This is a genomic window from Streptomyces sp. 135, assembly GCF_020026305.1.
Lineage (GTDB): Bacteria > Actinomycetota > Actinomycetes > Streptomycetales > Streptomycetaceae > Streptomyces.
In genome coordinates this window covers 5,222,639-5,449,066 of the sequence record NZ_CP075691.1, presented here as the reverse complement: position 1 = coordinate 5,449,066, position 226,428 = coordinate 5,222,639, and the positions used below count along the sequence as shown (strand labels likewise).

General features: G+C 71.5%; 215 protein-coding genes and 7 pseudogenes (2 of these 222 only partly in view). 103 read left to right on the top strand and 119 right to left on the bottom strand.

The features are described from left to right. Positions 1-1,743, bottom strand: the start of a protein-coding gene (locus KKZ08_RS24790; protein WP_223776545.1) for a type I polyketide synthase. Its footprint begins 3,996 nt before the window's first position; only the first 1,743 of its 5,739 coding nucleotides appear in the window; its start codon is at positions 1,741-1,743; its stop codon lies beyond the left edge, outside the window. Between the two features lie 31 nt (positions 1,744-1,774). After that, the gene (locus KKZ08_RS24785; RefSeq protein WP_223776544.1) at positions 1,775-2,095 is read right to left on the bottom strand and encodes an acyl carrier protein; all 321 of its coding nucleotides are present in this window, start codon (positions 2,093-2,095) and stop codon (positions 1,775-1,777) included. Between the two features lie 253 nt (positions 2,096-2,348). On the opposite strand from KKZ08_RS24785, the gene KKZ08_RS24780 reads away from it, so the two are divergent. The 11 genes from KKZ08_RS24780 (at position 2,349) to serS (ending at position 13,068) form a co-directional block, all read left to right on the top strand. Further along, a complete protein-coding gene (locus tag KKZ08_RS24780; RefSeq protein WP_223776543.1) occupies positions 2,349-3,989 on the top strand; it encodes an aldehyde dehydrogenase family protein in 1,641 nt (546 codons plus the stop codon). 36 nt (positions 3,990-4,025) lie between these two features. Then, on the top strand, positions 4,026-5,165 hold the full coding sequence (locus tag KKZ08_RS24775; protein ID WP_223776542.1) for an acyl-CoA dehydrogenase family protein: 1,140 nt from the start codon (positions 4,026-4,028) through the stop codon (positions 5,163-5,165). 51 nt (positions 5,166-5,216) lie between these two features. Beyond that, positions 5,217-6,527: an aspartate aminotransferase family protein gene (locus KKZ08_RS24770; RefSeq protein WP_223779173.1), complete on the top strand. Its 1,311-nt coding sequence runs from the start codon at positions 5,217-5,219 to the stop codon at positions 6,525-6,527. A gap of 2 nt (positions 6,528-6,529) precedes the next feature. Next, positions 6,530-7,012 carry an SRPBCC family protein gene (locus KKZ08_RS24765; protein ID WP_223776541.1) on the top strand — a complete coding sequence of 161 codons (483 nt, stop codon included), beginning with the start codon at positions 6,530-6,532 and terminating at the stop codon, positions 7,010-7,012. A gap of 21 nt (positions 7,013-7,033) precedes the next feature. Next, positions 7,034-7,576 (top strand): hypothetical protein, encoded by a 543-nt coding sequence (locus tag KKZ08_RS24760; RefSeq protein ID WP_223776540.1) that lies wholly within the window; start codon positions 7,034-7,036, stop codon positions 7,574-7,576. After that, on the top strand, positions 7,573-8,127 hold the full coding sequence (locus KKZ08_RS24755) for a flavin reductase family protein (protein WP_223776539.1): 555 nt from the start codon (positions 7,573-7,575) through the stop codon (positions 8,125-8,127). Before KKZ08_RS24760 ends, KKZ08_RS24755 begins: the two co-directional genes overlap by 4 nt. Further along, positions 8,124-9,107 (top strand): VlmB-like protein, encoded by a 984-nt coding sequence (locus KKZ08_RS24750; protein ID WP_223776538.1) that lies wholly within the window; start codon positions 8,124-8,126, stop codon positions 9,105-9,107. Before KKZ08_RS24755 ends, KKZ08_RS24750 begins: the two co-directional genes overlap by 4 nt. Next, positions 9,104-10,126, top strand: a complete 1,023-nt coding sequence (locus KKZ08_RS24745; RefSeq protein ID WP_223776537.1) for a beta-ketoacyl-ACP synthase III — start codon at positions 9,104-9,106, stop codon at positions 10,124-10,126. The genes KKZ08_RS24750 and KKZ08_RS24745 overlap by 4 nt, the downstream gene beginning before the upstream one ends. A gap of 76 nt (positions 10,127-10,202) precedes the next feature. Beyond that, a complete protein-coding gene (locus tag KKZ08_RS24740; RefSeq protein ID WP_127911495.1) occupies positions 10,203-10,436 on the top strand; it encodes a phosphopantetheine-binding protein in 234 nt (77 codons plus the stop codon). After that, positions 10,436-11,656, top strand: a complete 1,221-nt coding sequence (locus KKZ08_RS24735) for a beta-ketoacyl-[acyl-carrier-protein] synthase family protein (RefSeq protein WP_223776536.1) — start codon at positions 10,436-10,438, stop codon at positions 11,654-11,656. Before KKZ08_RS24740 ends, KKZ08_RS24735 begins: the two co-directional genes overlap by 1 nt. A 134-nt stretch (positions 11,657-11,790) precedes the next feature. Then, complete coding sequence (gene serS / locus KKZ08_RS24730) at positions 11,791-13,068, top strand: serine--tRNA ligase (protein ID WP_223776535.1); 1,278 nt, start codon at positions 11,791-11,793, stop codon at positions 13,066-13,068. Positions 13,069-13,156: 88 nt separating this feature from the next. Here the strand turns inward: serS and fabI are convergent, their stop codons facing one another. The 6 genes from fabI to KKZ08_RS24700 all read right to left on the bottom strand — a co-directional run bounded on the left by fabI (position 13,157) and on the right by KKZ08_RS24700 (position 18,284). After that, the gene (fabI, locus tag KKZ08_RS24725; RefSeq protein ID WP_223776534.1) at positions 13,157-13,930 is read right to left on the bottom strand and encodes an enoyl-ACP reductase FabI; all 774 of its coding nucleotides are present in this window, start codon (positions 13,928-13,930) and stop codon (positions 13,157-13,159) included. Further along, on the bottom strand, positions 13,927-14,250 hold the full coding sequence (fdxA, locus tag KKZ08_RS24720) for a ferredoxin (RefSeq protein WP_223776533.1): 324 nt from the start codon (positions 14,248-14,250) through the stop codon (positions 13,927-13,929). Before fdxA ends, fabI begins: the two co-directional genes overlap by 4 nt. 35 nt (positions 14,251-14,285) lie before the next feature. Then, complete coding sequence (locus tag KKZ08_RS24715; protein WP_223779172.1) at positions 14,286-15,677, bottom strand: MFS transporter; 1,392 nt, start codon at positions 15,675-15,677, stop codon at positions 14,286-14,288. Positions 15,678-15,772: 95 nt separating this feature from the next. After that, positions 15,773-16,891, bottom strand: coding sequence for an acyl-CoA desaturase (locus KKZ08_RS24710; RefSeq protein ID WP_223776532.1), 1,119 nt, complete (start codon positions 16,889-16,891; stop codon positions 15,773-15,775). Between the two features lie 178 nt (positions 16,892-17,069). Beyond that, entirely contained in the window at positions 17,070-17,231 is a 162-nt protein-coding gene (locus tag KKZ08_RS24705) for a hypothetical protein (RefSeq protein ID WP_223776531.1), read from the bottom strand. A 60-nt stretch (positions 17,232-17,291) separates the two neighbouring features. Beyond that, on the bottom strand, positions 17,292-18,284 hold the full coding sequence (locus KKZ08_RS24700; protein WP_223776530.1) for a DUF2156 domain-containing protein: 993 nt from the start codon (positions 18,282-18,284) through the stop codon (positions 17,292-17,294). A 933-nt stretch (positions 18,285-19,217) separates the two neighbouring features. Here KKZ08_RS24700 and KKZ08_RS24695 point away from each other — a divergent pair. From KKZ08_RS24695 to KKZ08_RS24680, 4 genes are all read left to right on the top strand, one after another. Beyond that, positions 19,218-20,015: an AfsR/SARP family transcriptional regulator gene (locus KKZ08_RS24695; RefSeq protein WP_223776529.1), complete on the top strand. Its 798-nt coding sequence runs from the start codon at positions 19,218-19,220 to the stop codon at positions 20,013-20,015. Positions 20,016-20,208: 193 nt separating this feature from the next. Further along, positions 20,209-20,640: a hypothetical protein gene (locus KKZ08_RS24690; protein ID WP_223776528.1), complete on the top strand. Its 432-nt coding sequence runs from the start codon at positions 20,209-20,211 to the stop codon at positions 20,638-20,640. A 43-nt stretch (positions 20,641-20,683) separates the two neighbouring features. Further along, complete coding sequence (locus KKZ08_RS24685) at positions 20,684-22,228, top strand: acyl-CoA carboxylase subunit beta (RefSeq protein ID WP_223776527.1); 1,545 nt, start codon at positions 20,684-20,686, stop codon at positions 22,226-22,228. A 34-nt stretch (positions 22,229-22,262) separates the two neighbouring features. Continuing rightward, positions 22,263-22,454 (top strand): acyl-CoA carboxylase epsilon subunit, encoded by a 192-nt coding sequence (locus tag KKZ08_RS24680; RefSeq protein ID WP_223776526.1) that lies wholly within the window; start codon positions 22,263-22,265, stop codon positions 22,452-22,454. Between the two features lie 65 nt (positions 22,455-22,519). Here KKZ08_RS24680 and argF read toward each other — a convergent pair whose 3' ends face one another. Next, positions 22,520-23,503: an ornithine carbamoyltransferase gene (gene argF / locus KKZ08_RS24675; protein WP_223776525.1), complete on the bottom strand. Its 984-nt coding sequence runs from the start codon at positions 23,501-23,503 to the stop codon at positions 22,520-22,522. Positions 23,504-23,621: 118 nt separating this feature from the next. Between argF and KKZ08_RS24670 the strand changes: the two genes are divergently transcribed. Then, a complete protein-coding gene (locus KKZ08_RS24670; RefSeq protein ID WP_223776524.1) occupies positions 23,622-24,443 on the top strand; it encodes a hypothetical protein in 822 nt (273 codons plus the stop codon). On the opposite strand, the gene KKZ08_RS24665 is transcribed toward KKZ08_RS24670, so the two are convergent. From KKZ08_RS24665 to KKZ08_RS24590, 16 genes are all read right to left on the bottom strand, one after another. Then, complete coding sequence (locus KKZ08_RS24665; RefSeq protein WP_223776523.1) at positions 24,355-25,713, bottom strand: MFS transporter; 1,359 nt, start codon at positions 25,711-25,713, stop codon at positions 24,355-24,357. The genes KKZ08_RS24670 and KKZ08_RS24665 overlap by 89 nt on opposite strands. A gap of 66 nt (positions 25,714-25,779) precedes the next feature. Continuing rightward, positions 25,780-26,673, bottom strand: coding sequence for a phytanoyl-CoA dioxygenase family protein (locus KKZ08_RS24660; protein WP_223779171.1), 894 nt, complete (start codon positions 26,671-26,673; stop codon positions 25,780-25,782). Positions 26,674-26,723: 50 nt separating this feature from the next. After that, positions 26,724-28,067: a hypothetical protein gene (locus tag KKZ08_RS24655; RefSeq protein WP_223776522.1), complete on the bottom strand. Its 1,344-nt coding sequence runs from the start codon at positions 28,065-28,067 to the stop codon at positions 26,724-26,726. A gap of 33 nt (positions 28,068-28,100) precedes the next feature. Continuing rightward, positions 28,101-29,183, bottom strand: coding sequence for an SDR family oxidoreductase (locus KKZ08_RS24650; protein WP_223776521.1), 1,083 nt, complete (start codon positions 29,181-29,183; stop codon positions 28,101-28,103). After that, positions 29,180-29,626: an SRPBCC family protein gene (locus tag KKZ08_RS24645; protein WP_223776520.1), complete on the bottom strand. Its 447-nt coding sequence runs from the start codon at positions 29,624-29,626 to the stop codon at positions 29,180-29,182. The genes KKZ08_RS24650 and KKZ08_RS24645 overlap by 4 nt, the downstream gene beginning before the upstream one ends. Before the next feature lie 12 nt (positions 29,627-29,638). Further along, complete coding sequence (locus tag KKZ08_RS24640) at positions 29,639-30,871, bottom strand: aminotransferase class III-fold pyridoxal phosphate-dependent enzyme (protein ID WP_223776519.1); 1,233 nt, start codon at positions 30,869-30,871, stop codon at positions 29,639-29,641. Further along, the gene (locus tag KKZ08_RS24635) at positions 30,868-31,446 is read right to left on the bottom strand and encodes a DUF6031 family protein (protein ID WP_223776518.1); all 579 of its coding nucleotides are present in this window, start codon (positions 31,444-31,446) and stop codon (positions 30,868-30,870) included. The genes KKZ08_RS24640 and KKZ08_RS24635 overlap by 4 nt, the downstream gene beginning before the upstream one ends. Before the next feature lie 49 nt (positions 31,447-31,495). After that, positions 31,496-32,560, bottom strand: a complete 1,065-nt coding sequence (locus tag KKZ08_RS24630) for a DUF6001 family protein (protein WP_223776517.1) — start codon at positions 32,558-32,560, stop codon at positions 31,496-31,498. 30 nt (positions 32,561-32,590) lie between these two features. After that, complete coding sequence (locus KKZ08_RS24625) at positions 32,591-33,550, bottom strand: fatty acid desaturase family protein (protein ID WP_223776516.1); 960 nt, start codon at positions 33,548-33,550, stop codon at positions 32,591-32,593. Position 33,551: 1 nt separating this feature from the next. Further along, a complete protein-coding gene (locus tag KKZ08_RS24620) occupies positions 33,552-34,100 on the bottom strand; it encodes a deoxycytidine triphosphate deaminase (protein ID WP_223776515.1) in 549 nt (182 codons plus the stop codon). Then, positions 34,097-34,672 (bottom strand): ATP-binding protein, encoded by a 576-nt coding sequence (locus KKZ08_RS24615; protein WP_223776514.1) that lies wholly within the window; start codon positions 34,670-34,672, stop codon positions 34,097-34,099. The genes KKZ08_RS24620 and KKZ08_RS24615 overlap by 4 nt, the downstream gene beginning before the upstream one ends. Then, positions 34,669-35,715 (bottom strand): hypothetical protein, encoded by a 1,047-nt coding sequence (locus KKZ08_RS24610; protein ID WP_223776513.1) that lies wholly within the window; start codon positions 35,713-35,715, stop codon positions 34,669-34,671. Before KKZ08_RS24610 ends, KKZ08_RS24615 begins: the two co-directional genes overlap by 4 nt. Next, on the bottom strand, positions 35,712-37,352 hold the full coding sequence (locus KKZ08_RS24605; protein ID WP_223776512.1) for an alkaline phosphatase family protein: 1,641 nt from the start codon (positions 37,350-37,352) through the stop codon (positions 35,712-35,714). The genes KKZ08_RS24610 and KKZ08_RS24605 overlap by 4 nt, the downstream gene beginning before the upstream one ends. Continuing rightward, positions 37,349-38,146, bottom strand: a complete 798-nt coding sequence (locus KKZ08_RS24600) for an HAD hydrolase-like protein (RefSeq protein WP_223776511.1) — start codon at positions 38,144-38,146, stop codon at positions 37,349-37,351. The genes KKZ08_RS24605 and KKZ08_RS24600 overlap by 4 nt, the downstream gene beginning before the upstream one ends. Next, entirely contained in the window at positions 38,140-39,354 is a 1,215-nt protein-coding gene (locus KKZ08_RS24595) for a hypothetical protein (protein WP_223776510.1), read from the bottom strand. Before KKZ08_RS24595 ends, KKZ08_RS24600 begins: the two co-directional genes overlap by 7 nt. Further along, the gene (locus KKZ08_RS24590) at positions 39,347-41,764 is read right to left on the bottom strand and encodes a PEP/pyruvate-binding domain-containing protein (RefSeq protein ID WP_223776509.1); all 2,418 of its coding nucleotides are present in this window, start codon (positions 41,762-41,764) and stop codon (positions 39,347-39,349) included. Before KKZ08_RS24590 ends, KKZ08_RS24595 begins: the two co-directional genes overlap by 8 nt. 400 nt (positions 41,765-42,164) lie before the next feature. Between KKZ08_RS24590 and KKZ08_RS24585 the strand changes: the two genes are divergently transcribed. Continuing rightward, on the top strand, positions 42,165-43,385 hold the full coding sequence (locus KKZ08_RS24585) for an ATP-grasp domain-containing protein (RefSeq protein ID WP_223776508.1): 1,221 nt from the start codon (positions 42,165-42,167) through the stop codon (positions 43,383-43,385). A 4-nt stretch (positions 43,386-43,389) separates the two neighbouring features. Here KKZ08_RS24585 and KKZ08_RS24580 read toward each other — a convergent pair whose 3' ends face one another. Continuing rightward, on the bottom strand, positions 43,390-44,940 hold the full coding sequence (locus KKZ08_RS24580) for an amino acid adenylation domain-containing protein (protein WP_223776507.1): 1,551 nt from the start codon (positions 44,938-44,940) through the stop codon (positions 43,390-43,392). Between the two features lie 83 nt (positions 44,941-45,023). Further along, positions 45,024-45,884 (bottom strand): hypothetical protein, encoded by an 861-nt coding sequence (locus tag KKZ08_RS24575; RefSeq protein ID WP_223776506.1) that lies wholly within the window; start codon positions 45,882-45,884, stop codon positions 45,024-45,026. 257 nt (positions 45,885-46,141) lie between these two features. Here KKZ08_RS24575 and KKZ08_RS24570 point away from each other — a divergent pair, with 257 nt between their 5' ends. Together KKZ08_RS24570 and KKZ08_RS24565 are read left to right on the top strand one after the other, a co-directional pair. Further along, positions 46,142-47,332: an ATP-grasp domain-containing protein gene (locus tag KKZ08_RS24570; protein ID WP_223776505.1), complete on the top strand. Its 1,191-nt coding sequence runs from the start codon at positions 46,142-46,144 to the stop codon at positions 47,330-47,332. 17 nt (positions 47,333-47,349) lie between these two features. Beyond that, entirely contained in the window at positions 47,350-48,594 is a 1,245-nt protein-coding gene (locus tag KKZ08_RS24565) for an MFS transporter (RefSeq protein WP_223776504.1), read from the top strand. On the opposite strand, the gene KKZ08_RS24560 is transcribed toward KKZ08_RS24565, so the two are convergent. The 9 genes and pseudogenes from KKZ08_RS24560 to KKZ08_RS38705 all read right to left on the bottom strand — a co-directional run bounded on the left by KKZ08_RS24560 (position 48,527) and on the right by KKZ08_RS38705 (position 57,032). Beyond that, positions 48,527-49,303 carry a thioesterase domain-containing protein gene (locus KKZ08_RS24560; protein WP_223779170.1) on the bottom strand — a complete coding sequence of 259 codons (777 nt, stop codon included), beginning with the start codon at positions 49,301-49,303 and terminating at the stop codon, positions 48,527-48,529. The genes KKZ08_RS24565 and KKZ08_RS24560 overlap by 68 nt on opposite strands. A 38-nt stretch (positions 49,304-49,341) precedes the next feature. Beyond that, positions 49,342-49,584 carry a phosphopantetheine-binding protein gene (locus KKZ08_RS24555; RefSeq protein WP_223776503.1) on the bottom strand — a complete coding sequence of 81 codons (243 nt, stop codon included), beginning with the start codon at positions 49,582-49,584 and terminating at the stop codon, positions 49,342-49,344. Between the two features lie 85 nt (positions 49,585-49,669). After that, the gene (locus KKZ08_RS24550) at positions 49,670-50,692 is read right to left on the bottom strand and encodes a phytanoyl-CoA dioxygenase family protein (protein WP_223776502.1); all 1,023 of its coding nucleotides are present in this window, start codon (positions 50,690-50,692) and stop codon (positions 49,670-49,672) included. 93 nt (positions 50,693-50,785) lie between these two features. Next, positions 50,786-52,009 carry a hypothetical protein gene (locus tag KKZ08_RS24545; protein ID WP_223776501.1) on the bottom strand — a complete coding sequence of 408 codons (1,224 nt, stop codon included), beginning with the start codon at positions 52,007-52,009 and terminating at the stop codon, positions 50,786-50,788. Between the two features lie 711 nt (positions 52,010-52,720). Next, positions 52,721-53,174 (bottom strand): annotated as a pseudogene (locus KKZ08_RS24540) (DNA-binding protein). A gap of 20 nt (positions 53,175-53,194) precedes the next feature. Further along, positions 53,195-53,469: pseudogene (locus KKZ08_RS24535) on the bottom strand (hypothetical protein). A gap of 106 nt (positions 53,470-53,575) precedes the next feature. Continuing rightward, the gene (locus KKZ08_RS24530; RefSeq protein ID WP_223776500.1) at positions 53,576-54,994 is read right to left on the bottom strand and encodes a DUF234 domain-containing protein; all 1,419 of its coding nucleotides are present in this window, start codon (positions 54,992-54,994) and stop codon (positions 53,576-53,578) included. 572 nt (positions 54,995-55,566) lie between these two features. Further along, positions 55,567-56,655, bottom strand: coding sequence for a redox-regulated ATPase YchF (gene ychF, locus KKZ08_RS24525; RefSeq protein ID WP_223776499.1), 1,089 nt, complete (start codon positions 56,653-56,655; stop codon positions 55,567-55,569). 251 nt (positions 56,656-56,906) lie between these two features. Next, on the bottom strand, positions 56,907-57,032 hold the full coding sequence (locus KKZ08_RS38705) for a hypothetical protein (protein ID WP_263303422.1): 126 nt from the start codon (positions 57,030-57,032) through the stop codon (positions 56,907-56,909). A 76-nt stretch (positions 57,033-57,108) separates the two neighbouring features. On the opposite strand from KKZ08_RS38705, the gene KKZ08_RS24520 reads away from it, so the two are divergent. Next, the gene (locus tag KKZ08_RS24520) at positions 57,109-57,534 is read left to right on the top strand and encodes a DUF6542 domain-containing protein (protein ID WP_346657892.1); all 426 of its coding nucleotides are present in this window, start codon (positions 57,109-57,111) and stop codon (positions 57,532-57,534) included. Positions 57,535-57,591: 57 nt separating this feature from the next. Here the strand turns inward: KKZ08_RS24520 and KKZ08_RS24515 are convergent, their stop codons facing one another. After that, positions 57,592-58,335: a polyphosphate--glucose phosphotransferase gene (locus tag KKZ08_RS24515; protein ID WP_223776498.1), complete on the bottom strand. Its 744-nt coding sequence runs from the start codon at positions 58,333-58,335 to the stop codon at positions 57,592-57,594. 22 nt (positions 58,336-58,357) lie between these two features. Continuing rightward, positions 58,358-59,341 (bottom strand): 4-hydroxy-3-methylbut-2-enyl diphosphate reductase, encoded by a 984-nt coding sequence (locus tag KKZ08_RS24510; protein ID WP_223776497.1) that lies wholly within the window; start codon positions 59,339-59,341, stop codon positions 58,358-58,360. Between the two features lie 95 nt (positions 59,342-59,436). On the opposite strand from KKZ08_RS24510, the gene KKZ08_RS24505 reads away from it, so the two are divergent. Next, positions 59,437-60,822, top strand: coding sequence for an APC family permease (locus KKZ08_RS24505; protein WP_223776496.1), 1,386 nt, complete (start codon positions 59,437-59,439; stop codon positions 60,820-60,822). Between the two features lie 165 nt (positions 60,823-60,987). Here KKZ08_RS24505 and KKZ08_RS24500 read toward each other — a convergent pair. Continuing rightward, positions 60,988-61,792, bottom strand: a pseudogene (locus KKZ08_RS24500) (IS5 family transposase). A 94-nt stretch (positions 61,793-61,886) separates the two neighbouring features. Between KKZ08_RS24500 and KKZ08_RS24495 the strand changes: the two are divergent. From KKZ08_RS24495 to KKZ08_RS24480, 4 genes are all read left to right on the top strand, one after another. After that, complete coding sequence (locus KKZ08_RS24495; RefSeq protein WP_223779168.1) at positions 61,887-63,068, top strand: IS701 family transposase; 1,182 nt, start codon at positions 61,887-61,889, stop codon at positions 63,066-63,068. Between the two features lie 748 nt (positions 63,069-63,816). Then, positions 63,817-65,025 (top strand): exodeoxyribonuclease VII large subunit, encoded by a 1,209-nt coding sequence (gene xseA / locus KKZ08_RS24490; protein WP_223776495.1) that lies wholly within the window; start codon positions 63,817-63,819, stop codon positions 65,023-65,025. Between the two features lie 10 nt (positions 65,026-65,035). Next, positions 65,036-65,323: an exodeoxyribonuclease VII small subunit gene (locus KKZ08_RS24485; protein ID WP_223776494.1), complete on the top strand. Its 288-nt coding sequence runs from the start codon at positions 65,036-65,038 to the stop codon at positions 65,321-65,323. A 123-nt stretch (positions 65,324-65,446) separates the two neighbouring features. Further along, the gene (locus tag KKZ08_RS24480) at positions 65,447-66,037 is read left to right on the top strand and encodes a malonic semialdehyde reductase (protein ID WP_223776493.1); all 591 of its coding nucleotides are present in this window, start codon (positions 65,447-65,449) and stop codon (positions 66,035-66,037) included. 109 nt (positions 66,038-66,146) lie between these two features. Here KKZ08_RS24480 and KKZ08_RS24475 read toward each other — a convergent pair whose 3' ends face one another. Continuing rightward, positions 66,147-66,671, bottom strand: coding sequence for a DUF4245 domain-containing protein (locus KKZ08_RS24475; protein WP_223776492.1), 525 nt, complete (start codon positions 66,669-66,671; stop codon positions 66,147-66,149). Positions 66,672-66,844: 173 nt separating this feature from the next. Between KKZ08_RS24475 and glpX the strand changes: the two genes are divergently transcribed. After that, on the top strand, positions 66,845-67,876 hold the full coding sequence (gene glpX, locus KKZ08_RS24470) for a class II fructose-bisphosphatase (RefSeq protein WP_205039026.1): 1,032 nt from the start codon (positions 66,845-66,847) through the stop codon (positions 67,874-67,876). 80 nt (positions 67,877-67,956) lie between these two features. On the opposite strand, the gene KKZ08_RS24465 is transcribed toward glpX, so the two are convergent. Continuing rightward, positions 67,957-68,328, bottom strand: coding sequence for a WhiB family transcriptional regulator (locus KKZ08_RS24465; protein WP_223776491.1), 372 nt, complete (start codon positions 68,326-68,328; stop codon positions 67,957-67,959). A 125-nt stretch (positions 68,329-68,453) separates the two neighbouring features. Then, a complete protein-coding gene (locus tag KKZ08_RS24460; RefSeq protein ID WP_223776490.1) occupies positions 68,454-69,149 on the bottom strand; it encodes a DUF1707 domain-containing protein in 696 nt (231 codons plus the stop codon). A 204-nt stretch (positions 69,150-69,353) separates the two neighbouring features. Between KKZ08_RS24460 and KKZ08_RS24455 the strand changes: the two genes are divergently transcribed. Next, complete coding sequence (locus KKZ08_RS24455; protein ID WP_276573921.1) at positions 69,354-71,021, top strand: fumarate hydratase; 1,668 nt, start codon at positions 69,354-69,356, stop codon at positions 71,019-71,021. 92 nt (positions 71,022-71,113) lie between these two features. Here the strand turns inward: KKZ08_RS24455 and KKZ08_RS24450 are convergent, their stop codons facing one another. Then, positions 71,114-72,655: a ricin-type beta-trefoil lectin domain protein gene (locus KKZ08_RS24450; protein WP_223776488.1), complete on the bottom strand. Its 1,542-nt coding sequence runs from the start codon at positions 72,653-72,655 to the stop codon at positions 71,114-71,116. A gap of 123 nt (positions 72,656-72,778) precedes the next feature. Between KKZ08_RS24450 and KKZ08_RS24445 the strand changes: the two genes are divergently transcribed. The 4 genes from KKZ08_RS24445 to KKZ08_RS24430 all read left to right on the top strand — a co-directional run bounded on the left by KKZ08_RS24445 (position 72,779) and on the right by KKZ08_RS24430 (position 77,820). Further along, on the top strand, positions 72,779-74,200 hold the full coding sequence (locus KKZ08_RS24445) for a class II fumarate hydratase (protein ID WP_223776487.1): 1,422 nt from the start codon (positions 72,779-72,781) through the stop codon (positions 74,198-74,200). A 79-nt stretch (positions 74,201-74,279) separates the two neighbouring features. Beyond that, a complete protein-coding gene (locus KKZ08_RS24440) occupies positions 74,280-74,969 on the top strand; it encodes a DUF402 domain-containing protein (RefSeq protein ID WP_223776486.1) in 690 nt (229 codons plus the stop codon). A gap of 116 nt (positions 74,970-75,085) precedes the next feature. Further along, positions 75,086-75,727 (top strand): methyltransferase domain-containing protein, encoded by a 642-nt coding sequence (locus KKZ08_RS24435; protein ID WP_223776485.1) that lies wholly within the window; start codon positions 75,086-75,088, stop codon positions 75,725-75,727. A 200-nt stretch (positions 75,728-75,927) separates the two neighbouring features. Next, entirely contained in the window at positions 75,928-77,820 is a 1,893-nt protein-coding gene (locus tag KKZ08_RS24430; protein WP_223776484.1) for an ATP-binding SpoIIE family protein phosphatase, read from the top strand. A gap of 78 nt (positions 77,821-77,898) precedes the next feature. Here KKZ08_RS24430 and KKZ08_RS24425 read toward each other — a convergent pair whose 3' ends face one another. Continuing rightward, positions 77,899-80,160, bottom strand: a complete 2,262-nt coding sequence (locus KKZ08_RS24425; protein WP_223776483.1) for a transglycosylase domain-containing protein — start codon at positions 80,158-80,160, stop codon at positions 77,899-77,901. A 238-nt stretch (positions 80,161-80,398) separates the two neighbouring features. Here KKZ08_RS24425 and KKZ08_RS24420 point away from each other — a divergent pair, with 238 nt between their 5' ends. From KKZ08_RS24420 to KKZ08_RS24410, 3 genes are all read left to right on the top strand, one after another. After that, a complete protein-coding gene (locus KKZ08_RS24420) occupies positions 80,399-80,926 on the top strand; it encodes a PadR family transcriptional regulator (RefSeq protein ID WP_223776482.1) in 528 nt (175 codons plus the stop codon). Beyond that, a complete protein-coding gene (locus KKZ08_RS24415) occupies positions 80,923-81,609 on the top strand; it encodes an ABC transporter ATP-binding protein (protein WP_223776481.1) in 687 nt (228 codons plus the stop codon). Before KKZ08_RS24420 ends, KKZ08_RS24415 begins: the two co-directional genes overlap by 4 nt. 98 nt (positions 81,610-81,707) lie before the next feature. Next, positions 81,708-84,020 carry an FtsX-like permease family protein gene (locus KKZ08_RS24410; protein ID WP_223779167.1) on the top strand — a complete coding sequence of 771 codons (2,313 nt, stop codon included), beginning with the start codon at positions 81,708-81,710 and terminating at the stop codon, positions 84,018-84,020. Positions 84,021-84,056: 36 nt separating this feature from the next. Here the strand turns inward: KKZ08_RS24410 and KKZ08_RS24405 are convergent, their stop codons facing one another. Next, the gene (locus tag KKZ08_RS24405; RefSeq protein ID WP_223776480.1) at positions 84,057-85,022 is read right to left on the bottom strand and encodes a LysR substrate-binding domain-containing protein; all 966 of its coding nucleotides are present in this window, start codon (positions 85,020-85,022) and stop codon (positions 84,057-84,059) included. Between the two features lie 132 nt (positions 85,023-85,154). On the opposite strand from KKZ08_RS24405, the gene KKZ08_RS24400 reads away from it, so the two are divergent. Both KKZ08_RS24400 and KKZ08_RS24395 read left to right on the top strand, forming a co-directional pair. Continuing rightward, positions 85,155-85,709: a peroxiredoxin gene (locus KKZ08_RS24400; RefSeq protein WP_127909977.1), complete on the top strand. Its 555-nt coding sequence runs from the start codon at positions 85,155-85,157 to the stop codon at positions 85,707-85,709. A gap of 15 nt (positions 85,710-85,724) precedes the next feature. After that, a complete protein-coding gene (locus KKZ08_RS24395; protein ID WP_127909976.1) occupies positions 85,725-86,255 on the top strand; it encodes an alkyl hydroperoxide reductase in 531 nt (176 codons plus the stop codon). A gap of 59 nt (positions 86,256-86,314) precedes the next feature. Here KKZ08_RS24395 and KKZ08_RS24390 read toward each other — a convergent pair whose 3' ends face one another. The 4 genes from KKZ08_RS24390 to KKZ08_RS24375 all read right to left on the bottom strand — a co-directional run bounded on the left by KKZ08_RS24390 (position 86,315) and on the right by KKZ08_RS24375 (position 91,283). Then, entirely contained in the window at positions 86,315-87,616 is a 1,302-nt protein-coding gene (locus KKZ08_RS24390; protein ID WP_223776479.1) for an AI-2E family transporter, read from the bottom strand. A 135-nt stretch (positions 87,617-87,751) separates the two neighbouring features. Beyond that, a complete protein-coding gene (locus tag KKZ08_RS24385; protein ID WP_223776478.1) occupies positions 87,752-88,489 on the bottom strand; it encodes a lytic transglycosylase domain-containing protein in 738 nt (245 codons plus the stop codon). A 380-nt stretch (positions 88,490-88,869) separates the two neighbouring features. After that, a complete protein-coding gene (locus KKZ08_RS24380; protein WP_223776477.1) occupies positions 88,870-90,192 on the bottom strand; it encodes a PhoH family protein in 1,323 nt (440 codons plus the stop codon). A 329-nt stretch (positions 90,193-90,521) separates the two neighbouring features. After that, the gene (locus tag KKZ08_RS24375) at positions 90,522-91,283 is read right to left on the bottom strand and encodes an isoprenyl transferase (RefSeq protein WP_223776476.1); all 762 of its coding nucleotides are present in this window, start codon (positions 91,281-91,283) and stop codon (positions 90,522-90,524) included. Positions 91,284-91,414: 131 nt separating this feature from the next. Here KKZ08_RS24375 and mgrA point away from each other — a divergent pair, with 131 nt between their 5' ends. Continuing rightward, complete coding sequence (gene mgrA, locus KKZ08_RS24370; protein ID WP_223776475.1) at positions 91,415-92,452, top strand: L-glyceraldehyde 3-phosphate reductase; 1,038 nt, start codon at positions 91,415-91,417, stop codon at positions 92,450-92,452. A 46-nt stretch (positions 92,453-92,498) separates the two neighbouring features. On the opposite strand, the gene KKZ08_RS24365 is transcribed toward mgrA, so the two are convergent. Then, complete coding sequence (locus tag KKZ08_RS24365; RefSeq protein WP_223776474.1) at positions 92,499-92,975, bottom strand: hypothetical protein; 477 nt, start codon at positions 92,973-92,975, stop codon at positions 92,499-92,501. Positions 92,976-93,315: 340 nt separating this feature from the next. On the opposite strand from KKZ08_RS24365, the gene KKZ08_RS24360 reads away from it, so the two are divergent. Continuing rightward, the gene (locus tag KKZ08_RS24360; protein WP_223779166.1) at positions 93,316-93,681 is read left to right on the top strand and encodes a DUF192 domain-containing protein; all 366 of its coding nucleotides are present in this window, start codon (positions 93,316-93,318) and stop codon (positions 93,679-93,681) included. Positions 93,682-93,891: 210 nt separating this feature from the next. On the opposite strand, the gene KKZ08_RS24355 is transcribed toward KKZ08_RS24360, so the two are convergent. The 13 genes from KKZ08_RS24355 to KKZ08_RS24295 form a co-directional block, all read right to left on the bottom strand. Continuing rightward, complete coding sequence (locus KKZ08_RS24355) at positions 93,892-94,338, bottom strand: helix-turn-helix domain-containing protein (protein WP_223776473.1); 447 nt, start codon at positions 94,336-94,338, stop codon at positions 93,892-93,894. A 56-nt stretch (positions 94,339-94,394) separates the two neighbouring features. After that, positions 94,395-95,198, bottom strand: coding sequence for a class I SAM-dependent methyltransferase (locus KKZ08_RS24350; protein ID WP_223776472.1), 804 nt, complete (start codon positions 95,196-95,198; stop codon positions 94,395-94,397). 53 nt (positions 95,199-95,251) lie between these two features. Next, entirely contained in the window at positions 95,252-95,983 is a 732-nt protein-coding gene (locus tag KKZ08_RS24345) for an OmpA family protein (protein WP_223776471.1), read from the bottom strand. A 3-nt stretch (positions 95,984-95,986) separates the two neighbouring features. Beyond that, positions 95,987-96,577, bottom strand: coding sequence for a hypothetical protein (locus KKZ08_RS24340; protein WP_223776470.1), 591 nt, complete (start codon positions 96,575-96,577; stop codon positions 95,987-95,989). Between the two features lie 25 nt (positions 96,578-96,602). After that, a complete protein-coding gene (locus tag KKZ08_RS24335; protein ID WP_223776469.1) occupies positions 96,603-97,211 on the bottom strand; it encodes a pilus assembly protein TadG-related protein in 609 nt (202 codons plus the stop codon). Beyond that, positions 97,208-97,426 carry a hypothetical protein gene (locus KKZ08_RS24330; protein WP_223779384.1) on the bottom strand — a complete coding sequence of 73 codons (219 nt, stop codon included), beginning with the start codon at positions 97,424-97,426 and terminating at the stop codon, positions 97,208-97,210. The genes KKZ08_RS24335 and KKZ08_RS24330 overlap by 4 nt, the downstream gene beginning before the upstream one ends. Before the next feature lie 236 nt (positions 97,427-97,662). Further along, a complete protein-coding gene (locus KKZ08_RS24325) occupies positions 97,663-98,553 on the bottom strand; it encodes a DUF5936 domain-containing protein (RefSeq protein WP_223776468.1) in 891 nt (296 codons plus the stop codon). Positions 98,554-98,581: 28 nt separating this feature from the next. Further along, the gene (locus KKZ08_RS24320) at positions 98,582-99,529 is read right to left on the bottom strand and encodes a type II secretion system F family protein (protein ID WP_223776467.1); all 948 of its coding nucleotides are present in this window, start codon (positions 99,527-99,529) and stop codon (positions 98,582-98,584) included. A 127-nt stretch (positions 99,530-99,656) separates the two neighbouring features. Beyond that, positions 99,657-100,994: a CpaF family protein gene (locus KKZ08_RS24315; RefSeq protein ID WP_223776466.1), complete on the bottom strand. Its 1,338-nt coding sequence runs from the start codon at positions 100,992-100,994 to the stop codon at positions 99,657-99,659. A 34-nt stretch (positions 100,995-101,028) separates the two neighbouring features. After that, positions 101,029-101,451: a TadE/TadG family type IV pilus assembly protein gene (locus KKZ08_RS24310; RefSeq protein ID WP_223776465.1), complete on the bottom strand. Its 423-nt coding sequence runs from the start codon at positions 101,449-101,451 to the stop codon at positions 101,029-101,031. Beyond that, positions 101,448-103,073 carry a TadE/TadG family type IV pilus assembly protein gene (locus KKZ08_RS24305; protein ID WP_223776464.1) on the bottom strand — a complete coding sequence of 542 codons (1,626 nt, stop codon included), beginning with the start codon at positions 103,071-103,073 and terminating at the stop codon, positions 101,448-101,450. The genes KKZ08_RS24310 and KKZ08_RS24305 overlap by 4 nt, the downstream gene beginning before the upstream one ends. A gap of 311 nt (positions 103,074-103,384) precedes the next feature. Next, the gene (cpaB, locus tag KKZ08_RS24300; protein WP_223776463.1) at positions 103,385-104,095 is read right to left on the bottom strand and encodes a Flp pilus assembly protein CpaB; all 711 of its coding nucleotides are present in this window, start codon (positions 104,093-104,095) and stop codon (positions 103,385-103,387) included. Positions 104,096-104,191: 96 nt separating this feature from the next. After that, positions 104,192-105,103: a hypothetical protein gene (locus tag KKZ08_RS24295; protein WP_223776462.1), complete on the bottom strand. Its 912-nt coding sequence runs from the start codon at positions 105,101-105,103 to the stop codon at positions 104,192-104,194. A 237-nt stretch (positions 105,104-105,340) separates the two neighbouring features. Between KKZ08_RS24295 and KKZ08_RS24290 the strand changes: the two genes are divergently transcribed. After that, complete coding sequence (locus KKZ08_RS24290; RefSeq protein ID WP_346657891.1) at positions 105,341-106,348, top strand: chitinase; 1,008 nt, start codon at positions 105,341-105,343, stop codon at positions 106,346-106,348. A 97-nt stretch (positions 106,349-106,445) separates the two neighbouring features. Here KKZ08_RS24290 and KKZ08_RS24285 read toward each other — a convergent pair whose 3' ends face one another. After that, complete coding sequence (locus KKZ08_RS24285; RefSeq protein WP_223776461.1) at positions 106,446-107,777, bottom strand: Nramp family divalent metal transporter; 1,332 nt, start codon at positions 107,775-107,777, stop codon at positions 106,446-106,448. Between the two features lie 170 nt (positions 107,778-107,947). On the opposite strand from KKZ08_RS24285, the gene KKZ08_RS24280 reads away from it, so the two are divergent. Then, on the top strand, positions 107,948-109,291 hold the full coding sequence (locus tag KKZ08_RS24280) for a M14 family metallopeptidase (protein WP_223776460.1): 1,344 nt from the start codon (positions 107,948-107,950) through the stop codon (positions 109,289-109,291). Positions 109,292-109,369: 78 nt separating this feature from the next. Here KKZ08_RS24280 and KKZ08_RS24275 read toward each other — a convergent pair whose 3' ends face one another. Continuing rightward, positions 109,370-109,846, bottom strand: a complete 477-nt coding sequence (locus KKZ08_RS24275) for an ATP-binding protein (protein ID WP_320590089.1) — start codon at positions 109,844-109,846, stop codon at positions 109,370-109,372. 200 nt (positions 109,847-110,046) lie between these two features. On the opposite strand from KKZ08_RS24275, the gene KKZ08_RS24270 reads away from it, so the two are divergent. From KKZ08_RS24270 to KKZ08_RS24260, 3 genes are all read left to right on the top strand, one after another. Beyond that, positions 110,047-110,238, top strand: a complete 192-nt coding sequence (locus KKZ08_RS24270) for a hypothetical protein (RefSeq protein WP_223776459.1) — start codon at positions 110,047-110,049, stop codon at positions 110,236-110,238. Between the two features lie 145 nt (positions 110,239-110,383). Continuing rightward, entirely contained in the window at positions 110,384-110,683 is a 300-nt protein-coding gene (locus KKZ08_RS24265; RefSeq protein ID WP_223776458.1) for a hypothetical protein, read from the top strand. 17 nt (positions 110,684-110,700) lie between these two features. Beyond that, entirely contained in the window at positions 110,701-111,123 is a 423-nt protein-coding gene (locus KKZ08_RS24260) for a PIN domain-containing protein (RefSeq protein WP_223776457.1), read from the top strand. 42 nt (positions 111,124-111,165) lie between these two features. Here KKZ08_RS24260 and KKZ08_RS24255 read toward each other — a convergent pair whose 3' ends face one another. From KKZ08_RS24255 to KKZ08_RS24240, 4 genes are all read right to left on the bottom strand, one after another. Beyond that, positions 111,166-112,656 carry a gluconate:H+ symporter gene (locus KKZ08_RS24255; protein WP_223776456.1) on the bottom strand — a complete coding sequence of 497 codons (1,491 nt, stop codon included), beginning with the start codon at positions 112,654-112,656 and terminating at the stop codon, positions 111,166-111,168. A 121-nt stretch (positions 112,657-112,777) separates the two neighbouring features. Continuing rightward, complete coding sequence (locus tag KKZ08_RS24250) at positions 112,778-113,233, bottom strand: RidA family protein (RefSeq protein ID WP_223776455.1); 456 nt, start codon at positions 113,231-113,233, stop codon at positions 112,778-112,780. 10 nt (positions 113,234-113,243) lie between these two features. Continuing rightward, a complete protein-coding gene (locus KKZ08_RS24245) occupies positions 113,244-114,002 on the bottom strand; it encodes an IclR family transcriptional regulator (protein ID WP_223776454.1) in 759 nt (252 codons plus the stop codon). Then, entirely contained in the window at positions 113,999-115,090 is a 1,092-nt protein-coding gene (locus KKZ08_RS24240; RefSeq protein WP_223776453.1) for a sugar kinase, read from the bottom strand. The genes KKZ08_RS24245 and KKZ08_RS24240 overlap by 4 nt, the downstream gene beginning before the upstream one ends. Before the next feature lie 127 nt (positions 115,091-115,217). Between KKZ08_RS24240 and KKZ08_RS24235 the strand changes: the two genes are divergently transcribed. Then, positions 115,218-116,558 (top strand): amino acid deaminase, encoded by a 1,341-nt coding sequence (locus tag KKZ08_RS24235; RefSeq protein ID WP_223776452.1) that lies wholly within the window; start codon positions 115,218-115,220, stop codon positions 116,556-116,558. A 407-nt stretch (positions 116,559-116,965) separates the two neighbouring features. Continuing rightward, the gene (locus KKZ08_RS24230; RefSeq protein WP_223776451.1) at positions 116,966-118,585 is read left to right on the top strand and encodes a D-aminoacylase; all 1,620 of its coding nucleotides are present in this window, start codon (positions 116,966-116,968) and stop codon (positions 118,583-118,585) included. 14 nt (positions 118,586-118,599) lie between these two features. On the opposite strand, the gene KKZ08_RS24225 is transcribed toward KKZ08_RS24230, so the two are convergent. From KKZ08_RS24225 to KKZ08_RS24210, 4 genes are all read right to left on the bottom strand, one after another. Continuing rightward, complete coding sequence (locus KKZ08_RS24225) at positions 118,600-118,893, bottom strand: SCO5918 family protein (protein WP_223776450.1); 294 nt, start codon at positions 118,891-118,893, stop codon at positions 118,600-118,602. 101 nt (positions 118,894-118,994) lie between these two features. After that, the gene (locus tag KKZ08_RS24220; protein ID WP_223776449.1) at positions 118,995-120,515 is read right to left on the bottom strand and encodes a DEAD/DEAH box helicase; all 1,521 of its coding nucleotides are present in this window, start codon (positions 120,513-120,515) and stop codon (positions 118,995-118,997) included. Between the two features lie 279 nt (positions 120,516-120,794). Then, a complete protein-coding gene (locus KKZ08_RS24215; protein WP_030788646.1) occupies positions 120,795-120,998 on the bottom strand; it encodes a cold-shock protein in 204 nt (67 codons plus the stop codon). Positions 120,999-121,292: 294 nt separating this feature from the next. Then, a complete protein-coding gene (locus KKZ08_RS24210; RefSeq protein ID WP_223776448.1) occupies positions 121,293-121,640 on the bottom strand; it encodes a MerR family transcriptional regulator in 348 nt (115 codons plus the stop codon). A 403-nt stretch (positions 121,641-122,043) separates the two neighbouring features. Between KKZ08_RS24210 and KKZ08_RS24205 the strand changes: the two genes are divergently transcribed. The 3 genes from KKZ08_RS24205 to KKZ08_RS24195 all read left to right on the top strand — a co-directional run bounded on the left by KKZ08_RS24205 (position 122,044) and on the right by KKZ08_RS24195 (position 123,475). Continuing rightward, a complete protein-coding gene (locus tag KKZ08_RS24205) occupies positions 122,044-122,421 on the top strand; it encodes a hypothetical protein (RefSeq protein ID WP_223776447.1) in 378 nt (125 codons plus the stop codon). A gap of 138 nt (positions 122,422-122,559) precedes the next feature. Continuing rightward, positions 122,560-122,982 (top strand): Hsp20/alpha crystallin family protein, encoded by a 423-nt coding sequence (locus KKZ08_RS24200; RefSeq protein WP_127910904.1) that lies wholly within the window; start codon positions 122,560-122,562, stop codon positions 122,980-122,982. 94 nt (positions 122,983-123,076) lie between these two features. After that, on the top strand, positions 123,077-123,475 hold the full coding sequence (locus KKZ08_RS24195; protein WP_223776446.1) for a DUF2267 domain-containing protein: 399 nt from the start codon (positions 123,077-123,079) through the stop codon (positions 123,473-123,475). A gap of 226 nt (positions 123,476-123,701) precedes the next feature. Here KKZ08_RS24195 and KKZ08_RS24190 read toward each other — a convergent pair whose 3' ends face one another. After that, positions 123,702-124,553, bottom strand: a complete 852-nt coding sequence (locus tag KKZ08_RS24190) for a serine protease (protein ID WP_223776445.1) — start codon at positions 124,551-124,553, stop codon at positions 123,702-123,704. A 162-nt stretch (positions 124,554-124,715) separates the two neighbouring features. On the opposite strand from KKZ08_RS24190, the gene KKZ08_RS24185 reads away from it, so the two are divergent. Beyond that, positions 124,716-125,927 (top strand): pyridoxal phosphate-dependent aminotransferase, encoded by a 1,212-nt coding sequence (locus KKZ08_RS24185; protein ID WP_223776444.1) that lies wholly within the window; start codon positions 124,716-124,718, stop codon positions 125,925-125,927. An 89-nt stretch (positions 125,928-126,016) separates the two neighbouring features. Beyond that, on the top strand, positions 126,017-126,427 hold the full coding sequence (locus KKZ08_RS24180) for a hypothetical protein (protein WP_223776443.1): 411 nt from the start codon (positions 126,017-126,019) through the stop codon (positions 126,425-126,427). Positions 126,428-126,563: 136 nt separating this feature from the next. Here KKZ08_RS24180 and KKZ08_RS24175 read toward each other — a convergent pair whose 3' ends face one another. After that, positions 126,564-128,411: a phosphoenolpyruvate carboxykinase (GTP) gene (locus KKZ08_RS24175; protein ID WP_223776442.1), complete on the bottom strand. Its 1,848-nt coding sequence runs from the start codon at positions 128,409-128,411 to the stop codon at positions 126,564-126,566. A gap of 285 nt (positions 128,412-128,696) precedes the next feature. Between KKZ08_RS24175 and KKZ08_RS24170 the strand changes: the two genes are divergently transcribed. The 5 genes and pseudogenes from KKZ08_RS24170 to KKZ08_RS24150 all read left to right on the top strand — a co-directional run bounded on the left by KKZ08_RS24170 (position 128,697) and on the right by KKZ08_RS24150 (position 132,722). Then, the gene (locus KKZ08_RS24170; RefSeq protein ID WP_223776441.1) at positions 128,697-129,422 is read left to right on the top strand and encodes a hemolysin III family protein; all 726 of its coding nucleotides are present in this window, start codon (positions 128,697-128,699) and stop codon (positions 129,420-129,422) included. 73 nt (positions 129,423-129,495) lie between these two features. Beyond that, positions 129,496-130,967 (top strand): annotated as a pseudogene (locus tag KKZ08_RS24165) (MFS transporter). A gap of 5 nt (positions 130,968-130,972) precedes the next feature. Then, a complete protein-coding gene (locus tag KKZ08_RS24160) occupies positions 130,973-131,605 on the top strand; it encodes a TetR family transcriptional regulator (RefSeq protein ID WP_223779165.1) in 633 nt (210 codons plus the stop codon). A 48-nt stretch (positions 131,606-131,653) separates the two neighbouring features. Next, positions 131,654-132,397 (top strand): Mut7-C ubiquitin/RNAse domain-containing protein, encoded by a 744-nt coding sequence (locus tag KKZ08_RS24155; protein WP_223776440.1) that lies wholly within the window; start codon positions 131,654-131,656, stop codon positions 132,395-132,397. A gap of 76 nt (positions 132,398-132,473) precedes the next feature. Beyond that, a complete protein-coding gene (locus tag KKZ08_RS24150; protein WP_223776439.1) occupies positions 132,474-132,722 on the top strand; it encodes an SCO4226 family nickel-binding protein in 249 nt (82 codons plus the stop codon). Between the two features lie 21 nt (positions 132,723-132,743). Here the strand turns inward: KKZ08_RS24150 and KKZ08_RS24145 are convergent, their stop codons facing one another. Next, a complete protein-coding gene (locus tag KKZ08_RS24145) occupies positions 132,744-133,832 on the bottom strand; it encodes an NAD(P)-dependent alcohol dehydrogenase (protein WP_223776438.1) in 1,089 nt (362 codons plus the stop codon). A 154-nt stretch (positions 133,833-133,986) separates the two neighbouring features. On the opposite strand from KKZ08_RS24145, the gene KKZ08_RS24140 reads away from it, so the two are divergent. Further along, positions 133,987-134,460, top strand: coding sequence for a MarR family transcriptional regulator (locus KKZ08_RS24140; RefSeq protein WP_223776437.1), 474 nt, complete (start codon positions 133,987-133,989; stop codon positions 134,458-134,460). Between the two features lie 107 nt (positions 134,461-134,567). After that, positions 134,568-136,187: pseudogene (locus KKZ08_RS24135) on the top strand (MFS transporter); the annotation flags it as partial. 363 nt (positions 136,188-136,550) lie between these two features. Here KKZ08_RS24135 and KKZ08_RS24130 read toward each other — a convergent pair. Further along, positions 136,551-138,569 carry a thioredoxin domain-containing protein gene (locus KKZ08_RS24130; protein ID WP_223776436.1) on the bottom strand — a complete coding sequence of 673 codons (2,019 nt, stop codon included), beginning with the start codon at positions 138,567-138,569 and terminating at the stop codon, positions 136,551-136,553. A 120-nt stretch (positions 138,570-138,689) separates the two neighbouring features. Between KKZ08_RS24130 and KKZ08_RS24125 the strand changes: the two genes are divergently transcribed. The 4 genes from KKZ08_RS24125 to KKZ08_RS24110 all read left to right on the top strand — a co-directional run bounded on the left by KKZ08_RS24125 (position 138,690) and on the right by KKZ08_RS24110 (position 146,010). Continuing rightward, complete coding sequence (locus KKZ08_RS24125; RefSeq protein ID WP_223779164.1) at positions 138,690-139,256, top strand: Uma2 family endonuclease; 567 nt, start codon at positions 138,690-138,692, stop codon at positions 139,254-139,256. 1,062 nt (positions 139,257-140,318) lie between these two features. Next, positions 140,319-141,470 (top strand): hypothetical protein, encoded by a 1,152-nt coding sequence (locus KKZ08_RS24120; protein WP_223776435.1) that lies wholly within the window; start codon positions 140,319-140,321, stop codon positions 141,468-141,470. A gap of 770 nt (positions 141,471-142,240) precedes the next feature. Beyond that, positions 142,241-142,420, top strand: a complete 180-nt coding sequence (locus KKZ08_RS24115; protein WP_223776434.1) for a hypothetical protein — start codon at positions 142,241-142,243, stop codon at positions 142,418-142,420. A 365-nt stretch (positions 142,421-142,785) separates the two neighbouring features. Next, positions 142,786-146,010 carry a tetratricopeptide repeat protein gene (locus tag KKZ08_RS24110; RefSeq protein WP_223776433.1) on the top strand — a complete coding sequence of 1,075 codons (3,225 nt, stop codon included), beginning with the start codon at positions 142,786-142,788 and terminating at the stop codon, positions 146,008-146,010. 341 nt (positions 146,011-146,351) lie between these two features. On the opposite strand, the gene KKZ08_RS24105 is transcribed toward KKZ08_RS24110, so the two are convergent. The 3 genes from KKZ08_RS24105 to mca form a co-directional block, all read right to left on the bottom strand. Beyond that, the gene (locus tag KKZ08_RS24105; protein ID WP_223776432.1) at positions 146,352-146,591 is read right to left on the bottom strand and encodes a hypothetical protein; all 240 of its coding nucleotides are present in this window, start codon (positions 146,589-146,591) and stop codon (positions 146,352-146,354) included. A 164-nt stretch (positions 146,592-146,755) separates the two neighbouring features. Next, entirely contained in the window at positions 146,756-147,034 is a 279-nt protein-coding gene (locus KKZ08_RS24100) for a hypothetical protein (RefSeq protein WP_223776431.1), read from the bottom strand. Then, entirely contained in the window at positions 147,027-147,908 is an 882-nt protein-coding gene (gene mca / locus KKZ08_RS24095; protein WP_223776430.1) for a mycothiol conjugate amidase Mca, read from the bottom strand. Before mca ends, KKZ08_RS24100 begins: the two co-directional genes overlap by 8 nt. 124 nt (positions 147,909-148,032) lie before the next feature. Between mca and KKZ08_RS24090 the strand changes: the two genes are divergently transcribed. Both KKZ08_RS24090 and greA read left to right on the top strand, forming a co-directional pair. Next, the gene (locus KKZ08_RS24090) at positions 148,033-148,455 is read left to right on the top strand and encodes a DUF4307 domain-containing protein (protein ID WP_223776429.1); all 423 of its coding nucleotides are present in this window, start codon (positions 148,033-148,035) and stop codon (positions 148,453-148,455) included. A 178-nt stretch (positions 148,456-148,633) separates the two neighbouring features. Further along, complete coding sequence (gene greA / locus KKZ08_RS24085; RefSeq protein ID WP_223776428.1) at positions 148,634-149,131, top strand: transcription elongation factor GreA; 498 nt, start codon at positions 148,634-148,636, stop codon at positions 149,129-149,131. 115 nt (positions 149,132-149,246) lie between these two features. On the opposite strand, the gene ilvA is transcribed toward greA, so the two are convergent. Continuing rightward, the gene (gene ilvA, locus KKZ08_RS24080) at positions 149,247-150,476 is read right to left on the bottom strand and encodes a threonine ammonia-lyase (protein ID WP_223776427.1); all 1,230 of its coding nucleotides are present in this window, start codon (positions 150,474-150,476) and stop codon (positions 149,247-149,249) included. A 157-nt stretch (positions 150,477-150,633) separates the two neighbouring features. Here ilvA and KKZ08_RS24075 point away from each other — a divergent pair, with 157 nt between their 5' ends. Genes KKZ08_RS24075 through KKZ08_RS24065 form a run of 3 tightly spaced genes read left to right on the top strand, consistent with a single transcriptional unit; the run spans position 150,634 to position 151,969 of the window. Beyond that, positions 150,634-151,152, top strand: coding sequence for a MarR family transcriptional regulator (locus KKZ08_RS24075; protein WP_223776426.1), 519 nt, complete (start codon positions 150,634-150,636; stop codon positions 151,150-151,152). Positions 151,153-151,194: 42 nt separating this feature from the next. Then, positions 151,195-151,677: a sigma factor-like helix-turn-helix DNA-binding protein gene (locus tag KKZ08_RS24070; RefSeq protein ID WP_223776425.1), complete on the top strand. Its 483-nt coding sequence runs from the start codon at positions 151,195-151,197 to the stop codon at positions 151,675-151,677. Between the two features lie 37 nt (positions 151,678-151,714). Next, complete coding sequence (locus tag KKZ08_RS24065; RefSeq protein ID WP_223776424.1) at positions 151,715-151,969, top strand: hypothetical protein; 255 nt, start codon at positions 151,715-151,717, stop codon at positions 151,967-151,969. An 18-nt stretch (positions 151,970-151,987) separates the two neighbouring features. Here the strand turns inward: KKZ08_RS24065 and KKZ08_RS24060 are convergent, their stop codons facing one another. After that, positions 151,988-153,151, bottom strand: a complete 1,164-nt coding sequence (locus KKZ08_RS24060; protein ID WP_223776423.1) for a cystathionine gamma-synthase — start codon at positions 153,149-153,151, stop codon at positions 151,988-151,990. A 101-nt stretch (positions 153,152-153,252) separates the two neighbouring features. Between KKZ08_RS24060 and KKZ08_RS24055 the strand changes: the two genes are divergently transcribed. Both KKZ08_RS24055 and msrA read left to right on the top strand, forming a co-directional pair. Next, entirely contained in the window at positions 153,253-154,371 is a 1,119-nt protein-coding gene (locus KKZ08_RS24055; protein ID WP_223776422.1) for a hypothetical protein, read from the top strand. Positions 154,372-154,478: 107 nt separating this feature from the next. Beyond that, positions 154,479-155,183 (top strand): peptide-methionine (S)-S-oxide reductase MsrA, encoded by a 705-nt coding sequence (gene msrA, locus KKZ08_RS24050; RefSeq protein ID WP_223776421.1) that lies wholly within the window; start codon positions 154,479-154,481, stop codon positions 155,181-155,183. 229 nt (positions 155,184-155,412) lie between these two features. Here the strand turns inward: msrA and KKZ08_RS24045 are convergent, their stop codons facing one another. Continuing rightward, positions 155,413-155,868: a hypothetical protein gene (locus tag KKZ08_RS24045; protein ID WP_223776420.1), complete on the bottom strand. Its 456-nt coding sequence runs from the start codon at positions 155,866-155,868 to the stop codon at positions 155,413-155,415. Positions 155,869-156,054: 186 nt separating this feature from the next. Between KKZ08_RS24045 and KKZ08_RS24040 the strand changes: the two genes are divergently transcribed. Together KKZ08_RS24040 and KKZ08_RS24035 are read left to right on the top strand one after the other, a co-directional pair. After that, complete coding sequence (locus tag KKZ08_RS24040) at positions 156,055-156,714, top strand: ATP-dependent Clp protease proteolytic subunit (protein WP_223776419.1); 660 nt, start codon at positions 156,055-156,057, stop codon at positions 156,712-156,714. A 14-nt stretch (positions 156,715-156,728) separates the two neighbouring features. Further along, entirely contained in the window at positions 156,729-157,343 is a 615-nt protein-coding gene (locus KKZ08_RS24035; RefSeq protein ID WP_223776418.1) for an ATP-dependent Clp protease proteolytic subunit, read from the top strand. 25 nt (positions 157,344-157,368) lie between these two features. On the opposite strand, the gene KKZ08_RS24030 is transcribed toward KKZ08_RS24035, so the two are convergent. Both KKZ08_RS24030 and KKZ08_RS24025 read right to left on the bottom strand, forming a co-directional pair. Continuing rightward, positions 157,369-157,740: a helix-turn-helix transcriptional regulator gene (locus KKZ08_RS24030; RefSeq protein WP_223779163.1), complete on the bottom strand. Its 372-nt coding sequence runs from the start codon at positions 157,738-157,740 to the stop codon at positions 157,369-157,371. 108 nt (positions 157,741-157,848) lie between these two features. After that, the gene (locus KKZ08_RS24025; protein WP_223776417.1) at positions 157,849-158,769 is read right to left on the bottom strand and encodes a helix-turn-helix domain-containing protein; all 921 of its coding nucleotides are present in this window, start codon (positions 158,767-158,769) and stop codon (positions 157,849-157,851) included. Positions 158,770-158,899: 130 nt separating this feature from the next. Between KKZ08_RS24025 and KKZ08_RS24020 the strand changes: the two are divergent. Together KKZ08_RS24020 and KKZ08_RS24015 are read left to right on the top strand one after the other, a co-directional pair. Beyond that, positions 158,900-159,896: pseudogene (locus KKZ08_RS24020) on the top strand (NAD(P)-dependent alcohol dehydrogenase). A gap of 196 nt (positions 159,897-160,092) precedes the next feature. Next, positions 160,093-160,476: a VOC family protein gene (locus KKZ08_RS24015; protein WP_223776416.1), complete on the top strand. Its 384-nt coding sequence runs from the start codon at positions 160,093-160,095 to the stop codon at positions 160,474-160,476. On the opposite strand, the gene KKZ08_RS24010 is transcribed toward KKZ08_RS24015, so the two are convergent. Genes KKZ08_RS24010 through KKZ08_RS24000 form a run of 3 tightly spaced genes read right to left on the bottom strand, consistent with a single transcriptional unit; the run spans position 160,458 to position 162,172 of the window. After that, entirely contained in the window at positions 160,458-161,279 is an 822-nt protein-coding gene (locus KKZ08_RS24010; protein WP_223776415.1) for an alpha/beta fold hydrolase, read from the bottom strand. The genes KKZ08_RS24015 and KKZ08_RS24010 overlap by 19 nt on opposite strands. A gap of 6 nt (positions 161,280-161,285) precedes the next feature. Further along, on the bottom strand, positions 161,286-161,741 hold the full coding sequence (locus KKZ08_RS24005) for an ASCH domain-containing protein (RefSeq protein WP_223776414.1): 456 nt from the start codon (positions 161,739-161,741) through the stop codon (positions 161,286-161,288). 38 nt (positions 161,742-161,779) lie between these two features. Then, positions 161,780-162,172: a helix-turn-helix domain-containing protein gene (locus KKZ08_RS24000; RefSeq protein WP_223776413.1), complete on the bottom strand. Its 393-nt coding sequence runs from the start codon at positions 162,170-162,172 to the stop codon at positions 161,780-161,782. Positions 162,173-162,197: 25 nt separating this feature from the next. On the opposite strand from KKZ08_RS24000, the gene KKZ08_RS23995 reads away from it, so the two are divergent. Then, entirely contained in the window at positions 162,198-162,584 is a 387-nt protein-coding gene (locus tag KKZ08_RS23995) for a nuclear transport factor 2 family protein (protein WP_223776412.1), read from the top strand. 10 nt (positions 162,585-162,594) lie between these two features. Here KKZ08_RS23995 and KKZ08_RS23990 read toward each other — a convergent pair whose 3' ends face one another. From KKZ08_RS23990 to KKZ08_RS23980, 3 genes are all read right to left on the bottom strand, one after another. Next, entirely contained in the window at positions 162,595-165,933 is a 3,339-nt protein-coding gene (locus KKZ08_RS23990) for a S8 family serine peptidase (RefSeq protein ID WP_223776411.1), read from the bottom strand. Between the two features lie 215 nt (positions 165,934-166,148). Further along, positions 166,149-167,414 (bottom strand): Ig-like domain-containing protein, encoded by a 1,266-nt coding sequence (locus tag KKZ08_RS23985; RefSeq protein ID WP_223776410.1) that lies wholly within the window; start codon positions 167,412-167,414, stop codon positions 166,149-166,151. Positions 167,415-167,709: 295 nt separating this feature from the next. Further along, a complete protein-coding gene (locus tag KKZ08_RS23980; RefSeq protein WP_223776409.1) occupies positions 167,710-168,108 on the bottom strand; it encodes a hypothetical protein in 399 nt (132 codons plus the stop codon). A 128-nt stretch (positions 168,109-168,236) separates the two neighbouring features. Between KKZ08_RS23980 and KKZ08_RS23975 the strand changes: the two genes are divergently transcribed. Both KKZ08_RS23975 and KKZ08_RS39010 read left to right on the top strand, forming a co-directional pair. After that, a complete protein-coding gene (locus KKZ08_RS23975; protein WP_223779162.1) occupies positions 168,237-168,530 on the top strand; it encodes an LPXTG cell wall anchor domain-containing protein in 294 nt (97 codons plus the stop codon). Then, complete coding sequence (locus KKZ08_RS39010; protein WP_346657920.1) at positions 168,527-169,153, top strand: AAA family ATPase; 627 nt, start codon at positions 168,527-168,529, stop codon at positions 169,151-169,153. Before KKZ08_RS23975 ends, KKZ08_RS39010 begins: the two co-directional genes overlap by 4 nt. Here the strand turns inward: KKZ08_RS39010 and hutH are convergent. From hutH to KKZ08_RS23945, 5 genes are all read right to left on the bottom strand, one after another. Continuing rightward, positions 169,150-170,697: a histidine ammonia-lyase gene (gene hutH, locus KKZ08_RS23965; protein WP_223779161.1), complete on the bottom strand. Its 1,548-nt coding sequence runs from the start codon at positions 170,695-170,697 to the stop codon at positions 169,150-169,152. The genes KKZ08_RS39010 and hutH overlap by 4 nt on opposite strands. A gap of 31 nt (positions 170,698-170,728) precedes the next feature. Continuing rightward, positions 170,729-171,739, bottom strand: coding sequence for a GGDEF domain-containing protein (locus tag KKZ08_RS23960; protein WP_223776407.1), 1,011 nt, complete (start codon positions 171,737-171,739; stop codon positions 170,729-170,731). 60 nt (positions 171,740-171,799) lie between these two features. Then, a complete protein-coding gene (locus KKZ08_RS23955) occupies positions 171,800-172,597 on the bottom strand; it encodes an enoyl-CoA hydratase-related protein (RefSeq protein ID WP_223776406.1) in 798 nt (265 codons plus the stop codon). Positions 172,598-172,693: 96 nt separating this feature from the next. Continuing rightward, positions 172,694-173,779, bottom strand: coding sequence for an adenylate/guanylate cyclase domain-containing protein (locus tag KKZ08_RS23950; RefSeq protein ID WP_223779160.1), 1,086 nt, complete (start codon positions 173,777-173,779; stop codon positions 172,694-172,696). 674 nt (positions 173,780-174,453) lie between these two features. Further along, positions 174,454-175,323, bottom strand: coding sequence for a biotin--[acetyl-CoA-carboxylase] ligase (locus tag KKZ08_RS23945; RefSeq protein WP_223776405.1), 870 nt, complete (start codon positions 175,321-175,323; stop codon positions 174,454-174,456). Between the two features lie 124 nt (positions 175,324-175,447). Between KKZ08_RS23945 and KKZ08_RS23940 the strand changes: the two genes are divergently transcribed. The 4 genes and pseudogenes from KKZ08_RS23940 (at position 175,448) to KKZ08_RS23930 (ending at position 178,114) form a co-directional block, all read left to right on the top strand. After that, positions 175,448-177,031, top strand: a complete 1,584-nt coding sequence (locus tag KKZ08_RS23940) for an acyl-CoA carboxylase subunit beta (RefSeq protein ID WP_223776404.1) — start codon at positions 175,448-175,450, stop codon at positions 177,029-177,031. Between the two features lie 10 nt (positions 177,032-177,041). Then, positions 177,042-177,247: pseudogene (locus KKZ08_RS23935) on the top strand (acyl-CoA carboxylase epsilon subunit). Positions 177,248-177,333: 86 nt separating this feature from the next. Next, positions 177,334-177,462, top strand: a complete 129-nt coding sequence (locus KKZ08_RS38700) for a hypothetical protein (protein WP_263303355.1) — start codon at positions 177,334-177,336, stop codon at positions 177,460-177,462. A gap of 43 nt (positions 177,463-177,505) precedes the next feature. Beyond that, a complete protein-coding gene (locus tag KKZ08_RS23930; RefSeq protein ID WP_223776403.1) occupies positions 177,506-178,114 on the top strand; it encodes a nucleoside triphosphate pyrophosphatase in 609 nt (202 codons plus the stop codon). On the opposite strand, the gene KKZ08_RS23925 is transcribed toward KKZ08_RS23930, so the two are convergent. Beyond that, positions 178,095-178,541 carry a hypothetical protein gene (locus tag KKZ08_RS23925; protein WP_223776402.1) on the bottom strand — a complete coding sequence of 149 codons (447 nt, stop codon included), beginning with the start codon at positions 178,539-178,541 and terminating at the stop codon, positions 178,095-178,097. The two genes, KKZ08_RS23930 and KKZ08_RS23925, sit on opposite strands and share 20 nt — an antisense overlap. A gap of 357 nt (positions 178,542-178,898) precedes the next feature. Between KKZ08_RS23925 and KKZ08_RS23920 the strand changes: the two genes are divergently transcribed. The 5 genes from KKZ08_RS23920 (at position 178,899) to KKZ08_RS23900 (ending at position 183,943) form a co-directional block, all read left to right on the top strand. Continuing rightward, on the top strand, positions 178,899-180,674 hold the full coding sequence (locus KKZ08_RS23920) for a biotin carboxylase N-terminal domain-containing protein (protein WP_223776401.1): 1,776 nt from the start codon (positions 178,899-178,901) through the stop codon (positions 180,672-180,674). Positions 180,675-180,780: 106 nt separating this feature from the next. After that, positions 180,781-182,019: a pentapeptide repeat-containing protein gene (locus KKZ08_RS23915; RefSeq protein ID WP_223776400.1), complete on the top strand. Its 1,239-nt coding sequence runs from the start codon at positions 180,781-180,783 to the stop codon at positions 182,017-182,019. A gap of 186 nt (positions 182,020-182,205) precedes the next feature. Continuing rightward, entirely contained in the window at positions 182,206-183,066 is an 861-nt protein-coding gene (locus tag KKZ08_RS23910; protein WP_223776399.1) for a hypothetical protein, read from the top strand. 2 nt (positions 183,067-183,068) lie between these two features. Beyond that, positions 183,069-183,266 carry a hypothetical protein gene (locus KKZ08_RS23905; RefSeq protein WP_223776398.1) on the top strand — a complete coding sequence of 66 codons (198 nt, stop codon included), beginning with the start codon at positions 183,069-183,071 and terminating at the stop codon, positions 183,264-183,266. Positions 183,267-183,379: 113 nt separating this feature from the next. After that, on the top strand, positions 183,380-183,943 hold the full coding sequence (locus tag KKZ08_RS23900) for a TetR/AcrR family transcriptional regulator (protein WP_223779159.1): 564 nt from the start codon (positions 183,380-183,382) through the stop codon (positions 183,941-183,943). Between the two features lie 28 nt (positions 183,944-183,971). Here the strand turns inward: KKZ08_RS23900 and KKZ08_RS23895 are convergent, their stop codons facing one another. Then, positions 183,972-184,940, bottom strand: coding sequence for a DeoR/GlpR family DNA-binding transcription regulator (locus tag KKZ08_RS23895; RefSeq protein ID WP_223776397.1), 969 nt, complete (start codon positions 184,938-184,940; stop codon positions 183,972-183,974). Positions 184,941-185,059: 119 nt separating this feature from the next. After that, positions 185,060-186,508 carry an NAD(P)H-quinone dehydrogenase gene (locus KKZ08_RS23890; RefSeq protein ID WP_223776396.1) on the bottom strand — a complete coding sequence of 483 codons (1,449 nt, stop codon included), beginning with the start codon at positions 186,506-186,508 and terminating at the stop codon, positions 185,060-185,062. Between the two features lie 119 nt (positions 186,509-186,627). Here KKZ08_RS23890 and KKZ08_RS23885 point away from each other — a divergent pair, with 119 nt between their 5' ends. From KKZ08_RS23885 to KKZ08_RS23870, 4 genes are all read left to right on the top strand, one after another. Beyond that, positions 186,628-187,065, top strand: a complete 438-nt coding sequence (locus KKZ08_RS23885) for a gamma-glutamylcyclotransferase (RefSeq protein WP_223776395.1) — start codon at positions 186,628-186,630, stop codon at positions 187,063-187,065. Positions 187,066-187,179: 114 nt separating this feature from the next. Beyond that, positions 187,180-188,004, top strand: coding sequence for a purine-nucleoside phosphorylase (locus tag KKZ08_RS23880; protein WP_223776394.1), 825 nt, complete (start codon positions 187,180-187,182; stop codon positions 188,002-188,004). Positions 188,005-188,322: 318 nt separating this feature from the next. Next, positions 188,323-189,966 carry a phospho-sugar mutase gene (locus KKZ08_RS23875; RefSeq protein ID WP_223776393.1) on the top strand — a complete coding sequence of 548 codons (1,644 nt, stop codon included), beginning with the start codon at positions 188,323-188,325 and terminating at the stop codon, positions 189,964-189,966. A 147-nt stretch (positions 189,967-190,113) separates the two neighbouring features. Beyond that, a complete protein-coding gene (locus KKZ08_RS23870; protein WP_223776392.1) occupies positions 190,114-191,319 on the top strand; it encodes a glycosyltransferase family 39 protein in 1,206 nt (401 codons plus the stop codon). Between the two features lie 17 nt (positions 191,320-191,336). Here the strand turns inward: KKZ08_RS23870 and KKZ08_RS23865 are convergent, their stop codons facing one another. Further along, positions 191,337-191,972, bottom strand: a complete 636-nt coding sequence (locus KKZ08_RS23865; RefSeq protein ID WP_223776391.1) for a PH domain-containing protein — start codon at positions 191,970-191,972, stop codon at positions 191,337-191,339. An 88-nt stretch (positions 191,973-192,060) separates the two neighbouring features. On the opposite strand from KKZ08_RS23865, the gene deoC reads away from it, so the two are divergent. The 4 genes from deoC (at position 192,061) to KKZ08_RS23845 (ending at position 196,053) form a co-directional block, all read left to right on the top strand. Beyond that, positions 192,061-192,999, top strand: coding sequence for a deoxyribose-phosphate aldolase (gene deoC, locus KKZ08_RS23860; RefSeq protein WP_223776390.1), 939 nt, complete (start codon positions 192,061-192,063; stop codon positions 192,997-192,999). Between the two features lie 3 nt (positions 193,000-193,002). Further along, positions 193,003-194,442 carry an aldehyde dehydrogenase family protein gene (locus KKZ08_RS23855; protein ID WP_223776389.1) on the top strand — a complete coding sequence of 480 codons (1,440 nt, stop codon included), beginning with the start codon at positions 193,003-193,005 and terminating at the stop codon, positions 194,440-194,442. Next, positions 194,435-195,319: an aldehyde dehydrogenase family protein gene (locus KKZ08_RS23850; RefSeq protein ID WP_223776388.1), complete on the top strand. Its 885-nt coding sequence runs from the start codon at positions 194,435-194,437 to the stop codon at positions 195,317-195,319. The genes KKZ08_RS23855 and KKZ08_RS23850 overlap by 8 nt, the downstream gene beginning before the upstream one ends. Before the next feature lie 95 nt (positions 195,320-195,414). Further along, positions 195,415-196,053: an ATP-binding protein gene (locus KKZ08_RS23845; protein WP_223776387.1), complete on the top strand. Its 639-nt coding sequence runs from the start codon at positions 195,415-195,417 to the stop codon at positions 196,051-196,053. Positions 196,054-196,180: 127 nt separating this feature from the next. On the opposite strand, the gene KKZ08_RS23840 is transcribed toward KKZ08_RS23845, so the two are convergent. Beyond that, entirely contained in the window at positions 196,181-196,921 is a 741-nt protein-coding gene (locus KKZ08_RS23840; protein ID WP_223776386.1) for a SigE family RNA polymerase sigma factor, read from the bottom strand. Between the two features lie 213 nt (positions 196,922-197,134). Here KKZ08_RS23840 and afsQ1 point away from each other — a divergent pair, with 213 nt between their 5' ends. The 5 genes from afsQ1 to KKZ08_RS23815 all read left to right on the top strand — a co-directional run bounded on the left by afsQ1 (position 197,135) and on the right by KKZ08_RS23815 (position 200,894). After that, the gene (gene afsQ1 / locus KKZ08_RS23835) at positions 197,135-197,812 is read left to right on the top strand and encodes a two-component system response regulator AfsQ1 (protein ID WP_030779097.1); all 678 of its coding nucleotides are present in this window, start codon (positions 197,135-197,137) and stop codon (positions 197,810-197,812) included. Then, entirely contained in the window at positions 197,809-199,395 is a 1,587-nt protein-coding gene (locus tag KKZ08_RS23830) for a HAMP domain-containing sensor histidine kinase (RefSeq protein WP_223776385.1), read from the top strand. The genes afsQ1 and KKZ08_RS23830 overlap by 4 nt, the downstream gene beginning before the upstream one ends. After that, positions 199,392-200,003 (top strand): hypothetical protein, encoded by a 612-nt coding sequence (locus KKZ08_RS23825; protein ID WP_223776384.1) that lies wholly within the window; start codon positions 199,392-199,394, stop codon positions 200,001-200,003. Before KKZ08_RS23830 ends, KKZ08_RS23825 begins: the two co-directional genes overlap by 4 nt. Positions 200,004-200,054: 51 nt before the next feature. Continuing rightward, positions 200,055-200,603, top strand: a complete 549-nt coding sequence (locus tag KKZ08_RS23820) for a VanZ family protein (RefSeq protein ID WP_223776383.1) — start codon at positions 200,055-200,057, stop codon at positions 200,601-200,603. Positions 200,604-200,693: 90 nt separating this feature from the next. Beyond that, positions 200,694-200,894, top strand: a complete 201-nt coding sequence (locus KKZ08_RS23815) for a PspC domain-containing protein (RefSeq protein WP_223776382.1) — start codon at positions 200,694-200,696, stop codon at positions 200,892-200,894. A gap of 61 nt (positions 200,895-200,955) precedes the next feature. Here the strand turns inward: KKZ08_RS23815 and KKZ08_RS23810 are convergent, their stop codons facing one another. After that, positions 200,956-201,357, bottom strand: a complete 402-nt coding sequence (locus tag KKZ08_RS23810; RefSeq protein ID WP_223776381.1) for an ATP-binding protein — start codon at positions 201,355-201,357, stop codon at positions 200,956-200,958. Positions 201,358-201,506: 149 nt separating this feature from the next. Next, a complete protein-coding gene (locus KKZ08_RS23805) occupies positions 201,507-202,676 on the bottom strand; it encodes an adenosine deaminase (RefSeq protein WP_223776380.1) in 1,170 nt (389 codons plus the stop codon). 102 nt (positions 202,677-202,778) lie between these two features. On the opposite strand from KKZ08_RS23805, the gene KKZ08_RS23800 reads away from it, so the two are divergent. Continuing rightward, positions 202,779-203,540, top strand: a complete 762-nt coding sequence (locus KKZ08_RS23800; protein ID WP_223776379.1) for an alpha/beta fold hydrolase — start codon at positions 202,779-202,781, stop codon at positions 203,538-203,540. Between the two features lie 15 nt (positions 203,541-203,555). Here KKZ08_RS23800 and KKZ08_RS23795 read toward each other — a convergent pair whose 3' ends face one another. Continuing rightward, on the bottom strand, positions 203,556-204,515 hold the full coding sequence (locus KKZ08_RS23795) for a LysR family transcriptional regulator (RefSeq protein WP_223776378.1): 960 nt from the start codon (positions 204,513-204,515) through the stop codon (positions 203,556-203,558). 62 nt (positions 204,516-204,577) lie between these two features. Here KKZ08_RS23795 and KKZ08_RS23790 point away from each other — a divergent pair, with 62 nt between their 5' ends. Continuing rightward, entirely contained in the window at positions 204,578-205,864 is a 1,287-nt protein-coding gene (locus KKZ08_RS23790) for an MFS transporter (protein WP_223776377.1), read from the top strand. A 139-nt stretch (positions 205,865-206,003) separates the two neighbouring features. Beyond that, positions 206,004-206,987: a sigma-70 family RNA polymerase sigma factor gene (locus KKZ08_RS23785; protein WP_223776376.1), complete on the top strand. Its 984-nt coding sequence runs from the start codon at positions 206,004-206,006 to the stop codon at positions 206,985-206,987. On the opposite strand, the gene KKZ08_RS23780 is transcribed toward KKZ08_RS23785, so the two are convergent. From KKZ08_RS23780 to KKZ08_RS23715, 14 genes are all read right to left on the bottom strand, one after another. After that, entirely contained in the window at positions 206,898-207,266 is a 369-nt protein-coding gene (locus tag KKZ08_RS23780) for an STAS domain-containing protein (RefSeq protein WP_223776375.1), read from the bottom strand. The genes KKZ08_RS23785 and KKZ08_RS23780 overlap by 90 nt on opposite strands. A 63-nt stretch (positions 207,267-207,329) precedes the next feature. Further along, positions 207,330-209,216: a DUF4157 domain-containing protein gene (locus tag KKZ08_RS23775; protein ID WP_223776374.1), complete on the bottom strand. Its 1,887-nt coding sequence runs from the start codon at positions 209,214-209,216 to the stop codon at positions 207,330-207,332. 141 nt (positions 209,217-209,357) lie between these two features. Beyond that, positions 209,358-210,362, bottom strand: coding sequence for a MerR family transcriptional regulator (locus KKZ08_RS23770; protein WP_223776373.1), 1,005 nt, complete (start codon positions 210,360-210,362; stop codon positions 209,358-209,360). Positions 210,363-210,451: 89 nt separating this feature from the next. Continuing rightward, entirely contained in the window at positions 210,452-211,036 is a 585-nt protein-coding gene (locus KKZ08_RS23765; protein ID WP_223776372.1) for a Uma2 family endonuclease, read from the bottom strand. Between the two features lie 131 nt (positions 211,037-211,167). Further along, entirely contained in the window at positions 211,168-212,445 is a 1,278-nt protein-coding gene (locus KKZ08_RS23760) for a thymidine phosphorylase (protein ID WP_223776371.1), read from the bottom strand. A gap of 136 nt (positions 212,446-212,581) precedes the next feature. Further along, positions 212,582-212,983, bottom strand: a complete 402-nt coding sequence (locus KKZ08_RS23755) for a cytidine deaminase (protein WP_223776370.1) — start codon at positions 212,981-212,983, stop codon at positions 212,582-212,584. Next, positions 212,980-214,242: an ABC transporter permease gene (locus KKZ08_RS23750; RefSeq protein ID WP_223776369.1), complete on the bottom strand. Its 1,263-nt coding sequence runs from the start codon at positions 214,240-214,242 to the stop codon at positions 212,980-212,982. The genes KKZ08_RS23755 and KKZ08_RS23750 overlap by 4 nt, the downstream gene beginning before the upstream one ends. Next, complete coding sequence (locus KKZ08_RS23745) at positions 214,239-215,396, bottom strand: ABC transporter permease (RefSeq protein WP_223776368.1); 1,158 nt, start codon at positions 215,394-215,396, stop codon at positions 214,239-214,241. Before KKZ08_RS23745 ends, KKZ08_RS23750 begins: the two co-directional genes overlap by 4 nt. After that, entirely contained in the window at positions 215,393-216,973 is a 1,581-nt protein-coding gene (locus KKZ08_RS23740; RefSeq protein WP_223779158.1) for an ABC transporter ATP-binding protein, read from the bottom strand. The genes KKZ08_RS23745 and KKZ08_RS23740 overlap by 4 nt, the downstream gene beginning before the upstream one ends. 213 nt (positions 216,974-217,186) lie before the next feature. Further along, positions 217,187-218,239, bottom strand: a complete 1,053-nt coding sequence (locus KKZ08_RS23735; RefSeq protein ID WP_223776367.1) for a BMP family ABC transporter substrate-binding protein — start codon at positions 218,237-218,239, stop codon at positions 217,187-217,189. Positions 218,240-218,514: 275 nt separating this feature from the next. Then, on the bottom strand, positions 218,515-219,600 hold the full coding sequence (locus tag KKZ08_RS23730) for a BMP family ABC transporter substrate-binding protein (RefSeq protein WP_223776366.1): 1,086 nt from the start codon (positions 219,598-219,600) through the stop codon (positions 218,515-218,517). 172 nt (positions 219,601-219,772) lie between these two features. After that, the gene (locus KKZ08_RS23725; RefSeq protein ID WP_223779157.1) at positions 219,773-221,020 is read right to left on the bottom strand and encodes a M20 family metallopeptidase; all 1,248 of its coding nucleotides are present in this window, start codon (positions 221,018-221,020) and stop codon (positions 219,773-219,775) included. Between the two features lie 131 nt (positions 221,021-221,151). Next, complete coding sequence (locus KKZ08_RS23720) at positions 221,152-221,673, bottom strand: hypothetical protein (RefSeq protein ID WP_223776365.1); 522 nt, start codon at positions 221,671-221,673, stop codon at positions 221,152-221,154. Positions 221,674-221,802: 129 nt separating this feature from the next. Then, on the bottom strand, positions 221,803-222,693 hold the full coding sequence (locus KKZ08_RS23715; protein WP_223776364.1) for a LysR family transcriptional regulator: 891 nt from the start codon (positions 222,691-222,693) through the stop codon (positions 221,803-221,805). A 135-nt stretch (positions 222,694-222,828) separates the two neighbouring features. On the opposite strand from KKZ08_RS23715, the gene KKZ08_RS23710 reads away from it, so the two are divergent. From KKZ08_RS23710 to KKZ08_RS23700, 3 genes are all read left to right on the top strand, one after another. Further along, complete coding sequence (locus KKZ08_RS23710; protein ID WP_223776363.1) at positions 222,829-224,307, top strand: MFS transporter; 1,479 nt, start codon at positions 222,829-222,831, stop codon at positions 224,305-224,307. Between the two features lie 97 nt (positions 224,308-224,404). Next, positions 224,405-224,863, top strand: a complete 459-nt coding sequence (locus KKZ08_RS23705) for a protein-tyrosine phosphatase family protein (RefSeq protein ID WP_223776362.1) — start codon at positions 224,405-224,407, stop codon at positions 224,861-224,863. Between the two features lie 33 nt (positions 224,864-224,896). Next, complete coding sequence (locus KKZ08_RS23700; RefSeq protein ID WP_223776361.1) at positions 224,897-225,469, top strand: carboxymuconolactone decarboxylase family protein; 573 nt, start codon at positions 224,897-224,899, stop codon at positions 225,467-225,469. Here the strand turns inward: KKZ08_RS23700 and KKZ08_RS23695 are convergent. Then, on the bottom strand, positions 225,420-226,428 hold the 3' portion of the coding sequence (locus KKZ08_RS23695) for a hypothetical protein (RefSeq protein WP_223776360.1). 125 nt of this gene lie beyond the right edge of the window; only the last 1,009 of its 1,134 coding nucleotides appear in the window; its start codon lies beyond the right edge, outside the window; the stop codon is at positions 225,420-225,422. The genes KKZ08_RS23700 and KKZ08_RS23695 overlap by 50 nt on opposite strands.

Here is a 226,428-nt window from a genome sequence, read left to right as displayed (position 1 = left end):
ACGGCCCAGTTCGGCGGCGAACAGCCGGTCGCACTCGTCGACGTGGCGGCGGAAGACCGGGAAGCCCTCGTACAGGTGGGCGCCCATGCCCGCGTACTGCGAGCCCTGCCCGCTGAACATGAAGGCGACCTTGCGGATGCCGGCGGGGCCCTGGTGGTCGCGGCCCGCGGCCTTGTCCAGGAGCTTGGTGAGGGCGGCGCGGTCGGCGGCCGGGCCTGCGACGCGGTACGGGTGGTGGGTGCGGGCGACGTTGCCGGTGTAGCAGAGCGCGTCGACCGGCAGGGCGGGGTCCGTGTCGAGCAGCTTCCGGTAGTTCTCGACCTGTTCGCCGAGGGCGGCGGCCGTCTTGGCGGAGAGCGTGAACATGGGGGTCGCGGGCGCCTCGCCGGGCGCGGCGGAGCCATCCGTCGCCGCCGCCGGGGGCTGCTCCAGGACGACCGCGCCGATCGTGCCCGCGAAGCCGAAGCTGTTGACGACCGCGCGCCGCACCGGCGCCTTCCACGGCTCGCGGGCCGTGGGCACGCGCACCGGGTACAGGTCCCAGGGGATGCGGCCGGAGGGCGTGTCGAGGTTGAGGTGCGGGTAGATCGTGGCGGATCTGATCTGGAGGACCGCCTTGATGACGCCGACGATGCCGGAGGCGGGCTCCATGTGGCCGAGGTTGGTCTTCACGGAGCCGACGAGCAGCGGGTCGCTCTTGGTGTGCGAGTCGGCGAAGGTGTCGCCGATGGCGCCGAACTCGATGGGGTCGCCGAGCGGGGTGCCGGTGCCGTGCGCCTCCACGTACTGGATGTCCTCGGGGGCCAGCGCGGCGGCGGCGAGCGCGCTGCGGATGACCTTCTCCTGGGCGGGGCCGTTCGGCACGGTCAGTCCCGCGCTGTCGCCGTCCTGGCCGACGGCGGTGCCCTTGACCAGGGCGAGGACGGTGTCGCCGTCGCGGGTGGCGTCCGTGAGGCGCTTGAGTACGAGGATGCCGCAGCCCTCGGCGCGGGCGTAGCCGTCGGCGGACTCGTCGAAGGTCTTGCACTGGCCGTCGGGGGAGAGCATCTGCGCGTTGGAGAACATGACGGGGATGCGCGGGTGGTGCAGGGCGTTGACGCCGCCGCACAGCGCGATGTCGGTCTCGCCGGCGCGCAGCCCCTGGACGGCGACGTGCAGGGCGGCGAGCGACGACGAGCAGGCGGTGTCGATGCTCATGCTCGGGCCGCGCCAGCCGAGGAAGTACGAGAGGCGGCCCGACAGCGGGAACATGGTGATGCCGGAGGCGAGCAGGCCGTCCAGTTCCTCGTACGGCAGGGAGTCCAGCTCCAGGGCGTAGTCGATGGAGCTGGCGCCGATGTAGACGCCGCCGTTGCCGCGGCGCAGCGGCGTGGGGTCGATGTTGGCGTGCTCCAGGGCCTGCCAGGCGGTCTCCAGCAGCATGCGCTGCTGGGGGTCCATGTACTGGGCTTCCTTCGGGGAGATGTTGAAGAACGCCGCGTCGAACCGGTCGATGCGGTCGAGGAATCCGCCGGACGTGGTGTGGATCTTGCCCTTGTCGTCCGGACCCTGCGGGGTGAAGGCGTCGACGTCCCACCGGTCGCCCGGAATGGGCCCGATACCGGAGCGCCCCTCGCGCAGAAAGGCATCGAATTCATCGAGCGAATTACTGCCGCCGGGGAATCGCAGGCCGACGCCGACGATCGCGATCGGTTCGGGTGCCCGGCCGGACACCTGGTTGTTCTCTGATTCCTCGTGCGGCATTGAGCGCTCCTTCTGTCCTGGGCCCTGGGGATCAGTTGGTGCCGGGTATCGCGCCGGTCGCGGCACGCGCCGGATCGGTCACCGCGTCGACGAGATAGTCGAGGAGCCGGCCGACCGTGGGCTCGTTGAAGAGCACGTTGGCGTTGATGGAGAGCTCCAGGATGCCTTCGAGGGTCTGCCTCATCTGGGTCAGCTTCAGCGAGGTGAGACCGAGGTCGAAGTAGCTGATGTCCAGCGGGAGTTCCTCGGTCTCGTCCATGAGCAGGCTCGCCCTGAACTGGCTGACGAGGAGCCGCTCCATTTCTTCCGTGAGTTCCGGCCGGGGCAGTTCCCGGAATTGCTGAAGTGTCATGTGTACGGGAGACATGGAGCCATGAAATCAATGACGGCTGACGCCTCACTGACGTCGCGCGCGTACCCCATGCATACGCCACTCAGTCTTTCTTCCGGAGACCGGACACAGGGTTGGCTCAAACAGCGCGGAAGCGGCAATCAGTACGGCGTCAGCGGCAGGTCAGATCCTGCTGCCACGATCGAGATGCTTCGAAACAAGAGCTGACCAGATCGGAATCCACTCGGAGAACCCCCACCCCGAAAGGCTGATAATGCTGCGCGGCGCCATACAGGAGGAAAGTGCTCCGGCACGTTCCGGACTCAAGAGCTATGACCTCTACATCGCGGGCAAGGACGTCGCGGGTGACGGGTGGGTCTACACCGTCAGCGGGCGCTCCCTGCTGGAAGACGTCTTCACCAGCGTGAGCCTCAAGCGCACGCTGGAACAGGACCCCGAATCCGACGCGGCGAACCACCCCTACGTGGTGGGGCGTTGCGCGATCGCCGACGACTCCGCCATCGACCTGGCCACGCAGGCGGCCGCCGCGGCGGCCCCGGACTGGGCGGCCGTCCCGCAGGAGCGGCGGATGCGGCTCGGCACCCGCTTCCGCGAGGAACTCATCAAGCACCAGGACGAGTTCCTGGAGATGCTGGTCGCCGAGTCGCACCCGGTGAAGCTGGCCCGCTGGGAGCTGAGCTGCCTGCTCCAGATCTACGCCCCCGGCTCCCTGCGCTGGTACACGAAGCAGATGCGCGTCGAGAAGGAGTACGGCGGCCGCAAGCTGATCCTCCAGCGCCAGCCGGACGGCGTGGTCGCCTTCAACCCGCCGCAGAACGCCCCGCTGCCGAGCGCCGCGCTCTCCGTCCTCGCCCTGATGGCCGGCAACGCCGTCGTGGTGCGGGCGCCGCGCAGCATCGCGCTGTCCACCATGTGGCTGCTGCGGGACATCGTGGCGCCGCTCCTGGAGGAGTTCGACGCCCCGCCCGGCGTCCTGAACGCGGTGTGCTCCAACCCCAAGCAGACCCTGGACCGCTGGGTGGCCGACCCGCTGATCAACGACATCTTCTACATCGGCGGCAGCCAGGAGGGCCTGCGCTTCGAGCAGGCGTGCGTCGCCAACGGCAAGAAGCCGATCCTCGAACTCGCGGGCAACGACGGCATCGTGGTGTGGAAGGACGCCGACGTGAAGTGGGCGGCCGAGGCCATCACCGAGTCGTTCTTCGGCTCCGGCCAGATCTGCATGGTGCCCAACTACGTCCTGGTGCACCCGGCCGTCGCCGACCAGCTCATCGCCGAGGTCAAGGAGCAGGTCAAGGCCATCAAGCCGGGCTTCCCCGAGGAGGAGGACGTCCTGCTCTCCCCGGTGCGCCGCAGCGAGCGCTTCTTCCGGCTGCTGCGCCAGGCCCTGGACAACGGCGCGGAGCTCGTCACCGGCGGCAACCGCACCGAACTCGACGGCACGCCCTCCGAGACGGGTGTCTTCCTCCAGCCCACCGTCGTCCGGGTGGACGGCCTGGACCGGGCCCGCACCTACGACGTCGTACGCGAGGAGACATTCTTCCCGCTGATCCCCGTCATCGTGCCGGAGGCGGACAACGACGACGCCCTCCTGGAGGACTTCCTCAGGTTCGTCAACTCCAACGAGTACGGCCTGCGCAACTCCCTCTGGTCGCGCTCCGACCACGTCATCGACACCTTCGTGCGGCGCGTCGTCAACGGCGGTCTGCTGAAGGTCAACGACTCCCACATCGGGTTCCTGCCGTACCTGCCGAGCCACGGCGGCACCGGCCGCACCGGCGGCGCCTTCGGCGAGGCCAACTACCCGATGCTCAAGACCTCCCACGTGCAGGGCGTCAGCATCGCGCGCGACGTCAGCCCCTACGACGCGGTCTTCGGCGCCTTCGACGACTGACGGCACCCATCCCACCCGACCCACGGAGGTTGTGACGTGCGTTCCCTCGATGCCGCTCGGGCCGTCTGCGAGCGCTACCACCCCGGTCTGCTCAAGGAACTGGAGCAGATCCCCTACGCCGAGCGGGAGAAACCCGGCAGCCCCATCATCGACCTCTTCCGCATCCACGGCGGGGTCGGCCTGCTGATACCCGAGGAGTACGGCGGCCACGGCGCCGAACCGCTGGACGCGCTCCACACCCAGCTGGCCCTCGGCTCCCTCTCGCCGTCCCTCGTCGCGGCCGTGTCCATGCACCACTTCACCGTCGCCATGCTCTACTCGCTGGCCGTCGCCGAGGGCCGGCTCACCGACGCGCAGAGCGACCTGCTGCGCCGCGTCGTCCCCGACCAGCTGGTGATGGCCTCCGGCTGGGCCGAGGGCCGCACCGAGCAGAACATCCTCACCCCCTCGGTGACCGCCCGTCCGGTCGAGGGCGGCTACCTCCTGTCGGGCTCCAAGAAGCCGTGCAGCCTGTCCGCGTCGATGAGCATGCTGACCGCGAGCATCGCCATCCACGGCCTGGAGGGCGACCCCGAGCTGGCGCTCGCCCTGGTGCCCTCCGACGCGCCCGGCCTGACCGTCCACCCCTTCTGGGGCAACGATCTGCTGGCCGGCGCCGAGAGCGACGAGGTGCGCCTGGAGGACGTCTTCGTCCCCAAGGACATGGTCGTCCGCGCCGGGGCGGACGATCCGCGCCGCCTGGACGACCTGCAGACCGCCGGGTTCGTCTGGTTCGAGATGCTCATCACCGCCGGGTACCTGGGCGGCGCCGCGGCCCTGGTCGAGCAGGTCCAGGAGCGGGAGCGCGGCAGCATCCAGGAGCGGGCCGCCCTCGCGGTCGAACTGGAGGCCGCCCTCGCGCTGCTCGAAGGCGTGGCCCGCGCGATCGGCCCCGAGCCGGGCGACGAGGCGTCGGTGGCCCGGGTGCTCGTCGCCCGCTACGCCGTGCAGAACGCGCTGCCCCGCGTCACCGCCCGCTCCCTGGAGCTCCTCGGCGGCCTGGACTTCATCCGCTCCTCCGGCCACGCCCAGGCGGCGGCCGCGTCCACCGCGCTCGCCTTCCACCCGCCGGGCCGGGGCGCCGCCGCCGAGCCGCTCCTGCGCTACTTCGACGGGGGCCCGCTGGTCCTCGCCTGACCGCCGCCTTCGACCGCACCGCTTCTTTGGAGTGAGAGATCCGTGACCGTAATCCAGGAAAACCCGGCTTCCGCGGCAGGCGCGGCCCCCGCGGCCTCCGTGGCCGACACCGAGGCGGAGGTCCTCGGGCTGTACCGCGCCCACCTGAGCAAGGGCCGGGCCACCCTCGCCGAGTTGTTCGGCAGCCACATGGAGGTGGCCTCCGAAGGCGCCTGGCTCACCACGAGCGACGGGGAGCGCTTCCTCAACGCGGGTGGCTACGGCGTGTTCATCATGGGCGCCCGCCACCCCATCGTGATGGAGGAGGTGGAGCGCCAGCTCCGTACGCACCCCACCGCCACCCGCATCCTCCTCGAACCGACGGTGGCCCGCGCCGCCGAGGCCCTGGTCTCCGTCATGCCGCAGGGCCTGGACCGCGTGCACTTCGGTCTCTCGGGCGCCGAGGCCGTGGAGACCGGCCTCAAGCTGGCCCGCGCCGGCGGTTTCAAGCGCACCATCTCCATGCGGGGCGGCTACCACGGCAAGACCCTCGGTGCCCTGTCCGCCACCGCGAAGGAGGTCTACCAGAAGCCGTTCCGGCCGCTGATCCCCGACTTCCACCACCTGCCGTTCGGTGACGCCGACGCCCTGGCGGCGGAACTCGCCGCCCACCCCGGCGAGACCTGCGTCATCCTGGAGCCGGTCCAGGGCGAGGGCGGCGTCATCATCCCGCCCAAGGGCTATCTCAAGCGCGTCGAGGAACTGGTCCGCGAGCACGACGGCTTCCTGATCCTGGACGAGATCCAGTCCGGCTTCGGCCGCCTCGGCGAGTGGTGGGGCGCCGACTTCGAGGACGTACGCCCCGACGTCCTGCTCGCCGGCAAGGCGCTCGGCGGCGGCGTGCTCCCGGTCTCCGCGGCCGTCGCCACCCGCAAGGCGTTCCGTCCCTTCGACAAGGACCCCTACGTCCACACCGCCACCTTCTCGGGACAGCCCGTCCTGATGGCCGCGGTGCAGGGCGCGGTGCGGGCCATGAAGGAGGACCGCCTGGTCACCCGGGCCACCGACCTGGGCGCCGCGCTGCTGCCGCGGATCGCCGAGATCGCGTACCGCAACATCCCCGAACTCGTCGTCGACGTGCGCGGGCAGGGCCTGCTCATCGGCGTGGAGCTCGTCGAGGCGGGTCTCGCCGGCGAGCTGCTGATCGAGCTCTTCAACCACGGCGTGGTCGCCAACCACTCCATGAACGGCAGCTCGGTGGTGCGGTTCACGCCGCCCGCCGTCCTCAGCGACACCGATGTGGAGTTCCTCCTCAACTCCTTCGACCTGGCCACCCGCGACCTCGTCAGCGGTGCGGCCACCATGCCGGAAGGCGGTAACTGATCGTGCGGCACGTAGAACTGGAAGCAGTGGTCCCCGCGGAGCAGGTCTCCACGGTCTTCGACGCCGTGATGCGCTGGGAGAAGTACCCGGACCTGGCGCCCCACGTGAACTCCACCACGGTGCACGCCACCCTGCCCGAGGCCAAGTGCAGTTCGAGCTGGGAGCTGCACTTCCGCAGCGGCCTGCTGCGCTGGACCGAGGACGACGTCTTCCTGCCGGAGGAGGGCGAGATCCGCTTCGAGCAGTCCGACGGCGACTTCGACTCGTTCACCGGCACCTGGGCGCTGACGCAGGCCGGTGACGACGTCGCGGTCCGCTTCGACGCCGACTTCGACTTCGGCATCCCGAGCCTGGAGGGCATCCTCGACCCGATCGCCGAGCGGGTCATCAAGGAGACCGTCGCCTGGTCGCTGACCGGCCTGTTCCCCGGCACGCGCATAGCGGGCGGCATCGAGCTCTCCGAGCCCGCCGCCGTCGGCGCCTGAGACCTCTGCCAGGAGCTGACCATGGACCAGGCCAATCCCTTCGAGACACCGAAGACGTTCTCCCTGCACCGCGCCGAGTACCTGGTGGGCTTCGCGGTCACCACCGGGCTGCTCATCGCGCACCTCGGCGAGATCCGCTGGATCCCGGCGGTCGCGCTCTTCCTCTACATCGACCTGATCGGCTACATCCCCGGCGCCATCGCCTTCAAGCGCAGCGGCGGGAAGCCGATCTCCAAGGTCTACTACGTCCTCTACAACGTGATGCACAGCCTCATCACGCAGGCCGCGGTGGCCGCGCTGTGGTGCTGGCTGATCGGTCCCGAGTGGGCGCTGCTCGTGCTGCCCTTCCACCTCTTCGGCGACCGGGGGCTCTTCGGCAACTTCATGAAGTCCTTCGCGCTGCCCTTCGAGCCGGTGCGCCAGAGCGGCTATCTGCGGCTCCTGGACGACCTCGGCATCGCCCACCCCAAGCCGGCCGGCCACGCCCACGACCCGGAGCCGGTCGGGCACGTCGTCAAGCTGCCGCAGCCCGCGGCACGGGCCCGTGAGGAGGCCCTGCGATGAGCACGCTCACCACGCTGCGCCGCCCGGTGCGCCAGGACCCGGCGGAGCGCCGCCGGGCGCTGTACCACCTGGCGTCCCCGGTGTCGGTGCTGACCGTCGGCCACGCCGGTCAGCTGCACGGCACCACCGCGAGCACGGTCACCCTGGTCTCGCGCGAACCGCTGCTCATCGGGGTCGCGCTGCGGCCCGGCTCGTCGTTCGCGCGGCTCGCGGCGGCCGAGGGGCGCTTCGTCGTCAACGTACTGGACGGCGGACAGGGCGACCTGGCGCGCTGGTTCGCGGACAGCGACCGCCCCGACGGCAGCGCGCAGTTCGACGGCATGCCGTGGACGGCGGACTCCTACGCCGGCGCCCCGCGGCTGACCGGCGCGCTCGCCCACTACTCCTGCCGGCTCCACTCCTCGCACCGCGCGGGCGACGGCGAGGTGCTGCTCGGCTACGTCGTGCGCGCCGCCGCCGTCAGCGGCCCGCCGCTGTTCAGCTACGCGGGCGGCCTGGTCACCGGCGCCCTGCATCCCGCCCGCACCACGAAGGAGACATCGGCATCATGACCGGTTCTGTGGCCCCCGAGGCCGACTGGGACAAGGCACCCGGCTTACTCGACGGCGCGAAGGAACTCACCCTCGGGCCCGACGACTGCGACCTCGCCTACTGGTTCACCTCCGTCGCCCAGGGCACCCTGCGCGACCGCGGCGAGACCGGACACCACGCGAACGCGACGGTCCCCGACTTCCTGAAGGCGCCCGGGCCGCTGCGTGACGCCCTGGTCCTGGAGTTCGGCTTCCGCGGCCTCTCCGAGGAGATCGCCACGCGCCTCCTCGGTCACTACGTGGCGCTCGCGCCCGGCGTGCCCGAGATGGAGTTCTACGCCACCCAGCTCATCGACGAGGCCCGGCACGCCCGCGTCTTCCGCAACCACCTGGTGGAGCTCGGACACCCCGCGGACACCCTCCTCAAGGACATCGACGAGATGGCCGCGGACTACCGCGAGCGGGTCCTGGACCCGGTCGTCGACTTCACCCTCGACATCGTGCGGGACCAGGCCGACTTCGCCGGCGGCGTCGCCGTCTTCGCCATCGTCATCGAGGGCGTGCTCGCCCCGGCCGCCGAGCTGAGCGAGCGCAAGTGGACGCCGCTGTCCCCGGCCACCGGGGAGATCTCGCGCGGCACCGCCATCGACGAGATCCGCCACCTCACCGTGGCCAGCACCATCCTGCGCGACCACGTCGTCGCCCACCCCGAGTACCGCCCGCGCCTGATGGAGATCCTGCGGGCCGGGGTGAAGCTGTGGGACGAGATCCCCGACCGGGAGTTCGTCATCCACCGCGAGGAGCTGTTCCAGAAGGGCATGGCCGACCACGCGGACAGAATCGGCGACTACGAGATCTGGCCCGGCGTACGGATGCTCGACACCACCCCCGAGCAGCGCTACGACATGGCCGAGCAGTGGACCGACGAGATGGCCGAGTCCCGCATGGCCTACATGGGGCTGCCCGTGGAGGTCCTCAGCAGCGCGGAGCCGGGCGCATGAGCGGGGCGGCCCCGCCGCCGGGCCGGTCGGCGGTGGTCTGCGGCATCGGCTCGTACGTGCCGCCGAACAAGGTGACCAACGACGAGCTCTCGCAGCGCCTCGACACCTCGGACGCGTGGATCCGCTCCCGCACCGGGATCGCCGAGCGTTACGTGGTCTCGCCGGGCACCGCCACCTCCGACCTGGCGGTGGAGGCCGGCCAGCGCGCCCTGAAGTCGGCGAGCACCGAGCAGGTGGACGCCGTCGTCCTGGCCACCACCACCCCCGACCAGCCGTGCCCGGCGACCGCGCCGTCGGTGGCCGCCCGGCTCGGCCTCGGCCACGTCGCGGCGTTCGACGTCGCCGCCGTCTGCTCCGGCTTCCTCTACGGGCTCGCCAGCGCCTCGGGGCTCATCGCCTCGGGGATGGCCGAGCGGGTGCTGCTCGTGGCGGCCGACGCGTTCACCACCATCGTCAACCCCGAGGACCGCACCACCGCGGTGATCTTCGCGGACGGCGCGGGGGCCGTGGTCCTGCGGGCCGGGGACGCCGGTGAGTCGGGCGCGGTGGGGCCGCTGGTGCTCGGCAGCGACGGCGAGCTGAGCCATCTCATCGAGGTGCCGGCCGGCGGCTCCCGGCAGCGTTCGTCGGGCACCCCGGGCGAGCCCGGCGACCAGTACTTCCGGATGCTCGGCCGCGACACCTACCGGCACGCGGTGGAGCGGATGACCGCCACCTCCCAGGAGGCGGCGGAGCGGTCCGGCTGGCGCCTTGACGACGTGGACCGGTTCGCGGCCCACCAGGCCAACGCCCGCATCCTCGACTCGGTCGCGGAACGCCTCGGCATCCCCGCCGAGCGGCAGCTCAGCAACATCGAGCAGGTCGGCAACACCGGCGCCGCCTCGCTCCCGCTGCTCCTGTCCCAGTCCGCGGCCGACGGCCGGCTCGACGCCGGGCACCGGGTGCTGCTCACCGCGTTCGGCGGCGGGCTCTCCTGGGGGGCCACGACGCTCGTCTGGCCCGAAGTGCAGTCCGTCTGACGCCCACCGGCGCCCGGCGGTACCTCCTCAAGACCCGTACGCCGCACCGTGCGTACGCCTTCCGAAAGGGATCGTCATGATGCTGGAGCAGCTCAAGGAAATCCTGTCCAACAAGCTCAAGGTGTCGCCCGAGGCCATCACGCCCGAGGCCACCAGGGACGACATCGAGCTGGACTCGCTGGCCGTGGTGGAGCTGTCGCTGCTGCTCAAGTCCGAACTGGACATAGACGTCAGCGACGACGACCTCCTGGAGGCCGAGACCGTGGCCGACATGGTGGAACTCATGGAGACGAGGAGCGCGAAGGTCTGATGGCCGGCATCGACATCGCCGTCACCGGGCTCGGTCTCGTCACCCCGGGCGGTATCGGGGTCGGGCCGAGCTGGGCGGCGGTCTGCGAGGGCCGATCGGGCGCGGCGTTCGATCCCGTACTGGCGGACAATCCGGTACGGATCTCCTGCCGCGTGCCCGGCTTCGACCCGGAAGCGCTGTTGTCCGCTCGCCGGGCCCACCGGCTCGACCGGTTCGTGCAGTTCGCGCTGGTCGCGGCACGCGAGGCCATCGCGGATGCCGGGCTCGACCCGCTGACCTGGGACGGCGCCCGGGTCGGGGTGGTGCTCGGCTGCGCGGACGGCGGCCCCGGCACCGTCGAGGAACAGCACCGCGCCCTGCTGGAGAAGGGCGCCGACCGGGTCTCGCCGCTGCTGCTGCCCATGCAGCTGCCGAACATGCTGGCCGGTCAGACGGCCATCGAGTTCGGGGCGACGGGACCCAACCTGGTGGTGGCCACCGCCTGCGCCTCCGGGGCGACGGCCATCGGCACGGCCCGGGACCTGCTGGCGCTCGGCCGCTGCGACGTCGTCCTCGCGGGCGGCAGCGAGGCCATGATCACGCCGCTGGTGATGGCCGGGTTCGCGCAGATGGGCGCCCTGTCCAAGCGCGAGGACGACCCGACGCTCGCCTCGCGTCCCTTCGACGCGGAGCGGGACGGCTTCGTCGCGGGCGAGGGCGCCGGGATCCTCGTCATGGAACGCGTCGAGGACGCCCGGGCCCGCGGTGCGCACCAGCACGGCCGGATCATCGGCTACGGCGCCACCGCGGACGCCCATCACATGACGTCGCCGCATCCGGACGGCGCCGGGGTGGAGGCGGCGGTCCGCGCGGCCCTCGCCGACGCCGGCGCGGATCCGGACGACGTACAGCATGTGAACGCCCACGGCACCTCGACGCCGCTCAACGACGTCGCCGAGGCACGGATGATCAAACGGACCCTCCAGGGGGATCCGCTGGTCACCTCGACCAAGGGCGTGACCGGGCATCTGCTCGGCGCGGCGGGCGCGGTGGAGGCGGCGTTCACGCTGCTGAGCATCGAGCACGAACTGGTGCCGCCCATCGCCAACCTGGTCATGCCGGGCGCGGAGGTCGACATCAAGCTGGCGTACTCGGCGACCTCCATGCCCATCGACCTGGCGCTCAGCAATTCCTGCGGGTTCGGCGGCCAGAACACCGTCCTGGCCCTCGCCCCGGCGTGAACACCGGAGCGGACCCGCTCCCAGCCCCGCCCGTCTCCCCCGCCCTGCCCCGGCAGGAGCCGCAGCCGCCCCTCCGCCAGGGGGGCGGCTCGGCGCATCTCCCCCGCCACGCACCGCAGACCCCAGGAGAAGCCATGCACGATCCGCGCGAACTGATCGCGTCCGGGCCCGACGCGGTGCGCCGCCTCGCCCGCCGCCGCCACGACCTCGACGTGGCCGCGCTGGAGGCGGCCCACCGCGGCCGGGCCGACGCCCAGGCCGAGGTGACCCGGCTGCGCACCGAGATGAACCGCGCCACCCGCGAACGCAGGGCCGGACCGCCCACCGAGGAGGAGAAGGAGGCGGCCCGCGCGCTGCGCGCCGAGGTCCAGCGGGCCGAGGCCGCCGCCAAGGAGGCGGGCAGGCGCCTCGCCGACCTGGTCCTGGCCATCCCCAACATCCCCCTCGACACCGTGCCGGACGGCGACTCCGAGAAGGAGGCGGTGGAGGTGCGCCGCGGCGGCCCGCCCCCGTGCGCGGCGGCCGGCGACCGGCACCACGCCGACATCGGGGAGCGGCTCGGCATCTTCGACGGCAAGGCGGCGGCGCGGCTGTCCGGCGCCCGCTTCACCGTGAGCCGGGGGCCCGGGGCCCGCCTGGAGCGGGCGCTCGCCGACTTCTTCCTCGATCTGCACACCGCCGAGCACGGCTACACCGAGCACTCGGTGCCGTTCCTCGTCAACCGCGACACCATGACGGGCACCGGCCAGCTCCCCAAGTTCGCGGAGGACCTGTTCGCCACGCAGGTCGGCGACCGTGAGCTGTTCCTGATCCCCACCGCCGAGGTCCCGCTGACCAACCTGCTCGCGCAGGCGACGCTGGACGCCCGCGAGCTGCCGTACGCGTTCACGTCGCGCACGCCGTGCTTCCGCGCGGAGGCCGGGGCATACGGCAGGGACACCCGGGGCATCCTGCGGCTGCACCAGTTCGAGAAGGTGGAGCTGGTCCGCGTCTGCGCCCCCGAGGACGCCCAGGCGCAGCTGGAACTCATGCTGGGCCACGCCGAGGAGTGCCTGCGGCGCCTCGAACTCTCCTACCGGATCGTGCTGCTGCCCGCGGGCGACCTCGGGTTCTCGGCCCGGATGACGTACGACATCGAGGTGTGGCTGCCGGGCAGCGGCGCCTACCGCGAGATCTCCTCGGTCTCCGACTGCGGCACCTTCCAGGCCCGCCGCGCCGGCATCCGGCACCGCACCGCGGACGGCCGCAAGGAGCCCGCGGCGACCCTCAACGGCTCGGCGCTGCCCATCGGCCGGACGGTGGCCGCGCTGCTGGAGCAGGGCGTCCGGCCGGACGGTTCGGTGGAGCTGCCCGAGGCGCTCATCTCGTACGCGGGATTCCGCCGCATCCTGCCCGACGGCACGACCGAGTGACCGATCGGGTCCTTCAACGGCACGTAAAGTGGGGGAGTTCAGGTGATCACCTGAACTCCCCCACCGCTGTGGCCTCGCGGGCGCCGGGTCACGCGCCCATCATGTGGGCGCCGCCGTCGACGTGGACGATCTCGCCCGTCGTGCGGGGGAAGAAGTCCGAGAGCAGCGCGACGATGCCGCGAGCCGCGGGCTCCGGGTCGGTGAGGTCCCAGCCGGCCGGGGCGCGGGTGTGCCAGTCGTCGGCCAGCTCGGAGAAGCCCGGGATGGACTTGGCGGCCATAGAGCGCAACGGGCCGGCGGCGACGAGGTTGCAGCGGACGCCGCGGGGGCCGAGGTCGCGGGCGAGGTAGCGGCTGGTGGACTCCAGGGCCGCCTTCGCGACGCCCATCCAGTCGTACTTCGGCCAGGCCACGGTGGCGTCGAAGGTGACGCCCACCACCGAGCCGCCGCGCGGTTCCATCAGCGGCAGGCAGGCGGTGGTCAGGGACTTCAGGGAGTACGCGGAGACGTGCACGGCGGTCGACACGTCCTCCCAGGCGCCGTCGAGGAAGTGGAAGGCGCCGGGCGGGCCGTAGGCGATGGAGTGCACGACGCCGTCGAGGCCGCCCGCGTCACCGACATGCTCGCGGAGGCGGTCGGCGAGGCCGTCCAGGTGCGCCGGGTCGGTGACGTCCAGCTCCACGACCGGGGCCGGCTTCGGCAGCAGGGCGGCGGTGCGCTCGATGAGGGAGAGCCGCCCGAAGCCGGTCAGCACCACCTCGGCGCCCTCCAGTTGGGCGACGCGCGCCGCGTGGAAGGCGATGGACGCCTCGGTGAGGACGCCCGTCACCAGGACGCGCTTGCCCGCGAGCAGCCCGCTCATGACGCCACCGCCTGCGGCAGCGACGCGACCAGGGCGGAGTCGTGCGGCTGCGCCCCGAGCGTGGCGGCGCCGCCGGGCGAGCCGAGCGCGGCGAAGAAGGCGGCGTTGGAGCCGCGGTGGTCGCCCCACCCGGCGGGCACGTCGTCCTCGAAGTAGATGGCCTCCACGGGACAGACGGGCTCGCAGGCGCCGCAGTCCACGCATTCCTCGGGGTGGATGTACAGGGCGCGGCCGCCCTCGTAGATGCAGTCCACGGGGCATTCGTCGACGCAGGACATGTCCTTCACGTCGGCGCAGGGCTGAGCGATGACATAGGCCATGAGGCGTTCCTCATCAGGTCGGCGGGACGGTGGGGTCAGTCGGTGGGCGCGCGGTCGACCGAGGCGCCGGTGGTGCGCTCCCCCAGCGAGAGGACCGTCGTGGCGAGCGCGGCCATCACGGCGGCGATGACGCCGAACAACGCGCCGGGACCGTACGACTGGAGGACCGGCAGCAGCACGAACGGCAGGGCCGCGGCGCTGAGTTTGGACAGCGAGTACGCGGCGCCGGACGCGGCCGCGCGGATGGCGGTCGGGTACTGCTCGGCGAGATAGACGTGGCTGACGTTGGAGAAGATGTTGCTGCACACGGTGTAGACGAAGCCGAACACCATGATGAGCGCCGGTGTGCCCGCGAAGGAGAAGCCGAGCCCCGCGACGACCATCGAGGCGGCCGAGGCGGCCACCAGTTTCTTGCGGTCGAAGCGGTCGATGATCGGCACCGTGAGCGCGGAGCCGACGGGGTAGCCGAGGAAGCAGACCGCGGTGAAGCCGATCCCGGCGACGATCCCGTACCCCTTGGCGGCCAGGATCTGCGGCGCCAGCGTGCCGAAGCCGTAGTAGCCGACCGTCGACAGCGAGCAGAAGATCCAGAGCATGACGGTGCGGCGGCGCAGGTGGGGCTGGAAGATGTCGCGCAGCCGGGTGGCGGGGGCGGTCTCCGTCGCGGAGGCGGTCTCCGTCGCGGAGGCGGTCTCCGTCGCGGGGATGGTCTTCTTCGCCGTGGCGGGCTCGGCGGCGGGCTCCGGGGTCGCGGTGGGCGCCGGAGCCGCCCCGCCGGGGACGACCTCGGCCTCCATGCGGGAGACCAGCGCGTCCGCCTCGTCCTCGCGGCCGACCGTGGCCAGCCAGCGCGGTGACTCGATCAGCCGCCTGCGCAGCACCCACACCACGGCCGAGCCGAGCGCCCCGATCACGAAGAGCCAGCGCCAGCCGTCGATGCCGAGCGGGGTCAGCGGGACGAGCCACAGCGCGGCGACGCCCACGGCGGGCACCCCGCAGAAGGCGAGGGTGTAGGCCCAGGCGATGAACCTGCCGCGCTTCTTGGCGGGCAGTACGTCGGACAGGTAGCAGTCGGAGAGCGACTGTTCGGCCCCGATGCCGACGCCGGCGAAGAAGCGGGTCACGATCAGCCAGGCCGCGTTCGGCGAGAAGGCCCCGAGCAGCGAGAACCCCGAGTAGATCGCGAGGTTGATCAGGAACGCCCGGCGCCGCCCGTACCGGTCGGCGACCTTGCCGAGCACGAGCGAGCCGATGAACTGGCCGATGAAGGCGGAGGCGAGCACCAGCTTGAGCTGGGTGGCGCCGAACGCGAAGTCGTCCTGGAGGACCTTGGCGATGGTGCCGGAGAGGTTGTTCTCGAACGTGTCGAAGAGCAGCCCGACGCCGATGACCGCGGTGACGCTGCGGTGCGTCGGGGTGATCGGCATCCGGTCGAGCCTGGCACCGATGGAAGCCGCGGTGGCAGGGGCGGCGGGCCCGGCGGCCGTGCCGCCGGCCGCCGGTCTGGTGACCGTGTCGACCATCAGGCGGCCCGTTCGATGTGCGCGTCGACCTCACCCCGGCGCACCGGCGCGCTGACCTCGTGCAGGTAGGAGGCCACCTCGCGGTAGGAGGCCCAGAAGCCGACCTCGTGGTACGGCACGCCACGCTCGGCGCAGTACTCGCGGGTCAGCTCCCGGGCGCGGCCCAGGTTCTTCTGCGGCATGGCCGGGAACAGGTGGTGCTCGACCTGGTAGTTGAGACCGCCGTACAGGAAGTCGATGAACCACGACGGGCGGATGTTGCGGGAGGTGAGGACCTGCCGCTCCAGCCAGTCCAGGGTCTCCTCGTCACCGTCACGGACGTCCATGCCCTTGTGGTTCGGGGCGAAGATCATGCCGAAGTAGACGCCGAGCGTGGCCTGCTGGACGAGGATGAAGGCGACCGCGAGGACCGGCGAGAGGACGGTGAAGACGCAGGTCAGATAAATGGCGGCGCGCGCGAGGAGCAGCGTGGACTCCAGGACGGGGCGCTTGGTGAGGCCCTGGCTGATCGACTTCACGGCCGTCTTGTGCATCTTGAACGACTCGAGGACGAGCAGCACGAAGAAGAGCACGCTCTGGTAGCGCACGATGAAGCGCTGCCGGCGGGTGCGGGTCGCGTACTGCTTGATGTCGAAGATCGCGGTGCGCCGGCCGATGTCCGGGTCCATGTCCAGGTGGTTGGGGTTGCTGTGGTGGCGGTTGTGGTGGTTGACCCACCAGCCGAAGCTGACCCCGTTGACGAAGTTGGCGTGGAAGTAGCCGACGGCGGACGCGGCCCGCTTGTCGCGGAACATCGCCTTGTGGCCCGCGTCGTGCCACATGAACGAGGACTGGCCGCCGCAGAGGCCCATCCACACCGCCACGACGAGCTGCCACCACGAGTCGCCGACCAGGAAGAACGCGGTGAGCCCGGCGACCAGCAGCGTGGTGTTCCGGGCGAGGCGCCCTATGTAGTACCGCGGGTCGAGGTCGAGCAGCCCCTCCGCCTTGACGCGTTTGAGGAGCTCGGAGAACGTGGCGGATGCCCCGGTGCGCTGCGGGGCGGCGGCGTGCTGCGGGACAGCGGGGTGCTGCGGGACGACGGCGACACCGGTCCCCTGGACGTCTGGACGCTGCATACGAAGCTCTCCTCGGAAGAAGTGCCCGAACCGGGCGGCGGCGCCCGCCCGGCGTCGGGTATCCCACCGGACGGACGCCGGGCGAACGTGTGTGCAGCGTTCCGTGAGGCGCTGATGTGGCGCTGATGCTGAGCTGATCGGTGCTGCTCGGCACGGCCGCGCGCCACGTCGCGCGCGCTCAGGCCGCGGGGGTGGGCTCGGCCCGCAGCAGGGCGTCAAGGTCGCGGACCACGGTGTCCGCGGCGCGGGCGACGTCCTCGTCGTCGGGGGCGGCGATGACAGCCATGAGCTGTTCCACCATGGCGTGCTGGAGGGCTTCGGTCTTCTCGGTGTCACTCATCGTCGTCCACTCCTGTGGGTCGATTACGGCTTACGGGCCGGGACCGGCACTGACCGGCCGTCAGAAGGCGTTGCACGCGCGGAAGATGTGCGCGAAGGAGGCCAGTGACGCGGGGCCGTCGAAGGCGACGTACTCCGGGATGACCGCGTCGGGCGCCCACTTGTGCTTGTACGAGAGCTGCGTCTGGGCCGGGTAGAGCGCGGCGCCCTCGGCCCACAGGGCGTGCATCAGCCACTGGAACGCCGGGCTGTGGCCGTCCAGTTCGTGCGCCGCGTCCAGGCCGGTGAAGGGCGTGAAGCCGAAGTGCAGCCACGGGACGCCCTCGCCGCGGAACACCTCGATGGCGTGCGCGTTGATGGCCTCCATCAGGCCCGGCGACCCGTCCGGCACGCGCCGGCTCAGGTCGTGCATCCAGCCGGCGCGGCCGCCGAAGACCGGAGAGTACGAGATGTACGCCACCGGGGCGTCGTTGATCGTGCCGACGAACAGCCGCCGGTGCTCCTGGGCCTCGCCGCCGATCTCGCCGACCAGGAACTCCAGGGGGCGGGCGGCGCCCTTGCTGGACAGCCAGGCGCCGTCGATGGTCTCCAGCGCGTCCTGCCAGGCGTCGGCCTTGACCTCCTGGATCTGGAGGCCGTTGCGGTAGGCGCGGGAGATCTTGTTGCGCAGCTGCATGAAGCGGGTGCCGCGCAGGGTGAACTCCGCGAGGCTCACGGCCCAGGAGGCGCCGATCTGGTTGACGGTGAAGCCGCGGCGCGCGTACCGCTCGGCGTCGTCGCGCTGGAGCTGGACGCCGACGTGCGTGAGCCCCTGCTCCTTCACGTGGTCCCGGAAGCCGTCGAGGAGGGTGTCGTACTCCTCGGGGGCGGCGAAGGGCCCGCCGAACTGGACGGCGAACCGGCCGGTCCTGCGGTAGACGACGACGCCGTCCGAACCGGGCCTGGTGTAGGTGCTGTTGCCGCTGTTGAGCGCGAGGAACGCGCTGGGGTTCTCGGCCCGCGTATAGCTGCTCACAGCCTTGAGAATCGGATTTTCCACTACGGTCACGGTCATGATCCGTATCCCTTTCGAAAAGCCGTTGCGGTCGATGAGAGTAGAGCACCGCCGCCCCTTTGATGGGAAGGGCGGATAGCTCACGGGGCGGGCGTGGAAGTGCATGTCAGGGTGGCGTCAGCGAACTGTCAGAAGGGCCTGGCAATGTTGTTCTCGTGAACGGCACGGGAGACCGGGCCGGGAACACGGAGAGGTGCCCGGAGTGGTTTATCGGGGATCTCGGGCTTCAGTCCAAGGTCGGGTCGTCCGCGGCCCACGCAGGTTCGAATCCTGCCCTCTCCGCAGGCACGCACCATCGTGCCCGCACCACCAGGAGAGGTGCCCGGAGTGGTTTATCGGGGATCTCGGGCTTCAGTCCAAGGTCGGGTCGTCCGCGGCCCACGCAGGTTCGAATCCTGCCCTCTCCGCAGGCACGCACCATCGTGCCCGCACCACCAGGAGAGGTGCCCGGAGTGGTTTATCGGGGATCTCGGGCTTCAGTCCAAGGTCGGGTCGCTCGCGGCCCACGCAGGTTCGAATCCTGCCCTCTCCGCCAGCGGAACTACGACTTCCACATCCACTTCGCCGGGCCTCCCCCGCCCCGGTGAAGCGACCGCCCCGGCGCCCCGCGAGAGCGGTTCGGCCCGCCGGGGCGGGCCTGCGTCCGACGGCGTGTCTCTCTTTTCCGGGAAGAATCAGCAGGTCAGGGCCGTCCTCAACGGTCCGGCACCGCTCGTTCAAAAAAATACCTTCCCAAAGGAATGATACCGTGAGAGGGTCTTCGCTGGAAGGGAACCAGTGGGTGCGCCCGCTGACTCCCCCGGTCGGGGACACCCAGAGATCGCCACGCCGACCTCCACCCGCGGTCCCCCACACCGCAGCACCGATGGCCCTGGCGACCCGGAAGGTGAACCGCCCCGACGTTGCAGCAACGAAAGCCAAGGGGGAAACGGCATGCTGAGCTTTTCGATTCTCGGAGCACTGCAGATCCGCACCGCATTAGGGTTCGCGGAGATCTCGGGAGATCTTCAGCGCAACCTCATCCAGACACTGCTCGTCAGCGAGGGCCGCCCAATCTCGGGCGAGAGCCTCGTCGAGGAAATGTGGGGCGATTCCGTCCCGGACAAGCAGGCAAATGCTCTGCAGGCGCACATCAGCCGGCTCCGTCGCAAACTGAAGAGCCTGGAGCCCGACCTCTCGGTTTCCCGGGTGACGATCCACCCTTCCGGATACCGGCTCACCATTCACGAGGGCGAATTCGACGCCGCGGAATTCACCAAGGCCGTCCGGCAGGCCGAGGCCGCGGGCCCCGCGGACGCCGCCGCCACGGCCCAACTGCTCGGTCAGGCGCTCGCCATGTGGCGCGGCCCCGTATTCGGTGACTTTCCCGGCGGCACCATCTGCCAGCTGGCCTGCGCCCGTTACGAGGAATACCGCATGCGCGCCATGGAGCTGCGCTTCGAGGCGGAGCTGCGCCTCGGCCACCACGCGGCGATGCTCGCCGAACTCCATGAGGCGCACAGCAACCACCCGCTGAGGGAACGCTTCTGCGAGCAGCTGATGGTCGCCCTCTACCGCTCCGGCCGCCAGGCCGACGCCCTCAACGTCTACCGCAACATGCGCCGGCACCTCTCGGACGAGCTCGGCATCGACCCGTCCCCCGCGCTGCGCCACGTCGAGCACGCGATCCTCGCGCACGACCCGGCCCTGGCCGGCACCGGCGCCCGCGCCACGCTGCTCCAACCCGCCTGAGCCGGTGACGCCGCGCACCCGCGGCCACCGCATAGCCGCTCGACCTCCCCGGCGGACAGGCGTCAGCGCCCGGTCAGCGCCGGTTGCCACCATCGGTACGGAAACAGCGGGCGCCCGCCCTCCGCGCGGCTCCCTCGTACGCGCCCCGCGCGGCGCGCATGAACCCCGACCACCGTATCCACCAGGAGATTTCATGACCACGAGCCAGACCTCCGCAACGCTTGGAACCGCGGCCACGAACTCGTCCGCCGCGCGCCCGCTGCGTCTCTTCCTCGGCCTTGACGCCGCCGTGACGGCCGGCAACGGCCTGATCTACCTGATCGCCGCGGGTCCCGTCGGCGACCTGCTCGACATGGACGCCGGCCTCCTGCGCGGCATCGGCGTCTTCCTCACCGTCTACGGCGTGCTCGTCGGCGTCCTCGCCGCCCAGCAGGTGCCGTCCGCGGCCGCCACCAAGCTCGTCATCGAGGCCAATCTGCTGTGGGCCGTCGCCAGCATCGCCACCGCGCTGTTCGGCTGGTTCGACCCCAACACGATCGGCACGGTGTGGATCCCGATGCAGGCCCTCGTGGTGGGCGCGTTCGCCGTGCTCCAGATCAACGGCCTGCGCAAGCTCACCAACTGACCACACGCGACGTCCCCGGTGACGGCGACCGGTAAGGGGAGAGATGAGACTGCACGTCGCGGAGCTGGCGGCCATCAGGGAGCGGGTGCACGCAGGACCCGGCGAACCGGCCACCGCCGCTCAGAAGGCCAAGGGCAAGCTCACCGTGCGGGAGCGGATCGAACTGCTCCTGGACGAGGGTTCGTTCCGCGAAGTCGAACCCTTGCGCCGGCACCGGGCGACCGGTTTCGGCCTGGAGGCGAAGCGGCCGTACACGGACGGTGTGGTCACCGGCTGGGGCACGGTCGAGGGCCGCACGGTCTTCGTCTACGCGCACGACTTCCGCATCTTCGGCGGCGCGCTCGGCGAGGCGCACGCCACGAAGATCCACAAGATCATGGACATGGCTCTCGCCGCGGGCGCCCCGCTCGTCTCCCTCAACGACGGCGCGGGCGCCCGTATCCAGGAGGGCGTCACGGCGCTCGCGGGCTACGGCGGCATCTTCCAGCGCAACACCAAGGCCTCCGGTGTCATCCCGCAGATCAGCGTGATGCTCGGCCCGTGCGCGGGCGGCGCGGCGTACTCGCCCGCCCTCACCGACTTCGTGTTCATGGTGCGCGAGACCTCACAGATGTTCATCACGGGGCCGGACGTGGTCCGCGCGGTGACGGGTGAGGAGATCACCCAGAACGGCCTCGGCGGCGCGGACGTGCACGCCGGGACGTCGGGCGTCGCGCACTTCGCGTACGACGACGAGGAGACCTGCCTCGAAGAAGTGCGCTATCTGCTGTCGATGCTGCCGTCCAACAACCGGGAGAACCCCCCGGCGCACGAGTCCGAGGACCCGCCGGACCGCTCGGGGGACGTGCTGCTCGACCTGGTCCCCGTGGACGGCAACCGCCCCTACGACATGCACCGCGTCATCGAGGAGCTCGTCGACGACGGTGACTTCCTGGAGGTCCACGAGCGGTGGGCGCGCAACATCATCTGCGCGCTGGCCCGCCTGGACGGCAAGGTCGTCGGGATCGTCGCCAACCAGCCGCAGTCGCTCGCCGGTGTGCTGGACATCGAGGCGTCGGAAAAGGCCGCACGTTTCGTCCAGATGTGCGACGCTTTCAATATCCCGATCGTGACGCTGCTTGACGTGCCGGGCTTCCTGCCCGGCGTCGACCAGGAGCACGGCGGCATCATCCGCCACGGCGCCAAACTGCTCTACGCGTACTGCAACGCCACCGTGCCCCGCATCTCGCTCATCCTGCGCAAGGCCTACGGCGGCGCCTACATCGTCATGGACTCCCAGTCCATCGGCGCCGACCTGACCTACGCCTGGCCGACGAACGAGATCGCGGTGATGGGCGCCGAGGGCGCGGCCAACGTGATCTTCCGCCGGCAGATCGCCGCCGCCGAGGACCCCGAGGCCATGCGCGCCCGCATGGTCAAGGAGTACAAGGCCGAGCTGATGCACCCCTACTACGCCGCCGAACGCGGCCTGGTGGACGACGTCATCGACCCCGCAGAGACCCGCGAGGTGCTCATCAACTCCCTCGCGATGCTCGCCAACAAGCACGCCGACCGCCCCGCCCGCAAACACGGCAACCCCCCGCAGTAAGGCCCCCCGTACGCCCCACACGACCGGAGGTCCCATGCCCGCGGCCGACAGCGCAGCCGACATCCGCATCGAGAAGGGCGAGGTCACCGACGCCGAGCTGGCGGCCGTCACGGTGCTCCTGCTCTCCCTCGCCACCGCTCCGCCCAGGGCGGCCACCGGCGCCCCGGCGACCACGACGGCCTGGCGCCGCGACGACTTCCACGCCCCGCACAGCTGGCAGGGCTGAGCCGGACGTCACCGTGACAGCGAAGCGCCCCCCTGGCCGGCCAGGGGGGCGCTTCGCTGTCACGGTCAGCCCGCGATGGTGAGCTGCATCAGGGCCTTGGCGGTGTGCATGCGGTTCTCCGACTGGTCGAAGACCCGGCTCTGCTCCCCCTCGAAGACGTCGTCGTCCACCTCGCAGATGTCGGGGTTCGCGATCGCGGTCTCCGTGTCCAGGAGATGGAAGGCCGGCAGGCAGTGCAGGTAGATGCTGTCCTCGCGGCCGGTCAGGGCCATGAGGTCGCTCGTCACCTTCAGATCGCGCAGCAGGTCGATGCGCTCCCGCGTCTGGTCCTCCTCGCCCATGGAGACCCAGACGTCGCCGTAGACGCAGGCCGAGCCGCGCAGCGCCTCCTCGGGCGAGTGAGTGACCAGCACCCGGGCCTGCTCCGACTCGCGCCCGGCGAGCAGCTCCTCGATCACCTCGGGGGCGGGCTGGAGCGGCGCGGGCGCGAGGATGCGCAGGTCGAGGCCGAGCTTGGCGGCGGCGATGGCGAGGGTGACGGCCATGTTGTTGCGGCCGTCACCGACGTACGTCAGCGGCAGGCCCTCCAGGTCGCCGAAGTTCTCCCGCAGGGTGAGGAGGTCGGCGAGGACCTGGGTGGGGTGGTAGCTGTCGCACAGGCCGTTCCACACGGGGACGCCTGCGTACTGGGCGAACTCGGCGACCGTGGCGTGCTCGAAGCCGCGGAACATGACGCCGTCGAAGACGCGGCCGAAGACGCGCGCGATGTCCCGGACGGACTCCTTGATGCCGAAGCGGATGTCCTCGCGGTTGAAGATCTCCGGGTGCGCGCCGGACTGCGTCGAGGCGACGACGAAGGAGACGCGCGTACGGCAGGACGGCTTCAGGAAGATCAGGGCGATGTTCTTGCCGGCCAGGGCGGGGACGTTCTCCCCCAGGGCGGTGCGCTCCTTGAGGTCGGCCGCCTTGCCGAGGAGCTCGCGGATCTCGTCGCCGCTGAACTCGCGCAGGGACAGCAGGCTGCGCCCCTTGAGGCCCGAAATCGTCACGGCACTACCTCCGAAGTCTGACCAGCATCGACGGTCACAGTCACTGGATCGATAAACATGCAGACTGTTACATTAACATGCAGCGTTCATCGGTCAACCGCGTGCGACGGAGGTCACCGTGCACCCTCTCGAACAGCTCGCCCTGGACGTCGCGGAGGGGCGTACCGCCCCTGCGGACGGCGAGCGCGCGGCCGCCGCGCTGGCCGCTTCCGGGGCCCTCGGTGCCGCCGAGCTGGTGAACTGGTTCCGGACCGCGGAGTGGCTGGCGCGCCAGGAGGACCTGTGGGAGCGGGCCCTGCTGCTCGGCAGGCTGCTCGCCGCGGCGGCCGAGGCCCTGCCGGAGACCGCCGCGCCGGGCGAGGTGGCCCGCTGCCGGTCCGCCTGGACGGAGCTGGTGCACCTCTGCGTGATCCACCGGCCCGACGGCGAGCTGTTCGCCTCCGGGGTCCGCGCCGGGCGTGCGGCCCTCGACGCCGCCCGCGCCCTCGGTGACGACGAGCTCGCCGGGCAGGTGCTCTACCGGCTCGGCACCCTGCACCTGGACCCCTTCTCCCGCGCCGGGGAGCTGTGGGCGGAGGAGCACCGGCTCTGGCTCAGCCTCGGCCCGCGGGACTCCCTGGCCGGGCTGCCCGCACCGGGGGACGCCCTGCGGACCGCCGAGCGCTATCTGCGTGAAGCCGCCGAGCTGCGTGCCGGGCCGGGCCTCGGCTACACCTGCAAGGCCCTGGCCCAGGCCCTTCAGCAGCAGCGGTTCCTTGCGGGCGCGGGCGCGGACGCGGGGCAGGACTCCGAGGCGGCGGACTCCGAAGCCGCGGACTCCGTGGCGGCGCTGTGTGACCGGGCGCTGGCCCTCATCCCCGCCGAGGACGTGGAGGCACGGGCGGGGGTGGAGGCGCTGCGGACGGGCTCGGGCCGGGGCCCGGCGGCGGCCCGGCCGTAGCCCGCTCGCCGCCGGGTCCGTCTTCCGCACGTTCCGCGCCTTCCGCGTGGCGCACCGCCGCGCGCGTGGCGGGGCCGGTCAGCAGGCCGGCGGCCAGCAGCAGCCCGCCGAGCACGAGCCAGCCCTGCGGCGCCCACTGGATGCACAGCAGCGTCAGCAGGCCGGGCGCCACGGCCATGGCACCGCTGACGCCGAAGGAGAACATGCCCTGGTACTCGCCCTGGGCGTGCTCGGGCGCCAGGTGGTACGCCAGCTCGAACCCGGCCGCCGCGTGCCACAGCTCGCCGAAGGTGTGCAGCACCATCATGAGGACCAGGACCACCGAGGCCCACAGCGGCGACAGGTGGCCGGTCGTCGCGAACACCGCGCAGGTCACCATGAAGACCGCCCCGGCCCCCCGCATCGCCCGGGCCGAGCTGCGCGCGTCGGCGACCCGCTGCCCCACCCGCACCTGGAGCAGGACGACCAGCACGGTGTTGACCACCAGCACGGCCGACACCATGGCCCGTGGCGCCTCGGTCCGCTCGGAGATCCACAGCGGCAGCGCCACGGTGAGCACCGAGTACTGGAGCGTCATCACGGCGTTGAGGGCGGTCACCGCCATGAAGGGGCGGTTGCGCAGCACCGGCAGCTTCGCCCTCGACGCCTCCACCGGCACCGGCGGATAGTCGGGCAGCAGGGTCAGCACGGCCGCCGCGACGAAGAACGTGACGGCGTTGAAGACCACCACGCCGAGGTAGGCCGGCCGGCTGTCGAGCTGGAGCGCCACGCCGCCCGCCGCGGCGCCCAGCGCCATGGCCAGGTTGGAGGCGGCCCGCATGTACGAGCGCAGCCGCACCCGCGAAGCGCCCCCGGCCCGGCCGATCAGCACCGCGCGCAGCGTCCGGCTGCCCTGGAGGCCCACCGCCCCGACCGTGGCGACGACCAGCAGCCAGGGCAGGGTGGCGACCACGGCGAGCGCGAGCATGGCGACGCCCTCGACGGCGAGCAGCAGCATGGCGAGGCCGCGCGGCCCCGTGCGGTCGGAGAGCCTGCCGATGAGGACGTTCGAGGGCAGCGCCACCACCCCGGCGACGGTCAGCGCGAGCCCCACCTCGCCGGCCGAGAACCCCACGCTGCGGGTCAGATAGAGCAGCCCCGCGGTGAGGTACATGCCCTGGCCGAAGGTGTTGACCAGGATGAAGCCGACGAGGACCCGGTGCGGGCGCTCGTCGGGCAGCCGGTAGTGCCGGCCGATGGCGGTCAGCCGCGCGGTCAGCGAGGCGAACATCAGTGGTCTCCGTTCATGGTGGTGGGAGCGCCGGGCGGGCGGCGCGGCGGCCCGGCCCCGGCGCGCTCAGGCCGCGGGTGCCATCCCCCACGCGCGCAGCTGCTCGATCCAGCGGGCGCGGTGCTCATTGCCCTCGGCGCCCGCGAGCCAGCCCGGCGAGTACTGGCTCTCGCGGCGCGGGATGCCGCTGGGCCGCGCGCCCGCGGCGATCCAGTCCCGCTGCCTGCGCAGCTCGCGGAACTGCGCCTCCCTGCCGAACTGCTTGGCGACGGAGCGCACCGCCGCGCTCTGCGCCTCGTCGTGCGGGGCGCCGAAGTAGGTGAAGCTGCACATCCGGCGGTTCGGGAAGCCGTTGAGCGAGGCGTGCCAGGTCCGCAGGTCGAAGGCGTAGACGTCGCCGGGTCTCGACGTGCAGACGCGGGCGGGCACGGCGTCCACCGGGAAGCCGGTCCGGTCGCTCTCCTCGCTCTCCGGGTTGCCCGCGGTGTTCAGCCTCTCCTTCACGCTGATGGCGAGCAGCTCGTCGTGCCAGGGGTCCTTGTGCGAGCCGGGCAGCACGCGCAGGGCGCCGCTGTCGGCGTCCACCGGGTCGAGGTAGGCGACGAACTTCAGGGAGCGGAAGCCGGGGACGCTGGTGTCCGCGTGCCACTCGGTGAGGTTGCCGGAGAAGACGTTCCCGTTGGACATCACGCCGACCGCCCCGGGGCCGAGCAGCGCCTCGGCGGCCGTGCGCAGCTTCTCCGTCTCCAGGGCGCCGGCGAGGAACGGCGTCTGGTCGCGCATGTTCGACCAGCTCATCTGGCCGCGTACGCCGAGCGCGGCCGAGTAGACCTTCGACGCCTCGGCGTGGCCGACGGCGTACTCCTTCTCGATCACGGCGAGTTCGTCGGCGTCGAAGAGTCCGGGGAGCGGCAGGAAGCCGAAGAGCCGGAAGAAGTCGGCCTGCTGGGCGGTCACCATGGTCACTTGAGTCCTTTCACCTGTTCGCTGCTGTCCGGTCCGTGGCGCCCCTAGGGCCAGCGCTCCCAGTCGCGTACGTCGTAACCGATCAGTCCGCAGACCTCGGCGACCTCGGGGATGTCGAGCAGGCGGCCCAGCTCGGGGCGCTCGCGGCGCCAGCGGGCGCCGGCCGGGGCCGAGGTGGCGTTGACCCGGCGCGGCTCGTCCACGGCGCCCCACCGGTCGGCGTCCAGGCGCAGCCCCATGCCCCGCGCGGCCGTCTCGACGAGGCTCCTGCGGGTGGCGCCGCCGGCCTGGAAGTCCTCGAAGCGCACTCGGAGCGGGTCCGTGGTGTGGCGCAGGATGCGGCGGTGCGGGTCGGACCACTGGCGGGCGCACAGCTCGGCCAGCGGGCCGTGGACCAGGTCCTGCCAGCCCTCGCACAGGTCGAAGTTCCAGTCCGCGCGGAGCCCGGCGGCGGTGCCGTACGACGACAGGTCGTGCTGCCAGAAGGAGCGGTGCTCCCAGCCGTCGATGAGGCCGTTGACGGAGGCCAGCGGGTTGCGGGTGAGGTGCAGCTCCCGCAGGTTCCAGCCGTCGAACAGATGGTGGAGGAGCGGGATGCGGTAGGCGTCGCTGGACGCCTTGATCACCAGGACCCGGCCGTCCTCGCCGAGCCGGGGGCGGCGCTGCGGGCGCAGGGCGAGGAACGGCGAGATCTCCACGATGGCGCCGCCCGGCGGCCCCTTGGGCACGGGCACGTCGGGGAACGCCTCGCGGACCAGGGCCTCGTCGAGGTCGTAGCGGTAGGGGTCGACCGGCAGGCCGTGGGCGCGCAGGCCGCGCAGGACGTCGAACGCGGGCTCGGGGCCGCGGCGTTCGCCGAGCACGCTGTCCCTGACCACCGCCACCAGCTCCTCCAGCGGGGCGTCGACGGTGTCGGGCCACTGGACGCGCAGCCGCAGCGCCCAGTCCCAGGCGTAGCGCTCCCACTCCAGCGGGGTCGGCTCGGGGATGTCCGCGCCGCGGCACTCGAAGAACAGGTTGCGCAGCAGGAACGTGCGCTGCCCGGCGTCGAGCACGCCGCTCTCCACGCCCTCGTCCGATCCGCCGTGGTCGGGGTGGTTCAGGCCGAGCAGGGTGAACAGCAGGCGGTGTTCGCCCGGCAGCGCGAGGGCGCCGCGCAGCTCGCCGAGTACCTGCTTGAAGACGCTGGTGCCGCCGCGCGGGCTGCCGAGGACGACCGTGACGTCGCGGACCTCGTCGCGGGCCCGGTCCAGGTACTCCTTCTCCTCGGGGAACTTGGCGCGCAGGTAGGCCATGGCCGCGTCGCGCTCGGCGCGGATCCTGGCGAACGTGGCGCGGCGGCGCTCCAGTTCGCCGGGCGGGACGGGCACGGTGCTCTCAGGGGCCATCTCTTCCCTCTCTGCTTGCGGTGCGGGCGCTGCTCACGAGGCGGAGGCGACCCGCGGCGGACGCCGTACGTTGGCGGTCCGCCAGTACTCGACGACGCCGTCCACGTAGCCGCTCCAGTGGGGAGCCGGGCAGGTGGTGTTCTCGGGCAGGCGTACGCGGGCGTTCTCGAAGTAGGGGCGGTAGATGCCGATCAGCCGGTCCAGGAACTGCCGGTTGGGCAGCCGGATCTCGGTGACCTTCCAGGCGTCGACCGAGCGGCGCAGGAAGTCCCAGCGCCGGTAGGGCACGAGGGGTACGTCGGCGAGTTCGGGGCGGCCCTCCTCGCGGCGGGCCCGGTTGAGGACCGTGACGACGGCGGAGACCAGGTCGCTCAGGCGCGGCGCGGCCTCGCCCGCCGAGGCGACCACGTCCCGCGCGGGCCCGCCGGCCAGCAGGGCCTCGGTCATGGCGCACAGTTCCGACGCCACCCAGTCGACCGGGACGATGTCGATCAGGCCGTCCCGGTCGCCGGGCAGGAACGGCGGCTCGTACCGCTCGACGAGTCCGAGCAGCGGATAGATGCCGTGGAAGCGGGAGATCGCGCCGGTGGCGCTGTGCCCGACGACGAGGCTGCACGAGAACACCGACGGATCGAGGTCCGCGAAGTCCCGCTTCAGCAGCCGCTCGGCCTCGGCCTTGGACTCCTCGTACGTGTTGCGGTACTCCCAGTCGTCGACCGCCGTGTACGCGGACGACAGGAGCAGGAAGCGGGTGTCGCCGAGGGCGCGGGCCAGACGGGCCGTGTTGCGGGTGACGGCGACGTTGCCCAGGCGGGCCGCCTCGGGGCTCGCCGACCAGCTGACGTTGGCCGCCGCGTGCACCAGGACCGTGCGGCGGCCGCGGCCGAGCGTGCCGGTGAGCGCGAGCGTCGCGTCCTCGTCGGTGAGGTCGCACACCACGGGGCGCAGCACGTCGGTGACCGCGCGCGGGGCCCGCTCCAGGTAGGCGTCGCGGCTGGCCTCGCCGCTGAAGACGCCGACGAGTCCGGCCGCGGGGGCGCGCTCGGCGAGCCGGGCCAGGAACGCGCTGCCGACGGCGCCGCCCGCGCCGGTGACGAGGACGCGGTCGGCGGTCATCCGGCGGCCGGTTCGGGCCGGCGCTCGCTGATGGCGGTGAGCATGCTGCGCGAGTTGCTGTGGATGGCCTGGATGCCGACCGGGTCGAGGACCGCGGCCAGCGAGGGTATGCCGAGGTCGAACTCGATCTCCAGGACGACGTTGACGCCCTCCTCGGTCTCCTGGAGCGTCCAGGAGCCGCGGAAGACCTCCAGGTCGCCCTCGGTCTGGTCGAAGTCGATGCGGTGCGGCGGGTGGAAGTAGTCCTTCTCGTCCCAGGTGAGCTCGCTGCCGTTGAGCAGGACGCGCCAGGAGCTGAGCGCGGTCGCCGCGTCGCGTTCGAGGTAGCGGATCTCCAGGACGTCCGCCATGTACTCCGGGTGCTTCTCGAAGTCGCAGACGACGTTCCACACGTGGTCGATGCCGACTCCGGGGATGTCCACGGAGGTGCGTACGGTGGGCATGACAGGGCCTTTCTAGGTGGTTGCCGGGGACGCGGCCAGGGCCTCGGCGAGGCGGCCGATGCCGTCCTCCAGGTCGGACTTGTCGATCCCCGCGGTCGGGTAGACGCGCAGGACGCGCGGATTGCTGAGGCAGAAGCTGATCAGGACGCCGCGTTTGGCGGCCTCCAGGACCACGTGGCCCGCGATGGACTCGTCCGCCGCCTCAAGCCCGATCATCAGGCCCTCACCGCGGACCGCCGCGATCTTCGGGTCCGCCGCGAACCGCTCCGCCAGCAGGGAGCGGGCGTGCGCCGCCCTCTCCCGTACGCCCGACAGGAACGCCTCCCGCGACACCACGTCGATGACGGCGCGGCCGACCGCGCCGGCGAGCGCGCCGCCCGCGAAGGACGAGGCGAGCACGACGGGGTCGGCGCAGGACTCCTTGATCCGGCCCGACGCGTGGACGACGGCGGCCAGCGGCAGCAGGCCGCCGCCGAGGACCTTGCCCACGAGCAGCAGGTCCGGCCGTACGTCACCGGCCGAGCGCCACAGGTACCCGCAGCGCCCGAGCCCTGTCTGGATCTCGTCGAGGGCGAGCAGCGTCCCGGTGCGTTCGGTCTCCTCGCGCAGGAACGCCAGGTAGGCGGGGTCCACCGGCCGGATCCCGCCCTCGCCCCGCACCGGCTCCGCGAAGACGGCCGCCACGCGCCCGGTGCCGAGCAGCGCCCGCACGCCGTGCTCGTCGCCCGGCTCCACGAAGTGCACGGGCGCGGCCAGCGGCAGCGGGGAACGGCCCGCCATCGAGTCGGACAGGTGCAGGGCGCCCGCGGTCTTGCCGTGGTAGGAGCCGCGCAGGGCGACGAACTCGGCGCGGCCGGTGGCGAGCGCCGCCATCTTCATCGCCATCTCCACCGCTTCGGAACCGGTGTTGGCGAACGACACCCGGTCGAGGCCGGCGGGCGTCGCGGCGATCAGCGCCTCGGCGCAGGCGGTCGCCGCGGAGTTGCCGAGGATCTTGCCGGACAGGCCCATGCGGCCGAGCTGCTCCTGGGCCGCCGCGGTCACCTCGGGGTGGCGGTGGCCGATGAGGTGGACGCCGAACGACCCGAAGTCGAGCCAGCGCCGGCCGCGGTCGTCGGTGATCCAGGCGCCCTCGGCCCGCGCCTCGCCCGCCGTCAGGCCCGACATGCGCAGCAGCAGCGCCTTGTTCCGCCCGAACGTGGCGGCGTAGCGGTCGACGAACCCCGGTGCGGCCACGGTGGTCACGCGTCCTTGAGGAAGGGTTCGAGGAACGCCGCGTCGGTGCCGGCCGCCGTGCACAGCTTCGACCAGTTCCGCAGGGCGCGCAGGATCTCCCGCTGGCCCGAGGCCTGGAGCGGGTCGGGCAGTTCACCGGGGAACTCGGCGCACAGGCGCTCCCACAGCCGCGTCACCTCACCGTCGCCCGGGGCGGCGGCGTCGGCGTCGGCGTGATCGGCGTCGTCGGCGAGCGCGAACACCTCGATCAGGGACGGCCCTTCGAGGTCGGCGAGGTCGTGCAGCCCGTACTCCAGGGCCAGCGCGAGCTGGTGCTCCTCGGCGACGGGCACGGCCCCCGAGAGCCTGGTGTCGATGTCCAGGAGCAGTTCGAGCAGCTTGACGCGGACCACGCGCCGCAGCTGCGGCTGGTCCGTGCCGCCCTCCAGGTCCTCCAGGTAGGCGCGCCCCTCGACGGCGAGCAGCCAGGCGGCGGTGGCCCAGGCCTCGACCGCGCGCGCGGCGGGCAGCCCGCGTCCGGAGCGCGCCGAGGGGAAGAGGCGTACGCGGCTCAGCGGATCCGCGGTCTCGTGGGACGACTGCATGATTCTCCTGTTCGTTCCGCCGGTTCGGCGAGGGAAACCGTGGTGCGGTTCAGGCGGGCAGCAGGCGCAGCGCGCCGGAGCGGGAGGCGCTCAGGACGTCGGCGGCCTCGCCGGGCGGCGCGGTGTCGCGGGTGACGGCGACCGGGCCCTTGGGCAGCTCCCCGGTGAGGAACTGCGCGGTGCGGCCGACGAGCATGGCCGCGCCGGGCAGGAACGGCAGCTGCGTGGCGTCGGCGGCGGGTTCGAGGCGCAGGGCGGGCGCGTGGCCCTCCCCCGCGATCGCGAAGACCTCTTCGAGCACCGCCCCGAACTCGGGGGCCAGCGGCCCCGCCGCCTCGCCGCGCAGTGCGGCGCGAAGCAGCCGGTCGAGCGCGGCGAAGCGTTCGGCGAGCTGTGCGAGGGGCGTGCCGTCGGCCGCGCCGCTGTCCAGGAACCGCTGCCAGCGCAGCAGGTACCACTTGCGGTTGGAGTAGACGTCGCCCGCGTGGGACAGGGCGGCGTCGGCCAGGTGCAGCAGGGCCCCGAAGGCGTAGCCGGCGCTGCCGCGCGTCTCGCCCGTGGCCTCGGCGAGCCGCAGGTGGAAGACGTGCCGGACGGCGGTGTGCAGCGAGGACCACTTCCATACGCGGGCCAGGGCAGGCAGGTGCTCCAGGTAGGGCGACGTGCCGTCCAGGGCGACGCCGTTGACGAGCCGCTCCAGGTACTTGCGGCGCAGCTCGTGCCCCTTGTCCCAGCCGCGGTGGGCCTCGGTGGCGCCGACGGGGTCGAGCGCGGCCGCGGCGGACAGGTCGGCGAGGGCGGCGGCGACCTCGTCGGGGCCGTAGGAGACGGCCTCCAGGTGCTGGCCCTGCTCGAAGAGCTGGGTGGCCATCCGCGCGCCCTCGACGGCGTGGTCCTCGACGCGGATGAAGTCGATGTCGCTGGTGGAGTTGGCGATGCCGTGCACGGGCGAGCTGGTGAGCAGCAGGTGCCGCGCCTGCCCCGTCTTCGCGCGCATCAGCGCGTCGAGGCCCTCGCGGTCGAGGCCGCGGCCGGCCAGGAAGGTGTCGACGTTGCGCAGCCGGGCGGTGGCGAGCTGCTCGGGGGCGCCGGGCGGAAGTGTCGGGTTCGGCATGGGTTCCTCGTGGTGGGAAGCGGTCGTGGCTCAGGCGGCGGCGCGGTCCCGGCGGGCCTGCGCGATGTGGCTCAGCACGCCGGACCTGCCGAAGAGATAGGAGCGGGAGACGTGGGCGCGCTCGCGGACGTCCCGGTGCTCCATGAGCCGGCGGTGCAGCAGGCCGAGGTTGTAGAACGGCACGCTCGGATAGAGGTGGTGCGCCAGGTGGTAGTTGATGCGGCAGGGCGAGAAGAGGAGCCGTTCCACCGGGTTGGCGAGGACCGTCCTGGTGCCGCCCACGCCGCCGTCCGGGTCGCAGCCGACATGCTCGGCGGCGGCCCGCAGCCGCAGGATCATGCTGAGCGCCGTCAGCGAGGGCAGGACCCACAGCAGCAGGTACGTGAGCCAGCCCCCGGTGAGGGTCAGCACGGCGGCGAGGACGAGGAGGTAGCCGAGGAACAGGTTGCGGCGGCCGCGCCCCATGGCGCGGGTCACCGTCCGGTCGCCGCGCAACACGGGCAGCAGGGAGAACTGGTCGAGCGTGTCGACGGTCTTGAGGAGGTTGACGCCCGTGACGTCCCCGGCGAACAGCCGCACCCAGTCCTTGGAGGTGTGCGCGAGCGCCTCGGTGTCGAGGTCCGGGTCGCGCTCGGTGTTCAGGTAGCGGTGGTGGTCGAGGTGGTGGCGCCGGTACAGGCTCGTGCTGATGAACAGCGGGAAGGCCAGCAGGAGATCGCTGACCAGGTCGTTGACCCTGCGGTTCGCGAACAGGGAGCGGTGCGCCCCGTCGTGCATGAGGACGGCGAGCGCGTGCTGGCGGGTGGCGATCACCACGACGGCGATGACGTAGCCGTACCACTGCCCCCACCACACCGCGCCCGCTCCGGCCGCGGCCATCACGGCCCACTGCCGGGCGACGGCGAGCGCGGCGCGCAGCGGCCGGCGCCGGGACAGCTCCCGCAGCAGGTCCTTGTCGAGGAGGCGGCTGCCCCGCACGGCCTCGGCCATGTCAGGCAGCCGTCCCGACCTGGAGCCCGGTGGGCGCCGTGTCCTCGCTGAGCCGGGAGGCGACCGCCGAGGTCGACCCGGAGTACTTGCCGACGTACTGGTAGGGCTCGCCCTGCATGGACCAGAAGGACAGCTTGCCGACGGTCATGCCGGGATAGACCCGCAGCGGGTTGGCGACGCTGATCTCCAGCGTCCAGGGGAAGATCGCCCCGCTGTGGCCGAGCGGCGCGGAGAACTGGATCCACATGCCGAGCGTCGACACCGAACGGCAGGCGTAGAGGGTCGCCGCGTAGTGCGGGCTGCCCATGGCCTCCTTGGTGCCGCCGAGGTAGAAGCGGCCCGGCTCCAGGACGAGGCCCTCGGGGCCCATGGTGAGCTGGGTGGCCTTCGGCTGCTCGAAGCTGTCGAGTTCGGCCTCTTCGTAGCAGAGGATCTCCGGCGCGAGGCGGAAGCCGTAGCTGTTGGGCTCCAGGCGGGCCGGACTGAAGTCGTCGATGTGGATCTCCCCCGCCGCGACGGCGCGGGCTATCTCGGCTCCGGTCAGGATCACAGCCAACTCCCCATCAGGTCCCGCACGGCGGCGCGGTAGGCGGACAGATCATCTGCGCTGTTGTCGAGGACGGCGTCCGGTTCGATCCGGTCGATGGCCGAGGTGGACCCGTCGGCGCGCGAGAGGTCGCCGCGCCGCTTCAGGCGGACCTGCCGCACCGCCTCGTCACAGCTGACGCGCACCACGCGGAAGCCCTCGGCGCGCAGCGCGGGCGCGTCGGTGTGCGGGTCGCGCAGGTCGTCGTTGATCAGTACGTCGGCGCCGTCCCGCGCGGCGGCGTCGGCGCGGGCGAGGAAGTCGTCGACGAGGCAGCGCGGGTTGATGCGGCGCAGCTGGGTGGCGATCGCCTCCAGGAGCACCTGGTCCTGGGCGCCCTCGCGCAGGGGGACGCCCGCGGCCTCGTAGAACCGTTCCTGCATGGCGTACAGGGGCCGCGCGAGGGGGACGCGGGTGACGGTGAGGCCGCGTTCGGCGGCCCACTCCCTGACGATCCCCGCGCAGGTGGACTTCCCGGATCCGGAGAGCCCGATCACGGCGACGCGCAGCGCCCCGGCGGCGCCGGCCGCGCTCACGAGGCGTCCTTCAGCACGGCGTCCAGGTCGACGTCGAGCGTCCCGGTGAGGCGGATCATGCGCAGTCCCGGCAGGAGCGGCCGCAGGGCGGAGAGGGTCGCGTAGAACTCCCGGTAGTCCGGCACGAGGTAGTGCTGCCAGCCGAAGAACGTGGTGTCGACGGAGCGGTCGACGATGGTGTTGAGGGCGGACCAGCGGGCCCCCGGCTCGGTCACCGTGCTCACCCGCAGCGGTTCGCCGGGCACGACGCGCGGCAGCAGGATGCCGGCGAGGCGGTGCGGCGCCGGGTCGAACTCGGCGCCGATCCACGACTCGAAGGCGTCCGGGTCGAGGAGCACCTTGTGGCGGTCGGCGCGCTCGCCGAGCGCCGGGTCGGCGCCGTCCTCGACCTTGCGGGCGAGCTCCGGGTGGCGGCGCAGGGTGCCGACGCCGACGTAGGGGTAGTCGCGCCAGGCGTGGACCGTGACGCCGCCGTCGCCGTCGGGCCGGCAGAACAGCTTGTCGCCCGAGAAGTAGTCCCAGCCGCCGTGTTCGAGGACCGAGAGCAGCGTCGTCGTCTTGCCCGCGCCCTTGGGGCCCGCGACGGCGTAGACCTCGCCGTCGCGGCGTACGGCGGAGGCGTGCAGGACGACGGTGCCCGCCGTCTCCTCGGTCCTGATGACCAGGTCGCGGACGAAGTCGATGATCTGGATGGCGGAGGCCTCGCAGATCGCGATCTCGAAGTCGCGGTCGGCGGCCGCGTCCACGGGGACGTTCAGGACCGTCTTGTCGTTGCGGTAGACCAGCCGGTCGCCGCGGCGCGAGAGCAGCGCGTCGAACGTGAACTCCGGGGCGCTGCTGCGCCGTACGACGACGGGCTCGCCCTCGGGCGCCTCGCGCACGGACTCCAGGGGGCGCACGGATATCCGGTAGGTGGGCTCGCGGCGCGGGCCGTCGGTGAGCAGATGGCGGAAGAACCGGCGGACCGGTTCGAAGGCCTGCCGCGCGGCGGCGTCGACCCGGAACTCGACGGTGGTGCCGATGAAGTGGAGTTGGAGGTTCATACGCGTCTCGCAGTCCGGTCGGGAAGGGAGGCCGTCAGGTGCTCGAGAACCAGCTCGGCCGGCCAGGTGTTGTCGATCACGCCCAGGTCCTCGCCGCGCGCGAGGCCCGGGCCCGCCGCCGCGAACACGGCGTGCAGGCGGTCGTCGCCCGCGTTGGTGATGTGGGCGCCGGGCTTGGCCGCGGGGCTCACCGGCCGCCCCGCGCGGTCGAGCGAGGCCGAGGGAAGGCAGTCCGCGTCCAGCAGCAGGTCGACGACGCGGCCGTCCGGCGACGGCCGTACCTCGTGGACCAGGGGCCGTCCCGTGCCCGGCGCGCGCACCGGGGCGAACAGCTCCCCCACCCGCAGGGCGAGGTCGCGTATCTCGTCCGGCGAGGCCGAACCTCCGTACCCCGCCCTGCCGTTGATCCACACCGAGCCGTTGTTCACGGGGTGGTAGTAGGCGGCCGAGCGGGCCGGGTCGACACGGCCCGCGCCGTCGCTGACGGCCAGGCCCGCGTCGAGCAGCAGCTGATCGGGGTGGAGCGTCCAGGCCGTGCCCGCCATGCCGTGGTCGGCGCCGAGGACGACGGTGTCCCCCGGCCCCGCCCGGTCCAGGACGCGACCGAGCACCGCGTCGGCGTGCCGGTAGCAGCGGGCGATGTGCCGCCACACCTCGGGCGCCACGTCGGGGCGGTGGGCGTCGCTGCGCGCGTCGCACCAGCCGAGCAGTTCGTGCCCGACGTCGTCGGTGGACGGCAGGTACATCACCACGAGGTCACTGCGGTGGTGCGCGAGGACGCGGGCCACGGTGGCCTCGAAGCCCCGGCCGACGCGGTCCACCGACGACAGGAACAGCTCCTCGGCGGTGCCGTCGCCGCCGTCGCCGCCGTCGATGAGTCGCGGCCCGAACATCCCGCTGCGATAGCACGAGCCGAGCCCCTCCCCGGCGAAGAGCGGGGCCGCGCCCAGCTCCGCGAGGAGTACCGAATCGTGCCCGACGGTCCGCGGCACCCACGCACCGGTGTGCAGCAGCAGCCGCCGCCCGCCCGCGCGGGCCTGCCGCAGCCAGATGCCGACGCCGTCGCCCAGGGTCAGCGCCGTCCAGTCGTCCTCGACGTACGTCTCGTCGTGGGCGCCGCGCACCCGGATCCCGGTGGCGTCGGCGGCCGCCGTGAGCGTGTGGTGCGCCACGGCGAAGGTCAGCGGTGCCGCGCCCACCTCGTACGTGCCGTGCCGGGCCAGGCGGGTGCTGAAGGCCTCGATCGCCCCGTCCAGCCAGGCGGGCGGCTCGCCCCCGGCGGTGACGGTGTCCGCGATCCACGGCGCGTGCACGGCCGCGGTGCGCAGCCCGGCGCGGCCCGCCGTCTCCCACACCGCGGGCCGCAGGCACGCCGAGCGGGCGAAGCCGGACACGGAGTCGCCCGGGCCGCTGGGGCTCGGCACCCGGAAGCCGGTGACGCCGTGCTCCTGCGGCCAGACGCCGGTGAACAGGGTGGCGAGCGACGGCGGTGTCTGGCAGTTGGGCGCGGGCGGCCGGGCCGCGGCCCACACGCCGCGGCTCCGCAGCCTCCGTACGTGGGGCAGCTCGCCCTCCGCGTCCAGGCGGTCCACGATCCAGTGCGCGGCGGCGTCCCAGACCAGCCAGTAGACGGTCAACTCGCCCCCTGCGGGAGCGGTCCGGCGGCCGCCAGCAGCGCGGGCAGGTCCGCGATGCCGTCGATCACGTCGTGGGCCCGCGGGCCCTCCCCGGCGGCGCGCTGGTCGGCGTACTTGCCCGTGCGCACCTGCACGGTGCGCGCGCCGATGGCGAGGCCGCCCGCGATGTCGGTGGTGGCGTCGTCGCCGACCACGACGCACTGGGCGGCCTCGCAGCCGGCCGAGCGCAGCGCGAGCGCGAAGAAGTCGGTGGACGGCTTGCCCACCAGGCGCGCGGGGGTGCCCGCCGCGTACTCCAGGGCCGCCACGACCGCGCCCGTGTCGAGGTGGTCGCCGTCAGCCCGCTTGAAGTACCGGCCGCGCTGGAGCGCGATCAGTCCGGCGCCGGCGCGCAGCGCGCGGAAGGCCGCGTCGAGCAGCGGGTAGTCCAGGACGTCCCGGCAGTCGCCCACCACGACATGGGTGGGCGGGCCGCCGCGCACGAACTTCGCGAGCACGGGCCCGACCTCCTCGCCGACCACGAGGAAGGGATCGGCGTCCTCGGCGGCGAGCAGCAGCTCCGCCGCCGCGACCGGGGTGAACAGCTCCGAGGCGGCCACGCGCAGGCCGAGTGCGGCCAGCTCGGCGCGGATGGTCTCCGGCGTCTTGGAGTCGGTGTTGGTCAAAAAGCGCAGCCGGACGCCTTGCGCGCGCAGCTCGTCGATGGCCCCGGCGGCGCCCGGCAGCAGCGCGCCGCGCGCGTGGACGGTGCCGTCGAGGTCGATCAGCGCGCCGCGGGCCCCGCCCGTCAGCATGGTTCCGCCAGCCCGGCCAGCTCGGGCCGCGCGGCCACCGCGTCCTGGAGGAAGGTGCGCTTGGAGTAGAAGGAGCGCTCGGCGGGCAGGCCGTGCTCGGTCAGGTATCCCTCCAGCCACTGGGCGAGCGTCTCGATCTCCTCCAGGGCCGCCGCCTCGTCGGGCTCCAGCGGGCTGCGGGTGCGCAGGTACTCCAGCTCGCACTGGGAGAGCACCACGTCACGGGCGCCGTAGAGCGAGCAGTGGTCGAAGAAGATGCCGTAGACGTGGCCGGTGCGCACGGACTCGAAGTTGACGTCGTAGCGCACGCGCCGGAAGGGCGGCAACGGACGGATCTCGACGCCCAGTTCGGAGCGGATGTACTGCCCGTACTCGGCGGGTTCGACGGTGAGTCCGTACGTGTGCTCCTCCCGCCGGGAGAAGGAGTCCTCGGCGTACCACTTGCGCTTCATGAGCTGCTTGCCGTCGGTGGTGGGGATGAACGACACGTAGCCGCGTTCGGCCTCGGGGCCGGTCACCTCGAAGAGGTGGTTGGCGTAGTCCCAGGCCTGGAACTCGTCGCGGTACTCGGGGACGAAGCCGGTGAGGCCGCCCGCCTGGATGCGCCGGTTCAGCTCCACGGTGAGCGCCCAGATGTCCGGGGCGGGGGCGAGCGTGTACTTGTACTCCAGCTCCTGGCCGGGGAAGCACTTGCGGTAGTAGCGCTGGTGGTTGTTGAGGAACAGCGCGTGTTCGGCGTGGGCGTCGAGCCCGGGGGCGAGCCAGCCGAGCGCGTCGACGGGGCCCGCGCCGACCGGCTCGGGGGTGACGCGGACGAAGCAGGCGTCCTCGGCGAGGAAGCGCACCTGGGTGTAGACGTGGTAGCCGGCCTCGGGCGAACCGCTGACGTAGGCGAGCGGGACGAGCGCGGAGGCGCTGTCCGGTGCGAGCGCGGCCAGGTCGGGGCAGGCGACGGCGTCGGGGAAGAGCGCGGCGCCGGTGAGCCGGGCGGTGCGTCCGGTGACGGGGGCGAGGGCCTCGCAGTGGCCGACGCGGTCCCAGTGCACGACGACGGTGTTGCTCGGGCGGACGGTCTCGACGGCCGGGACCCGCACCAGCGCGATCGGCTCGCGCTCGCGCGGCGGGGCCGTGCCGTTGAGGAGGTGGATGCCGCCGACGGCGATCCAGGCCGCCTCGCCGTCCCCGGTGGCCGTGGGGTTCTCAGACATGCTTGCTCCTTGCGACCGAGGCGACGGTGACGGAGCCGTCGGCGATGACGGCCTGCGCCCCGTCGGGGAACGCGCCGAGGCCCGCGGCCGCCACGGCGGGCACCCCCGCCTCGCGCAGCAGGATGGCGAGGTGGCACAGGGCGGAGCCCTGGTCGAAGACGAACCCGGCGGCGCGGTCGAGCAGCACGGACAGCACGGCGTAGGGGCGGGCGACCCGGATCACCGGCGGTTCCGGCAGCGCCGAGACCTTGTCGATGAGACGGGACAGCCCCTCGTACTCGGAGACGTCACGGGATTTGTCGATGCTCACCGCGGGGCCGACCGAGAGGCGCGCGAGCATCTCGTCGTCGTCGAGGGTGAGCAGCGGGCCGCTCGCGCCGCCGGGTGAGATGGACGCGCCCGCGGCGCCCACGACGACGCTGTCGCTGCCGAGCACGGAGTAGTCGACGAAGAGCAGGGCACCGTCGTCGAGCACCCACTCCAGGGTGACGTCGCCGTACTTCTCCTGCATGGCGGCGGTCAGCCGCCGCACGGTGTCGAGGTGGCGCACCACCGGCTCGGCGTCGTGGGGGGCGGTGACGGCGCCGTCCGCGTCGACGACGACCGCCTGGGCGCCGGCGGTGCCGCGGTTGAGGGCGAGCAGCCCGTCCGGTGTGTACTCGACGACCAGTCCGTCGCCCGCCGACCGGGAGATGACGCCGAGCTGACCCCGGACGAAGTCCCGTATGAGCACGGTGTGTTCGCCGCTCCCGGCGGAGCCGCCGCCGGTCACGTCCAGGAGCCGGGCCACCACCTGGTCCTTGGGAACGACGATCTGGCGCAGCGTGTCGCCGAAGTCCAGGACGCACTCGGCGCTGTGCCCCTCGGCGAGCGTCGCGGCCAGGCGCGCGGCGACCTCGGGGCCGCGCAGCGCCCGGGGCGAGAAGCCGACCACCCAGCCCGCGCCGACCGGCACCCCGTGGGCGGCGGCGAGACGGTGGGCCGGGCCGCGCTTGGCGGTGTAGCCGGCGTAGACCTCCTCCACGTCGTGCAGCCGGGCCCCGGTGGGAAGTTCGTCGAAGTACAGGCGGGCCGTCCACAGTTCACCGGCGGGCGTGGTGGCGGCGACGGTCCGCCGGGCGGTGACCGGACGCACCTGGAGGACGCGTACGCCCGAGGCGTCGACGGCCCATTCCACGTCCACGTCGTGGCCGCGCTCGGCGCGCAGCGCGCGGGCGAGGCGGACGACGTCGGTCAGCGCGTCGCGGTGCTCGTCGGGCAGCCCGGCGAGGACGCGGGGGTCGCTGGAGGCGCGCAGCGGTTCGGCGGTGCCGGACACCAACTCCTCGGCCAGGCCCTCGACGTACTCGACGGTGACGTCCCGCCCGTCGCCGTCCAGGCCGGTGAAGGCCACGCCGGCCAGACGTGGGTCGACCATCTCCTGGACGAAGACGGCGAAGCGGGGCAGCGGGTCGAAGTCCCCGGCGCGCACGCGGGCGGCGACGGCGGGCGGCGCGTAGTAGGAGCGCCGGCACTCCTCGACGGCGGCGATGACCCCCGCCACGCCCTCGACGCCGAGCAGGCTCTGGTGGACGCCGGCCAGGCTGCCTTCGGCGGTGTCCTCGTCGAGGCCCGAGGAGCGTACGGCGAACGTGCGGCCCGCCAGGCTGTCCCCGAACAGGTCCTTGAGCCGCTCGGTGATCAGCCGCTCGGTCTCCTGGGGCAGGTGGGTGTGCGCGACGATCTCGCCGATGCGGTCCATGGACTCGGTGAAGAACGCGCCGACGGTGGCCCGCAGTTCGCTGAAGAGCTCGCCGAGCCGGGCCCGGGAGTCGGCGTCGATCGCCGCGGCCAGTTCGGGGGCGGGGATCGCGAAGGCGGTCGGCACCGGGTAGGACGCGGAGGCCGTCGCCAGGGACGCGAACTTCGCGCCGACCTGGGTGGGGTCCGGGGTCATCTCCAGGCCGGGCAGGCGGTGGCGGGCCAGATTCTTCTCGAAGTCCCGGTGGATGTCGCTGGCGCGCGGCCCGACCGAGCCCTGGTACTTGCCGTCGTACAACTGGACGTCTCCCTGCGGGCGCCACCACATCATCTGGCCGATGTTCATGCCGTGGTACACACGGACCCGGTTCATCGAGTAGAGCTGGAGCGTCCACTGGCCCTCGTAGCCGATGTCGCCGAGGCTCGCGGAGAGGTTGATGAACAGGCCGAGCCGGGCGACGGAGGAGCGGGCGGCGAACGTCGGCGCGTAGCAGCGCCCGCCCAGGACCTCCTCGGTGTGCGCGAGGTAGAGGCGGCCGGGCTCCAGGACGTAGCCCTCGTCCGGGATCTCCAGTTCCTCGTACTCATTGGGGGACCGGGGATCGAGCGGCATCCGGGTGTACACGCGCAGTTGCTTGCCGAGCCGGAAGTTATAGCTGTTCGGGTTCACCTGCGAGGGTTCAAAAGGACTAATGGTGATTCTGCCCGCGGCATGTTCGCGTGCGATCTCGCTGCCCGTCAGGATCATCCGAACTCCCCGCCCCATTCGTCCAGCGCATATCCATGCCGCGAGGTGAATATGTCAGCCTGATGAACGAAGATCAACCCCTTGTGCACGGCGTCTCACGAAGTGACACGCTGAAAGGTTGACCCGCAAGGCGCTTAGCCGGGACACAAGTTGGTGGGCTGTAAAGGTTTGGCCACAACTCCGGCGGCGTCTCGTATGCCGAGACTTCCCGGCCACGTCTTGCGCAGGCGGCGACCGCGATCAACGATGCGGATCCCGCCGCCTGGCGCACTCACAAGGGCCGAAGGCCCGAAGGCCCGCCTCATTCCCACAGGGGGAAACAATGACCGACGCCCGCCCACACGCCGTTCTGATCAACGCGGCGAAGATCTATCCCCCTCGGGAGTTGGCCCGGCTCTCCGAATTCGCCACCGTCTCGGTCATTACCATGCCGATGTTCGCCCACCGTTACGAAGGAATTGCTGATGTACACCTAGTGGACACTCTTTACCATTTCGACCAGGTACGTGAGGCCGCGCGCACGGTGTACGAGAAGCGGGGCATCGACTGCGTCATCGGACCGGCCGAGCGGAGCGTCCCGGTGGCCGGCCTGGTCCGCACCTGGTTCGGGGTGCCGGGCATCGGATTCGACACCGCGATGCGGTTCAGCAACAAGCACGCGATGAAGCGGGCGCTGCGCGCGGCCGGGCTGCCCGTGGCCGACTGGGTCTCGGTGCCCACGATCGCCGAACTGCCGCGCGCCCAGGCGGAGCTGGGCGGCGGGCCCGTCGTCGTCAAGCCGGTCTTCGGCGGCGGCAGCCAGAACACCTTCGTGGTCGGCTCGCCCGAGCAGGCGCTCGCCCTCGCCGACGCCGAGGAGGCGGCGGGCCTGCGGTCGGCCGGCTTCCCGCTGATCGTCGAGCGGTTCATCGAGATCGGCACCGAGTACCACTGCGACGGCGTCCTCCACGAGGGCAAGGTCCTCTTCTCCGGTGTCTCGCACTACCTCGTCCCGCCGCTCCAGGAGCAGTTCGGCGCGGTCGCCGGTTCGATCGCGCTCTCCCCGGACGCCCCCGAGTACGGCCGGATCCAGGAACTGCACCGCCGGGCCACCGAGGCACTGGGCCTCGACTCGGGCGTCACGCACCTCGAAGTCATCGGCAGCGGCGACCAGTTGCTGATCGGCGAGATCGCCTGCCGGCCCGGCGGCGACGGCGTGACCGACCTCGTGCGGCTCCAGCACGGCGTCGACCTGTGGCAGGCCTTCACCGACACCTCCGCGGGCCGCGCGCCGCGCGTCGCCCCCGTCACCGACCCGCGCACCGTCGTCCTCGTCGACCTGCCGCTGCGCTCCGGCAAGGTCACCGCGGTCAGCGCCGCGTCGGACTTCACGGCGCTGCCGCAGGTCGTCGAGGCCGAGTCGTTCGTCTCGGCCGGCGACGTGGTGGGCGACTTCCGGCGGGGCACGGCGGCGGTCCGCGTCTTCCTCGCGGCACAGGACCGGGCCGAGGTGCCCGCGCTCATCGACCGTCTGATGGACGAGTTCGTCCTGGAGACGGAGTGACGCCTCACAGGAGCGCGCGCAGGCGGCGGGCGTCCGGCTTGCCGCCGCTGAGCCGGGGCAGCTCGGCGACGACGTGGAGCGAGTCCGGGCTCATGTAGGCGGGCACCCGCAGCAGCAGTTCCTTGCGTACGGGCGCGGCGTCCAGGCCGGGTGCCACGACGAAGGCGCGGATCAGCGTGCGGCCGTCCGGCCGGTCGACGAGGGCCACCGCGTCCTCCACGCCGGGCACGTCGAGCAGCGCGGCGGTGACCTCCGTCATGGAGATGCGGTTGCCGTTGCGCTTCACCACGTTGTCGGCGCGGTCGAGGTAGACGTAGAGCCCGTCCGGCGTGCGCCGCACCAGGTCGCCGGTGCGGTAGACGGTGGTGCCGGGCACCAGGTCGTCGCGGAGCACCTGCCGGGTCACCTCGGGGGCGCCCCAGTACCCGGCCATGACCTGTACGCCGCTGACGCACAGCTCGCCGGGGGTGTCCGGCTCGGTGACGAGGTTCCCCTCGGCGTCCACGAGGTGGAAGCCGACGCCGTGGTCCGGGGCGCCCAGCGGGATCTTGCGGCCGGACGCGCACCACTCGCGGGTGATCAGGTGCGTGGCGACCACGACGGTCGTCTCGGTGGGCCCGTACCGGTTGAACACCCTCAGCCCCGGCCGGTGTTCGAGCAGCTTGGCTATCTGCTGCGGCGTGCAGTCCTCCCCGCCGAGGCCGACGGTGCGCAGCCGCGACTCCGCGAGCCTCGGCAGGTCGCGGCCCGAGGTCAGCAGGCGCAGCAGGCTCGGGGAGAACGAGGTGTGCGTGATGCCCTCGCTCAGCAGGAGCCGGAAGAAGTCGCCGGGCAGCAGCGGCCCGTGCCCGGCCACGACGAGCGAGCCGCCGACGGAGAGGACGGAGAAGATGCTGCCGAACGCGCCGTCGAAGTGGAACGGCGAGACGCACAACGCCCGTGTCTTACGCGTCAGTTCGAAGACCTCCACCGTGTTTGCGACGAAGTTGCGCAGCCCGGCGCGGCGCACCATGACGCCCTTGGGCCTGCCGGTGGTGCCGGAGGTGTAGACGAGGTACACGATGTCCTCGCCGTCACGATCGCCCCGGTAGCCCTCGGTGTTCTCGACGTCCCCGGTGTCCTCGGCATCCGCCCACTCCCCTACACCGACCGGCCGTAGCGCCCGCCGCGCGGCCTCCGACACCGCGTGCCCGGTGGGGACGACGGTGAGGGTGACATCGCAGTCCCCGGCGATCCCTCGGATGCGCTCCTCGGGGTCGCCGTACGGGATGGGCACGAAGACCGCGCCCACCGTCATGCAGGCGAGGATGGCGACGATGTACTCGGCGGAGTTGGGCAGGTGGATGCCCACGCGGTCACCGGGCGTGACGCCCGCGCGGACGAGGTAACCCGCCGACGTCTCGACGCGGGCGAGCAGTTGGGCGTACGACAGCGAGGTTCCGGCGTCCTTGACCGCGGGCCGGTCCGGCTCTTCGGCGGCGTACGCGCGAACGGCGTGGACCACATCACGGGGCGCGGCGGTCTCTGTGGGTGGTGCGGCGGGGCCTGGCGGCATGACGCGTTTCCTTTCCTGCGGGCGGGCGAACGCGCACGTTCCGCGCCGGTGAGCGGGGGGTTCTCGTCTTCCCGTGCCGGAGGTCAGGGCCGCCCCGGGGTCCGCCTGCCGGTCGCCGCGAGCAGCACCACGGCCACCAGCAGCGCGAGCAGCACCGGACGCCACGGCGCGGCCACGACGACCGCGAGTGCCGTGAAACCGGCGGCGGCGGGCCAGGTGACGGCGGTGTCACCGAGCAGGAACCCTCGTACGCCCGAGACGTCCTTGGCCGCTTCGGGGGCTTTGGGGCCTGCGGGGGCTTCGGGGCCTCCGGGGGCTTCGGGGGCTTCGGGGGCTTTGCGGGCGGACGGCAACCCCCGCAGGAAGAGCACGGCGAGCGTGACGGCGGTGGCCGCCGCGGCGGTCGCCCACCAGCCGGCCGGGCCCGCCACGCCCGCCCCGGTGGCGGTCAGCGCGAGGGCGAGCACGGCCTTGGGGACGCGCTGCGGCGGATCGGGCAGCGTACGGCGCGCGGCAAGGCCGCCCAGCGCCGCGAGGGCGACGGACACCACCCCGCACGCCGCCCAGAGCGGCACGGAGGCGTCCACCGAGGCGGCCAGCGCGACGCACGCGAGGACGGCCTCGACGGCCGCGGCGAGGACGACCGCGAACGCCGTACGTTCGTCCGGGCGCGGCGGGCCGAGCAGCCGCAGCACCGCACGGGCCAGCCACTGGAGGCCGATCAGCAGGACGGCCGTCGCCGCCACCAGCCGCACGGCCCGCGGTGGCAGCGCGGCGGACACGGAGACCAGCACGACGAGCACGACGAGGACGCCGAGGGCCGAGGCCAGCGCGGCACAGACCGGCCCCCACGGCCGCGGCCGCCGTCGGGAGAGCAGGGCCGTGGCCTCGCTCCCCTCGATCAGGCAGAGCAGCGCAGCCGCACAGGCGGCCGGAATCATCACGGACAGGAGAATGGCACGCGGAAAGAGCGAGATCAATGCTTCCCATTCAAGGCCCCGCCCGCCGTCCGCATCGCTTGATGCACTTCACCAATTCGTCTCACATGGTGAGGCGTTGGGCCTCGGGGTATTGACGAGAACCGCAAGATCATTCAGTCTCGCTCTGACCCACGCGGTCCACCGACCGAGTATTTCGGCGCATATGAGGCAGTTGGTCACGCGTCGAGCGGCCCATCGTTCTTCGCCGGGGGATTTGCCAGATGCGCGTCCTAGTCCTGCAACAGCCCAGTTCCGTCGCGCCGTTCGAGTCCTGGCTCCAGGAAGCCGCGCCGGACGTCGAGGTCCGCATGATCACCGGGGCCGGTACGGCACGGCCCGACGATTCCGTGGCGCGCGGTGTGCGGCGCGAAGTGCTCGACGACTACCACGCGCCCGCGACCACCCGCCGCATCCACGAGGTGTGCGCCGAGTGGAAACCGGACGTGATCTTCTCCAATGCCGAGGCCGACGTGCTCAGGGCCGCCGAGGCCCGCACGCTCTTCGGCATCGAGGGCACCACGTCGTCGGCGGCCGTGCTCTACCGCGACAAGGTGCTGATGAAGAAGCTCTTCGCCGGCATCCGCGTCGACGGCACCGAGGTGCCGGCCGTGGAGTACCGCGCGCCGAGCAGCGGCGAGGACGTCCTGGCGGCCTGCGAGGAGTGGGGGCCGGTCGTCCTGAAGCCGCGCGACGGCTCGGGCTCGGTGAGCGTGCTGGTCCTGGACACGCCCGCGGAGGCGGTGGAACGCCTCGCCGAGCGGCCCGAGCTGCTCACCGAACTGCACCGCTCCCAGCTGATCCTCGAACGCTTCGTCGAGGGCGACGTCTACCACGTGGACATCCTGGTCAGGGACGGCGCCCCGATCCTCGTGTCGCCCTCGCGCTACCTCCACCCGCCGCACCTGTTCGCGCGGCACAACGTCGGCTCCGTCATGGTCGACGCCGACTCCCCCGACCACCGCTTCCTGCGCCGCTACGCCGAGGAGCTGACCGCCCGGGTCGGCGCGGCGCACCGGCCCAACATCCTGCACCTGGAGCTGTACCGCACCCCGGACGGCCGCTTCCTCGCCGGTGAGATCGCCTGCCGGGGCGGCGGCGCCCTGGTCAAGGAGTCCATGCGCCACACGTACGGCGTCGACCAGGCCTGGGCGGCCTGTCTGCTCAGCGCCGGGCTGCTGCGCGGCACGACGTACCTGGAGCGCGTCGGACCGCAGTCCGGCTGGCTCCTGGAGACCGCGGCCCCGCTGGAGTACGACGCGGCGGCGCCCCCCGCGTGGGTGGCCCTCGCCAAGGGCACGCGCCGGTCCGACACCGCGTCGTCGTCGGTGGACGCGGGGCTGAGCTTCGTCGTGGAGGGCGCGGACCGCGCCGAGATCGAGGCCCGCATGGAGAGCCTGCACGCAGCGGTCTGACACCGAAGGGACACACCGTGCCGAGCAGGTTCGCATCGTGGAAGGCGTACTTCGCGCTGCCGCCGACCCGGCCGCAGCGCATCCTGGTCGGCTTCATCGCCGTCGACTCCTTCGGCTCCGGCCTCTACCTCACCGCCGGACTGCTCTACCTGACCCGCAGCCTGGGCCTGCCCGCCGCGCAGGTCGGCCTCGCCCTGTCGGTCGCCGGACTGATCGCCCTGCCGTCCGGCATGGTCGTCGGCAAGCTCGCGGACCGCTTCGGGCCCCGGGGCCTGACGGCGGCCCTGCTGATCTGCGAGGGCCTCGCCACGCTCTCCCTGACGGTGGTCAGGTCGGTGCCGCTGCTCGCGGTGGCGGCCACGGTCACCGCCATCGGCATGCAGGGCGGACGGGCCCTGCGCGGAGTGCTGATGGCGCGGGCGGGCGGCGAGGACCGGCTCAGGCTCCGCGCGTACTCACGGGCCGCCGCGAACCTCGCCATCGCCCTGGGCGCGGCCCTGGCGGGCGTGGCCGTGCAGGTGGACACCCGTGAGGCGTACCTGGCGGTGATCATCGCCGACACCGCGACGTTCTTCGTGGCCGCGCTGCTGGTGCGCGGGCTGCCCGCCTACGCCCCGCTGCCCGCGCCGCCGGGCGCGTCGAAACTGTCGGTGCTGCGCAACCGCCCCTTCCTCGGCGTCACCGCCCTCAACGGCCTGATGACCCTCCAGTACGGCGTGCTGATGGTCGCGATGCCGCTGTGGGTGGTGGAGCGGACGAACGCGCCGCGCGCCATGGTCGCGGCCACCCTGCTGCTCAACACCCTCCTCGTGGTGCTCCTCCAGGTGCGCGTCGGGCAGCGCGTCGTCGACGTCCGCGCGGGCACCCGGACCATGCGGCTCGCCGGATTCACGTTCCTCGCCGCCTGCGTGGGGTTCTCCGCCACGGGGGAGCTCGCGCCGTGGGCCGCGGCGGCGGCGCTGCTCGGCCTGACGGCGCTGCTCACCCTGGGCGAACTGTGGCACGCCGCCGCATCGTTCGAACTCTCGTACCACTTGGCGCCCGAACACGCCCACGGCGAGTACCAGGGTGTCTTCTCCCTCGGGGTGTCCGCGTCGCAGGCGGTCACCCCGGGCCTGCTGACGTGGCTCTGCCTGGACCTCGCGCCGGGCGGCTGGTGGGTGCTCGGCCTGGTCCTCGCGGCGACCGGACTGCTCACGGGCCCTGCGGCGCGGCTGGCCGCGCGTCATCTGGCCGGGCGGCGGGAGGTGGCGTCGGGCTGAGCAGGGCGCGGATCGTGGCGAGGAGTCCGTCCGGGGCGGCGGTGCGCAGCTCGTCGGCGGCCGCGCGCAGGTAGAAGTGGCCGCCGGGAAAGGACCGCGCGGAGAACTCCCCGCGGGTCGTCTCACGCCACCCGGCGAGATCCCCCGGGGTGGCGAGCGGGTCGTCCGCGCCGGTGACCGCGAGCACGGGGCAGCGGACACCGGGCGGCGCGAACCCCGGCCGGTAGCTCTCGTCCAGCGCGAAGTCGGCGCGCAGCAGCGGCAGGAAGAACTTGTACGTCTCCCCGCGGCCCAGGAACTCCGCCGGCACCCCGCCGAGCCGCACCAGCGACGCCACGAACGCGTCGTCGTCCAGCGTGTGGCTGCGTACGACGCGGCGCGGTGCGTAGGGGGAGCGGCGCCCGGAGACGATCAGCGCCCCGGGCCCCGGCCGGCCCGCCGCCTCCAGCGCGCACGCCACGTCGTAGGCGATCGCCGCGCCGAGGCTGTGCCCGAAGAAGGCGTACGGCCGCTCCGCGAGATCCTCCCGGCGGGCGAGTTCTCCCGCCAACTCCTCGATGACGTCGCGCGCTTCGGTGGGCGGGGGCTCCGCGCTCCGGGACTCCCGGCCCGGCAGCAGCACCGGGCAGACGTCGATGTCCGGCAGCAGCGGTTCCCGCCACGGCGCGAAGAACGAGGCGGAGCCCCCGGCGTGCGGGAAGCAGAACAGCCGTACGGCGTCCGGCGCCGCTTTGGGCGTCGTCCGGCTCAGCGGCTCGTACGGATCGCCTCGATGGACTTGGCGACCTCCTCGATGGTGGCGGTGGAGGCGTCCGGCAGCTGGTCGCCCTGGAAGGAGATGTCCAGCTCCCGCTCCAGCCAGACGTACGCGGTGACCACCTGGAAGGAGGAGATGCCCTGCTCGGCGAGCGCGACGTCGTCCTTGAGGGACTCGACGGGGACCTCGGCGGCTTCGGAGAGGGCCTTCTTGAGTTCGGTGACCATGTCCATGAGTGCCTTCTTTCTTCGGGTGCGATCCGGGCGCCGTGCGTGGGGAGCCGGGCCGGTCGGTCGGTGGGGGCGGGGCGGGCGAGCCTCAGGAGGGCGCGGTGGTGGAGGCGGAGGCGGCCTGGACGGACGCGGGCGCGGGCTCGGAGGCGGCGGCTTGGGCGGGCGCGGACTCGGAGGCGGCGGCTTGGGGCGCGGGGCGGGCGATCATCCCCCAGTCGCGGAGCTCGTCGATCCACCGCGCGCGGGTGGCGCTGCCCTCCGCGTTCGCGAGCCACTGCGCCGAGTACTGCCGTTCGCGCTGCGGGATCCGGCTCGGCTTCACGCCCTCGTCCATCCAGTCCCGCTGGCGCCGCAGTTCGCGGTACATGCCCTCCTGGCCGACCAGCTTGGCCACCTTGCGGAGCGCCTCGCGCTCGACGTCGTCGCGGGGCGTGCCGAAGTAGGTGAAGCTGACCATGCGCCGGTTCGGGAACCCGTTCCACGAGGCGTGCCAGGTCCGCAGGTCGAACGCGAAGACGTCACCGGGCCGCGAGTCGCAGATGTACGCGGGCACGTCACCGACCGGGAAGCGGGCCCCGGCGGCGACCTCGTCGTCGGGGTTGCCCGCGGTGTCGAGGTTGGCCTTCGCCCCGATGGGCTGGAGCTCCTCGTGCCAGGGGCTGCGGTGCGAGCCGGGCAGCACGCGCAGCGCGCCGCTGTCCTCGGCGACCGGATCCAGGTAGGTGACGAACTTGACGGAGCGGAAGTGGGGCACGGCCTTGTCCGCGTGCCACTCCGTCTGGTTGCCGGAGTAGACGTTGCCGTTGGTCGTGGCGCCCACGGCACCGGGCCCGAGCAGCCGCTCGGCGGTGGCCAGGAGCTTGTCGTACTCCAGTGCGTCGGCGAGGAACGGCGTCTCTGGCCGCATGTTCGACCAGGTCAGCTGGAGCCGTACACCGAAGGCTCCCTTCGCGTACACCTGCTGCGCCGATTCCAGGCCCGACGCGTATTCGGCGTCGATCGTCGCCATTTCCCCGGCGTCGAAGAATCCCGGAAGCGGAAGAAAACCGAAGAGGCGGAAGAACTCCGCCTGACGTTCCTCGGGCACGGCCCGTCCGTCCTGGTACATGGCTTGAACCTCGCCTTTCTCCGCCGACGGCGTACGAAGGGAAAATCGCGGCAGGCACGACACGGACGAAAAACAACAAACGCGAGAACGCCCCTAAGAGCCGACCGAGCCGACTGAACTGACTGAGGCGCCCGAGGAGACGACTGAGGCGACGCCCTCTACGGAATCCCCGTCACCGCCACGCTCCACTTCGACACGGGCGCGGAACCACTTCTCCAGCGCGGCGATCCGGTCCCGTACCTCACCGACGTCGCGGCCGGTCACCAGGGCACGGGCGGCGCGCGTACGGGAGTCGGGGCGCCGCGCGGACACCACGTCCCCGGCCTTGGCCCGCAGCTCCACCTCGACCACGCCCTCGCGGCCGAGGACTTCCTCGCGCCCGGGTACGGAGAGGACGCGGCCGGGGGGCGCCGACAGGTGCACCCAGCCGTAGGAGCCGGTCTCCGAGGTCTGCGGCACGGGGTCGGCGGGCACCTGGAGCACGGAGGTCACCCACTGCTGGTGGAGGTCGACGCCGAACGTCCGCTCCACCATGTGATCGACGCGTCCACCGCCGACCCGGCCGCCGCACTCCCCGAAGACCAGCGAGCCGCCCTCCTGTTCGAAGGCTTCCAGGTGGAAGACGCCGTCGGTGTGACCGAGCGCGCACAGCGAGGTGCGGACCAGATCCCCGGCGCGCGCGTACAGCCCGGGCTCCTCGCCGGGCCGGACCGCCACGGAGCCGACCAGCGCCTCGCCTTCGTGCAGTTCGATGAGGTTGGTGAGATATCGCGCGACACTCACAAAACCGACCTCGCCCGCGCGGACGAAGCCGTCGATGTGCACCTCGGCGCCGCTGACGTACCGCTCGACGAGCCAGGGCAGCACCGCGGCGCGGTCCGCCCACTTCTCGGCCTCGGCCGCGGAGTCGAGGCGGACGGTGTGCAGCGCGCCGGCGCCGGCGATCGGTTTGACGACGACGGGGTAGCCGCCGAGCCGGTCGGCGACACCGGCCACGGCGAGCGGCGAGTCGGCGGTGGCGAAGTCCGCGACCGCCACGCCGGCGTCGCGCAGCCGCGCCTTCTGCACGTACTTGTCCCGCAGGGCGACGGCCACCGGCACGGGCAGGGAGGCGGCGCCACCGAGCACCGCCACGACGGAGGCGGCGACGAGCGTGAATTCATGGGCGGAGCAGACCAGGGAGAAGTCACCGGGCGCGAGCCCCGCCCGCGCCAGACCGGACACCACGCCTTCCACATCGGTGGGGTCGGGCACGACGACCAGCCGCGCCAACACCCCCGAGGCCCGCGCCGCCGGCGCCTCGGCGGAACTGGTCACACATGTGACAAGCGCCCCGAGCCCGGCAAGCCCGAGCGGCGCCTGCTCGGGACTCCACCCGAGGAGCAGCAGGGATATACCGGCGGCAGGACCTTCGCCGCCCGCGGATTCTTCTCCGGAATTCTGCACGAACATACCCCCGGCAGCGCGCCCGAATACGCAAACGCGAAGATTATCGAAACAGTAATACGCGCCAATATCAGCGATCAATAAGGCCGCAGCTTAATGCTGCCGCAATGTTGGCCGCAAGACATCGATCGCAGGTCTCAGTCAGTGAGACGCATAAATCCACGACAGACGCACAAATAGGGCCACCGATTGACGCTGGACGCTCCCACCCTGGCGGCGCCGGGGAGGCGCCCAGGACTCGGCCACACAGACGGACGCGGCCGACGCTCTGCGCCAAGTACTGGAACCGGACAGGCAGTTCGCAGCACGCCTGACGGAAGCTGCCCAGGACGACTGCACCCCGCCCTCCAGGAACAGACGGAGAAGACGGGCTCACTAATGCCTCATGGGAGCGGTGTGACAGCGAAGCGAAAATGAGAACGGCGCGGAAAGAGGTCAAAAGAACAGTCCGGCGATCGAGAACGGCGGCCCCCACAAGGCCCGGCCCGCCCGCACCTCGAAGCGCACACGGCGCCAGTCTCCCTCAGCGGCAAGGAGTCACTCAAAGGCGCACTGCCCTTCAACACCGCGGACGTAGAGAGATCACACCGCCACGAGCCGGCCCCGATCGCCGCAGAGCTTGACCATGTCGTCGATATCGGAGGTCAACATGACCAAGGGGCGGCGTTGTCGCAGCGCGGCCTCGGCGACCGCCGCGTAGATCGCGTACTTGTGTCCGCGCAAACCGGCCTCCATCAGCAGCTTCGAGGCCGCCCTCGCCTCCTCGCCTCCTCGCCTCCTCGCCTCCTCGCCTCCTCGCCTCCTCGTCTCCCACCGGGACTACACGCAGCCCGGAGAGCACCCAGTTCAGGCGGGAGTTGTCCGTACGGGCGTGGACGGCCCCGGTAATAGTGAGTGAGCTGATCACGACCTCCATGCCGCGCGAGCGCGCCTCGGCGACCAGCGCAACCACCTGCTCGTCGTCGGCGAGCATCTTCGAGAGCCCCTCGCTGTCGAGGACCAGTGTTCCCTCGTGACTCAGCTTGCGGCGGGCCACTCGCCCTCCTCGGCGAACACCTAGTCGAAGACCTGCCGCGCCCGCTGACGAGCCCGCTCGGAGACCGGCCCCTTGCGGTTCTCGTAGTCCGCCAGATACTCGTCAGGATTTGCCCGCGCAGCTCCCGCTCGACTGCCTCGGCGATGAACGCGGAGAACTCCCGCTTACCGACCCGCGCCCGGATGGCCTCCGCGGTCTCCTCCGGCAGCGACAAGCTCACCCGTGTCGCCGGCCCTTCCCCGATGCCGTACGTCGCGAAGCGTCGGGCGACGCACGCCCGGCACGGGCGGCTCACCCATCCTCAGCACAATCCAAGCACGGGAACCGTGCCCGACGTCTTCCATGAAGCATCGCCACTCGACGTCCACGGCAGACGACAGCCACCACCTGTGTTTCGCCGCTTACACCGGCCAGGCGGTCAGCAGATCGCCGGGGCCATAGGAGGCATCGAGCCCGGGACAGTCGACTCCGCCGCGCGAGACCGCCACGACCGGGACGGGTTCGGCAGTGAGCGCAGCCCGGTGGCGGTGGAGGGCTGCCAGGTCATGCCGGTCGAAGGGTGTTTTCTCCAGCCACTTTATGGAACCGACGAACAGCAGTTCCTTGGCGATCGGGGCGCGGTCGGCCCCGACGATGTCGATCTCGACGTCGTTCGTACGGGTCCAGTAGCCGCCCACCGCGGGGGCCGCGGGCAGCTGGTCGTCGGGCAGTATCCGGGCGAGTGCCTCGCGAATGAGCGGCTCGACAGCCCGACCGCGCCAACTGGTCCAGTTCTCCCGGATCCGTGCGAGAGTCAGGTCACCCCGTCCCCGCTCGATCTCCTGCATGGAGGGGCCGAGAAGGTGCAGCCAGAACCGCAGGTAGGGATCCGTCACCCGGTAGCGGCGGTCCTTCGACGGTCGCAGGGACACGGGCAGCTCCCCGGCGACGATCCGCTTGTCCGTGAGCAGCTCCAGCGCCCGCTGCAGCGGCGTGGCACCGATCCCGCCGGCCGTGCGGGCGATGTTGGTGAAGGTCCGCTCACCGCTGCCGATCGCCGCCAGCACCGCGCGGGCCTGGGCCTGCGGCGGGAATTCCGCGGCCAGCGAGCGCTCGGCGGACACCAGCAGTGACGAGACGGGATCGTTCAGCGCCTCGCCGAGGAAGTCCCACAGTCCCGCGCCGTGCGGCCACTCCGCGCAGATCAGCGGCAGCCCGCCCGTGACCAGCGCGGCGTCGAAGGCTTCGGCCGGATCCAGTCCCAGCATCCGCCCGACCTCGGAGGGGTTCAGCGGCCCGAGCACCATCTCCCGGCCACGTTGGTGGAAGGGGCGTCCGTAGCTGTTCAGAGCCTCCATCATCGACAGATCCGAGCCAATGAGGACCAGCAGCACCGGCTTGGTCTCCAGCACCCGGTCCCAGGCCCGCTGCAGCATCCCCTCGAAGGCCCCGCCGGCGTCCATCAGGTACGGCACCTCATCGATGACCAGCACGCTCGCCCGGTCGGCGGGCAGCGCCGCGGCCAACACATCGAACGCGGCATCCCAGCTCTGCGGCCGCGCAGCGGCCACCAGCTGCGCCAGCGGCAGCGTTGATGCCTGAGCGTCTCGAGCCAGCCGCGCCAGATCATCCGCAGGGGACGCGCCGGTGGCCGCGTAGAACAAGAACGGTGCCCCGGAGTGCTCCACAAACCGCTCGACCAACCGCGACTTGCCCACCCGGCGCCGCCCGCGCAGCATCACGCACCGCCCGGGCCGTTCCCCGCCAGCCCCTGCCGCCACCTTCTGCAGCTCTCGCTCGAATGTCGCCAGCTCCTGCCGACGACCTACAAAGTCCACCATGGCGCCGACCTCCACGCATGATACTAACGACAACGTTACTAACATGGACATTAGTAGCCGCGCCAGTCGCCGCTCACGATCATGAGCAAGGTGGGCGGGAGGCGAGCGAGAACGACGTGACACCTCCGTACTTCTGGGATACCTCGCACAGCCCGCACCGGCCCGCCGCGCCTCGCCCACGGGACGAGGATGACGAGGACGACGAGGACAGGGGCTGATCAGGTAGGTGGTCGGCTCTCCGCGGCTCCCCACACCGCGGCGGGGGGAGCTTCTCCTCCCCCGAGACCTGGAGCAAGACCATCGCTCGCTGGAAAGCGTGAGCGCAGGCTGCTCGACCGCCCCCGCAACCCTTCCTACGGAGCTGCGGCCCACGAACCAGCACGGGAGCCTCACTGACATCCCGGCCCTATCCCAGCACGGTAGGGCTGACCAGGGGTGATGACAGGTGACGACGGGTCAGGCGTCCCAGCACCATCCCAGCACGGGAATTAACTAGGGGTCCGACCTCGAAAGGTCGGCCCCCTCCTGGCCTGCATGTCTGTCAGACCAGCGACGTGGCGCTACGTCACCCGCTACACGTTGAAGCGGAACTCCACCACATCCCCGTCCTGCATCACATACTCCTTGCCCTCCATGCGCGCCTTGCCCGCCGCCCGGGCCTCGGCGACCGAGCCCGTCTCGACCAGGTCCTCGAAGGAGATGACCTCGGCCTTGATGAAGCCCTTCTGGAAGTCGGTGTGGATGACACCGGCCGCCTCGGGGGCCGTCGCGCCCTTCTTGATCGTCCAGGCGCGGGACTCCTTGGGGCCCGCCGTCAGGTACGTCTGCAGGCCCAGCGTGCGGAAGCCGACGTGGGCCAGGGTGGCGAGGCCGGGCTCCTCCTGGCCCACCGACTGGAGGAGCTCCAGGGCCTCGTCCTCGTCGAGCTCCGCGAGGTCCGACTCCAGCTTGGCGTTGAGGAAGATCGCCTCCGCGGGGGCGACCAGTGCGCTCTGCTCGGCCTTGAAGTCGTCGTCCGTCAGCTCGTCCTCGTCGACGTTGAAGACGTAGAGGAACGGCTTGGTGGTGAGGAGGTGCAGGTCGTGGAGGAGTTCCTCGTTGCCCGAGCCCTGGACGATGCCCTGCGAGAAGAGCGTGTCGCCGCGCTCCAGGATCTCCTTGGCCTCCTCGACCGCCTTCACCTTCGGCGCGATGTCCTTCTTGATGCGCGACTCCTTCTGGAGGCGCGGCAGGACCTTCTCGATGGTCTGGAGGTCGGCGAGGATCAGCTCGGTGTTGATCGTCTCGATGTCGTCCTTGGGCGAGACCTTGCCGTCGACGTGTACGACGTTCTCGTCCTTGAAGGCACGGATGACCTGGCAGATCGCGTCCGACTCGCGGATGTTCGCGAGGAACTTGTTGCCGAGGCCCTCGCCCTCGCTCGCGCCGCGCACGATGCCCGCGATGTCGACGAAGTCGACCGTCGCCGGGAGAACCTTCTGCGAGGAGAAGATCTCCGCGAGCTTCGTCAGGCGGGGGTCGGGGACGCCGACCACGCCGACGTTCGGCTCGATCGTGGCGAACGGGTAGTTGGCCGCCAGCACGTCGTTCTTGGTCAGGGCGTTGAACAGGGTCGACTTGCCGACATTGGGCAGACCGACGATTCCGATCGTGAGCGACACGTTGCGACTTCCCGTATGTCAGGGCTGGGTGGGGCGGTCCCTTCGTACCCGCGCTTGGTGCGTGCGCTTCGTACGTGGGCCGATCCACCAGTCTACGGCGTGCCGCCACCGGCCCCTCCGGACGGCCGTCCGCCCGGCCCCCGCCCTGTCGAACGCATGGCCAAGGTCACCCAAAGGGCGTGTCCCGAAGCGGCTTCCGCGCGGCGGCCGACCTAGGTTGGTCCAGTGGAGCAACACAGGACGCGTCCCCCTCAGTCCGAACCGAAGGCCGCACCGAAGGCCGCACCGAAGGCCGCCGCGGCGGCCCGGCCCCGCCGGAACTCGCCGCTGCCCCCACAGGGCAGGGCCGCCGAGCCCGGCACGGTGTACCGGGCCACGCCTCCTCCGCGCCGTCCCGTCCCGCCGTTCGTCCAGGCGCTGCGCCGCTCCCCCCTGTACCGCACGGTGCGGCGGATGCCGAACCCTCGCCTGACGGGGCTCGGCAGCGGCCTGTTCTGCGCCGCGGTGATGTTCGTTCTCGCCTGCCTGCTGAGGCTGCTGCTCGACAGTTCCCTCGTCGCGTACGGCGTGCTGTTCCTGCCCGTGGCCGCGCTCACCGCGCTGTGGGTGCGCCCGGCGGACCTGGTCACCGCGCCGGTGGCCGTGCCGATCGCCTTCGCCGCCGGGATCATGCCGATCTCGGGGGGCGCCGAGGGGTTCGGCGGGCAGTTCATGGGACTCGTGACCGCGCTGGCGCTGCACGCCGGATGGCTCTACGGAGGCACGCTCGTCGCCGGGCTCATCGTGACCGTGCGCAAGATCCGGCTGATGGCCGAGCGCCGCAGGACGCCGCGGCCGGCGGCCCGGCAGCCCGACGGGAAGCGCGTCCCCGCCGCCTGACCGCCGGGCCTGACCGCCGGGAATGCCCCGGGGCGCCCCCGGAACACCGCCGGAGGCCTACGCCTCGCCCGCCGCCCCCATCGCCGCCCCCACGATCCCCGCGTTGTTCTGGAGCTGGGCGGGGACGATCTCCGCCTCGATGCCCTCGATCAGCGGCAGGAACTTGTGCGCCTTGCGGCTCACACCGCCGCCGATGATGAACAGCTCGGGCGAGAACAGCATCTCCACGTGCGCGAGGTACTTCTGCACGCGCCGCGCCCAGTGCTCCCAGCTCAGGTCCTCGTCCTCGCGCGCCTTGGAGGAGGCCTTCTTCTCCGCGTCGTGGCCGTGCAGTTCGAGGTGGCCGAGCTCCGTGTTCGGCACCAGGCGGCCGCCGGTGAACAGGGCGCTGCCGATGCCCGTGCCGAGGGTGAGCATCAGGACCGTGCCCGTGCGCCCCTGGCCCGCGCCGAAGTGCATCTCCGCGACGCCCGCCGCGTCGGCGTCGTTCAGTACGGTGACGGGGACGCCGCCGAGCCGGTCCGAGACCAGCTTGCGGATGTCCGTACCGATCCAGCTCTTGTCCACGTTGGCGGCCGTGCGGGCCGTGCCGTCGGTGATCACGCCGGGGAACGTGGCCCCTACGGGCCCCGTCCAGCCGAAGTGCTCCACCACCTCGCGCACGCCGTCGACCACCGCGTCCGGCGTCGCCGGATGCGGGGTCAGTACCTTGTGCCGCTCTTGCGTCAGGTCTCCGCGGTCCAGGTCTACGGGCGCGCCCTTGATCCCTGATCCGCCGATGTCCACACCGAAGATCTGCATGGCCCCCACGTTACGGCGACGGTCAGCGCTGTGACAGCTCCGCCGCCTCCGCGCGCAGGTCCCGGCGCAACTCCTTGGGCAGCGAGAAGGTGATCGACTCCTCGGCGGTCTTCACCGTCTCCACGTCGCCGTAGCCCCGCTCGGCGAGCCACTCGATGACGCCGTCGACCAGGACGTCCGGCACGGAGGCGCCCGAGGTCAGGCCGACCGTGGTCACGCCCTCCAGCCAGGCCTCGTCGATCTCGTCGGCGTTGTCCACCAGGTGGGAGGCGGGGGCACCGGCGTCAAGGGCGACCTCGACCATGCGGATGGAGTTCGAGGAGTTCTTGGAGCCGACGACGATGACGAGGTCGGCGTCCTCGGCGAGCTTCTTGACCGCGATCTGGCGGTTCTGCGTGGCGTAGCAGATGTCGTCGCTGGGCGGCGAGAGGAGGTTCGGGAACTTGTTCTTCAGGGCGTCGACCGTCTCCATCGTCTCGTCGACGGAGAGCGTGGTCTGGGAGAGCCAGACGACCTTGTCGGGGTCGCGCACCTCGACGTTCGCGACGTCCTCGGGGCCGTCCACGAGCGTGATGTGCTCGGGCGCCTCGCCGGACGTGCCGATGACTTCCTCGTGGCCCTCGTGGCCGATCAGGAGGATGTCGAAGTCCTCCTTGGCGAACCGCACGGCTTCCTTGTGCACCTTGGTGACCAGCGGGCACGTCGCGTCGATCGTCGCGAGCTTGCGCTCGGCGGCCTCCGCGTGGACGGTGGGGGCCACGCCGTGCGCGGAGAACATGACGATGGAGCCCTCGGGGACCTCCGCCGTCTCCTCGACGAAGATGGCGCCCTTCTTCTCCAGCGTCTGCACGACGTACTTGTTGTGGACGATCTCGTGGCGTACGTAGATCGGGGCCCCGTACTGCTCCAGGGCCTTCTCGACGGCGATCACGGCACGGTCCACGCCCGCGCAGTAGCCACGGGGAGCGGCGAGCAGGACACGGCGGGAGCCAGGCGTTGCAGTCATGCCCCCATCGTAAGGCCGCGTCCAGCGCGTCAAAGATCGCCCGGTTGGGGAGACTGGAGGCTGCGTTGATCTCCCGCGTTGATTACGGAGGCACGATGTCCGGTCAGTCCGTCCCCACGGGAGCCCACTCCTCGGGCCCCGGGCCCGCCGAGGGCACAGGGCTGCGGCGCAGTCTCGGCTTCCGGGACCTCGTCGTCTACGGCCTGCTCTTCATCGCCCCGATGGCCCCGGTCGGTGTCTTCGGGACGCTCGACGCGAAGTCGCACGGCGCCGTCGCCCTCGTCTATCTGATCGCCACCGTCGCGATGGCGTTCACCGCTTTCAGCTACGCCCAGATGGTGCGGGTGGTCCCCCAGGCGGGGTCGGTCTTCGCGTACGCGCGCGTGGGGCTCGGCAAGGGCCCCGGGTTCATCGCCGGGTGGATGGCGATGCTGGACTATCTGCTGATCCCGGCGGTCGCCTATCTGTTCTCCGGGATCGCGATGAACTCGCTGGTCCCCTCGGTGTCGCGGTGGGTGTGGACGGCGCTGGCGGTGCTCATCACGACCGCCCTCAACCTGTGGGGCGTGCGGACGGCGGCGCGGGTCGGCTTCGCGGTGCTCGCCATGGAGATCGCGGTTCTCGTCGTCTTCGTCGTCGCGGCCGTGGTCGTCCTGGTGCGGGACGGGGCCCAGCGGGACTGGCTCTCGCCGCTGACGGGTGACGGCTCGCAGGGCGCGTTCGCGCTCTCGGCGGTGGTGGGCGCGGTGTCGATCGCCGTCCTGTCGTACCTGGGCTTCGACGCGATCGCCTCCTTCGCGGAGGAGGTCACGGGCGGCTCGGCGAAGGTCGCGCGGGCCGTGCTCTTCTGTCTGGCGCTCGCGGGCGTGCTGTTCATCGCGCAGACGTATCTGGTGGCGCTCCTGGAGCCGCTGTCGTCCGCCGAGCTTGCCGCGGAGCCGGGCAAGCAGGGGACGGCCTTCTACGACGCCGTGAACTCGGCGGCCGGGACGTGGCTGCACGACCTGGTGGCCGTCAGCAAGGCGATCGGCGCGGCGTTCGCGGCGCTGGCGGGGCAGGCCGCGGCGGGGCGGCTGCTGTTCGCGATGGCGCGGGACCGGCGGCTGCCGAAGGCCCTGTCCCGGACGGACTCCGGCACCCCGCGGATCGCGCTGCTGTGCGCGGCCGTGGTGACGCTGGTCGCGGCGGTGTGGGCGGCGCGGCGTGACGACGGCATGGACCACCTGGTCTCGGTGGTGGACATCGGGGCGCTCACCGCGTTCCTGCTGCTGCACGCGAGCGTGGTGGGGTGGTTCGCGGTGCGGCACCGGGAGGACGGGTTCAGCTGGTGGCGGCATCTGCTGGTTCCGGTGCTGGGTGCGGTGATCGTGGTGGCCGTCATCTGGGAGGCGTCGGGGTCGGCGCAGGTGGTGGGCGCGGTGTGGCTGGCCGTCGGGCTGGTGGTGCTGGGCGTGCAGCGTGCCCGTCGCGGGGCGTACTAGGCCGCGGCTCCCCGGCGGGCATCTGCCGCGTGCCCGTCGCGGGGCGTACTAGGCCACGGCTGCCCGGTGGGCGACCGCCGCATGCCCGTCGCAGGGCGTACTGAGCCACGGCTTCCCGCCGGCCGTCCACAACGTGCCCGTCGCCGGGCGTACTAAGACCGTGTCCTACGTGGTGAGGCGGATGAGTCGTTTGTAGCAGCACAGGGCGGCTGCCAGTCCGAGAAAGGCCAGGTAGTTGCGGGGATCGCGTTCGTAGCGAGGGCTCAGGCGTCGGTAGCCGGACAGCCAGGACATCGTCCGCTCGATGACCCAGCGGCGGCGGCCCAATCGTTCGCTGGACTCGATGCCTTTGCGCGCGATCCGCACTCCGATCCGTTTGCCACGTAACCATTTCCGCAGGTCGGCGCGGTCGTAGGCTTTGTCTGCGTGGAGGCGCTGGGGCTTGAGGTACCGGCCGCGGTGGGGTCATGTCTCGTTTGGTGACCTCGACCATGGGCTTCAGCCCTTCGCTGTCGTGGGTGCTTACCGAGACGCCGACGAGGAGGGCAGTCCGTTCGCGTCCGACAGGACGTGCATCTTGAACCCGGCTTGCCCCGGTCCACGGGGCTCGGACCTGTGCGTTCGCCCCTTTTAGCCCTCACGTGGGCGGTGTCCAGGACGACGCGGGTGACGTCGATGAGGCGTCGTCGAGTCGGCGCAGCACGGCTTCGTGCAGCCGCCCCCAGACTCCGGCTCTCGACCAGATCAGGAACCGGCGGTGGGCGGTCGACTTCGATATGCCGAAGCAAGGCGGTAGTTGGCGCCAGGCGCAGCCGCTGACCAGTACGTAGATGATGGCCGCGAACAGCGTTTCATCAGGCGTGTCCTGTGTTCCGCCGCCCTGCGGCCGCACCCTCGACGGCGGGATCAGCGGCTTCGCGATCTCCCACAGCCCATCCGGAACAATCCAACTCCACGCGCCCCGTCCCATACCGAGGTCAACGACGCCTCACCACGTAGGACACGGTCTAATACTGCAACGGTCTTTGGCGTGACTGGTGGCCAGCTTGGTCGTTTATGTGGTTATGGGCGGGGAGCTTGCTGATGTCACGTTGTGGGCCGGGGAACTGGGTGCGGTGCACGAGCGGTTCGTGCACCGGTTCAACAGGGAAGAGCCGCGGCAGTCGGCGCTTGCCTATATGCGGGGGCTGATCGCTCCGCTGGAGCGGAAGAACGGCTGGACACTCGCGGAAGAAGCCGGGCACGCGGGCCCTGACCGGATCCACCGGCTGCTGAACCGGATCGAGTGGGACGCCGACGAAGTCCTTGACGACGTGCGCGACTACGTCGTTGAGCACCTCGGAGACCGGGATGCCGTCCTGATCATCGATGACACCGGATTCCTCAAGAAGGGCATCCGCTCGGCCGGGGTGCAACGTCAATACTCCGGCACCGCCGGTCGCACCGAGAACAGTCAGATCGGTGTGTTCCTCGCCTACAGCAGCCGCGGACGCACGTTGATCGACCGCCGTTTGTATCTGCCCACCTCCTGGACCGACGACCGGGAAAGGTGCCGACAAGCTGGCATCAAGGACACTGTCGCCTTCGAGACGAAGGTAGCCATGGCCAAAGCGATGGTCCGCCGGGCGATCCACGACAGGATCCCGTTCGGATGGGTGACGGCCGATGCCGCCTACGGCTACAGCAAGGGCTGGCGCTTCGAGCTGGAACAGGCCGACGTCTTCCATGTCATGGCCACCACCCGGCACGACACCGTCGTCACCCGCTGGTCCATCGACCACCCCGTCCACGATCTTTTCCCCGGCCTGCCCAGACAGAAGTGGAAGCGCCGTTCCTGCGGCAACGGGGCCCATGGCCCACGGGTCTACGACTGGGCCCGAGTGGAGGTCCGCCCCTGGCACCGGCCCGACCGGCAACACTGGGTCATCGCCCGCCGAAGCGTTCGCCGGCCCGAGGAGATCTCTTACTACATCGCCTACTGCCCGGCAGGCACCACGCTGGACGAACTGATCCGCGTCGCGGGCAGCCGCTGGGCCATTGAGGAGTGCTTCCAGACCGCGAAGGGCGAGTGCGGCCTGGATGAGTACCAGGTCCGCCGCTACGACGGCTGGCACCGCCACATGACCCTGGCCATGGCCGCCCACGCCTGCCTGACCGTCCTGCGGGCCCGGCAACTGGACACACACAAAGCAGAAACGGATCCTCCGAGCTCATCCACCTCAGCCTCGCCGAGATCAGACGCCTGATCACCCGCCTCACCAACCGCCGACCGGTGTCCATCGACCACATCCTGCACTGGTCAGCCTGGCGACGACGACGTCAACAGCAAGCCCGCACCAGCCACTACACACGACGCGGACACCCACCCCCACACCCCGAACAACCATCACAACAAAGACCGTTGCAGTACTAAGCCACGGCTCCCCGGCGGGCATCCACCCCATGCCCCTGGCACACGGCGCACAGAGCCACGGCTTCCCGCCGGCCGTTCGCCGCATGCCCGTGGCAGGGCGTGCTGAGCCGCGGCTCCCCGGCGGGCGTCCACAGCGTGCCGGTCGCCGGGCGTGCCAGGCCGCAGCCTCCCGCCGGGTTCCCCTCCGCCGCGCACCAGGCAGCAGCCTCCCGCCGGACATCCACCACACGCCCCTCGCGCCGCGTACCAGGCCGCAGCCCCCCGCCGGACGCCCACCGCATGCCCCTCGCGGCACGCACCAGGCCACCGCTCCCCGCCGGGAGGCTCCCCGGTGGGCATCCGCCCCATGCCCCTGGCAGGGCGTACTGAGCCCCGGCTTCCCACCGAGCGTCCACAACGTGCCCGTCGCACGGGCGTACCAGGCCGCAACTCCCGCCGGACATCCACCACACGCCCCTCCCGGCCCGCACCAGGCCACCGCTCCCCGCCGGACGCCCGCCACCCCCTGTTCGCCCCGCCCCGCCCCGGCTTGTGAGCAAGCGGCGCCCGGGTTGTCGCACCCTCCCGCTACGCTCGCCGACATGGCTCTCAACACGTCCGCGGACGCCCCGCTCCCCGTGGGGCAGGTGTCGCGGCTCATCGGCGGCTGGATCGACCGGCTCGGTGCCGTGTGGGTGGAGGGGCAGATCACCCAGCTGTCCCGCAGGCCCGGCGCCGGCGTCGTCTTCATGACGCTGCGCGACCCGTCGCACGACATCTCGGTGAGCGTCACGTGCTACCGCCAGGTGTTCGACGCCGTGGCGGACGTCGTCTCGGAGGGTGCCCGCGTCGTCGTCCACGCCAAGCCGGAGTGGTACGCGCCACGGGGGCAGCTGTCCCTGCGGGCCGCCGAGATAAGGCCGGTCGGCGTCGGTGAGCTGCTGGCGCGGATCGAGCAGCTGAAGAAGAGCCTCGCCGGGGAGGGCCTCTTCGCGCCGGAGCGCAAGACGGCGCTGCCCTTCCTGCCGCAGCTCATCGGGCTCGTCACCGGCCGCGCGTCGGCCGCCGAGCGCGACGTCCTGGAGAACGCCCGGCACCGCTGGCCCGCCGTCCGCTTCGAGGTGCGCAACGTCCCCGTCCAGGGCGTGCACGCGGTGCCGCAGGTCGTCCAGGCCGTCAAGGATCTGGACGCGCTCGACGAGGTCGACGTGATCATCGTGGCGCGGGGCGGCGGCAGCGTGGAGGACCTGCTGCCGTTCTCGGACGAGCAACTGATCAGGGCGGTCGCCGCGTGCCGTACGCCGGTGGTCTCCGCGATCGGGCACGAGCCGGACAGCCCGCTGCTCGACCTCGTGGCGGACCTGCGGGCCTCCACGCCCACGGACGCCGCCAAGAAGGTCGTACCGGACGTCGGCGAGGAGTACGAGCGCGTGCGCTGGCTGCGCGACCGCGCCCGGCGGTGCCTGGACGCCTACCTGGACCGCGAGGACCGGGGGCTCGCGCACGCCCTGGGCCGGCCCTGCATGGAGCATCCGCACCGCATGGTCGAGGAGCGCGAGGAGCAGGTCGCGGCGCTCACCGACCGCGCGCGCCGCACGGTCGGGCACCTGCTGGACCGGGCGGCCTCCGAGCTGACGCACACCCACGCGCGCGTGGTGGCCCTCTCCCCCGCGGCGACGCTCCAGCGGGGGTACGCGGTGTTGCAGAAGGCGGACGGCGCGGTCGTCCGGGCCCCCGGGGACGCGAGCGCCGGCGAGGAGCTGCGGGCGCGGGTCGCCGAGGGCGAATTCACCGTACGAGTCGACATTTAGGGTGGGGCGCATGACCAGCAAGACGGATGAGGCCGGCGAGGCGGGCGAGGCCACGGGCCCGGCGGACGCGCTCGGGTACGAGCAGGCGCGGGACGAGCTGATCGACGTCGTACGCCGCCTGGAGACCGGCGGCACGACGCTGGAGGAGTCGCTCGCCCTGTGGGAGCGCGGCGAGGAGCTGGCGAAGGTGTGCCGCCGCTGGCTGGACGGCGCGCGGGCCCGTCTCGACGCGGCCCTCGCGGGCGAGAGCGCCGGGGACGAAATGGACACCGCTGACACTGCGGACACAGCGGGCTGAACGCGCCAAGCCCTGTGAAGCGGATCACGGCGGGCAGACTTTGGTTGAATCTTAAACGTCACTTGTCGTAGGGTCGGTTGTGTCAGCTGATCCACAGCACGTACGTATCGAGAAGGTTGATCCATGTCTCTCGCCCTTGACCCCGCCGCCCAGGACCTGCTCTTCCGCGAGGCCCGCACCGCGAACACCTTCACCGACGAGCCGGTCACCGAGGAGCAGGTCCAGGCGATCTACGACCTGGTCAAGTACGGCCCGACCGCCTTCAACCAGTCGCCGCTGCGCGTCACCCTGGTCCGCTCCCCCGAGGCCCGCGAGCGCCTGGTCCAGCACATGGCCGAGGGCAACCGCCCGAAGACCGCGGCCGCGCCGCTGGTCGCGATCCTCTCCGCCGACAACGAGTTCCACGAGGAGCTCCCGGCGCTGTTCCCGCACTTCCCGCAGGCCAAGGACGTCTTCTTCGCCGAGCGCCCGGCCCGTGAGCAGGCCGCGCTGGTGAACGCCACGCTCCAGGCCGGCTACTTCATCGTGGGCGTGCGCGCCGCCGGTCTCGCCGCGGGCCCGATGACCGGGTTCGACTTCGCGGGCGTCCAGAAGGAGTTCCTGGACGACGACCACACCCCGCTGATGATCGTCAACATCGGCAAGCCCGGCGACGACGCCTGGTTCCCGCGCTCCCCGCGCCTGGCCTACGAGGACGTCGTCACCACGGTCTGAGCGACGGCGCACACGCCGAAAGCAGCTGCGCGAAGGGCCCCCGGCACACCGCCGGGGGCCCTTCGCGTACGTGTCACCTGCTCAAGACCGGCCGCTCACGACCGGCCGCTCACGCCGTCTTCATCTCCAGCGCCTCGACCATCTTCGTGAGCTGCCCGAACGAGGCCGTGCCCGCGACGACCGTCGTGGCGCCCTTCTCGGTGCTCACCAGGGCGTCGTACGTCGACCCCTCGTACCGCCGCCACTCCCGGCCGCCGAGCTTCTCCACGGTGTCCGTCCGCACCGCTTCCTGCGTGGCCTTCTCGATGAACTGGGCCGGCTTGTCGGTGGACTGCTTGATCACCACGTACTCGCCGTCCGGGTCGAGGAAGCCCAGGTGCCAGCTGTCGTGCTCGGCGGCATCGAACCGCACGGACGTCGGCTTCCACTCCTTGGCCAGGCCCTCGGGCGCCGCCACGGGGTAGGCCGCCGCCCGCCGGGCCGTCACGAGCTCCACGCGGTAGTCGACCCGCTTGACGGGGGTCTTGGACTCGTCATGCGGGACGAAGATATAGCTGACGCCCGCGACCAGGACGATCACCACCAGCGACCACAGCATGTTCTTGACGGTCTGATTGCCTTGTCTGCCTGCCACGCCCCCATGGTCTCAGGCCACGGACGCGCGCCTTCCCCCAGGCCTCCCCAGGCCACGGCGGGCCACCCGGCCCGCTCATGCGTGGGGCCCACTGCTCATTTTGTCGGCCTACGGATAGAGTCGCCCCATACCCTCATCCGGCCGTCGTCGTATCAGCAGAAAGGTGCGCTCCGATGACCGAGCATCATCTCCCGTCCGAGCTAGAGGTCTCCCCCGAGGCTCCCGACCGCAACCTCGCCCTGGAGCTCGTCCGGGTCACCGAGGCGGCCGCCATGGCCGCGGGCCGCTGGGTCGGCCGCGGCGACAAGAACGGCGCGGACGGCGCCGCGGTCAGGGCCATGCGGACCCTCGTCCACACCGTCTCGATGAACGGCGTCGTCGTCATCGGCGAGGGCGAGAAGGACGAAGCCCCGATGCTCTTCAACGGAGAGCGCATCGGCGACGGCACCGGCGCCGAGGTCGACATCGCCGTCGACCCGATCGACGGCACCACGCTGACCGCGAAGGGCATGCCGAACGCCATCGCCGTGCTGGCCGCCGCCGACCGCGGCGCGATGTTCGACCCGTCCGCCGTCTTCTACATGGACAAGCTGGTCACCGGCCCCGAGGCCGCGGACTACGTCGACATCAACGCGCCCGCCTCGGTCAACATCCGCCGCGTCGCCAAGGCCAAGAACTCCTCGCCCGAGGACGTCACGGTCATGATCCTGGACCGCCCCCGCCATGAGGGCATCGTCAAGGAGATCCGCGAGACCGGCGCCCGCATCAAGTTCATCTCCGACGGCGACGTGGCCGGCTCGGTCATGGCCGTGCGCGAGGGCACCGGCGTCGACCTGCTGATGGGCATCGGCGGCACACCCGAGGGCATCATCTCGGCCTGCGCGATCAAGTGCCTCGGCGGTGTCATCCAGGGCAAGCTGTGGCCCAAGGACGACGCCGAGCGGCAGCGCGCCATCGACGCGGGCCACGACCTGGACCGCACCCTGTCCACGGACGACCTGGTCAAGGGCGACAACGTCTTCTTCGTCGCGACCGGCATCACCGACGGCGAGCTGCTCCAGGGCGTGCGCTACCGCGCGGCCACCGCCTCGACGTCCTCGCTGGTCATGCGCTCCAAGTCGGGCACGATCCGCAAGATCGACTCCGACCACCGGCTCTCGAAGCTGCGCGCCTACAGCGCGATCGACTTCGACCGCGCGAAGTAGGAGCGGTCCGGACGGGACGGTTCGTACGACGAAGGGGGCGTCCCGTGCGGGGGACGCCCCCTTCGTCGTACACCGGTGGCCTATCCCGCGGCGGCGACTCCCGCCGCGTGTGCCGCCTTCTGCAGCTCCAGGTCGCGCCTGCGGCGGCGGGCCAGGACCACGCGGCGCTCGGCGGCGGTGAGACCGCCCCACACGCCGTACGGCTCCGGCTGGAGCAGGGCGTGCTCGCGGCATTCGACCATCACGGGACAGCGGGCACAGACGCGCTTGGCCGCCTCCTCGCGCGAGAGCCTGGCCGCCGTCGGCTCCTTGGACGGGGCGAAGAACAGTCCGGCTTCGTCGCGGCGGCACACGGCCTCCGTGTGCCAAGGGGCGTCATCGGTCCGATCCCGCACCCCCCGCTGGGCCGGGACAGCGGCGACCTGCAGGGACTGACGCGACGGTTGCTGCACGGTCTACTCCTGACGACGGCTTCGCGAGCGAGAGACGATGCAGCAAGCTCTACCCGCTGTGTGCGCGCCTATGCACTGAGTTCCGACGCACGGCAGTTCACGCGCCCCCGGCCGGGCCCGGGCCGTCAGTGCCCGAGGTGCCTGCGCAGCTTGCCGTGCAGGTCACGGACGAGCTTGCCGCGCTTCGGCCGCGCCTCGACGCTGCCGAGGATCGCCGTGCCGTCGACGAAGACCACCGGGGCGTCCTGGTCTGGGGAGTCGAGCGTGTCGACCTCGACACTGCCGAGTACGCCGGCGCCGCTGCCGCGCAACGAGACGTTCTCCGGGACGCGGATCTCGACCGAGCCGAAGATCGCGACCGCCTTGATGAGCACCTGGCGATGCTCGAAGATCGCCTCGCTCAGGTCGATCTCGACGCTGCCGAAGACGGCGTACGCATGGGTGCGGCGACCCACGCGCCAGCGGCCCCTGCGGACGGAGCCGCTGAGGACCGCGACCAGGTTCTCGTCGGCGACCGGGGGCACCGCGCCGGGTGAGGGCCTGCCGGGGGCGGGTGCGGGTGCGTACCCCGACGACGGGCCGGCCGTCCGGCCGTGGGCGGCGGGGAGGTCCGCGATCAGCGGCTCCAGCTCGCCCAGGGTCTTGGCGCCGTAGACCCCCTCGACGCGGTCCGCGTGCTCCTCGGCGGTGAGGCGGCCCTCGGCCATGGCCTCGCGGAGGATGTCCGCCGTGCGGTCGCGGTCGGCGTCGGAGGCGCGGAGCGACCCCGACTCCTCGGCCGTGGCGGGAGCGGGCTGCGGGAGACGCTTTTCGAGGTCCACACCATCAGCGTACCCAAACGCGATAGATCGCGACTACCCCCTGTGGACAACCGCGTGGTGCGGCACCGGCGGCCTACTGAGCCTTACCTCACAGACCCGGCCCGACGCGCGCGTTCTACGCTGGTTGCCGCGTCGCCAATGGAGGCCGCGCCGCTGTCTGCCGAATGAGGAATGGCCGCAATGTCTGTTAGCTCCCGCCCGCCCATCCCGGCGTTCGAGTACTCCGATCTGCTCCCCCTGGGAGAGGACACCACCCCCTACCGGCTGGTGACCTCCGAGGGTGTCTCCACCTTCGAGGCCGACGGGCGGACGTTCCTCAAGGTCGAGCCCGAGGCGCTGCGCACGCTCGCCGCCGAGGCGATCCACGACATCCAGCACTACCTGCGGCCCGCGCACCTGGCCCAGCTGCGGCGCATCATCGACGACCCCGAGGCGTCGTCCAACGACAAGTTCGTGGCCCTGGACCTGCTGAAGAACGCGAACATCGCGGCGGCCGGCGTGCTCCCCATGTGCCAGGACACCGGCACCGCGATCGTCATGGGCAAGCGCGGGCAGAACGTCCTCACCGAAGGTGAGGACGAGAAGGCGCTCTCCAAGGGCATCTTCGACGCGTACACGAAGCTGAACCTCCGCTACTCCCAGATGGCCCCGCTGACCATGTGGGAGGAGAAGAACACCGGCTCGAACCTGCCGGCCCAGATCGAGCTGTACGCGACCGACGGCGGCGCCTACAAGTTCCTCTTCATGGCCAAGGGCGGCGGCTCGGCCAACAAGAGCTTCCTCTACCAGGAGACGAAGGCGGTCCTGAACGAGGCCTCCATGATGAAGTTCCTGGAGGAGAAGATCCGCTCCCTCGGTACGGCGGCGTGCCCGCCGTACCACCTGGCGATCGTCGTCGGCGGCACCAGCGCCGAGTTCGCCCTGAAGACCGCGAAGTACGCCTCCGCGCACTACCTGGACGAGCTGCCCGCCGAGGGCTCCGCCACCGGCCACGGCTTCCGGGACAAGGAGCTCGAGGAGAAGGTCTTCGAGCTGACGCAGAAGATCGGCATCGGCGCGCAGTTCGGCGGCAAGTACTTCTGCCACGACGTGCGCGTGGTGCGCCTGCCCCGGCACGGCGCCTCGCTCCCCGTCGCCATCGCCGTGTCCTGCTCCGCCGACCGCCAGGCCACCGCGAAGATCACGGCCGAGGGCGTCTTCCTGGAGCAGCTGGAGACGGACCCGGCGCGCTTCCTGCCGGAGACGACCGACGAGCACCTCTCCGAAGAGGGTGACGTCGTGAAGATCGACCTCAACCAGCCGATGGACGACATCCTCGCCGAGCTGACCAAGTACCCGGTCAAGACCCGCCTGTCGCTGACCGGCCCGCTCGTCGTCGCCCGCGACATCGCGCACGCCAAGATCAAGGAGCGGCTCGACGCGGGCGAGGAGATGCCGCAGTACCTGAAGGACCACCCGGTCTACTACGCGGGTCCGGCCAAGACGCCGGAGGGATACGCCTCCGGTTCCTTCGGCCCGACCACGGCCGGACGCATGGACTCCTACGTGGAGCAGTTCCAGGCGGCGGGCGGCTCCAAGGTGATGCTGGCCAAGGGCAACCGCTCCAAGCAGGTCACCGACGCGTGCGGCGCGCACGGCGGCTTCTACCTCGGCTCCATCGGCGGCCCGGCCGCGCGCCTCGCCCAGGACTGCATCAAGAAGGTCGAGGTCGTCGAGTACGAGGAACTCGGCATGGAGGCGGTCTGGAAGATCGAGGTCGAGGACTTCCCGGCCTTCATCGTCGTCGACGACAAGGGCAACGACTTCTTCCAGAACCCGGCCCCCGAGCCGACGTTCACCCACATCCCGGTGCGGGGCCCGGGCCTGGCGTGATCATCTTTTAGGGGCGCGGGGAACTGCGCGACCCGCCACGACGCGCCCGCGGAGGCCGTCCGGCAGCAGTTCCCCGCTTCCGCGGGCGGGTCTCAGGCGAACCGCTGATTCGCGGCCCCCGCACACTTCTGAAGCCGCAGCGGCTCCTTGGCCCCGGCCAGGGTCAGGCAGAGCCCATCCGCGGCGGCGGGCCGCACCGTCCCCGCCTCACGGACGAACTTCTGGTTGCCGCCCCCGTGGCAGTTCCACAGCACAACGGCGGCACCTTCCCTGTAGGCGCCGTCAGGCACGTCCAGGCAGCGGTCCTGGGTCAGCCCCGTGTGCAGGGACCGCTGCGTGTCGTCGTACCACCAGGTCTGGTTGCGGTTGCCGGTGCAGTCCCAGCCCTGGACCTTCGTGCCGTTACGGCTCTTGGACGCGTCGACATCGACACACGTCCCGGTGCCCTCGTTCTTCAGGGGCTTGTACACGTCGTCCCAGGCCAGTTCGTACAGCTTCGGGCTGCCCGTGCTCGCCGGGTCGGCGCAGCCGGCCTCGCGGTAGCCGGACTCGTGCAGCTGCGTCAGGCAGGACGCGAAGGCCGCGTGGCCGCGGGCGTTGGGGTGGAAGGACTGGCGTACGGAGTTGGAGTCCGGCGGGAAGGGGTTGGAGACGTCTACGTAGAGCCCGCGCGCCCAGGTGTCCTCCATGCAGACCTCGTGGCCGTGGAAGAGGCGGGAGTTGTCGAGGTAGGTCGCGCCCGCGTTTCTCGCGGCCTTGCGCATGCCCTTCTCGAACGTCGGCACCGCGTAGTTGCGGCCCCACTCGGTGTCGGAGTCGTAGCCGAGTCCGCCGCAGGCGAGCTTGCCGGGGAACTTGGGGTTGTCGCGGAAGTCGGGGCCGATGGGGCTCGGGTAGCCCATGGCGACGAGCTGGTAGTCGTCCTCCTGGTAGCCCGCGTCCCTCATGACGGTCTTCAGGTCGCGGATGGACTGCTCGACCTTGGGCACGAGCGCGTCGACGCGCGCCTGCCAGCCGTCGTGGTACTTGCCCGCGCAGGCGCCCTGGCTGAGCAGATAGCGCGTCACGCAGTCCGTCATCACCGGGGCGAACTGGAGGTCGTCGTTGGCGCCGATGACGAGCAGGATCGTCTTGATCCGCGTATTGCGCGCCTTGACGGCGAGGTTGTCGCTCTGCACCAGCTCGTCGGCGTACTGCTTCTGGCCGCCGATCCTGATGTTGACGGTCTGCGCCCCCGAACACGCGACGTTGTACGTCACGTCGGCGGGGATGCCGGTGCGGTGGATCGCGGCGTCCGGCGAGCGGTGGCACCAGTTGTCGGGGCCGTCGGTGCCGGGTTCGTACGTGCCGACGCCCTCCCCGGAGATCTCGCTGTCGCCGAGCGAGATCAGGCCGGTCTTGCGGTCGGCCATCGGGCGCTCGGCCGGGCTGCCGTAGAGCGCGGTCGCCTCGGCCGCCCGGATCTTCTCCAGCTCGGGCGGCAGGGGGGCCGCCCCGGACACCCGGGACCCGCCTCCGTCCGCCGCCTGGGCGGGTATCGCCGCCGCCGTGCCGAGTACGGCCGCCATCGCGACGGCCGCCGCGAGCGGGCCTCGCAGCCGAGCCCGTCGTCCGCTGCGTCTGATGCGCTTCATTGCGCCTCCCCGGTGTGGTGTTACCCAGGGTTTTTACTGGTGGGTAGCAGGCTTGGGAATACCCGGAACAAGACAAGTGCTCAACTTTTCACGGGGTTTGGACGGAGAGGTAGGTTCAAGGGCATGACCAGCGACGCCAACCACGCGACCGGCGACCACACCGGCGAGTACCGGATCGAGCACGACTCCATGGGCGAGGTACGGGTCCCCGCCGACGCCAAGTGGCGTGCGCAGACCCAGCGCGCGGTGGAGAACTTCCCCATCTCGGGACAGCGCCTGGAGCGTGCCCACATCGCCGCCCTCGCGCAGATCAAGGCGGCCGCCGCCAAGGTCAACGCGGGCCTCGGGGTGCTGGACGCGGACATCGCCGAGGCCGTCGCGGACGCGGCGGCCGAGGTCGCCGAAGGGCGCTGGGACGCGCACTTCCCCGTCGACGTCTTCCAGACCGGCTCCGGCACCTCGTCCAACATGAACACCAACGAGGTCATCGCCACGCTCGCCACCGAGCGCCTCGGCCGCCCCGTCCACCCCAACGACCACGTGAACGCCTCGCAGTCCTCGAACGACGTCTTCCCGTCCTCGATCCACATCGCGGCGACGGGCGCGGTCACCGGTGATCTGATCCCGGCCCTGGAGCACCTCGCCGCCGCCCTGGAGCGCAAGGCCGAGGAGTTCGCGGACGTCGTGAAGTCCGGGCGTACGCACCTCATGGACGCGACGCCGGTCACCCTCGGCCAGGAGTTCGGCGGGTACGCGGCCCAGGTGCGGTACGGCATCGAGCGCCTGGAGGCGTCGCTGCCGCGCCTGGCCGAACTGCCGCTCGGCGGCACGGCCGTGGGCACCGGCATCAACACCCCGCCCGGCTTCTCCGCCGCCGTCATCGCCGAGGTCGCGCGGGCCACGGGGCTGCCGCTGACCGAGGCGCGCGACCACTTCGAGGCGCAGGGCGCGCGGGACGGCATCGTCGAGACCAGCGGCCAGCTGCGGACCATCGGCGTCGGCCTGACGAAGATCGCGAACGACCTGCGGTGGATGGCCTCGGGCCCGCGCACCGGCCTCGCCGAGATCAACCTCCCCGACCTCCAGCCCGGTTCGTCGATCATGCCGGGCAAGGTGAACCCGGTCATCCCGGAGGCCGCGCTGATGGTCGCCGCGCAGGTGACCGGAAATGACGCCACGGTCGCCGCGGCGGGCGCCGCCGGCAACTTCGAGCTGAACGTGATGCTGCCGGTCATCGCCAAGAACGTCCTGGAGTCGGTCCGGCTGCTCGCGAACGTCTCGCGGCTGCTCGCCGACCGCACCGTCGACGGCATCACCGCCAACCGCGAACGGGCCCGGGAGTACGCCGAGTCCTCGCCCTCCGTCGTGACGCCGCTGAACAAGTACATCGGCTACGAGGAGGCGGCGAAGGTGGCGAAGAGGTCCCTGGCCGAGCGCAAGACGATCCGCGAGGTCGTCCTGGAGGCCGGCTACGTCGACCGGGGCGACCTCTCGCTGGAGCAACTGGACGAGGCGCTGGACGTGTTGCGCATGACGCACCCCTAGCGTCCGGCGTCGGGCATCCCCGGCGGGCATCCCCCGCGACGGCCCCTCCCGGGACAGGAGGGGCGTCTAATATCTGTCCATGACAGACCTCGACGGGAAGACGGCGACGGCAGGCGGCCCAGCGGCCCGGTGGGCACCCGGTGACCACATCCTGTGGCGCTATCGGGAGAACGCCGGGGAGCATGTGCACATCTGTCGTCCCGTCACCGTCGTACGGGACACCGCGGAGCTCCTCGCCGTGTGGATGGCGCCCGGCACCGAATGCGTGAAGCCGGTGCTGGCCGACGGGACCCCTCTGCACCGTGAACCGCTCGCCACCCGCTACACCAAGCCGCGCGCGGTCCGCAGGGACCACTGGTTCGGCACCGGCGTCCTGAAGCTCGCGCGCCCCGGCGACCCGTGGTCGGTGTGGCTGTTCTGGGAGCCGGGCTGGCGGTTCAAGAACTGGTACGTGAACCTGGAGGAGCCGCGGACCCGTTGGGCGGGCGGGGTGGATTCCGAGGATCACTTTCTGGACATCTCCGTGCGACCCGACGGCAGCTGGCGGTGGCACGACGAGGACGAGTTCGCCGAGGCCCTGCGGGTGGGCCTGATGGACTCCGAAAAGGCCGCTGCCGTACGCGCCGCCGGCCGGGCCGCCCTTGACGTGATCGAGGCCTGGGGGGCACCGTTTTCGGACGGCTGGCAGCACTGGCGTCCCGATCCGTCCTGGGTCGTACCGCCCCTTCCGGATGACTGGGACCGTACCCCCGCGCGCGTGTCCTCATGAGACCCTTGATGCGCCCCCGTGGTTCAAACGTAGGATCGTCCTCCGCAAGGGCGCACAGCAGCAACTCCGGGGGTCTGCGCGCTGTCTGACAGGAAGTCATCGAGGGGCGGCAGAACGTGAGCGAGGACCGCAGGGGCCAGGCCGAGGCCTTCGACGCCATCGGGCGGCACTACGACGACGCCTTCCCGCACAAGGAGGGTCAGCTCGCCGCGGGGCGCCACCTGGCCGACGCGCTCGCACCCGGCTCCCGGATCCTGGACGCGGGCTGCGGCACCGGACTGCCCACCGCTCTGCAATTGGCCGAGAAGGGCCACACCGTCCTCGGCACGGACATTTCGGCGGGCATGCTCGAACTGGCCGAAAAGAACGTACCGACGGCGGAGTTCCGGCTCATCGACATCGCGGACCTGACGGCCGACGGCCCGGCCGGAATCGGCCGGTTCGACGGCATCGCCTGCTTCTTCGCCCTGCTGATGCTGCCGCGCCCCGAGATCCCGGGGGCGCTGCGGCGGCTGCACGGCCTGCTGCGGCCGGGCGGCCTGATGGAGCTGTCCATGGTCGAGGCCGACCTCGACGACGCGGCGATTCCGTTCCTGGGGCACACGATCCGGGTATCGGGATACCTGCGGGACGAGCTGCGCCAGGTCGTGCGGGACGCGGGCTTCGAGATCACCGGCGAGGACGCGTACGCGTACGCCCCCGCGAGCAGCGACGTACCACCCGAGCATCAGGTCTTTCTGCACTGCCGACGCGGCTGAGCGACGTGCAACGCTGGACGGCGCGCACGGCGCGCAGCCCCGGACGGACGGATTCGAAACGCGTGACGGAGCACCTCACCCCCCACGAGGGTCGCAAGGCACCAGCTGCCCGGCCGACCGCCCCCGCGGATCCCCGCGGGGCGCTGCTGCGTTCCCCTCAGACGCCGCAGGGCGCGCGTGACACATCCCCGGGAGCATCGGTGCCGCCGACCAGTGAGCATTCCCAGCCGTCCGCCTCCGAGCCCGACCCGGGCAGGCCGCGCCCCGCACCCGACGGCGTGCCCGCGCAGCCGGGCCCCTCGGGTCCGCCGGACGGCGAGGAGCGGCGCACCGGTAAGCCGCGGCCGCCGGGCTCCGGCCCCACGGCGATGCGGCGCGACGGCGACCGGCTGCGGTTCGTGGGCGCCGCGACCCGGCGGATCGCGCGCGGCATCGACCTCGACGAGATCGTGATGGGGCTGTGCCGGGCGACGGTCCCGACGTTCTCCGACGCGATCCTCGTCTATCTGCGTGACCCGCTGCCCGTGGGCGACGAGCGGCCGACCGGTCCGCTGGTGCTGCGCCTGCGCCGCACGGACCGGCTGCGCTCCATCGAGGAGGGCGCGGAGGAACCGGACACCGACGGCGGCACACTGCCCTCGCTCCAGGTGGTGCAGCCCGACATCACCGACGTGATGGGCACCGCCGAGCTCTGCGAGGTGCGGCACGGCGGCGCGCTCGCCGAGGTGCTGCGCGGGGTGCGCCCGGTCTTCGCGGACTCGGCGGCGGCGCGGGCCGCCCTGCCCGAACTGCTCGGCGAGCGGCGGACCGTGCCGACCGGTCAGCGGGCGATCCTCGCGCCGCTGCGGGGCCGGCGCCGCGTGATCGGCGCGGCCGTGTTCCTGCGCCGCCCGGACCGTCCCGCGTTCGAGGCCGACGACCTGCTGGTCGCCGCCCAGCTGGCCACGCACAGCGCGCTCGGCATCGACAAGGCCGTCCTGTACGGCCGCGAGGCGTACATCGCCGACGAGTTGCAGCGCACGATGCTGCCCGAGACGCTGCCGCGCCCGACCGGGGTGCGGCTCGCCTCGCGCTATCTGCCGGCCGCCGAGACGGCCCGGGTCGGCGGCGACTGGTACGACGCGATCCCGCTGCCGGGCAGCCGCGTCGCCCTGGTCGTCGGCGACGTCATGGGGCACTCCATGACGTCGGCCGCCATCATGGGCCAGCTGCGGACGACCGCGCAGACCCTCGCCGGGCTCGACCTGCCGCCCCAGGAGGTCCTGCACCACCTGGACGAGCAGGCGCAGCGGCTCGGCTCCGACCGCATGGCGACCTGCCTGTACGCGGTCTACGACCCGGTCTCGCACCGCATCACCATCGCCAACGCCGGGCATCCGCCGCCCGTCCTGCTGCACCTGGGCGGCCGCGCCGAGGTGCTGCGCGTGCCGCCGGGCGCCCCCATCGGCGTCGGCGGCGTGGACTTCGAGGCCGTGGAGCTGGACGCCCCGGCGGGCGCCACGCTGCTCCTGTACACGGACGGGCTCGTCGAGTCCCGGCTGCGGGACGTGTGGACCGGCATAGAGCAGCTGCGCGAGCGCCTCGCGGCCACCGCCCAGTTGACGGGCCCCGACCATCCGCCGCCGCTGGAGGCGCTCTGCGACGAGGTGCTCGACATGCTCGGCCCCGGTGACCGGGACGACGACATCGCGTTGCTCGCCGCCCGCTTCGACGGCATCGCGCCGAGCGACGTCGCGTACTGGTTCCTGGAGCCGGAGGACGCGACGCCGTCCCGCGCCCGCCGCCTGGCCCGCAGCGCGCTGGTCCGCTGGGGCCTGGAAGACCTGACCGACTCGGTGGAGCTCCTGGTCAGCGAGGTCGTCACCAACGCCGTGCGGTACGCGTCGCGGCCGATCACCCTGCGGCTGCTGCGCACCGACGTCCTGCGCTGCGAGGTCGGCGACGACGTCCCGCAGCTGCCGCGCCTGCGCCAGGCGCGCGCCACGGACGAGGGCGGCCGCGGGCTGTACCTGGTCAACAAGATGGCCCGGCGGTGGGGTGCCACGCGCCTGAGCACCGGCAAGGTGGTCTGGTTCGAACTGAACCGGAACTAGGACCCGCATACGGCGGAAGGCGCCCCGAACCCATGGGGTTCGGGGCGCCTTCCGCCGTATCGCAGGGGCACAGGGGCCTCAGTCGCGGCCGGGCGCGCGGTCGTCGGGATCCTCGGGGATCTCGATCGTGTGCGTGGGGTCCGGCTCCTGGGTCGGCGGCTTCGACGTCGGGGTCTGCGTCGGCGGCGTGGTCGGCGGGGACGACGACGGCGACGGCGAGGGGGACTGCGACGGCGGCTTGGACGTCGGGTCCTTCTCCGGCTTCGTCGGCTTGCTCGACGGCTCCTCGGGCTCCTTCGACAGCGTCGGCTCCGGGGGCGGCGCGATGGCCGCGCCCATGTCCGTGTCGAGGTCGAACCTGCTGGGCGCGCCCATCGCGTCGAAGGTGTACGCCGCCCAGATCTGGGCGGGGAAGCTGCCGCCGTCGACGCGCGCCCGGCCGCCGGCGCCCTTCATCGACACCTGCTGGCCCTTCTCCTTGGTGTCGGGCGCGCCCTCGCCGAAGAGGCCCACGGAGGTGACCAGCTTCGGCGTGTAGCCGGTGAACCAAGCCGACTTGTTGTCGTCGGACGTACCCGTCTTGCCGGCCACGTCCTGCACGGGGTGGCGCACGGCGCTGCCGGTGCCGTCGTCGACCACGCCGGTCAGGACGGAGGTCAGCGAGTCGGCGGTGGTGCGCTTGACGACCTGGTCACCGATCGGGTCGGGCAGGTCGACCGTGCGGTCCTTGTGCTCCACGGAGCCGACCAGGGCCGGGGTGACCTTCTTGCCGTGGTTGTCGAGCGTGGCGTACACGCCCGCCATCTCCAGCGGGCTCGCGCCCATGGAGCCGAGGGTCTGGGCGGGCACCGCGGGCAGGCCCTTGACGTCCATGCCGAGGGTGCTCGCCATCTCCATGACCTTGGGCATCCCGACGTCCACGCCCATCTGCGCGAAGACGGAGTTGACGGACTTGTTCATCGCCTTCTGCACGGTGACCGGGCCGTAGTCGACGTTGTCCTCGTTCGGCGGCGCGAAGGCGACGTCGCTGCCCTTGACCGGGCGCCTGCTCGTGCCGTCGTAGACCGTGCCGGCGGTGATCGGCTTGCCGTCCTGGGTCGTCGCGCCGTGCTCCAGGGCCGCGGCGAGGATCAACGGCTTGAAGGTGGACGCCGACTGGTAGTCGCGGCGGGTGGCGTTGTTCGTGAAGTGCTTCACGTAGTTCTCGCCGCCGTACATGGCGAGGACCTTGCCGGTCTTCGGGTCGACGGACGCCGCGCCCGCCTGGACCCGGGCGTCCGCCTTGTTCTTCTTCCGGTCGAGCTTGTCGTTCAGCTCCTTGTCGACGGCCTTCTGGAGCTGCTTCTGCTTCTTGGGGTCGATGTTGAGCGTGACGGTGTAGCCGCCGGCCTCGAACTCGGCCTCGGACAGGCCGCTGTTGCGCAGCACCTCGCGCTTGGCCTCGTCGACGAGGTAGCCGATCTGTCCCTCACGGCCGGGCGGGGCCTTGGGGTCGTGCGGCTTCGGGAAGGTGAGGCCCTCCCGCGTGCCGGAGTCCAGCCAGCCCTCCTCGACCATGTTGTCGAGTACGTAGTTCCAGCGCTGCTTGACCAGCTTCTGGCCGGTCGGCGTCGCGGACGACCAGTCGTACTGGCTCGGGGCCTGGAGCAGGGCGGCGAGGTAGGCGCCCTGCGCGACGTTCAGTTTCTTGGCGTCGACGCTGTAGTAGGCCTGGGCGGCGGCCTGGATGCCGTAGGCGCCGCGGCCGTAGTAGCTGGTGTTGATGTAACCCGCGAGGATGTCGTCCTTGCTCTTCTCGCGGTCCACCTTCAGCGAGATCACCAGCTCCTTCAGCTTGCGGCTGACGGTCTGGTCCTGGCTGAGGTAGTAGTTCTTCACGTACTGCTGGGTGATGGTCGAGCCGCCCTGCTTGCCCTTGCCGGTCACCGTGTTGAGCACGCCTCGGGCGGTGCCCTTGAAGTCGATGCCCTCGTCCTTGTAGAAGGACTTGTTCTCGGCGGCGACGAAGGTCTTCTGCACCTTCTCGGGCACCTTGTCCAGGTCGACGATCTCGCGGTTGATGTCGCCGGTCCGGGCGATGACCTCGCCGTTGCTGTACTTGTAGACGTTGCTCTGCATCTTGGCCGCGGCGTTCCCCTTGGGGATGTCGACCACCATGTACAGGATCACGAAACCGAGCATGCCGAGCAGGCAGAGCCCGAAGAACGTCCCGAGAAGCTTCTTCCAGGTGAAGAAGCGGCGTATGCCGGTGCGCTTGGGCTTGCCCCCGCCGGACGGGCGCCCGCGCGCTGCCCGGCGGGCACCGCGCTGCCGCGCTTGTCGTTCTTCGGCTCGGCCCATGACTGAGAGTGCTCCGCTTCCGTCTAGTCCACATGCGTACGTCGAGTCAGCTCATGAAGCTAACACCGCACCCTGGGACAAACTCCTGCCGATCCGGTCTTTTGCGGACGTGACAATGAGCACCTGCCCCTTAGGAACCGACGTCCGGGAGCCCCCGATGGTTGCCCGCCTGTCGCACAAACGATCGCCGCACCAGACGTATACACCGCACGTATACACGCCGTGTATAGTGCTCCGTATGTCCATTGGCCACACCCTTCTGGGGCTCCTGGAGTCCGGCCCGCGGCACGGTTACGACCTCAAGCGCGCCTTCGACGAGAAGTTCGGGCACGACAAGCCCCTGCACTACGGACAGGTCTACTCGACCATGTCCCGGCTGCTGAAGAACGGCCTCGTCGAAGTCGACGGCATCGAGGCGGGCGGCGGTCCCGAACGCAAGCGGTACGCGATCACCGAGGCCGGCGTCACCGATGTCCAGCGGTGGCTCGCCACCCCGGAGAAACCCGAGCCCTACCTCCAGTCGACCCTCTACACCAAGGTCGTCCTCGCGCTCCTCACCGGCCGCGACGCCGCCGAACTCCTCGACGTGCAGCGCGCCGAGCACCTGCGCCTGATGCGCATCCTGACCGACCGCAAGCGCAAGGGCGACCTCGCCGACCAGCTCATCTGCGACCACGCGCTCTTCCATCTCGAAGCCGATCTGCGCTGGCTCGAGCTGGCCGCCGCACGCCTCGGCAAGCTCGCCCAGGAGGTGCGCCCCGCATGACCCCCGCCGGTTCCCTCCTCACGGCCCACGCGCTGCGCAAGGCGTACGGCCCGACCACGGCGCTCACCGACGCGTCGTTCTCGATCCACCCCGGTGAGGTCGTCGCTGTCATGGGCCCCTCGGGCTCCGGCAAGTCGACCCTGCTGCACTGCCTCGCCGGGATCGTCCGGCCCGACGAGGGCTCCATCACGTACGACGGCCGTGAGCTGACCGGCATGCCGGACTCCGCCCTGAGCGCCCTGCGGCGCAGCGAGTTCGGCTTCGTCTTCCAGTTCGGCCAGCTCGTGCCCGAACTGACCTGCGTCGAGAACGTCGCCCTGCCGCTGCGGCTGAACGGCGCCCGGCGCAAGGACGCCGAGGCGACCGCCCGCACCTGGATGGAGCGCCTGGAGGTCGAGGACGTCGCCGCCAAGCGGCCCGGCGAGGTCTCCGGCGGCCAGGGCCAGCGCGTCGCCGTCGCCCGCGCCCTCGCCACCGGCCCGCGCGTGATCTTCGCCGACGAGCCGACCGGCGCCCTGGACTCGCTCAACGGCGAGCGCGTGATGGAGCTGCTGACCGACGCCGCACGCTCGGCCAACGCCGCCGTCGTCCTCGTCACCCACGAGACGCGGGTGGCCGCCTACTCCGACCGCGAGATCGTCGTGCGCGACGGCAGGTCGCGCGACATGGAGCGGATCGTATGAGCCTCGACACCCGCGCCCGGGCGACCGCCCGGCCCGGGCCGCCGGACCCCGGGCACACCGCGCCCACGGGCGTCCGCGCCTGGCTCCGCGACCTCGGCATGGGCATACGCTTCGCCGTCGGCGGCGGCCGTGAGGGCTGGATCCGCACGCTGCTGACCGCGGTCGGCGTCGGGCTCGGCGTGGCGCTGCTGCTCGGCGCCTCCTCCGTGCCCAACCTGCTCCAGAACCGCGAGAACCACACGGCGGCCCGCTCGGGCGACGACTTCTCGGGCAAGCGCGTCAAGCGGAGCGACTCCACCGTCCTCCAGCGCGACGCCCCGACCGACTTCCGTGACTCCACGGTCGGCGGCCGCGTCCTGCGCTCCGAGGGCGACCGTCCGGTTCTGCCGCCCGGCCTGGAGAAGATCCCGGCGGACGGCGAGATGGTCGTCTCGCCCGCCCTGCGCGACCTCCTGAACAGCTCCGACGGCACCCTGTTGAAGGAGCGGTTCAGCGGCTACCGGATCGTCGGCACCATCGGCGACGCCGGCCTGGTCCACCCCCAGGAGCGCTACTTCTACGCGGGCTCCGACGCGCTCACCCCGGCCAAGGGCGGCCACCGGGTGGCGGAGTTCGGCTACGAGACGCCCACGGAACCCTTCGATCCGCTGCTGGTCGTGCTCGTCGTCCTGATGTGCGTGGTCCTGCTGACGCCGGTCGTCATCTTCATCGGCACGGCCGTCCGCTTCGGCGGCGACCGGCGCGACCGCCGCCTCGCCGCGCTGCGCCTGGTCGGCGCGGACGCCCGCGCGGTGCGCCGGATCGCGGCGGGCGAGGCGCTGTGCGGCGCGCTCCTCGGCCTCGCGGTCGGCGGTGCCCTCTTCCTGGGGCTGCGTCAGCTGATCGGCACCATCGACATGTGGCAGATCAGCGCCTTCCCCGCCGACCTGACGCCGGTGGCCTCCCTCGCGGCGCTGGTCCTGGTGGCCGTCCCGGTCACGGCCGTCGTCGTCACGCTGATCTCGCTGCGGGCCGTGTCCATCGAACCGCTGGGCGTCATGCGCAGCACCAAGGTCCGCAAGCGGCGGCTGTGGTGGCGTGTCCTGATGCCGCTCGCGGGCTTCGGCATCCTGCTGGCCGCGGGCCGCGTCGGCGGTGACTACGGGCCGCCGGTGTACGCCATCGGCTCGGGTGCCACGCTCACCCTGGTGGGCCTGGCCGCGCTGCTGCCCTGGCTCGTCGAGGCGAGCGTGTCCCGGCTGCGCGGCGGCCCTGTTCCCTGGCAACTGGCCGTCCGCAGGCTCCAGTTGAGCAGCGGCACGGCGGCCCGCGCGGTGAGCGGCATCACGGTGGCGGTGGCCGGCGCGGTCGCCCTGCAGATGCTGTTCGGCGCGATGCACGACGACTTCAACCGGATGACGGGGGCGGACACCGCCCGCGCCAAGATCTCGGTCCGCGCCGACGTCGGTGACGCCGCGCTCGCCGACAAGATGATCGACGGCTTCCGCACCACCAAGGGCGTCAAACGGGTCATCGCCACGGTCTCCACGTACGCCGTCAGGCCCGGCAGGCTGAAGGACTCCGAGGACATCCGCCCCACCACGCAGCTGACGGTCGGCACCTGCGCCAACCTCCGCGAACTGGCCCGCATCGGCACATGCGAGGACGGCGACACCTTCGTCGTCCACACCAAGGACAAGGAGATGAACAGCTGGGTCGACGAGTCGGCCCGCCCCGGCAAGCAGCTCGACCTGAACCCCATCAGCTGGGACGAGCCCGGCCACAAGCACGTCCTGTGGACGCTGCCCGCCGACGCCCGCGAGGTCACCGCCCGCCCCGACCCGAGCGGCGACCTGCACGACGGCGTCTACGCCACTCCCGGCGCGGTCGACAAGTCCAAGCTGGTCGACGCCTCGACGAGCGCCATGATCCAGGTCGATCCGGACACCCCGGACGCCGAGGAGCACGTCCGCAACACGGCGGCCCGCCTCGACCCGTTCCTCGACGTGATGACGTTGCGCGCGGTCGAGCGCGACCAGCAGTACGCGACCGTCCAGACCGGCCTCCAGGTCGGCGCACTGGCGACGATGACGCTGATCGCGGCCTCCATGCTGGTGTCGATGCTGGAACAGCTGCGCGAGCGCAAGCGGCTCCTCGCGGTGCTCACCGCCTTCGGCACGCGCCGCGGCTCGATGGCGTGGTCGGTCCTGTGGCAGACGGCGATCCCGGTCGCCGTCGGTCTGGCGCTCGCCGTCGCGGGTGGCCTCGGCCTCGGCTGGGTCATGGTCCGCATGATCGACAAGTCCGTCACCGACTGGTGGAAGTTCGTGCCCCTGACGGGCGCGGGCGCCGTCCTCGTCGCGGCCGTGACCCTGCTCAGCCTGCCGCCGCTGTGGCGCATGATGCGGCCGGAGGGCCTGCGGACGGAGTAGCCCGGCCGCCAGCCGTCGTACGTGGCCGGTGCGGGATCACACCACCCGCACCGGCAGCGGCCGCACGGCCCCGCGCAGGGCCCGCGCCAGCTCCTCGTACTCCGCGGCGCGCGCCGCGCCCGTCCGCATCGCGAGCGCGATCCGCCGGGTGGGTGCCGGGTCGGCGAAGTACCCGGTGAGCAGCTGGTTGCTGCGGCTGGTCTCCACGCGCACCGCGGTGCGCGGCAGCAGCGTCACGCCGAGCCCGCCGGCGACCAGCTGGACGAGGGTGGAGAGCCCGGCGGCGGTCGTGGTGACGGGGGCGTCGGCGCGCCCCGCCTCGCGGCAGATGTCCAGGGCCTGGTCGCGCAGGCAGTGCCCCTCGTCGAGCAGCAGCAGGTGCAGCTCCTTCAGCGCCTCGCGCGGGATGCCCTCACGTCCGCCGAGCCAGTGGTCGAGCGGCGTGACCAGTACGAAGTCCTCGTCGAAGAGCGGCAGTTCGGTGACGCCCGGCACGCCCAGCGGCACCGCGAGCAGCAGCAGGTCGAGCCGCCCGGCCGCGAGCCCTTCGAGCAGCGAGGAGGTCTGCTCCTCGTGCACCTGGAGGTCCAGGTCCGGGTACTCCTCGTGGACCAGCGCGATCACCGTCGGCAGCAGATACGGTGCCACGGTGGGGATCACACCGAGCCGCAGCGCCCCGGTGAACGGCGCCTTGACGGCGTCGGCCTCCTCCAGGAGCGCCTCGACCTCGCCGAGGACGGCCCTGACCCGCACCGCGAGGCGTTCCCCGGCCGGGGAGAGCAGCACCTTGCGCGTGGTGCGCTCCAGGAGCTGGACACCCAGTGCCTCCTCCAGGGCCGCGACGGCGCCGGAGAGGGCCGGCTGGCTCATTCCGATCGCCGCGGCCGCGTCCCTGAAGTGCAGATGTTCCGCCACCGCGGCGAACGCGCGCAGCTGCGCCAGGCTGGGCTGTTTGCCGTTGCTCTGCTTGCCAGGGAGCTTTCCCCTATTTATGGCTCGCACTGATAACCACCTCCGATCAACTTGACCCAGTCTAGCTATTTCCCTAATCAATGCACCCTGTGCCACCATCGAGATCCGTCCAACCCGCAGGAAAATCCCCAAAAGGGATTTACCTCGTCGCAAGGAGTACGTGTGCTCACTGTCGGTGACAAGTTCCCCGAGTTCGACCTGACCGCCTGTGTCTCCCTGGAGAAGGGCGCGGAGTTCGAGCAGATCAACCACAAGACCTACGAGGGCAAGTGGAAGATCGTCTTCGCGTGGCCCAAGGACTTCACCTTCGTGTGCCCGACCGAGATCGCGGCCTTCGGCAAGCTGAACGACGAGTTCGCCGACCGTGACGCCCAGATCCTCGGCTTCTCCGGTGACTCCGAGTTCGTGCACCACGCCTGGCGCAAGGACCACCCGGACCTGACCGACCTGCCCTTCCCGATGCTGGCCGACTCCAAGCACGAGCTCATGCGCGCGCTCGGCATCGAGGGCGAGGACGGCTTCGCGCAGCGCGCCGTCTTCATCGTCGACCAGAACAACGAGATCCAGTTCACGATGGTGACCGCCGGTTCCGTGGGCCGTAACCCCAAGGAGGTCCTGCGGGTCCTCGACGCCCTGCAGACCGACGAGCTCTGCCCCTGCAACTGGAGCAAGGGCGACGAGACCCTCGACCCGGTCGCGCTGCTCTCGGGCGAGTGAACGGAAGGCTCTGACATGGCACTCGACGAACTCAAGTCCGCCGTACCGGACTACGCCAAGGACCTGAAGCTGAACCTCGGCTCGGTCATCGGCAACAGCGACCTCCCGCAGCAGCAGCTCTGGGGCACCGTGCTGGCCTGCGCCATCGCGTCCCGCTCCCCGAAGGTGCTGCGCGAGCTGGAGCCCGAGGCGAAGGCGAACCTCTCCCCCGAGGCGTACACCGCCGCCAAGTCGGCCGCCGCCATCATGGCGATGAACAACGTCTTCTACCGCACGCGTCACCTGCTCTCCGACCCGGAGTACGGGACGATGCGCGCCGGTCTGCGGATGAACGTCATCGGCAACCCGGGCGTCGAGAAGGTCGACTTCGAGCTGTGGTCCCTCGCGGTCTCCGCGATCAACGGCTGCGGCCAGTGCCTGGACTCGCACGAGCAGGTCCTGCGCAAGGCCGGCGTCGACCGTGAGGTCATCCAGGAGGCGTTCAAGATCGCCGCGGTCATCCAGGCCGTGGGCGTCACGCTGGACTCCGAGGCGCACCTCGCCTAGTTCATGACGAGAAGGGGCCCGGAACCATTGGTTCCGGGCCCCTTTTCCGTATGCCGGTCTTACTGCGGCGGGGGATCCGACGCGGACACGTCCGACGCCGTGGCCCCCTGCGGTTGCGGCTCCCGCGCCGCCTTCAGCGCGGCCTCGCGGGAGTACGCCCGCAGATAGCCGACCACCGTGTTCGTCACGGCGACCAGCGGCACCGCCACGACGGCCCCGCCGATCCCGGCCACCATGCCGCCCGCGGCGACCGACAGGATCACCGCCAGCGGGTGCACCCGCACCGCGCGGCCGAGGATGAACGGCTGCAGGATGTGCCCCTCGATCTGCTGCACCGCGAGGACCACCGCCAGCGCCATCACCGCCGTGAACACGCCCTGCGTCACGAGCGCGACGACCACCGCGAGGGCGCCGGAGACCACGGCACCGACCAGCGGCACGAACGACGCCAGGAAGATGATGACGGCCAGCGGCACCGCCATCGGCACCCCGAGGAAGTAGATGCCGAGGCCGATGAAGATGGCGTCGATCATGGCCACTATGACCGTGCCGCGCACATACGCGGTGAGGGTGCGCCAGGCACGCGGCCCCGCCCCCGCGATGCCGGGCCGGGCCTGGGCGGGCACCAGCTTCAGGAACCACTGCCAGATGCGCTTGCCGTCGTAGAGCAGGAAGAGCGTCGAGAACATCGCGAGCAGGATGCCGGTCAGCGCCTCGACGATGACGGTGACGCCTTCGAGGCCGGCGGAGGTGAGCTCCTCGGTGTTGGCACCGACGGCGTCGCGCAGGCTCGTGGCGATGTCGTTGATCTGGTCCTCGGTCACGTGGAAGGGGCTGTTGAGCAGCCACTTGCGCAGGTCCTCGATGCCGTCCTGGACCTGACCGGAGAGTTCGTCGGCGTTCTCCATGACCTGCCAGACGACGAACCAGCCGACCAGGCCCATGATGACGAAGCCGAGGATCGCCGTGACCGCCGTCGCCAGCCCGCGCGGCAGGCCGACCCTCCGCAGCCGGGCCACCGTGGGCTGGAGCAGCGCGGTGATCAGCAGTGCGGCCACGAAGGCGAGCACCACCAGCTGGACCGCGCTGATGACCTTCATCAGGACCCAGAGCGTGCCCGCGAGGATCAGCAGCCGCCAGGCGGCCTCGGCGGCGACCCGCATCCCCCACGGCACGGCCGCCGCGGGGTCGGGTCTGGCCGCCACGGCGGGCGCGTAGGCCGGCGGCGGAGGCACGTGGTCGGGCTCCACGCCCGCGACGTCGTCCGGCTCGTCGTCCTTGGCCCGCTGCTCGTTCAACCGCTCGCTCATCTCGCTCAGTCCGGCACCGAGCCTGCCGAGCCACCCTGGCACTCGCGACATGATCCGTCCTCTACCCCCGTCTTTCCCCACCACTCCCCGGGGAGCCGTCCGCACCGACCGTACACGGCAGAAACCCCCCACCGCAGGACGGTGAGGGGTCTGCCGAGGTTGAGCGCGGCAGGGCCGGGGTATGGCCTAGTACCAGTTGTTCGCCTGCCAGAAGTCCCAGGCGCCGCACGGGCTTCCGTAGCGGTCGTTCATGTAGTTCAGGCCCCACTTGATCTGCGTGGCCGGGTTGGTCTGCCAGTCGGCGCCCGCCGAGGCCATCTTGGAGGCGGGCAGCGCCTGGACGAGGCCGTAGGCGCCGGAAGAGGCGTTGGTGGCCTTGTAGTTCCACGTGGACTCGTGGTTGACGATGTTGCTGAAGCACTGGAACTGGCCGCTGGGGACCATCTGCCGTGCCATCGCCTGGACCTGGGCGACCGTATAGGAGCTCTGCGGAGCGAAATCCTTGGCGTCGCGCGCGGAGGAGCGGCTGGCCTTGGTCTCGGCCTTCTCCTCGCGCTCCTTCTTGGCGGCGGCCTTCTTGGCCGCCTCCGCCTTCTCCGCGGCCTGCTGCTTCTCGATCGCCGAGGCGGCGGCCTGCTTGCGGGCCTCCTCCGCGGCGGTCTTCTTCGCGGCGGTGTCGGCGGCCATGGCCTGCGCGTCGGCCTGCTGCGTCAGGGACGCGGTCTGGACCTGGGCCTGCTGACCCGCGGGGATCTCTGCGAGGAGCGTCGCGTCGCTCGCCGCTGCCTCGAAGTCGTTCGTGTTCGAGGGCTGGGTGTTGCCCGAGGCGACACCCACGACAGCTCCGACGGTGGTGACCGCGGTGGCAGAAGCCACGGCGAATCCCCGGACCGAAATCCGGCTCACACGGTTTCCTTCCAGCATCGCCCGCATAGGTGACCTCGCGGACGCAATCGTGCCCCTGGCGCTGGCCTCCGCTTGCGATCGGTCACGGGAGGCACGGGCCCGGTGGGCAACTCCCGTGTCGGGAGCGCCGCGTGGTGCTCGGGCGGCATGCGACGGCCACTATGAAGTTCTGTTGTGCCGTACCGCTGGGGGTACACGTGTGTCGCATGCGGGGCCTGACAGGACTGAGACTCTGCCGCAGCCGGACACCGCAAGGCAATTCTCCGTTGCGTGGGAAAGCTCACACGCCGTTTACCCCAGGAGTTTTCCGGAAACAGGCGCACACGACGGCGCCGCCCGGCTAGGCTCCTTCGCTTCGCCGGACGGCGCCAACTACCGTGCTTTTGCCGTGAACTGACTCAGATGTGGCCGTCCTCCAGCATTTCGGTCACCAGGGCCGCGATCTGCGAACGCTCGGACCGCGTGAGGGTGACGTGCGCGAAGAGCGGATGGCCCTTCAGCTTCTCCACGACGGCGACCACCCCGTCGTACCGCCCCACGCGGAGGTTGTCGCGCTGGGCGACGTCATGGGTCAGTACGACACGGGAGTTCGCCCCGATCCTGGAGAGCACGGTCAGCAGGACGTTCCGCTCCAGGGACTGGGCCTCGTCCACGATGACGAACGCGTCGTGCAGCGAGCGGCCGCGGATGTGGGTGAGCGGCAGGACCTCCAGCATGCCGCGCGCCGTGATCTCCTCGATGACCTCTTTCCCGGCCACCGAGCCGAGCGTGTCGAAGACCGCCTGGGCCCACGGACCCATCTTCTCGGCCTCGCTGCCGGGCAGATAGCCGAGCTCCTGCCCGCCGACCGCGTACAGCGGACGGAAGACCATCACCTTCTGGTGCTGGCGGCGCTCGAGGACGGCCTCCAGGCCCGCGCAGAGCGCGAGCGCCGACTTGCCGGTGCCGGCGCGCCCGCCCATGGAGACGATGCCGACCTCGGGGTCGAGGAGCAGATCGAGCGCGATCCGCTGTTCGGCGCTCCTTCCCTTGATGCCGAAGGCCTCCCGGTCGCCGCGTACGAGACGGACGTTGCCCTCCGCTGTGACGCGGCCGAGGGCCTTGCCCTTCGCGGACTGGATGGTGAGGCCGGTGTGCACGGGCAGGTCGGCCGCCTCGGGGACGTACAGCTGGTCTTCCTCGAAGAGGAGGTCCACCTGTTCGCCGGAGAGGGCCAGCTCGGACATGCCGGTCCAGCCGGAGTCCGTGATGGCGAGTTCGGCGCGGTACTCCTCGGCGAGCAGTCCGACCGAGGACGCCTTGATCCTGAGCGGCAGGTCCTTGGAGACGACCGTGACGTCGTACCCCTCCGCCTGGAGGTTGCGGGCCACCGCGAGAATCCGTGAGTCGTTGTCCCCCAACCGGTAGCCGGCCGGGAGCACGCCGGGATCGGAGTGGTTGAGCTCGACGCGCAGCGAGCCGCCCAGGTCCCCGATGGGGATCGGGGCGTCCAGGCGGCCGTGCCGGATCCGGAAGTCGTCCAGCAGGCGCAGGGCCTGCCGGGCGAAGTAGCCGAGCTCCGGATGGTGCCGCTTGGCCTCCAGCTCCGTCACCACGACGACCGGCAGCACGACTTCGTGCTCGTCGAAGCGGGTCAGGGCGTTCGGGTCGGCCAGCAGGACGCTGGTGTCGAGAACATAGGTGCGCCTGTCGGGCATGCGGCGCTTTGTGCTGGTCACCACGGAAGGACGTACCCCCTCGGATGAGGTCGCGGAGCGACGGGAGGGATGCCGGGCGGGCCGGCGGATGTGAACCGGACCGGACGCGGCCGCGATGCGCGGGCCGAGCGCCGGCCCTCCACGTCGCCCGCGTTGCGCACACGGTCGTCCTGGTGCAAAGGGCCTCCCGGGCGGACGGCCCATGCCGCCCGCTGAGATACGACGTCCCTTTCGGATACTGCTCGGACGTCGACCTGGAAGGCTTATTCCCTCCAACGAGCGCCGCCATGCCACGGCATATGACGACGCGTTGGTTAACTCCGGGTTACCCGGGCCTCAGGGGTGGGTGCGGGTCAGCCGCCGTAGCGGCGGTGGCGGGCCGCGTAGTCACGCAGCGCGCGCAGGAAGTCGACCTTGCGGAAGGCCGGCCAGAAGACCTCGCAGAAGTAGTACTCGGAGTGGGCGGACTGCCAGAGCATGAAGCCCGACAGGCGCTGCTCGCCGCTCGTGCGGATCACCAGGTCGGGGTCGGGCTGGCCGCTGGTGTAGAGGTGCTTGGAGATGAGGTCGATGTCGACGCTCTCCGCGACCTCCTCCAGGCTGGTGCCCTTGTCCGCGTGTTCCAGGAGCAGCGAGCGGACCGCGTCGGCGATCTCCTGGCGGCCGCCGTAGCCCACGGCGACGTTGACCAGTATCCCGGTGTTGTCGTGGGTGGCCTGCTCGGCTTCCTTCATGACGGCCTGGGTGCGGGCGGGCAGCAGGTCGAGCGCGCCGACGTGGTGCACGCGCCAGCGGCCGTCCGCGACGAGCGAGCGGACCGTGGCCTCGATGATGCCGAGGAGCGGGGTGAGCTCCGACTCCGGCCGGTCGAAGTTGTCGGTGGAGAGCATCCACAGCGTGACGACCTCGACGTCGGTCTCGGCGCACCAGCCGAGGAACTCCTCGATCTTGTACGCGCCGGCCTGGTGGCCCTGTGCGGTGGTCCCGCCGGACGCCTTGGCCCAGCGGCGGTTGCCGTCGAGGATGACCCCGATGTGCTTGGGCACCTGGTCGTGGTCGAGGCGGCCTTCCACCCGGCGTGCGTAAAGTCCGTACACCAGGTCGCGCAGGTTCACGTCTGTCAGCCCCTCCAGCAGATGGTGGTCCTCAAGGGGTGTGCGTAGGGCAGTCCCCGAGGGCGACACCCTACCGCCGCACGGGCCGCCCGCCGAAGTCGGGTCCCGGTCGCTGAAGTAGCTTCATCTCCATGAACGACACGTCTCTGTACCGCGCGGCCGAGGGCCGTTACGACGCGATGGAGTACCGGCGCACGGGGCGCAGCGGCCTGAAGCTGCCCGCGGTCTCCCTCGGGCTCTGGCACAACTTCGGTGACGACAAGGCCCTGGACACGCAGCGCGCGATCCTGCGCCGCGCCTTCGACCTGGGCGTCACGCACTTCGACCTGGCCAACAACTACGGCCCGCCGCCCGGTTCGGCGGAGCTGAACTTCGGCAAGATCTTCGCCCAGGACTTCGCCTCGTACCGCGACGAACTGGTCATCTCGACCAAGGCCGGCTACCTCATGCACCCCGGCCCGTACGGCGAGTGGGGCAGCCGCAAGTACCTGCTGTCGTCGCTGGACGCGTCGCTGGAGCGGATGGGTCTCGACTACGTCGACATCTTCTACTCCCACCGCTTCGACCCGGAGACCCCGCTGGAGGAGACGATGGGCGCGCTCGCCTCCGCCGTCCAGCAGGGCAAGGCGCTCTACGTCGGCGTGTCGTCGTACAACAGCGAGCAGACCGCCGAAGCGGCGCGCCTGCTGCGGGAGATGGGCGTGCCCGCGCTCATCCACCAACCGTCGTACTCGATGATCAACCGCTGGACCGAGGAGGACGGCCTGCTCGACACCCTGGAGGAGGCGGGCATGGGCTGCATCTCCTTCGTGCCGCTCGCCCAGGGGCTGCTCACGAACAAGTACCTGAAGGGCATCCCGGAGGGTTCGCGCGCCACGCAGGGCAAGTCCCTGGACCCGGATCTGCTGAGCGACGAGGTCGTGCGCCGGCTGAACGGCCTCAACGACATCGCGGCGGCCCGCGGCCAGTCACTCGCCCAGCTCGCCCTCAACTGGGTGCTGCGGGACGAGCGGATGACCTCGGCGCTGATCGGCGCGTCGAGCGTCGGGCAGCTGGAGGAGAACGTGGCGGCGCTTGCCGGGCCGAAGCTCACGGACGAGGAACTCGCGGCGATCGACACCTTCGCGGTGTCGACGCCGGGCACGAACATCTGGGCGGGGCGCAGCTGACGCGTCGGCTCGGCGCGTCAGCCGCGTACGGGGCGGGCGCGCCGGGTCAGCCATGGGCGCGCGGGCGCTTGAACCACGCGCCCGCGGCGCCCTGGGAGAGCAGGACGACGACGGCGATGGCACCGAGCAGGGGCAGCAGCCCCACCGGGTTGCCGTTCGCCGCTCCCCCGAGGCCGAGCGCTGTCTGCACGCTCATCAGGACGATGCAGGTGACGCGGATGCCGTTGCCGACGCTGCCGAAGCGGAAGGCCATGCCGGCCGTGACCAGGAGGCAGAGGTTGACCCCGAGGGCGGCGCCGCCCGTCTCGGGGTTGACCACGGCGACCGCGAGGGCCGAGCCGAGGACGGTGAGCCCGGCGAGGGCCCAGGTGATGATCTGCGCGGCGCGGACGACGCCGGGCATCCGCTGCGGGGCCTGCGGGCCGTAGCCGTGGCCGGGGTCCTGCGCGGGGCCCGGGTAGGCGGGGAGGCCCGCCTGCGGGTGGTGCGGGGCTTGGGGCGGTGGGGGGAGCTGATCAGACATGTACCTGACCATAACGGCGCGTGGATCTTGGCGCCGCCGCCACCGGGGCCCCGGCCTGAACGCGGGCACAAAAAACGGGCCGGTCCGTGGGGGGGAGACGGACCGGCCCGAGGGGGGGTTTCCACCATAACCCTTCGTAAGGGATTTCGCGTGCATCGGCGTGCCACAACTACTCTCCGAGACCACGCGACGACTGCGCGAGCCCGTTCTGGGGCCGGAATCCCGGGTTCTGCGGCGGATTTCGGCCGGGCGCGGCCGTACTCCACACGGGGGACCCCGCAGGCGTTCGCGCGCTTGACGCGCCGGGTGTGCGCGCCGCTAACTTCGCCGGATGGCGACGATGAAGGTCTTCGGCCCGCCCCCGGAGCCCGGCGGGGCGATCTCCGCGGAAGGCGCCTCGGAGATCCCTCTGGAGATCGCGGGATCGGCGCGGGCGCGGCGACGGGGGCTGCTCGGCCGTACGGGTGTGACAGGGGCGCTGCTGCTGACGCCGGCGCGTGGCGTGCACACCGTGGGGATGCGGTTCGCCGTTGATGTGGCGTATCTGGACCGCGAGTGGCGTGTGCTGTCCGTGCGGACGATGCCGCCGGGCCTGATCGGGGTGCCGCGCCCGCGGGCCCGGCATGTGATCGAGGCGGCTGCCGGGTCGCTGGCCGAGTGGGGCGTACGCCGGGGTGCGCGGATCGTCGTGCACGGCGCGGGATGACGGCTCGCGGTGCCGCGCGGCCCCCTCCACCGCACGGCACCGCACGCGTAGCTTTGCTCACGCGAATTAGCCTTGGTCTGAACTTACGTGACGGGTAGGGGCAGATCGAGCCAGTATTGATAACGATGCGGAATCAAGGCTTCGATTCTGGGGCCCGCGGGGCGGTGCGATGCGGGTGATGCGTGGGCGGGCCTTGCCCGGAACGCCCCATCAGGCGGCGTTCTGCGCCCTATTGGCCATGTCCGTCTCGTCGGTGCCGGTGCCGCTGCCCTTGCCGGTGCCGTTGTTGGTGCCGTAGCTGCTGTCGGCGCTGCCGTTCGCCTTGCCGGCCACGATCTGCTCCATGTGCTGGTCGCCCCACAACCCCAGGGGAAGCAGGGCCGTGTTGAGGGACTGGCCGAGGTCGGTCAGCGAGTACTCGACCTTCGGCGGCACCTCGCGGTAGACCTCGCGGTGCACGATGCCGTCCGACTCCAGTTCGCGCAGCTGCTGGATCAGCATCTTCTCGCTGACACCGGGGATGTGCCGCCTCAGCTCACCGAAGCGCAGCGTCCGGCCCGCGTACAGCGCCCACAGGATCATGGGCTTCCACTTGCCGCCGACGACGTCCACGGCGGCGTCGAGCCCGCAGGCGTACGGCTCTCGTTCCTTGCGCACGGCCAACTCCTCCTGTCACGCGGTCACTTACCGGAATGACAGTACCGACTGTGCGGCTATACGGGCTTGCGGATGTCGAAGAGGTGGCGGGAGCTGTGCGCCACGAAGGGGCCTTCGGCCCGGATCCGGTCGTGCAGCTCGCGCAGCCGGGGACGGTATTTCTCCACGCTGAAGTCCGGGACCATCCACACCACCTTGCGCAGGAAGTGGACGACGGCTCCGACGTCGAAGAACTCCATCCGCAGTCGCTCGGCCCGCAGGTCCACGACCTCCAGGCCCGCCGCCTCGGCCTCGGCGCGCTCCAGGTCGGGGTGGCGGCCGTTCCTGACCTCCGCCGGCTGCGGCCCGAGGAAGTACTCGACGACCTCGAAGGCGCTGGCGGGCCCGACGTGCTGCGCGAAGTACGTGCCGCCGGGGCGCAGCACGCGGGCGATCTCACCGAAGCGGGCCCGCACTGGATGGCGGCTGGTGACCAGGTCGAAGGCGCCGTCCGCGAACGGCAGCGGGGCGTCCTCGGGCGAGGCGACCACCGCCACGCCTCGCGGGTGCAGCAGCGCGGTGGCCTTGGCGACGTTCGCGGGCCAGCCCTCCGTGGCGACGGCGAGGGGCGGCAGGGTGGCGGCGGAGGCCAGCACCTCGCCGCCGCCGGTCTGGATGTCGAGCGAGGCCTCCGCCCGCGCGAGGCGCTGTGCCATGACCTCGGCGTAGCGCCAGGAGGGCCGCGCTTCGGTGGCCCGGCCCTCGAACCAGGAGAAGTCCCAGCCGGCGGTGGGCGCGGCCTCCGCCTCGGCGACGAGGTCGTCGAAGTCGTCGAGGGTATGGGGCGCGGGGCGGGCGGGGTGGCTGGGGCTGTTGCTCATGGGGCAATCCTGGCGTAGCGGGGTCCTCCGTCGGCAGCGCTTCGGGGACGTGTTCAGCCGGTGGCGTTCGTGCCGGTGCCGGTGCCTGTGGTGTTTCCGGTGCCGGTGCCTGTGGTGTTTCCGGTGCCGGTGCCTGTGGTGCTTCCGGTGCCGGTTGCTCCTCGGGGGAACGAGACCTCGACTCGGCGGTTCTTCTTGCGGCCCTCCTCGGAGCCGTTGTCCGCGATCGGGTAGTCCTCGCTGTAGCCGCGCACGGAGAAGGTGACCTCGGGGCCGAGGTGCCCCGCCAGCTCGTCGTGCACCGCCTCCGCGCGTTCGCGGGAGAGCTTCTTGCCGTGGCCGTAGGAGCCGAGGTTGTCCGTGAAGCCGAAGACCCTGACGTCCGTGGCCTTCTGCGCCTTGGCCTCCTCGGCGATGGCCTTGATGCGGGCGTTCGCCTCCGGGTTCAGCTCCGCGCTGTCCTTGGGGAACAGGACCTCCGCCTGGAGCGCGAACTTCACGTCCGTGTTGGTGTCCTCGCGGCGCTCCTCACCGCCGAGGTCCTCGACGACGGACTTGATGTCCAGCACCTTGGCGGGCGCGAGCGTGGCCCCGTCGGCCAGCTTCAGCCCCGGGCTGTTGGAGTCGACTTCGGGGGGCGGGGAGGTGGTGGTGCTGCCGGGGGGTGCGGTGGGGTCGCCGCCGTCGGCCCAGGCGGGGGTGGGGGCGAGGAGGAGGAGCAGGGCGGTGAGGGTGGCGGTGGTTGTGGCGGTGGCGGTGGCGGTGCGGAGGTGGGGGCGGGTCATGGGTTACTCACCCTCGGAGAGTTCTATGGGGGCGGGGGGCATCGACCCCACTTGGAAGGTGACCTTGTCGATGCCATCCGGGGGTGCGGGGAACTGGGCGAACCAGTCGACGGTCTGCCCCGAATCGAGACCGCCCTCAAACTTGGTGCAAAGGCACCGCCCACTCGTGTCCCGCAGGACCAGGTATCTCTTCTTTCCCTCACCGTCCACGAGGCTCGCCCCGGCGACAGATCCGCCGTTCTTCTGCAGCTCTTTCTCGTCACCGCGCCATTGGCCGCCCGTCCACAGGCCACCCGACGTGTTGGTCACTTTTCCTGAGACCGTGACGAAACCACCTTCGTCACGATTAGCTGAAGTGATCACGAGGGTCACCCCGTCACCCTTGGCTTCGGCCATGGTCCGGTCCTCGGCAGGCTCCTGGGAACCCTTGTCCTTACCGTCACCTCTATTGGGAGGCGCGGTCGACTTGGATGTCTTGTCGGGCTCGTCTCCGTCCCCACCTCCGCCGCAGCCGACGGCGGTGAGGACCAGCCCGGCCGTGATCACCACAGCAGCCATTGACCTGCGGGCCGGCATGGAAAGCCGAATACTCATCACTACCGCTTCCTTCCTTCGCCGGTCAGCCGGCCAGGTGGACAGAGAAGAGGACGGAGGCATCCGGAAGATCACCTCGTTCAAAGTCGTCCGGATCGATCTCGAAGGACTCTTCGCCGTCGCAGTCGAATTCCACGACCTTCTCGGGGTCCGCTGATGGATCGACATCGCAACGCGGTTCGATGATGGCGGTGGCCTCGGCGTTCGCATGCTTGGACTCGGTACCCGGAATGATCGAGTCGCCCACGGTGTAGTTGGTTCGGACCTCTACCCGGAAGCCTGGAAAGCCGTTCACCTCGGCGGGTGAAAGACCAATGACCGTCGAATCGTTCTGCGCGGCCAGCGCATCGGCGGCTCCCTGCGATCCGGCGCCGGTGTACTTGTCACCTGCCAGCCAGTCGAGCCAGTCGTCTCCCTCGCCGATGGACAGGCCCAGCCCTTCGACCAGCTCGTCCCGGGAGTCCTGGGCCGCCGCCAACGCAGCCGCGTCCGCCGCCGACTGGGCTCCGTTACGTGCGGATGCAGCCTGGGCGAACGCAAAGAAGGCGAACGCAACAAAGAGCAGAATCCCCGTGAGCCAGATGTAAATGGGGAGGGTCTGCCCTAAGTCGCTCCGCAGGTGGCTACGCGTCACCCTCCGACGACGTCGCTCACCGCATTGCCGATTGCCGTGGAGATCTTGTTGTCGAGGGCCAGGCCGTCGATCAACGTATAGATCCCCGCAATAAGAATCATCAACCCCGCATACTCCACGAACCCCGCCCCCGCGTCCCGCCCCCTCCCCCGGACCCGCGAAGCGACAGTCACCGTCCAGTCGACCCAGACTCTGAGCGCGCGTTCCTTCAGCACGACGGCCCCTTCTCTCCCACCCGATTCGACGACTGCCGGCAACAACTCTGCGGGACCGGCGGCCAGACGGGCGCCGCTCGTCCGCAAGTTGGCGGATTCTCTTCCCTCTCGGTGAGATCACCATGCACGAAGCCCCCTCCCGCGAACCGTGAACTCAACCCCGACTGTCCCACACCACATTGCACCCGCGAAGGGCTTTCGCACAGTTGACGGACGTCTTTTCATCGGCGCCCAGATCAGCGCCCCAGAATCGAACCGAAGTCCGACCCCGAGCCGAGGAACATGCCCGCCGCGATCAAAATCATCGTGGCCGGCAACATGAAGACCAGCGTCACCATCGTCGCCTTGGGAATGGTCTTCGCGGCCCTGCGGCGCGAATTCTGGGCGTCCGTGCGCCGCATGTCCGTGGCCAGCTGGATGAGCGTGTCCGCGATGGGCGAGCCCAGCTCCTCGCCCTGCTGGAGCGCCGAGACGAACTGGGCGACCTGCTCCGACGCGTTCCGCCGGCGCAGCTCGTCGAAGGCCTGGCGGCGGCTGACCCCCATGTCCATCTGGCGCAGCGTGATCCGCAGTTCGTCCGCCCAGGGCCCCTCGTACCGCTCCGCCACCCGGTCCAGCGCCTGCCGGAAGCCGAGGCCCGCCGAGACGACGACGGCGAGGACGTCCAGGAAGTCGGGGAGCGTGCGGTCGATGACCTCGCGGCGTTCGCGGATCGCCTGCCAGATCAGCGCGTCCGCCGCCGTCGCCCCGAAGGCGAGGGTGAGCAGACCGAAGAGCGGGGAGCCGTTCACGAGGAACACCAGGCCGAGGACGACTCCGAAGATGCCGTAGACCGCCCGCCGTGCCCCGTAGCGGTCGATGGTCAGGCCCCCGGGGTTGCCCGCCATGTCGATCCGGCGGCGCTTGGCGTCGACCCGCCGCCGGCCCATCAGGCGCAGGACGAGGGGTGCGAAGCGCATGCCGAGCCGGTCCACCGCCGAGCCCGTCGCCGAGACGCGGGTGGCGCCGACCTCCAGGGCGACGGCCAGGTCGGCGGGCAGCTTCGCGTCCGCGCGGTACATGCGGACGCCCTGGCAGACGCCGGCCACGGCGAGGCCCATCGCGACCGCTAGCAGCAAGCCCAGCAACGTAACTCCCCTTCCCGTACCGGCATTTCTAGACCTCGATCTTGCCGAGGCGTCGGATGACGAAGAAGCCGATCCCGTACAGCCCCAGGGAGATCAGGATCAGCGTCTGGCCCACCGGGGAGCCGGTCACGCGCTCCAGGGCCCCTTCGTTGGAGGAGTTGATCAGGAGCAGCGAGCCGAGGCCGAGCAGGGGGACCGTGAACGCCGTCGCGTGGACCTCCGACAGCATCGTGCGGACCTCGCGCCGCGTCTCCTTCCTGTCCTCCAGGGTCTGGGTGAGGTTGCGCAGGGAGTTGACCACCGTGCCGCCCGCCTTGTTGGACAGGACGAGCGTCGTGACGAGGACGATGAGCTCGCGGGACGGGAGGCGTTCGGCCAGTTCGCCGAGGGTGTCGTCGATGGAGCGGCCAAGGGTCAACTGGTCGGCCACGTGGGAGAGTTCCTCGCCGGCCGGGGCCTCCAGTTCCTCCGCCGCCATCGCGAGGGAGGTGCGCAGGGCCAGGCCGGCCGCCGTCGCGTTGGCCAGGATGCGGGCGACGTCGGGAAGCTGGTTGATGAACGCCTCGATGCGCTTCTGGCGCTGCCAGTTGAGGAAGGCGACGGCGCCCCATACCGCCACCAGCCCCGCGACCGGGCCGAAGAAGGGCGCGAGCGTGGCCGCCGCCAGCAGCCAGAGCGCCGCGACGACGGCGACGACGTAGGTGAAGAACTCGCCCGCGGTCAGATCCAGGCCCGTCGAGGACAACCGCAGGTGGATGGCGCGGCCCAGGCGGGTGCGGCGCAGGCGGCGGTCGACGGCCACGAAACGGCGTGCGCGGCCGGGCGGGCCGCCGTCCCCCGTGCCGGGCCCGAGCGCCAGCCGGTCGACCAGGGCCTGGCGCTGGGCGCGGCCCGACGCGTAGGAGTGGACGCCCGCGACGGCGAGCGTGCCGGTCAGGATGGTGGCCCCCAGGGCGAGCAGCGCGGGGTCGGTCATCGTGGGCCCCCTCCCGCCCGGCAAAGCCCGGCCTGGCGAAGACCCGTCCGGCACAGTCCCGCCGGGCGCAGTCCCGCCCGGCGAACTCCGGCCCGGCGAAGTCCCGCCCCGCACGATCCCCGCCCCCTCATCCCATCGCCTCCCTCGTGTCGAGTACGTCGGCGGTCCGCGCCACCCCGTACGCCGGCGGCACCGGCTCCCCCGCCCCATACAGCTTGTCGGCGGTCTCGCGTGGCAGCGGCAGGTGTTCGAAGCGGCCGCGCACGACGCGGTCGGCTCCTACCGGGTGCGGCACGAAGCGGGTGACCGGGGCGATGCGGAACTGCTGGCGCCCGTGCGAGACGAGCAGCACGATCTCGGAGATCTTGCGGGAGCCGTCGCTGTGCCGGGCGAGCTGGATGACGACGTCGACGGCCGAGTTGATCTGGTCCTTCAGCGCCTCGAAGGGGATCTGCACCTCCGACATGGAGCCGAGGGTCTGGAGGCGCATGAGCGCGTCCTCCGCCGTGTTCGCGTGGACGGTCGCCAGCGAGCCGTCGTGGCCCGTCGACATCGCCTGGAGCATGTCGAGGGTCTCGCCGCCGCGGACCTCGCCGACGATGATGCGGTCGGGGCGCATGCGCAGGCTGTTGCGGACGAGGTCGCGGATGGTGATCTGGCCCTTGCCCTCGACGTTGGCGGGCCGGGACTCCAGGCGCACGACGTGGTCCTGCTGGAGCTGGAGTTCGGCGGAGTCCTCGATGGTGATGATGCGTTCGTGGGCGGGGATCAGGCCGGAGAGCGCGTTGAGGAGGGTCGTCTTGCCACTGCCCGTGCCGCCGCTGACGATGAGGTTGAAGCGGGCGCGCACGAACGCGGCGAGCAGCATCAGCATGTGCTCGTCGAGCGAGCCGAGGCCGATCAGTTCGGAGAGCGTGTACGCGCGCGGGAAGCGGCGGATGGTGAGGGTGGCTCCGGTCAGGGCGAGCGGCGGGATGATCACGTTGACGCGCTCGCCGGTGGGCAGGCGGGCGTCGACCATGGGGTTCGACTCGTCGACGCGGCGGTTGACCGTGGAGACGATGCGTTCGATGGTCTGCATCAGCTGGTCGTTGGAGGCGAAGCGGAGCGGGAGCTGCTCCACGCGTCCGCCGCGCTCCACGAAGACGGAGTCGGGGCCGTTGACCATGATCTCCGTGATGGAGGTGTCGGCTAGCAGCGGTTCCAGGACGCCGAGGCCGAGCGCCTCGTCCACGACGCGGCGGATCAGCTGGGCGCGCTCGGAGGTGGAGAGGACGGGGCCCTCGCGGCTGATGATGTGGCCGAGGACGCGCTCCAGGCGGACGCGGCGGTCCGCGGCCGTGAGCGAGGACATCTCGGCGAGGTCGATCTCCTCCAGGAGCTTGGAGCGGTAGACGGCGACGAGGCCGTCGTCACGGCTCGGCTCGCTCTGGTGGATGGGGGCCACGCGGTCGCGCAGGCTCATGGCGTCCTTCAACCTCCTTCGTACGTCGGTGACTTCAGCCGCTTCCGACCGCGGTGGCGTCGTCGTCGTTGGGCATGGTCGCTTCCTTGGTGACGCTCCAGCCGCTGCCCACGAAGGGCAGCAGGAGCGGTACGTCGACCTTCACCGTGGCGGTGGTGGTGTCGCCGCCCCCGCCGACCGTGACGGAGGAGCTGAGCCCGCCGTCCATGGCCGCCGCGCCCGCGGCCTGCCCGGATTCGCCCTGCGAGGCCGCGCGGGCCGCCGCGCGGGCGCCGGAGCCTGCCTGGTTCGCGGCGTATCCCACGAGGCCCAGCTGGATGGCGGCGAGGCCGACGAGCAGCAGGACCGGCAGGAACCCGGCGAACTCCAGGATCGAGACGCCGCGGTCGTCCCAGCGGCGGCCACGGCCACGGCTCCGGCCCCGGCCCCGGCCCGCGAGGAACCTCGGCGCCCTCACCCGTCCTCCCCCTCCTTCGCCGCGCCCGCTTCCCCGTCGACGCGCCACCCCGCGTCGAAGCCGGGGAAGAACACCGGCACGTCCACCGATACGTGGGCCTTCCACACCGGGCCCTCGTCCGTGCAGGACACCTCCGCGTCCTGCCAGGCGGCCGGCAGATGCTCCTTGGCCGCCTCGGAACAGGCCCCGGCGCCGCCCTCCCCCACCGCGTACGCGGCCGTGGCCGCCCGGGCCGCCTCGTCCGCGGCGTTCCCGGCGAGGGAGTACGTGTAGCCGTACAGCGCGCACTGCCACAGGATCGCCATGACGGCGAGCAGCAGGGGGAACATCCCGGCGAATTCGAGTGTGACGGCGCCCCGGTCGCCCGTCGCCGCCCGCCGCCGCAGGCCGAGACCGGCGCGCTTCGCCGCGCCCGCGGCCTTGGCGTCGACGAGGCCGATCTCGCCCGCGAGCGCCCACAGCGCCTGTTTCACCGAGGAGCGGCTGTCGAGGTCCTGCACGCGGCCCGCGTCGACGGCGGCCTGGAGCTCCTTGAAGGCGGCGGGCACGGTGGTGCGGGCCACCCGGGTGCCGGTGACGCGCTCGACCAGGGACGGCTGGATCTCCGTGCCCTTGCCGTGGCGGTTGACGACGGTGAGGGTCTCCTCGGCCTTGCGGATCTGGAGGCGGTCCCAGAGGCGCACCATGCGCTTGCCGGCCCGTACCGCCACCACGTCGGGGGTGAGGAGCAGCAGGGCGTGGTCGGCGAGTTCCACGGCGGCGGCGCTCGCCGCGGTGACGTAGGCGCCGCAGTCGACGACCACGACGTCGTAGCGGGCGCGCAGGGCGCCGAGGATCTGGCGGGCGACCCGGTCGGTGACCTCCTCGCCGCGCTCGCCCTCGGCGGGGGCGAGGAGCATGGCGATGCCGGTCTCGTGGGTGTAGACGGCGTCCTGGAGGACGCGGGGCGTGATGTCGGTGATGGCGGCGAGGTCGGCGACCGAGCGGCGGAACTGCACGTCCAGGTACGAGGCGAGGTCCCCGGACTGGAGGTCGAGGTCCAGGAGGGCGACGGAGCGGCCCGAAGCCTGGGCGGCGAGGGCGAGTTGCGCGGTCGCCAGGGTCGTCCCGACGCCGCCCTTCGCCCCGCTGACCGCGACGACCGTACCCATGCCGCCGGGCGCTCCCGGGGCGCCCGTGCCCCCGTACAGCTCAAGGCCGCCGCCGCTGCCGAGGTGGCGCCGCATCCCGGAGGACCAGGCGGCGGCCGCCTGGACGCGCTCGGCGAGGGCGTCGTAGGCGAGCGGGAGGCCGACGATGCCGCGCGCGCCGGAGTCCATGGCGGCCGTGAGGAGGCCGGGGCTGGTGTCGGCGGTGATCAGGACGACGCCGACGACGGGGAAGCGCAGGACGAGGTCGCGGATGAGGTCGAGCGCGGGGACCGGCCCGATCCGCTCGTGGACGAGGACGACCTCCGGAAGCTCGTCGACCGACTCGGCGGCGAGCCGCGCGAGGGTGTCGAGCAGCGCGGTGGAGTCGCCGACGGGCAGGGCGGGTTCGGCGTCGGGCAGCTGTCCGGTGAGGGTGGACAGCGCGCGGGCGGCCTCGATGTCCCCGACGGCGGGCAGGATCCGAGTGGCCATACGGGACCTCCTACTTGTCCTCGTCGAGGGAGCACGTGCGGCCCCGCGGTGACCTGACCGCCTCCGGCGGCCCGGCGGTCTCCGGTGCCCCGGCCGTCCCGGGCAGCCCGGCCGTCCCCGGCGGCCGGGCGGTCTCCGGTGACCCGGCCATCCCCGGTGCCCCAGCCACCCCCGGCGGCGGCGCTCCCGGCACCCGCCCCGCCCCCGCCGACACCGACGCCGCCCCCAACCCCGACGCCGGCACCGACCGCATCCGAGCCGTCACGACGCCCCCAGCTGCGAACAAGCTCCACGTGGCCATACGAGACCTCCTACTTGTCCTCGTCGAGGGTGTACGTGCGATCCCGCGGCGGCACGGTCGGGTCGCCGCCCTCGCCGATGAGGGCGAGGCGGACATGCGTGGCGAACGACTCCGCGTAGGCGACGCGCTGTGCGTCCGCCGTGCCGAGGGCGAAGGTGATCGGGACGGCCTCGGAGGCCCTGCGGCGCGTGCGGTCGTCCTGGTCGGGTTCGAGCGGGGTCAGCTTGCCGACGTCGAGCACCTTGGCGCCCTCCACGATGACTTTCGACTGGTCCTTCGCCTTGTCGGCATCGCCCTTGAAGGTGGCGTAGATGTTGACCGTCGCGCCGGGCGTGATCTTGCCCGCGACGCCCGTCGCCGCGTCGATCATGATGGCGATCTCCTGCTGCCCCGGGCCGAGTTCGGGCCGCTTCACGATCATGTCGGACTGGAGCAGCGAGCCCTTGCGCAGCTGGGTGACGGCGATCTTGCCGCGGATCTCGCCGAGGTCGGTGACGGCGTTCTCGGACAGCCACCGCTCGGGCATCTCGACCTTCTCGAACTGCCCGGCGGTCAGCTCCTTGTAGGGCGCGATGTCCCCTTTGAGCTTGTACGCGGCGACCTCGGGGCCCACCTTCGAGTTCACGTCACGGATCACCGAGAGGACGCCCGCGAAGGCACCGAAGGCGCACAGGACCGACAGGACCAGCAGGATGACGCCGCGGCGCTGGCGTGAGTTCATGGGCCGGACTACCTCGATCGAGTGCGGTTGGCTACGGACAGTGAGCGAAGTGGCGCATGATCGGTCGTCGGGTCGCGTACGGGTCGGGAGTGCGGGTTAGGTCGTGCCTCGGGGCAGGGCGGTCGTGCCGCGCGCCGCGAGGGCGCGGTCGGGGGCGGGCCGGTCATCGGGGGCGGCGGGCAGCGGCGCTGCGCAGAACGCGCAGCGGTCGCCGATGAGTTCGAGCCCGCACCAGTGGCAGTCGTCGCGGCGGACGGAGGACACCAGCTGGTAGAGGACGGAGATGTCGGGGATGGCGGCGGCGAACTCGACGAGCTTGCCGGTGGCCCACCAGCGGGCCGACTCGGCGGGCAGGCGCGCCTCGGCGACGCCTTGGACGTGCCACGCGGGGGCCAGGGAGTCGGTGACCCAGCCGGGTGCCAGCCGGCCGGGCGCGTACAGCATCCTCGTACTGAATCCCGGACCGGTCAGGCCCGGCCCGTCGCCGCCAGGGAGCTTCACCAGCTCGGGCCTGGGCGTGGCGAGGACCGCGAACTGGGCGCCAGGCAGCCAGGACTTGGCGTGCGACTGGAGGGTGACGGGCACGCGGTCGAGCCGGGTGACGGAGCCGAGCAGGGCGCCCGCGTAGATGTAGTGGGAGAGGAGCCGGGCGGCGGAGGCGAGGACGCCGGGGCTGAAGTCGCAGACCGACAACTGCCGTAACTGGAGCGCGAGTACGGCGAGCCCGAGCGGCGGCAGCTCGGAGCGGACGACGGCGATGCGGTCGCTCTCCAGGACCGAGCGGACGGCGTGGAGCCGGTGGGCGACCGCCGCGGGCGCCGACGCGGGGCACAGGACGATCACGTAGCCGTGGTGCTCGATGAGCGTGTCCATCTCGGTGAGCGCCTGGTCCAGCGAGTACGCCCGCGGGGACCGCACGGCGCACTGGAGGACGGCGGCCGAGGGGGTGTGCCGGTCGGGCGAGGGCAGCACGAGATCGGGGCCGGTGACGGCTATGGCGGTCGGCAACGCGTACACCCCCGGTCCTCGTGCACTCCTGCCTCAGCACCATATCCACGTCATGGGTGCCTCAACACCCAACTTCCCCGTGTTCATGCGGAGGTGGGGAGTCCTCTGCGGCCACTCGTCCGGGCATCCGGTGATGCTTGAGGCCTTGACAACTCAATTGGTCTGGACCAGCTTGTACGACCAAGCACCAGCGGTGGCCACCGTTCCGAAGCACCTCTCCCCCCACCGGAGGCAGCAGTGGACCGCACACCCCCCAGGAGAAGGCCGGGCGCCGTCGCCGGCGCCCTCACCGCACTCGCCCTCGCCGCCACGGGCCTGTTCACCGCAGGAGCCGCGACCGCCGACGCCGGGACGCGCGCCGTCCCCCGCCACGCGGTGACCGGCTACTGGCAGAACTTCGACAACGGCGCCCAGGTGCAGAAGCTGAGCGCCGTGCAGAACGAGTACGACATCATCGCCGTGGCCTTCGCCGACGCCACCGCGACCCCGGGCAAGGTCACCTTCAACCTCGACTCGGCGGGTCTCGGCGGTTACACCGTCGAGCAGTTCAAGGCCGACATCAAGGCGAGGCAGGCGGCGGGCAAGTCGGTGATCATCTCGGTCGGCGGCGAGAAGGGTGCGGTGACGGTCAACGACGCGGCGTCGGCCGGCGCCTTCGCGGACTCGGTGTACGCGCTCATGCGGGAGTACGGCTTCGACGGCGTCGACATCGACCTGGAGAACGGCCTCAACGCGACGTACATGACGCAGGCCCTCAAGTCCCTCTCGGCCAAGGCGGGGCCGGGCCTCGTGCTGACGATGGCGCCGCAGACCATCGACATGCAGTCGCCGTCGAACGCGTACTTCAAGACCGCGCTCGCCGTGAAGGACATCCTCACGGTGGTCAACATGCAGTATTACAACAGCGGTTCGATGCTGGGCTGCGACGGCAAGGTCTACAGCCAGGGCACCGTCGACTTCCTCACCGCGCTCGCCTGCGTGCAGCTGGAGAACGGCCTCGCGCCCTCCCAGGTCGGCCTCGGCGTCCCCGCGTCGCCGCGCGCGGCCGGCGGCGGATACGTCGCGCCGGACGTCGTGAACAGGGCCCTGGACTGCCTGGCGAAGGGCACCGGCTGCGGCACCTTCAAGCCGTCCAGGACGTACCCGGCCATCCGGGGCGCGATGACGTGGTCCACGAACTGGGACGCCACGGCTGGGAGCGCCTGGTCCAGGTCGGTGGGCGCGCACGTCCACGGCCTGCCGTAGCCGTGGCCGGCCGATGAGGACCGCAGCGCCGCCGCTCCCCCGGCGGCGCTGCCGCGCCCGGCCACGACCGCGCCTACGCCTACGCCTACGCCTACGCCTAGAAGAAGCTGCCCCAGTCCTGGTCCGAGATCTGCTTGATGCACAGCACGAGGAACAGCAGGCCCGCGATCGTCAGCATGCCGTTGCTGAGCCAGCCGTTGCGCCACTCCCTGGGCGTACGGGAGGAGTTGAGCAGCCAGACCAGGGTGAGCGCCAGGAACGGCATGAAGGCGGCGCCGAGGACGCCGTAGATGATGATGAGCCGGAACGGCTGCCCCTGGAAGAGCAGGATCATCGGCGGGAACGTCAGCCAGAGCAGGTAGGCGCGGAAGGGCACCGACTTCTCGCGGGCGCCGGAGGCCACCTCCTCGCCGCTGAGCGAGGCGGAGTCCGCGCCCGCCCGCTGCTTGCGGTAGCGCTCGACGAAGTCGGCGAACATCAGGCTCACGCCGTGCCACACGCCGATCAGCGAGGTGAACGACGTGGCGAAGAAGCCGATCAGGAAGAGCTTGGCGGTGGCGGTGCCGTACTCCTTCTCCAGGATGCCGGAGAGCTGGACGAGGCCCTTGTCGCCGCTGGCGATGGCGACGTTCGCGGAGTGCAGGAGCTCGGCGCCGACGAAGAGCATGGCGACGACGAAGACGCCGGTGGTGATGTAGGCGACGCGGTTGTCGAGCCGCATCACCTTCATCCAGCCGGTGTTGGTCCACCCCTTGGCGTTGACCCAGTAGCCGTACGCGGCGAGGGTGATCGTGCCGCCGACGCCGCCGATCAGGCCGAGCGTGTTGAGGATGGAGTCCTTCTCGTCGGGCAGGACGGGCAGCAGTCCGGCGAAGGCGTGCCCGAGGTTCGGGGTGACGCGGATCGCGAGGTAGACGGTGACGACGAACATGATGCCGACGAGCACCGTCATGACCTTCTCGAAGACGGCGTACTTGTTGAACCAGACGAAGACCAGGCCGACGAGTCCGGTCAGGATCGCCCACCACTTGAGTTCCATGACGTCGGGGAAGAGCGCCTGGAGGGGCAGCCCGGACGACGACATGGCGGCGGCGCCGTAGACGTACCCCCAGATCACGACGTAGACGACGAAGAACCACGTCGTCCAGCGGCCGAGGCTCGCCCAGCCGTCGAAGAGGGTGCGCCCGGTGGACAGGTGCCAGCGCCCGGCGGCCTCGGCGAGCGAGATCTTCACGACGCAGCCGATGACGGCGGCCCACAGCAGGGTGTAGCCGAAATTGCTGCCCGCGATGAGGGTCGCGACGAGGTCGCCCGCGCCGACGCCGGTCGCGGCGACGACGATGCCGGGGCCGATGTACTTCCAGCTCGACTTGCGCGGCTGGGGTGCCGACGCGTCGGCGGTGGTGCCACTGCCTGTGGTTTCAGCCATGCCGATCAAGAAAGCGCATCGCGGCGTGCCGCACAAGGGGGTTGGCCGAAGAAGGCCGTTGACGGGAGCATGCCATGCCCCGACGATGAGGCGGCGTACCACGCACCCCGAACCCGCATCCCGCACCCCACGCGTCGCACTGAACCACCCCCCACCCCTGAGGAGACTTCATGCGACTCCGCATACGCGGCAGGAGATCCGCCGCCCTCGCGGCCCTGCTCGCCCTCGCCGTGGCGGCACCTCTCACCGCCAACGCCGCACCGGCCGATCCGGCCGGACGCGGCACGGCGGCGACGGCGGACGACACCGAAACGACACGGCAGTACGAGATCCCCCTGGCCGACGACCGCGCCGCGCGCACCGCGCTCGCGCGCACCGGCGTCGCCATCGACGAGGTCGACGCCCGCGCGGTGGTCGTCTCGGCCGACGGCAGGGAGGCCGCCCGGCTCCGAGCGGCGGGCTACGAACTGAAGGCCCTGGCCGGCCCGCCGAAGCGTACGGACGGAAAGGCGGTGGAGCCGAAGGACTTCCCGCCCGCTGACGCCAGGTACCACAACTACGCCGAGATGACGGCGGCGATCGACCAGCGCATCGCGGCCCATCCGAACCTGATGAGCAAGCGGGTCATCGGCAAGTCCTACGCGGGCCGGGACATCGTCGCCATCAAGATCAGCGACAACGTCGCCACCGACGAGGCCGAGCCCGAGGTCCTCTTCACCCACCACCAGCACGCCCGCGAGCACCTCACGGTGGAGATGGCGCTGTACCTGCTGCGCGAGCTGGGCGACGACTACGCCACGGACGCCCGGGTGAAGAAGATGGTCGACTCCCGCGAGATCTGGATCGTGCCGGACATGAACCCGGACGGCGGCGAGTACGACATCGCGACCGGTTCCTACCGCAGCTGGCGCAAGAACCGCCAGCCCAACAGCGGTTCGACGAGCATCGGCACCGACCTGAACCGCAACTGGGCCTACAAGTGGGGCTGCTGCGGCGGCTCGTCCGGCTCCGCGGGTTCGGACACCTACCGTGGCCGCGCCGCCGAGTCGGCCCCCGAGGTCAAGGTCGTCGCGGACTTCGTACGCAGCCGGGTCGTCGGCGGCAAGCAGCAGATCAGGGCGGCCATCGACTTCCACACGTACAGCGAGCTGATCCTGTGGCCGTACGGCTACACGTACGCCGACACGGCCGCCGGCCTCACCCAGGACGACCGTGACGCGCACGCGACCGTCGGCAGGAAGATGGCCGCGAGCAACGGCTACACGCCCGAGCAGGCGAGCGACCTCTACATCACGGACGGCTCGATCGACGACTGGCTGTGGGGCGCGCAGAAGATCTTCAGCTACACCTTCGAGATGTACCCGTCGTCGGCGGGCGGCGGCGGTTTCTACCCGCCCGACGAGGTGATCGAGCGGGAGACTTCGCGGAACCGTGACGCGGTGCTGCAGCTGCTGGAGAACGCGGACTGCATGTACCGGTCCATCGGCAAGGAGCAGCAGTACTGCACGAGCTGACGGCTGACGGCTGAGGTGCCGCCTGCCGCGGCCCCGGGGCCCATTGGAGGGGCCCGGGGTCGCGGCGTCGGGGTGCGGCTAGCGGTGCCCGTACGCCACCCCCCGCCGTACCGCACCGTCGCCCACGTCCGCGTACCCCCGCCCGGTTCCCGCGCCTCGCCGAAGCCCCAGTCGCCCTCGCGCCCGCGTCACGCAGGCGAGCAGCCGTAGTGCCGCCCGGCGGCGGGCGTCACAGGCGGCGGCGAGGCGGGGGCGCGTGTGGCGGGGGTGGCTGTCGTAGGCGATGACGCGGAGTGTGCCGTCGCGGAAGCGGAGGGAGAGGTATACCTCGGGCGTCGCGCTGAACGTGCAGGCGGCGGCCGTCAGTTCGGCCACGGCCTGGGTCGCCGGGTCCACCAGCGCGGTCAGTCCGTGTGCGGTGAGCACGGTGCGGGTGAGGGTGCGGGCGATCGTCGGTGACGTGAGGGCCGAGGGCAGGGTGAGGCTGTACGCGAGGGTGTCGGGAGTCGCGGCGGAGGTGTCGGTCCGGGTGGGGCAGACGGTGATGCGGGGCATGGGGGCTCCATGGAGTGACTGGCGTCGGACGTCGGGCGGCCCCCGGCTGCGGGTGACTCGTCTCCCTGACGCGAACCCCACCCCTCCCAGGGAAGAAGGACGAGGGCAGGCCCGCGCGATGCGCTGCCGACTGCCGTGCGTAGCTTTGTGTTACCGAAGGCAGGCCTCGCACCATCGCCCGTGATCTCTAGGAGCGACCCGTGCCCGGCATCAACTGGGACGACCCCTTCTGCGGGGAAGGCAACAACTGCTTCCGCATAGGCACCGACCCCGCAGGCAACGCCTACATCGCCGTCGCGGGCCAAGAGGACCACTACCTCACCGACACCCGCGAAGCCCCCCGCACCCTCATCCACGACATCAAGGCCGGTAAAGCCGACCACCTCCTGTAACAGCTCCCCGCCGCACAGGTGAGGGTCCGCGACGAGACTTCGTCCGGACCCTCACCTGCACGAAAGCGGCATACTGCCGGCATCGCTGACGCTACTGTCAGAATTTGCACACACCCCGCCATACGGCAGGCAGGAGGAGAACCCTGTGGCCGACGCGCCCGCCCCACCCCCGGACCACACGCCTTCGCCGACGGACACCGTCTCCGTCACCCTCACCTACACAGGCGACCAGGCCGAAGCGCTGCGCACCCTCGCGTTCCTGGAAGGACGCACCCCGGAAGAAGTGGTACTGGACCACGTCGCCCGTGGCGTTCCCCTCGCCTTCCACTCCCCTCTGGGTGAGGACGCCGATGCGATGGCCGCGCTGACACAGGCGATGTTCGACGGTCCGCCCGACCTTGCGACCAACTCCGCCAAGGATTTGTTCGAGGACGGTGCCGAGTAAGCCACCACGCGTTCGCCGTGGCCGACACCTCGGTGCTCCTCGCTCTCTACAACCGCGAGGACGATCACCACGAACGCGCAGTCCAAGCGGTCTCACACGTCAACAGGCTCGTGGTGTCACCCCTGGTCCTCGCCGAACTGGACTACCACCTCACGACGAAGATCAGCGGCACTGCCGCAGCGGACACGCTGACCAGTCTGCGGGCGTGGGCAAGCACGGACAGGCTGAAACTCGCACCCATGACCTGGCCTCTCCTCAGCCAGGCCGAACAGCTGATGCGCAAGTACTCCGATCAAGACGCCACCGGTCTGACCGACGCCGTCAACGCCGCTCTGGCATGGGCCCTGCCGCAACCCGTCGTGCTGGCCCTTGATCACCACTACCGGGACGTCATCGCGCCCCGCACCGCGAACGACCAACCTCTCCACGTGCTGCCGTGACGCTGGCATGAGGGGCACATCGGCAGTTACTTCGAGCCCGTCCTACACGAACAGGCTCACCACCGCCGCCACCGCGAATCCCGCCACGGAAAGCACCGACTCCAGGACCGTCCACGTCTTCAGGGTGTCCCGCTCGCTGATGCCGAAGTACTTCGCCACCATCCAGAAACCGCCGTCGTTCACGTGCGAGGCGAAGATGGAGCCCGCCGAGATGGCCATGATGACGAGGGCGACGAAGGCCTGGGAGTAGTCGCCCTCCGCCAGGAGCGGGGCGACGATGCCCGCCGTCGTGACGATCGCCACCGTCGCCGAGCCCTGGGCGACCCGCAGGACCAGGGAGAGCAGGTAGGCGAGGACGATGATCGGCAGGCCCACGTCCTGGAAGGTGTCCGAGAGGGCCGCGGCCACGCCGCTCGCCTTGAGGACCGCGCCGAAGATCCCGCCCGCGCCGACCACCAGCAGGATGTTGCCGACCGGCTTCAGGGACGAAGTCGACACGCGTTCAAGGGACTTGCGGGACCAGCCGCGCCGGATGCCCAGCAAGTAGTACGCCATCAGGAGCGCGATCGTGAGGGCGACGAAGGGGCTGCCGAAGAACTCGATGACCGACCGGAGCGTCGAGGGGTCGAAGGCGATCGAGGAGAAGGTGGCGAGGAGGATCAGGAACAGGGGCGTGCCGATGATGGTGAAGACGACGCCCAGCGGCACCGGCTTCTCCTGCGGGGTCACCCCCGCCGCCCGCTGCTCGGCGACGACCGCCGCCTTCGCCTCGTCGGCCGCCTCGACCATGTCCTGCGGAACGGGTACGAAGATGCGCTTGCCGACCCACGCCGAGTACACCCAGGCGGCGAGCACCGCAGGGATGCCGCAGACGACGCCCATCAGGATGACCCAGCCGAGGTCCACCTTGAGCAGACCGGCAGCGGCCACCGGGCCCGGGTGCGGGGGCAGGAAGGCGTGGGTCATCGACAGGCCGGCGAGGAGCGGGAGGCAGTAGAGCAGGATCGACTTGCCGCTGCGCTTGGCGGCGGCGTACACGATCGGCGCGAGGACGAAGATGCCGACGTCGAAGAAGACCGGGATGCCGAAGATCAGGCCGGTGAGGCCCATCGCCAGTGGAGCGCGCTTCTCGCCGAACAACCCCAAGAGCCGCGACGCCAGTACCTCGGCCCCGCCCGACACTTCGAGGATCGCGCCGAGCATCGTGCCGAGGCCGATGATGATCGCCACGTGCCCGAGGATGCCGCCCATGCCCGACTCGATGACCGAGACGGCGTTGGACTTCTGGACCGTGCCGAAAAGTTCGGTGACGGAGAGGCCGGCCGAGAGGCCGACGGCTATGGAGACCGCGAGCAGCGCCACGAAGGGCTGGAGCCGGACCTTGATGATCAGGAAGAGCAGCAGGACGATGCCGAGCGCGGCGACGGTCAGCAGGCCCGCCGTGCCGTCGATCAGGGCGAGGACGCCACCCGTGTGGGGTGGCGGCTCTACGGCGGGGGCGGCCGCGAGCACGGCGGTGTGGGACGGGGACATCGTTGACCTCGTAAGTGCATGGGGCTTTCGGAGCAGGGGGGATCGCGGCACGGCGCCTCCGCGAACGGGAAGGGCGCCGCGCCGTGACGACGTACGGCTTGCCGGCGAGTGATGGCGGGTGTCAGCCGAGGACGGCGAGCGCGTCGATCTCGATGAGCAGGCCCTTGGGCAGGCCCACGTAGACGGTGGTGCGGGCCGAGGCGGGCGCCTTGAGGCCCTGCTCCTCGAAGTACTCGTTGTAGATCTGGTTCATCTCGGCGAAGTGGTCCACGTCCGTGAGGTAGACGCGCATCATCATCACGTCGTCCCAGGTGGCGCCGCCCTCTTCGAGGATCGCCTTGACGTTGGCGAAGGTCTGGAGGGTCTGCTCGCGCAGGGTGGGGCCGGCCGGGGTGGGGGCCTTGCCCTCCTCGGCGGGGAGGAAGCCGACCTGGCCGGCGACCTGGAGGATGTTGCCCTTCCTGACGCCGTGGGAGAACTTCGCGGGCGGGGTGGTGTGAGTGGCCGGGGTGAGGGCCGTCTTCACGGTGTTGCCGCTGTTGTCGGTGTTGCTGGTGTTGCTGGTGTTCTCGGGCATGAGGTGTCCTTCAGGCTTCTTTCAGGGGGGCGTGGCCGGAGTACTCCCGGCTGATGGCTTCCGCCGTACGGCGTACGAGCGGGAGCAGTGCGAGGAGTTCCTCGGCGGTGACGACGACATTCGGCGCGGAGACCGACATGGCGGCGACGACGCGTCCGTCCGCGCCGCGGATGGGGGCCCCGACGCAGTTGATGGACTCCTCGTGGCCACCGAGGTCGGTGGCCCAGCCCTGTTCGCGCACCTTCTCCAGCTCCCGCAGGAAAGCCGCGGCGTTGGGTGTGGAACGGGACGTGTAGGTGGGGTAGTCGAGCTTCTCCGCGAGGGCGCGGCGCTCGGCTTCCGGGAAGTCGGCGAGGAGGAGCTTGGCGACGGCGGCGACCGTGATCGCCACCGGTTTGCCGATGCGCGAGTACATGCGCACCGGGTAGCGGCTCTCGACCTTGTCGATGTAGAGGACTTCTCCGTCCTCGTGGACGGCGAGGTGCACCGTGTGGCCGCAGCGTTCGTTGAGGGCGAGGAGGTGGGGGTGGGCGATCTCGCGCACGTCGAGGTTCTCCACGGCCTCCTGCGCGAGCGCGAACAGCCGTGCGCCGAGGCGGTAGCGCTGGTCGGACTGGCGGAAGACCAGGCCGTGTTCGTGGAGGGTGCGCAGGAGCCGGAGCGCGGTGGACTTGTGGACGCCGAGCCGGTCGGCGACCTGCCCCAGGTCGGCGGGACCTTCGGCGAGCAGCGGCAGGATCGAGAGCGCGCGGTCGACGGTCTGGCTCATGGGGTACGTACCTCCTCCTCGGCCCCGCCGTGCTCTTGGGCGTTCGCCGTCCAGCCGGGGCCGAGACGAAGTGTCTCCCAGGCGGCGTCGTCCAGGGCGGCGAGGCGGTCGGCGTGTGCGCGGGCGGGGGGCGTCGCGAGGTCGCCGGGGTCGGTGAGGGCGGCGGCGGCCATGAGGTGGCCGTGGCGCAGCCGCCGCGCGGCGGGCAGGCCGCGCAGGGTGGCGGAGAGGAACCCGGCGGCGAAGGCGTCCCCTGCGCCGACGGGCGCGACGACGTCGACGTGCAGGGCGGGCTGGAAGACGGGGTCCTCGCCGTGTCGGAAGAGGGTGGCGCCGCGGCTGCCCTGCTTGACGACGAGGATGGCGGGTTCGGGCAGGGCGGCGCGCAGGGCGTCGGGGCCGCCGGTCACGCCCCAGGCGGTCGCGGCCTCGTCCTCGCCGACGAAGACGAGGTCGGCGCCGCGCGCGAGGCGGAGCAGGACGTCGGGGCCGGTGGTGGCGTCCTTCCAGAGGCCGGGGCGGTGGTTGACGTCGAAGGAGATCAGGGGGGCGTGGGCGCCGCGGTCCGGGCGCCGGGTGCAGAGGTGGCGTACGAGGTCGAGGCAGTCGGCGGAGAGAGCGGGGGTGATGCCCGACAGGTGCAGGACGCGGGCGGCGGTGAGCGCGTCCTCGTCGACGGAGCCGCGTGCCATGGCGGAGGCGGCGGAGCCCGCGCGGTAGTAGACGACCTCGTGGGCGTCGGTGTCGCGGTCGTCGGCGGTGCGGAAGTAGATGCCGGTGGGGCGGTGCGGGTCGCGGCCGACGGCGGAGGTGTCGACGCCGTAGCGGGCGATCGTCTCGACGAGGTGGTCGCCGAAGCCGTCGGCGCCGACGCGGCTGACCCAGCGGGTGGTGTGTCCGGCGACGGCGAGCGCGCACAGGACGTTCGACTCGGCGCCGCCGATCCCGCGGTCGAAGGAGGGCACGTCGGCGAGGCGGCCGGGGCGGGCGGGCCGGAAGGTGACCATGGACTCGCCGAGTGCCACGACGTCCACGATCGCCTGCGCGGCGGCCTCCGGGACGGCCTTTGCGGCTGCCTGTGCGGTCACGATCTCCAGCCCTTCAACCGTCTGTCCGGATCCGTTGACCCGGGGTTGGCTCGGATGTTAGACAGCAGTCAGCGACATACGCAATGACTGTTGCAGATGCTGCAACGCACCACTGGAGGAGGCGCCCATGGCCGCCGACAACCCCGCCGACAACCCCGCCGCCGACCGTTCCTCGGACGCATCGAACGCCGGTCCGCCGGCTGCCGATCCGCTGGCCGCGCTTGCGGACGAGCGGATCGACCACCGCTTCAAGGGCCTCCCCCCGGACGCCGACGGGCTGACGGTCGGCGAGCTCGCGGCCCAGCGCAGGAACCTCTTCACCGGCGGCTTCACCACCCCCGTCCTCGCCCTCTCCGCCGAGCGCCTTGAGCACAACCTCGCGCTCATGGAGACGTACGCCGAGCGGCACGGCCTGGCCTTCGCGCCGCACGGCAAGACGTCGATGGCACCGCAGCTCTTCGCCCGGCAGATGGAGCGCGGAGCGTGGGGCATCACGCTGGCGGTGCCCCATCAGGTGCGCGTGGCACGGGCGTTCGGCACCTCGCGGATCTTCCTCGCGAACGAGTTGGTCGACGCGGCGGCGCTGCGCATGGTCGCCGCCGAGCTGGACGCCGATCCGTCCTTCCGCTTCATCTGTTACGTCGACTCCGTACGCGGCGTCGAGCTGATGCACGCCGCGCTCAGCGAGGCGGGCGCGAGCCGGCCCGTCGACGTCGTGCTGGAACTGGGCGCCGGTGACGAGGCGCGGACCGGCGCGCGGACCGAGGCCGAGTGCTTCGAGATCGCCAACGCCGTCGCGGGCGCCGACACACTGCGGCTCGTGGGCGTCGCCGGGTACGAGGGCGAGGTGCCGCGGGCCACCACGGAGCGGGTCACGGCGTGGCTGCGGCGGCTGACCGCGCTGGCCGTCGAGCTGGACAAGGCGGGGCGGTTCGCGGATCTGCCGGAGGTCGTGGTCAGCGCGGGCGGCAGCGCGTGGTTCGACGCGGTGGCGTCGGTCTTCGCGGAGCTTCCCGAACTGTCCGTGCCGGTGCTGAAGTTGCTGCGCTCGGGTGCGTACGTCTCCCATGACGACGGTCACTACCGGCATGTCACGCCCTTCAACCGCGTCCCGCAGGAGGGTGCGCTCGAACCGGCTCTCCGGCTGTGGGCGCAGGTGGTGTCGAAGCCGTCCGCCGAGCAGGCGTTCGTCAACGCGGGGAAGCGGGATGCGGCGTACGACCTGGATCTGCCCGAGGCGCAGGTCGTGCGGCGCGATGGTGTGGAGCGGGCGGCGGCCGGGGTCACGGTGACGGGGCTCTCCGATCAGCACGGGTGGGTGCGGACGGGGCCGGAGGCGGAGCTGGCCGTGGGGGACTGGCTGGGGATGGGGCTTTCGCACCCGTGCACGGCGTTCGACAAGTGGCAGCTGATTCCTCTGGTGGAGGCGGACGGGACGGTCACGGAGTACATCCGTACGTTCTTCTGAGGGGCGGTGAGAGGAACCCGGCGGTATCCCCTTGCCCGTGGCTCCTCTCCCACCCACCCGCGCGAAACCCGGCGGCCACCCCCTGAACCGCCGCTCCGCGACGGGCGGGTGGGGAAGCAATCCGGCCGAAGGCCGGGAAAGAACCACCCACACCCAGCACCCGCCAAGCAACCCCCGCCCCCGCGGGGGCCACCCGCACCCGCCAACACCCCCGCATGGGCGGGCGGGTGGGAGACCAATCGGCCGAAGGCCGCGAAGAACACCCACCCACAACCGTCACCCGCCGAACAATCCCCGCCCCCACAGGGGCCACCCGCACCCGCCAACGAACCCGCACGGGCGGGCGGGTGGGGAAAGCAATCGGCCGAAGGCCGGCGGAAACCCACGACAACCGAGAGAGGCCCCCCATGGACCTGGTGATCCGAGACGCCCGCGTCATCGACGGCACCGGAGATGCCTCCTACCGCGCAGACATCGCCGTACACGAGGGCAGGATCACCGGGATCCACCGGCAGGACGAGACCGGCGGCGGCCCCCGCCCCACCGCCGCGACGACCCTGGACGCCGACGGCCTCGCACTCGCGCCCGGCTTCATCGACATGCACGCCCACAGCGACCTCGCCCTGCTCCGCGACCCCGCGCACACCGCGAAGGCGGCCCAGGGCGTCACCCTGGAGGTCATCGGCCAGGACGGCCTGAGCTACGCCCCCGTCGACGACCGCACGCTCGCCCAGGTCCGCCAGGCCATCACCGGCTGGAACGGCGACGGCGGCGACATCGACTTCGACTGGCGCACGGTCGGCGAGTACCTGGACCGCCTGGACCGCTCGCACGGCGGCCACGGCATCGCCGTGAACGCCGCGTATCTCATCCCCCAGGGCACCGTCCGCATGTACGCGATGGGCTGGGACGACCGCCCCGCCACCCCCGCCGAGCTGGACCGCATGAAGCAGCTCGTCGCCGACGGCATGAGCGAAGGCGCCGTCGGCATGTCGTCGGGCCTCACCTACACCCCCGGCATGTACGCCGACGACTCCGAGCTCACGGAACTCTGCGGGGTGGTCGCCGCCCACGGCGGCTACTACTGCCCGCACCACCGCAGCTACGGCGCCGGCGCCCTCCAGGCGTACGAGGAGATGGTGCGCCTCACCCGCACGGCGGGCTGCCCCCTGCACCTCGCCCACGCGACGATGAACTTCGGCGTGAACAAGGGCAAGGCCCCGGATCTGCTGGCGCTCCTCGACGACGCGCTCGCGCAGGGCGCGGACATCACCCTCGACACGTACCCCTACACCCCCGGCTGCACGACGCTCGTGGCGATGCTGCCGAGCTGGGCGAGCGAGGGAGGGCCGGAGGCGATACTCGCGCGCCTCCGGGACGACGCGACCGCCGAGAAGATCCGCCACCACATGGAGGTCATCGGCGCCGACGGCTGTCACGGCGTACCCATCGAGTGGGACACCATCGAGATCTCCGGTGTCTCCGACCCGGGGCTCGCCTCCTGCGTCGGCAAGACGATCGCCCATTCCGCGGCCCAGCGCGGCGAGGAGCCGTGGGTCACCGCCCGGCGCCTGCTCATCGACGACCGCCTCGGCTCGACGATCCTCCAGCACGTGGGCCACGAGGAGAACGTCCGGGCGATCATGCGCCACCGCGTGCACACGGGCGGCAGCGACGGCATCCTTCAGGGCTTCAAGCCGCATCCGCGCGCGTACGGCACGTTCCCGCAGTACCTCGGGCGCTACGCACGGGAGTTGGACGTCATGTCACTCGAAGAGACCGTTGCCCACCTCACCTCGCGCCCCGCCGCCCGCCTCCGGCTCCCCGACCGGGGTGTCGTACGTGAGGGATACCGCGCCGATCTGGTCCTGTTCGACCCCGAGACCGTCGCGGCGGGCTCCACCTTCGAGGAGCCCCGCACGCTTCCCACCGGTATCCCGCACGTCCTGATCGACGGCCGGTTCGTGATGCGGGACGGCCGGCGCACGGACGTCCTCGCGGGACGCGCCGTACGCCGGACTCCCTGAACCGGCCGCCTGGGCTAGACGAGGGACGTCGGCCAGGCCTGCGGCACCGGCTCGGTGACGACGGGCTCGGGCGCGGGCGCGGCACGGCAGGTGAAGCCGAGGCCGCTGAGCGCCCGGGTCACCTCCTGCGCCGAGAAGTCGCGGCGGTCCTGACGCGTGATGACTTCCCCGACCTGCTTGACGGGGTAGTGGCGGCGGCCGATGATCACGGACTCGCCGGTGACGGGTTCGGGCTTGACGCCCTTCATGGCCTGCTCGACCTCACTCTTGAACAGGTCGAAGGGGAAGCGGGCGATGACGCAGCGCATGGTGCCTCACAAGGAGCGGGAGAGGAACGGGACGAGACGGGGAGGGAGAAGAGAAGAGGACGAGAGGAGAGCCGGGGCGAAGCGGACAGAGCCGCTCACCCTCAGGCTGCCGTACCCTGCCCCTCGCCGCCCTGCGTACGGGCCGCGTAGGCACGGCGGGCCCGGCCGTCGCGGGGACGACGGCCACGGGCGGGCGCGCCGCGGCGGGAGTTCTCCTTCGGCGGGGCGGCGATGGTCACCGGTACGCCGGAGGGGGCCTTGGCCCCGGTGATGCGGGTCAGTTCGGCCTCGCCGGAGCGCACCTGCGCGGTCTGCGGCGTGATCCCTGCGGCGGCCATCAGACGGCTCATGTCGCGCCGCTGCGCGGAGGTGACGAGCGTGACGACGCTGCCGGAGCCACCGGCGCGGGCGGTGCGGCCGCCGCGGTGGAGGTAGTCCTTGTGGTCGGCGGGCGGGTCGACGTTGACGACGAGGTCGAGGTCGTCGACGTGGATGCCGCGCGCCGCGACGTTGGTGGCGACGAGCGCCGTGACCTGCCCGGACTTGAACTGGGCGAGGGTACGCGTGCGTTGGGGCTGCGACTTGCCGCCGTGCAGGGCGGCGGCCCGTACCCCGCTCTGGAGCAGGTGCGTGGTGAGCTTGTCGACGCCATGCTTGGTGTCCAGGAAGAGGATCACGCGTCCGTCGCGGGCGGCGATCTCCGTGGTGGCGGCGTACTTGTCGCCGCCGTGGATGTGCAGCACGTGGTGTTCCATCGTGGTGACCGCGCCGGCCGAGGGGTCGACCGAGTGGACGACCGGGTCGCTGAGGTAGCGGCGGACGAGGAGGTCGACGTTGCGGTCCAGGGTGGCGGAGAACAGCATCCGCTGGCCGCCGGGCCTCACCTGGTCGAGGAGTTCGGTGACCTGCGGCAGGAAGCCCATGTCGGCCATCTGGTCGGCCTCGTCGAGGACGGTGATGGCGACCTGGTCGAGCCGGCAGTCGCGCCGCTCGATGAGGTCCTTGAGCCGTCCGGGCGTCGCGACGACGACCTCGGCGCCGGCGCGCAGGGCGCCTGCCTGCCGTCCGATCGACATGCCGCCGACCACCGTGGCCATGCGCAGCCGCACCGCCTTGGCGTACGGGGTGAGGGCGTCGGTCACCTGCTGGGCGAGCTCGCGGGTGGGTACGAGGATCAGGGCGAGGGGGCCGCGCGGTTCGGCGCGCTGCCCGGCGGTGCGGGCCAGCACGGCGAGGCCGAAGGCGAGGGTCTTGCCGGATCCGGTGCGCCCGCGGCCGAGGACGTCGCGGCCCGCGAGGGAGTTCGGCAGCGTGGCCGCCTGGATCGGGAAGGGCTCGGTGACGCCGAGACGGGTCAGGGTCTCCACGACGCCGTTCGGCAGGCCGAGCGCGGCGAAGTCCTCGACGGGCGGCAGGGCCGGGGTGACCGTGACCGGGAGGGCGAACTCTCCCTGGAGCGCGGCCGGGCGGCGGGAGGATCCCTTGGAGTAGGGGCGGCCGGCCGAGCGGGAGCCGCCGGGCCGGGGGCCGCCGCCGGAGCGGGAGCCCTCCGGGGCGCGGAAGCCGCCGGAGGAGCGGGGGCCACCCGCGTGTCGGCCGTTCGTGCGAGTTGAGCGGTTCATGAAGAACCTTCCTCGATGCGGCGCGTATCGAGGAATTCTTGGCAGCACTGACTCCAGTGCCCAGAATTGCAGGAACGGCCGGGGGGAAAGAAACAAAAACCCGGCCGCCGGAATATTCCGTGACCGGCCGGTCAAAAGAGACGGACGGACCCCGGGTGGATTCACCGGACTGTCGTCGCCACGTCGGATCACAGGAGAAATGCGTTCATCTCCCGGAAACAAAACGAGCTGGGGCCCGCACCCAAGGTGCGGGCCCCAGCTACGAAGTGCGCGTCAGCGTCAGGCGGGAACGATGTTCTCGGCCTGCGGGCCCTTCTGGCCCTGCGTGACGTCGAAGGTCACCTTCTGGCCCTCCTGGAGCTCACGGAAGCCCTGGGTGGCGATGTTCGAGTAGTGAGCGAAGACGTCGGCGCCGCCGCCCTCCTGCTCGATGAAGCCGAAGCCCTTTTCCGCGTTGAACCACTTCACGGTGCCAGTAGCCATGTCATATCTCCTTCGGGGCAGTGCCCGTGGAATTCACACTGTGTGAACTCCGCGTCGCCGCGATGATTACCCCGTCCGGAATGACCCGGCAATACAAAGTGCCCCGCCGACACATAACGCCGACTGAGCACTTGAAGTCTCTGGGAACCACAACTGCAACTGATATCGACAGTAGCACGCCCTCGCCGACGGCGCAGGGTTTTCCTTACCGCTCCGCCGGTCGGCGGATAAACCCTCATCGCGCATCACGCGAAATTCTGCATTTGCCGTCACAGATATCCGACGACGGCGCCCTCAGGACGACGGCGCCTCCTCAGGCCTGGCGCGGGTTCCGCGCAGCTGCTCGTTGATGCGCTGGGCCTCTTCGAGCTGGTCCTCGAGGATGACGATCCGGCAGGCCGCCTCGATCGGCGTGCCCTGGTCCACGAGTTCGCGGGCGCGCGCGGCGATGCGCAGCTGGTAGCGCGAGTAGCGGCGGTGGCCGCCCTCGGAGCGCAGCGGAGTGATCAGGCGGGCGTCGCCGACGGCCCGGAGGAAGCCGGGCGTGGCGCCGATCATCTCGGCGGCCCGGCCCATCGTGTAGGCGGGATAGTCGTCGTCATCGAACCGATCGGGGCCTTGCGTGAGGGTCTCTGGGGGCATTTGCACCTTTTCTGGAACGCGTCGAGGGGCCTGGTGCCGTACGGCACCAGGCCCCGAGGGGTTTCAACACCATCTACCGGCCTTGTGTGCCGGCTCTCTGTGACCGCACGGCCGCCCTGCTGAGCGGGGGTGCGGGGATCGTGAATGCGTGACCGGGGACCACCTTCCAATCCGGGGCCTGCGGTACCCGGGCGATGCCGTGCCTCGTCCGGGCGATCCTGATGGCGTCCCACTCCCTTCTTGCACTTCCTTGCCTGTAACGGCTTCCAACGTCTTTGACTACACCAAGAACTCTAACAACGGCGGTTACGCATGTCTACCGCCGTCGCGATAGATTTTCGGGAGCGGAGGAGGAGGGATCCAAGGACCCACGCGCCCCCTGTCGTCGGTAGGCTCACCAGTCATGTCGAAGCCTGACGAACTGCTCGTAGACATCGCCACCCTGGTGGAGTCCGAGCACAGCAATCAGATGTCCCTCACCGTGGTCGTGGCCGGTGCCGTCATCACCGGACGACTGGCCCCCGAAGCCCTGTGGCGGCGGCGTGTCGCCGAAGTCCTGAAGGACTCCGCCCAGCTGGGCCCGTTCGCCTCCGTATTCGAGACCGACGAGGCACCCGACGACCCGCCGCGGGGCACCACACCCCCCACCCACCTCCACTTCCACCTGGCCCGGATCCTCCAGGGCACCCTGGGCCTGCCGGAGACGGGCGGGATGTACCGCATCGCCCTCCAGGACGTGAGCGCCTGGAGCGTGGGCGACCTCAGCTACTCCGACCACTGACCCGCGCCGGGCCCGGGTCCGGTTCCGCGCTCCGCCCGGAACCGGACCTGAGTCCGGCCTTGTCAATTTTTCTCCTCCGAGCTATATAGAAATCCGTAGGGCATCGCACCCAGCACCTGACGAAGGGAGTGACCCGTGATGCTCATGCGTACCGACCCGTTCCGTGAGGTCGACCGCCTCGCCCAGCAGGTCTTCAACAGCGCGCGCCCCGCGGGGATGCAGATGGACGCCTACCGCCAGGGCGACGAGTTCGTCGTCCACTTCGATCTGCCGGGCGTCGACCCCGAGTCGATCGACCTGGACGTGGAACGCCACGTACTGAACGTCCGTGCCGAGCGCCGCTCCCCCGCCCCCGAGGGCGTGGAGCTGATCGCGGGCGAGCGCCCCACCGGCACCTTCTCCCGCCAGCTGTTCCTCGGCGACACCCTGGACACCGAGCGGATCGAGGCCTCGTACGAAGCGGGCGTCCTGACGCTGCGGATCCCGGTGGCCGAGCAGGCCAAGCCGCGCAAGATCCAGATCAGCGGCGGCGACAGCGGACGCCGGCAGATCAGCGGCTGACCATGCGGGAGACGGCCGCGTGGCGAGCGCGGCCGGTCGACAAGAGAAGGTCGACAACAGAAGGTCCACAAGAGAAGACGGAGGAGAACGCACGATGAGATGGAGCGAACTCATCGAGGCGGTAAGGGAATCCGGCCAGTACGCCACCGCCGCGGAGGCGGAGCGCGTGACGCGCACCGTCCTGTCCGCCCTCGGCGGCCACGTCGTCGGGGACGAACGCGTCGACCTGGCGGCCCAGCTGCCGGTCGAGGCGGCGAGGGTGATCGCGGACCAGGTGCCCGTGACACGGCGGCTCACAGCACCTGAGTTCGTCGAGAGCGTGGCGCTGCGCCTGGAGGGCGCCACTCCGGCCACCGCCCGATGGGACGTCAGCTCCGTCCTCACCGCCCTGGCGCAGGCGGTCGACGGCGAGCTCGTGGACCGCCTGCTTGACCTGCTGCCGCCGGGGTACGCCCTGCTGTTCGGCAGGGCCGAGCTGGCGCAGGCGGCCTGAGGCGGGCCGCGCGGGTGCCGTTCCCGGATCTCGGGGCCCGGCGTGCGGGGACGGCACCCGCGGCGGCGTCTAGGGCCTGCCTGACCATTCCCGTCGTCGCCCGGAGGGCGGCCCCGCGGCGTACTTGGCTCTGCGCCCGGTGCGGCGAGTGGGGGCACCCCCTGCTCGAAGAGCTCGGGGGAGCGTGCATGGCGTCGCGAGGCAGGCGGGAATGGTCAGACAGGCCCTAGCGGCCCCTGGCCGGCTTCGGCAGGGTGCAGCCCGCCCGGCCGAGGTCGATCTTGTTGCCGGTGCCGACGCAGGGCACGAGGGTGTAGGTCTGCTGGCCGTAGTTGATGCCTTCGCGCACGGTGACCTTGCCGGTCTCGTCGACCTCGCAGGGGTTGTTGTCCGTGCACCGGCCGCCGCGGTCGTTGCCGGTGTTGTTGACGGCGACGACCTTGCCGGTGGCGTCGTCGATCACCGGGGCGCCCGAGGTGCCGCCGATCGTCTTGCAGTCGGGGGTGTAGCGGACCGAGTCCTTCCAGGTCCAGCCGCCCTCCTTGAGGCGGTGCGCGAAGCCGTCGATGGCGCACTTGTACAGCTTCTTCCAGAAGCCGGAGGCGACGGTGATCGCCCGGCCCTGCGCGGGCCGCTCCGTGTCCAGCTCCAGCGCCTTGACCCCGTACCTGCTCTCGATGTCGCGGTAGGTGCTGGTGAGCTCGTAGAGCGACATGTCCGTGTCGGTCATGGTGGCGTACGCGATCTTGCTCGCCCGGAGCGTGGCGAGGTTGCCCCCGGAGGCGTTGAGGAGCGTGAAGCGGCGCGAGGAGGGCTTGTCGACGACGACCTCGCCGGGGGCGGGGAAGCCGCTCTCCAGGCAGTGGCCGTTGGACAGGACGAGGGCGGGGTCGCCGGGCTGCGAGCCGGGGACGCGCACGACGGAGCCGGAACAGTTGTCGAGCGCCACCGTCCCGGCGAGGTCGACGGCCGCGACCGCGGGCGCCACGGCCCGTTCGGCACCGGCGGCCGTCGCGGGCGCTGCCGTCGCTCCGCACAGCAGAACGGCGAGGCACACGCCGACGAGAGGCTTGTTCATGTGGGGGTCCCCTCTGATGACTGATGACTGGGTGACCGAAGGTCGTTCGGTTTGTCATGCGCATTGTTGGGGTCCGCGCCCCCGAGAACAAGACCGCCCGACGGGGGCGCTCGGGGCGATATTCGCCGAACCGCCGCCGGAACACCCCGTAAGCTCGCCGCCATGCAGGTCATCCAGTCGACGAAGCTCGCCAACGTCTGTTACGAGATCCGGGGCCCCGTCCTTGAGGAGGCGATGCGGCTCGAAGCGGCAGGCCACCGCATCCTCAAGCTCAACACCGGCAATCCGGCCGCCTTCGGCTTCGAGTGCCCGCCCGAGATCCTGGAGGACGTCCTCCGCAACGTCGGCTCCGCGCACGGCTACGGCGACGCGAAGGGCCTGCTCGCCGCCCGCCGCGCGGTGGTCATGCACAACCAGACCCTCGGCATCGAGACCGACGTCGAGCACGTCTTCATCGGCAACGGCGTCTCCGAGCTGATCGTGATGGCCATGCAGGGCCTGCTCGACGACGGCGACGAGGTCCTCGTACCGGCGCCCGACTACCCCCTGTGGACCGCGGCCGTCTCCCTGTCCGGCGGCACCGCCGTGCACTACCGCTGCGACGAGCAGGCCGACTGGATGCCGGACCTCGCCGACATCGAGCGCAAGGTGACCGACCGCACCAAGGCGATCGTGATCATCAATCCGAACAACCCGACCGGCGCCGTCTACAGCGACGAGATGCTGCGCGGCCTGACCGACATCGCGCGCCGCCACAATCTCCTGGTCTGCTCGGACGAGATCTACGACAAGATCCTCTACGACGGCGTCACGCACACGCCGACCGCCGCCATCGCCCCGGACCTGCTGACCCTCACCTTCAACGGCATGTCGAAGGCGTACCGGGTGGCGGGCTACCGCGTCGGCTGGATGGCGGTCTCGGGCCCGAAGGCGCACGCCTCCTCGTACATCGAGGGCCTGACGATCCTCGCCAACATGCGGCTGTGCGCGAACATGCCGGGCCAGCACGGCGTCGTCGCGGCGCTGGGCGGGCGCCAGACGATCAACGACCTGGTGCTGCCGGGCGGCCGGCTCCTGGAGCAGCGCGACACCGCGTACGACCTGCTGACGCAGATCCCCGGTGTGAGCTGCGTGAAGCCGAAGGGGTCGCTGTACCTCTTCCCGCGGCTCGACCCGAAGGTCTTCAAGATCAAGGACGACCGGCAGATGGTCCTCGACCTGCTGCGCGCCGAGAAGATCATGGTCGTGCACGGCACCGGCTTCAACTGGCCGGAGCCCGACCACTTCCGGGTCGTGACACTGCCGACGGCGACCGACCTCGCGGAGGCGGTCAGGCGGATCGGGAACTTCCTCGACGGCTACAGCCAGCCCTGACACCGGCGCCCGCGCCGGGCACCCGGACGCGACTCAACTTTAGACGAAATCTAAGATAGGATGGTCCCCATACCGCTTGGAGGCCACCCATGTACGAGCCGATCCGCACCAAGTCGGTCCACTCGATGGCCGACGACGCGGACTTCCCGCACCGCTCCCGCGAGGAGGAGCTGGACATCCAGCTCGCCGGGCACCTCGCGGCGCTCCTCGCCGTCACCGACGAGCTGCGCGCCCTCGCCCCCGCCGCCGACCTGGACGCCGCCGCCGAGCGGCTGGCCTCCGAGGTGGCGCGACTGAGGGGCGGCGCACAGCCGGCGCGCTCGTCGGTCGCCACCGCCATTCACGAACCGCATCTGACCGCCCTGCACCAGCGCGCCCACGCCCTCGCGGGCCGCGCCCTGGTCGTGGCGGCCTCTCGCGCCGACACCGCGGCGGCCATCCTGGCCGCCGAGCGCATGGACGCCCACGCGGACGCCACGCGCCTGGTCGGCGCCTCCTGATCGGCCCCGGTCCGCGGCCGGGGAGGCCACGGACCGGGTGCCACCAGCAAACCGCCCGGGCGTGGGCCGCCGGGTACGTACGCGGAGGGGCCCCGCACGCCGTTGTGCGGGGCCCCTCCGGGATGTGCGGCCGGGATCAGCCCAGGCGCTCCACCAGCGCGCGGTACTCGTCCCACAGCTCCTTGGGCGTGTGGTCGCCGAAGGTGTTGAGGTGCTCGGGGATCAGCGAGGCCTCGTCGCGCCAGACCTCCTTGTCGACCGTGAGCAGGAACTTCAGGTCGGCGTCGGCCAGCTCCAGGCCCTCGGTGTCGAGCGAGTCGACCGTCGGCAGGATGCCGATGGGGGTCTCGACGCCCTCGGCCTTGCCGTCCAGGCGCTCCACGATCCACTTCAGGACGCGGGAGTTCTCACCGAAGCCCGGCCACACGAAGCGGCCCTTCTCGTCCTTGCGGAACCAGTTCACGTAGTAGATCTTCGGCAGCTTGGACTGGTCCTTGCCCTTGGCCACGTCGATCCAGTGCGCCATGTAGTCGCCCATGTTGTAGCCGCAGAACGGCAGCATGGCGAACGGGTCGCGGCGCAGCTCGCCGACCTTGCCCTCGGCGGCGGCGGTCTTCTCGGAGGCGACGTTCGCCCCGAGGAAGACGCCGTGCTGCCAGTCGAAGGACTCGGTCACCAGCGGGACCGCGCTCGCGCGGCGGCCGCCGAAGAGGATGGCCGAGATCGGCACGCCCTTCGGGTCCTCCCACTCGGGCGCGATGATCGGGCACTGGGCGGCCGGGGTGGTGAAGCGCGCGTTGGGGTGCGCCGCGGGGGTGCCGGACTCCGGGGTCCAGTCGTTGCCCTTCCAGTCCGTCAGGTGGGCCGGGGTCTCCTCCGTCATGCCCTCCCACCAGACGTCGCCGTCGTCGGTGAGCGCGACGTTGGTGAAGACGGAGTTGCCCCACAGCGTCTTCATGGCGTTGGCGTTGGTGTGCTCGCCGGTGCCCGGCGCGACGCCGAAGAAGCCGGCCTCGGGGTTGATCGCGTAGAGGCGGCCGTCCTCGCCGAACCGCATCCAGGCGATGTCGTCGCCGATGGTCTCGACGGTCCAGCCGGAGATCGTGGGCTCCAGCATGGCGAGGTTGGTCTTGCCGCAGGCGCTGGGGAACGCGGCGGCGACGTACTTGGACTCGCCGCGCGGGGGCGTGAGCTTGAGGATCAGCATGTGCTCGGCCAGCCAGCCCTCGTCGCGCGCCATGACGGAGGCGATGCGCAGGGCATAGCACTTCTTGCCGAGCAGGGCGTTGCCGCCGTAGCCCGAGCCGTAGGACCAGATCTCGCGGTCCTCGGGGAAGTGCGAGATGTACTTGGTGGAGTTGCAGGGCCACGGCACGTCGGCCTCGCCCTCGGCCAGCGGGGCGCCGAGCGTGTGGACGGCCTTGACGAAGAAGCCGTCGTCACCGAGCTCGTCCAGGACCGCCTGACCCATCCGGGTCATGGTGCGCATGGAGACGGCGACGTACGCCGAGTCGGTGATCTCGACGCCGATCGCGGACAGCGGCGAGCCGACCGGGCCCATGCAGAAGGGCACGACGTACATCGTGCGGCCCTTCATCGACCCGCGGAAGACGCCGCCCTTGCCGTCGGTGCCCCGGAAGATCTCCCGCATCTCGGCGGGGGCCTTCCAGTGGTTGGTCGGGCCCGCGTCCTCCTCCTTCTCGGAGCAGATGAAGGTGCGGTCCTCCACGCGCGCGACGTCGGTCGGGTCCGAGGCCGCGTAGTAGGAGTTGGGGCGCAGGGTCGGGTCGAGCTTCTTGAACGTGCCCTTGGCGACGAGCTCCTCGCACAGGCGCTCGTACTCGGCCTCGGAGCCGTCACACCAGACCACCCTGTCCGGCTGGGTCAGTTCGGCGATCTCGTTGACCCAGGAGACCAGCTCCTTGTGACGGGTGGGGACGGTGTTGGTCGGGACGGTGCTGGGAGCCGCGATGTCGCGCGCCACGATTGCTCCTAATCGAGGGGTTTTTGAGGATGTATGCCCCGTGGGGGCTGCGACCCGGACGCTTCACGTGTGAATCCTCTGGCGCTCATCCGGTGCCGACCGCACTCATTTGATCATCCGACGCCGCCGCGCATCTGTCCAGAGGACCTCACACCTGAGCGGCGTGAGGATCGCCACTTGTACGCCTTCGGGTGCGAGGGCGGTTTTCCGCCCGTTTTGCTGACAGGCGCTGCTCCGGTTGACCCCGCCTCCGGTTGATGCCCGACTTACGGGCCCGTAGGTACGATGCCGACCATGACCGCCTCCGTCTCCGAAGCGATCCCGGAACCCGAGGGCGCCCCCTCCCTCGTCCCGTCCCCGCAGGACATGCCGCTCCCCGTGAAGCCGAAGATGCGCGGCTGGCTGCACGCCGGAATGTTCCCCGCGGTGGTCGTGGCCGGGCTCGTGCTGACCGCGCTCGCCGACTCCACCCGCGGCCGGATCGCCTGCGGCATCTTCGCCCTGACCGCCTGCCTCCTCTTCGGGGTCAGCGCGCTCTACCACCGGGGCGACTGGAGCCCGCGGGCCGACCGCGTCCTGCGCAGACTCGACCACTCCAACATCTTCCTGATCATCGCGGGCACCTACACCCCGCTGACGATGCTGCTCCTCCCCGACGCGAAGGGGCGGTGGCTGCTCTGGGGCATCTGGGGCGCGGCCGTGGCGGGCATCGCCTTCCGCGTGTTCTGGGTCGGCGCCCCGCGCTGGCTCTACACGCCGTGTTACATCGCGATGGGCTGGGCCGCCGTCTTCTTCCTGCCGGACTTCATGCGGACGGGCGGCGTCGCCGTGCTCGTCCTCGTCGTCGTCGGCGGGCTGCTCTACAGCGCGGGCGGCATCATCTACGGCATCAAGCGGCCGAACCCCTCCCCCCGCTTCTTCGGCTTCCACGAGGTCTTCCACTCGCTGACGCTGGCGGCCTTCGCCGTGCACTACGTCGGCATCTCGCTGGTGGCCTACCGCCACGGGTGATCCGACCCCTCCCCCTACTGCCCTCCGGGTGGCCGCGGCTCCTGAGCCGCGGCCACTTTTTCGTGCGTCATCATTGCCTGCCGCCGCGCGCCAGGACCCCCGCCGCTGGTGGGCGCTGGCCGAGCAGCTCGGGGCCAGTACGCAAGAGCAGCAGTGGATGGCGGACGCGTACGTCATCGTGTTCGCCGCGCTGATGCTTCCGGCCGGGCTCCTCGGCGACCGGTTCGGGCGGCGCCGGATGCTGATGGCGGGCTCGGGGTCTTCCTGGTGGGCTCGCTCGTCGGCACCCTCGTCGACGACATCGCCCTCGTCGTCATGGCCCGCGCCGTCATGGGAGTGGGCGGCGCCCTCGTCATGCCGCTCGCCCTCGCCGTGCTGCCCGCGCTCTTCGCCCCCGGCGAGCGGACCAAGGCCGTCGGCATCGTCTCGGCCGCCTCCGCGCTCGGCGCGCCCCTCGGGCCGATCGTCGGCGGCTGGCTCCTCGACCACTTCTGGTGGGGCTCGATCTTCCTGATCAACGTCCCGATGGTCGCGATCGGCCTCACGGCCTGCGCCTTCCTGCTGCCCGAGACCAGCGACCCCGCCGCGCCCAAGGTCGACGTCGCCTCCACCGCCCTGACCGCCGCCGGCCTCGGCGCACTGATCTACGCCGTCATCGAAGCCCCCTGCCGCGGCTGGGGCGACCCCCTCGTGCTCGGCATGCTCGCGGGCGCCCTCGTCCTGCTGGCCGTGCTCGTCCTGCGGGAGCGCCGGGTGCCGCGCTCCATGCTGGACACGTCGCTGCTGCGCAACCGCGGCTTCTGCCTGACTACCATGGCGGCGACGCTGGTCATGTTCGTGCTCGCGGGGCTGCTGTTCGTCCTGCCGCAGTACCTCCAGACCGTCCTCGGCAACGACGCCTTCGGCACCGGCATACGGATGCTGCCGCTGATGGGCGGCCTGCTGGTGGCCGCCAAGGGCGCGGAGCCCGTCGTACGGCGCTTCGGGCCGCGCGCGGTGATCAGCGGCGGGCTCGTGGTGCTCGCCTTCGCCGCCATCCTCGGCAGCCGCACGGACGTCGGCAGCGGCTACGGCTTCACCGCGCTGTGGCTCTCGGTGGCCGGCCTCGGCTTCGGCTTCGCGGTGGTGCCGTCCACGGACTCGGCGCTCGGCGCGCTGCCCGTGGAGCGCGCGGGCTCCGGCTCGGGGCTGATGATGGCCGTACGGCAGGTGGGCAGCGCCCTCGGCATCGCGCTGCTCGGCTCGCTCCTGGCCTTCGCCTACACACGTGAGCTGGACACCGGCGGGCTGCCGGGGCCCGCCGGTGACGCCGCCGGGGAGTCGGTGGTCGTCGCCCACGCCGTCGCCGACCGCCTCGGCAGTGCGCGCCTCGCCGAGTCCGCCGACGCCGCGTACGTCCACGGCATGAGCCTCGTACTGCTGGTCGGCGGTGTCGCCGCCCTGGTGACGGCGCTGCTCGTCGCCGCGGTGCTGCAGAAGGCGGGCGACGGGCCGGGGCAGGACCCGGACGACATGGGCAAGGCCCCGGCGGATGCCCGAGAATGAACGTCATGACGGCCGCCCGCACCTCCCTTCCCGCGTCCGCCCCGCAGCTGGGGCTGCGCGAGCGGAAGAAGCTCAAGACCCGCGTCGCGATCCGCGAGGCGACGTACCGGCTGATCCGCGAGCAGGGGTACGAGGCGACGACGGTCGAGCAGATCGCCGAGGCGGCGGAGGTCTCCCCCTCCACGGTCTTCCGCTACTTCCCGACCAAGGAGGACATCGTCCTCACCGACGAGTTCGACCCGCTCCTGGAGAGCGAGCTGCGCCGTCGGCCCGCCGGGGAGCCGGTCGTCGAATCGCTGCGGCGGGTGCTCCACCGGGCCATGGGCCCCGGCCTCGCGGAAGACCCGGAGATCTCCAGGCTGCGGACGAAGCTGATGATCGAGGTGCCCGCCGTGCGGGCGCGGATGCTGGAGAGCATGTCGGTCACCGGCGGCATCCTCTGCCGCGTCATCGCCGAGCGCACCGGGCGCGACCCCGGCGAGCTGGAGGTGCGGGCCTTCTCCATGGGCCTGATCGGCGCGCTCACCGAGACCGCCGCGTACTGGGCGGAGCGCGACCACCGGGACGACCTCGGCACGCTCGTGGACCGCACGCTGGACATGCTGGTGAGCGGCTTCGCGGAGACCGGCGGCAGGTGAGGACGGCGGGCCGGGCCCCGGCCGCCCCCGGCATGCCATCCTGACCGCATGAACGGTCCGGAGATCCTCGTCAGTTTCGACCCCGAGCTCACCACCTTCGTCCCGCAGGAGCGAAGGGGCGGCCCCACCAAGGCCGTTACGGACGGCGCGTCCACGCTCGGGCACGTGGTCGAGTCCCTCGGGGTGCCCCTGACGGAGGTCGGCGCGCTCGTGGTGGACGGCCGCGAGGTCGCTCCCGGGCACGTCCCCGCGGCCGGCGAGAGCGTCGCCGTGCGTGCGGTGCCCCGCCCCCAGCAGGTGCCCGGCGCCCCGCTCCGCTTCCTCCTCGACGTCCATCTCGGCACGCTGGCACGGCGGTTGCGTCTCCTCGGCGTCGACGCGGCGTACGAGAGCACGGACATCGGTGACCCCGCCCTCGCCGCGCGCTCCGCGGCCGAGCGGCGCGTCCTGCTGAGCCGCGACCGGGGCCTGCTGCGGCGCCGGGAACTGTGGGCGGGCGCGTACGTCTACAGCGACCGCCCCGACGACCAACTCCGCGACGTCCTCGGCCGCTTCACCCCGCGCCTGGCCCCCTGGACGCGCTGCACCGCCTGCAACGGCACCCTCCGCATGGCGACCAAGGAGGAGGTGGCGGACCTCCTGGAGGGCGGCACGCGCGGCACGTACGACGTCTTCGCCCAGTGCGGGGAGTGCGCCCGCGTGTACTGGCGCGGCGCCCACCATGACCGTCTGGAGGCGATCGTGGCGCAGGCGGTGGCGGAGTTCGGCGGGCCGGTCGGGGCGCAGGCGTGACCGCCGGAGTGGAGGCGGCGCGGCCGCGGGAGCACCATGGAAGAGGGGCACGTACGCCTGCCGAGGAGTGAGTCCGATGGCCAAGTTCATGGATGTCCATCACGGCATGAAGGACATCACCGCCCACCAGCTCAGGGAGGCCCACGCCGCCGACCTGGCGATTCAGGACCAGGAGGGCGTCAGCTTCGAGCACGCGTGGGCCGACCCCGCGTCCGGAGACGTCTTCTGCCTGTCCGAGGCGCCGTCCGCGGACGCCGTTCAGCGCATCCACGAGCGGGCCGGGCACGCCGCGGACGAGATCCACCCGGTGCCGCTCATGGTCTGACCCGCCGGCCCGCGGCTCGGCTCAGCCGAAGGTGAGCACCGGCTTGATCACCTCACCGGAGGACGCGGCCCGCGCCGCCGCCTCGATGTCGGCGAAGGGGAACTCCGTGATGAGCCGCTCGACCGGGAGGCGGCCCTGACCGTGCAGTTCGATGAGGCGTGGGATGAAGTCGGACGGCACCGCGTCCCCCTCGATCACGCCACGGATGCTCACGCCCTTCGTCAGCACGGTCATGATGTCGAACTCGGCCTGCCCACCGATCCCGACCAGCGCGAGCGTCCCGCGCTCCCGCAGCGCCGCGATCGCCGCCGACACCACGGCAGGCCGGCCCGTGGTGTCGATCGCGTAGTGCGGCCCGCCCTCGGTGACGTCCCGGACGGCCGCCGCGACGTCGTCGACGGCCGCCGGGTCGATGGCCGCGGCCGCGCCGAGCCCGAGGGCTACCGCGCGCCGGGACGCGACGGGCTCCACGGCGATCACCTGGCAGTCCTCGGCGACGGCCGCCATGACCGCGCTCAGCCCGACGCCCCCGGCGCCGAAGACGGCGAGGGCCGAGCCCGGCCGCGGCCGCAGGACGTTCAGGACCGTGCCCGCCCCGGTCTGGACGCCGCAGCCGAGAGGCGCGGCGAGGGCGGCGGGGAAGCCGGCGGGGAGCTTGACGGTGTTGCTCTCGTAGGCGAGGGCGTACGTGGCGAAGCTCGACTGCCCGAAGAAGTTGCCGAAGACCGGGGACCCGCCACGGGAGAGGCCGGTGCTGCCGTCGGGGCGCGCACCCGCGGCGTTGAGCGCGCCGATGCCCGCCTCGCAGTAGGAGCGGTACCCGGCGGCGCACTGGCCGCACGCGCCGCAGCTGCGGTAGCTGAGGCAGACGTGGTCGCCCGGCGCGACGGTCGTCACCGCGTCCCCGACGGCTTCCACGACACCGGCGCCCTCGTGGCCGAAGACCATGGGCAGGCGCGGCCAGACCTGCCGACTGCTGAGGTCGGTGTGGCAGATGCCCGCGGCGGCGATCTTGACCAGGATCTCCTCCGGCCGGGGCGCCTCGATCTCGACGTCCCGGACGGTGAAGGGCCCGCCGGGGGTCTCCACCAGTGCTGCCTGCATGCGCATGAGTACCCCCTGAGTCGTCGGTTCTGCACTGTCAACTCACGTCACTGGGCGCGGAGTTCCCCGCGCCGCCACGTTCTCGCCCCCGGCGGCCCGCCCAGCCGAAACCACACTAGGTATGTTGACATAGCTATGCCCTCATACGTACTCTGTCGGCATGCCCACCCCTAGCGCGTCCGAGCGGGACATCCAGGACATCGCCTCAGCGATGTCCTCCGTCCTGCCCGCGCTGCACCGGGCCCTGGAGCGGCGTCTCGCCCAGGACTTCCCGTACCCCCGGCTGCCCGAGGGGCAGCTGGCGCTGCTGCGGCTCATCGGGGAGCGGGACGGCGTCACCGTACGGGCGGCGGCCGACGCGCTGCTGATGAAGCCGAACAACGTGAGCGCCCTGGTCACCCAGCTCGCCGGGCAGGGGCTCCTGGAGCGCGGGCAGGACCCGGCCGACAAGCGGATCGCCCGGCTGCACCTCACCGCCGAGGCGCGGCGCAGGCTCGACCAGGCCATGAGCCTCATGGACGGGTACGTCATCGAGGCGCTGCACACCCTCACCGACGGGGACCTGGACGCCATCGGCTCGGCCCTCGGCGCCCTCAGGGGCCTCGCCCGGCACATCCACCCGGCCGCCCTCTGACGGCTTCGGCGTACCCGCGCCGGTAGCCGTGCGGCCGGCCGGGCGTGCGGTCATGTGGCCGTACGCCCCGCACCTCACCCCCTTTTCCCAGGAAGCAAGGCACCTCCATGCCCGCCACTTTCGTGGACCACTCCCCCCTGCCCGCAGCCGGCCCGCCGGACGCTCCGGCGGGGCGCCGCGGCAGGCCTTGGCTGACGCTCGTCGCTGTCGCGTTCGGCCTGTTCATGGTCGGTCTGGACGGCTCGGTCGTCTCGATCGCCAACCCGGAGATCGGCCGGGACCTGCACGCCTCCACCTCCGACCTGCAATGGGTCACCAACGCGTACCTGCTGGCGCTGGCCGCCGCGCTGATCCTCGGCGGGAAGCTCGGTGACCGATTCGGGCGGCGCACGTTCTACCTGGTCGGTGTCGTCGGCTTCACCCTCGCCTCGGTCGCCATCGGCCTGGCCGGGTCGATCGAGGGCGTCATCGCCTTCCGCGCCCTACAGGGATTCTTCGGCGCGCTGCTGATGCCCAATACGCTCGGTCTGCTGCGGGCGGTGTTCCCGCCGAAGAAGTTCGGCATGGCGGTGGGCATCTGGGCGATGGTGTCGTCCGTGTCCACGGCGCTCGGCCCCATCGTCGGCGGGCTGCTCGTCGAACACGTCAGCTGGGAGTCGGTCTTCTACATCAACGCCCCCATCGGCGTCGTCGCGCTCGTCTTCAGCGCGCTGGTGCTGCCGCAGAGCAAGAACGCCGCCGACCGGCACCGCTTCGACGTCCCCGGTGTCGTCCTGCTCGCCCTCGGGCTGCTCGTGGTCGTCTTCGGCGTCGTCAAGGGCGAGGCGTGGGGCTGGGGTTCGGGCACCACGCTGGGCACGCTCGCGGCCGGGCTCGTCATCCTGCTGGCCTTCGGGTGGTACGAGACGCGCCTCGGCCGCCCCGCGCCGAGCGCCCCGCCCGGCTCGGACAGGGAGCGCAGGGGTCGCAGGGGTCACCCTCTGCTGCCGATGCGGCTCTTCCGCAACCCTGCGCTGACCATCGGCACGATCATCACCGCCGTCAACTTCTTCGTGCTGCTCGGCGTGATCTTCTTCGTGATGCTCTATCTGCAGAACGTGCGCGGCTACACGCCCGTCGAGGCCGGTGTGCGCACCCTGCCGCTGAGTCTCGCCTCCGTCGTCGCCTCGCCGCTGGGCGCCGCGCTCACCGAGCGGTTCGGCGCCCGGCTGTCGATGCCGCTCGGCATGGTGCTCCAGGCCGCCGCCTCCTTCGGGGTGCTGGGCTGGGGCGTCCACTCCTCGTACGCCGCGATGTGGCCGCCGTTCATCGCGCTCGGCCTCGGCGTCGGCATGGTGATGGCGGCCTCCTCCGACGCGATCGTGGGCAACGCGCCCGTCGAGGACGCGGGGGTGGCGGGCGGCCTCCAGGCCACCGCGCTCCAGGTCGGCGGCGCGCTCGGGACCTCCGTACTCGTCTCCCTGATCAGCAGCCGCGTCGGCGCCACGCTGACCGGGGAGCTGACCTCGGCGGGTGTGCCGGGACCCGTGGCGCAGGGCCTCGGCAAGGCCAAGGACGCCGTCGCGATGGGCATCTCACCCACCTCGGGCGACATGCCGACGCCTCTGCGGGCGGCGGTGACCGAGGGCAGCGGCCAGGCGTTCGTCAACGGCGTGCACACCGCGGCGCTCGTCACGGGCGTGCTGTGCGTGGCGGGCGCCGTGCTCGCGGCGGCGGGGCTGCGGCGCGGGGCGGGGGCGGCGCGGCCGAGCACTGAGCAGGATCCGGCGGCGTACGCGACGCCGCACTCACGGCGGTGGAGCTGCGACGCCGGGCGGAGGGCGGCGCGGCCGAGCACTGAGCAGGATCCGGCGGCGTACGCGGCGCCGCACTCACGGCGGTGGAGCTGCGACGCCGGGCGGGGGGCGGCGCGGCCGAGCACTGAGCAGGATCCGGCGGCGTACGCGACGCCGCACTCACGGCGGTGGAGCTGCGACGCCGGGCGGGGGGGGCAGCCCGGCCAAGCACTGAGCAGGACGCGGCAGCGTACGCGTGGGCCGGGCTGTCGGGTGCCCGGTCACCGCTCCCGCCGGGCGCCCCGTCGACGCCCCTCAGGACAGCAGCCGGGCCAGTTCCGCCGGGTCCGTGGTGGGGGCGTCGCAGACGAAGCCGCGGCAGACGTACGCCGCGGGGTTGCCGTCGACCAGGGGGCGGTCCGCGAGCAGGGGCAGCTCGCCGGAGCCGGGCCGCCCCACCGCGACGGCCGCGCCCGGCGCCGCGCCGAGCAGCGCCGTCCGGTGCAGGTCCCCGAGGATCTCCCCGACGACCGCCACCTCGCGTGGCCCGTCCAGCGCCGCCTCGGCGACCGCGAGGCCGTGCCCGATGAAGCGCGGCACGCGGGGCCCGAGCGCCTTGACGATGCCGAGGGAGCGCTCGGCCGCGGTGCGGTGCGGCGAGGCGCCGGTGTGCGCGGCGTAGGTGAGGAGCGCGCCCGCGGCCGCAGTCCACCCGGAGGGCGCCGCGTTGTCCGTGGGGTCCTGCGGCCGGCGGATGAGCCGCTCCGCGTCGGCGGCCGTGTCGTACAGCGCCCCGCTCTCCTCGTCCACGAACTGGGCGAGGACGTGGTCGAGCAGGAAGCCCGCGAACTCCAGCCACACGCCCTCCCCCGTCACCGAGGCCAGCGTGAGAAAGCCCTCCGCCACGTCGGCGTAGTCCTCGAGCACACCCTGGTTGGTGCCGGGCTGCCCGTCCTTGGAGGTGCGGGCGAGCCGCGCGCGGGCGTCCATGTGAAGGCGTACGAGAAGATCGCCCGCGCCCACGGCCGCCGCGACGAGGTCCGGCCGGTCGAAGTACGCGCCGGTCTCGGCGAGCGCGGAGATCGCGAGGCCGTTCCAGGCGGCGACCACCTTGTCGTCACGGCCGGGCGCGGGCCGCTCGGCACGGGCGGCGAGGAGCCGCTCGCGGATCGAGGCGAGCCGGGAGGCGTCCGCCAGGGGGCCGTCCAGGGCCGGGAGTTGCAGCACGGAGGCACCCTCCTCGAAGGTGCCCTCCTCCGTCACGCCGTAGCAGGACATCGCCAGCTCCGCGTCGGCCTCGCCGAGCACCTCCCGCAACTGCCGCGGCGTCCACACGTAGTACGCGCCCTCGACATGCTTGCCCGTGGCCGGGTCCTCGCTGTCCGCGTCCAGCGCGGACGCGAACCCGCCTTCGTTCGTGCGCAGTTCGCGGACCATGAAGTCCGCCGTCTCCAGGGCGACGCGGCGCGCGAGGTCCGAGCCGGTGGCCCGCCACAGATGGGCGTACGTACGGCACAGCAGGGCGTTGTCGTACAGCATCTTCTCGAAGTGCGGCACGACCCACTCGCGGTCGACGGAGTAGCGGGCGAAGCCGCCGCCGAGCTGGTCGTAGATGCCGCCGCGCGCCATCCGCTCGCAGGTCTCCGCGGCCATCTGCAGCGCGCCCTCGGAGCCGGTGCGGGCGTAGTGCCGCAGCAGGAACTCGATGACCATGGACGGCGGGAACTTGGGCGCGCCGCCGAAGCCGCCGTGCGTCGCGTCGTAGTCGCGCGTCAGGCCGAGCAGTGCCTGTGCCAGCTCGTCCTCGCCGGGCTTCTCGCCGGAGCCGTGGGTGAGCTGCCGCTCCCCCAGCTCGCGCACGATCTTGCCTGCGACCTCGTCGACCTCGCCGCGCCGGTCCGTCCACGCCCGGTGGACGCCGTCGAGCACCTGCGCGAAGGAGGGCATGCCGTGCCGGGGCTCCGGCGGGAAGTACGTACCGAAGTAGAAGGGCTCGGCGTCCGGGGTGAGGAAGACGGTCATGGGCCAGCCGCCCTGGCCCGTCGCGGCCTGCACGGCCTCCATGTAGACGGCGTCGACGTCGGGCCGCTCCTCGCGGTCGACCTTGACGTTCACGAACTTCTCGTTCATGAGCGCGGCCGTCGCCGCGTCCTCGAAGGACTCGTGCGCCATGACGTGGCACCAGTGGCACGCGGAGTAGCCGACGGACAGCAGCACGGGTACGTCACGCCGTCGCGCTTCCTCGAAAGCGTCCGGTCCCCAAGGCCACCAGTCGACCGGATTGTCAGCGTGCTGAAGCAGATAAGGCGAGGTCACACCAGCCAGCCGGTTCATACGATCCAGCCTCTCACAATGCCGGGCCGCGCCGGTGGGGCCCGCACGGGCGCTGCCTCGCCCACTAGGCTGAAGCCCAGCAACGCCGGAACTTTCGAGGCTCCTCGAAGGAGGTACGCCATGACCGCCGAGATGGTGGCGCCCGCGTGGATGCATTCGCAGATCAGCGCGGAACAGTACGACTCCTGGTCCGAGGAGCAGTGCGCCGGAATCGAGATCGTGGACGGGATGGTCGTCGTGAGCCCGAGCGCCTCCAAGCGGCACAACCGACTCGCCCGCATCCTGGCCAATGCCCTGGACACCGCAGCGGGCCCGGACTGGAACGCCGACACGGACTTCGACGTCCGCCTGCAAGACGTTCCGCTGACCAACCGCCGTCCGGACGTCATCGTCTACCGGGCGGAGACCATCGACCTCACACCCACCCGTCCCGAACACGTGCTCTTGGTCGTCGAGGTCGTGTCGCCCGGCTCGGAGACCACGGACCGGATCGTGAAGGTCGACCAGTACGCCAAGGCCGGCATCCCCTTCTACTGGCGTATCGAGCAGGCCGCGACCGGCGTCCCGATCACCTACACCTACGTCCTCGACCCCGCCACCAAGATCTACAGGGACGGGGAGATGTTCACCGGCACGATCAAGGCGGCCGCCCCCTTCTCCGTCACTGTCGACGTAGGAGCCGTTTGACGGCACTGGAGGCTGTTCCTTCGTAACCGACATGGAGCGAGCCGCAGTGCGCCGTCCGGCACCACGAGCGTCTTTGCGGGGGGGGGCACCTTCATCGCGACGGCGAGGGTCGGCGGGGCCAGGATGCCGACGACTCGGCAACAGACCATAGAGAGTGCCGGTCACCTGCGGGCAGCCGATGGTCTCAAGTTCCCGTAGTCGATCTCGGTCGTGAGCCCGTCACCCACCAGAGGCTTCTCCCCCGCGGTTTATGGGGCGAGGCAGCACCGTCGCACATCTGTGTAGTCTCCGTCTCGAACGGCTGGCGCGGTGACGTCACAGCGAAAGCATCTCCTGTGCAGTCGGCTCGCTTTACTCTGCGCGGGGTGCGCTGAAAGAGACGCCACCGTTACACGACATTCCAGCCACAGACACGCAGATCCCTCCAGTGGGTCACAAACAGCGACCGCGCAAGTCACCGCAGTTCAGTGACCCTTGCCACTACGAAACCTGCACTGCCGCGCAAAAGGTGCAGGCTGAACGTGAGTTGGGGCCCGCAAGTCGAGTTGCCATACACGATAGGGCGCACACAGTGAGCGCTGGTGAGTACCGCTGCCAATCATGGGGCACAGGTCGTTCAGCGCATATGTGAAACCGCGCATCCTCCTCAGACCGCAGCACACCTATGTGCTGGCCCCAGCGACACGTCTGTAACCGACAGAGCGCAGTCGCGATGAAGCCAGCCAGGGGCAGCTGCACCTGAGACGCTCCGCTGCGCACATGCACTTTGGTGGATCCGGGACTCTGCAGCATGTAGGTGCTCAGAGGGGAATTCTCTGTAGCAGCGGAAGCCGTCGATGCTGTCACCCCGAGGCCGCCAGGCCGCGTGAGGCACCGAGAGGGTTAGTCCCCGACCAAAGCGCGTCCCCAATGGCGCTCACCTGCCTGGACAGGCGGGTCACACGAGGTTTCCTGAGATCTTTCGGCATCTCCCGACTGCGATGACCGTGTCGCTTAGGCATGAGGTCCAAGACCTGCTTAAGTGTCTTCAGCCAATCCAAGATCTCTGCAGGAGGGAGGCGGATGAGCCAGCCACGGCAGAAAAGAGAAAGAAGCGTGTTGCGCTACCAGCTCCCCACGGTACGTACCCGTTTCGCGGATCAAGTAAAGGTCATGCTCGCTGCCGGATGCCATACGGGCGTTTTCACGAGTCGACAGCTGGAAGTGCCCGGTGTTTCCGATCACCGAAAAGGACTGGTAACCGCATTCCTGCATTCCTGCGGCCTACTGGCGCGTGGTGGCGGACGCGGCATTTACCGTGCCACGCCGGCAGCTCGCAGGATCGCGGAGGCCTGGAGAATCAGCGAGACACGTGGACGCCGCGAGCTGGCGAACGTGCTGCATCGCACCTGGTTCGCCAGAATTGCCCGTCAGGAGCTGGGAGAGCACGGAGGACAGCGTGCTGCTCTAGCGAATCGCCTGTTGGCCGCTGCACGCGCACCGGAGTCCCGGCGCGGTGAGGTGGAGATCCTGGTCATGTGGCTGCTGGAGGCTCGGTTGCTCCTGCCTGTGCGAGAGGGCCATGTCTGCTGGAACGCCGACGCCCTCGCCCCTGTCCCCGCTGAAGCAACGGAGACGGGGGATAGGGGAGCGATGGAGGAGGACGTGGCCGGCGCCAATGATGGCGGGCCGACTGTCGACGACAACTTCCCACGGACGTCACGGCAGACGGGCACGGAGCCCGCTAGTGCCGCGGACAGCTCACGCGTAGAGGGAACTGGTCAGGAGGTGGCGGCCGAACCAGTCGTCGACTCCGTTCTGAGCCCCGATCCGCGTGATCCGCATGACCGGCCGGACACCGCTTCCTCGTTCGAGGGGCCCTCACCAAAACGCCTCCCCGCCTACCCCTACACCACGGTCAGACGAGCTGGGATGCCCGAGGACGAGATGCTCGAAAACAGACATGCCCCCGACAGTCGGCCGACACCGGATGACGAAGCTCCCTTGCGGGGTGATGTGATCCCACCGCAGGCGGCTCGGAACGCCGAGACCCAATCGGTTCGGCCGACGTCGCAGTTGACGGAACTCGCTCACTTGGGCGAAATCGCCGGTCGACCCATCAAGCTGCATGAGTTGCTTCAACTCACCGAAGGGGAACTGCTCTCCATGTATCGGGGGCTGCGCCGCTTCGTCGACATCACTGCGGGCGCCATGAACAGCAATACCAAGCCCTAGATCGTTCCCTTGGGGCTGCCCCGAGACGGAAGCAACCCCGAATAGAGGGCCCTGGCGGTAACGAACCGCAAATCCATACCCGCCAGGGCCCTCCCGTCCACCCGCCCAGTAGGGACACAGTCCCAGAAGGGGGCTTCAGTATGCCCTCATGCAAAACGAGAGCTGGCTACCACGCTAGTAGGAAGCCACCTCGGAACCAAGCCGACTCACGCCTTCGGGTGCGGCTTTCGCGCTTTCTACCGACTGCTTCGTCGGTCATTAGCGGCGCGTACGGCCCGGAAAGGATCATGCGCCGAATGGCGCCCTTGCGTCGGTGTGCCCGTGTTGCCCCGCCCAGTTTTCCAAGACGAAACATTCGGCGCCTCTCCCACTGCCTGCCCGATTCTGTGGCGACGCTGGCCGTCCGGCCACGACTCCGGGCACCGGACTCACCTCAGTGTTCGCGTCCTCGGAAATCTCCGTTCCCAACAGTCGCCACGCCGATGCGCACGGACGAGTCGAGTGTTTCGCGACGCTTCGCCAGGCGGCCGTCATGTGGCGAGGGATGGATCCCGAGCACGGGCACCACCCGGAAGACCACGACACGGCGTTCGCACCCCCACCACGACCGAACCGGGAGGCGGTGGGCGATCTTGGCTCCCGAGTGGGCCTGCGGTGCGCCTGCTCCGGAGGCCCAGTCGAGTCGCTGTCATCACCGCTGCCCCGAGAGCAGGCGCTCTGAGGCCGGTTGCTTCGCCTCGAAACACTCGGGCTCCTGGGTACTGCCGTGGATGTCGATCGCCTGCCTCATCTCCGCCATGGCCGGTCTGCTCGCGTACGTGCTTGTCGGCTCTTCCGGTGCTCCGGTAACAGCCGCAGCGCTCGCAGGCATCGCCGCCTTCGCAGCGGCTGCCAGGATTTTCCTCGCTATGCCGACGGCAATTCAGGCGTTGAGTGACCTGCGCCCCTGACGGCGAACCCTGCATGGGCTGTACATGAAAGTCACGTTCGGCTGAGGGCTTGGCAGGCTTGTCGGTGGCGGGTGCGGCTGGGTGTCCAACGGCCGAAGTCGGGTGTGCGGCGACGTGCCGGACACGGTTGTTCCCCTGCCCTCAGGCAGCGCGCAGGAATTCAAGGTGTCGACCCCGAGGTGAACGCTCGAAGGCGAGCGGGTCGCGGGTTGCAGTCTGGAACATCTGCGCGACGAGGCGGTGCTGGTGGCCGGCGCGACCACAGCCCCGCCGCCCCCTTGATCCGCCGACTCCCTCGCGCCGACGCCCCGTACGCAGGACACTTGGGGCCGCTGGAGACTGTTGCTCTCGGAGGGGGAACCCATATGCGGGACAGCCATCAGGCCGAGGCCGAGCGGCTGTTGGCACGGGCGGTGGAGGAGGAGGTGCGGCGTTCGGGCGGCCGCGTGGACGGGGGCGTGCTGCTCTCGCGGGCGCGCGGGGCCCTCGACGCCATGGCGCAGACGGCCGCCGAGGAGTACGAGGCGTACACCCGGGCCCTCGACGAGGCGGGCGCGGGCCAGCTCACCTTCGGACAGCGGTACGCGCGCGAGGGCGCCGGAACTCCCCTGCTGGTGGCGGTGGTCGCCGCCGTCGCCGCCGGGGTCTGCGACCTGTCGTTCGGCACGAGCGCCGGCACGGCCCTGGCCACCGGCGCGGTCGTGGCGGTGGCGGGCGCGGCGGCGACCGTCGCGAAGGTGACGGCCTCCCACCTGCCGGCGGCCAGCCGCCGCGCCGGGGCGCTCAGCCAGCCGGGCGGGCCGGAACAGCTGCGGCTCCAGTGGCTGACGGCGCTGGAGGTGCGGGGCATCCGGCCCTTCCTCGACCAGCAGCGGGTCCTCGCCGCGTCGACCGGCACGGCGGCGAAGAAGGCGACGCCGCAGCTGCGCGGCACGGACAAGAGCGCGGCGGCGCGCAGGCGCTCCGTACTGGAGCAGTCGTTCGCCCAACTGCCGGAGGTCGAGGGGCCGTTCGCGGGGCGCAGGACCGAGCTGGCGCGGATCGCCCAGTGGGTGCACGCGGCGCGCGCCAGCACCGAGACGCGGCCCACGGTGGTCATGCTGCACGGCGCGCCGGGCTCGGGCAGGTCGTCGCTCGCGGTGCGGGCCGCGCTCGATCTGCGGGACCAGTTCCGCGGCGCGTGCGTGGTGGATCTGCGCGGCGACGCGCCGCAGGAGGCGCCGCTGTCCACACGGGACGCCCTGCTGCACCTGCTGAATCGATTGGGCGCGCCGCGCGAGCAGCTGCTCTTCCGGGAGCGTTCCTCGAAGGAACAGCAGGTCAAGCGGCTCAGCGAGCTCTACCACCAGTATCTGACGGGCATCGCGGTGACGATCGTCCTCGACGACGCCAGCGACGCCGAGCAGGTCCGCACCCTGATCCCCGAGCGCTCCGACAGCCTCGTCCTCGTCACCGCCCGCGAGCCCCTCGAACTCCCCGCGGACCTGTCGGCCTGGGTGCACCGCCTCCCCGTCGAGGCGCTGGACGAGGCGGGCGCCGAGGAGCTGCTGCGGGAGTCCGCCGAGGCCCTCTCCGGCCCCTACGACGCCGAATCGGCCGACGAAGTACGGCAGTTGTGCGGTGGCCTGCCGCTCGCGCTGCGCGCCGCCGGTTCCTCGCTGGGCCCGCGCTCGCCGCGCCGGCTGGCCGCCGACCTGGCGGCGTACGAACCTCTGGAGAAGGCCGGGAAGGCCGGGAAGGCCGGTCCCGTCGAGCACGTCCTGTGGCTGCGCTACACCGACCAGCCCGAGACCGCCCGGCGGCTGCTGCGGCGTCTCGCGCTCGCCGGGCGCGCCTCGCTGGGCCCTGCCGCCGCGGCGGCGCTGCTCGCCACCGACGAGCAGGAGGCGGGCCGGCAGCTCACCGCGCTCTCCCGCGCGGGCCTGGTCGACCGGCTCCGGGGCGGCCGCTACCGCCTGCACGACCTCGTACGCTCCTTCGCCCACTCCCGCCTACTCGACGAGGAGGAGCCCGCCGAGCGCACCGCCGCGCAGGAGCGGCTCATCGCCAGCTACGGCGAGCTGGCCGACACGGTGATCCGCCTGGTCGACGGCAAGACGTCCACCAGGGCCGACCAGTTCGGGCAGCACGGCTTCGCCTCCCTCGACGCGGCGCTGCGCTGGCTGGACGACGAGTCGACGTTCATCACGGCGGCCCTGCGGCACGCGGAGGGCGTCGACCAGCGGGCCGTGCTCAATCTGCTGGGCGCCCTGTGCGACTACTGCCTGCTGCGCGGCGACCTCTACCGCCTCGGCGAGATCAACGAACTGACGCAGGCGATCGACCAGGGGCTGCTCGGCCGCAGCGTGCAGTGGCGCACGGGCATCGCGGCCCGTCAGCTCGGCGAGCTGGATCAGTCCCGTACGACGCTGAACTCCGTCGTCGACCTCTACTTCGAGGCCCACCAGGACGCCGCCGCCGCCCGCGCGCTCGGCTCGCTCGGCATCACGCTGCACCACCAGGGCAATCTGACGGAGGCGGCGGCCCGGCTGACGGAGGCGCTCGAACTCCAGGCCGCCGACGAGCTGGCGGGCGACCGCGCCTGGACGCTGCACGCGCTCGCCGCGGTGGAGCGGGACCGCGCCCACCTCGCGCACGCCCTCGGCATGCTGGACCAGGCGCTCACCCTGCACCGTCGGAGCGGCTCCGTGCACGGCGAGGCGTGGACGCACTTCCAGCTCGGTCAGCTCCGTCTGCGCATGGGCGACGTACCGGGCGCCGAGACCGCGCTGCGCGACGCGCTCGATCTGTACGGACGTACGCGCGACCAGCGCGGCGAGGCGTGGGCCATGACGCAGCTCGCGCGGGCCCGCCTGGTGGGCGGCGACCCCTCGCCCGCGGTCGACGGCCTGCGCCAGGCGGTGTCCCGGCACCGCGACAACGAGGACGCGCGGGGCGAGGCCTGGTCCCTGTACTACCTCGGCCAGGCCCTGGAGGAGACCGGCAGCCTCGATATGGCGGTGCGGGACCTGGAGCGGGCGCGCACGATGTTCTCCCGGATGCGGGACGTGTACGGCCTGGCGTGCGCCCGCCACCACTCCGCCCGCGTCACCCGCGACCAGCGCGCCGCCCAGACCGGCTCCCTGCGCAACTCCGGCTTCGCCCGCCAGCTCCTGGTGGACGCCCGCGCCGACTTCCAGCGGATCGGCGTCGCGCACGGCGAGGCCTGGACGTGCCTGGAGCTGGTGGTCGTGGACGCGGGCAACAACCGCACGCAGCAGGCGCTCGCCCTGTGCGACGAGGCCGCCGAGCTCTTCGCCTCGTACGGCGACCGGCGCGGCGGCGACTGGGCCCGCTTCCTGCGCTGCACCCTGCTGCCGTACGCCTCGCCGGGCGGCTGGGAGATCGGCACGGCGGTGGCCCAGGAGGAGCTGAGCCAACTGTCCCGCACCGACCACCCGACCCGCGACGGCAAGCTGACCGAATACGTGGAGGCGTACGGCCTGCTCCTGGAGCGCGGCGCCGACTTGGAGGCGGGCTGGCAGGCCTGGCGCCTCGGCATGGTGCCGAACCGGCACGCGCGGGAGGTGATGGGGGTGGAGGTGCCGTAGGGGCACCGGGGGACGTCGGCGGGCGGCGGGCTCGGCGAGGGACGGCTCTGCGCGCGCTCTCCGCGCAGCCTCGCGGTCCCGGACCGACCGCGGCCTCACCTCACCGGGGAGGCGCCATAGGGGCGCTGGCCGACAGACGTGCCGCGAGCGCGGCAAGGGACGGCTCTGCGCACGCTTCCCGCGCAGCCTCGCGGTCCCGGACCGACCGCGCCTCGTCCCGCCTCACCGGCGAGACGCCATAGGGGTACTGACCGACAGGCGAGGCCCCGGGCTCGGTGCGGGACGGCTCTGCGCACGCTTCCCGCGCCGCCTCCAAGCCCCGAACCGACCGCGGCCTCACCTCACCGGCGACGGCGCTCCTCCGGCCAGGGCCGCGTCCGCCTGCGGCCGAACTCCGCCGCCTGCTCCCTGAGCCGGCTTCGGAGCCATCCCATCCACAGGGCCAGCGGCGTCAACACCGCCCCCGCCGACAGCGCCACCCACCAGCTCGTGCCGCTCCCCGCATAGCGGAGCACCAGCACGCCCAGCACGTACAGCGCCGCGACGCCCCACACGCTCTTCGTCCGCTTCGAGAGGTCCATCAGCTCCCGGTACCCCGCCCACGCGGCGTGTCGCGCGAGACGTAGAGGATCTACGTCGAATCACGCACCGCATCGCAACCCGCGCCCGCACGGGCCCGAGCAGCCGGAAGCCGGAAGCCGGACGGAGGATTCGCCTCCGCCCTCCTCCTGCGGTGTCGCGCGCGCTAGCCCTTGGTCTCGGGACCCGCGTCCCCGCCGCTCGCCGCGCCGACCCGCCCCGACTCCGACTCCGGCTCCGACTCCGACTCCGAGCGGATCTCCGGCTCCTTGAAGTCGACCTTGCCCATGTGCCGGTTCATCGACTTCATCAGGCCCCAGACGGCCAGGGCCATCACCGCGAAGACGATGAATCCGAGGACGCCGGGGGTCACCTTGTCGTCGTCGACCTCCTTGGCAAGAGGGACGAGATGCGTCATTGCCAGATGTGCGTTCACGCTAGGCATTGTCGCGGATGCCCGCAAAGAGGTCGTCCTCGGGGAGGGAAGTATCGACGAGCGACTTCGCGAGCTCGTACTCCTCCGTGGGCCAGACCTCCTTCTGGAGCTCCATCGGGACGCGGAACCAGCCGCCGTCCGGGTCGATCTGCGTGGCGTGCGCGATCAGGGCCTTGTCGCGGATCTCATAGAAGTCGGCGCACGGGACATGCGTGGTGAGCGTGCGCTCGACCCGCTCGAACTCGTCCCACCGCTTCAGCCAGTCCCCATAGGGCGACTCCAGGCCGCGGTCGAGCATCGCCTGGTGCAGCGCCTCGGTGCGCGGGCGGTTGAAGCCCTGGTTGTAGTAGAGCTTCTGCGGCTGGAAGACCGGGCCGAACTCGCTCTCCGGGTACTTCTCGGGGTCCGCCGCGCCCTCGAAGGCCACCATCGTGATCTTGTGGGTCATGATGTGGTCGGGGTGCGGATACCCGCCGTTCTCGTCGTACGTCGTGATGACCTGCGGACGGAAGGAACGGATCTGGCGCACCAGCTCACCGGCGGCCTTGTCGACGTCCTCCAGCGCGAAGCAGCCCTCGGGCAGCGGCGGCAGCGGGTCGCCCTCGGGCAGCCCCGAGTCGACGAAGCCGAGCCACTCCTGCTTGACGCCGAGGATCTCGCGCGCCTCGTCCATCTCCTTCTTGCGCACCTCGTGGATGTGCTCCTGGATGTAGGTGTCACCCTGGAGCTTCGGGTTGAGGATGTCGCCGCGCTCCCCGCCCGTGCAGGTCACGACGAGCACGTCCACCCCCTCGGACACGTACTTGGCCATGGTGGCCGCGCCCTTGCTCGACTCGTCGTCGGGGTGGGCGTGCACGGCCATCAGTCGAAGCTGCTCAGTCAAGACTCGATCCTCAAGTAATCGGGCGCCCTCGGTGATGCGGCGCAACACGCGGCTTCTATAGTGACGGAACCGGGGGGCGGAAAATTCCGGCATCCCCTGTTCCTGGAGGACGATCATGGCGGCGGTGGGTTCGAAGCCTTCAGAAGGGGTTTCCGAAGGGCTTCCCCCGGGGCGGTACGGCCGCTCCCGCACGGCCGACGAGGCCGCCGACCGCAAGCTGAAGATCGTCGGCTCGGTGCTCGGCGTCGTCCTGCTCGGCGTCGTCGGATGGTTCGGCTACGACTACATCAACGGTACGAAGGTCAGCGGCGAGGTCATCAAGTTCGACATCGTTTCGGCCAGCACGGTCAAGGCACATCTCGAAGTACGCAAGGACGCCGACGCCAAGGGTTACTGCACCCTGCGCTCGCAGGCCGAGTCCGGCGCCGAGGTCGGCCGCGCGGACTTCCGCTTCGACCAGCGCGCGGACCGCATCGACAAGGTCGTCACGCTCCGTACGACGTCGAAGGCGACCAGCGTCGAGCTCCTCGGCTGCCACTCCGACTGACACGGCGGGCCCTGCGGCACCTCTTCACCGCCCTCACCTGCGTTGACGTAAATCTGATGGCTTATGTCCTCCCCCTGGCGCGCCTGAATTGTTAGGCTCGTGGTTTCGCCCACCCGTGAGGGAACATCCTTCTGGGTAGGGCGATGCTTTGTATTCCCAGTACCTACGAGGAGCACCTGTGACCCAGACCAGCGAGAACGTCACCTGGCTGACCCAGGAGGCGTACAACCAGCTCAGGGCCGAGCTGGAGTACCTGTCTGGTCCCGCGCGCACCGAGATCGCAGCCAAGATCGCGGCAGCGCGTGAGGAGGGGGACCTGCGCGAGAACGGCGGGTACCACGCGGCCAAGGAGGAGCAGGGCAAGCAGGAGCTCCGCGTCCGCCAGCTGACCCAGCTCCTGGAGACCGCCAAGGTCGGTGAGGCTCCGGCCGCCGACGGCGTGGTGGCGCCGGGCATGGTCGTGACCATCGCCTTCGACGGCGACGAGGACGACACCCTGACGTTCCTGCTCGCCTCCCGGGAGTACGCGAGCGAGGAGATCGAGACGTACTCGCCGCAGTCTCCCCTCGGCACGGGCGTGAACGGCAAGAGGATCGGCGAGAACGCGCAGTACGAGCTGCCGAACGGCAAGCTCGCCTCCGTCAAGATCCTGGAAGCCAAGCCGTACCAGGGCTAGCCGTACCGGGGCCCGGCCGTATCAGGGCCGGCCCTGACAGCAGGGCTGGATCCTTGCTCCACTCGGCCGCCGCGGGCCCCGGCACCTCCATCAGGTGCCGGGGGCCCGCGGCGCGTCAGCCGATGACGGTGTACCCCGCGTCGCCCAGCGCCCCGGCCACCTCGACGCAGTGCTCGGGCCCCTTCGTCTCCAGGTGCAGCTCCACCTCGGCCTCCGTGACCCCGAGCCGCGGGTCGGTGCGTACGTGGCTGATGTCGAGGACGTTGGCGTCGACCACGGTCAGCACGCCGAGGAGCGTGGCGAGGGCGCCGGGGCGGTCCGTCAGGCGCAGCCGCAGCGAGAGGTAGCGGCCCGCCGCCGCCATGCCCTGCCGCAGGATGCGCTGCATCAGGAGCGGGTCCACATTGCCGCCCGAGAGCAGCGCGACCACCGGGCCCTCGAACGACTCCGGCTTGCTCAGCAGGGCCGCGACGGGGCTGGCGCCCGCCGGTTCGACGACCATCTTGGCGCGCTCCAGGCAGAGCAGCAGGGCGCTGGACAGCTCGTCCTCGGAGACCGTCACGATGTCGTCGACCAGGTCTTCGATCAGCTGAAACGGTACGTCGCCGGGGCGCCCGACCTTGATGCCGTCGGCCATGGTCGCGGGGTTGTCGATCGACACCGGGTGCCCGGCGGCGAGCGAGGGCGGGTACGCCGCCGACCCGGCGGCCTGCACGCCGACCACCCGCACGTCCGGACGCAGCGCCTTGACCGCCACCGCGATGCCCGCCACGAGGCCGCCGCCCCCGACGCCGACCACGAGGGTGCGCAGCTCGGGGCACTGCTCCAGGATCTCCAGGCCGACCGTGCCCTGCCCCGCGATGATGTCGGGGTGGTCGAAGGGGTGGATGAACACCGCGCCGGTCTCGCGCGCGTACTCCTGCGCGGCGGCCAGCGTCTCGTCGACGACCTGGCCGTGCAGGCGCACCTCGGCGCCGTAGTCCCTGGTGGCCGCGACCTTGGGCAGCGGCGCGCCGGCCGGCATGAACACCGTGGAGCGCACGCCGAGGAGTGAGGACGCCAGCGCCACGCCCTGCGCGTGGTTGCCCGCGCTGGCGGCGACGACGCCCGCCGCGCGCTCCTCGGGGAGCAGGCCCGCGATCCGTACGTACGCGCCGCGCAGCTTGAACGAGCCGGTGCGCTGGAGGTTCTCGCACTTGAGGTGGACCGGGGCGCCGACCAGCCGCGACAGGTGCCTGCTGCCCTCCATCGCCGTCATCCGCGCCACTCCGGAGAGCATCTTCCGCGCGCCGCGCACGTCGTCGAGGGTGACCGTCGGCAGGGAGTGGGGCGTGCGGTAGTCCATGGCCGCAAGTCTCGCAGCCCGCGCCCGGGCGCTCCTGCGGTGACCAAGGGACGAGACCGTTCTGCGCGTAGGTTTGCGCAGCGCAGGTACGGTCCGCGCCGTGGCCGCGTACCCTGTCCCCCAACCCACCGCCCTCGCATGAAGTGAGCCCCCGGCCATGCCCACAACTCCGGACATGACGACCGCCAGTGATCCCGGCCTTCTCGACAGCCTGCAGCACCAGGTGGCGGTCTTCGCCCGCCGTGCGGAGCAGACCCGCCTCGGCGGCGTAGGCCAGGTCCGCAACTCCATGGACCGCGCCGCGTATCTGCTGCTCAACCGCCTCGACAAGGAAGGCCCGATGGGCGTCAAGGCGCTCGCCGCGAGTATGGGCATCGACTCCTCGACGGTCACCCGGCAGGTCGCCCCGCTGGTCGACACGGGGCTCGTCAAGCGCACCTCGCACCCGGAGGACGGCCGTGCCGTGGTGCTCCAGCTGTCGCCGCGCGGCCAGGCCAGGCTCGACGAGGTGCGTTCCTCGCGCCGCGAGCTGATGGCCGAGCTGACGCAGGACTGGGCGCCGGAGGAGCGCGAGAGCTTCTGCGCGCTCCTCACACGCTTCAACTCCGCCCTCTCCGCGCGCCAGACGTCACACACGGCGCCCGGCGGCGAGGTTCCGGCCACTCCGGAGTCTTGACCCCGGCCCCGCCCCTGGCCTCATATGAGACCGGGAGGCGCGGTGCGAGAACGGCAGGCGTTCCAGGACGCCCGCCGTGCCCGGGAGTTCGAGGCGTTCGTCGCGGGCGCGGCTGGCAGGCTCCTGCATGCCGCGACGCTGCTCACCGCGGAGCGGCCGCGGGACAACCCACGCGCGCGTGCCCTGCTGACCGCCGCCCTCGCGCATACGTACGCGACGTGGGACCGGCTGCGCGGCGAGGACCCGTACGACCGGGCCCGCCAGCAGGTCGCCCTGCGTTTCGCGCGCGGCGCCTGGCGTCGCCACCGCGGCCACGGCGGGGTGCTTGAGCGGCTCGGCCCCCAGGAGCGGCTGATCCTGGTGCTCCGGATGTACGAGGGGGTGGCCGAGGAGCAGACGGCGGCGCTCCTCGGCCTGCCCGCCGAGCGGGTCGGGGCGATCTGCGCCCGCGCGATGGCGACGGTCCTGCACCCGCCGCGCGGCCCGGCGCCGGTGCGGGCGCTGAGCGGGGCGGCGCCGTCATGAACAGGTCTCGGGGCCTCGTGCGCCCGGCGGTGCCGTCATGAGCCAGTACGAGCGCAAGGAGAGCGCCGTGCGGCGGATCCTGGAGGGCGAGCAGCCCGCCGCCGTGCCGCCGGAGCTCTTCGACGAGGCGGTGCGGCGGGGCGGGCGGTCGCTGCGGCGGCGCAGGGCCCTGCGGCGGTTTCTGTGGCTGGTGCTGCTGGCCGCCGCCGTGGCGTTCACGGTGTGGGCGTGCGCCGCCCGGCCCTGGGTGGAGCCGCCGTCGGACACGACTCCACCCCTGACGCGCTGGTGACCGGCTGACGCGGGGCTTCTAGCCCAGTGCCTGCTGGAGGTCGGCGAGCAGGTCGTCGGCCGCCTCGATGCCCACCGAGAGGCGCACCAGGTCCCCGGGGACCTCCAGGGCCGAGCCCGCCACCGAGGCGTGCGTCATGCGGCCCGGGTGCTCGATGAGGGACTCCACGCCGCCCAGGGACTCGCCGAGGGTGAAGAGCCTGGCGCGGTTGCAGACCTCGACGGCCGCCTCCTCGCCGCCCTCGACCCGGAAGGAGACCATGCCGCCGAACGCCTTCATCTGCTTGGCGGCGATCTCGTGGCCGGGGTGCTCCGGAAGGCCCGGGTAGAGGACGCTCGTCACGCGCGCGTGGCGGGTCAGCATGTCGGTGACCTTGGTGGCGTTCTCGCTGTGCCGGTCCATGCGCACCGCGAGGGTCTTGATGCCGCGCAGCACCAGCCAGGCGTCGAAGGGCCCGGCGACGGCGCCCATGGCGTTCTGGTGGTACGCCAGCTCCTCGCCCAGCGCCTCGTCGTCGACGACGAGCGCGCCGCCGACGACGTCCGAGTGGCCGCCCATGTACTTCGTCATGGAGTGCACGACGACGTCGGCGCCGAGCGCGAGCGGCTGCTGGAGGTAGGGGCTCGCGAAGGTGTTGTCGACGACGAGGCGGGCCCCGCTCTCACGGGCGATCTGCGCGACGGCGGCGATGTCGGTGATGCCGAGGAGCGGGTTGGAGGGGGTCTCCACCCAGATGGCCTTCGTACGGTCGGTCACCGCGGCCCGGACCGCTTCCGGGTCGGAGGTGTCGGCCACGGACCACTCCACGCCCCAGCGCGAGACGACCTTGGCGAAGAGCCGGAACGTACCGCCGTACGCGTCGTTCGGGATGACCACGTGGTCGCCGGGGGCGAGCAGCGCACGGAGGAGGCAGTCCTCGGCCGCGAGGCCGGACGCGAAGGCGAGGCCGCGGCGGCCGCCCTCCAGGGCGGCCAGGTTCTCCTCCAGGGCGGTGCGGGTCGGGTTCGCGCTGCGGCTGTACTCATAGCCGCCGCGCAGGCCGCCGACGCCGTCCTGCTTGTAGGTCGAGACCTGGTAGATGGGCGGGACGACGGCGCCGGTGAGCGGGTCGGCCGTGTTGCCCGCGTGGATCGCCACGGTCTCGAAGCTCTGCGTACTGGGCGTGCTGTGCAAGTCACTCATGCGGCCTGAGCGTAGTGCGCGCGGGGGCCGTTGCGCCGGGTCGGTCCGGGTACGTCCCGGCAGGTTGGCCAATTGTCGGACCCGTCTGGTTCGCTTGGGTCATGGAGATTCTCTGGTTCCTGTTCGCGGTGATCGTCATCGGCGCGGTCCTCGGGCCCGTGCTGCTGCGCAGGCGCGGTGGAATCCGGCAGGTGGCGCCCGGTTCGCCGGACGCCGCGGACCCGGCGGACTACGGCTTCCTGCGCCAGGAGGAGCTGGACATCCGCATGCCGGGGGCGGACGCCGATCTCCTCGAAGTGCTCGACCTCGTGCAGCGCACGCAGGAGTGGAAGGCCGCCTCGCAGCTCCTCGCGGGCACCGAGACGCACGGTGAGCTGCGCTGGCAGCGCGTGCAGGCCTTCGCGGGCGCGGCCTCGCTGGAGCTGCAGCAGCGGCCCGGTGGCGTGAGCGGCAGCCCCGGCGGGCAGTGGCTGCGGGTGTGGCGGGCCGAGGCGCCCAAGGACGCGGGCGGCGCCGCGGTGCACGCGGAGTTCCTCGTCCAGCAGGCGTGGCGCACGGCGGAGCAGGGGACGGACGAGTTCCGGATCATTCTGGAGGAGGCCAGGGAGGCGTGCGCGCAGGCGGCGCTGCTGGCGCCGGGTGACCCGATTCCGTATATCGTCGAGCTCTCGATCGCCCGTGGGCTCTCGTACCCCCGCGAGGAGTTCGAGCAGCTGTGGCTGAAGATCCTGGACCGCGCGCCCGCGCACATGGGCGCCCATCTGGCGGCGCTGCACTACTGGTGCGAGAAGTGGCACGGCTCGCGCGACCTCGCGTACGGCTTCGCGGAGGCGGCCGCCGCGCGCGCGCCGCGTGCCTCCCTGCTCGCGGCGCTCCCGCTCTTCGCCGTCTACGAGCACTTGCCCGAGGTGAACCTGGTCCGCGGCTTCTATCAGAGCGAGGTCGTCACCAAGGCCGTCGAGGGCGCCCTGTTCGCGGTGCACGCCGCGCGCCCGGACGACCCGATGCTGGCGCACGTCCGGCATCTGCTGATCCTCTTCCTGGTCCACTGCGAGCGGTGGGCGGAGGCCATGAACCAGCTGGTGCACGTGGACGGCCACGTCGGGGCCCTGCCCTGGACCCTGACCACGGACCCGGCCGAGAGCTACGCGCTGTACCGCGCGCTGGCGGTCGCGGGGTACGAGGCGAACGGCGGAAGCCCGGCGACGCTGCCGCACTGAGCCGCCGGCCGCGGGCCGTCCGGAATGCGGGGGGCCGCGAGCACGTTCCCCTGAGGCACCCGTGTGAGGGTGCGCCCCTGCCAGGTCCCGCACGAGGAGAGACCCACATGATCTTCGGCCGCACGCCCGAGCTCCCCACCCCCGAGCAGGCCCTGAAGGGCCGGGCGACCCCGGAATTCGAGGTCCCCGCGCGCCACACGGTCCTCGGCAACCCGCTGCTCGGCCCCTATCCCGAGGGCCTTCAGGTCGCGGACTTCGCGCTGGGCTGTTTCTGGGGGGCGGAGCGCAAGTTCTGGCAGACGGAGGGCGTATGGACGACGTACGTCGGCTACCAGGGCGGTTACACCGAGAACCCCTCCTACGAAGAGGTCTGCTCCGGCCTGACCGGCCACACGGAGGCGGTCCGCGTCGTCTTCGACCCGTCGAAGGTGTCGTACGCGTCGCTCCTGAAGCTCTTCTGGGAGTCCCACAACCCCACGCAGGGCTTCCGCCAGGGCAACGACGTCGGCACGCAGTACCGCTCGGCGATCTACACGCACTCCCCCGAGCAGGAGGCCGGCGCGAAGGCGTCCCTGGAGGCCTACCAGCAGGTCCTGACGGCCGCGGGCCACGGCACCATCACGACGACGGTCCTCCCGGCGCAGAACCGCCCCTTCTGGCCGGCCGAGCCGTACCACCAGCAGTACCTGGACAAGAACCCCGACGGCTACTGCGGCATCGGCGGCACGGGCGCCCTCCTGGACACGCCGTCGGAGACGAACTGGGGGCGGGCGTGCCCGACGGGCATCGCGCCGGCGCCGGGCCAGAACTGACCGGCTCCCCGAGCCCGAACCGGGACCACCCCATGCGGACTGCGTACCGCATGCTGAGGACCGCCTGGGGCATCGCCGTGGACCTCACGGCGGAGGCCTCGCTCCACCCGACCGCACGGGCCCGCGCCTCGCTCCGGAGGAGGCGGTATGGCCGCGCCCCGGCGCGACCCTGGCCGGCCCCGCCGTGGCGGCCCGGCACGCTCAAGTGGCTCGAAGAGGATTTCGCCCCTCAGTCGGCCCCGAGGTCCCGCCGCATCACGCGGCGCAACTCGGCGATCGCGGCGTCGTTCCCCGCCTCCAGCTCCGCGTAGACCTCGCTGCCGGCCGTCACGCCCTCCAGGACACGGTCACGCGTCGTCCGGAGGGCGATGAAGGCGGATCTGGCCGCCTCGACGACGTCGGCCGGGGCGATGATCGCCAGCTGGTGGCGGATCTCGTAGGCGCCCGGCGCCAGGAAGCGGTCGCGGACCTCACGGGCGTGGTCCTCGCTGCCGGGGATCGCGCCGCCCGTCGCCTGCGCGCACTCGTGGAGGGCCGTGCGGACGCGGGACAGCGCCGCCGTGTACTCCGCGTACAGCTGTCTCCGCGTGGCCGTCTCCCGATCCGCGCTCTCACGCCGCCATCGGATCCGGTCGGCGAGAAGCGTCGCGCCGACGCCGATCACCGCGCCCAGCAACGTACTCACAGGCGATATCCACTCCACGAGGACACGACCCTAACGGCCCCCGCCCGAGCCCGCGTCGGCCACGTCCGTGACCCCTCTGCCCTCAGCGAATCTGCCACCAGCCGAGATCCCTGACAGCGCTGCCATCCGCGGGCAACAGTGAAGGCACGGCGCGGCGTTGGAGTCGCGGTACTTCAGGGAGGTCCGATGTCAGTACTCGGCAGTGGCTGGGACGCGGTGGTGCGGCCGCGGGGCGAGGACGGGGACACCGCCCCGTCCCGGTTCGACGACCACCTCGCGGCGCAGCTGCTCAACCAGCGGATCGTGTTCCTCGGGACGCAGGTCGACGAGGTGTCCGCCAACCGCGTCTGCGCGCAGATGCTGCTCCTGTCGGCCGAGGACCCGAAGACCGACATCAGCCTGTACATCAACAGCCCCGGCGGGTCCGTCACCGCCGGGCTCGCCGTCTACGACACCATGCGGCTCATCCCGAACGACGTCTCCACCCTCGCCATGGGATTCGCCGCGAGCATGGGGCAGTTCCTGCTGAGCGTCGGGACGCACGGCAAGCGGTTCGCGCTGCCCAACGCGCGGATCATGATGCATCAGCCGTCGGCCGGCATCGGCGGGACCACCGCCGACATCGCCATCCAGGCGGAGAACCTGGAGTTCACGAAGAAGACCATCGAGCGGCTCACCGCCGAGCACACCGGGCAGAGCGAGGAGACGATCTCCCGCGACGGGGACCGCGACCGGTGGTTCACCGCCGAGCAGGCCAAGGAGTACGGGATGGTCGACCGCGTGGTCGAGTCCCTGGAGGACGTGCGGCCCGCCGGGTCGAAGCGGCGTATCGGGCTCGGGATCTGAGGGGGCAGCGGAAAATGAGTCAGTACACCATTCCCACCGTCGTCGAGCGCACTCCGCAGGGCGGCGAGCGGGCATACGACGTCTACAGCCGGCTGCTGTCGGAGCGGATCATCTTCCTCGGGACCGAGATCGACGACGGGGTCGCCAACGCCGTCATCGCGCAGCTGCTCCATCTGGAGTCCGCCGCGCCGGAGCGCGAGGTCGCCATCTACATCAACTCGCCGGGCGGTTCCTTCACTTCGCTCATGGCCATCTACGACACCATGAGCTTCATCTCCGCGCCGATCTCGACGTTCTGCGTCGGCCAGGCCGCCTCCACGGCCGCCGTGCTGCTCGCCGGCGGCGACCCGGGGCGGCGGTTCGTGCTCGACCACGCGCGCGTGCTGCTCGGGCAGCCCGCGAGCCGCGGCCGGCAGGGCACGGTCTCCGACCTCGCCCTGGAGGCGAAGGAGATGCTGCGGATCCGCTCCCAGGTGGAGGAGGTCCTCGCGCGGCACACCCGGCACGACGTCGCCACGCTCCGCGCCGACATGGACCGCGACAAGGTGTTCACCGCGCAGGAGGCGGTCGCGTACGGCCTCGCCGATCAGGTGCTCAGCAGGCGCGCCCTGCCCGCCGAGGCGGCCTGAGCGACAGCGGGCAGGGCGAGAGTCATCAGGCCGCCAGGCGCACTTCGCCCTGGGACGACGCCCTGGCCGGCCTCACGCGGGGAAGGCCGGCCAGCCGGGTCTGGGCCAGGGACAGTACGTCGGACAGGCCGAGGCCGAGCGCGTGGGCCGCGGCCGCGAGGACCTCGGACGAGGCCTCCTTGCGGCCGCGCTCCAGCTCGGAGAGGTACGGCATGGAGATCCGGGCCGCGTCGGCCACGTCCTTGAGCGTGCGCTCCTGCGCGAGGCGCTCGCGGCGCAGGACGTCCCCGACGACGTCACGCCACAGGGGCTCCTTGGCCGCGGGGCCGGGCTCCCGAGCCGGGCCCGGCACCGCCTTGACGGGGCGCAGAGGGATGACGCGGGCGTCGTTCGGCATCTGCCGCTCTTGGCTGCTCACCCCCTCAGCCTAGGAGGGAACCCGGCCGCGGGGCAGCGCGGGACGTTCTGCCGCCCGCGAAATCCCCTGCCCCCACAGCCGGGGCGGCTACTGCGCGCCCGAGCCCACCGACGACGCGTCCCGGCCCCAGCTCGCCAGCAGCCGCAGCCCCTGCGCCGACGCCGAACCCGGCTCCGCGTGGTACATGACCAGCGACTGGTCGCAGTCGTCCGGAAGCCGCAACGTCTCGTACGCCAGGGTCAGTTCGCCCACCAGCGGGTGGCGCATGCGCTTGACGCCGTGCCCCTTCTCCCGCACGTCATGGGTGGCCCACAGCCGTCTGAACTCGTCGCTCTTCACGGAGAGTTCGCCGACCAGGGCGGACAGCTCCGTGTCGTTGGGGTAGCAGCCCGCGTCCATGCGCAGGTAGCTGACGATGTCGGAGGCCTTCTGCTCCCAGTCGACGAAGAAGTCGCGTGCGCGCTCGTCGAGGAAGCAGATCCGCGCCCAGTTGCGGTCCTTGGGGGCGAGCTCGCCCCAGTCGCCGAAGAGGGCGGCCGCCGCCGCGTTCCAGGCGAGGATGTCCGAGCGGCGCCCGACGACGTACGCGGGCGTGCCGTCGATGGAGTCCAGCAGCCGTTGCAGCGCGGGCCGCAGGTGCTGCTGCCGGGCGGCCCGCCTCTTCTTCACCGTCTTCGGCTTCGCGAGGCGCGTGAGGTGGGCGTGCTCGGCGTCGGTCAGGCGCAGGGCGCGCGCGATGGCGTCGAGCACCTCGCTGGAGACGTTGCGGCCGTTGCCCTGCTCCAGGCGGGTGTAGTACGCGACGGAGACCCCCGCGAGCTGCGCCAGCTCCTCGCGGCGCAGACCGGGCACCCGGCGGTGGCGCCCGAAGCCGGTCAGCCCGACGTCCTGCGGCTGGAGCCGCGCCCGGCGCGAGCGCAGGAACTCGCTCAGCTCGGCCCGGCTGTCCAGGGGCCTGCCCGGCGGGCCCTGCGGGTGCGGGGCCGCGCTCTCGGAGGTGTCGTCCATGCGTTCCATTATCCCGGCTCGTCCCGCCGGTCGTACGTCCCTGAGCCTGTCCCCGCCAGTGGTAGGACCGCTGGACGTAGGCAGCACGGAGGGCTGGGTGATGTCGCCGGCGGGAGGCAGGCTCGGAGACATGACTGAGCAGATCACCACCGTTTCCGCCTACGCCGCCCCCGCCCCCGACGCGCCGCTGGAGCTCACCACCGTCCCGCGCCGCGCCGTCGGCGAGTTCGACGTCCTGATCGACATCAAGTACGCCGGTATCTGCCACTCGGACATCCACCAGGCCCGTGACGGCTGGGGCGAGGGCATCTTCCCGATGGTGCCCGGCCATGAGATCGCCGGAGTCGTGGCCGAGGTCGGAGCGGGCGTCAGCAAGTTCGCCGTCGGTGACCGCGTCGGCGTCGGCTGCATGGTCGACTCGTGCCGTGAGTGCGAGAACTGCCGGGCGGGCCTGGAGCAGTACTGCGTCAAGGGCAACGTCCCCACGTACAACGGCCTCGGCAAGGACGGCGAGCCGACCTACGGCGGCTACTCCACGCACATCGTCGTGGACGAGGCGTACACCGTACGCATCCCCGACGGGCTGGCACTGGACGTGGCCGCGCCGCTGCTGTGCGCCGGCATCACCACGTACTCCCCGCTCAAGCGCTGGAACGCGGGCCCCGGCAAGAAGATCGCCGTGGTGGGCCTCGGCGGTCTCGGCCACATGGCCGTCAAGATCGCGCACGCCATGGGTGCCGAGGTGACCGTCCTGTCGCAGTCCCTGCGCAAGAAGGCCGACGGCGAGCGGCTCGGCGCCGACCACTACTACGCGACCAGCGACGACGCCACCTTCGAGCAGCTGGCGGGGTCCTTCGACATGATCCTCTCCACGGTCTCGGCGCCAAGCTGCTGCTGCGCACCGAGGGCGCCTTCGTGAAGCCCGCGTGATCGGCGGCGGCAAGACCCTCGCCGGTTCCATGATCGGCGGCATCCGGGAGACGCAGGAGATGCTGGACTTCTGCGCGGGGCACGGGCTCGGCTCGGAGATCGAGCTGATCCGCGCCGACCAGATCAACGAGGCGTACGAGCGGGTCCTCGCCAGCGACGTGCGCTACCGCTTCGTGATCGACGCGGCGACGATCTGAGGGTCATCGGCGCTCGCTGTGACGAACGGTCCTCGTGGCCGGAAAACGCCTCGGTCGCGGGGCCTGGTCCGCAGGGCGCGGCGGAACCGGGACCCGTGACCGATCCGGGCGCCGTGTGCCCCGGCCTACCGTGGTCCTCGTCAGCGCGGGACACGGGGGTTCCGGCGAGACTTTCGGCAAGCAGGGAGGTCACACGATGTCCATCGAGTTGAACCACACGATCGTCGCGGCCACGGACAGGAAGGCGTCGGCGCAGTTCCTCGCCGACATCCTGGGGCTCGAAGCGGGTCCGGAGTACGGCCCGTTCATCCCCGTGGAGATCCCCAACGGCGTGACCCTCGACTACATGGAGAGCGGCGGCCCGATCACGCCGCAGCACTACGCCTTCCTGGTCTCCGAGGACGAGTTCGACACGATCTTCGGCCGCATCGAGGAGCGGGGCCTGGCCTACTGGGCCGACCCGTACCACCACCGCGCGGGCGAGATCAACACGAACGACGGCGGACGCGGCGTCTACTGGGAGGACCCGAACGGGCACAACCTGGAGATCCTCACCCGGCCCTACGGCAGCGGCGGCTGAGGCGGGGCGCTCCCCTCCAGGAACGCGAGCACCGGCTCGGTGGCCACGTCCGCGAACTCCTCGAAGTAGGCGTGCCGGGCGCCCGGGACGAGGAACGTCCTGGCGTCCGGGATGCGGGCGGCGAGCAGCGGGGCGTTGGCCGCCGGGTTGAACGTGTCGTCCGTGCCGTGCACGACCAGTACCGGCGCCGTGATGCGCGGCAGCGCCTCCCACGCGTCGTGGCGGGCGCTGGCCCGCAGATGGCGGCGGCGGGCGTGGGCCGGCATGTCCGGGTCGCCGAGGGTGTGGAACTCCCGCCCCGGGCGGTCGCGTTCCTGCCCGGCGAGCCAGGCCGGGGTGTACATGAGCTCCAGCAGAGCGCGGCGTACGGCGTGCGGATCGGCCTGGTTCAGGGCGGCCCGGACCTCGGGGCCGCGCTCGACGCCGTGCGGGGCCCCGGGCGACGTACAGCCGAGGACGAGGCGGTCGACGCGCTCCGGATGGTCGGCCGCCAGCCACTGGGCGATGCGGCCGCCCATCGAGGTGCCGTAGACGTGGGCGCGGTCGATGCCCGCGTGGTCGAGGACCGCGATCACGTCACGGGCGAAGCCCGGCGTGCTGTACGTGTCGGTGTCGGGGCGGTCGCTCTCGCCGGTGCCGCGGTGGTCCATGACGACGGTGGTGAAGCGCGCGGCGAAGTCGTCGCGCACGCAGTCCCACCAGTGGTGGCTGTTGGACTGCCCGGCGAGGAGCACCAACGGCCCGCCCGCGCCGTGCAGTTGATAGTGGATCGCGGCGCCGTCGGCCGCTTCGGCGAAGGGCACGGCCGGTCACTTCCCCCGCAGGTCGGCGACGAGGCGGAAGCGCTCCAGGACGAGTTCGGTGCCGTCGTCGACGGTGAACGTGTCGTCGCCGAGCGCGGCGCGCAGCTCCGCGCCGTGCCAGAAGTTCTCGTGCCCCGCCCGCCACGCGGCGACGGTCGTGTACCCCTCGCCTTCGTCCACGGCGTGGGCGAGGTCCACGTCGGCCAGCGGCACGATCCGTACGTCCGTCGTCTCGATGACGGCCACGGGCCGGTCGTCCGAGTCGACGACGACCGCGCGTTCACCGGCGGCCGGGAGCGGGTCGCCGTCGCGTTCGTAGTCGAGGAGGAGGCCCGTCGTCGACGTCTTGGAGCCGTCCAGGATCGCCGCCACGAGCTGGTCGCGCAGCGGTCCGGGGAAGGCGAACTCCGCCTTGGGGAGCGAGTCGTGGGTGCCCTGGTTGCCCTGCGGTGACGTGGTCATGGGAGCACAGTAATGGCCCGACCGGCTCATCCTGGGGCTCACTCCTGGGGCGGGCGGGACGCGCCCCAGTCCCACAGCGCTTGCAGCACCGGCCCCAACGCGCGGCCGTGCGGGGTGAGTTCGTAGGTGACCGCCGGGGGCCAGCCGGGAGTGCGGGTGCGCTCGACGGCGCCCGCGGCGGTGAGCTGGGCGAGGCGGTCCGTCAGCACTTTGTCGGACAGCTCGGGGAGGGCGGCGGCCAGTTCGCTGTACGTGCGCCGCTCGTGCCGCAGCAGCTCGCGGACCAGGAGCGTCGTCCAGCGGCCGCGCAGGGCGGCGAGGGTGATCTCCACGGGACAGGACGGGCTCGGGGCCGTGACGCGGGCCCGCGCGTCGTCCGGGAGCCCCGGGCGGCCGGCTCGGGCCGCGCCGCTTACCGTTCGGTGAGTCACGAGTCCCTCTCCTACCGTCTGGGCCATGACGATATCGACACCGTCCCTGCCCACCCGCGCCGAGGATGTCCCCGCCGCGTTCGCCGAGCGGTTCAACAGCGGCGACGCCGAGGCCGTGCGCGAGCTCTACGAGGAGCGGGCCGCCTTCGTGCCCGACACCGGAGCCGCCGTGCACGGCAGCGCGGAGATCGCGGCCGCCAACGGCCCCTTCCTCGCCCTCGGCCTGCCGATCTCCGTGACGCCGCGGCATGTGCACGTCGCCGGGGAGATCGCCCTCCTCGTCGTCGACTGGGAGATCGGCGACGGCGTGGTGCGCTCCACCGCGACGGACGTGGCACGACGCGGCGCCGACGGGTTCTGGCGATACGTGATCGACAGTCCCTTCGGCGCCGCGCCGCGGTCAACGCACTAGCGGCGCAAGGTCACTTGCCGTAGTACGCGTTGTGGATCGACAGCGTCGACTTGTTCCCCTTCTTGTCCGTGATCTTGGCGTGGAAGGAGATCCCCTTGTCCTTCTCGGGGTTCTTGACCGAGATCTTCCCGTTGACGACCTTGACCTGCTTCCAGGTCTGGCCGTAGTCGTACGAGACGTAGACGTACAGGGACTTGAGGTTCGCACCGGCCGCCGCGCCCTGGACCGTGACCGGTACGGACTGGGTCTTGCCGGCCTCCGCCCTGCTGCGCAGGTCGACCGCCGGACCGAACCGCACGACGGAGACGGGCAGCTTCGCGCTGTCCACCTTCTTGGAGCGGAACTTGAAGCTCGCGTCGACGCGGGTGGAGGCCGCCGCGACCTTCACCGACCGCTTCACCGAGGTCTTCAGCTCGTACGCGGCATCGCCCGAAGGCACCTTGAACGGCGCCCCGCCGACCAGCGGGTCGTCGTTCTCGCCCAGCTTGGTGCCGTTGCGGTACAGCGTGGTCTTCACCGACGTGTAGAGCGAGGAGCCCAGGTGGTTCTTGCCGTCGGCGAACAGCGGCAGGGAGCCCACGATCTCGTTGTCCTGGCGGAAGACACCGAGGTCGCCTCCGACGCGCGGCCCGAACACGGCCGTGTTGAAGGTCTTCTCGTAGCTCTGGCCGCCCTTGAAGGCCTGCGCGGCGCCGAGCGTGTAGCCGGCGTCGACGATGGGCCAGCCGTCCGGGCCGGTCCCGGCCTGCTGCTCCAGGTCGAGGCTCCACTTCGCCTTGTCCACGGTGGACAGGTACAGCGTCCGGGTGGTGGGCAGCGGACGCGGTATGCCGACCGAGGAGCCGCTGGTGCTGCCCGGGAGGCTGCCCATGGCGCTCAGCGCGCCCTTCTTGCCCGAGGACGACGCGCCGACGTTCACCTTCACCTTGGCGAGCTCGGCCGCCTTGAAGTGCTTGGTGTACCCGGTCGCGAGCTCCTTGACCTTGCCACCGGTGACGATGTCGTACTCGGTGTCGTCACCCTTGGTCCAGTGCCCGCCCCACTGCTGGAACAGCGAGCCGTCGGTGACCGCCGCACCCTGGTGCTTCGTACGGAAGTCGGCGTACGAGTCGAGCCACCAGCCGAAGCTGTAGCTCCCCTGCGGGACGTCGACCGTGTAGTCCGGGGCGGCGAACCCGAGCTCGGCGCCCGCGTCCGGCACCGTGATGTCCACCGGCTTCGTCGTCCGCGCGTCCAGCGTCACCGTGGCGTCCTTGGTGACGTTCAGCTTCGGCTGCGCGATCCAGTCGGCGCCCTTCTTGAAGTCCGTCGGGTCGACGAACAGGCCCGAGTTGAGGATGTAGCCGCCCTTGGGCACGCGCACCTTGACGGTGCCGGACTCGTCGTACGGGTTGTACGACATGTCGGCGGCGGGGCCGCTGACGCCTTCCAGGTCCAGGTCGTAGGTCGTCGCCGGAGCGCCGTCCCGGCCGATGAGCTTCACCGTCAGGTCGTACGACTCGACCTCGTTCACCACGGCGGCGGCCGTCCGCACGGACTGCCCGCCGCCGGTCGCGACGACGTACGCGGAGTACGCGCCGTCGAGGGCCGCGCCCCGCTTGGAGTCGGCGGTCAGGTCGACGGAGGCGGTGCCGCCCGCGGGGACGGTCACCTTCTTCGCGCCGAGGCCGAAGAAGCCGGCCGGGGCCGGGCGGCCCTTCGGGTCGGTGCCGCTCACCGTGACGTCGAGGGTGACGTCGGCCTTGCCGGTGTTGCGGTACGTCACCTTCTTGGTGACCGGCTTGTCGTCGGTGTGCGGCCACTGCTGCGTGCCGAAGTTCACCGACACCGGCTCGGCGAAGACCGTCTGCTTGATGGCCTTGTCGACGGCGATACGGCCCGAGCCCTGCTGGAACGGCGTGTACTTGCCGCCCTTGGTGGACGCCGTCAGGGCGCCCTTCAGCTCGGAGTACTTCCAGTCGGGGTGCTGCTGCTTCAGCAGCGCGGCGGCGCCCGCGACGTGCGGGGCGGCCATCGACGTACCGGAGATCGTCAGGTAGCCCGCGGGGCTCTCGCCGACCTCCTTCGCGAGGACGCTGCCCGGCGCGGAGGCCGCGGTGATGTCCACACCGGGAGCCGTCACATCGGGCTTGATCGCGCCGTCGCCGACCCGCGGGCCCTGGCTGGAGAAGTCCGCGAGCTCGTCGTTGTCGTCGACCGCGCCGACGGTGAGCGCGGCGTCCGCGCTGCCCGGTGAGCCGACGGAGCCGGGCTCGCCGTCGTTGCCCGCCGAGATGGCGAAGAGGATGCCCTTCTCCGCGGAGAGCTTGTCGACCTGCGCTTCGAGGGGGTCGACACCGGGGGTGTCGCCGCCACCGAGGCTGAGGTTGACGATGTCGGCGCCCTCGGCGGCCGCCCAGTCCATGGCGGCGATGATGCCGGAGTCGTCGCCGTAGCCCTCGTCGTCGAGGACCTTGCCGTTCAGGAGCTTGGCGCCGGGTGCGACGCCCTTGAACTTGCCGCCCGACGTGGCTCCGGTGCCGGCCGCCGTCGAGGCGACGTGCGTGCCGTGGCCGTAGCGGTCCTTGGCGTCCTCGGCAGGTGTGCCGGGGGTGAAGTTCTTCTCGGCGACCACCTGGCCCTTGAGGTCCGCGTGGTCGGCGGCGATGCCGGTGTCCAGGACGGCGATCTTCACGCCCTTGCCGTCGTACCCGGCGGCCCACGCCTTGTCGGCGCCGATCTGCTTGACGCTCTTGTCGAGGCTCGCCTTGCGGACGCCGTCCAGCCAGACGTGGCTGATGCCGGACGCGGCGGTGCGGGCGTCGCCCTTGCCGCTGGTGAGCGCGGCCCACAGGTCGGCGGCGTCGCGCTTGGGAGTGGTGACGGCGTCGGCGTTCAGCGACTTCAGGGTCCTGCGGACCGTGGTGTCACCGGCCGAGCGGACGTCCGCCTTGGCCCCGGTCGCGGCTCCCTTGTAGCCGACGATGACCTTGAGGCCCTTCTTCTGGGCCGCGCGGTTGCGCTTCTTGTTCAGCTCGGTGACGTCGAACAGCCGCTGGTCGATCCTGCCGTCGGCTATCAGGCGCTGCGCGTCGGCGGGTATCAGCAGCGTGTGGCCGTCCTTGCGCCGCACCTGCACCGGGATGTGCTCGCGCCCCTTGGCCCGGTCGAGCCCGATCACGCGGCCCTTGGCGTCGAGGACGGCCCGGTCGCCCGTGATCAGCGTCACGTGGTCGGTGCCGGCGGACTTGCCCGCCGCGCCCCGCGCACCGGTCGGCTGCGCCGGGTCCGCGGAGGCCGGGCTGGTCATGCCCGCCGCGAGCGCCACGGCGACGGCCGCGGCGACGGTGGCCCCGCCCGCTCTCTTCACTTGTCTGTGCAAGTCTCCCCCTGGAGTTGAAGGGGCTGCCGCCCCTCGGACACCGAAGTATGCCGAGAGTCGAACATCTGCTCAATAGTGGGAAGAAAGCGGGTAGTTGGTGCCGGTGGGTTTTTGCCCGGACATGACGGTGGCCCGCACCCTTGCCGGGGTGCGGGCCGCGTCGTGTCGTACGACTGTACGCGTGTGCGCGCGTACGCGTGGGATCAGACGGCGGAGCCGGCCTTCCACTGCGCCCAGTCCATGTTCCAGCCGTTGAGGCCGTTGTCCGGGGCGATGGTCTTGTCGCCGGTGTTGCGGACGTCGACGACGTCACCGGTGATGGTGTTGTCGAAGAACCAGGCGCCGGGCTTGCTCTTGTCGCCCGCGCCCTTGGCGTCCTCCAGGCCGATGCAGCCGTGGCTGGTGTTGGCGTTGCCGAAGATCGACGGCGAGCCCCAGTAGTTGCCGTGGATGAAGGTGCCCGAGGAGGACAGCCGCATGGCGTGCGGCACGTCCTTGATGTCGTACTCGCCCTTGCCGTCGTTGTCCTTGAAGCCGACGGTCGCGCCGTCCATGCGGGTCTCCTTGAACATCTCGGAGATCACCATCTTGCCGTTGTACGTCTTGTTCTCGGGCGAGCCCGCGGAGATCGGGATGGTCTTGATGACCTTGCCGTCCCGGGTGACCTTCATCGTCTTCGTCTTGGCGTCGACGATGGAGACCTGGTTACGGCCGATCTTGAACTGGACGGTCTTCTGCTGCACGCCGTAGACACCGTCGGCACCCTCGACACCGTCGAGGTCCAGCTTCAGCGTGACGGTGGAGTTGCCCTGCCAGTACTCCTCCGGGCGGAAGTCCAGGCGGTTGTTGCCGAACCAGTGGCCGACGACTTCCTGCCCGCTGGTGGACGACACCTTGATCGCGGACTGGACTTCCTTCTTGTTCGTGATGCCCTTGTCGAAGTTGATCGACACGGGCATGCCGACGCCGACCGTCGAGCCGTTCTCGGGCGTGAAGCTGCCGATGAAGCTGTTGGCCGGCGAGACGGTCGTGAACGTCGAGTTCTCGTGCGCCTTGCGGCCCTCGGAGTCCTTGGCGGTGGCCGAGATCTTGTACTTCGTGGCGCGTTCGAGCTGGCCGGCGGGCTTCCAGCTCGTCTTGTCAGCGGATATCTGACCGGCCACGGCCTGACCGTCGGACGCCTTCATCACCACCGAGGTGAGCGTGCCCTCGCTGACCGTGACCTTGGCCGCGCTGTTGATGCTGGCGTTGTCGGAGCCGTTCTTCGGCGCGATCCGGATCTGGGCGGCGGAGGTCTTCTTGGCCGCCGCCTCGTCGACCTGGTTCTGCGACTCCTTGCCGCCTCCGGAGGCCTTGCCCCCGTCGTCGCCGTTGCACGCCGAGAGCACGAGCACGCCGCCGACGAGCGCGGACACGGCCGCCAGGCCCTTGCGTCCACGCCCCGACTTGCGACGCCTACTGTCCGTCATCACACGCATCTCCATAGTTGCCGAATCCCCGAACCAGCCGTGACCGGCCCCGATAGTGCCTCGTAACCCCGCATAACGTCCTGCCCGGTTCGTCCCGTTCCACTTCCGCGCGGAGTGTGGGGAACACCACGTCCGCGGTGCTGGCGCCGGTCCCCGCCACCACTGTGCGGCATGGGACCGCCGAGGGGAAAGCCGATCACCGTGCGGGGATGAGACGACGGGACCCCGGACGGCGGTTGCTGTCCGGGGTCCCCGATTCCGGATCTCCTAATCCAGGTCCGGATCGCGCCGTCGGCTAGGCGAGCCTGTCGTCGCGGCCGTACATCGCCTCATGGCCGTACTCCGCGTCGGGCTCGTCGTCCCCGTCGCTCTCGCCGTCGTCGTCATCATCCTCGTCGGGGTCCCAGTCCGGCGAGTCGGGGTCGTAGTCGATCATTTCGCTGCTCCACGAGGCCTGGGTGAGCTCGATCCCTGGCACCGCGCTGACCAGGTCGAACGGATCCACCAGATAGGCGAGCGCCTCCGCGCCGTCCTCCTTGACGGCGCTCTCGGCGTGCGCGCGCTCCTCGGCGGGCATCTGCCCGTCCTCCGCGACACGGGCCAGCGCGGCACCGGTCAGCTGTTCGGCGTCCTCGACCTCCACCACCATTTCAACCCGCAGTCGCACAAACCGTGATGTCTCGTCTCCAGTCATACGAGGGAGCGTAAGGCCCGCTCCCCCCGCGACTTTCCCGCGACCCGCGCCTTTCATTACCATCGCCCCACACGGCCAATTCGCCAGCGCCACAAGGGGGATCCGATTCCGTGTCCGCACGTCGTTCGATGCTGACCGCCACCGCCGCCGGAGCCCTCCTCGGCGCCCTGTGGTTCGTCCCCTCCGCGAACGCGACCTCCGCCGGGTCGCACGACACCCCCCGGGACGACAGGCCCGCGAACTCGGCCCCCCACCACGATGCGACCGCGACCGCGACCACCGGACGCCTCGCCGACACCGGCAGCTTCGACACGACTCCGTACGTGGCCGGCGGGACGGCGTTCCTCGGCCTCGGGGCGGGCTTCGTGGCCTACTCCGTCCGCAGAGAGCGCTCGGGCCAGGCGCGCGGCGCGGCGTTCTGAGCGGGCCCCGCGCACGTACGGCGCCCTGGGACATCCTGCTGCTCGGCGGCGCGTCCGGCGTCGGCAAGAGCCGGGCCGCCGCTCAACTGGCAGCGGAGTCGAAGGCGTTCGTCGTCGAGTTCGACGACGCCGTCGCGGCGGTCCTGGCGATCACCACAGCGCGGGGGCATCCGGACCTCCACCACTTCGACGGCGGCGTCTCGCGGCTCTCCCCCGCGCGGGTCCTGGAGCTCCAGATCGCCACGGCCCGGGCCCTGGACCCCGCGCTCCTCGGCGTCGTGCGCAACCGCCTGACCGTCGACGTGCCCGCCGTGATCGAGGGCGACTACCTCACCCCGGCCGCCGCGGCGCGCGCCGTGCGTGCGGGCGCCGCGGCCGGGCGCGAGGTGCGGGCCGTCTTCCTGCACGAGGGCGATCCCGGGCAGATCGCCGCCAACTACGCCTGCCGGGAGCCGGACGAGGGCGACCAGACCGAGCGCGCCGCGATCAGCGCCGCGTACTCCCACTGGCTCGGCGAGCAGGCGGCCCTGCACGCGCTGCCGGTGGTCGACGCCCGGCCCTGGGCCACGCTGGCGTCCCGCGTCCGGCAGGCGCTCGGCCGTGGCGCCACGGGCGTGGCCTAGGCCAGCGCGCCCGTCACCGGCTCCACCGCGGCGAGCAGCGCGCCGGAGCGGACGAACGCGTCCGCGGCCGCCAGGTCCGGGGCGAGGAAGCGGTCCGGGCCCGGGCCCTCGACGCCCGCCTTGCGGATCGCCTCGATGACCGCCTGCGTGGCGGGGGCCGGGGTGAGGCCCTCGCGGAGCTCGACGGCGCGGGTGGCGGCGTAGAGCTCGATGGCCACGATGCGGGTCAAGTTGTCGACGGCGGTACGCAGTTTGCGCGCCGCCGACCAGCCCATGGAGACGTGGTCCTCCTGCATGGCGGAGGAGGGGATGGAGTCGGCCGACGCGGGGACCGCGAGGCGCTTCATCTCGCTGACCAGGGCGGCCTGCGTGTACTGGGCGATCATCAGGCCGGAGTCGACGCCCGCGTCGTCCGCGAGGAACGGCGGCAGGCCGTGCGAGCGGTTCTTGTCCAGGAGCCGGTCGGTGCGGCGCTCGGCGATGGAGCCGAGGTCGGCGGCGGCGATGGCCAGGAAGTCGAGGACGTAGGCGACGGGGGCGCCGTGGAAGTTGCCGTTGGACTCCACGCGGCCGTCGGGCAGCACGACGGGGTTGTCGACGGCGGCCGCCAGCTCGCGCTCGGCGACCGTGCGGGCGTGCGCCATGGTGTCGCGGCCCGCGCCCGCGACCTGCGGGGCGCAGCGCACCGAGTAGGCGTCCTGGACGCGCGGCGCGTCGTCCTGGTGGTGGCCGGTGAGGCCCGAACCGACGAGCACCGCGAGCATGTTGGCGGCGGAGGCGGCCTGGCCCGGGTGCGGACGGATGGCGTGCAGCTCGGGGGCGAGGACCTTCTCCGTGCCGAGCAGGGCTTCTAGGGTGAGGGCGGCGGTGACGTCGGCCGACTTGTAGAGGGTCTCCAGGTCGGCGAGGGCCATGATCAGCATGCCGAGCATGCCGTCGGTGCCGTTCAGGAGCGCCAGGCCCTCCTTCTCCCGCAGCTCTACGGGCGTGATGCCGTGCGCGGCGAGCAGCTCGCCCGCGGGCTTCAGCGCACCGTCGGGGCCTTCGGCGTCGCCCTCGCCCATCAGCGTCAGCGCGCAGTGGCTGAGCGGGGCGAGGTCGCCGGAGCAGCCTAGGGAGCCGTACTCGTGGACGACCGGGGTGATGCCCGCGTTCAGGACGTCGGCCATCGTCTGCGCGACCTCGGGGCGTACGCCGGTGTGGCCCGAGCAGACCGTCTTCAGGCGCAGGAACATCAGCGCGCGTACGACCTCACGCTCCACGCGCGGGCCCATGCCGGCTGCGTGCGAGCGGACGATGTTGCGCTGGAGCTGGGCGCGGAGGTCGGGGCCGATGTGGCGGCTGGCCAGGGCGCCGAAGCCGGTCGAGACGCCGTAGACGGGGTCGGGCTTGGCCGCGAGCGCGTCGACGATCTCGCGCGAGGCGGCCAGGGCGGCCCGTGCCTCGTCGGTCAGTTCGATCCGTGCGTTGTCGCGCGCGACGGCGATGACGTCCGCCGCACTCGTCCCGGACGTCCCAAGGGCCACGGTGCCCACGCTGTGCATATCCATATTCAGCAGCGTACGGATTGAATCGTCAGGTGTCACGGGCGGATTCGGCGCGGGTCATGTCACAGCTTTCGTCACGGCTTCCGCCACAGGTGTACCAGGTGTGGACGACCCGCAGGCGCTCCCCGAGCTCCAACTCGGCCGCCCGCAGGCACAGTTCATCGGCGACGCGCACCACCTCGTCGGCGGCCGGCCCCACCGACAGGAGGCAGAACTCGTCGCCGCCGAGCCGCGCGGCCAGCGTGCCCGGCAGCATCGCGCCGCAGAGCGAGAGGATGGAGCCGAAGCGCTCCAGGAGCCGGTCGCCGATCGCGTGCCCCCGGGTGTCGTTGACCCGCTTCAGCCCGTTCACGTCGCAGACGACAAGGCTCACCACGGCGCCGTCCAGGCGGTGGCGCTCCACCGCCTCGTCGAGCCGCAGGTCCACCGCGCGGCGGTTGGCGAGCCCGGTCAGCGCGTCCGTGAAGGCCAGCCGGCGCACCTCCTCAAGGCGTTCGGTCTGGGCGATCCCGGCGGCGGCCACCGCCGCGAGGACGGTCGCGAAATCGGCGTCGGAGCGGCCGAAGACGGGCGCGCCCACCGGCCGGGCCACGTACAGCTCGCCCCAGGCGCGCCCGTGCAGCACGATCGGCGCGACCACGCAGCAGCCGCGGCCGCGCCGGCGCAGCGCCGAGACGCGCTGGTGGCAGTAGCCCGCCCAGTGGCCGCCGCTGGGCCCCTCGGCCGTCTCGACCCAGGCGTTCGGCTCGCCGCCGCCGGCCCAGCGCTCGTGCAGGAACTCGGTGATCTCCGGGAACTGGTGGACGGGGTACGCCTCCCGCTCCGGGAACTCCTCCTCGTCCTCGGTTCGTTCGCCAGCGTTCACGAGGACCCGCAACTGGCCCAGATCCCGCTCCCACACGGACAGCGCCGCGAAGCTGCCGCTCAGCGCGCGGCAGGCACCGAGGGCCGCGGCCTGCCAGGACTCACGCGGAGTCTGCGCGGCGGCCATGGCCTGCGCCAGCTCCACCACGGCCCGCAGCCGGACGTCCTCACCCATCCCTCCAGGCTAAGAGGTTTACGACAATTTGGAACTTCGGGGCATAAGCCCGCCGGATGGCTACTCCCCGGGCCACTCGGGCTTCCGCTTCTCGTTGAACGCCGCGACACCCTCCGCGCGGTCGCCCGAGAAGGCCACCGTGCGCCACGCCGCGTCCTCCACCTCGAGGCCCGCCCGCAGGTCGAGGCCGTGCCCGAGGCGCAGGGCACGCTTGGCGGCGCGCAGGCCGACGGGCGAGTTGGCCGCCATGCGGGCGCCGAGCGCGAGCGCTTCCGCACGGGCCTCGCCCTCCCCCACCAGCAGGTCGACCAGGCCCAACTCCCGCGCCTCGGCCGCCTCCACACGCCGCGCCGAGAAGATCAGCTCGGCGGCGCGGGCGGCGCCGACGCGGCGCGGCAGGAGCTGCGTACCACCGCCGCCGGGGATGACGCCGACGGAGACCTCGGGGAGCCCGACGACCGCGGTCGGGTCGGCCACGATCACGTCACAGGAGAGGGCGAGCTCGAAGCCGCCGCCGAGCGCGAAGCCGTGCACGGCGGCGACGGTGGGCATGGGCAGCTCCAGCACGCCGGTGTAGCAGGCGCGGGAGGTGGGGCGCTGGCGCAGCAGCTCGGCGTCGCTGAGGGAGTTGCGCTCCTTCAGGTCGGCGCCGACGCAGAACGCCCGCTCGTGGGTGGAGGTCACGACGACGACGCGGGCGGCGCGGTCCTCGGACAGGGCGGCGCAGGCGGCGGCGACGGAGCGGGCCATCTCCGAGGAGACGGCGTTCATCGCCTTCGGGCGGTCCAGGACCAGTTCGGCGACATGGCCGTGCCGCCTGACCGCCACGTACTCCCCGTACCGCTGCTCGTCACCCATGACCGATACCTCCTGCCGGTTAACGACCGTTACCCGGGGATCATGTCAGCCGCGCCCGGCACCGGGAAGAGGCCCCGGCCCCGGGAAACGGCGGGCTCACGTACGGCGGGCCAGCAGCCAGGGCTCGACGATGCCGAGGCCGCGGACGGGCCGCTGCCACATCGGCTGGAGCGCGAAGCGGTACGCGGGCGGCTCCTCGCCCTCCTTCTCCGCGGCGGCCGCCGCCTCCGCGGCCTGCGCCTCGGAGGCGGGCGCGTCCCCGGTCCGCGTCAGCTCCTCCGCGAAGGCGCCGTCCACGAGCACCGCGTCCCGGGGCGCTATCGACGTGAGGCGGCTCGCGAGGTTCACGGTCGTGCCGAAGACATCGCCCATCCGGGTCGTCACGGTCCCGAAGGCGATGCCGACGCGCAGCTCCGGCATGGTCTCGTCGTTGGCCATGGTCTCGATGAGCCGCAGCGCGATCTCGGCGGCGACGCCCGCGTCGTCGGCGGCGTACAGGACCTCGTCGCCGAGGGTCTTGATGAGCCGCCCGCCGTGTGCGGCCACCAGGTCGGCGGCGGTGGTCTCGAAGGCCTCGACCAGTTCGCCGAGCTCCTCCTCCTCCATGCGGCGGGTCAGCCGCGTGAAGCCGACGAGGTCGGCGAAGCCGACGGCGAGCCGCCGGTCGACCATCTCCTCGTCGTCCGCGGCCTGCACGACGCGGCCGGTGGCGGCGGCGAGCTGGCGGCGCCAGACGTAGACGAGGAACTCCTCCAGCTCGGGCAGGAGCAGTTCGATGAGCGGATACGTGACTTCGGTGCGGGTCATGCCCGGCTCGGGCGGTTCGGTCAGCCCCTCCAGGAAGGAGTCGATCTGCCACTCGGCGAGCCGGGCGGTGGTCTGCCCGGTCGAGCGGGCCACTTGCACCGCCATGGCCTCGCTGAGCAGGCCGGCCTCGACGAGACCGGCCAGGCGCCGCAGCGCGAGTACGTCGGCCTCGGTCAGGGCTTTGGCCTGGCCGATGTCGGGGAAGCCCATGGCTCGCCAGAAGCGGGAGGCAAGCTCCATCGAGACGCCTGCGCTGCGTGCCGCCTGGAAGGGGGTGTAGCGGCGGTCGGCGCCGAGGATGAGCTGTTCGAGCTGGAGGGCGAGGGGGTTCTTCGCGGACTCGCCGTCCGCCTTCTCGTCCTCCACGTCGGGGATCTTGTGGGCGTCCGTCCCGGCCGATCCGGTGCTGCGGCCGGGTCCGTCGTCGGGGCCGCGCTGTGCACCCGCGCCGGAGCCCGTGTCGTCGACGGTCACGCCTGCTGCCCTTCCGATCTGCCGCGGTCAGGTATCGACCGGCGTCAACTTTACGGCAGGTGTGCCGCAGCTCACTCCCGACTCCCCGTGACCCCGGGGTGGGACCCCGGGGCGTCCTGTTGTTCGGGTGCGGGTGCGTCGTGGTTGTTCACGGTGTTTCCCCCCGGGGTGTCCTTTCGGGTGCGGGTGCGTCGTGGTTGGTCGCGCCGTTCCCCGCGGGGGTGTCCTCTCGGGTGCGGGTGCGTCGTGGCCGTTCGCGCAGTTCCCCGCGCCCCTTAAGGGGGCTTCCTGTCGGGTGCGGGTGCGTCGTGATTGTTCGCGCCGTTCCCCGCGCCCCTTAAGGGGGCCTCTTGTCGGGTGCGGGTGCGTTGTGGGTGCTCGCGCCGTTCCCCGCGTCCCCTAACGGGGGCCTCCTGTCGGGTGCGGGTGCGTCGTGGTTGGTCGCGCCGTTCCCCGCGTCCCCTAACGGGGCTTCCTGTCGGGTGCGGGTGCGTCGTGGTTGGTCGCGCCGTTCCCCGCGCCCCCTAACGGGGCCCCGCGCGGGCCCCTCCCCGGCGGGGGTCGCCCCGTGGCGGCTACGGCGCCGGTCGCAGGTGGATGATGTCGCCCGCTCCCACCGGCTCCTGTACCCCCTCCTCCGTGGCGAGGACCAGGCGGCCGTCGCCGTCTACCGCTACCGCCTCTCCTACGATCGCCCTGTCGCCCGGCAGCTCCGCCCGTACCCGGCGGCCCAGCGTCGCGCAGCCCGCCGCGTATGCCTCCTGGAGGCGGGATGCGGACGGGTCGCCGCCCGCCCCGCGCCACACGCCGTACCACTGCTCCAGCGAGCGCAGCACGGCCCGCAGGAGCGGGTCCCGGTCCGTGGTCGCGGCGCCTGCCAGTGCCAGTGAGCCCGCCGTCGGCACCGGCAGCTCGTCCTCACGGAGCGTGACGTTGAGGCCGATGCCGATGACCACGCCGGCGCCGGAGCCCCCGGCGGAACCCGCCCGCTCGGCGAGGATGCCGCCGGCCTTGCGCTCCTCGTCACCGACGGTCACCAGGAGGTCGTTGGGCCATTTGAGTGCCGTGTCCACGCCGGCCACCCGCGAGAGCCCCGTGGCGACGGCGACACCGGTGAGCAGCGGCAGCCAGCACCACCGCTCCACGGGCACCTCGGCGGGCTTGAGCAGGACGGAGAAGAAGAGCCCGGAGCGGGCGGGCGCCGACCACTGCCGGTCCAGGCGCCCGCGCGCCGCGCTCTGCTCCTCGGCGACCAGTACGGCTCCCTCGGCCAGGTCGTCGGCCCGTGCCACCAGGTCGGTGTTGGTGGAGCCGGTGCGGGGCACCACGTCCAGGGAGGACCACAGCCCGCCCTCCCGCAGCAGCGTCCGCCGCAGGGAGGCGGCGTTCAGGGGCGGACGGTCGAGGTCGGACCAGCGGTTGTCTTCAGCATCTGGCGGCGTCATGCAAGCCACCCTAGGTGTGGTAAACGCCGCACTGCCGAACGGTATCCGCGCCGATACGCTACGGGGCAGTAGCCAGCCGTAAGCCGCCATACGCACCTTTGAGCAGGCAGGGAGCCGCATCCCTATGTCCGAGACCGACATCCACACGACCGCCGGCAAGCTCGCGGACCTCCAGCGCCGCATCGAGGAGGCGAAGCACGCGGGATCGGCCCGCGCGGTGGAGAAGCAGCACGCCAAGGGGAAGTTGACGGCGCGTGAGCGGATCGAGCTGCTCCTCGACGAGGGCTCCTTCGTGGAGTTCGACGAGTTCGCGCAGCACCGCTCGACCAGCTTCGGCCTGGAGAAGAACAGGCCGTACGGCGACGGCGTGGTGACCGGGTACGGCACTGTCGACGGCCGCCCCGTGGCCGTGTTCTCGCAGGACTTCACGGTCTTCGGCGGCGCACTCGGCGAGGTCTTCGGCCAGAAGATCGTCAAGGTCATGGACTTCGCGCTGAAGACGGGCTGTCCGGTCATCGGGATCAACGACTCCGGTGGTGCCCGCATCCAGGAGGGCGTGATGGCCCTCGGCATGTACGGCGAGATCTTCCGCCGGAACACGCACGCGTCCGGTGTGATCCCGCAGATCTCGCTGGTCGTCGGGCCGTGTGCGGGCGGCGCTGTCTACTCCCCCGCGATCACCGACTTCACGGTGATGGTCGACCAGACCTCGCACATGTTCATCACCGGGCCCGACGTCATCAAGACCGTCACGGGCGAGGACGTCGGCTTCGAGGAGCTCGGCGGCGCCCGCACCCACAACTCCACGTCGGGCGTGGCGCACCACATGGCGGGCGACGAGAAGGACGCCATCGAGTACGTCAAGTCGCTGCTGTCCTACCTGCCGTCGAACAACCTCAGCGAGCCGCCCGCCTTCCCCGAGGAGGCGGACCTGGAGCTCACGGACGAGGACCGCGCCCTCGACACGCTGATCCCGGACAGCGCGAACCAGCCGTACGACATGCACGGCGTGATCGAACACCTCCTGGACGACGGCGAGTTCTTCGAGACGCAGCCGCTGTTCGCGCCGAACATCCTCACCGGCTTCGGCCGCGTCGAGGGCCACCCGGTGGGCATCGTCGCCAACCAGCCGATGCAGTTCGCCGGCTGCCTGGACATCGACGCCTCCGAGAAGGCCGCGCGGTTCGTGCGCACCTGCGACGCCTTCAACGTGCCGGTGCTGACCTTCGTCGACGTGCCGGGCTTCCTGCCGGGCGTCGAGCAGGAGCACACGGGCATCATCCGCCGCGGCGCGAAGCTCATCTACGCCTACGCCGAGGCCACCGTCCCGCTGATCACGATCATCACCCGCAAGGCCTTCGGCGGCGCGTACGACGTCATGGGCTCCAAGCACCTGGGCGCCGACCTGAACCTCGCCTGGCCGACCGCGCAGATCGCGGTGATGGGCGCGCAGGGCGCGGTGAACGTCCTGCACCGCCGCACCATCGCCGCGGCCGGTGACGAGGCGGCCCAGGAGGCGGCCCGCGCGCAGCTCATCCAGGAGTACGAGGACGCGCTGCTCAACCCGTACACGGCGGCCGAGCGCGGCTACATCGATGCCGTGATCATGCCGTCGGAGACCCGCTCGCACCTGGTGCGGGGCCTGCGTCAGCTGCGCACGAAGCGGGAATCCCTGCCTCCGAAGAAGCACGGCAACATCCCCCTGTAGAGGAGCCCTAGTGATCAAGGTCGTACGGGGCAACCCGACCCCGGAGGAGCTGGCCGCCGCACTGGCGGTGGTCCAGGCGCGCGCCGCGGCGGTGGTAAGCCAGCCGTCCGGCGCGCCCGCGCCGCCCGCCGCGTGGGCCGACCCGCGCGGGTGGCCCGCCACCGGCTGCCCGCGCCCGGTCCCACGGCGTGGGGCCGCACGTACTGGCCCGGCTAGACGCAGCCCGGCCGGACGCACCGGGCCGGGGAAGTTGAGTACGCGTACTCAGGCGCCCCGGCCCGCCCGGCCGCAGTATCGAAGGCATGCTGTGGTCGGACCCGGAGAACAACCCGCCCAAGGACATGCGGGACATGCAGGCGAAGATGCGCCGTGCGGGCTTCGTCCTCGCCCTGGCCATGGTCGTCGCGATGTTCGTGCTCGGCATCCACTGAGCGCCTCACCCGCGGCGTCGGGGTGCTCGCTACCCTGACCGGCATGAGTGATCAGCCACGCCGCCGTCTCGTGCTCGCCTCGCAGTCCCCCGCCCGTCTCGGCCTGCTCCGGCAGGCGGGCCTCGCCCCCGAGGTGATCGTCAGCGGCGTCGACGAGGACAAGGTCTCCGCGCCGACCCCCGCCGAGCTCGCCCTCGCCCTGGCCGAGGCCAAGGCCTCCGTCGTCGCCGCGCGGCCCGAGGTCAAGGGCGCCCTGGTCATCGGCTGCGACTCGGTCCTGGAGCTGGACGGCAAGGCGCTCGGCAAGCCCGCCGACGCCGAGGAGGCGACCGCCCGCTGGAAGGCCATGCGCGGCCGCGCGGGCGTCCTCCAGACGGGGCACTGCGTCTACGACACCGTTTCCGGGACGTACGCGTCGGGGACGGCCTCGACCGTGGTCCGCTTCGGTGAGCCCTCCGACGAGGAGGTCGCCGCGTACGTCGCGAGCGGCGAACCGCTGCACGTGGCGGGCGCCTTCACGCTGGACGGCCGCTCGGCGCCGTTCATCGACGGCATCGAGGGCGACCACGGCAACGTCATCGGCCTCTCGCTGCCGCTGCTGCGCCGCCTGCTCGGCCAACTGGGCGTCGGCATCACGGAGTTGTGGGCGTAGGGCCTGCCGCGGGCGCCGGGGCACCGCCCTCGCGCGCCCGCTTCTCGTACGCCACCAGCGTGAGGACGATCAGGCCGAGCACGGCCATCATGAAGGCGAACGCCGGCCAGCCCACCAGGCCGACGCAGAAGGCGCCGAGGACGCCGTGCACGACGGCGCAGCTGATCAGCAGCAGCCTCCCGAAGCGGCCCGGGGCGCGGTCCCGGGCGCCCGCGAGGGCCAGGATGACGCCGCACAGCGCGAGGTAGCCGCCGAAGAGGGCTCCGCCGATCCACGTCGAGACGGTCATCGCGTGCGGATCGAGGCCGGCCAGCGACATGCCCTGGTTCTCGACGACCAGGCCGAGGAACCAGTTGAGCAGCGCGATGCCGACCGCCTCCGCGAGGAGAACGATCGCGCCCACCCAGGCCACCGGTCTGCGCGCCACGGCGCCCCACCCTCTTTCCGCTCCCGCTGTTACCCCTGGTACGTCGAGCCATCGCGAACGCTACTAATGGGTAAACCTCGGGACAAGGGCTGCGCGGCAGGCAAAGAATCATTGGGCCATTCGTAGGGACTCCACAAAGAAAGCGGCCCTGCCGCAGCGCGGCTTCACAGAGACCTTGACCACACCGTGCGGCTACGCTGCCGTGGAGGAACCCTGCGTACCGTGGTACGACAAGGGTTTTCGCGGGACGAGGGGACCTCGCATCACACTCCGTGTGGGCAAGCTCACCCTTGGGGACGGGTCGTAAGGCCGTGTCGGCAGTCCCTAAACTCGGCTTGTTTCAAGGAGGGAGCCATCGTGCGCAAGGTGCTCATCGCCAACCGTGGCGAAATCGCTGTCCGCGTTGCTCGGGCATGCCGGGATGCAGGGATCGCGAGCGTAGCCGTCTACGCAGACCCCGACCGGGACGCTCTGCACGTCCGGGCGGCCGATGAGGCGTTCGCGCTGGGCGGTGACACTCCGGCCACCAGCTACCTGGACATCTCCAAGGTGCTGGCGGCGGCCAAGGACTCGGGGGCGGACGCGATCCACCCCGGTTACGGCTTCCTTTCGGAGAACGCCGACTTCGCGCAGGCCGTCATCGACGCGGGCCTGAACTGGATCGGCCCGCCGCCGCAGGCCATCCGCGACCTGGGTGACAAGGTCGCCGCGCGGCACATCGCGCAGCGCGCCGGTGCCCCGCTCGTCGCGGGCACCCCCGACCCGGTCTCCGGCGCCGACGAGGTCGTCGCCTTCGCCGAGGAGCACGGGCTGCCCATCGCCATCAAGGCCGCCTTCGGCGGTGGCGGACGCGGCCTGAAGGTCGCCCGCACCCTCGAAGAGGTCCCGGAGCTGTACGACTCGGCGGTGCGCGAGGCCGTGGCGGCCTTCGGGCGCGGCGAGTGCTTCGTGGAGCGTTACCTCGACAAGCCGCGGCACGTGGAGACCCAGTGCCTGGCCGACAAGCACGGCAACGTGGTCGTCGTCTCCACCCGTGACTGCTCGCTCCAGCGCCGCCACCAGAAGCTGGTCGAGGAGGCCCCGGCGCCGTTCCTCTCCGAGGCGCAGGTCGCGGAGTTGTACGCCTCGTCCAAGGCGATCCTCAAGGAGGCCGGCTACGTCGGCGCGGGCACCGTCGAGTTCCTCGTCGGAGTGGACGGCACGATCTCCTTCCTGGAGGTCAACACCCGCCTCCAGGTGGAGCACCCGGTCACCGAGGAGGTCGCCGGCATCGACCTGGTCCGCGAGATGTTCCGCATCGCCGACGGCGAGGAGCTGGGTTACGGCGACCCCGAACTGCGCGGCCACTCCTTCGAGTTCCGCATCAACGGCGAGGACCCGGGCCGCAACTTCCTGCCCGCGCCCGGCACGGTGACGAAGTTCGAGACCCCCTCCGGTCCCGGTGTCCGCCTGGACGCGGGTGTCGAGTCCGGCTCGGTCATCGGCCCGGCCTGGGACTCGCTCCTCGCCAAGCTGATCGTGACCGGCGCGACGCGCGAGCAGGCGCTCCAGCGTGCCGCCCGCGCCCTCGCGGAGTTCACCGTGGAGGGCATGGCCACCGCCATCCCCTTCCACCGCGCCGTCGTCCAGGACCCGGCGTTCGCGCCCGAACTGACCGGCTCCGGCGACCCGTTCACGGTCCACACCCGCTGGATCGAGACCGAGTTCGTCAACGAGATCCCGGCCTTCGCCGCGCCCGCCACGGACGCCGAGGCCGAGGAGGAGCCGGGCCGCGAGACGGTCGTCGTCGAGGTCGGCGGCAAGCGCCTGGAGGTCTCGCTCCCCTCCTCCCTCGGCATGACGATCGCGCGCACCGCGGCGGCGGGCGGCGCCCGCCCCAAGCGCCGCGCGGCCAAGAAGTCCGGCCCGACCGCCTCCGGTGACACCCTCGCCTCGCCCATGCAGGGCACGATCGTCAAGATCGCGGTCGAGGAGGGCCAGGAGGTGAAGGAGGGCGACCTGGTCGTCGTCCTTGAGGCGATGAAGATGGAGCAGCCCCTGAACGCGCACCGCTCGGGCACGATCAAGGGCCTCACGGCGGAGGTGGGCGCGAGCCTGACCTCCGGCGCGGTGATCTGCGAGATCAAGGACTGACGCACGAAGGTGCCGCATGTGCCGGGCCGGGCTGGACACTCCAGCCCGGCCCGGCGTGCGTGGCCGGGCACGCAACCGCCGGCCGTCGCGCCCGGTCTCCATCGTCATGACAGCCAAGCGAAGGCCGCCTGCCGCGCCGAACGACCGGGAGTTACGGTTGTGGCGGATAGGCAGGGCGCTGACACTCGCCTTCGCCGCCGCGGTCCTGGTCGCGGGCGGCATCTTCTACGGGCTGGTGGTGCTGCTGGATTTCGAGGAGATCGACTCCACCGCCGAGTTGGACGCCAGGACACTTTTCGACCTGGTCAAACTGTCCTTCGGAGTGGCCGCCGGGGCCGGCGCGCTCGTCGCCCTGGTCGTCGCCTACCGCCGCCAGCGCGTCGATGAGGCCGGCGCCCACCGCGAAGCCACCCGGCTGCACACCGAGCGCTTCTCCCAAGCCGTCGACAAACTCGGGTCCGACTCACCCGCGGTCCGGCTCGGAGGCGTCCACGCCCTGGCCGGCCTCGCCGACGACGCCCCCACCCAGGACCTGCGCCAGACCTGCGTCGACGTCCTGTGCGCCTACCTCCAGCTCCCCTTCACCCCCGACCCCGGCAGCGACCCGGCCCACCAGGAGGAGCACCACCGCTACCTGGCCTTTCGCAAGGTCCGGCACACGATCCTGCGTCTCATCGGCGATCACTACCGACGCCCCCGGGGAACCCACCGCTCCTGGCAGGGCTGCGACCTCGACCTCACCGGCGTCACCATCGACGGCGATCTGGACTTCAGCGAGGCGGTGTTCTCCGAGGGGGCGGTGAACTTCCGCGGGGCGGTGTTCTCCAGCGGTGCGGTGAACTTCAGTCGTGCGGTGTTCCGCGGTGGCGCCGTGCACTTCGACGACGCGGTGTTCTCGGGCGGCGCGGTCCACTTCAGCGGGGCGGCCTTCCCGGGCGGTACGGTGCACTTCCGCGGAGCGGCGTTCTCCGGCGGCGCGGTCTACTTCACCGGAGCGGCGTTCTCCGGTGGCACCGTGAACTTCGGCGACGCGCTGCTCTCCGGCGGCACAGTGCACTTCAGCGACGCGGTCTTCGGCGACGGCACGGTCAACTTCAGCGACGCGATGTTCGCGGGCGGCACGGTGCACTTCCGCGGAGCGGCTTTCTCCGGCGGTACGGTGCACTTCCGCGACGCGGTGTTCTCCGGCGGCGCCGTCCACTTCAACGGAGCGGTGTTTGCCGGCGGCGCGGTGAACTTCAGGGGGGTGACGGGCCCGGCTCCCCATGGGCTTCTCACCGCCGTCGGCACTCCTGTTCCCGCGACGCTCGTCCTAGCTTCCGCTTGGCTGCCGCCCGTGCCGTAGCGCCGGCGACCGGGCAGCGCGCATACCGCCCCCGGCCCCGCGGGTATACCAACCCCGTCCGGCGCGTGAGGACGGACTCGGCGGAGCCGTGACAACGCCGGGCCAGGACGCGGGGCGGCCCCGCAACCACCGCGCCACCACCCCACGTCCTTCCCCGTGCAGAGCCGAAGACCACGGGGGGCTTCAGTGACACGTACAGGGGACTTACTGGCGCTGGCGGCCGCCGCAAGCGTCAGCACCGGCACCTTCTGGCTCGCGGCAGCCGCCGACGCCGGACAGCGCTACGAGGCGGGGCTCGTCCTGGGGCTGGCCGCGGGCCTCTCGGTGGCGCTGTTGCGCCGCTTCACCCGGCTGCCGCTGGGCCGCCGCCGCCCCTACACCTTCGCCCTGCCGCTGCCTGCCCCCGACTGGCGCGCCCCGCTGCCGGACCCCCACGGCGACCCCGAGGCCCTGCGCCCGCACGCCGAGCCGCGGGCACGGCTGCTGAGCGACGCCTCCGCCCTTGGCGCCGCACTGCGCCACAGCTGCGCGCTGCCCCCCGGACTCCGTACGGAGCTGGCCGCGTCCGCCACCACGGCGTCGATCCAGGCGAGCAACTCCGTGCTCCCGCCCGCGGGCGACGGGCCGCTCGGCCCCGATCCCGCGTACGACGCCGCGTACGCCCTCGGAGAGCTCGTCGCGGCCGTCGAGTTCAGCCGCATCGGGCTGCGGGCGCTGGAGGCCCTGGTGACCGAGCGGCCGCTGCGGGCCGACCCGCCCTGCTGGTTCAACCCGCTGCACGAGCGCGGGCGGACGCGCACGGTGATCGCGGGCGCCGCCGAAGAGGTCACCGTCTGCCACGGCTGCGCCCGCGAGCCCGCGCCGCTCCTGGTGCCGTCGGCGGCGGGCCCCGTGCCGTACTACGAGAGCGAGGCCGTCGACCCGCGCTGGCGGCTGCTCGGCTACGGCGCGGCGGTCCCGGACGGCGCCACCGCGATGATCGCCGCCGCCCGGGACGGCTTCCGCGGCGACGGCACCAAGCCGCTCGGCACGAAGGTGAGTTGGTGATCATGGAGGAGCTGGTCGCCGGGGTGCTGAGCGGGCTGCTCGTCGGCGCCTTCATCACGTACCCCCTGGTGTTGTGGCTGGTCCGCGAGGTGCGTGGGGGCAGGCTGCCGCCGCACCGGCGCGAACGCAGGGCGCGAGCGGAGCTGGACGCCTTCTTCGGCCGCGGGGAGACCGGCGCGGGAAGGCCTGACCGCCACTGATCGCGGCCTGCCGGCAGTGGCATCCTTGAAGGACGCGTACGTTCACGAAGGGTGCGGGGATGACGACCGGCATGGACCAGCAGGCGACAGCGGCGCAGCAGTCCGCGCGGGCCATGCGTGCCGACGCGCGCCGCAACTACGACCGGCTGCTCGCGGAGGCCCGCGCGGCCTTCGCCGAGCACGGCACCGGTACGTCACTGGAGGACGTGGCGCGCCGCGCGGGCGTCGGCATCGGCACGCTCTACCGGCACTTCCCCAACCGGCACGCGCTGATGAGCGCGGTCTGGGAGGACGCCGTGCGCGATCTGCTCGCGCGCTCCCACGCCCTGCTCGACGACCCGAAGCCCTGTTCGGCGCTGGTGGCGTGGCTGCGCGCCATCGTCACTCATGCGGGTGAGTACCGCGGTCTCTCCAGCGCCCTCATGTCGGCGTCGCACGACGACACTTCGGCCCTGGCGCGGTGCAGCAAGCCCATGCGCGCGGCCGGCGCGGCCCTGCTCGCCCGCGCGCAGGAGGCGGGGGCCGTGCGGCCCGACGTCTCCATCGCCGACCTGCTGCAGCTGACCAACGCGATCTCGCTGGCGGCCGAAGAGACCCCGGACGATCCGGAGTTGGCCGACCGCCTGCTCACGCTGACCCTGCGGGGCCTGAAGGCCGACGGGTGCGCGGCGGCGTAGGTACCGCCGCCGTGGCCCCGCCCGGCGCTCAGCGGCGGCGCAGATCCGCGACGCGCGCGGCCCGCTCCCCCGGCTGCTCCCCGAGGAGCGCGTTGCGCAACTGCTGACCCGGACCCGCCCCGTGGTTGCGCCGCTGACCCGGCAGGGGCACGTCCCGGCGCTGCTGGCGCCCCGTGGGGACGGAGTCGACGCCGGGTCCGGCGTCAGGGGTCCCGGATCCGCCCGTCACCGCGATCCGCACGCCCTGGTCGGCCAGTGCCTGGAGTTCCGTGGCGGCCCGGTCGTCGTGCGCCGGGGGTTCGTCCGTGACCAGGCGGGTGATGACGTCCGTCGGCACCGTCTGGAACATCGTGTCGGTGCCGAGCTTGGTGTGGTCGGCGAGGACCACGACCTCGGCCGCCGCCTGGACCAGGGCGCGGTCCACGCTCGCGGAGAGCATGTTGGACGTGGACAGGCCGCGCTCGGCGGTCAGGCCACTGCCCGAGAGGAACGCGCGGGACACGCGCAGCCCTTGCAGGGACTGCTCGGCGCCGCTGCCCACCAGGGCGTAGTCGGAACCGCGCAGGGTGCCGCCGGTCATGACGACTTCGACGCGGTTGGCGTGGGCCAATGCCTGTGCCACCAGCAGGGAGTTGGTGACGACGGTCAGGCGGGGGACCCGCGCGAGCCGTCGGGCCAGCTCCTGCGTGGTCGTACCGGCGCCGATGACGATGGCTTCGCCCTCTTCGACGAGACCCGCCGCGAGATCGGCGATGGCCGTCTTCTCGGCGGTCGCGAGATGTGACTTCTGCGGAAAGCCGGACTCCCGCGTGAATCCGCCCGGCAATACCGCACCGCCATGCCGGCGGTCGAGGAGTCCTTCTGCCTCCAGCGCGCGCACGTCCCGCCGTACGGTCACTTCGGAGGTCTGGACGACGCGGGCGAGCTCACGGAGCGATACCGCTCCGTTGGCCCGCACCATTTCGAGGATCAATTGGCGACGTTCTGCAGCGAACACGAAACTGACAGTAACCCCAACGACCGTCTGCTTTCAGCAGTTTGCGCCGAATTACAGAAGTTGTTCGCACCGCGGGACGGGAAGTGGTATAGCCCCCCATCCTGGCGAGTCCGGGCCGGTCAGCCCTCTCCCGCGGTCTTCCGGGTGTGCAGCTGACGCGCCACTTCGGCGATCGACCCCGAAAGCGATGGGTACACGGTGAACGCATTCGCGATCTGCTCGACCGTCAGATTGTTGTCGACCGCGATCGAGATGGGATGGATCAGTTCCGAGGCGCGCGGCGCGACGACCACACCGCCGACCACGATGCCCGTGCCCGGACGGCAGAAGATCTTGACGAAGCCGTCGCGGATGCCCTGCATCTTCGCGCGCGGGTTGCGCAGCAGCGGCAGCTTGACGACGCGCGCGTCGATCTTGCCCGCGTCGACGTCCGCCTGGCTGTAGCCGACGGTCGCGATCTCGGGGTCCGTGAAGACGTTCGAGGAGACGGTCTTCAGGTTCAGCGGCGTCACCGCGTCCCCCAGGAAGTGGTACATCGCGATGCGCCCCTGCATGGCGGCGACGGAGGCGAGCGCGAAGACCCCGGTGACGTCACCGGCGGCGTACACACCGGGGGCGGAGGTCCTGGAGACCTTGTCGGTCCAGATGTGACCGGAGTCCTTCAGCTTGACCCCGGCCTCCTCCAGGCCCATGCCGCTGCTGTTGGGGATGGCGCCGACGGCCATCAGGCAGTGGCTGCCGGAGATGACGCGGCCGTCGGCCAGCGTGACCTCGACGCGGTCGCCCACGCGCTTGGCGGAGGCTGCGCGGGAGCGGGACATGACGTTCATGCCGCGGCGCCGGAAGACGTCCTCAAGGACGGCGGCGGCGTCCGGGTCCTCGCCGGGCAGGACGCGGTCACGGCTGGACACGAGGGTGACGTTCGACCCGAGCGCCTGGTAGGCGCCGGCGAACTCGGCGCCCGTGACACCGGAGCCGACCACGATGAGCTCCTCGGGGAGCTCGTCCAGGTCGTACACCTGGGTCCAGTTCAGGATCCGCTCGCCGTCGGGCTGGGCATCGGGGACCTCGCGCGGGTGACCGCCGGTGGCGATGAGCACGGCGTCGGCGACGAGGGTCTCCTCGCTGCCGTCGGCGGCCCGCACGACGACCTTGCGCGAGCCGTCGATGTCCTGCTGGCCCGCCAGGCGGCCGCGGCCGCGCAGCACGCGAGCGCCCGCACGCGTGACGGACGCGGTGATGTCGTGGGACTGCGCGAGCGCGAGGCGCTTCACACGGCGGTTGACCTTGCCGAGGTCGACACCCACCACGCGCGCGGGGCTGTCGATGTGCGGGGTGTCGTCGGCGACGATGATCCCCAGCTCCTCGTACGACGAATCGAAGGTGGTCATCACCTCGGCCGTCGCGATCAGAGTCTTCGACGGCACGCAGTCGGTGAGCACCGACGCCCCGCCCAGACCGTCGCAGTCGACGACGGTCACCTCCGCGCCGAGCTGGGCGGCCACGAGAGCCGCCTCGTATCCGCCGGGTCCGCCACCAATGATCACGATCCGAGTCACGTACTCCATTGTCCCGCACGCTTCAAGGTACGGACGCGCCGGGGCCTCCGTCCGTGCGAACGCCCTCGTCCCGACCGTCCTGCCGCTACCGGACCTGCCTCCTTGATTGCTGCCGTACCCTCGACGTCATGTCGCTCTACGCCGCGTACGCCGGCAATCTGGATCCGCGGCTCATGTCACGCCGCGCCCCTCACTCACCGCTGCGCGCGACCGGCTGGCTGACCGGCTGGCGGCTCACCTTCGGCGGGGAGCACATGGGGTGGGAGGGCGCCCTGGCGACGATCGTCGAGGCCCCTCGCTCGCAGGTGTTCGTGACCCTCTACGACATCGCGCCGATGGACGAGGAGTCCATGGACCGGTGGGAGGGCGTGGGCATGGACATCTACCGCCGCATGCGGGTCCGCGTGGACACCCTGGAGGGCAAGGAGCCCGCCTGGGTGTACGTCCTCAACGGCTACGAGGGCGGCCTGCCCTCGGCGCGCTACCTGGGCGAGCTCGCGGACGCCGCGGAGTCGGCGGGGGCCCCGCACGACTACGTGATGGAACTGCGCAAGAGGCCCTGCTGACGCGTCCATGAAGGGCGGCCGGGCGCCCTTCGTGGGAAACGACAAGACAACGATCGGATTCCCGTGAGCATCGTCATCTACGCGCGTAGGCCGTAACCCGCTACCCTCGTCGGCGTGAACGCTTCAGTTATTCCGGACGACATCCAGGGCGACCCCTACGCCGCCGCCGACGCCGCCGCCGCGCGCCTGCGCGAGCTGACGGGCGCCGAGACCCACGACGTCGCCCTCGTGATGGGCTCCGGCTGGGCGCCGGCCGTCGACGCGCTGGGCGAGCCCGAGGCGGACTTCGCCGTCACCGAGCTGCCGGGCTTCCCGCCGCCCGCGGTCGAGGGGCACGGCGGACGCATCCGCTCCTTCAAGATCGGCGACAAGCGCGCCCTGGTCTTCCTGGGCCGCACCCACTACTACGAGGGCCGTGGCGTGGCCGCCGTCTCGCACGGTGTCCGCACCGCCGTGGCCGCCGGCTGCAAGACCATCGTGCTGACCAACGGCTGCGGCGGTCTGCGCGAGGGCATGCGCCCCGGGCAGCCGGTGCTGATCAGCGACCACCTCAACCTCACGGCGACGTCTCCGATCGTCGGCGCGAACTTCGTGGACCTCACGGACCTGTACTCGCCGCGCCTGCGCGCCCTGTGCAAGGAGATCGCCCCCTCCCTGGAGGAGGGCGTCTACGCGCAGTTCCCCGGCCCGCACTACGAGACGCCGGCGGAGATCCGCATGGCCCGCACGATCGGCGCGGACCTGGTCGGCATGTCGACCGTCCTGGAGGCGATCGCCGCACGCGAGGCCGGCGCGGAGGTGCTCGGCATCTCCCTGGTCACGAACCTCGCCGCGGGCATGACGGGCGAGCCGCTGAACCACGAGGAGGTCCTCCAGGCGGGCCGCGACAGCGCCACCCGCATGGGCGAGCTCCTGGGCAAGGTCCTCGACCGGATCTGAGGTCTCCGCGGGGCGCCCTCCCCGGCGCCCCGCGCCCCGGCCCGGCTCGGACACACCCACCCGCGTCCGATCGTGAGGCCCCACCGGCCCGCACCCCGGACCGAGACGCGAGGGGACGTGCCGGTGTGTCCGCCCGGAGCACGTGGCCTGCCGCCCGGGGCCCCGAAGCGGCAAGGCTCCCAGGCCCCGATGGCGAGGACGGACGTACCGGCGCGGCCCCGCCCCCAGAACAACCGGGTAGGCATACCCGAGCCCACCCCTTTCCGCACAGCTGATCCGCACAGCTACAGCGACGCCGCAACGAGAGGCTGACGACACGTGCAGGACAACTCCGAACTCATCGCGCGAGCCCAGGCCTGGCTGGCCGAGGACCCGGACCCCGAGACCCGCGAGGAGCTGGCCAAGCTCATCGACGCCGAGGACACCGCCGACCTGACCGCACGTTTCGCCGGCACCCTCCAGTTCGGCACCGCCGGCCTCCGCGGCGAGCTTGGCGCGGGCCCCATGCGCATGAACCGCTCCGTGGTCATCCGCGCCGCCGCGGGCCTCGCCGCCTACCTCAAGGCCAAGGGTCAGACCGACGGCCTCGTCGTCGTCGGCTACGACGCCCGCCACAAGTCCGCCGACTTCGCCCGCGACACCGCGGCCGTGATGACCGGCGCGGGCCTGCGCGCGGCCGTCCTGCCCCGCCCCCTGCCCACCCCCGTCCTCGCCTTCGCCATAAGGCACCTGGGCGCGGTGGCGGGCGTGGAGGTCACCGCCAGCCACAACCCGCCGCGCGACAACGGCTACAAGGTCTACCTCGGCGACGGCTCCCAGATCGTGCCGCCCGCCGACGCGGAGATCGCCGCCGAGATCGCCGCGGTCGCGTCGCTCCACGACGTCCCCCGCCCCGAGGCCGGCTGGGAGACCCTCGACGAAGCCGTCCTGGAGGCCTACCTGGCCCGCACGGACGCCGTCCTGGCCCCGGAGTCCCCCCGCACCGCCCGCGTCGTCTACACGGCGATGCACGGCGTCGGCAAGGACACCCTCCTCGCGGCCTTCGACCGTGCCGGCTTCCCCGCCCCCACCCTCGTCGCCGAGCAGGCCGAGCCGGACCCGGACTTCCCGACGGTCGCGTTCCCGAACCCGGAGGAGCCGGGCGCGATGGACCTGGCCTTCGCGACGGCGGCGCGTACCACCCCCGCCCCGGACCTGATCATCGCCAACGACCCGGACGCCGACCGCTGCGCCGCCGCCGTCAAGGACGGCGCCGACTGGCGGATGCTGCGGGGCGACGAGGTGGGCGCCCTGCTCGCCGCGCACCTCGTGAAGCGCGGAGCGCGCGGCACCTTCGCCGAGTCGATCGTCTCCTCCTCCCTGCTCGGCCGGATCGCCGAGAAGGCGGGCCTCCCTTACGAGGAGACGCTGACCGGCTTCAAGTGGATCGCCCGCGTCGACGGCCTGCGCTACGGCTACGAAGAGGCGCTCGGCTACTGCGTGGACCCCGAGGGCGTACGCGACAAGGACGGCATCACGGCCGCGCTGCTCCTCACCGAGCTGGCGTCCGAGCTGAAGGAGCGGGGCCGTACCTTCCTCGACCTCCTGGACGACCTCGCCCTGGAGCACGGCCTGCACGCCACCGACCAGCTGTCGGTCCGCGTGGAGGACCTCTCCCTGATCGCGGACGCGATGCGCCGCCTGCGCGAGCAGTCGCCGACGGAGCTGGCGGGCCTGCCCGTGACGAAGGCCGAGGACCTGACGCGGGGCACGGACACGCTGCCGCCCACCGACGGCCTGCGCTACACCCTCGACGGCGCCCGCGTCATCGTGCGCCCGAGCGGCACGGAGCCGAAGCTCAAGTGCTACCTCGAAGTGGTGGTCCCGGTGGCCGGGCAGGCGGACCTCCCGGCGGCCCGCGCGCGGGCGGCGGACCTGCTCGCCGCGATCAAGCGGGACCTGTCGGCGGCGGCAGGCATCTGACGCCACCCACTCGGACGGGCGTCCCGAGCGGAAACCCACCCGTCCGAGTGATTTGACTCCCGCAGCTGCCGCAGCGGAACGGTGCGCTGCCGGTCCCCCAGGAAGGGTCGACCGGTAGCGCACGTTCACGTTCGGGGAGCTGCCGCAGTGCCGTACGGACCGATTCCTTCCACCGCCGCCCCCTCCAAGGTCCCGGCGTCCCGGCGCCCCCTCACCACCGCGCAGCCGCCCCCCGGCCTGCGCCGCCGCGCGGCCCGCGCCCTGCGCCACGCCTCCCCCGCGCTGCTCGCGTACGCGGCCGTGCGCACGCTCGGCCTGCTGGTCTTCGTCCCCTGGGCGCACGGCGAGCGCCGCAGCGTACGGCATCTGCTGATGGCGTCATGGGACTGCGACTGGTATCTGAAGATCGCCTCGAACGGCTACGCGCACACCCTGGGCACCGCGTACGACGCGAACAACCTCGCGTTCTTCCCGCTGTACCCCCTGCTCGTCCGCGCGGGCGACGCCCTGCTCCCCGGCCTGCCGCGCGGCGCGGCGGGCCTCGGCGTCTCGCTGCTCTGCTCGTTCCTCGCGGCATGGGGCGTCTTCGCGGTGGGCGACCGGCTGTACGGCCGCCGGGCGGGGGTCTTCCTCGCGATGCTCTGGGGCAGCCTGCCCGTGGCGCTCGTGCAGTGGATGGGCTACACCGAATCCCTCTTCACGGCGCTCGCCGCGTGGTCGCTGTACGCGGTGCTGAGCGGCCGCTGGCTGTGGGCGGGCTCCCTGGCGGCGCTGGCCGGCCTCACCCGCCCCACGGGGGTGGCCCTGGCCGCGGCGGTCTCCGTGACGGCGCTGCTCGCACTGCGGCGCGGTTTCTCGGCGCGCCCGCTCCTGGGCGCCCTCCTGGCTCCCCTCGGCTGGCTCACGTACGTCACCTGGGTGGGCCTGCGCCTCGGCCGCTGGGACGGCTATTTCGCCGTACAGAAGCTGTGGCACAACAAGTGGGACGGCGGCGTCGAGACGGTGCGCAGGATGCAGGCGCTGTTCGTCACCGAGCGGCCGGCGCTGTTCTACGCGATGGTGACGGCGGTGCTGCTGGGCTCGGTCGTGCTCTACGTACTCTCGGCGGCCGACCGCCAGCCGCTTCCCCTGCTGCTCTTCACCGGCCTGCTCCTGCTGATCGTGCTCGGCAGCAGCGGCGTCTACTTCCCGCGGGCCCGCTTCCTGCTGCCCGGATTCCCGCTGCTGCTGCCGCTCGCCGCGGCCCTGGCGCGCGCGAGGACGACGGTGGCGGTGACGGTGCTGACGGCGGCGGCGTTCGGATCGGCCGTGTTCGGCGGCCACATGCTCCTGGGGTGGCACGGCCCGCCGTAAGCCCTGTAGTCCCCCGGTCAGGTCACCGCGAGGAGCACGGCGAGCAGCACCGCTCCCGCGGCGGCCGGCGCGAGTACCTCGTAGGCCCAGCGCACCACGGGCTCGCCCTGCGCGGGCTCGGCGGCTTCCTGCCGCTCGGCGAGCTCGCGCAGTTCGTCCATGGCCTGGTCACCGGAGGAGCGCGAGGGCGGGGCGTGGGGGTCGAGGAAGGGGCGGCCGCCGGTCGGGTCCCCGGAGGCGGCGGCCTGCGACTGCCTGCGGGCGGCCTTCTTGCGGCCGCGCAGCGATACGGGGATGGCCCAGAGCTGGTACTTGGCGCCGGCCCGGGTGAGGACCTCGTTGGAGTATCCGGAGCGGAGCGTCGCGATGGACGCCCAGGGCAGGGTGATGGTCCGGAAGGGGTTGCGCACGCGCAGCCGGTCGTCGTTGGCGTACACGGCGGGGCGTACGGTGTACGCGACGACCAGCGGCACCGCGAGCAGCAGTCCGGCGAGCGCCAGCCACGGGGTACGGCCCTCGCCGCGCAGGACGGCGTCGACGCCGAGCCAGGCGCCCAGGGCGAGCAGCAGGACGCCGCCGGCGATACCGGCGGGGGACCGGAAGACGCGGTCCTTGTATGCGGGCTCCGCCACGGGGTTCTGAGGGTCGCTCATACCCTGATTCTGCCTGACGCGCGGCGCGGGGCCCCGGGCCCCGCCCCTGTACAGCAGCTACGCGCGTAGATATGCTCCCCTCGTGACCATGCCCACTGCATTCGCTGACGTGACCGCGTCCGACAGCACGCTCCGCCGCTTCCTCCACGGGCTGCCGGGCGTCGACGCGGTCGGCCTGGAGGCGCGTGCCGCCTCGCTCGGAACCCGTTCGATCAAGACCACGGCGAAGGCGTACGCCATCGACCTGGCCATCTCGATGATCGACCTGACGACGCTGGAGGGCGCCGACACCCCGGGCAAGGTCCGGGCGCTCGGCGCGAAGGCCGTCCACCCCGACCCGACCGACCGGGAGACGCCCCGCACCGCGGCCGTCTGCGTCTATCCGGACATGGTCGCCACCGCCAAGGAGGCCGTCGCGGGCAGCGGCGTGAAGGTCGCGTCCGTCGCGACCGCCTTCCCCGCGGGCCGCGCCGCCATCGAGGTGAAGCTCGGTGACGTGCGCGAGGCCGTCGCGGCCGGCGCCGACGAGATCGACATGGTCATCGACCGCGGAGCCTTCCTCTCCGGGGACTACATGACCGTCTTCGAGCAGATCCGCGCCGTGAAGGAGGCCTGCGGCACCGCCCGCCTGAAGGTCATCTTCGAGACCGGTGAGCTGTCGACGTACGACAACATCAAGCGCGCCAGCTGGATCGGCATGATCGCGGGCGCCGACTTCATCAAGACCTCGACCGGCAAGGTCGGCGTCAACGCCACCCCGGCCAACACCCTCCTGATGCTGGAGGCCGTCCGCGACTTCCGCACGCAGACCGGGGTACAGATCGGGGTGAAGCCCGCGGGCGGCATCCGCTCGACCAAGGACGCGGTGAAGTTCCTCGTCCTGGTGAACGAGACGGCGGGCCCGGACTGGCTCGACAACCACTGGTTCCGCTTCGGCGCCTCGTCGCTCCTCAACGACCTGCTGATGCAGCGGCAGAAGCTGGCCACCGGCCGCTACTCCGGCCCTGACTACGTGACGGTGGACTGACCCATGACCTCCACTCCTTTCGAGTACGCACCCGCGCCCGAGTCCCGCTCGGTCGTCGACATCGCCCCGTCGTACGGCCTGTTCATCGACGGCGAGTTCACCGAGGCCGCCGACGGCAAGGTCTTCAAGACGGTCTCCCCGTCCACCGAGGAGGTCCTCTCCGAGGTCGCGCGGGCCGGCTCCGAGGACGTCGACCGCGCGGTGAAGGCCGCCCGCAAGGCCTTCGAGAAGTGGTCGGCGCTGCCGGGCGCCGAGCGCGCCAAGTACCTCTTCCGCATCGCCCGCATCATCCAGGAGCGCAGCCGCGAGCTGGCCGTCCTGGAGACGCTGGACAACGGCAAGCCGATCAAGGAGACCCGCGACGCCGACCTCCCCCTGGTCGCCGCGCACTTCTTCTACTACGCGGGCTGGGCCGACAAGCTCGACCACGCGGGGTACGGCCCGAACCCCGCGCCCCTCGGCGTCGCGGGCCAGGTCATCCCCTGGAACTTCCCGCTCCTTATGCTGGCCTGGAAGATCGCCCCGGCCCTCGCGACCGGCAACACGGTCGTCCTTAAGCCCGCCGAGACCACCCCGCTGTCCGCCCTGTTCTTCGCGGACATCTGCCGTCAGGCGGGCCTGCCCAAGGGCGTCGTCAACATCCTTCCCGGCTACGGCGACGCGGGCGCGGCCCTGACCTCCCACCCCGACGTGAACAAGGTCGCCTTCACCGGCTCCACGGCCGTCGGCAAGGAGATCGCCCGCCAGGTCGCGGGCACGGACAAGAAGGTCACCCTCGAACTGGGCGGCAAGGGCGCGAACATCGTCTTCGACGACGCCCCCATCGACCAGGCCGTCGAGGGCATCGTCACCGGCATCTTCTTCAACCAGGGCCAGGTCTGCTGCGCCGGTTCGCGTCTCCTCGTACAGGAGTCGGTCCAGGAGGAGCTGCTCGACTCGCTGAAGCGGCGCCTGTCGACCCTGCGCCTCGGCGACCCGCTCGACAAGAACACCGACATCGGCGCCATCAACTCCGCCGAGCAGCTGGCCCGCATCACCGCGCTCGCCGACACCGGCGAGGCGGAGGGCGCCGAGCGCTGGTCGCCGGCGTGCGAACTGCCCACGTCGGGCTACTGGTTCGCGCCGACGCTCTTCACGAACGTCACGCAGGCGCACACCGTCGCCCGCGACGAGATCTTCGGCCCGGTGCTCTCGGTGCTGACCTTCCGCACGCCGGACGAGGCCGTGGCCAAGGCCAACAACACGCAGTACGGGCTCTCCGCCGGCATCTGGACGGAGAAGGGCTCGCGCATCCTCGCGGTCGCGAACAAGCTCCGGGCGGGCGTCGTCTGGGCCAACACATTCAACAAGTTCGACCCGACCTCGCCGTTCGGCGGCTACAAGGAGTCGGGTTACGGCCGCGAGGGCGGCCGTCACGGACTGGAGGCGTACCTCGATGTCTGACCGACTCACGGTCCTGAAGACCTACAAGCTGTACGTCGGCGGGAAGTTCCCGCGTTCCGAGAGCGGCCGGGTGTACGAAGTGACCGACGCAAAGGGCAAGTGGCTGGCGAACGCGCCGCTGTCGTCCCGCAAGGACGCGCGTGACGCCGTCGTGGCGGCGCGCAAGGCGTTCGGCGGCTGGTCGGGCGCGACCGCGTACAACCGCGGCCAGGTCCTCTACCGCATCGCCGAGATGCTGGAGGGCCGCCGCGACCAGTTCGTGCGCGAGGTCGCGGACGCCGAGGGCCTGTCGAAGTCCAAGGCCGCCGCCGTGGTGGACGCGGCGATCGACCGCTGGGTCTGGTACGCGGGCTGGACCGACAAGATCGGCCAGCTCGCGGGCGGGGCGAACCCGGTCGCGGGCCCGTTCCTCAACCTCTCGACGCCGGAGCCGACGGGCGTCGTCGCGGTGCTCGCGCCCCAGGAGTCGTCGTTCCTGGGCCTGGTCTCGGTGCTCGCCCCGGTGATCGCGACGGGCAACACGGCCGTCGTCGTCGCCTCCGAGAAGGCCCCGCTCCCGGCGCTCTCGCTGGGCGAGGTCCTCGCGACCTCCGACGTGCCCGGCGGTGTGGTCAACGTCCTCACCGGCAGGACGGCCGAGATCGCGGCCCCGCTCGCCGCGCACCAGGACGTCAACGCCATCGACCTTACGGGCGCGGACGCGGACCTCGCGCGCGACCTGGAGATCGCGGCCGCCGACAACCTGAAGCGCGTCCTGCGTCCACAGCCTGTGGATTTCGGCGCCGACCCCGGCACGAGCCGCCTGACGGCCTTCCTGGAGACCAAGACGGTCTGGCACCCCACGGGCTCCCTGGGCGCCTCCGGCTCGGCCTACTAGCCGCCCGCAGCCGCCCGCCGCACCGAAGCCCCGGCCTCCTCCGTCCAGGAGACCGGGGCTTCCCCGTGCGGCGCGATGCCGCACACTGTTCTCTCGTGAGCTCTCATCCCCCGATACCCACCCGCGTCGTGCTGCTCTGCGGCCCTTCCGGCTCGGGCAAGTCGTCCTTCGCCGCCCGCGCCGGGCTGCCCGTGCTGTGCCTGGACGACTTCTACAAGGAAGCCGGCGACCCCACGCTGCCGCAGGTCCCGGGCAGTTCGGACATCGACTGGGACTCCCCCGCCTCGTGGGACGCCGACGTCGCCGTCGCCGCCATCGAGGAGCTGTGCCGCACGGGGCGTACGCGCGTCCCGGTGTACGACATCGCGACCAGCGCGCGCGTCGGGCAGGGGACGCTCGACATCGAGCGCACGCCCCTGTTCATCGCGGAGGGCATCTTCGCCGCGGACATCGTGGAGCGGTGCCGGCGGGCCGGTGTGCTCGCCGACGCGATCTGCCTGCGGGGGCGGCCCTCCACCACGTTCCGGCGGCGGCTGCTGCGGGATCTGCGGGAAGGCCGCAAGTCCGTGCCGTTCCTCCTGCGCAGGGGATGGCGGCTCATGCGCGCCGAGCGCGCGATCGTGGCCCGGCAGGTCGCACTCGGGGCGCACCCCTGCGGCAAGGACGAGGCGCTCGGGCGGGTCGCCGCCGCCGCGGCGGGCCGCTGCGTCGCGGCACGCGCCGACGTCCTCTGAGGGGCCGGACGAGCCGGACAAGCAGAAGGACCGGAAAGACCCCCCGGCCTTCCGGTCCCGCCACTTGTTTCCCCCGTGCTTCCGCCGCGTCCCCCCGGAGCGACGGCCCCCGTGTTCCCCCCGATCCTCAGGCGACCAACTCGCCGAAGGATTCCTCCTGGTCACGGCCGAAGCTGAGGACCTCGTCCTCGCGCAGCCGGCGGAGCGACCGCCAGATGCTGGACTTCACCGTGCCCACGCTGATGTCGAGGATGTCCGCGATCTCCGGGTCGGTGCGGCCCTCGTAGTAGCGAAGGACCAGCATCGTGCGCTGGAGTTCGGGCAGCCGGGCCAGGGCCTGCCACAGGACCGCGCGCAGCTCCGTGCCGCGCATCGCGTCCGTGTCGCCCACCGTCTCCGGCAGCTCCTCGGTCGGGTACTCGTTCAGCTTGCGGCGGCGCCACGCGCTGATGTGCAGATTGGTCATGGTGCGACGGAGGTAGCCCCCGACCGCCGCCTTGTCGCTGATCCTGTCCCAGGCGCGGTACGTCGAGAAGAGGGCGCTCTGCAGCAGGTCCTCGGCCTCGAAGCGGTCGCCGGTCAGGTGGTAGGCCGTTGCGTACAGAGAGGCGCGGCGTTCCTGGACGTAGGCGGTGAACGCCGCTTCGGCGTTCACCGTCTCCGAGAAGGTCTTCCGCTCCCCCGAGCCCTCCCTGTACGCGCTTCCCCCGTGCGGCGCGTCAACCACCGTCATGTACGCGGTGTGCTGACGCCCGATGCCGCGAGCGCACCCCCGCCCGCTCACGGCACCGGACTTCTCAGAGCCCCGCCCGACATCGTGGAGACGCGTGACAACTGCGCTTGAGCTGGTGCTGTGCAGCGTGTTCATCTCGCGCCCCCCGTCGGTGGAGTCCGGCTTGTTCCGTCTTGGTTCCGTGCTTCTTGCGTGTGACCAGAACTCTGCCGGACCCACTTCATGACGGTGTCCGCCGACTGTCACAGGCCTGTCACAGGGGTTCGGCGCCCCTTTCGCGCGTGAGGGTGCGGTGTGGGAGCGGTCCAGCAGTCGAACTGGGGCCGAGCATGGGACAGAATGACGTCCGTGCCTTCCCTGTTGCTGATCGAGGACGACGACGCCATCCGGACGGCCCTGGAGCTTTCGCTGACGCGCCAGGGGCACCGGGTGGCCACTGCTGCCACCGGCGAGGACGGTCTGAAACTGCTCGGTGAGCAGCGGCCCGACCTGATCGTGCTGGATGTGATGCTGCCGGGCATCGACGGGTTCGAGGTGTGCCGTCGCATCCGGCGCACCGACCAGCTGCCGATCATTCTGCTCACCGCGCGCAGCGACGACATCGACGTGGTGGTGGGCCTGGAGTCCGGCGCCGACGACTATGTGGTCAAGCCCGTGCAGGGGCGGGTCCTCGACGCCCGGATCCGGGCCGTGCTGCGGCGCGGGGAGCGGGAGGCCAATGACGCGGCGACGTTCGGTTCGCTCGTCATCGACCGGGCCGCGATGACCGTGACGAAGAACGGCGAGGACCTCCAGCTCACCCCGACCGAGCTGCGGCTGCTCCTGGAGCTGAGCCGCAGGCCCGGACAGGCCCTGTCGCGGCAGCAGTTGCTGCGTCTGGTGTGGGAGCACGACTACCTCGGTGACTCGCGGCTCGTCGACGCCTGCGTGCAGCGGCTGCGCGCCAAGGTCGAGGACGTCCCCTCGTCGCCCACGCTGATCCGCACGGTGCGCGGGGTCGGATACCGGCTGGACACCCCTCAGTGACCAAAGCGCACGACAAGCTCCGCGGCCTGCCCGCGGCACGCAAGGCCGCCCTGGCCGGGCTGCGCTTCACGAGCCTGCGGCTGCGGCTCGTCGTGGTGTTCGGCCTGGTGGCGCTCACCGCCGCCGTCTCCGCGTCCGGCATCGCGTACTGGCTCAACCGCGAGGCCGTGCTGACGCGCGCCCAGGACGCGGCGCTCAAGGACTTCCGCCAGCAGATGCAGACCCGGGTGGGCGCGCTGCGGCCCAACCCGTCGCAGGAGGAACTCCAGGCGGCCGCCGGGCAGATGGCGAACAGCAGCCAGCGCTACAGCGTGCTCCTGGTCGCCGAGAAGAAGGACGGCGGCCGGATCGTCGGCTACTCCGACCTGGACGCGTTCACCCTCGCCGAGGTGCCGGACGCGCTCCAGAAGGCCGTGCTCAAGAAGCAGCCGCTCACCTCCGGCAACGACGCCGCCCACCACCTGTACTGGCAGCGGACCGTGGACCACGGCACCCCCTACCTGATCGGTGGCGCCACGGTGATCGGCGGCGGCCCGACCGGCTACATGCTGAAGTCGCTGGAGCCCGAGGCCAAGGACCTCAGCTCGCTGGGCTGGTCCCTCGCCATCGCCACGGCCCTGGCGCTGATCGGCTCGGCGCTGCTCGCGCAGGCCGCGGCCACGACCGTGCTCAAACCCGTGCACCGGCTCGGCGTCGCCGCGCGCAGGCTCGGTGAGGGCAAGCTCGACACCCGGCTGCGCGTCTCCGGCACCGACGAACTCGCCGATCTCTCGCGGACGTTCAACAGGACCGCCGAGAACCTGGAGAAGAAGGTCGCCGACATGAGCGCCCGCGACGAGGCGTCCCGGCGCTTCGTCGCCGACATGTCGCACGAGCTGCGTACGCCGCTGACCGCGATCACCGCGGTGACCGAGGTCCTGGAGGAGGAGCTCGACGCGGAGACCGGTTCCGTCGACCCGATGATCGAGCCGGCCGTCCGGCTCGTGGTGAGCGAGACGCGGCGCCTCAACGACCTCGTGGAGAACCTCATGGAGGTCACCCGCTTCGACGCGGGCACCGCGCGCCTCGTCCTGGACGACGTGGACATCGCCGACCAGATCACGGCGTGCATCGACGCGCGGGCCTGGCTGGACGCGGTCGAGCTGGACGCCGAGCGCGGCATCACCGCCCGCCTCGACCCGCGCCGCCTCGACGTCATCCTGGCCAACCTCATCGGCAACGCCCTCAAGCACGGCGGCTCCCCGGTGGAGGTCTCCGTGCGCCTGGCGGACGCCCGGCTCGTCATCGCCGTACGCGATCACGGACCCGGCATCCCGGAGGACGTCCTGCCGCACGTCTTCGACCGCTTCTACAAGGCGAGCGCGTCCCGGCCGCGGTCCGAGGGCAGCGGGCTCGGGCTCTCCATCGCCCTGGAGAACGCGCACATCCACGGCGGCGGGATCACCGCCGCCAACTGCCCCGACGGCGGCGCCGTCTTCACGCTGTGGCTGCCGTGCGAGAGCGACGGCGACGGTGAGGGTGACGGCGGCGGGGGCCATGACAGCGATGACGCCGTCGGCTGCACCGAGGGAGGCCAGGCGTGAACGGGCGACGGATGCGTGCCGCGGTGGCCGCCGTCCTGCTGGCGGCCGCGCTCGCCGGGTGCGGGATCAGGTCGACGGAGGTGCCGACGGACTTCGGGCCCGCGCCGTCGCGGGTGCCGTGCGTCATGTCGGGCTCCAGCATCGCCTCGCAGTCGGGCAGCGGGGTGCCGGCGCAGGTCTTCCTGGTGTGCGCGGCCCAGCTGGTGACGGTCGACCGGACGGTGCGGATCCCCGGGGAGAAGGCGGCCACCGACCGTGTGGCGATCGCGCAGGCCCTCCTCGACGAGCTGGCCACGCCTCCGTCGGACTCCGAGAAGGACGCGGGCTTCGCCACGGACGTACGCGGCGGCACCACGGTCTCCGGTCCCGCCGAGGGCGACCCCGAGGAAGCGCTGCGCTTCAGTGAGCCGCCGGAGGAGCTGTCCGCGTTCGCGCTCGCCCAGATCGTCTGCACGCTGGCCGGCAGCGCGGCGGCCGCGGAGGACCACACGGTGATCATGGGCGGCCCCGCGGACGGCCCCCTGCGGCGCTACGCCTGCACCCCGGAGGTCCGCTCCCGGCCCGGCACGGTGGCGCCGCCCGCCAAGACCGTCAAGCCCGAGCGGTAACCGCCGCCGGTACGCGGAACCGATCCTGCCGCCTCTGACGTCTTGAGGGGCGTGCGTCATGGCTCGGGCGGCCGCGTTGCCGCCATCCGCTTCCGCGCGGCGGGAGGATTCCTCCTCGTCGCGCACCTTCTGCTCGTCGGATGGATCACGCTGCGTCCGCTGGACGTGCCCTGGGTGAGCGCCGCGAATCTGCGGCCGCTCGCCGGGATCAAGGCGGATCTGGCGCTCGGCGGCCTCCAGGCGGCCCGCCGGATCGGCGAGGCCCTGCTGCTGCTCGCCCCGCTCGGTGTGCTGCTGCCCCTGGCCGGCGGCCGGCTCGTCGTCTCGCCGTGGGGTTCCCTGGTGCGCACGGTCGCCGCGGGGGCGCTGCTCTCGCTCGGCATCGAACTGCTCCAGACCGGCGTGCCCGGGCAGGTCGTCGACATCGACTCGCTGCTCCTGAACACCCTCGGGGTGGCCCTCGCGCATGTCGCCGTGGTGCCCGCGGCCAGGGCGAGGCTCCGCCGCCATGATGATCCGCGACGCGTCACGGCCCTTCTGCGGGAGGAGGCCCCTCAGGGGTCGACCCCGACGATTCCCAGGGTCGGGATCGCACCATAGAGCGATGCTTTGGGGTACTTGGCAACCGTAGCGTGAAGACATCGAGGCACACGCAGAGGCCTCTCCCCACGGTTCGTTAAGGAGCCCGCCATGACCGCCCTTGCCCGCCCCACCCACGGCCGGATGATCGGCGGAGTGTGTGCCTCCCTGGCCCAGCGCTTCGGCACCTCCGCGACCACGATGCGCGTCATCTTCGTGGCCTCCTGCCTGCTCCCCGGCCCCCAGTTCCTGCTCTACATAGCCCTGTGGGTGCTGCTCCCCTCCGAGGACAAGGCCCGCCGGGCCTGGTGACGACGCGATGGGGCGCCCCTCCGGGTGGAGGGGCGCCCCATCGGTGTGTACGCGAGAAGGATCAGCCGAGCGGCAGGCCGTTGAGGCCGCTGCCCGTGATGGGCACGCCACCGAGCAGCCCCTGGAGCGGGGAGGCCGGCTTGCCACCCTTGCCGCCCTTGCCACCCTTGCCACCCTTGCCGCCCTTGCCGTCGGCCTGCTGGGCCGCGGCCGCGGCCCTGTCGGCGTTCCCCGCGGCCTGCAGGCCACCGGCGAGGACGCTCTTTCCGGCGGCCACGGCCTCCGGGCTGCCCGCGGGCAGCGTCTTGGCGGCCTGCTCCAGGGGGAGGACCGAGGCGACCTGGCCGAGGGCCGCGGCCGCGTCCGGGACGCCGGGGGCGGCGTTCGCGGCGCCGGCACCGGCGGCGGCGAAGGCGGCACCGAGAACGGCGACACCGAGGGTCTTGGCAGCAGACTGCTTCATCGTCAATGCGTCCTTGTGATGTCGATGACGGGGATCTGCGCGGTTCAACGACCGCGCACACCACAAATCACGGGCACCGGACGGCGAAAAGGCGGCCGGGTGACGAGAACCCGGCCGCCGAAGCGTCGCGCGAGGAGGCGCGACCGCCGTCAGTTACCGGCAGAAGCGCTGGTCGAGACGGTCTGGCGGAACAGCCACTCGGACTTCAGCTCGGCGTAGCCGGGCTTGATCACGTCATTGATCATGGCGAGGCGTTCATCGAATGGAATGAACGCTGATTTCATCGCATTGACCGTGAACCACTGCATGTCGTCGAGCGTGTAGCCGAAGGTGCCGACCAGGTGCTCGAATTCCCGGCTCATGCTGGTGCCGGACATCAGACGGTTGTCGGTGTTCACCGTGGCGCGGAAATGCAGCTTGCGCAGCAGCCCGATGGGGTGCTCGGCGTAGGAAGTGGCGGCGCCCGTCTGGAGGTTGGACGTCGGGCACATCTCCAGCGGGACGCGCTTGTCGCGTACGTACGACGCGAGGCGGCCCAGGGTGACGCTGCCGTCCTCGGCGATCTCGATGTCGTCGATGATCCGCACGCCGTGGCCGAGGCGGTCGGCGCCGCACCACTGGAGGGCCTGCCAGATCGAGGGCAGGCCGAAGGCCTCGCCCGCGTGGATCGTGAAGTGGTTGTTCTCGCGCTTGAGGAACTCGAAGGCGTCGAGGTGGCGGGTGGGAGGGAAGCCCGCCTCGGCGCCCGCGATGTCGAAGCCGACGACGCCGTGATCGCGGTAGCGGTTGGCGAGTTCGGCGATCTCCAGGGCGCGGGCGGCGTGCCGCATGGCGGTGAGCAGGGCGCCGACGCGGATGCGGTGTCCGTTCGCCTTCGCGCGGCGCTCGCCCTCGCGGAAGCCGTCGTTGACCGCCTCGACGACCTCTTCGAGGGTGAGGCCGGACTCCAGGTGCTGCTCGGGGGCGTAACGGATCTCGGCGTAGACGACGCCGTCCTCGGCGAGGTCCTCGGCGCACTCGGCCGCCACGCGCTTGAGGGCGTCCTTCGTCTGCATCACCGCGCAGGTGTGCGCGAAGGTCTCCAGGTACCGCTCCAGGGAGCCGGAGTCGGCCGCCTCGCGGAACCAGATGCCGAGCTTGTCGGCGTCGGTCTCGGGCAGGCCTTCGTAGCCGCACTCGCGGGCGAGGTCGACGACCGTGCCGGGGCGCAGGCCGCCGTCGAGGTGGTCGTGGAGGAGCACCTTGGGGGCGCGGCGGATCTGGTCGGCGCTGGGCGTGTCGCGGTCCGTGTGACCGCCCGTGATGGTCTGGCTCGTCATTTCGGCACTCTAACGCCTACGCGCGTAGAACTCACTGGTCGATACGTAACAGTGACCCTGCGGACGGGTGGCGTACACCATGGCTTCTGACACTGTTCTGTCATGGCACAGCAAGGGACGGCGGGGCCTGCGGGTCCCAGGCTCGGGCGCGTGATCGGGACGGCGCCCTCGGCGGTGAGCGGTGTGGTCCTGCTGCTGCCCGGCGGCTGCGAGACGTCCACCCGCAGACCCTGGCCGCTGGCGGCCGGGACGGTGCGCGCGCTGGGCCGCAGGCTGGCCCAGGACGGACGCGAGGCGGGTCTCGCCACGCACGTCGTGCACTACCGCTGCCGGGGCTGGAACGGCGCGCAGGCGCAGCAGGCCGAGGACACGGCGTGGGCGGCGGACGAGGTCGTACGTCGCTACGGCGACGTCCCGGTCTGCCTGGCCGGCGTGGACATGGGCGGCCGGGCGGCGCTGCGTACGGGCGGGCACCCGGCGGTCAACTCCGTTCTCGCGATCGCTCCTTGGCTGCCCGAGGACGACGTGGCGGCGCCGCCCGAGCCGGTGAAGCAGCTCGTGGGGCGGCGGGTGCTGATCGTGCACGGCACGAACGACGAGCGGACCGACCCGGAGCTGTCGTTCCGCTTCGCGGAGCGCGCGAAGAAGGCGAACCGCGACGTGTGCCGGTTCGAGGTGCACTCCGACGGCCACCGGCTCCATCAGCACCAGGACGAAGTGCAGGCGCTGGCCTCGGACTTCGTACGGGGCACACTCTTCGGCACGGACTTCGCGCGGCCGCTGGAGGACGCGCTCGCGGCGCCGCCGCCACTGGGACTGCGCATGCCGCTTGCCTGCGGCTTCGGGCGGGTGTCGCGGCGGTGAGACCCGCCGGGACGCTCACGTCGACTGCTGCAGCAGCTTTCCCTTCCTGCTCACCAGGAACTCCTTGAACGCGGCGACCGGCGGAGTGTCGGGGCGCCCCGCGAGCCACGCCACGCCGATCTCGCGGACCGCCCGCTGGCCCGTCACCGTCAGCTCCACGACGCCCGGGCGGGGCACGGCGGGCGGCGGCAGGAGGGCGACGCCGAGCCCTGCCGCGACCAGGCCGCGCAGGGTCTCCGCCTCCTCGCCCTCGAAGGCCACGCGGGGCTTGAAGCCCGCCTCCTGGCAGAGGTCGTCGGTGATGCGGCGCAGGCCGTAGCCGGGCTCCAGGGTCACGAAGGCCTCGTCGGCGGCTTCGGCGAGGCGGATCCGCTTGCGGGCGGCGAGGCGGTGGTCGTCGGGCACGACGAGGCGCAGGCGCTGTTCGTCGAGGCGGCGGGCGACCAGGTCGGGCGCGTCCGGCACGGGCGAGGTGAGGCAGAGGTCCAGCTCGCCCGCGCGCAGCCGCTCCAGCATCGCCTCGCCGTAGTTCTGTACGAGGCTGAAGCGCACCCTCGGGTGATCGGCGCGGAAGGCGCGGATCAGGCCGGGCACGGTCTCGGAGCCCATGGTGTGCAGGAACCCGAAGGCGACCTTGCCGGAGGCCGGGTCGGCGTCGGCGCGCACGGACTCGGCGGCGCGCTCCACCTCGCCGAGCGCCCGCTCGACCGAGGCGAGGAAGGTGCGGCCGGCCGGGGTGAGCGAGACGGTGCGGCCGCGGCGCGTGAACAGGCCGACGCCGAGGTCCCGTTCGAGCCGTACGAGGGCGCGGGAGAGCGTCGACTGGGGGATCTGCATCTCCTGGGCGGCGCGCGTGACGTGCTCGGTGCGGGCGACGCCCGCGAAGTACGCGAGGCGTGGCGCGAGCAGCGTGACGATGTCCTCCACGTCACTGTTGTGTGACAGGTGCGGCTGTGACCTGTGCTGATGCTGCATGGGAACGATTATGGCGTTTCCATGCATTGGACGCATCAAAAAACCGGCCGTACGTTCGTGGCATGCCTCCTGCCAGTAGCGGGGCGTCCGCCACCCATGCGGTCGCCCTCACTCCGTCGTCCCCCGCCGCCGATTCCCGTCTGACGCCGGGCGGTCCCGGCTACCGCAGGATGAGCTTCGCGCTCTTCCTCGCGGGCGTCGCCACCTTCGCCCTCCTCTACTCCACGCAGGCCCTGCTGCCGCTGGTCTCCGCCGACTTCGGCGCGAGCGCGAGCACGGCGAGCTGGACGGTCTCGGCGGCCACGGGCGCACTGGCCCTCTTCGTCCTTCCGCTGAGCGCGCTCAGCGAGCGCTTCGGGCGGCGCGCGATGATGACGGCGTCCTTGAGCGTCGCGGTGGCGGTCGGGCTCCTCGTCCCCTTCGCGCCCTCGGTGGAGGTCCTCATCGCGCTGCGCGCCGTGCAGGGCGCGGCCCTCGCGGGGCTCCCGGCGTCCGCGATGGCGTTCCTCGCCGAGGAGGTGCGGCCGAAGGCCCTGGTCGCCGCGATCGGCATGTTCGTGGCGGGCAACTCCATCGGCGGCATGAGCGGCCGCATCATCACGGGCTGGGTGGCGCAGGCCTGGGGCTGGCGCGCGGCGCTGGCCGTCGTGGGCGTCGTCGCGGTGCTGTGCGCGGTCGCCTTCCGCGCGCTGCTGCCCGCGCCGCGGCACTTCACGCCGGGCTCTCTGAACCCCAAGGCGCTGGCGCGGACGGTCCGTACGCACCTGTCGGATCCGCTCCTGTGCCGGCTGTACGCGATCGGGGCGCTGTTCATGACCGTCTTCGGCGCGGTCTACACGGTGATCGGCTACCGGCTCACCGAGGCGCCGTTCTCGCTCCCCCAGGGCGTCATCGGCTCGATCTTCCTCGTCTACCTCGTCGGTACGGTCTCCTCGGCGGCGGCCGGGAAGCTGGTGGCCCGGCTCGGGCGGCGCGGGGCGCTGTACCTGGCGGTGGGCACGACGGCGGGCGGGCTGCTGCTGTCCCTGTCGTCCTCGCTGGTCCTGGTCCTGCTGGGGCTCGTGCTGATCACCGCCGGGTTCTTCGCGGGGCACGCGGTCGCGTCGTCGTCGGTGAGCCGGACGGCCACGACCGGGCGCGCGCAGGCATCGGCGCTCTACCAGTCGGCGTACTACCTGGGCTCCAGCGCGGGCGGCACGCTCGGCGCGGTCGCCTTCCACGCGGGCGGCTGGGCCGGGACGGTGGGGCTCGGTCTCCTCGCGGTGCTCGGCGTCGTGTCGGTGACGGTGTGGGGCTCGCACGCGGCGCGGACGGAGCGGCGGCGCGGGCTCGTCGTGCGCTCCTGCTGAGGTACCGAATCTGCCGCTGCCGCTGATTCCACCTGCGGGTTTTCCCACTCCGGGGGCCGTTGTCAGTGGGCTGCGGTAGCTTCCGGTGTGTCGGGCCCCACTGTCGGGCCCTTCTCGGAAGCCGCAGGGGTGGGTGGGGATGAGCGACATCGCAGGGACGACGACCGACCTGGACGTCACGCTGGAGAAATACCGGGTCGAGCTGACCGGGTACTGCTATCGGATGCTGGGCTCGGCCTTCGAGGCCGAGGACGCCGTGCAGGACACGATGGTGCGGGCCTGGCGCAGCTTCGAGAAGTTCGAGGGCCGCTCCAGCATCCGCTCCTGGCTCTACCGCATCGCGACGAACGTCTGCCTGGACATGCTGAACGCCGGCAACCGCCGCGCCCGCCCCATGGACCTGACCGCCGCCGCCCCGCTGGCGCAGGCGGCACTCACCCCCCGCCCGGACAACACCTGGCTGGAGCCGATGCCGGACGCCCGTGTGCTGCCCACCCCGGACGACCCCGCGGAGGCCGCCGTCGCCAAGGAGTCGGTGCGCCTGGCGTTCGTCGCCGCCCTGCAGAACCTGCCGCCCAAGCAGCGGGCGGTGCTGATCCTGCGCGAGGTGCTCGCCTGGAAGGCCAGTGAGGTCGCCGAGCTGATCGACACCTCCGTCGCCTCGGTGAACAGCGCGCTCCAGCGGGCCCGCGCCACCCTCGCCGAGCGCCCGGAGGACGACACGGCCGTCTCCGATCCGCTCGACGAGGAGCAGCAGAAGCTCCTGGAGCGCTATGTCGCCGCCTTCGAGGGGTACGACATGGCGGCGCTCACGGCGCTGCTCGCCGAGGACGCCGTCATGACGATGCCGCCGTTCGACCTGTGGCTGCGCGGCACGGCGGACATCACGGGCTTCATGTCCACGATGGGTGCCGCCTGTGCCAACGGCCGCCTCCTGCCGGTGAACGTGAACGGCACGCCGGGCTTCGCCCAGTACAAGCCCGACCCGGACAACGGCGGCTTCATGCCGTGGTGCATCCAGGTCATCGAGATCTCACAGGGCCGTATCGCCGGCTTCCACTGCTTCCTGGACACCCCCCGGTGGTTCCCGCTGTTCGGGGTGCCCCTCCATCTCGACGACTAGCCCGAGCAGTTCGGTCAGACCGACGAGACCGAGCAGCGCCAGCAGGGCGGGGGTGGGGTTCCTGAGCCGGATCCGGCCCCCGGCCCTGCGGGCGGCGAGGTGCAGCCGGGCGACGGCGTCGACGGTCGCGAGGTCGGCGGTGGTGACGCCGCCGACGTCACAGATCACATCGTGGCCGGGCCCGTGGCGGGCGGCCGCGACCCGCGCGCACAGCCGCGGGACGTCGGCCGCGCGCAGGGGGCCCTCGATGAGGATGAGGTTCGCTTCGGATTCAGCCACGCAAGGTGGACTCGCGCGGCGGGCGGAACTCATCGGTGATCCCGGCGGCCCCCGGCGCGGGCGTCAGCCCGTCTGCTCCGGTGGCCGCTTGCGCACGCGCAGGGTCAGGGGGTTCACGAAGTCGCCGCGCCCGTTGTCGTACTGCTGCTCGTGGAAGGTCTGGCCCGCCCCGGAGCCGTACATGCGGAAGAACCACTTGCTGTTCCACTCGTTCTTCGCGCTCGACAGCCGCGCGAACTCCTCCCCGCCCCGCTGGGCGCTGCCCGCGAGCCCTTGGAGCAGCTTGTTCACCTGGTCCATCTCGGAGCCGCGGGGCAGAGGCTTGCCCTGCGGGCGCCACAGCCTGGCGGTCTTCTTCTTGAACTCCTCCACGAGCTTGGGGAGCAGTTCCAGGAGCGCGTCCCCGGAGTTGCCGGTCCGCGTGTAGTTCTCCAGGGTGACGCGGTCGCGGCCGTCGGCGCTCAGCGCGGCGACGCCCGCGAAGTGGAAGCCCCAGATGTCCTGCGGCCGTTCGGTGGGGGTGGCGGACTCGGCGAAGTCGAGCCGGTCGCTCTGGCCGAGGGAGACCGTCGTATAGCCCTCGCCCACCACGGGAGCCGCGGCCTTGTTCACGCCGAGTCCGCTCGCCGCCTCGTCCATCTGCTCGGGGTGCTCGCGCAGGGCGCCGCCGTACCGCTGCGGGGTGGGGCCGGCCGGCGCGCCGGCCGAGTCGGCGAGCTGGTTGGCCACCGAGTCGACCGTCCTGTCCCCCCAGGGCATGTTCTCCCGGCCCTCCAGGACGACGTCCGTCTGCCTGCCGCCACCCATCAACTCCCGCGCCACGTCGATGCATTCGCTCTTCAGCAGATTCACGAACCCCGACTCGGCCGTGTCCTGCGGGCGGTCGGCCAGGATGGGCTGCACCCGCTTGAGTACGACGGACCGGCTGGGCTCCGCGGGGTGCTGCACGGAGATCTGCTGCCCGCGCGCCTGGAGCCGGTAGGTGCTTCCCACGCCTTCGAGGGCGGTGTTGCTCGCGGCGAGGACGTCTGACGTCGCGTAGAACTCCTTCGGCTCACGCTCGGTGTCGTGGACGGCCAGGGTGCCGTCGCCCGCGACCCTCAGGGGCAGGCCCAGCGGCGCGTCGATCTCCACGCCGCTCGCCTCGACGTCGTCCTGGCGGAACGGGTCGTGGGTGCGGGCACCCGCGTGGTCCACGGAGTGCTTCGAGAGCCGCTCGGGGTCGGGGACCAGGACGCCCTGCGGCGACTGCGACTGGAAGAAGGGCTCGTCGCTCTGCTCGCTGGCCAGGCTCTTGACGTTCCCCGACACGTACCGCTGGATGCCGGTGCCGGCGGGGGCTTCCGGCGCCGGGGCCTGCTCGGTCCGAGGGGCGGCGGCGCCCGTCATGACGCGGCGGGCGTTGGCCTCCGCCTCGCGCTCGAAGCGGTCGGAGGGGTCGGAGACCTTCAGGCCCGCGCCGTTGTCGGTGCCCGCGACCGGGCCCTGCCGCTGCTGGATGACGTGGGTCAGCTCATGGGCGAGGGTGTGCGGGTCGGCGCCGCCCGCCCCGATGACGACATGGCTGCCGGAGGTGTAGGCCCGGGCGCCCACCTCGGCCGCGGAGGCCCTGGCCGCGGCGTCGTCGTGGACCCGTACGTCGGAGAAGTCAGCGCCGAGCCGGGACTCCATGTCGGTACGGACCGCGTCGTCCAGCGGCTTCCCCGCGCCGCGCAGGACGTCGTGGACGGCGGAGCGCTGCACCCGCGGCTGCTCGGCGCCGTGCTGGTGCGCCTCCTGGGACCACGGGCGTGCGGCCTGGCGCAGCATCTGCACGACGGCGGCGTTCCCGGCGGCGGCCTGGAGACCGAGGAGCCCCGCGGGCGACGGCGCGCCAGCGGCGGCAGGCCTGCGGGCCGGGCGGCGACCCTTCTCGGCCCCGGTCGTTCCGGTGTGGTCGTGCTGGTGCAAGGTGACCTCTCCCCGCGCGGGTTGCGACTCCCCTCCTGCATACGGGGTGCGGGGCGGCGGGGCCAGGTACGCGAGGGCAGAAAGCCGCGACCGGACGGGCAGAGCCGGCCCGGCGTGCCGGGCGCTCCCCGCCTTGGCCGGTCAGGCGTCCCGGTGGTCCCGGAACCACTGCGCCACCTCGTCGGCGTGGGTGTCCGGCGGGAAGACCGGATAGAAGACGTGCTCGATGGTGGCGCCGCGCAGAACGAGGGTCAGGCGCCGGTAGAGCGTCTGCCCGTCGGCCTCGAACGTGGGGAGCCGCAACGCGTCCGCGAGCGTGAGCCCGGGGTCGGAGAGCATCGGGTAGGGCAGGTGCAGCCGGTCCACGAGCGCCTGCTGGTAGTCGGCCCGGTCCGAGGACAGGGCGAGGACGCGGTCGACGCCCTCGGCCCGCAGCGCGGCCAGGTTGTCGCGGAAGCTGCACGCCTCCTGGCTGCAGCCGCGGGCGCCGGGGATCTCGTTCCAGCCCTCCGGGATGTCGGCCGCCGGGTCCCCGGTCAGCGGGTAGCAGAACAGCACCCAGCGGCCTTCGGAGACGGCGTCCAGGCGGATGTCGCGGCCGTCGGTGCCGGTGAACGACAGCGGCGGGAGCGTACGGCCGGGCAGGTGGGCGGCGCCGCCGTCGTCCACGGGGGCGGGCAGACCGGAAGGCAGCGGGTCGGCCTGGGGGAGGGAATCGGCCTGAGGGAGGGAATCGGTCCGGGGCAACATCTCGTCGGGCTCCTTCATCGGGTTCTGGGTGGCGGAGGGGAAACCGCGCCGGGCCGCCGCGTCCCTGCGGCGGATCAGCTGGTCCCGGCCGGTGGTCAGCCGGTCGATGAGGAGGTCGAGCGCCTCGATCTTCTGCTGGTAGGCGGCCAGGGACTCCGCGCAGTGATCGCCCGTCTCGTGGCCGGCACGCAGGCAGGCCAGGAACGGCCGCGTCTCCGAGGGCGTGAGGCCGAGCGCCCCGAGCCCGCGGATCTCCTGCGCCAGCCGGACGTCCTCGGTGCTGTATTCGCGGTAGCCGTTGGCCGCGCGGCCGGGGCTGAGCAACCCGCAGTCCTCGTAGTAGCGCAGCGCCTTGATCGTCACACCGGCGGCCGCGGCCGCTTCACCCGCACGCATGTGCACCTCCTCGTTCGTCCCGAACGCTAAACCCGTCCCTCGGGGGACGGGTCAAGTCGGATCACGGGAGGTTCGACGCCCGGCGCGGGTCAGTCCTGGGGGAAGGCGCTCGTGTCGACGTCCAGGTCGAAGGGGCCGGGGATTCGCACGGTCTCACCGAACTTGCAGGCCTGGATGACCCGGTAGACGTCACCCGCGGGCTCGCCGTACAGGGTGATGGTGGGGCCGCCGGGCGCCCAGCGGTCGATGAGGAGGTAGAGGGGGATGCCTGCGGCGGCGTAGGCAGCGGGCTTGCTGACGCGGTCGTGACGGGCGTTGGAGGGGGAGGTCACCTCGACGACGAGTTCGGCGGCGGCGGCCGGAACATACGTCCCCGGAGCTTCCACTTCCGCGAGGGGGATCACGACGAGGTCGGGGATGAACATGCCGAGCTTCGGGGGCACGGCGACGGACAGGGGCTGAAAGACGCCCCAGTCATCCGGAAGCACGGAGTACAACAGGCGGTGCACTTTCTCCGCGACGAGGTTGTGGCGATTGGCCGGGCTCGGCGACCCGGTGATGACCCCTTCGATGATCTCCACCTTGCTGCCCTCGGGCCACTCCATCTCCTCCCAGAGCCGGACGAGGTCGTCCCAGTCCTGGCCGGGTTCGTGGCCTACGGTGAGTGCGCTCATGGCGGTCTCCTCTTTCGGTGCGTCACCGATCCCAGCATGCCGAACGGGACCGGCGGCGGTCCACCGATCCCGTTCACCCGTGCGAGTAAGTCCTGGCCAGAGGCGCTCCCGCAGCCCCTGGCCCCGACCCCCTAGCCGATCCGGTCCCGCACGATCGGCGTCGCCGAGAACGCCGTCCCCGCGGGGGCGATGTCGAACGCCCCCTCCACCGACTCCAGCGCGTACGCGAACCGCTCCGGCGTGTCCGTGTGCAAGGTCAGCAGCGGCGCACCCGCCTCCACCGTCTCACCCGGCTTCGCGTGGAGTTCGACGCCCGCGCCCGCCTGGACGACGTCCTCCTTGCGGGCGCGGCCCGCGCCGAGGCGCCAGGCGGCGACGCCGATGTCGTACGCGTCCAGACGGGTCAGGACGCCGGACGACGGCGCCGTCACCACATGCTGCTCGCGCGCCACCGGCAGCTTCGCGTCCGGGTCGCCGCCCTGCGCCGCGATCATGCGGCGCCATACGTCCATCGCCGATCCGTCGGCCAGCGCCTTCGCCGGGTCGGCGTCCTTCAGGCCCGCCGCGTCCAGCATCTCGCGGGCGAGAGCCAGGGTCAGTTCGACCACGTCCGCCGGGCCGCCGCCCGCCAGGACCTCGACCGACTCGCGGACTTCGAGGGCGTTGCCCGCCGTCAGGCCGAGCGGCGTCGACATGTCCGTGAGGAGCGCCACCGTGCGTACGCCGCTGTCCGTGCCCAACTCCACCATCGTGGAGGCCAGTTCACGCGCGTCGTCGAGGTTCTTCATGAAGGCACCGGTGCCGACCTTCACGTCCAGGACCAGCGAGCCCGTCCCCTCGGCGATCTTCTTCGACATGATGGACGACGCGATCAGCGGGATCGCCTCCACCGTGCCGGTCACGTCGCGCAGCGCGTACAGCTTCTTGTCGGCCGGTGCCAGGCCGTCGCCCGCCGCGCAGATCACCGAGCCGACGCCGTCGAGGACGTTCAGCATCTCCTCGTTGGAGAGCAGCGCGCGCCAGCCGGGGATGGCCTCCAGCTTGTCGAGGGTGCCGCCGGTGTGGCCGAGGCCACGGCCGGACAGCTGCGGGACGGCCGCGCCGCAGGCGGCGACCAGCGGGGCGAGCGGCAGCGTGATCTTGTCGCCGACGCCGCCCGTGGAGTGCTTGTCGGCGGTGGGGCGGGACAGCGAGGAGAAGTCCATGCGCTCGCCGGACGCGATCATCGCGGCGGTCCAGCGGGCGATCTCCTTGCGGTTCATGCCGTTCAGGAGGATGGCCATCGCCAGGGACGACATCTGCTCGTCGGCGACCGCGCCGCGCGTGTACGCGTCGATGACCCAGTCGATCTGCTCGTCGCTGAGTTCGCCCCGGTCACGCTTGGTGCGGATGACGGAGATGACGTCCATGGCATGTCCTTCCAGCAGTACAACGGCGTACGTACGTCAGTACCTTCGCGACTCTACGCGCATAGACGCGCGAGATGAAGGCGGCCCCGCACCCAAGATCACAGATCCCCGGATCTCAGGAGTGCGGGGCCCGCGTTCAGTTCAGGTGCTGCGGCCCGAACGCGTCCGGCAGCATGTCGCCCAGCGTCCGCACGCCCGACGACGTCTCCAGGAGCAGCTCGGCGCCCCCGAACTCGTACAGCAGCTGGCGGCAGCGGCCGCACGGCATCAGGATCTCGCCCTTGCCGTCCACGCACGTGAAGTGGGTGAGGCGGCCGCCGCCGGTCAGCTGGAGCTGCGAGACCAGGCCGCACTCGGCGCACAGGCCGAGGCCGTAGGAGGCGTTCTCCACATTGCAGCCGGAGACCGTCCTGCCGTCGTCGACCAGGGCCGCGGCGCCGACCGGGAACCCCGAATAGGGCGCGTACGCACGGGACATCGCCTCGCGCGCGGCTTCCCGCAGGGCGTCCCAGTCGGTGTCCTCGGCGGCAGTCGTCACTTTCCTTGTCCCCTTCGGTACGGCATTCCGTCCGCCTTCGGCATCCGCAGCCGCTGGGCGGAGAGCGAGAGGACCAGCAGGGTCACCACGTACGGGGTGGCGGTGACAACCTGGTTGGGCACCTCGTCGGTCAAGCCGTACCACAGGAACATCAGCGCGGAGACGGCCGCGGTGAGCACCGCGGGGACGTACCGCTTGCGCCAGGCGAGGTAGACCGCGCCGATGACCAGCAGGATCGCGATGAGCAGCAGCAGCGCGTGGACGTTCGTGCCGCCGCCCCGGAGCTTCAGGCTGTCGGTGTAACCGAACAGGCCCGCGCCGAGCGCGAGTCCGCCCGGCATCCAGTTGCCGAAGATCATCGCGGCGAGGCCGATGTAGCCGCGGCCGCCGGTCTGGCCCTCCAGGTAGATGTTGGAGGCGACCAGGGAGAGGAACGCGCCGCCGAGGCCCGCGAGGCCGCCGGAGATGACGACGGCCAGGTACTTGTACTTGTAGACGTTCACGCCGAGCGACTCGGCGGCGATCGGGTTCTCGCCGCAGGAGCGCAGCCGCAGGCCGAAGGAGGTGCGCCACAGCACCCACCAGCTCAGCGGCACCATGGCGACGGCGACGACGGTGAGCGGCGACAGGTTGGTGAACAGGCCGCCGAGCAGGCCCGCGAGGTCGGAGACCAGGAACCAGTGCTTGCCGTTGAGGTCGGCGAGCCAGTCGGACAGGCCCGGCACGGAGAAGCTGCCGAGCGATTCGACGGGCGGCGACTGCTTGGACGTACCGCCCTCCTCGCCCTCGAAGGCGAAGGTGGCCAGGTAGCGCGTGGCGCCGAGGGCGAGGATGTTGAGGGCCACACCGGAGACGATGTGGTTGACATTGAAGGTGACCGTCACGATCGCGTGCAGCAGACCGCCGAGGGCGCCGCCGGCGATGCCGAACAGGACGCCGACCCACGGGCCCCACTGGAAACCGGCCCAGGCGCCGAACCAGGTGCCGAGGATCAGCATGCCTTCGAGGCCGATGTTGACCACGCCCGCCCGCTCGGCCCACAGGCCGCCGAGGCCCGCGAGGCCGATGGGTACGGCGAGTTGCAGGGCCGTCGACATCTGGCCGGTGGACGTGATGCCGTCGGCGCCGGTGATCATGCGGACCACGGAGGTCAGCACCAGGACGCCCGCGATGATCAGCAGGAGGACGGGGAGCGAGATGCGGCGGCGGCCCGGCGCGGGCTGCTTGGCCGGGGGCTTGACCACGGATGCCGTGCTCATCGGGAAGTCGCCTCCTTCACGGTGTCGTTGGTGCCGTTGGTGCCGGTGTTGCCGTTCTCGGCGTTGGCCCGTGCGGCGGCGGCCAGTTCCTCGCCCACGCGCTGCTGCTGGCGGCGCAGGCCCCAGCGGCGTACGGCCTCGTAGGAGACGACGACCGCGATCACGATGATGCCCTGCATGATCACCGCGATCTCCTTGTCGTACGGCTCCGGCTGGGCGTAGTCGAGGGCGGGCGACGCCTTGTCGAGGAAGGCCCAGAGCAGGGCGGCGAGCGCGATGCCGACCGGGTTGTTGCGGCCGAGCAGCGCGATGCCGATGCCGATGAAGCCGAGCCCCGAGGGGAAGCTGAGGCTGTAGGTGTGGGTGTCGCCGAGCAGGATCGGCATGCCGGAGAGGCCCGCGACCGCGCCCGAGATCAGCATGGCGGTGAGCGCCATGCGCTTGGCGTTGACACCGCTGGCCGCGGCGGCCGACTCGGAGGCGCCGGTGGCGCGCAGGTCGAAGCCGAAGCGGGTGCGGTTGAGGACCAGCCAGTACAGGACGCCCGCGAGGACGGCGACGAAGACGAAGCCGTAGACCTCGCCACCCGCCAGCTTGATGCCGGGGAACCAGCCCGACTCCTTCATCACGCCGGTGGTCTGGTTGTTGCCGACCGGCACGCCGAAGTTCTTGGTGAGCGTGAGGTAGCCGATGACGCTCGTCGCGATGGCGTTGAGCATGATCGTCGCGACGACCTCGCTGACGCCCCGGGTGGTCTTCAGCAGGCCCGCGATACCGGCCCAGAAGGCACCGGTGAGCATGGCGACCACGATCAGCAGCGGGATCTGGAGCGCGGCGGGCAGCGCGACGTGCGCGCCGACGACCGCGGTGATCATCGCGGCGAGGCGGTACTGGCCGTCGACACCGATGTTGAACAGGTTCATCCGGAAGCCGATGGCCACCGCGAGGGCGGCCAGGTAGTACATCCCGGCCTGGTTGATGATCAGTACCTGGACGTCGGAGTAGGTGGCCTGCTCGAACATCAGGGTGTAGGGCTCGATCGGGCTCTTGCCCGAGGCGAGCAGCACGCCCGAGGTCAGCACCACGGCCACGATCAGCGCGATGACCGGTCCGGCCACGGCGAGGAGCAAGCGCTCCTTGTCGAACTTCTTCATCGGGTCTCGTCCTCCTCGGAGCCGTCACCGGACTCGACGTGTTCCAGGTGACCGGAGGCGGCACCCGTCATCGCCGACCCCAGCTCCTCGGGTGTGATGGTGGCCGGGTCGGCGTCCGCCACGAGCCGTCCGCGGTAGATCACGCGGAGGGTGTCGGAGAGGCCGATCAACTCGTCCAGGTCGGCGGAGATCAGCAGTACGGCGAGGCCCTCGCGGCGGGCCTCGCGGATCTGGTCCCAGATCTGCGCCTGCGCGCCGACGTCCACGCCACGGGTGGGGTGGGCGGCGATCAAAAAGCGCGGCTTGTGGCTCATCTCGCGGCCGACGATCAGCTTCTGCTGGTTGCCGCCGGACAGCGAGGCGGCCGTCACGTCGATGCCGGGCGTACGGACGTCGTACTCCTCGACGATGCGGCGGGTGTCGGCCTGGGCGCCCTTGAGGTCCAGCAGGAACCCGCGCGCGTTCGGCTTTTCCGTGACGTGGCCGAGGATGCGGTTCTCCCACAGCGGGGACTCCAGGAGGAGGCCGTGGCGGTGGCGGTCCTCGGGGATGTACCCGATGCCGTCCTCGCGGCGCTTGCGCGTCGGTACGGCGGTGATGTCCTCGCCCGCCATGCGGATCACGCCGGAGTCGGCGTGCTTGAGGCCGATGAGCGCGTCGATCAGCTCGGTCTGGCCGTTGCCCTCGACGCCCGCGATGCCGAGGACCTCTCCCTCGTGGATCGTGAAGGAGATGTCGTCGAGCAGGGCGCGGCCCGACCCGCCGTCGGCGAGCAGCTTGAGGCCCTCGACCTGGATCATCGGGCGGTCGGTGACCGTCGACTCCGCGGTCTCGGGGGTGGGCAGTTCGCTGCCGACCATGAGCTCGGCGAGCTGGCGCGGCGTCGTCTCGGACGGGATCGCCGTGCCGACCGTCGTACCGCGCCGGATGACGGTGATGTCGTCGGCGACGGACAGCACCTCGCCCAGCTTGTGCGAGATGAAGATGACCGACAGGCCCTCGGACTTGAGCCCGCGGAGGTTGTCGAAGAGCGCGTCGACCTCCTGCGGCACGAGGACGGCCGTGGGCTCGTCGAGGATCAGCGTGGTGGCGCCGCGGTAGAGGACCTTGAGGATCTCCACGCGCTGGCGGTCGGCGACGCCGAGGTCCTCCACGTACGCGTCGGGGCGCACCCCGAGGCCGTACCGGTCGGACAGCTCGACGATCCTGCGGCGGGCCGCGCCGCCGATGCCGTGCAGCTTCTCGCTGCCGAGAACGATGTTCTCCAGCACCGTCAGCTGGTCGGCGAGCATGAAGTGCTGGTGCACCATGCCGATGCCGCGCGCGATGGCGTCGGCGGGACCGGCGAAGGACACCTGCTCGCCGTCGACGGTGATGGTGCCCTCGTCCGGCTTCTGCATGCCGTAGAGGATCTTCATCAGCGTCGACTTGCCGGCGCCGTTCTCGCCGACGAGGGCGTGGACGGTGCCCTTGCGGACGGTGAGGTGGATGTCGTGGTTGGCCACGACTCCGGGGAAGCGCTTGGTGATGCCGGCGAGTTCGACGGCGATGGGCGGAGGGTTGGTGGACGCGTCGATGGCGCACTCTCCTCGGGGGCCAGAGGGCCTGAAGGGCCTGAAGGAAAGGGGCCGCCTACGCGCGCAGTGCCCCTGCTGTTACGTGCTGCTGGTTACTGCTCAGCGGTGGGTGTGTGGCCCGCGCGAACGGGGCGCGGGGGAAACATCGTCCCCCACACCCCGTCGTACGAGCATCACGCCGCCGTCACGGCTCTCGGGCCGGCGGTCACGCCCTTACGGCGTGGTCTTGACCTTGATCTTGCCGCTCTTGATGCCCTCTTCGGCCTTCTTCAGGGCCGCCTGGACGTCCTTCATCTTCTGGAACTCGGGGTTGGAGTCGGCGAGCGCGACACCGCCCGACTTCAGGTCGGCGCGGACGACGCCGCCCTTGGCCTTGCCGTCCTCGACGGCCTTCGCCAGGTTGTAGACCGAGCCCGCGACGTCCTTGAGCGCCGAGGTCAGGATGTACTTCTTGTACTTGGCGAGCGCGTCCTGCTTGTACTGGTCGGAGTCGACGCCGATCGCCCAGATCTTCTTGGCGGCGGCGGCCTCGATGACGCCCTGACCGGAGAGGCCCGCCGCGTGGTAGACCACGTCGGCGCCCTTCTCGATCTGGCCCTGGGCGGCGGTCTTGCCCTTGTCGGGGCTGGTGAAGCCGCCGTCCTCGGCCTTCTCCGTCAGGTACTGCTTGACGACCTTGACCTTGGGGTTCGTGTCCTTGACGCCCTGCGCGTAGCCCGCCTCGAACTTGTGGATGAGGGGGACGTCCACGCCGCCGACGAAGCCGACCGTCTTGGACTTGGTGGTCTTGGCGGCGACGACGCCCGCGAGGTAGGACGCCTCCTGCTCGCTGAAGACGAGGTCGGAGACGTTGTCGGCCTTGACGGTCTCGTCGTCGACGATGCCGAAGGTGACCTTCGGGAACTTCGCCGAGACCTCCTTGATCGCCGGGGCGTAGGCGTAGCCGACCCCGATGACCGGGTTGTAGCCCTGCTTGGCGAGCTGCGTCAGGCGCTGCGCCTTGTCGGCGTCCGACTCGCCGTCGACGGGCTCGACGGCCTTCTCGCCGGTCTTGAACTCCTTGGCGGCCTTCTTCATGCCCTCGGTCGCGGCGTCGTTGAAGGACTGGTCGCCGGCGCCGCCGACGTCGTAGGCGATGGCGACGCCCTTGTTCTTGTCGTCCTTGCTCGCGGCGGCGTCACTGGACGTGCCACCACAGGCGGAGACGGAGACGGCGAGGGCTGCGGTCGCGGCGCCCGCGACAGCTATTCGAGACACCCGGCGCATAGAGACGAACTCCTTGAGTCAAGCAAGCACATGCACGTACGCGCCTCACCCGGCGCGGATTTCGCCGCAGCGTAACGCGCGTAGACCTGACATAAGAACCCTTCTGTCCGGTCCGTTATCGACCTGTGGCCACGGGGCGTCCGGCGGGCGAACAGGCGGTGGGCGCCCCTCTGATGAGGGGCGCCCAGGCGCCGCACGACGTACTACGTACAACGGGTCGGGAGGCGCGAGCGGGGTGCTACGTACAACGTCGCCGCGTCCGCCCGCGCCCCGTCCTACGGCACCGTCCTGACCTTCACCTTGCCGCTGACGATGTCCTTCTCGGCCTTCTCCACGGCGGCGACGACGTCCTTCATCGCCTTGTACCTCGGGTTGGAATCGGAGAAGCCGACGCGGCCCGACCCCAGGTCGTAGCGTTGCTCGCCCTTCATCGGCTTGCCCTCGACGACCGACTTCGCCAGGTCGTACACCGCGCCGCCGACGTCCTTGAGCGCCGAGCCGAGGATGTACTCCTTGTACTTGGCGAGGGCCTTCTGCTTGTACTGGTCGGAGTCGACGCCGATCGCCCACTTCTTCTGCGAGCCGACCTCCTGGATGACGCCCTGCCCGGAGAGGCCGGCCGCGTGGTAGATCACGTCCGCGCCGGCCTCGATCTGTCCGCTCGCTGCGTTCTGCCCCTTGTCGGGGCTGCTGAAGCCGCCCTCCTCGGGCTTTTCCGTCAGATACCGCTTCTCAATTTTGATCTTGGGATTGACCGACTTCGCGCCCTGCACGAATCCGGCCTCGAATTTGTGGATCAGCGGAATGTCCACGCCGCCCACGAATCCGATGTGCTCGGCCTTGCTCGCTTTCGCGGCGGCGACCCCCGCCAGATAGGAGCCCTGCTCCTCGTGGAAGACCAGGTCGGCGACGTTCTCCGCCTTCACGGTGTTGTCGTCGATGATCCCGAAGGTGGTGTCGGGGAACTTCTTCGCAGCGGCCTCCACAGCGGGCGCGTAGACGAAACCGACGCCGATCACGGGGTCGTAGCCCTGCTTGGCGAGCTGTTCGAGGCGCTGGACCTTGTCGGCGCTGGACTCGCCGTCGCCCGGCTCCATGTCCACACCGCCGATCTTGAATTCCTCGCGGGCCCTGCTGTAGCCCGCGTAGGCGGCGTCGTTGAAGGACTGGTCGCCCTGCCCGCCGATGTCGTAGGCCAGACCGATGCCCTTGCCCTTGTACGACGTGGAGGTGCCGGAGTCCTTCTCCTTGCCCCCCTCCTCCTTGGAGGCCTCGCTGCTGGTCTTGCCGCACGCCGAAGCGGCGAGGGCGAGCGACGCCACCGCCACGGCCACTTGGGAAAGTCTTGATACACGACGCATAGGACGTACTCCTCACGTTCCCCAACGCACCGTTGACGGCGCTGATTTCGGCGCACATTAACGCGCGTAGAAAGGGAGGGGAACGGGTTTTCGCCCGGCCGTTACCTATTCGTGTACCTATTCGTGCCGGGTATCACTCGCATGCCGGGTCCTCACTCGCGTGCCCGGCCTGTCACTCGCGTGCCGCGTCCAACAGGGCCGCGGCGGTGAAGAGTTCGACGCCGACCGTGATGGCCGACTCGTCCGCGTCGAAATCGCCCTGGTGGAGGTCGCGCACGGTGCGCTCCCCCGGCTTGCGGACCCCGAGCCGGGCCATGGCGCCGGGCACGTGCTCCAGGTACCAGGAGAAGTCCTCGCCGCCGAGGCTCTGTTCGGTGTCCTCCACCGAGTGCGGGCCGCACCGCTCGATCATGGCGTCACGCAGCAGGTCGGCGACGGTGCCGTCGTTGACGACGGGCGGGACACCGCGGACGTAGTTGACCTCGGACTTGGCGCGGTAGAGGTCGGCGATCTCCTGGATGGCGCCGTGCACCAGCTCGGGCGCCTGCCGCCAGGCCCTGAGGTCCAGGCAGCGCACGGTCCCGGAGAGCTCGGCGTGCTGCGGGATGACGTTCGGGGCGTGACCGGACTCGATGCGGCCCCAGGTCAGCGAGAGACCCGAGCGGGCGTCGGCGCGGCGGGCGACCAGCGCCGGGACGTCGGTGGCGACCTTGGCGACGGCGGTGACGAGATCGGTGGTCAGGTGCGGGCGCGCGGTGTGTCCGCCGGGCCCGTCGAGCGAGACCTCGAGGCGGTCGCAGGCGGAGGTGATGGGCCCGTGCCGCAGCCCGATGCGGCCCGCGTCGACGCGGGGGTCGCAGTGCACGGCGATGATCTTCCCGACGCCGTCGAGCGCGCCGTCCTTGATGGCGTCGGCGGCGCCGCCCGGCAGGACCTCCTCGGCGGGCTGGAAGATCAGCCGCACCGGGAAGGGCAGCTGCCCCTTGCGCGCCAGGTCCGCGAAGACCAGGCCGGCGCCGAGGACGACGGTGGTGTGCACGTCGTGCCCGCAGGCGTGGGCGCGGTCGGGCACCGTGGAGCGGTAGGGCACGCCGAGCTTGGTGTCGGGGATGGGCAGCGCGTCGATGTCGGCGCGCAGCGCGAGCATGGGGCGCACCCCGCCCGGCTCGCCGATGTCGCAGACGAGGCCGGTGCCGCCGGCGAGCACGCGGGGCGCGAGCCCCGCCTCCTCCAGGCGGGCCTTGATGGCGGCGGTGGTGCGGAACTCCTGGTTGCCGAGCTCCGGGTGCATGTGCAGGTCGCGACGGAAAGCGACGAGTTCGGCACGGAGCGCTGCGGGCAACGCGCCGGGAAGCGTCTCCGCGGGCGCGGACTCCGTTCCGAACACGTCGGCGGACACCTCTTCGGTCGCACAGGACATCAGTTGGTTCACCCTCTGAAGGGTAGGGCGATGCAACGGCCAACTAACCCACGATCAACAAAAGTTCAGCCCGATAGGGGAAGAAAGCGTGGCCTCGTGGCGCATGGCCGCCGATCGGGATGGGTAAGCTTTCACGCCGCCTCGGGGGATGCGCAGGCCGTCCGGCGCCTGTAATAGGCGAGGGCGACCGCCGTCAGCAAGGGCGGCCAGGCGATCAGCGGTATATAGCAAAGCACGATTAGGGCCGTTTGCGCTGTACCGTCCGTCACACCCGATTCACTCCCCAATCCGGCGATCTGTGCGTAGATGGCCCAGCCCAGCAGCCCGAACAGTCCGGCGGCGCCGAGCAGGGCGGGGGCGACGGCGGCCATCGTGGGCACCTGCCGCCCGCCGAGTACGGGTACCCAGCCGGGCACGGTCTCACCCCACTCGCGCACCAGACCGAGCGTGAGCAACGCCAGCGCTTCGGAGACGAGGCTGAGCATCAGGACGTACACGGCCTCACCCGTGCCGCGCTGCTCCTGCGCGGCCACGGGGAGCCCGGCCACCAGGGCCACCCGCCACAGTCCGGAGGGCAGGGTGATCCAGGGCACGGCGTGGGCGGCGAGGGCGGCCCAGCGGGGGACACCGGGCAGGGCGGTGATTTTCAGCATGGGGCGATGCTGCCGCCGGGGCTGTCCTGGGGGCGTCGTCGCGGGGGCGGGTTCCGTGCGGGCGGGCTCCGCCGGGCGGGGGAGGGCGGCGTACGCCCCGGGGCCCGGCCGCAGGCGCGAGGGCGGGCGTCACCCCGCCACCTCCAGCGCCGTCCGCGCGAACGCGGCGACCGCCCCCGTGTCGTGCCCGAGCCGCCACACCAGGCCGTACCCCGTCGGTTCCGCGTCCGCGAAGGGGACGTACGCGACGCCGGGGCGGGCGTAGTACGTCGCCGTGTGCGCGGGGGCGAGCAGCGCTCCCCTGCCGCCCGCGACCAGGATCAGGCCCTCCTGGAGATTGACCACGCCGGGGCCCCGCTCGATCGGGCGGCCGCTCGGTGTGCGGGCGGGCACGTGGTGCTCCAGCCAGTAGTCGGGGACGTCGGCCGCGATGGTGATCAGGGGCACGGCGGCCAGGTCCTCCAGGGTCACCGTCTCCCGCGCGGCCAGCGGATGGGCGGCGGGCAGGGCCAGGACGCGGTCCTCCGCCAGCAGCAGCGGCCCGCCGCCGAGGTCCTCCTCCCGTACGGGGAACTCGCTGAGCTGTACGTCGAACTCGCCCCTGCGCAGCTGCCCGTACGGATCGCCGAGCGGGACCTCGCAGACCTCCACCGCGAGGCCGGGGTGGCTGACGCGCAGCGCCTCCGTCGCCTTCATGACGATCTCGCCGGTGAGCGGATTGGAGAAGCCGACGTGCAGCACCGCGTCGATGCCGCGCGCGGTGGCGGCCGCCCGCTCCAGGGCCTCCTCGATGCCGCGGTGATGGGGTTCGAGGTCGGTCCGCAGCTGCCGGCCGAGCGCGGTGAGGGCGACGCGGCGGCTGGTGCGGGTGAACAGCGGGGCGCCCACGCGGCGTTCGAGACGCTGGACGAGCTGGCTCACGCGGGCCTTGGAGAGCCGCATCCGCTCGGCGGTGCGGCCGAAGTGCAGCTCCTCGGCGAGGAGGAGGAAGCACTCCAGTTCGTCGCCCTCGATCGACATCCGTGTCCCCCCGGTGCGCGCGGATCGTTCAGTCCGCTTGAACGAACGTTGCGATCTTCGCCGTTGTTCCGCCCCGCCGCCCGGCAGAGGGTGGTTGAGCAGACAACAACGGCAGTTTCCCGTGGGAGAGTCGACATGAGTTCCGGCACGCACAGATCCACCGAAGACCGGTCCACCGGAGTGTGGACACCCCGCCAGTGGGGCGTCCTCCTCGTGCTGTGCGGGGCGATCTTCCTCGAAGGCATCGACGTCGCCATGCTCAACGTCGCCCTGCCGTCCATCCGCGCCGACCTCGGCCTGTCCACCGGCTCGCTCCAGTGGGTGATGAGCGCGTACGTCCTCGGGTACGGCGGCTTCATGCTGCTCGGCGGGCGCGCCGCCGACCTCTTCGGGCGCCGCCAGATGTTCGTGTTCTGGCTCTCCGTCTTCCTCGTCTTCTCCGGGCTCGGCGGCTTCGCCACGGACGGCTGGATGCTGATCGCGGCCCGCTTCGTCACCGGGGTCGCCGCGGCCTTCATGACGCCCGCCGGGCTCTCCATCATCACCACCGGCTTCGAGGAGGGCCCGCAGCGCAACAAGGCCCTGCTGTTCTACTCGGGCACCGCCGCCGGCGGTTTCTCGGTCGGGCTCGTCGTCGGCGGACTGCTGACCTCGGTCGACTGGCGGTGGGTGTTCTTCGCGCCGGTCGTGCTCTCCGCCCTGATCCTGGGCGCCGCGCTCGCCTTCGTACCGAAGTCGGCGCGTCCGCGGCGGATCCCCGGACAGGGCTTCGACCTGGCGGGCGGCCTGACCATCACCGCCGCCATCGTGCTGCTGGTCCTCGGTGTGGAGCGGGCCACGCACACCTCGCCCGCCTGGACGGCGGCCACGGTCGGCGCCGGTCTGGTCCTCCTCGCCGTGTTCGTCGCGGTCGAGCGCCGCTCGGCGGCCCCGCTGGTCCGCCTCGGCATCCTCCGCAACGCCGGCCTGGTGCGCGCCAACCTCTCCGGGCTGCTCTTCGCGGCGGGCTTCTTCGGCTTCCAGTTCCTGGTCGTGCTCTACCTCCAGGAGCTGCGGGACTGGTCGACGCTGCAGACCAGCCTCGCGATGATCGTCGTGGGCGTCGACGCGATCCTCTCCCCCGTCCTCACACCGAAGTTCGTGAACCGCTTCGGCAACGCGCGCGTCATCTTCGGCGGCCTGCTCCTCGCCTCCCTCGCGTACGCGCTGTTCCTGCCGGTCGCCGCCGACTGGACGTACGCGATGATGTTCCCCAGCCTGATCGTCCTCGGCATCGCGTTCTCGCTGGTCTACGGCCCGCTCACCATCGTCGCCACCGAGGGGATCGCCGAGGAGGAGCAGGGGCTCGCCGGTGCGCTGCTCTACACCGCCTTCCAGTTCGGCGCCGCGCTCGGCCTCTCGGCGGTGACGGCCGTCAACGTCGCGGCCACCGGGTCCGGCGCACCCTCCGCCGTCCTCGACGGCTACCGGGCCGCCCTGTGGGTCCCGCTCGCCGCCGTCCTGCTGGCCGCGCTGATCAGCGCATTCGGCCTGCGTACGAAGAGGGGTACGACGGTGGCCTCGGGCGCGCCCGCCGAGGAGGGTGCCGCCGCCGAGGTGCCGGTGGCGGGCTGACGGCGGCGAGGGCCGAGTCCGGTGAAACCCCTGCGCCCGGCGGGTCCGGGCGTTGAGAATGAGGCTCCGCGCACCACGCCCCTGGGGAGCACCGACCGTGACCGAGGAACGCGACGCCACGACAGCGACCTGGCGGCCCACCGCCCCCGGCGTCCTGCGGCTGCCCTCCGGGCGGCTCGTCCGGGGCCGGGGGCTGCGGCGTCCGCTGCCCGACGGCGACCGGCCCGGCCTCGGCGTCTATCTGCTCGGCAAGCGGCCGCCCGAAGTCCCCTGGGAGTCCCGCTGGTTGCGCTGGCCGGACTTCCGGCTGCCGAGCGACCGGGCCGCGGCGCGGGACCTGCTGCGCGAGGTGTGGGACCGCTCGGCCGCCGAGCGCGTGGAGGTGGCCTGCGGGGGCGGGCGCGGGCGGACCGGGACCGCCCTGGCGTGCGTCGCCGTGCTGGACGGGGTACCCGCCGGGGAGGCCGTCGCCTTCGTACGGACGCACTACGACCGCCGGGCGGTCGAGACTCCCTGGCAGCGGCGGTACGTGGAGCGCTTCGCCGACCATTCCTGAGGGCACCGAGCGACCGAACGACGAGAGGCAGCCGTGAGCGACGAGCGGATACCGCCCCTGCGAGCCCCCTTCCCGCCCGAGGCCGCCGCCGTCCTGCGGCGCATGATGCCGCCGGGCCAGGCACCGATCGCCCTGTTCCGCATGTTCGCGCGGAACGTCCCGATGGCGGCGGCGATGCACGGCTGGGGCTCCTACGAACTCGGCCGGAACTTCAGCGCGGGCCTGCGCGACCGGGAGATCGTCATCGACCGCGTCTGCGCCCTGTGCCACGCCGAGTACGAGTGGGGTGTGCACGTCGCCCGCTTCGCCGTGAAGGCCGGTCTCGACGACGCGCAGATCGCCTCCCTCACCCACGGCGCGAGCACCGACCCGTGCTGGGAGAGCGAGCGCGACCGGCTGCTGATCGAGCTGAGCGACGCGCTGCACGCGGGCGGCGACATCGACGACGCCCTGTGGGAGCGGCTCGCCGCGGAGTTCACCGACGAGCAGCTCCTGGACCTGCTGATGCTCGGCGGCTGGTACCACGCGATCAGCTTCGTGGCCCGCGCCACCCGGCTCACCCCGGAGCCGGGGACCCCACGCTTCGAGGACTTCCGGCCGAGGTGATGACCGCCGTCAGCCGGTGTACGTCCCGCGCCGTCCCCGTCACCCCGGACAGGAAGCCCTGGGCGCGCGGTGAGGCGTTCTCGGTGAGCCAGGCCGGGTCGATGTCGCAGACCGCCACCTTCACCTCCGTGCCGGCCAGGGCCAGGGGCAGCGTGTGGACGACCGTGGAGGGGAAGCTGAGGATCGTGCGGCCGACGGGGCCGCGGCGGGCGATCAGTTCCAGGGGCAGGTCGGGGCGGACCACCTGGAGGCCCGTCTCCACCGCCAGGCGGTGCAGCTTCTCGGAGCTCTCGCGGCGGTGCGCGAAGTACCGCGTCGCCCCGTGGGTCAGGGCGAGGGCGCGGACCGCTTCCAGGTAACGGTCGGGGTCCACGACGCCGGTCTCCACGAGGGACGTGCCGACCAGGTCGGCGCCGCGGGTGATGCGGGGCGGGCCGAAGCGTTCCCTGGTCCAGGCGAAGGCGTTGACGGTGACGCCGACGCCGGGCGGCGCCTGGTCGATCGGCATGGAGGAGAAGACCTCCACCGTGCGCGTCCCGCCGGGCGTGAGGCGGCGCCGTGCCGAGGCGGAGACGGGGGCGAAGACCAGGTCGCGGGGGCCGGGGCGGCCGCCCTTGCGGTGCCAGCGCACCAGGCGCTCGCCGCGGGCCAGCTGGGCGATGAACTCCATCGTGGCCGTGCCGTCGTCCACCACGACCAGGGAGCGGGCCCGAGTGATCGTCAGCAGCAGCTGTACGTAGCGGGAGAACGGGTCGCCTATGACGATCCGGTCGGCCTTGCGCAGGGCTCCCGCGAGCCCCCCTATCGTCTGGAAGGGGGCGCTCGCGCCGCCGCGCGCCTCCTCCCATCGGACCTCGACGCCCTCGTCACGCGCGAGCTGCGCCATGCGGCGCAACTGGCCGCGCGTCATCGGGTCGTTGGGTGAGAGGACGACGACGGTGAGGCCCCCGGCCGGGCCG

Coding starts and splice junctions, on each gene's coding strand:
- KKZ08_RS24785 (WP_223776544.1), bottom strand. CDS start 2,095: ATGACACTTCAGCAATTCCGGGAACTGCCCCGGCCGGAACTCACGGAA.
- KKZ08_RS24780 (WP_223776543.1), top strand. CDS start 2,349: ATGCTGCGCGGCGCCATACAGGAGGAAAGTGCTCCGGCACGTTCCGGA.
- KKZ08_RS24760 (WP_223776540.1), top strand. CDS start 7,034: ATGGACCAGGCCAATCCCTTCGAGACACCGAAGACGTTCTCCCTGCAC.
- KKZ08_RS24755 (WP_223776539.1), top strand. CDS start 7,573: ATGAGCACGCTCACCACGCTGCGCCGCCCGGTGCGCCAGGACCCGGCG.
- KKZ08_RS24750 (WP_223776538.1), top strand. CDS start 8,124: ATGACCGGTTCTGTGGCCCCCGAGGCCGACTGGGACAAGGCACCCGGC.
- KKZ08_RS24745 (WP_223776537.1), top strand. CDS start 9,104: ATGAGCGGGGCGGCCCCGCCGCCGGGCCGGTCGGCGGTGGTCTGCGGC.
- KKZ08_RS24740 (WP_127911495.1), top strand. CDS start 10,203: ATGATGCTGGAGCAGCTCAAGGAAATCCTGTCCAACAAGCTCAAGGTG.
- KKZ08_RS24735 (WP_223776536.1), top strand. CDS start 10,436: ATGGCCGGCATCGACATCGCCGTCACCGGGCTCGGTCTCGTCACCCCG.
- serS (WP_223776535.1), top strand. CDS start 11,791: ATGCACGATCCGCGCGAACTGATCGCGTCCGGGCCCGACGCGGTGCGC.
- fabI (WP_223776534.1), bottom strand. CDS start 13,930: ATGAGCGGGCTGCTCGCGGGCAAGCGCGTCCTGGTGACGGGCGTCCTC.
- fdxA (WP_223776533.1), bottom strand. CDS start 14,250: ATGGCCTATGTCATCGCTCAGCCCTGCGCCGACGTGAAGGACATGTCC.
- KKZ08_RS24715 (WP_223779172.1), bottom strand. CDS start 15,677: ATGCCGATCACCCCGACGCACCGCAGCGTCACCGCGGTCATCGGCGTC.
- KKZ08_RS24710 (WP_223776532.1), bottom strand. CDS start 16,891: ATGCAGCGTCCAGACGTCCAGGGGACCGGTGTCGCCGTCGTCCCGCAG.
- KKZ08_RS24705 (WP_223776531.1), bottom strand. CDS start 17,231: ATGAGTGACACCGAGAAGACCGAAGCCCTCCAGCACGCCATGGTGGAA.
- KKZ08_RS24700 (WP_223776530.1), bottom strand. CDS start 18,284: ATGACCGTGACCGTAGTGGAAAATCCGATTCTCAAGGCTGTGAGCAGC.
- KKZ08_RS24695 (WP_223776529.1), top strand. CDS start 19,218: ATGCTGAGCTTTTCGATTCTCGGAGCACTGCAGATCCGCACCGCATTA.
- KKZ08_RS24690 (WP_223776528.1), top strand. CDS start 20,209: ATGACCACGAGCCAGACCTCCGCAACGCTTGGAACCGCGGCCACGAAC.
- KKZ08_RS24685 (WP_223776527.1), top strand. CDS start 20,684: ATGAGACTGCACGTCGCGGAGCTGGCGGCCATCAGGGAGCGGGTGCAC.
- KKZ08_RS24680 (WP_223776526.1), top strand. CDS start 22,263: ATGCCCGCGGCCGACAGCGCAGCCGACATCCGCATCGAGAAGGGCGAG.
- KKZ08_RS24665 (WP_223776523.1), bottom strand. CDS start 25,713: ATGTTCGCCTCGCTGACCGCGCGGCTGACCGCCATCGGCCGGCACTAC.
- KKZ08_RS24660 (WP_223779171.1), bottom strand. CDS start 26,673: ATGGTGACCGCCCAGCAGGCCGACTTCTTCCGGCTCTTCGGCTTCCTG.
- KKZ08_RS24655 (WP_223776522.1), bottom strand. CDS start 28,067: ATGGCCCCTGAGAGCACCGTGCCCGTCCCGCCCGGCGAACTGGAGCGC.
- KKZ08_RS24650 (WP_223776521.1), bottom strand. CDS start 29,183: ATGACCGCCGACCGCGTCCTCGTCACCGGCGCGGGCGGCGCCGTCGGC.
- KKZ08_RS24645 (WP_223776520.1), bottom strand. CDS start 29,626: ATGCCCACCGTACGCACCTCCGTGGACATCCCCGGAGTCGGCATCGAC.
- KKZ08_RS24635 (WP_223776518.1), bottom strand. CDS start 31,446: ATGCAGTCGTCCCACGAGACCGCGGATCCGCTGAGCCGCGTACGCCTC.
- KKZ08_RS24630 (WP_223776517.1), bottom strand. CDS start 32,560: ATGCCGAACCCGACACTTCCGCCCGGCGCCCCCGAGCAGCTCGCCACC.
- KKZ08_RS24625 (WP_223776516.1), bottom strand. CDS start 33,550: ATGGCCGAGGCCGTGCGGGGCAGCCGCCTCCTCGACAAGGACCTGCTG.
- KKZ08_RS24610 (WP_223776513.1), bottom strand. CDS start 35,715: ATGAACCTCCAACTCCACTTCATCGGCACCACCGTCGAGTTCCGGGTC.
- KKZ08_RS24600 (WP_223776511.1), bottom strand. CDS start 38,146: ATGCTGACGGGCGGGGCCCGCGGCGCGCTGATCGACCTCGACGGCACC.
- KKZ08_RS24595 (WP_223776510.1), bottom strand. CDS start 39,354: ATGTCTGAGAACCCCACGGCCACCGGGGACGGCGAGGCGGCCTGGATC.
- KKZ08_RS24585 (WP_223776508.1), top strand. CDS start 42,165: ATGACCGACGCCCGCCCACACGCCGTTCTGATCAACGCGGCGAAGATC.
- KKZ08_RS24580 (WP_223776507.1), bottom strand. CDS start 44,940: ATGCCGCCAGGCCCCGCCGCACCACCCACAGAGACCGCCGCGCCCCGT.
- KKZ08_RS24570 (WP_223776505.1), top strand. CDS start 46,142: ATGCGCGTCCTAGTCCTGCAACAGCCCAGTTCCGTCGCGCCGTTCGAG.
- KKZ08_RS24555 (WP_223776503.1), bottom strand. CDS start 49,584: ATGGACATGGTCACCGAACTCAAGAAGGCCCTCTCCGAAGCCGCCGAG.
- KKZ08_RS24550 (WP_223776502.1), bottom strand. CDS start 50,692: ATGTACCAGGACGGACGGGCCGTGCCCGAGGAACGTCAGGCGGAGTTC.
- KKZ08_RS24530 (WP_223776500.1), bottom strand. CDS start 54,994: ATGGTGGACTTTGTAGGTCGTCGGCAGGAGCTGGCGACATTCGAGCGA.
- KKZ08_RS24520 (WP_346657892.1), top strand. CDS start 57,109: ATGCCGAACCCTCGCCTGACGGGGCTCGGCAGCGGCCTGTTCTGCGCC.
- KKZ08_RS24515 (WP_223776498.1), bottom strand. CDS start 58,335: ATGCAGATCTTCGGTGTGGACATCGGCGGATCAGGGATCAAGGGCGCG.
- KKZ08_RS24510 (WP_223776497.1), bottom strand. CDS start 59,341: ATGACTGCAACGCCTGGCTCCCGCCGTGTCCTGCTCGCCGCTCCCCGT.
- KKZ08_RS24505 (WP_223776496.1), top strand. CDS start 59,437: ATGTCCGGTCAGTCCGTCCCCACGGGAGCCCACTCCTCGGGCCCCGGG.
- KKZ08_RS24495 (WP_223779168.1), top strand. CDS start 61,887: ATGGGCGGGGAGCTTGCTGATGTCACGTTGTGGGCCGGGGAACTGGGT.
- xseA (WP_223776495.1), top strand. CDS start 63,817: ATGGCTCTCAACACGTCCGCGGACGCCCCGCTCCCCGTGGGGCAGGTG.
- KKZ08_RS24485 (WP_223776494.1), top strand. CDS start 65,036: ATGACCAGCAAGACGGATGAGGCCGGCGAGGCGGGCGAGGCCACGGGC.
- KKZ08_RS24480 (WP_223776493.1), top strand. CDS start 65,447: ATGTCTCTCGCCCTTGACCCCGCCGCCCAGGACCTGCTCTTCCGCGAG.
- glpX (WP_205039026.1), top strand. CDS start 66,845: ATGACCGAGCATCATCTCCCGTCCGAGCTAGAGGTCTCCCCCGAGGCT.
- KKZ08_RS24450 (WP_223776488.1), bottom strand. CDS start 72,655: ATGAAGCGCATCAGACGCAGCGGACGACGGGCTCGGCTGCGAGGCCCG.
- KKZ08_RS24445 (WP_223776487.1), top strand. CDS start 72,779: ATGACCAGCGACGCCAACCACGCGACCGGCGACCACACCGGCGAGTAC.
- KKZ08_RS24440 (WP_223776486.1), top strand. CDS start 74,280: ATGACAGACCTCGACGGGAAGACGGCGACGGCAGGCGGCCCAGCGGCC.
- KKZ08_RS24425 (WP_223776483.1), bottom strand. CDS start 80,160: ATGGGCCGAGCCGAAGAACGACAAGCGCGGCAGCGCGGTGCCCGCCGG.
- KKZ08_RS24420 (WP_223776482.1), top strand. CDS start 80,399: ATGTCCATTGGCCACACCCTTCTGGGGCTCCTGGAGTCCGGCCCGCGG.
- KKZ08_RS24415 (WP_223776481.1), top strand. CDS start 80,923: ATGACCCCCGCCGGTTCCCTCCTCACGGCCCACGCGCTGCGCAAGGCG.
- KKZ08_RS24410 (WP_223779167.1), top strand. CDS start 81,708: ATGGGCATACGCTTCGCCGTCGGCGGCGGCCGTGAGGGCTGGATCCGC.
- KKZ08_RS24395 (WP_127909976.1), top strand. CDS start 85,725: ATGGCACTCGACGAACTCAAGTCCGCCGTACCGGACTACGCCAAGGAC.
- KKZ08_RS24390 (WP_223776479.1), bottom strand. CDS start 87,616: ATGTCGCGAGTGCCAGGGTGGCTCGGCAGGCTCGGTGCCGGACTGAGC.
- KKZ08_RS24385 (WP_223776478.1), bottom strand. CDS start 88,489: ATGCTGGAAGGAAACCGTGTGAGCCGGATTTCGGTCCGGGGATTCGCC.
- mgrA (WP_223776475.1), top strand. CDS start 91,415: ATGAACGACACGTCTCTGTACCGCGCGGCCGAGGGCCGTTACGACGCG.
- KKZ08_RS24365 (WP_223776474.1), bottom strand. CDS start 92,975: ATGTCTGATCAGCTCCCCCCACCGCCCCAAGCCCCGCACCACCCGCAG.
- KKZ08_RS24360 (WP_223779166.1), top strand. CDS start 93,316: ATGAAGGTCTTCGGCCCGCCCCCGGAGCCCGGCGGGGCGATCTCCGCG.
- KKZ08_RS24350 (WP_223776472.1), bottom strand. CDS start 95,198: ATGAGCAACAGCCCCAGCCACCCCGCCCGCCCCGCGCCCCATACCCTC.
- KKZ08_RS24345 (WP_223776471.1), bottom strand. CDS start 95,983: ATGACCCGCCCCCACCTCCGCACCGCCACCGCCACCGCCACAACCACC.
- KKZ08_RS24340 (WP_223776470.1), bottom strand. CDS start 96,577: ATGAGTATTCGGCTTTCCATGCCGGCCCGCAGGTCAATGGCTGCTGTG.
- KKZ08_RS24320 (WP_223776467.1), bottom strand. CDS start 99,529: ATGACCGACCCCGCGCTGCTCGCCCTGGGGGCCACCATCCTGACCGGC.
- KKZ08_RS24315 (WP_223776466.1), bottom strand. CDS start 100,994: ATGAGCCTGCGCGACCGCGTGGCCCCCATCCACCAGAGCGAGCCGAGC.
- KKZ08_RS24305 (WP_223776464.1), bottom strand. CDS start 103,073: ATGGCCACTCGGATCCTGCCCGCCGTCGGGGACATCGAGGCCGCCCGC.
- cpaB (WP_223776463.1), bottom strand. CDS start 104,095: ATGAACTCACGCCAGCGCCGCGGCGTCATCCTGCTGGTCCTGTCGGTC.
- KKZ08_RS24285 (WP_223776461.1), bottom strand. CDS start 107,777: ATGGCTGAAACCACAGGCAGTGGCACCACCGCCGACGCGTCGGCACCC.
- KKZ08_RS24280 (WP_223776460.1), top strand. CDS start 107,948: ATGCGACTCCGCATACGCGGCAGGAGATCCGCCGCCCTCGCGGCCCTG.
- KKZ08_RS24275 (WP_320590089.1), bottom strand. CDS start 109,846: ATGCCCCGCATCACCGTCTGCCCCACCCGGACCGACACCTCCGCCGCG.
- KKZ08_RS24255 (WP_223776456.1), bottom strand. CDS start 112,656: ATGTCCCCGTCCCACACCGCCGTGCTCGCGGCCGCCCCCGCCGTAGAG.
- KKZ08_RS24250 (WP_223776455.1), bottom strand. CDS start 113,233: ATGCCCGAGAACACCAGCAACACCAGCAACACCGACAACAGCGGCAAC.
- KKZ08_RS24245 (WP_223776454.1), bottom strand. CDS start 114,002: ATGAGCCAGACCGTCGACCGCGCGCTCTCGATCCTGCCGCTGCTCGCC.
- KKZ08_RS24235 (WP_223776452.1), top strand. CDS start 115,218: ATGGCCGCCGACAACCCCGCCGACAACCCCGCCGCCGACCGTTCCTCG.
- KKZ08_RS24230 (WP_223776451.1), top strand. CDS start 116,966: ATGGACCTGGTGATCCGAGACGCCCGCGTCATCGACGGCACCGGAGAT.
- KKZ08_RS24225 (WP_223776450.1), bottom strand. CDS start 118,893: ATGCGCTGCGTCATCGCCCGCTTCCCCTTCGACCTGTTCAAGAGTGAG.
- KKZ08_RS24220 (WP_223776449.1), bottom strand. CDS start 120,515: ATGAACCGCTCAACTCGCACGAACGGCCGACACGCGGGTGGCCCCCGC.
- KKZ08_RS24215 (WP_030788646.1), bottom strand. CDS start 120,998: ATGGCTACTGGCACCGTGAAGTGGTTCAACGCGGAAAAGGGCTTCGGC.
- KKZ08_RS24210 (WP_223776448.1), bottom strand. CDS start 121,640: ATGCCCCCAGAGACCCTCACGCAAGGCCCCGATCGGTTCGATGACGAC.
- KKZ08_RS24205 (WP_223776447.1), top strand. CDS start 122,044: ATGTCGAAGCCTGACGAACTGCTCGTAGACATCGCCACCCTGGTGGAG.
- KKZ08_RS24200 (WP_127910904.1), top strand. CDS start 122,560: ATGCTCATGCGTACCGACCCGTTCCGTGAGGTCGACCGCCTCGCCCAG.
- KKZ08_RS24195 (WP_223776446.1), top strand. CDS start 123,077: ATGAGATGGAGCGAACTCATCGAGGCGGTAAGGGAATCCGGCCAGTAC.
- KKZ08_RS24190 (WP_223776445.1), bottom strand. CDS start 124,553: ATGAACAAGCCTCTCGTCGGCGTGTGCCTCGCCGTTCTGCTGTGCGGA.
- KKZ08_RS24185 (WP_223776444.1), top strand. CDS start 124,716: ATGCAGGTCATCCAGTCGACGAAGCTCGCCAACGTCTGTTACGAGATC.
- KKZ08_RS24180 (WP_223776443.1), top strand. CDS start 126,017: ATGTACGAGCCGATCCGCACCAAGTCGGTCCACTCGATGGCCGACGAC.
- KKZ08_RS24170 (WP_223776441.1), top strand. CDS start 128,697: ATGCCGACCATGACCGCCTCCGTCTCCGAAGCGATCCCGGAACCCGAG.
- KKZ08_RS24160 (WP_223779165.1), top strand. CDS start 130,973: ATGACGGCCGCCCGCACCTCCCTTCCCGCGTCCGCCCCGCAGCTGGGG.
- KKZ08_RS24155 (WP_223776440.1), top strand. CDS start 131,654: ATGAACGGTCCGGAGATCCTCGTCAGTTTCGACCCCGAGCTCACCACC.
- KKZ08_RS24150 (WP_223776439.1), top strand. CDS start 132,474: ATGGCCAAGTTCATGGATGTCCATCACGGCATGAAGGACATCACCGCC.
- KKZ08_RS24145 (WP_223776438.1), bottom strand. CDS start 133,832: ATGCGCATGCAGGCAGCACTGGTGGAGACCCCCGGCGGGCCCTTCACC.
- KKZ08_RS24140 (WP_223776437.1), top strand. CDS start 133,987: ATGCCCACCCCTAGCGCGTCCGAGCGGGACATCCAGGACATCGCCTCA.
- KKZ08_RS24130 (WP_223776436.1), bottom strand. CDS start 138,569: ATGAACCGGCTGGCTGGTGTGACCTCGCCTTATCTGCTTCAGCACGCT.
- KKZ08_RS24125 (WP_223779164.1), top strand. CDS start 138,690: ATGACCGCCGAGATGGTGGCGCCCGCGTGGATGCATTCGCAGATCAGC.
- KKZ08_RS24120 (WP_223776435.1), top strand. CDS start 140,319: ATGAGCCAGCCACGGCAGAAAAGAGAAAGAAGCGTGTTGCGCTACCAG.
- KKZ08_RS24115 (WP_223776434.1), top strand. CDS start 142,241: ATGTCGATCGCCTGCCTCATCTCCGCCATGGCCGGTCTGCTCGCGTAC.
- KKZ08_RS24110 (WP_223776433.1), top strand. CDS start 142,786: ATGCGGGACAGCCATCAGGCCGAGGCCGAGCGGCTGTTGGCACGGGCG.
- KKZ08_RS24105 (WP_223776432.1), bottom strand. CDS start 146,591: ATGGACCTCTCGAAGCGGACGAAGAGCGTGTGGGGCGTCGCGGCGCTG.
- KKZ08_RS24100 (WP_223776431.1), bottom strand. CDS start 147,034: ATGCCTAGCGTGAACGCACATCTGGCAATGACGCATCTCGTCCCTCTT.
- ilvA (WP_223776427.1), bottom strand. CDS start 150,476: ATGGACTACCGCACGCCCCACTCCCTGCCGACGGTCACCCTCGACGAC.
- KKZ08_RS24075 (WP_223776426.1), top strand. CDS start 150,634: ATGCCCACAACTCCGGACATGACGACCGCCAGTGATCCCGGCCTTCTC.
- KKZ08_RS24065 (WP_223776424.1), top strand. CDS start 151,715: ATGAGCCAGTACGAGCGCAAGGAGAGCGCCGTGCGGCGGATCCTGGAG.
- KKZ08_RS24060 (WP_223776423.1), bottom strand. CDS start 153,151: ATGAGTGACTTGCACAGCACGCCCAGTACGCAGAGCTTCGAGACCGTG.
- KKZ08_RS24055 (WP_223776422.1), top strand. CDS start 153,253: ATGGAGATTCTCTGGTTCCTGTTCGCGGTGATCGTCATCGGCGCGGTC.
- msrA (WP_223776421.1), top strand. CDS start 154,479: ATGATCTTCGGCCGCACGCCCGAGCTCCCCACCCCCGAGCAGGCCCTG.
- KKZ08_RS24040 (WP_223776419.1), top strand. CDS start 156,055: ATGTCAGTACTCGGCAGTGGCTGGGACGCGGTGGTGCGGCCGCGGGGC.
- KKZ08_RS24035 (WP_223776418.1), top strand. CDS start 156,729: ATGAGTCAGTACACCATTCCCACCGTCGTCGAGCGCACTCCGCAGGGC.
- KKZ08_RS24030 (WP_223779163.1), bottom strand. CDS start 157,740: ATGCCGAACGACGCCCGCGTCATCCCTCTGCGCCCCGTCAAGGCGGTG.
- KKZ08_RS24025 (WP_223776417.1), bottom strand. CDS start 158,769: ATGGACGACACCTCCGAGAGCGCGGCCCCGCACCCGCAGGGCCCGCCG.
- KKZ08_RS24015 (WP_223776416.1), top strand. CDS start 160,093: ATGTCCATCGAGTTGAACCACACGATCGTCGCGGCCACGGACAGGAAG.
- KKZ08_RS24005 (WP_223776414.1), bottom strand. CDS start 161,741: ATGACCACGTCACCGCAGGGCAACCAGGGCACCCACGACTCGCTCCCC.
- KKZ08_RS23995 (WP_223776412.1), top strand. CDS start 162,198: ATGACGATATCGACACCGTCCCTGCCCACCCGCGCCGAGGATGTCCCC.
- KKZ08_RS23985 (WP_223776410.1), bottom strand. CDS start 167,414: ATGACGGACAGTAGGCGTCGCAAGTCGGGGCGTGGACGCAAGGGCCTG.
- KKZ08_RS23980 (WP_223776409.1), bottom strand. CDS start 168,108: ATGACTGGAGACGAGACATCACGGTTTGTGCGACTGCGGGTTGAAATG.
- KKZ08_RS23975 (WP_223779162.1), top strand. CDS start 168,237: ATGCTGACCGCCACCGCCGCCGGAGCCCTCCTCGGCGCCCTGTGGTTC.
- hutH (WP_223779161.1), bottom strand. CDS start 170,697: ATGCACAGCGTGGGCACCGTGGCCCTTGGGACGTCCGGGACGAGTGCG.
- KKZ08_RS23960 (WP_223776407.1), bottom strand. CDS start 171,739: ATGGGTGAGGACGTCCGGCTGCGGGCCGTGGTGGAGCTGGCGCAGGCC.
- KKZ08_RS23955 (WP_223776406.1), bottom strand. CDS start 172,597: ATGGGTGACGAGCAGCGGTACGGGGAGTACGTGGCGGTCAGGCGGCAC.
- KKZ08_RS23945 (WP_223776405.1), bottom strand. CDS start 175,323: ATGACGCCGCCAGATGCTGAAGACAACCGCTGGTCCGACCTCGACCGT.
- KKZ08_RS23940 (WP_223776404.1), top strand. CDS start 175,448: ATGTCCGAGACCGACATCCACACGACCGCCGGCAAGCTCGCGGACCTC.
- KKZ08_RS38700 (WP_263303355.1), top strand. CDS start 177,334: ATGCTGTGGTCGGACCCGGAGAACAACCCGCCCAAGGACATGCGGGAC.
- KKZ08_RS23930 (WP_223776403.1), top strand. CDS start 177,506: ATGAGTGATCAGCCACGCCGCCGTCTCGTGCTCGCCTCGCAGTCCCCC.
- KKZ08_RS23915 (WP_223776400.1), top strand. CDS start 180,781: ATGACAGCCAAGCGAAGGCCGCCTGCCGCGCCGAACGACCGGGAGTTA.
- KKZ08_RS23905 (WP_223776398.1), top strand. CDS start 183,069: ATGGAGGAGCTGGTCGCCGGGGTGCTGAGCGGGCTGCTCGTCGGCGCC.
- KKZ08_RS23900 (WP_223779159.1), top strand. CDS start 183,380: ATGCGTGCCGACGCGCGCCGCAACTACGACCGGCTGCTCGCGGAGGCC.
- KKZ08_RS23890 (WP_223776396.1), bottom strand. CDS start 186,508: ATGGAGTACGTGACTCGGATCGTGATCATTGGTGGCGGACCCGGCGGA.
- KKZ08_RS23885 (WP_223776395.1), top strand. CDS start 186,628: ATGTCGCTCTACGCCGCGTACGCCGGCAATCTGGATCCGCGGCTCATG.
- KKZ08_RS23865 (WP_223776391.1), bottom strand. CDS start 191,972: ATGAGCGACCCTCAGAACCCCGTGGCGGAGCCCGCATACAAGGACCGC.
- deoC (WP_223776390.1), top strand. CDS start 192,061: ATGCCCACTGCATTCGCTGACGTGACCGCGTCCGACAGCACGCTCCGC.
- KKZ08_RS23855 (WP_223776389.1), top strand. CDS start 193,003: ATGACCTCCACTCCTTTCGAGTACGCACCCGCGCCCGAGTCCCGCTCG.
- KKZ08_RS23850 (WP_223776388.1), top strand. CDS start 194,435: ATGTCTGACCGACTCACGGTCCTGAAGACCTACAAGCTGTACGTCGGC.
- KKZ08_RS23840 (WP_223776386.1), bottom strand. CDS start 196,921: ATGAACACGCTGCACAGCACCAGCTCAAGCGCAGTTGTCACGCGTCTC.
- KKZ08_RS23815 (WP_223776382.1), top strand. CDS start 200,694: ATGACCGCCCTTGCCCGCCCCACCCACGGCCGGATGATCGGCGGAGTG.
- KKZ08_RS23810 (WP_223776381.1), bottom strand. CDS start 201,357: ATGAAGCAGTCTGCTGCCAAGACCCTCGGTGTCGCCGTTCTCGGTGCC.
- KKZ08_RS23805 (WP_223776380.1), bottom strand. CDS start 202,676: ATGACGAGCCAGACCATCACGGGCGGTCACACGGACCGCGACACGCCC.
- KKZ08_RS23800 (WP_223776379.1), top strand. CDS start 202,779: ATGGCACAGCAAGGGACGGCGGGGCCTGCGGGTCCCAGGCTCGGGCGC.
- KKZ08_RS23795 (WP_223776378.1), bottom strand. CDS start 204,515: ATGCAGCATCAGCACAGGTCACAGCCGCACCTGTCACACAACAGTGAC.
- KKZ08_RS23790 (WP_223776377.1), top strand. CDS start 204,578: ATGCCTCCTGCCAGTAGCGGGGCGTCCGCCACCCATGCGGTCGCCCTC.
- KKZ08_RS23785 (WP_223776376.1), top strand. CDS start 206,004: ATGAGCGACATCGCAGGGACGACGACCGACCTGGACGTCACGCTGGAG.
- KKZ08_RS23770 (WP_223776373.1), bottom strand. CDS start 210,362: ATGCGTGCGGGTGAAGCGGCCGCGGCCGCCGGTGTGACGATCAAGGCG.
- KKZ08_RS23765 (WP_223776372.1), bottom strand. CDS start 211,036: ATGAGCGCACTCACCGTAGGCCACGAACCCGGCCAGGACTGGGACGAC.
- KKZ08_RS23760 (WP_223776371.1), bottom strand. CDS start 212,445: ATGGACGTCATCTCCGTCATCCGCACCAAGCGTGACCGGGGCGAACTC.
- KKZ08_RS23750 (WP_223776369.1), bottom strand. CDS start 214,242: ATGAGCACGGCATCCGTGGTCAAGCCCCCGGCCAAGCAGCCCGCGCCG.
- KKZ08_RS23745 (WP_223776368.1), bottom strand. CDS start 215,396: ATGAAGAAGTTCGACAAGGAGCGCTTGCTCCTCGCCGTGGCCGGACCG.
- KKZ08_RS23735 (WP_223776367.1), bottom strand. CDS start 218,239: ATGCGCCGGGTGTCTCGAATAGCTGTCGCGGGCGCCGCGACCGCAGCC.
- KKZ08_RS23730 (WP_223776366.1), bottom strand. CDS start 219,600: ATGCGTCGTGTATCAAGACTTTCCCAAGTGGCCGTGGCGGTGGCGTCG.
- KKZ08_RS23725 (WP_223779157.1), bottom strand. CDS start 221,020: ATGTCCTGTGCGACCGAAGAGGTGTCCGCCGACGTGTTCGGAACGGAG.
- KKZ08_RS23720 (WP_223776365.1), bottom strand. CDS start 221,673: ATGCTGAAAATCACCGCCCTGCCCGGTGTCCCCCGCTGGGCCGCCCTC.
- KKZ08_RS23715 (WP_223776364.1), bottom strand. CDS start 222,693: ATGTCGATCGAGGGCGACGAACTGGAGTGCTTCCTCCTCCTCGCCGAG.
- KKZ08_RS23710 (WP_223776363.1), top strand. CDS start 222,829: ATGAGTTCCGGCACGCACAGATCCACCGAAGACCGGTCCACCGGAGTG.